Source organism: Haloterrigena sp. KLK7, assembly GCF_037914945.1.
GTDB lineage: Archaea > Halobacteriota > Halobacteria > Halobacteriales > Natrialbaceae > Haloterrigena > Haloterrigena salinisoli.
Window position 1 is genome coordinate 3364682 of record NZ_CP149787.1, and the last position, 226174, is coordinate 3590855.

Annotated in this window: 224 protein-coding genes, 1 tRNA gene, 3 rRNA genes and 1 pseudogene (2 of these 229 cut by a window edge); 115 read left to right on the forward strand and 114 right to left on the reverse strand. The window is 66.5% G+C overall.

Translation table 11 applies throughout. From position 1 onward, the window contains the following. Positions 1–1233, forward strand: the 3' portion of a protein-coding gene (guaB, locus tag WD430_RS16655) for an IMP dehydrogenase (protein WP_339103545.1). It extends 270 nt beyond the left edge of the window; 1233 of the gene's 1503 nt are visible here — the last part of the coding sequence; the start codon falls outside the window, past its left edge; its stop codon occupies positions 1231–1233. Positions 1234–1284: 51 nt separating this feature from the next. On the opposite strand, the gene WD430_RS16660 is transcribed toward guaB, so the two are convergent. The 6 genes from WD430_RS16660 to WD430_RS16685 form a co-directional block, all read right to left on the reverse strand. Beyond that, positions 1285–2961, reverse strand: a complete 1677-nt coding sequence (locus tag WD430_RS16660) for an AMP-binding protein (protein ID WP_339103546.1) — start codon at positions 2959–2961, stop codon at positions 1285–1287. Between the two features lie 64 nt (positions 2962–3025). Further along, the gene (cmk, locus tag WD430_RS16665) at positions 3026–3637 is read right to left on the reverse strand and encodes a (d)CMP kinase (RefSeq protein WP_339103547.1); all 612 of its coding nucleotides are present in this window, start codon (positions 3635–3637) and stop codon (positions 3026–3028) included. A gap of 89 nt (positions 3638–3726) precedes the next feature. Further along, entirely contained in the window at positions 3727–4266 is a 540-nt protein-coding gene (locus WD430_RS16670; RefSeq protein WP_339103548.1) for a hypothetical protein, read from the reverse strand. Continuing rightward, on the reverse strand, positions 4263–5840 hold the full coding sequence (locus WD430_RS16675) for a sodium:solute symporter family transporter (protein ID WP_339103549.1): 1578 nt from the start codon (positions 5838–5840) through the stop codon (positions 4263–4265). The genes WD430_RS16670 and WD430_RS16675 overlap by 4 nt, the downstream gene beginning before the upstream one ends. Then, positions 5833–6348, reverse strand: a complete 516-nt coding sequence (locus tag WD430_RS16680) for a hypothetical protein (RefSeq protein WP_339103550.1) — start codon at positions 6346–6348, stop codon at positions 5833–5835. Before WD430_RS16680 ends, WD430_RS16675 begins: the two co-directional genes overlap by 8 nt. A 267-nt stretch (positions 6349–6615) precedes the next feature. Continuing rightward, positions 6616–7119, reverse strand: a complete 504-nt coding sequence (locus tag WD430_RS16685; protein WP_339103551.1) for a cupin domain-containing protein — start codon at positions 7117–7119, stop codon at positions 6616–6618. A 127-nt stretch (positions 7120–7246) separates the two neighbouring features. Between WD430_RS16685 and WD430_RS16690 the strand changes: the two genes are divergently transcribed. Continuing rightward, positions 7247–7774, forward strand: a complete 528-nt coding sequence (locus WD430_RS16690; RefSeq protein WP_339103552.1) for a hypothetical protein — start codon at positions 7247–7249, stop codon at positions 7772–7774. A 92-nt stretch (positions 7775–7866) separates the two neighbouring features. Here the strand turns inward: WD430_RS16690 and WD430_RS16695 are convergent, their stop codons facing one another. The 11 genes from WD430_RS16695 to WD430_RS16745 form a co-directional block, all read right to left on the reverse strand. Continuing rightward, entirely contained in the window at positions 7867–9633 is a 1767-nt protein-coding gene (locus tag WD430_RS16695) for a YcaO-like family protein (RefSeq protein ID WP_339103553.1), read from the reverse strand. A 78-nt stretch (positions 9634–9711) separates the two neighbouring features. Beyond that, complete coding sequence (locus WD430_RS16700) at positions 9712–10860, reverse strand: SPFH domain-containing protein (RefSeq protein ID WP_339103554.1); 1149 nt, start codon at positions 10858–10860, stop codon at positions 9712–9714. A gap of 150 nt (positions 10861–11010) precedes the next feature. Beyond that, positions 11011–12249 (reverse strand): cation:proton antiporter, encoded by a 1239-nt coding sequence (locus WD430_RS16705; protein ID WP_339103555.1) that lies wholly within the window; start codon positions 12247–12249, stop codon positions 11011–11013. A gap of 166 nt (positions 12250–12415) precedes the next feature. After that, on the reverse strand, positions 12416–13861 hold the full coding sequence (locus WD430_RS16710; RefSeq protein ID WP_339103556.1) for an MATE family efflux transporter: 1446 nt from the start codon (positions 13859–13861) through the stop codon (positions 12416–12418). Then, positions 13858–14565, reverse strand: coding sequence for a TetR/AcrR family transcriptional regulator (locus WD430_RS16715; RefSeq protein WP_339103557.1), 708 nt, complete (start codon positions 14563–14565; stop codon positions 13858–13860). Before WD430_RS16715 ends, WD430_RS16710 begins: the two co-directional genes overlap by 4 nt. A gap of 144 nt (positions 14566–14709) precedes the next feature. Then, entirely contained in the window at positions 14710–15162 is a 453-nt protein-coding gene (locus tag WD430_RS16720) for an RNA-binding protein (RefSeq protein ID WP_339103558.1), read from the reverse strand. Between the two features lie 57 nt (positions 15163–15219). After that, a complete protein-coding gene (locus WD430_RS16725; protein ID WP_339103559.1) occupies positions 15220–15417 on the reverse strand; it encodes a DUF1918 domain-containing protein in 198 nt (65 codons plus the stop codon). A 91-nt stretch (positions 15418–15508) separates the two neighbouring features. Further along, on the reverse strand, positions 15509–15841 hold the full coding sequence (locus WD430_RS16730; RefSeq protein WP_339103560.1) for a hypothetical protein: 333 nt from the start codon (positions 15839–15841) through the stop codon (positions 15509–15511). Further along, complete coding sequence (locus tag WD430_RS16735; RefSeq protein WP_339103561.1) at positions 15838–16647, reverse strand: succinylglutamate desuccinylase/aspartoacylase family protein; 810 nt, start codon at positions 16645–16647, stop codon at positions 15838–15840. The genes WD430_RS16730 and WD430_RS16735 overlap by 4 nt, the downstream gene beginning before the upstream one ends. 117 nt (positions 16648–16764) lie before the next feature. After that, positions 16765–16938: a hypothetical protein gene (locus tag WD430_RS16740; RefSeq protein WP_339103562.1), complete on the reverse strand. Its 174-nt coding sequence runs from the start codon at positions 16936–16938 to the stop codon at positions 16765–16767. Between the two features lie 117 nt (positions 16939–17055). Beyond that, positions 17056–17736: a type 1 glutamine amidotransferase domain-containing protein gene (locus WD430_RS16745; protein ID WP_339103563.1), complete on the reverse strand. Its 681-nt coding sequence runs from the start codon at positions 17734–17736 to the stop codon at positions 17056–17058. 148 nt (positions 17737–17884) lie between these two features. On the opposite strand from WD430_RS16745, the gene WD430_RS16750 reads away from it, so the two are divergent. After that, on the forward strand, positions 17885–18466 hold the full coding sequence (locus WD430_RS16750) for an Hsp20/alpha crystallin family protein (RefSeq protein WP_339103564.1): 582 nt from the start codon (positions 17885–17887) through the stop codon (positions 18464–18466). 82 nt (positions 18467–18548) lie between these two features. On the opposite strand, the gene WD430_RS16755 is transcribed toward WD430_RS16750, so the two are convergent. Continuing rightward, positions 18549–19553, reverse strand: coding sequence for a bifunctional oligoribonuclease/PAP phosphatase NrnA (locus tag WD430_RS16755; protein WP_339103565.1), 1005 nt, complete (start codon positions 19551–19553; stop codon positions 18549–18551). Between the two features lie 295 nt (positions 19554–19848). Between WD430_RS16755 and nirK the strand changes: the two genes are divergently transcribed. The 4 genes from nirK to WD430_RS16775 all read left to right on the forward strand — a co-directional run bounded on the left by nirK (position 19849) and on the right by WD430_RS16775 (position 24428). Then, a complete protein-coding gene (nirK, locus tag WD430_RS16760; RefSeq protein WP_339103566.1) occupies positions 19849–20949 on the forward strand; it encodes a copper-containing nitrite reductase in 1101 nt (366 codons plus the stop codon). A 145-nt stretch (positions 20950–21094) separates the two neighbouring features. After that, complete coding sequence (locus tag WD430_RS16765; protein WP_339103567.1) at positions 21095–21505, forward strand: helix-turn-helix domain-containing protein; 411 nt, start codon at positions 21095–21097, stop codon at positions 21503–21505. A gap of 191 nt (positions 21506–21696) precedes the next feature. After that, a complete protein-coding gene (locus tag WD430_RS16770; protein WP_339103568.1) occupies positions 21697–22875 on the forward strand; it encodes a thiolase domain-containing protein in 1179 nt (392 codons plus the stop codon). After that, a complete protein-coding gene (locus WD430_RS16775; RefSeq protein ID WP_339103569.1) occupies positions 22875–24428 on the forward strand; it encodes a zinc ribbon domain-containing protein in 1554 nt (517 codons plus the stop codon). The genes WD430_RS16770 and WD430_RS16775 overlap by 1 nt, the downstream gene beginning before the upstream one ends. A gap of 362 nt (positions 24429–24790) precedes the next feature. On the opposite strand, the gene WD430_RS16780 is transcribed toward WD430_RS16775, so the two are convergent. Continuing rightward, positions 24791–25789, reverse strand: coding sequence for an ornithine cyclodeaminase family protein (locus tag WD430_RS16780; RefSeq protein WP_339103570.1), 999 nt, complete (start codon positions 25787–25789; stop codon positions 24791–24793). A 52-nt stretch (positions 25790–25841) separates the two neighbouring features. Next, entirely contained in the window at positions 25842–26057 is a 216-nt protein-coding gene (locus tag WD430_RS16785) for a hypothetical protein (protein ID WP_049914556.1), read from the reverse strand. Positions 26058–26579: 522 nt separating this feature from the next. Here WD430_RS16785 and WD430_RS16790 point away from each other — a divergent pair. After that, positions 26580–26720 (forward strand): hypothetical protein, encoded by a 141-nt coding sequence (locus WD430_RS16790; RefSeq protein ID WP_339103571.1) that lies wholly within the window; start codon positions 26580–26582, stop codon positions 26718–26720. 126 nt (positions 26721–26846) lie between these two features. On the opposite strand, the gene WD430_RS16795 is transcribed toward WD430_RS16790, so the two are convergent. Further along, positions 26847–27044, reverse strand: a complete 198-nt coding sequence (locus tag WD430_RS16795) for a hypothetical protein (RefSeq protein ID WP_339103572.1) — start codon at positions 27042–27044, stop codon at positions 26847–26849. Between the two features lie 289 nt (positions 27045–27333). Between WD430_RS16795 and WD430_RS16800 the strand changes: the two genes are divergently transcribed. Next, positions 27334–27684: a helix-turn-helix domain-containing protein gene (locus WD430_RS16800; RefSeq protein ID WP_339103573.1), complete on the forward strand. Its 351-nt coding sequence runs from the start codon at positions 27334–27336 to the stop codon at positions 27682–27684. 64 nt (positions 27685–27748) lie between these two features. Next, entirely contained in the window at positions 27749–28027 is a 279-nt protein-coding gene (locus WD430_RS16805) for a hypothetical protein (RefSeq protein WP_008895192.1), read from the forward strand. On the opposite strand, the gene WD430_RS16810 is transcribed toward WD430_RS16805, so the two are convergent. Continuing rightward, positions 28028–28774, reverse strand: coding sequence for a molybdopterin-binding protein (locus WD430_RS16810; protein WP_339103574.1), 747 nt, complete (start codon positions 28772–28774; stop codon positions 28028–28030). A 97-nt stretch (positions 28775–28871) separates the two neighbouring features. Continuing rightward, positions 28872–30413 carry a hypothetical protein gene (locus WD430_RS16815; protein WP_339103575.1) on the reverse strand — a complete coding sequence of 514 codons (1542 nt, stop codon included), beginning with the start codon at positions 30411–30413 and terminating at the stop codon, positions 28872–28874. Positions 30414–30714: 301 nt separating this feature from the next. On the opposite strand from WD430_RS16815, the gene WD430_RS16820 reads away from it, so the two are divergent. Together WD430_RS16820 and WD430_RS16825 are read left to right on the forward strand one after the other, a co-directional pair. Next, positions 30715–31167, forward strand: a complete 453-nt coding sequence (locus WD430_RS16820; protein ID WP_407067128.1) for a hypothetical protein — start codon at positions 30715–30717, stop codon at positions 31165–31167. A gap of 116 nt (positions 31168–31283) precedes the next feature. Continuing rightward, positions 31284–32297 carry a family 16 glycosylhydrolase gene (locus tag WD430_RS16825; RefSeq protein WP_339103576.1) on the forward strand — a complete coding sequence of 338 codons (1014 nt, stop codon included), beginning with the start codon at positions 31284–31286 and terminating at the stop codon, positions 32295–32297. A 5-nt stretch (positions 32298–32302) separates the two neighbouring features. Here the strand turns inward: WD430_RS16825 and WD430_RS16830 are convergent, their stop codons facing one another. After that, positions 32303–32593 carry a hypothetical protein gene (locus WD430_RS16830; protein ID WP_339103577.1) on the reverse strand — a complete coding sequence of 97 codons (291 nt, stop codon included), beginning with the start codon at positions 32591–32593 and terminating at the stop codon, positions 32303–32305. A 66-nt stretch (positions 32594–32659) separates the two neighbouring features. Between WD430_RS16830 and WD430_RS16835 the strand changes: the two genes are divergently transcribed. Further along, complete coding sequence (locus tag WD430_RS16835; RefSeq protein ID WP_339103578.1) at positions 32660–34147, forward strand: replication factor C large subunit; 1488 nt, start codon at positions 32660–32662, stop codon at positions 34145–34147. A gap of 110 nt (positions 34148–34257) precedes the next feature. Beyond that, entirely contained in the window at positions 34258–34458 is a 201-nt protein-coding gene (locus WD430_RS16840; protein ID WP_339103579.1) for a hypothetical protein, read from the forward strand. Positions 34459–34501: 43 nt separating this feature from the next. Here WD430_RS16840 and bioD read toward each other — a convergent pair whose 3' ends face one another. The 4 genes from bioD to bioB form a co-directional block, all read right to left on the reverse strand. Then, positions 34502–35185 (reverse strand): dethiobiotin synthase, encoded by a 684-nt coding sequence (gene bioD, locus WD430_RS16845; RefSeq protein ID WP_339103580.1) that lies wholly within the window; start codon positions 35183–35185, stop codon positions 34502–34504. Then, positions 35182–36399: an 8-amino-7-oxononanoate synthase gene (locus WD430_RS16850; protein ID WP_339103581.1), complete on the reverse strand. Its 1218-nt coding sequence runs from the start codon at positions 36397–36399 to the stop codon at positions 35182–35184. Before WD430_RS16850 ends, bioD begins: the two co-directional genes overlap by 4 nt. Positions 36400–36544: 145 nt before the next feature. Then, positions 36545–37609, reverse strand: a complete 1065-nt coding sequence (locus WD430_RS16855; protein WP_339103582.1) for a transcriptional regulator — start codon at positions 37607–37609, stop codon at positions 36545–36547. A 29-nt stretch (positions 37610–37638) separates the two neighbouring features. Continuing rightward, a complete protein-coding gene (bioB, locus tag WD430_RS16860; RefSeq protein WP_339103583.1) occupies positions 37639–38745 on the reverse strand; it encodes a biotin synthase BioB in 1107 nt (368 codons plus the stop codon). A gap of 215 nt (positions 38746–38960) precedes the next feature. On the opposite strand from bioB, the gene WD430_RS16865 reads away from it, so the two are divergent. After that, positions 38961–39860, forward strand: coding sequence for a haloalkane dehalogenase (locus tag WD430_RS16865; protein ID WP_339103584.1), 900 nt, complete (start codon positions 38961–38963; stop codon positions 39858–39860). Between the two features lie 61 nt (positions 39861–39921). Here the strand turns inward: WD430_RS16865 and WD430_RS16870 are convergent, their stop codons facing one another. The 9 genes from WD430_RS16870 to ligA all read right to left on the reverse strand — a co-directional run bounded on the left by WD430_RS16870 (position 39922) and on the right by ligA (position 48134). Further along, positions 39922–40533: a toll/interleukin-1 receptor domain-containing protein gene (locus tag WD430_RS16870; protein WP_339103585.1), complete on the reverse strand. Its 612-nt coding sequence runs from the start codon at positions 40531–40533 to the stop codon at positions 39922–39924. 44 nt (positions 40534–40577) lie between these two features. Next, on the reverse strand, positions 40578–41063 hold the full coding sequence (locus WD430_RS16875) for a hypothetical protein (RefSeq protein WP_339103586.1): 486 nt from the start codon (positions 41061–41063) through the stop codon (positions 40578–40580). A gap of 72 nt (positions 41064–41135) precedes the next feature. Further along, the gene (tpiA, locus tag WD430_RS16880) at positions 41136–41780 is read right to left on the reverse strand and encodes a triose-phosphate isomerase (protein WP_339103587.1); all 645 of its coding nucleotides are present in this window, start codon (positions 41778–41780) and stop codon (positions 41136–41138) included. Positions 41781–41879: 99 nt separating this feature from the next. After that, the gene (locus WD430_RS16885) at positions 41880–42428 is read right to left on the reverse strand and encodes a multiprotein bridging factor aMBF1 (protein ID WP_339103588.1); all 549 of its coding nucleotides are present in this window, start codon (positions 42426–42428) and stop codon (positions 41880–41882) included. A 176-nt stretch (positions 42429–42604) separates the two neighbouring features. Beyond that, positions 42605–43219 carry a CDP-alcohol phosphatidyltransferase family protein gene (locus WD430_RS16890; RefSeq protein WP_339103589.1) on the reverse strand — a complete coding sequence of 205 codons (615 nt, stop codon included), beginning with the start codon at positions 43217–43219 and terminating at the stop codon, positions 42605–42607. Continuing rightward, a complete protein-coding gene (locus WD430_RS16895) occupies positions 43216–43755 on the reverse strand; it encodes an adenylate kinase family protein (protein WP_339103590.1) in 540 nt (179 codons plus the stop codon). Before WD430_RS16895 ends, WD430_RS16890 begins: the two co-directional genes overlap by 4 nt. Continuing rightward, positions 43752–44942 (reverse strand): histidinol-phosphate transaminase, encoded by a 1191-nt coding sequence (gene hisC / locus WD430_RS16900; protein WP_339103591.1) that lies wholly within the window; start codon positions 44940–44942, stop codon positions 43752–43754. Before hisC ends, WD430_RS16895 begins: the two co-directional genes overlap by 4 nt. A gap of 139 nt (positions 44943–45081) precedes the next feature. Next, the gene (locus WD430_RS16905; protein ID WP_339103592.1) at positions 45082–46239 is read right to left on the reverse strand and encodes an MFS transporter; all 1158 of its coding nucleotides are present in this window, start codon (positions 46237–46239) and stop codon (positions 45082–45084) included. 98 nt (positions 46240–46337) lie between these two features. Further along, positions 46338–48134, reverse strand: a complete 1797-nt coding sequence (ligA, locus tag WD430_RS16910) for an ATP-dependent DNA ligase LigA (RefSeq protein WP_339103593.1) — start codon at positions 48132–48134, stop codon at positions 46338–46340. A gap of 109 nt (positions 48135–48243) precedes the next feature. Between ligA and WD430_RS16915 the strand changes: the two genes are divergently transcribed. The 9 genes from WD430_RS16915 to WD430_RS16955 all read left to right on the forward strand — a co-directional run bounded on the left by WD430_RS16915 (position 48244) and on the right by WD430_RS16955 (position 56924). Further along, positions 48244–49797, forward strand: a complete 1554-nt coding sequence (locus tag WD430_RS16915) for a hypothetical protein (protein ID WP_339103594.1) — start codon at positions 48244–48246, stop codon at positions 49795–49797. 517 nt (positions 49798–50314) lie between these two features. After that, positions 50315–50929: a TetR/AcrR family transcriptional regulator gene (locus WD430_RS16920; RefSeq protein WP_339103595.1), complete on the forward strand. Its 615-nt coding sequence runs from the start codon at positions 50315–50317 to the stop codon at positions 50927–50929. Beyond that, positions 50926–52422 (forward strand): MATE family efflux transporter, encoded by a 1497-nt coding sequence (locus tag WD430_RS16925; RefSeq protein WP_339103596.1) that lies wholly within the window; start codon positions 50926–50928, stop codon positions 52420–52422. The genes WD430_RS16920 and WD430_RS16925 overlap by 4 nt, the downstream gene beginning before the upstream one ends. Positions 52423–52518: 96 nt before the next feature. After that, the gene (gene cofD / locus WD430_RS16930; protein ID WP_339103597.1) at positions 52519–53511 is read left to right on the forward strand and encodes a 2-phospho-L-lactate transferase; all 993 of its coding nucleotides are present in this window, start codon (positions 52519–52521) and stop codon (positions 53509–53511) included. A gap of 97 nt (positions 53512–53608) precedes the next feature. Next, complete coding sequence (locus WD430_RS16935) at positions 53609–54361, forward strand: tRNA-dihydrouridine synthase (RefSeq protein ID WP_339103598.1); 753 nt, start codon at positions 53609–53611, stop codon at positions 54359–54361. A 114-nt stretch (positions 54362–54475) separates the two neighbouring features. Next, positions 54476–54697: a hypothetical protein gene (locus tag WD430_RS16940; protein WP_339103599.1), complete on the forward strand. Its 222-nt coding sequence runs from the start codon at positions 54476–54478 to the stop codon at positions 54695–54697. A gap of 399 nt (positions 54698–55096) precedes the next feature. Further along, a complete protein-coding gene (locus WD430_RS16945; protein WP_339103600.1) occupies positions 55097–55948 on the forward strand; it encodes a triphosphoribosyl-dephospho-CoA synthase in 852 nt (283 codons plus the stop codon). Next, a complete protein-coding gene (locus WD430_RS16950) occupies positions 55945–56610 on the forward strand; it encodes a DUF447 domain-containing protein (protein WP_339103601.1) in 666 nt (221 codons plus the stop codon). Before WD430_RS16945 ends, WD430_RS16950 begins: the two co-directional genes overlap by 4 nt. A 119-nt stretch (positions 56611–56729) precedes the next feature. Beyond that, on the forward strand, positions 56730–56924 hold the full coding sequence (locus WD430_RS16955) for a 30S ribosomal protein S17e (protein ID WP_339103602.1): 195 nt from the start codon (positions 56730–56732) through the stop codon (positions 56922–56924). Positions 56925–57068: 144 nt separating this feature from the next. On the opposite strand, the gene WD430_RS16960 is transcribed toward WD430_RS16955, so the two are convergent. After that, positions 57069–57326 (reverse strand): hypothetical protein, encoded by a 258-nt coding sequence (locus WD430_RS16960; protein WP_339103603.1) that lies wholly within the window; start codon positions 57324–57326, stop codon positions 57069–57071. A gap of 165 nt (positions 57327–57491) precedes the next feature. On the opposite strand from WD430_RS16960, the gene asd reads away from it, so the two are divergent. Continuing rightward, positions 57492–58526 carry an aspartate-semialdehyde dehydrogenase gene (asd, locus tag WD430_RS16965; RefSeq protein ID WP_339103604.1) on the forward strand — a complete coding sequence of 345 codons (1035 nt, stop codon included), beginning with the start codon at positions 57492–57494 and terminating at the stop codon, positions 58524–58526. A gap of 231 nt (positions 58527–58757) precedes the next feature. Continuing rightward, on the forward strand, positions 58758–59231 hold the full coding sequence (locus tag WD430_RS16970; protein WP_339103605.1) for an ArsR family transcriptional regulator: 474 nt from the start codon (positions 58758–58760) through the stop codon (positions 59229–59231). Between the two features lie 123 nt (positions 59232–59354). Here the strand turns inward: WD430_RS16970 and WD430_RS16975 are convergent, their stop codons facing one another. Together WD430_RS16975 and WD430_RS16980 are read right to left on the reverse strand one after the other, a co-directional pair. Then, positions 59355–59789: a universal stress protein gene (locus WD430_RS16975; protein WP_339103606.1), complete on the reverse strand. Its 435-nt coding sequence runs from the start codon at positions 59787–59789 to the stop codon at positions 59355–59357. A gap of 289 nt (positions 59790–60078) precedes the next feature. Beyond that, positions 60079–61050, reverse strand: coding sequence for a D-2-hydroxyacid dehydrogenase (locus tag WD430_RS16980; RefSeq protein WP_339103607.1), 972 nt, complete (start codon positions 61048–61050; stop codon positions 60079–60081). A gap of 414 nt (positions 61051–61464) precedes the next feature. On the opposite strand from WD430_RS16980, the gene WD430_RS16985 reads away from it, so the two are divergent. The 3 genes from WD430_RS16985 to WD430_RS16995 all read left to right on the forward strand — a co-directional run bounded on the left by WD430_RS16985 (position 61465) and on the right by WD430_RS16995 (position 65557). After that, a complete protein-coding gene (locus WD430_RS16985; RefSeq protein WP_339103608.1) occupies positions 61465–62853 on the forward strand; it encodes an NAD(P)/FAD-dependent oxidoreductase in 1389 nt (462 codons plus the stop codon). A 90-nt stretch (positions 62854–62943) separates the two neighbouring features. Beyond that, positions 62944–64506, forward strand: coding sequence for an ATP-binding protein (locus tag WD430_RS16990; protein WP_339103609.1), 1563 nt, complete (start codon positions 62944–62946; stop codon positions 64504–64506). Positions 64507–64600: 94 nt separating this feature from the next. After that, positions 64601–65557, forward strand: a complete 957-nt coding sequence (locus WD430_RS16995; protein ID WP_339103610.1) for a cytochrome c oxidase subunit 3 — start codon at positions 64601–64603, stop codon at positions 65555–65557. Positions 65558–65631: 74 nt separating this feature from the next. On the opposite strand, the gene WD430_RS17000 is transcribed toward WD430_RS16995, so the two are convergent. Both WD430_RS17000 and WD430_RS17005 read right to left on the reverse strand, forming a co-directional pair. Continuing rightward, positions 65632–65817 carry a hypothetical protein gene (locus tag WD430_RS17000; RefSeq protein ID WP_339103611.1) on the reverse strand — a complete coding sequence of 62 codons (186 nt, stop codon included), beginning with the start codon at positions 65815–65817 and terminating at the stop codon, positions 65632–65634. Positions 65818–65914: 97 nt separating this feature from the next. After that, positions 65915–66388 carry a hypothetical protein gene (locus tag WD430_RS17005; RefSeq protein ID WP_339103612.1) on the reverse strand — a complete coding sequence of 158 codons (474 nt, stop codon included), beginning with the start codon at positions 66386–66388 and terminating at the stop codon, positions 65915–65917. Between the two features lie 117 nt (positions 66389–66505). Here WD430_RS17005 and WD430_RS17010 point away from each other — a divergent pair, with 117 nt between their 5' ends. Next, positions 66506–67411 carry a manganese catalase family protein gene (locus WD430_RS17010; RefSeq protein ID WP_339103613.1) on the forward strand — a complete coding sequence of 302 codons (906 nt, stop codon included), beginning with the start codon at positions 66506–66508 and terminating at the stop codon, positions 67409–67411. Positions 67412–67489: 78 nt separating this feature from the next. Here WD430_RS17010 and WD430_RS17015 read toward each other — a convergent pair whose 3' ends face one another. Both WD430_RS17015 and WD430_RS17020 read right to left on the reverse strand, forming a co-directional pair. Continuing rightward, on the reverse strand, positions 67490–68059 hold the full coding sequence (locus WD430_RS17015; protein WP_339103614.1) for a hypothetical protein: 570 nt from the start codon (positions 68057–68059) through the stop codon (positions 67490–67492). After that, positions 68056–70335, reverse strand: a complete 2280-nt coding sequence (locus WD430_RS17020; protein WP_339103615.1) for a DUF6789 family protein — start codon at positions 70333–70335, stop codon at positions 68056–68058. Before WD430_RS17020 ends, WD430_RS17015 begins: the two co-directional genes overlap by 4 nt. Before the next feature lie 215 nt (positions 70336–70550). On the opposite strand from WD430_RS17020, the gene coxB reads away from it, so the two are divergent. Next, positions 70551–71324 carry a cytochrome c oxidase subunit II gene (gene coxB, locus WD430_RS17025; protein WP_339103616.1) on the forward strand — a complete coding sequence of 258 codons (774 nt, stop codon included), beginning with the start codon at positions 70551–70553 and terminating at the stop codon, positions 71322–71324. Positions 71325–71795: 471 nt separating this feature from the next. On the opposite strand, the gene WD430_RS17030 is transcribed toward coxB, so the two are convergent. From WD430_RS17030 to WD430_RS17055, 6 genes are all read right to left on the reverse strand, one after another. Beyond that, positions 71796–72248 (reverse strand): hypothetical protein, encoded by a 453-nt coding sequence (locus WD430_RS17030; RefSeq protein WP_339103617.1) that lies wholly within the window; start codon positions 72246–72248, stop codon positions 71796–71798. A 140-nt stretch (positions 72249–72388) separates the two neighbouring features. Continuing rightward, a 5S ribosomal RNA gene (rrf, locus tag WD430_RS17035) occupies positions 72389–72510 on the reverse strand. A gap of 121 nt (positions 72511–72631) precedes the next feature. Beyond that, positions 72632–75551, reverse strand: a 23S ribosomal RNA gene (locus tag WD430_RS17040). A gap of 219 nt (positions 75552–75770) precedes the next feature. Beyond that, positions 75771–75842 (reverse strand) — tRNA-Ala (locus WD430_RS17045). A gap of 152 nt (positions 75843–75994) precedes the next feature. Continuing rightward, a 16S ribosomal RNA gene (locus tag WD430_RS17050) occupies positions 75995–77469 on the reverse strand. Together the 16S, 23S and 5S rRNA genes with 1 tRNA gene alongside form the textbook arrangement of a ribosomal RNA operon. A gap of 686 nt (positions 77470–78155) precedes the next feature. Beyond that, entirely contained in the window at positions 78156–78782 is a 627-nt protein-coding gene (locus WD430_RS17055) for a metal-dependent hydrolase (RefSeq protein WP_339103618.1), read from the reverse strand. A gap of 284 nt (positions 78783–79066) precedes the next feature. Between WD430_RS17055 and WD430_RS17060 the strand changes: the two genes are divergently transcribed. The 4 genes from WD430_RS17060 (at position 79067) to WD430_RS17075 (ending at position 81492) form a co-directional block, all read left to right on the forward strand. Beyond that, a complete protein-coding gene (locus WD430_RS17060; RefSeq protein ID WP_339103619.1) occupies positions 79067–79288 on the forward strand; it encodes a hypothetical protein in 222 nt (73 codons plus the stop codon). Between the two features lie 50 nt (positions 79289–79338). Further along, positions 79339–80637: a histidinol dehydrogenase gene (gene hisD / locus WD430_RS17065; protein WP_339103620.1), complete on the forward strand. Its 1299-nt coding sequence runs from the start codon at positions 79339–79341 to the stop codon at positions 80635–80637. 81 nt (positions 80638–80718) lie between these two features. Further along, a complete protein-coding gene (locus tag WD430_RS17070) occupies positions 80719–80979 on the forward strand; it encodes a hypothetical protein (RefSeq protein WP_339103621.1) in 261 nt (86 codons plus the stop codon). 138 nt (positions 80980–81117) lie between these two features. Then, positions 81118–81492 carry an iron-sulfur cluster assembly accessory protein gene (locus WD430_RS17075; RefSeq protein ID WP_339103622.1) on the forward strand — a complete coding sequence of 125 codons (375 nt, stop codon included), beginning with the start codon at positions 81118–81120 and terminating at the stop codon, positions 81490–81492. Positions 81493–81667: 175 nt separating this feature from the next. On the opposite strand, the gene WD430_RS17080 is transcribed toward WD430_RS17075, so the two are convergent. From WD430_RS17080 to WD430_RS17095, 4 genes are all read right to left on the reverse strand, one after another. Further along, complete coding sequence (locus WD430_RS17080) at positions 81668–81868, reverse strand: dodecin (protein WP_339103623.1); 201 nt, start codon at positions 81866–81868, stop codon at positions 81668–81670. A gap of 98 nt (positions 81869–81966) precedes the next feature. After that, positions 81967–82626 carry a hypothetical protein gene (locus WD430_RS17085; protein WP_339103624.1) on the reverse strand — a complete coding sequence of 220 codons (660 nt, stop codon included), beginning with the start codon at positions 82624–82626 and terminating at the stop codon, positions 81967–81969. Continuing rightward, positions 82619–83236 (reverse strand): hypothetical protein, encoded by a 618-nt coding sequence (locus WD430_RS17090; RefSeq protein ID WP_339103625.1) that lies wholly within the window; start codon positions 83234–83236, stop codon positions 82619–82621. The genes WD430_RS17085 and WD430_RS17090 overlap by 8 nt, the downstream gene beginning before the upstream one ends. A 79-nt stretch (positions 83237–83315) precedes the next feature. Beyond that, the gene (locus WD430_RS17095; protein WP_339103626.1) at positions 83316–84308 is read right to left on the reverse strand and encodes a metal-dependent hydrolase; all 993 of its coding nucleotides are present in this window, start codon (positions 84306–84308) and stop codon (positions 83316–83318) included. A 192-nt stretch (positions 84309–84500) separates the two neighbouring features. Between WD430_RS17095 and WD430_RS17100 the strand changes: the two genes are divergently transcribed. Then, positions 84501–85706: an alanine--glyoxylate aminotransferase family protein gene (locus tag WD430_RS17100; RefSeq protein ID WP_339103627.1), complete on the forward strand. Its 1206-nt coding sequence runs from the start codon at positions 84501–84503 to the stop codon at positions 85704–85706. 58 nt (positions 85707–85764) lie between these two features. On the opposite strand, the gene WD430_RS17105 is transcribed toward WD430_RS17100, so the two are convergent. After that, positions 85765–86070 (reverse strand): hypothetical protein, encoded by a 306-nt coding sequence (locus WD430_RS17105; protein WP_339105834.1) that lies wholly within the window; start codon positions 86068–86070, stop codon positions 85765–85767. Between the two features lie 321 nt (positions 86071–86391). Further along, entirely contained in the window at positions 86392–86631 is a 240-nt protein-coding gene (locus WD430_RS17110; protein WP_174702362.1) for a DUF5816 domain-containing protein, read from the reverse strand. Positions 86632–86787: 156 nt separating this feature from the next. Here WD430_RS17110 and WD430_RS17115 point away from each other — a divergent pair, with 156 nt between their 5' ends. Further along, entirely contained in the window at positions 86788–87198 is a 411-nt protein-coding gene (locus tag WD430_RS17115) for a universal stress protein (RefSeq protein WP_339103628.1), read from the forward strand. A 54-nt stretch (positions 87199–87252) separates the two neighbouring features. Here WD430_RS17115 and WD430_RS17120 read toward each other — a convergent pair whose 3' ends face one another. Next, positions 87253–87696, reverse strand: a complete 444-nt coding sequence (locus WD430_RS17120; RefSeq protein WP_339103629.1) for a universal stress protein — start codon at positions 87694–87696, stop codon at positions 87253–87255. Positions 87697–87809: 113 nt separating this feature from the next. Continuing rightward, the gene (locus tag WD430_RS17125) at positions 87810–88847 is read right to left on the reverse strand and encodes a mechanosensitive ion channel family protein (protein ID WP_339103630.1); all 1038 of its coding nucleotides are present in this window, start codon (positions 88845–88847) and stop codon (positions 87810–87812) included. A gap of 158 nt (positions 88848–89005) precedes the next feature. On the opposite strand from WD430_RS17125, the gene trmB reads away from it, so the two are divergent. From trmB to WD430_RS17165, 8 genes are all read left to right on the forward strand, one after another. Continuing rightward, positions 89006–90070 (forward strand): HTH-type sugar sensing transcriptional regulator TrmB, encoded by a 1065-nt coding sequence (gene trmB, locus WD430_RS17130; protein WP_339103631.1) that lies wholly within the window; start codon positions 89006–89008, stop codon positions 90068–90070. Positions 90071–90396: 326 nt separating this feature from the next. After that, entirely contained in the window at positions 90397–91866 is a 1470-nt protein-coding gene (locus tag WD430_RS17135; protein ID WP_339103632.1) for an extracellular solute-binding protein, read from the forward strand. Further along, entirely contained in the window at positions 91856–92899 is a 1044-nt protein-coding gene (locus WD430_RS17140) for a sugar ABC transporter permease (RefSeq protein WP_339103633.1), read from the forward strand. Before WD430_RS17135 ends, WD430_RS17140 begins: the two co-directional genes overlap by 11 nt. Further along, positions 92899–93936 carry a carbohydrate ABC transporter permease gene (locus WD430_RS17145; protein WP_339103634.1) on the forward strand — a complete coding sequence of 346 codons (1038 nt, stop codon included), beginning with the start codon at positions 92899–92901 and terminating at the stop codon, positions 93934–93936. The genes WD430_RS17140 and WD430_RS17145 overlap by 1 nt, the downstream gene beginning before the upstream one ends. Before the next feature lie 4 nt (positions 93937–93940). Continuing rightward, complete coding sequence (locus WD430_RS17150; RefSeq protein WP_339103635.1) at positions 93941–95128, forward strand: ABC transporter ATP-binding protein; 1188 nt, start codon at positions 93941–93943, stop codon at positions 95126–95128. Between the two features lie 155 nt (positions 95129–95283). Beyond that, entirely contained in the window at positions 95284–96351 is a 1068-nt protein-coding gene (locus WD430_RS17155) for a Gfo/Idh/MocA family oxidoreductase (RefSeq protein WP_339103636.1), read from the forward strand. 93 nt (positions 96352–96444) lie between these two features. After that, positions 96445–96762: a carboxypeptidase regulatory-like domain-containing protein gene (locus WD430_RS17160; RefSeq protein ID WP_339103637.1), complete on the forward strand. Its 318-nt coding sequence runs from the start codon at positions 96445–96447 to the stop codon at positions 96760–96762. Between the two features lie 127 nt (positions 96763–96889). Beyond that, the gene (locus tag WD430_RS17165; protein WP_339103638.1) at positions 96890–97858 is read left to right on the forward strand and encodes a sugar phosphate isomerase/epimerase; all 969 of its coding nucleotides are present in this window, start codon (positions 96890–96892) and stop codon (positions 97856–97858) included. A 33-nt stretch (positions 97859–97891) separates the two neighbouring features. Here the strand turns inward: WD430_RS17165 and WD430_RS17170 are convergent, their stop codons facing one another. The 5 genes from WD430_RS17170 to WD430_RS17190 form a co-directional block, all read right to left on the reverse strand. Beyond that, positions 97892–98197 (reverse strand): HalOD1 output domain-containing protein, encoded by a 306-nt coding sequence (locus WD430_RS17170; RefSeq protein WP_339103639.1) that lies wholly within the window; start codon positions 98195–98197, stop codon positions 97892–97894. Between the two features lie 213 nt (positions 98198–98410). Then, a complete protein-coding gene (locus WD430_RS17175; protein WP_339103640.1) occupies positions 98411–98848 on the reverse strand; it encodes a hypothetical protein in 438 nt (145 codons plus the stop codon). 531 nt (positions 98849–99379) lie between these two features. Further along, positions 99380–100078, reverse strand: a complete 699-nt coding sequence (locus WD430_RS17180) for a 6-hydroxymethylpterin diphosphokinase MptE-like protein (protein ID WP_339103641.1) — start codon at positions 100076–100078, stop codon at positions 99380–99382. A 207-nt stretch (positions 100079–100285) separates the two neighbouring features. Beyond that, positions 100286–101479, reverse strand: coding sequence for a dihydropteroate synthase (gene folP, locus WD430_RS17185; protein ID WP_339103642.1), 1194 nt, complete (start codon positions 101477–101479; stop codon positions 100286–100288). A gap of 113 nt (positions 101480–101592) precedes the next feature. After that, a complete protein-coding gene (locus WD430_RS17190; protein WP_339103643.1) occupies positions 101593–102834 on the reverse strand; it encodes an orc1/cdc6 family replication initiation protein in 1242 nt (413 codons plus the stop codon). A 1059-nt stretch (positions 102835–103893) separates the two neighbouring features. Here WD430_RS17190 and WD430_RS17195 point away from each other — a divergent pair. Together WD430_RS17195 and WD430_RS17200 are read left to right on the forward strand one after the other, a co-directional pair. Next, a complete protein-coding gene (locus WD430_RS17195) occupies positions 103894–104661 on the forward strand; it encodes an RNA methyltransferase (protein ID WP_339103644.1) in 768 nt (255 codons plus the stop codon). 170 nt (positions 104662–104831) lie between these two features. Further along, positions 104832–105905, forward strand: a complete 1074-nt coding sequence (locus tag WD430_RS17200; RefSeq protein WP_339103645.1) for a hypothetical protein — start codon at positions 104832–104834, stop codon at positions 105903–105905. 124 nt (positions 105906–106029) lie between these two features. On the opposite strand, the gene WD430_RS17205 is transcribed toward WD430_RS17200, so the two are convergent. Together WD430_RS17205 and WD430_RS17210 are read right to left on the reverse strand one after the other, a co-directional pair. Further along, the gene (locus WD430_RS17205; protein ID WP_339103646.1) at positions 106030–106698 is read right to left on the reverse strand and encodes an HTH domain-containing protein; all 669 of its coding nucleotides are present in this window, start codon (positions 106696–106698) and stop codon (positions 106030–106032) included. Positions 106699–106845: 147 nt separating this feature from the next. After that, positions 106846–107799, reverse strand: a complete 954-nt coding sequence (locus tag WD430_RS17210) for an EamA family transporter (protein ID WP_339103647.1) — start codon at positions 107797–107799, stop codon at positions 106846–106848. Between the two features lie 186 nt (positions 107800–107985). Between WD430_RS17210 and WD430_RS17215 the strand changes: the two genes are divergently transcribed. Next, positions 107986–108468, forward strand: a complete 483-nt coding sequence (locus WD430_RS17215; RefSeq protein WP_174682545.1) for an Lrp/AsnC family transcriptional regulator — start codon at positions 107986–107988, stop codon at positions 108466–108468. A gap of 61 nt (positions 108469–108529) precedes the next feature. On the opposite strand, the gene gatE is transcribed toward WD430_RS17215, so the two are convergent. Next, positions 108530–110398: a Glu-tRNA(Gln) amidotransferase subunit GatE gene (gatE, locus tag WD430_RS17220; RefSeq protein ID WP_339103648.1), complete on the reverse strand. Its 1869-nt coding sequence runs from the start codon at positions 110396–110398 to the stop codon at positions 108530–108532. A 157-nt stretch (positions 110399–110555) separates the two neighbouring features. Here gatE and WD430_RS17225 point away from each other — a divergent pair, with 157 nt between their 5' ends. The 3 genes from WD430_RS17225 to WD430_RS17235 all read left to right on the forward strand — a co-directional run bounded on the left by WD430_RS17225 (position 110556) and on the right by WD430_RS17235 (position 112667). After that, positions 110556–110939 (forward strand): ACT domain-containing protein, encoded by a 384-nt coding sequence (locus WD430_RS17225; RefSeq protein ID WP_339103649.1) that lies wholly within the window; start codon positions 110556–110558, stop codon positions 110937–110939. Between the two features lie 212 nt (positions 110940–111151). Beyond that, a complete protein-coding gene (locus tag WD430_RS17230; RefSeq protein WP_339103650.1) occupies positions 111152–111298 on the forward strand; it encodes a hypothetical protein in 147 nt (48 codons plus the stop codon). A gap of 253 nt (positions 111299–111551) precedes the next feature. Continuing rightward, entirely contained in the window at positions 111552–112667 is a 1116-nt protein-coding gene (locus WD430_RS17235; RefSeq protein ID WP_339103651.1) for an acyltransferase, read from the forward strand. 36 nt (positions 112668–112703) lie between these two features. Here the strand turns inward: WD430_RS17235 and WD430_RS17240 are convergent. Together WD430_RS17240 and btuC are read right to left on the reverse strand one after the other, a co-directional pair. Beyond that, positions 112704–114011, reverse strand: a pseudogene (locus tag WD430_RS17240) (ABC transporter ATP-binding protein); the annotation flags it as partial. Between the two features lie 164 nt (positions 114012–114175). Next, positions 114176–115306 carry a vitamin B12 ABC transporter permease BtuC gene (btuC, locus tag WD430_RS17245; RefSeq protein ID WP_339103652.1) on the reverse strand — a complete coding sequence of 377 codons (1131 nt, stop codon included), beginning with the start codon at positions 115304–115306 and terminating at the stop codon, positions 114176–114178. 60 nt (positions 115307–115366) lie between these two features. Between btuC and WD430_RS17250 the strand changes: the two genes are divergently transcribed. From WD430_RS17250 to WD430_RS17265, 4 genes are all read left to right on the forward strand, one after another. Further along, positions 115367–116458: a PGF-CTERM-anchored ABC transporter substrate-binding protein gene (locus tag WD430_RS17250; protein ID WP_339103653.1), complete on the forward strand. Its 1092-nt coding sequence runs from the start codon at positions 115367–115369 to the stop codon at positions 116456–116458. A 61-nt stretch (positions 116459–116519) separates the two neighbouring features. Then, positions 116520–116801, forward strand: coding sequence for a signal recognition particle subunit SRP19 (gene srp19, locus WD430_RS17255; RefSeq protein WP_339103654.1), 282 nt, complete (start codon positions 116520–116522; stop codon positions 116799–116801). A 1-nt stretch (position 116802) separates the two neighbouring features. Then, on the forward strand, positions 116803–117063 hold the full coding sequence (locus tag WD430_RS17260) for a Gar1/Naf1 family protein (protein ID WP_339103655.1): 261 nt from the start codon (positions 116803–116805) through the stop codon (positions 117061–117063). A gap of 118 nt (positions 117064–117181) precedes the next feature. Continuing rightward, positions 117182–118282: a presenilin family intramembrane aspartyl protease PSH gene (locus tag WD430_RS17265; RefSeq protein WP_339103656.1), complete on the forward strand. Its 1101-nt coding sequence runs from the start codon at positions 117182–117184 to the stop codon at positions 118280–118282. 171 nt (positions 118283–118453) lie between these two features. Here WD430_RS17265 and WD430_RS17270 read toward each other — a convergent pair whose 3' ends face one another. The 4 genes from WD430_RS17270 to WD430_RS17285 all read right to left on the reverse strand — a co-directional run bounded on the left by WD430_RS17270 (position 118454) and on the right by WD430_RS17285 (position 122588). Then, positions 118454–119164: a DUF6517 family protein gene (locus tag WD430_RS17270; protein WP_339103657.1), complete on the reverse strand. Its 711-nt coding sequence runs from the start codon at positions 119162–119164 to the stop codon at positions 118454–118456. A gap of 116 nt (positions 119165–119280) precedes the next feature. Then, positions 119281–120774 (reverse strand): cysteine--tRNA ligase, encoded by a 1494-nt coding sequence (gene cysS / locus WD430_RS17275; RefSeq protein ID WP_339103658.1) that lies wholly within the window; start codon positions 120772–120774, stop codon positions 119281–119283. 102 nt (positions 120775–120876) lie between these two features. Next, a complete protein-coding gene (locus WD430_RS17280) occupies positions 120877–121908 on the reverse strand; it encodes a patatin-like phospholipase family protein (protein WP_339103659.1) in 1032 nt (343 codons plus the stop codon). Positions 121909–122087: 179 nt separating this feature from the next. After that, complete coding sequence (locus WD430_RS17285; RefSeq protein WP_339103660.1) at positions 122088–122588, reverse strand: hypothetical protein; 501 nt, start codon at positions 122586–122588, stop codon at positions 122088–122090. A gap of 160 nt (positions 122589–122748) precedes the next feature. Here WD430_RS17285 and WD430_RS17290 point away from each other — a divergent pair, with 160 nt between their 5' ends. The 8 genes from WD430_RS17290 (at position 122749) to WD430_RS17325 (ending at position 130415) form a co-directional block, all read left to right on the forward strand. Beyond that, on the forward strand, positions 122749–123003 hold the full coding sequence (locus WD430_RS17290) for a BolA family protein (RefSeq protein ID WP_174680026.1): 255 nt from the start codon (positions 122749–122751) through the stop codon (positions 123001–123003). Between the two features lie 98 nt (positions 123004–123101). Further along, the gene (locus WD430_RS17295) at positions 123102–123563 is read left to right on the forward strand and encodes a PH domain-containing protein (RefSeq protein WP_339103661.1); all 462 of its coding nucleotides are present in this window, start codon (positions 123102–123104) and stop codon (positions 123561–123563) included. 5 nt (positions 123564–123568) lie between these two features. Further along, complete coding sequence (locus WD430_RS17300; RefSeq protein ID WP_339103662.1) at positions 123569–125284, forward strand: PH domain-containing protein; 1716 nt, start codon at positions 123569–123571, stop codon at positions 125282–125284. 49 nt (positions 125285–125333) lie between these two features. Further along, the gene (locus tag WD430_RS17305; protein ID WP_339103663.1) at positions 125334–125795 is read left to right on the forward strand and encodes a PH domain-containing protein; all 462 of its coding nucleotides are present in this window, start codon (positions 125334–125336) and stop codon (positions 125793–125795) included. Next, positions 125785–127422: a PH domain-containing protein gene (locus WD430_RS17310; protein WP_339103664.1), complete on the forward strand. Its 1638-nt coding sequence runs from the start codon at positions 125785–125787 to the stop codon at positions 127420–127422. Before WD430_RS17305 ends, WD430_RS17310 begins: the two co-directional genes overlap by 11 nt. A gap of 50 nt (positions 127423–127472) precedes the next feature. Next, complete coding sequence (locus tag WD430_RS17315) at positions 127473–127934, forward strand: PH domain-containing protein (protein WP_339103665.1); 462 nt, start codon at positions 127473–127475, stop codon at positions 127932–127934. Positions 127935–127940: 6 nt separating this feature from the next. Beyond that, complete coding sequence (locus WD430_RS17320; RefSeq protein WP_339103666.1) at positions 127941–129524, forward strand: PH domain-containing protein; 1584 nt, start codon at positions 127941–127943, stop codon at positions 129522–129524. A 186-nt stretch (positions 129525–129710) separates the two neighbouring features. Then, a complete protein-coding gene (locus WD430_RS17325; RefSeq protein WP_339103667.1) occupies positions 129711–130415 on the forward strand; it encodes a DUF4013 domain-containing protein in 705 nt (234 codons plus the stop codon). A 97-nt stretch (positions 130416–130512) separates the two neighbouring features. Here the strand turns inward: WD430_RS17325 and WD430_RS17330 are convergent, their stop codons facing one another. The 4 genes from WD430_RS17330 to WD430_RS17345 are packed head-to-tail and all read right to left on the reverse strand — an operon-like array spanning position 130513 to position 134894. Beyond that, positions 130513–131685: an ABC transporter ATP-binding protein gene (locus WD430_RS17330; RefSeq protein WP_339103668.1), complete on the reverse strand. Its 1173-nt coding sequence runs from the start codon at positions 131683–131685 to the stop codon at positions 130513–130515. A 40-nt stretch (positions 131686–131725) separates the two neighbouring features. After that, positions 131726–132655 (reverse strand): carbohydrate ABC transporter permease, encoded by a 930-nt coding sequence (locus WD430_RS17335; RefSeq protein ID WP_339103669.1) that lies wholly within the window; start codon positions 132653–132655, stop codon positions 131726–131728. After that, positions 132652–133641: a sugar ABC transporter permease gene (locus WD430_RS17340; protein ID WP_339103670.1), complete on the reverse strand. Its 990-nt coding sequence runs from the start codon at positions 133639–133641 to the stop codon at positions 132652–132654. The genes WD430_RS17335 and WD430_RS17340 overlap by 4 nt, the downstream gene beginning before the upstream one ends. A 14-nt stretch (positions 133642–133655) precedes the next feature. Further along, positions 133656–134894 carry an ABC transporter substrate-binding protein gene (locus tag WD430_RS17345; protein ID WP_339103671.1) on the reverse strand — a complete coding sequence of 413 codons (1239 nt, stop codon included), beginning with the start codon at positions 134892–134894 and terminating at the stop codon, positions 133656–133658. Between the two features lie 231 nt (positions 134895–135125). On the opposite strand from WD430_RS17345, the gene WD430_RS17350 reads away from it, so the two are divergent. Further along, positions 135126–136535, forward strand: a complete 1410-nt coding sequence (locus WD430_RS17350) for a class II fumarate hydratase (RefSeq protein WP_339103672.1) — start codon at positions 135126–135128, stop codon at positions 136533–136535. A gap of 48 nt (positions 136536–136583) precedes the next feature. On the opposite strand, the gene WD430_RS17355 is transcribed toward WD430_RS17350, so the two are convergent. Next, positions 136584–137015: a universal stress protein gene (locus tag WD430_RS17355; protein ID WP_339103673.1), complete on the reverse strand. Its 432-nt coding sequence runs from the start codon at positions 137013–137015 to the stop codon at positions 136584–136586. 86 nt (positions 137016–137101) lie between these two features. Next, positions 137102–138178 carry a hemolysin family protein gene (locus tag WD430_RS17360; RefSeq protein ID WP_339103674.1) on the reverse strand — a complete coding sequence of 359 codons (1077 nt, stop codon included), beginning with the start codon at positions 138176–138178 and terminating at the stop codon, positions 137102–137104. 299 nt (positions 138179–138477) lie between these two features. Between WD430_RS17360 and WD430_RS17365 the strand changes: the two genes are divergently transcribed. The 3 genes from WD430_RS17365 (at position 138478) to WD430_RS17375 (ending at position 142487) form a co-directional block, all read left to right on the forward strand. Further along, a complete protein-coding gene (locus WD430_RS17365; RefSeq protein WP_339103675.1) occupies positions 138478–138714 on the forward strand; it encodes an HVO_2901 family zinc finger protein in 237 nt (78 codons plus the stop codon). A 2341-nt stretch (positions 138715–141055) separates the two neighbouring features. Continuing rightward, positions 141056–141451, forward strand: coding sequence for a DUF5805 domain-containing protein (locus tag WD430_RS17370; protein WP_339103676.1), 396 nt, complete (start codon positions 141056–141058; stop codon positions 141449–141451). Further along, the gene (locus WD430_RS17375; RefSeq protein ID WP_339103677.1) at positions 141441–142487 is read left to right on the forward strand and encodes a tyrosine-type recombinase/integrase; all 1047 of its coding nucleotides are present in this window, start codon (positions 141441–141443) and stop codon (positions 142485–142487) included. Before WD430_RS17370 ends, WD430_RS17375 begins: the two co-directional genes overlap by 11 nt. A 292-nt stretch (positions 142488–142779) precedes the next feature. Here the strand turns inward: WD430_RS17375 and WD430_RS17380 are convergent, their stop codons facing one another. The 4 genes from WD430_RS17380 to WD430_RS17395 form a co-directional block, all read right to left on the reverse strand. Continuing rightward, entirely contained in the window at positions 142780–143715 is a 936-nt protein-coding gene (locus WD430_RS17380) for a hypothetical protein (RefSeq protein ID WP_339103678.1), read from the reverse strand. Between the two features lie 64 nt (positions 143716–143779). Further along, the gene (locus tag WD430_RS17385; RefSeq protein ID WP_339103679.1) at positions 143780–145702 is read right to left on the reverse strand and encodes an AAA family ATPase; all 1923 of its coding nucleotides are present in this window, start codon (positions 145700–145702) and stop codon (positions 143780–143782) included. Between the two features lie 85 nt (positions 145703–145787). Next, the gene (locus tag WD430_RS17390) at positions 145788–146618 is read right to left on the reverse strand and encodes an MBL fold metallo-hydrolase (protein ID WP_339103680.1); all 831 of its coding nucleotides are present in this window, start codon (positions 146616–146618) and stop codon (positions 145788–145790) included. A 200-nt stretch (positions 146619–146818) separates the two neighbouring features. Continuing rightward, positions 146819–148057: a hypothetical protein gene (locus tag WD430_RS17395; RefSeq protein WP_339103681.1), complete on the reverse strand. Its 1239-nt coding sequence runs from the start codon at positions 148055–148057 to the stop codon at positions 146819–146821. 296 nt (positions 148058–148353) lie between these two features. Between WD430_RS17395 and WD430_RS17400 the strand changes: the two genes are divergently transcribed. Then, positions 148354–149136, forward strand: coding sequence for a superoxide dismutase (locus WD430_RS17400; protein ID WP_339103682.1), 783 nt, complete (start codon positions 148354–148356; stop codon positions 149134–149136). Between the two features lie 24 nt (positions 149137–149160). Here WD430_RS17400 and dph2 read toward each other — a convergent pair whose 3' ends face one another. Next, the gene (dph2, locus tag WD430_RS17405; RefSeq protein WP_339103683.1) at positions 149161–150210 is read right to left on the reverse strand and encodes a diphthamide biosynthesis enzyme Dph2; all 1050 of its coding nucleotides are present in this window, start codon (positions 150208–150210) and stop codon (positions 149161–149163) included. A gap of 267 nt (positions 150211–150477) precedes the next feature. Here dph2 and WD430_RS17410 point away from each other — a divergent pair, with 267 nt between their 5' ends. Both WD430_RS17410 and WD430_RS17415 read left to right on the forward strand, forming a co-directional pair. Further along, on the forward strand, positions 150478–151377 hold the full coding sequence (locus WD430_RS17410) for a permease (RefSeq protein ID WP_339103684.1): 900 nt from the start codon (positions 150478–150480) through the stop codon (positions 151375–151377). A gap of 98 nt (positions 151378–151475) precedes the next feature. Then, positions 151476–152504: a hypothetical protein gene (locus WD430_RS17415; RefSeq protein WP_049914565.1), complete on the forward strand. Its 1029-nt coding sequence runs from the start codon at positions 151476–151478 to the stop codon at positions 152502–152504. 91 nt (positions 152505–152595) lie between these two features. Here WD430_RS17415 and WD430_RS17420 read toward each other — a convergent pair whose 3' ends face one another. Next, complete coding sequence (locus tag WD430_RS17420) at positions 152596–152763, reverse strand: zf-TFIIB domain-containing protein (RefSeq protein WP_339103685.1); 168 nt, start codon at positions 152761–152763, stop codon at positions 152596–152598. 163 nt (positions 152764–152926) lie between these two features. On the opposite strand from WD430_RS17420, the gene WD430_RS17425 reads away from it, so the two are divergent. Beyond that, positions 152927–153328 (forward strand): hypothetical protein, encoded by a 402-nt coding sequence (locus WD430_RS17425; RefSeq protein ID WP_339103686.1) that lies wholly within the window; start codon positions 152927–152929, stop codon positions 153326–153328. A gap of 8 nt (positions 153329–153336) precedes the next feature. Next, positions 153337–153990, forward strand: coding sequence for an METTL5 family protein (locus WD430_RS17430; protein ID WP_339103687.1), 654 nt, complete (start codon positions 153337–153339; stop codon positions 153988–153990). Positions 153991–154293: 303 nt separating this feature from the next. Here the strand turns inward: WD430_RS17430 and WD430_RS17435 are convergent, their stop codons facing one another. From WD430_RS17435 to WD430_RS17450, 4 genes are all read right to left on the reverse strand, one after another. After that, complete coding sequence (locus WD430_RS17435) at positions 154294–155544, reverse strand: ABC transporter permease (protein WP_339103688.1); 1251 nt, start codon at positions 155542–155544, stop codon at positions 154294–154296. Then, positions 155541–156818: an FtsX-like permease family protein gene (locus tag WD430_RS17440; protein WP_339103689.1), complete on the reverse strand. Its 1278-nt coding sequence runs from the start codon at positions 156816–156818 to the stop codon at positions 155541–155543. Before WD430_RS17440 ends, WD430_RS17435 begins: the two co-directional genes overlap by 4 nt. Beyond that, positions 156808–157575, reverse strand: a complete 768-nt coding sequence (locus tag WD430_RS17445; RefSeq protein ID WP_339103690.1) for an ABC transporter ATP-binding protein — start codon at positions 157573–157575, stop codon at positions 156808–156810. The genes WD430_RS17440 and WD430_RS17445 overlap by 11 nt, the downstream gene beginning before the upstream one ends. Before the next feature lie 325 nt (positions 157576–157900). Then, complete coding sequence (locus WD430_RS17450; RefSeq protein ID WP_339103691.1) at positions 157901–159739, reverse strand: rhomboid family intramembrane serine protease; 1839 nt, start codon at positions 159737–159739, stop codon at positions 157901–157903. A 166-nt stretch (positions 159740–159905) separates the two neighbouring features. On the opposite strand from WD430_RS17450, the gene WD430_RS17455 reads away from it, so the two are divergent. Then, positions 159906–160190: a DNA-directed RNA polymerase subunit L gene (locus WD430_RS17455; protein WP_339103692.1), complete on the forward strand. Its 285-nt coding sequence runs from the start codon at positions 159906–159908 to the stop codon at positions 160188–160190. 273 nt (positions 160191–160463) lie between these two features. Here WD430_RS17455 and WD430_RS17460 read toward each other — a convergent pair whose 3' ends face one another. From WD430_RS17460 to WD430_RS17475, 4 genes are all read right to left on the reverse strand, one after another. Further along, positions 160464–161339, reverse strand: a complete 876-nt coding sequence (locus WD430_RS17460) for a hypothetical protein (protein WP_339103693.1) — start codon at positions 161337–161339, stop codon at positions 160464–160466. A gap of 102 nt (positions 161340–161441) precedes the next feature. After that, positions 161442–162254 (reverse strand): imidazole glycerol phosphate synthase subunit HisF, encoded by an 813-nt coding sequence (gene hisF, locus WD430_RS17465; RefSeq protein WP_339103694.1) that lies wholly within the window; start codon positions 162252–162254, stop codon positions 161442–161444. A gap of 165 nt (positions 162255–162419) precedes the next feature. After that, positions 162420–163775 carry a hypothetical protein gene (locus tag WD430_RS17470; RefSeq protein WP_339103695.1) on the reverse strand — a complete coding sequence of 452 codons (1356 nt, stop codon included), beginning with the start codon at positions 163773–163775 and terminating at the stop codon, positions 162420–162422. Next, on the reverse strand, positions 163772–164443 hold the full coding sequence (locus tag WD430_RS17475; protein WP_339103696.1) for a hypothetical protein: 672 nt from the start codon (positions 164441–164443) through the stop codon (positions 163772–163774). Before WD430_RS17475 ends, WD430_RS17470 begins: the two co-directional genes overlap by 4 nt. A gap of 246 nt (positions 164444–164689) precedes the next feature. Between WD430_RS17475 and WD430_RS17480 the strand changes: the two genes are divergently transcribed. Then, positions 164690–164872 (forward strand): hypothetical protein, encoded by a 183-nt coding sequence (locus WD430_RS17480; RefSeq protein WP_339103697.1) that lies wholly within the window; start codon positions 164690–164692, stop codon positions 164870–164872. Between the two features lie 31 nt (positions 164873–164903). Here the strand turns inward: WD430_RS17480 and WD430_RS17485 are convergent, their stop codons facing one another. Both WD430_RS17485 and WD430_RS17490 read right to left on the reverse strand, forming a co-directional pair. Then, complete coding sequence (locus WD430_RS17485) at positions 164904–165131, reverse strand: ribbon-helix-helix domain-containing protein (protein WP_008895334.1); 228 nt, start codon at positions 165129–165131, stop codon at positions 164904–164906. A 320-nt stretch (positions 165132–165451) separates the two neighbouring features. Continuing rightward, on the reverse strand, positions 165452–165751 hold the full coding sequence (locus WD430_RS17490) for a hypothetical protein (RefSeq protein ID WP_339103698.1): 300 nt from the start codon (positions 165749–165751) through the stop codon (positions 165452–165454). 257 nt (positions 165752–166008) lie between these two features. Between WD430_RS17490 and WD430_RS17495 the strand changes: the two genes are divergently transcribed. The 3 genes from WD430_RS17495 (at position 166009) to menD (ending at position 169860) form a co-directional block, all read left to right on the forward strand. Then, positions 166009–166611, forward strand: a complete 603-nt coding sequence (locus tag WD430_RS17495; protein WP_339103699.1) for a sulfite oxidase-like oxidoreductase — start codon at positions 166009–166011, stop codon at positions 166609–166611. Positions 166612–166696: 85 nt separating this feature from the next. Beyond that, positions 166697–168052 (forward strand): isochorismate synthase, encoded by a 1356-nt coding sequence (locus WD430_RS17500; RefSeq protein ID WP_339103700.1) that lies wholly within the window; start codon positions 166697–166699, stop codon positions 168050–168052. Then, positions 168049–169860, forward strand: coding sequence for a 2-succinyl-5-enolpyruvyl-6-hydroxy-3-cyclohexene-1-carboxylic-acid synthase (menD, locus tag WD430_RS17505; RefSeq protein WP_339103701.1), 1812 nt, complete (start codon positions 168049–168051; stop codon positions 169858–169860). The genes WD430_RS17500 and menD overlap by 4 nt, the downstream gene beginning before the upstream one ends. A gap of 307 nt (positions 169861–170167) precedes the next feature. Here menD and WD430_RS17510 read toward each other — a convergent pair whose 3' ends face one another. After that, positions 170168–171232: a DnaJ domain-containing protein gene (locus tag WD430_RS17510; protein WP_339103702.1), complete on the reverse strand. Its 1065-nt coding sequence runs from the start codon at positions 171230–171232 to the stop codon at positions 170168–170170. 447 nt (positions 171233–171679) lie between these two features. Between WD430_RS17510 and WD430_RS17515 the strand changes: the two genes are divergently transcribed. The 10 genes from WD430_RS17515 (at position 171680) to WD430_RS17560 (ending at position 183003) form a co-directional block, all read left to right on the forward strand. Further along, complete coding sequence (locus WD430_RS17515; RefSeq protein WP_339103703.1) at positions 171680–173032, forward strand: right-handed parallel beta-helix repeat-containing protein; 1353 nt, start codon at positions 171680–171682, stop codon at positions 173030–173032. 145 nt (positions 173033–173177) lie between these two features. Continuing rightward, complete coding sequence (locus tag WD430_RS17520; protein WP_339103704.1) at positions 173178–174071, forward strand: 1,4-dihydroxy-2-naphthoyl-CoA synthase; 894 nt, start codon at positions 173178–173180, stop codon at positions 174069–174071. A gap of 541 nt (positions 174072–174612) precedes the next feature. After that, positions 174613–175881: a Tat pathway signal protein gene (locus WD430_RS17525; RefSeq protein ID WP_339103705.1), complete on the forward strand. Its 1269-nt coding sequence runs from the start codon at positions 174613–174615 to the stop codon at positions 175879–175881. A gap of 64 nt (positions 175882–175945) precedes the next feature. Next, a complete protein-coding gene (locus WD430_RS17530; protein ID WP_339103706.1) occupies positions 175946–177214 on the forward strand; it encodes a hypothetical protein in 1269 nt (422 codons plus the stop codon). Further along, entirely contained in the window at positions 177204–177926 is a 723-nt protein-coding gene (locus WD430_RS17535) for a cohesin domain-containing protein (RefSeq protein ID WP_339103707.1), read from the forward strand. The genes WD430_RS17530 and WD430_RS17535 overlap by 11 nt, the downstream gene beginning before the upstream one ends. A 99-nt stretch (positions 177927–178025) precedes the next feature. Continuing rightward, complete coding sequence (locus WD430_RS17540) at positions 178026–178967, forward strand: 1,4-dihydroxy-2-naphthoate polyprenyltransferase (protein WP_339103708.1); 942 nt, start codon at positions 178026–178028, stop codon at positions 178965–178967. A gap of 1 nt (position 178968) precedes the next feature. Next, positions 178969–180051 (forward strand): o-succinylbenzoate synthase, encoded by a 1083-nt coding sequence (locus tag WD430_RS17545; protein ID WP_339103709.1) that lies wholly within the window; start codon positions 178969–178971, stop codon positions 180049–180051. Further along, positions 180051–181628: a class I adenylate-forming enzyme family protein gene (locus WD430_RS17550; protein ID WP_339103710.1), complete on the forward strand. Its 1578-nt coding sequence runs from the start codon at positions 180051–180053 to the stop codon at positions 181626–181628. Before WD430_RS17545 ends, WD430_RS17550 begins: the two co-directional genes overlap by 1 nt. 86 nt (positions 181629–181714) lie before the next feature. Continuing rightward, positions 181715–182512 carry an NRDE family protein gene (locus tag WD430_RS17555; protein ID WP_339103711.1) on the forward strand — a complete coding sequence of 266 codons (798 nt, stop codon included), beginning with the start codon at positions 181715–181717 and terminating at the stop codon, positions 182510–182512. Between the two features lie 140 nt (positions 182513–182652). Beyond that, the gene (locus WD430_RS17560; RefSeq protein ID WP_339103712.1) at positions 182653–183003 is read left to right on the forward strand and encodes a MarR family transcriptional regulator; all 351 of its coding nucleotides are present in this window, start codon (positions 182653–182655) and stop codon (positions 183001–183003) included. 57 nt (positions 183004–183060) lie between these two features. Here WD430_RS17560 and WD430_RS17565 read toward each other — a convergent pair whose 3' ends face one another. The 3 genes from WD430_RS17565 to gatC all read right to left on the reverse strand — a co-directional run bounded on the left by WD430_RS17565 (position 183061) and on the right by gatC (position 185118). After that, on the reverse strand, positions 183061–183474 hold the full coding sequence (locus WD430_RS17565) for a hypothetical protein (RefSeq protein WP_339103713.1): 414 nt from the start codon (positions 183472–183474) through the stop codon (positions 183061–183063). An 88-nt stretch (positions 183475–183562) separates the two neighbouring features. Continuing rightward, positions 183563–184837 (reverse strand): Asp-tRNA(Asn)/Glu-tRNA(Gln) amidotransferase subunit GatA, encoded by a 1275-nt coding sequence (gene gatA, locus WD430_RS17570; RefSeq protein ID WP_339103714.1) that lies wholly within the window; start codon positions 184835–184837, stop codon positions 183563–183565. Between the two features lie 2 nt (positions 184838–184839). Next, complete coding sequence (gene gatC / locus WD430_RS17575) at positions 184840–185118, reverse strand: Asp-tRNA(Asn)/Glu-tRNA(Gln) amidotransferase subunit GatC (protein ID WP_339103715.1); 279 nt, start codon at positions 185116–185118, stop codon at positions 184840–184842. Positions 185119–185438: 320 nt separating this feature from the next. Between gatC and WD430_RS17580 the strand changes: the two genes are divergently transcribed. Next, a complete protein-coding gene (locus tag WD430_RS17580; RefSeq protein ID WP_339103716.1) occupies positions 185439–185564 on the forward strand; it encodes a hypothetical protein in 126 nt (41 codons plus the stop codon). Between the two features lie 104 nt (positions 185565–185668). Next, positions 185669–186583 (forward strand): alpha/beta hydrolase, encoded by a 915-nt coding sequence (locus WD430_RS17585; protein ID WP_339103717.1) that lies wholly within the window; start codon positions 185669–185671, stop codon positions 186581–186583. A 4-nt stretch (positions 186584–186587) separates the two neighbouring features. On the opposite strand, the gene WD430_RS17590 is transcribed toward WD430_RS17585, so the two are convergent. The 3 genes from WD430_RS17590 to WD430_RS17600 form a co-directional block, all read right to left on the reverse strand. Further along, a complete protein-coding gene (locus WD430_RS17590) occupies positions 186588–186848 on the reverse strand; it encodes a DUF2249 domain-containing protein (protein WP_339103718.1) in 261 nt (86 codons plus the stop codon). Positions 186849–187038: 190 nt separating this feature from the next. Then, complete coding sequence (locus WD430_RS17595) at positions 187039–187272, reverse strand: DUF2249 domain-containing protein (protein ID WP_339103719.1); 234 nt, start codon at positions 187270–187272, stop codon at positions 187039–187041. Positions 187273–187414: 142 nt separating this feature from the next. Then, a complete protein-coding gene (locus WD430_RS17600; protein WP_339103720.1) occupies positions 187415–187699 on the reverse strand; it encodes a DUF2249 domain-containing protein in 285 nt (94 codons plus the stop codon). A 135-nt stretch (positions 187700–187834) separates the two neighbouring features. Here WD430_RS17600 and WD430_RS17605 point away from each other — a divergent pair, with 135 nt between their 5' ends. After that, complete coding sequence (locus WD430_RS17605; protein ID WP_339103721.1) at positions 187835–188506, forward strand: helix-turn-helix domain-containing protein; 672 nt, start codon at positions 187835–187837, stop codon at positions 188504–188506. Here the strand turns inward: WD430_RS17605 and WD430_RS17610 are convergent. After that, on the reverse strand, positions 188503–188832 hold the full coding sequence (locus WD430_RS17610) for a cupin domain-containing protein (RefSeq protein ID WP_339103722.1): 330 nt from the start codon (positions 188830–188832) through the stop codon (positions 188503–188505). The genes WD430_RS17605 and WD430_RS17610 overlap by 4 nt on opposite strands. Before the next feature lie 400 nt (positions 188833–189232). Between WD430_RS17610 and WD430_RS17615 the strand changes: the two genes are divergently transcribed. The 5 genes from WD430_RS17615 (at position 189233) to WD430_RS17635 (ending at position 194229) form a co-directional block, all read left to right on the forward strand. Next, a complete protein-coding gene (locus tag WD430_RS17615; RefSeq protein WP_339103723.1) occupies positions 189233–190900 on the forward strand; it encodes a 4Fe-4S ferredoxin N-terminal domain-containing protein in 1668 nt (555 codons plus the stop codon). Next, positions 190897–192258: an NrfD/PsrC family molybdoenzyme membrane anchor subunit gene (nrfD, locus tag WD430_RS17620; RefSeq protein WP_339103724.1), complete on the forward strand. Its 1362-nt coding sequence runs from the start codon at positions 190897–190899 to the stop codon at positions 192256–192258. The genes WD430_RS17615 and nrfD overlap by 4 nt, the downstream gene beginning before the upstream one ends. Next, positions 192258–192560, forward strand: coding sequence for a hypothetical protein (locus WD430_RS17625; protein WP_339103725.1), 303 nt, complete (start codon positions 192258–192260; stop codon positions 192558–192560). The genes nrfD and WD430_RS17625 overlap by 1 nt, the downstream gene beginning before the upstream one ends. Before the next feature lie 141 nt (positions 192561–192701). Next, entirely contained in the window at positions 192702–192986 is a 285-nt protein-coding gene (locus WD430_RS17630) for a hypothetical protein (RefSeq protein WP_339103726.1), read from the forward strand. A gap of 151 nt (positions 192987–193137) precedes the next feature. Continuing rightward, positions 193138–194229, forward strand: a complete 1092-nt coding sequence (locus tag WD430_RS17635; protein WP_339103727.1) for a P-loop NTPase — start codon at positions 193138–193140, stop codon at positions 194227–194229. 43 nt (positions 194230–194272) lie between these two features. On the opposite strand, the gene WD430_RS17640 is transcribed toward WD430_RS17635, so the two are convergent. From WD430_RS17640 to WD430_RS17660, 5 genes are all read right to left on the reverse strand, one after another. Further along, complete coding sequence (locus tag WD430_RS17640; protein WP_339103728.1) at positions 194273–194527, reverse strand: amphi-Trp domain-containing protein; 255 nt, start codon at positions 194525–194527, stop codon at positions 194273–194275. A gap of 103 nt (positions 194528–194630) precedes the next feature. Next, positions 194631–195779, reverse strand: coding sequence for an asparagine synthase-related protein (locus WD430_RS17645; protein ID WP_339103729.1), 1149 nt, complete (start codon positions 195777–195779; stop codon positions 194631–194633). After that, positions 195776–196462, reverse strand: a complete 687-nt coding sequence (locus WD430_RS17650) for a PHP domain-containing protein (protein WP_339103730.1) — start codon at positions 196460–196462, stop codon at positions 195776–195778. Before WD430_RS17650 ends, WD430_RS17645 begins: the two co-directional genes overlap by 4 nt. A 574-nt stretch (positions 196463–197036) precedes the next feature. Then, positions 197037–197483: a UPF0179 family protein gene (locus tag WD430_RS17655; protein WP_339103731.1), complete on the reverse strand. Its 447-nt coding sequence runs from the start codon at positions 197481–197483 to the stop codon at positions 197037–197039. A gap of 110 nt (positions 197484–197593) precedes the next feature. Then, complete coding sequence (locus WD430_RS17660) at positions 197594–198040, reverse strand: DUF5820 family protein (protein WP_339103732.1); 447 nt, start codon at positions 198038–198040, stop codon at positions 197594–197596. Positions 198041–198443: 403 nt separating this feature from the next. Here WD430_RS17660 and WD430_RS17665 point away from each other — a divergent pair, with 403 nt between their 5' ends. The 7 genes from WD430_RS17665 (at position 198444) to WD430_RS17695 (ending at position 207955) form a co-directional block, all read left to right on the forward strand. After that, positions 198444–198665 carry a hypothetical protein gene (locus WD430_RS17665; protein WP_339103733.1) on the forward strand — a complete coding sequence of 74 codons (222 nt, stop codon included), beginning with the start codon at positions 198444–198446 and terminating at the stop codon, positions 198663–198665. 4 nt (positions 198666–198669) lie between these two features. Next, the gene (locus tag WD430_RS17670) at positions 198670–200739 is read left to right on the forward strand and encodes a serine protein kinase PrkA (RefSeq protein ID WP_339103734.1); all 2070 of its coding nucleotides are present in this window, start codon (positions 198670–198672) and stop codon (positions 200737–200739) included. Between the two features lie 26 nt (positions 200740–200765). Next, positions 200766–203054 (forward strand): kinase anchor protein, encoded by a 2289-nt coding sequence (locus tag WD430_RS17675; RefSeq protein WP_339103735.1) that lies wholly within the window; start codon positions 200766–200768, stop codon positions 203052–203054. Beyond that, positions 203045–204373 carry a YeaH/YhbH family protein gene (locus WD430_RS17680; RefSeq protein WP_339103736.1) on the forward strand — a complete coding sequence of 443 codons (1329 nt, stop codon included), beginning with the start codon at positions 203045–203047 and terminating at the stop codon, positions 204371–204373. Before WD430_RS17675 ends, WD430_RS17680 begins: the two co-directional genes overlap by 10 nt. Beyond that, positions 204366–206393, forward strand: a complete 2028-nt coding sequence (locus tag WD430_RS17685; RefSeq protein WP_339103737.1) for a SpoVR family protein — start codon at positions 204366–204368, stop codon at positions 206391–206393. Before WD430_RS17680 ends, WD430_RS17685 begins: the two co-directional genes overlap by 8 nt. A 76-nt stretch (positions 206394–206469) precedes the next feature. Then, a complete protein-coding gene (locus tag WD430_RS17690; protein ID WP_339103738.1) occupies positions 206470–207486 on the forward strand; it encodes a HEAT repeat domain-containing protein in 1017 nt (338 codons plus the stop codon). A 70-nt stretch (positions 207487–207556) separates the two neighbouring features. Further along, a complete protein-coding gene (locus WD430_RS17695; protein ID WP_339103739.1) occupies positions 207557–207955 on the forward strand; it encodes a secondary thiamine-phosphate synthase enzyme YjbQ in 399 nt (132 codons plus the stop codon). A 27-nt stretch (positions 207956–207982) separates the two neighbouring features. On the opposite strand, the gene WD430_RS17700 is transcribed toward WD430_RS17695, so the two are convergent. Beyond that, on the reverse strand, positions 207983–208642 hold the full coding sequence (locus tag WD430_RS17700) for a glycerophosphodiester phosphodiesterase (protein WP_339103740.1): 660 nt from the start codon (positions 208640–208642) through the stop codon (positions 207983–207985). 265 nt (positions 208643–208907) lie between these two features. Here WD430_RS17700 and WD430_RS17705 point away from each other — a divergent pair, with 265 nt between their 5' ends. Further along, entirely contained in the window at positions 208908–209354 is a 447-nt protein-coding gene (locus WD430_RS17705) for a response regulator (RefSeq protein ID WP_339103741.1), read from the forward strand. A gap of 101 nt (positions 209355–209455) precedes the next feature. Beyond that, entirely contained in the window at positions 209456–210178 is a 723-nt protein-coding gene (locus WD430_RS17710; protein WP_339103742.1) for an SDR family oxidoreductase, read from the forward strand. A gap of 148 nt (positions 210179–210326) precedes the next feature. Here WD430_RS17710 and WD430_RS17715 read toward each other — a convergent pair whose 3' ends face one another. Then, complete coding sequence (locus WD430_RS17715; RefSeq protein WP_339103743.1) at positions 210327–211670, reverse strand: sodium-dependent transporter; 1344 nt, start codon at positions 211668–211670, stop codon at positions 210327–210329. 267 nt (positions 211671–211937) lie between these two features. On the opposite strand from WD430_RS17715, the gene WD430_RS17720 reads away from it, so the two are divergent. From WD430_RS17720 to WD430_RS17750, 7 genes are all read left to right on the forward strand, one after another. Continuing rightward, positions 211938–213482 (forward strand): acyl-CoA carboxylase subunit beta, encoded by a 1545-nt coding sequence (locus WD430_RS17720; protein WP_339105836.1) that lies wholly within the window; start codon positions 211938–211940, stop codon positions 213480–213482. A 3-nt stretch (positions 213483–213485) separates the two neighbouring features. Further along, entirely contained in the window at positions 213486–213851 is a 366-nt protein-coding gene (locus WD430_RS17725; protein WP_339103744.1) for a hypothetical protein, read from the forward strand. A gap of 169 nt (positions 213852–214020) precedes the next feature. Further along, positions 214021–214209, forward strand: a complete 189-nt coding sequence (locus tag WD430_RS17730; RefSeq protein WP_339103745.1) for a hypothetical protein — start codon at positions 214021–214023, stop codon at positions 214207–214209. A 166-nt stretch (positions 214210–214375) separates the two neighbouring features. Beyond that, on the forward strand, positions 214376–214600 hold the full coding sequence (locus WD430_RS17735) for a hypothetical protein (RefSeq protein WP_339103746.1): 225 nt from the start codon (positions 214376–214378) through the stop codon (positions 214598–214600). Between the two features lie 101 nt (positions 214601–214701). After that, positions 214702–215148, forward strand: coding sequence for an SRPBCC family protein (locus WD430_RS17740; RefSeq protein WP_339103747.1), 447 nt, complete (start codon positions 214702–214704; stop codon positions 215146–215148). After that, positions 215145–215978, forward strand: coding sequence for a carbon-nitrogen family hydrolase (locus WD430_RS17745; protein WP_339103748.1), 834 nt, complete (start codon positions 215145–215147; stop codon positions 215976–215978). The genes WD430_RS17740 and WD430_RS17745 overlap by 4 nt, the downstream gene beginning before the upstream one ends. Positions 215979–216400: 422 nt before the next feature. Next, positions 216401–218230, forward strand: coding sequence for an acetyl-CoA carboxylase biotin carboxylase subunit (locus WD430_RS17750; protein WP_339103749.1), 1830 nt, complete (start codon positions 216401–216403; stop codon positions 218228–218230). A gap of 414 nt (positions 218231–218644) precedes the next feature. Here WD430_RS17750 and WD430_RS17755 read toward each other — a convergent pair whose 3' ends face one another. Then, the gene (locus WD430_RS17755) at positions 218645–219793 is read right to left on the reverse strand and encodes a TIGR04053 family radical SAM/SPASM domain-containing protein (protein ID WP_339103750.1); all 1149 of its coding nucleotides are present in this window, start codon (positions 219791–219793) and stop codon (positions 218645–218647) included. A gap of 160 nt (positions 219794–219953) precedes the next feature. On the opposite strand from WD430_RS17755, the gene WD430_RS17760 reads away from it, so the two are divergent. Continuing rightward, positions 219954–220328 (forward strand): Htur_1727 family rSAM-partnered candidate RiPP, encoded by a 375-nt coding sequence (locus WD430_RS17760; RefSeq protein WP_339103751.1) that lies wholly within the window; start codon positions 219954–219956, stop codon positions 220326–220328. Beyond that, positions 220325–221542: a TIGR04347 family pseudo-SAM/SPASM protein gene (locus WD430_RS17765; protein ID WP_339103752.1), complete on the forward strand. Its 1218-nt coding sequence runs from the start codon at positions 220325–220327 to the stop codon at positions 221540–221542. Before WD430_RS17760 ends, WD430_RS17765 begins: the two co-directional genes overlap by 4 nt. A 54-nt stretch (positions 221543–221596) precedes the next feature. Here WD430_RS17765 and WD430_RS17770 read toward each other — a convergent pair whose 3' ends face one another. Further along, a complete protein-coding gene (locus tag WD430_RS17770) occupies positions 221597–221914 on the reverse strand; it encodes a CGCGG family rSAM-modified RiPP protein (protein ID WP_339103753.1) in 318 nt (105 codons plus the stop codon). 96 nt (positions 221915–222010) lie between these two features. Next, positions 222011–222481: a pterin cluster protein gene (locus tag WD430_RS17775; protein ID WP_339103754.1), complete on the reverse strand. Its 471-nt coding sequence runs from the start codon at positions 222479–222481 to the stop codon at positions 222011–222013. Between the two features lie 88 nt (positions 222482–222569). On the opposite strand from WD430_RS17775, the gene WD430_RS17780 reads away from it, so the two are divergent. Continuing rightward, positions 222570–223955 (forward strand): hypothetical protein, encoded by a 1386-nt coding sequence (locus WD430_RS17780; RefSeq protein ID WP_339103755.1) that lies wholly within the window; start codon positions 222570–222572, stop codon positions 223953–223955. A 64-nt stretch (positions 223956–224019) separates the two neighbouring features. Here the strand turns inward: WD430_RS17780 and WD430_RS17785 are convergent, their stop codons facing one another. After that, positions 224020–224619: a hypothetical protein gene (locus WD430_RS17785; RefSeq protein ID WP_339103756.1), complete on the reverse strand. Its 600-nt coding sequence runs from the start codon at positions 224617–224619 to the stop codon at positions 224020–224022. Between the two features lie 100 nt (positions 224620–224719). On the opposite strand from WD430_RS17785, the gene WD430_RS17790 reads away from it, so the two are divergent. Beyond that, positions 224720–225991, forward strand: coding sequence for a cation:proton antiporter (locus WD430_RS17790; protein ID WP_339103757.1), 1272 nt, complete (start codon positions 224720–224722; stop codon positions 225989–225991). A 26-nt stretch (positions 225992–226017) separates the two neighbouring features. On the opposite strand, the gene WD430_RS17795 is transcribed toward WD430_RS17790, so the two are convergent. Beyond that, a protein-coding gene (locus tag WD430_RS17795) for a catalase (RefSeq protein WP_339103758.1) crosses the window boundary here: on the reverse strand, positions 226018–226174 show its final stretch. 2147 nt of this gene lie beyond the right edge of the window; only the last 157 of its 2304 coding nucleotides appear in the window; its start codon lies beyond the right edge, outside the window; the stop codon is at positions 226018–226020.

The following is a 226174-nucleotide window of genomic DNA, read 5'->3' on the forward strand; positions in this document are numbered from 1 at the left end:
ATGGTCGAGGAGATCGAGCGCGTCAAGAGCGCCGACGAGCTCATCATCCCCCTCGACGAGGTCGTCACCGCCGATCCCGAGATGTCGGTCCGCGAGGTCGACGAGCGGATGGCCCGCCGCGGCGTCGGCGGCGCGCCCGTCGTCAACACCAACGGCGAAGTCCTGGGGATCATCTCGAGTACGGACATCCGGCCCCACCTCGAGGTCAACGAGGACGACCCGGTCACCGAGGCGATGACCGACGAGGTCATCACGGCCCACGAGGACATCGACGCCCGCGACGCGTTCGACCTGATGTACGAGCACAAGATCGAGCGCGTACCGGTCGTCGACGACGAGAACCTCCTGGTCGGCCTCGTCACGATGCAGGGCATCCTCCAGCGCCGCGAGTACCAGGAGGCCGTCCGCGACGAGGACGGGCGCCTCCGCTGTGGCGTCGCCGTCAGTCCGTTCGAACGGGATCGCGCCGAGGCCGCCGACGAGGCCGGCGCGGACGTCCTCTTCATCGACACCGCGCACGCGCACAACCTGAACGTCATCGACGGCGCACGCGAGATCAAGGAGAGCGTCGACGCGGACGTCGTGGTCGGCAACGTCGGCACCCGCGAGGCGGCCGAGGACCTCGTCGACTTCGCGGACGGCATCAAGGTCGGCATCGGTCCGGGCTCGATCTGTACGACCCGCGTCGTGAGCGGCGCCGGTATGCCCCAGATCACGGCGGTCGCGCAGGTCGCGGACGTCGCGAGCCGGAACGACGTCCCCGTGATCGCCGACGGCGGCATCCGGTACTCCGGCGACGCGATCAAGGCCGTCGCCGCCGGTGCGGACGCGGTCATGCTCGGCTCCTACTTCGCCGGCACCGACGAGGCCCCCGGCCGCGTCGTCACCATGAACGGCAAGAAGTACAAGCAGTACCGCGGCATGGGATCGGTCGGCGCGATGAAGTCCGGCGACAGCGACCGTTACCTCAAAGACGAACCCGAAGAGGAAGACGAGTACGTCCCCGAGGGCGTCGAGGCCGCGACGCCGTACAAGGGCACGCTCAAGTCCGAACTCCACCAGCTCGCGGGCGGCATGCAGTCGGGCATGGGCTACGTCGGCGCCGAGACGATCCCCGAGTTCAAGGAGCGCAGCGAGTTCGTCCGCGTCTCCTCGGCCGGCCAGGCCGAGAGCCACGCCCACGACGTCGTCATCACCGACGAGGCGCCCAACTACTCGCCCGACAGCGAGTAACGTCGCCGTCGGCCTCGAGCGTCGACCCTCACTGCTTCCTCGAGCGCCCGATCAGGCCAGTTCCGTCCGCCTGATCTTGCCGGTCGTCGTGGTCGGCAGTTCGTCGACGAACTCGATTTCGCGCGGGTACTCGTACTCGGCCAACTTCTCGCGGACGCGGTCCCGAATCTCGCTCCGCAGCTCGTCCGTTCCCCGCTGGCCGGCGACCGGCTGGACGACCGCCTTGATGATCTCCCCGCGGGTCTCGTCGGGGACGCCGACGACGCCGACCTGTTCGACGGCGTCGTGTGCGAGGATCGTCTCCTCGACCTCGCGGGGCGCGACGCGGTACCCGCTGGTAATGATGAGGTCGTCGTCCCGCGACGTGAACCACAGATACCCCTCCTCGTCTCGCTCTGCCAGATCACCGGTCAGGTGCCAGACCGTTCCGTCGGGACCGTCCTCGAGCGTCACCGCGTCCGTCTTCTCGGGCGCGTTCCAGTACTCCTCGAAGAGCACGGGATCGTCGCCGCGGCGGACCGCGATCTCGCCGATCTCGCCCGTATCGACCCGCTCGCCGGCGTCGGGATCGACGACCGCCACGTCGTGGCCCGGCACCGGTTTCCCCATGCTGCCCGGCTTCGCCGGGAACCACTCCCGGCAGTTCGTCACGAGCAGGTTCGCCTCCGTCTGGCCGTAGAGTTCGTTGACGACCACGCCAGCGAGCTCCGCGTCGGCCCACTCGAGGATCTCTCGAGTCAGGGGTTCGCCGCCGGAGCAGATCGCCTCGAGCGAGAGGTCGTAACGGTCGGTCGGTTCGTCGACGCCCATCAACATGCGGATCGCCGTCGGCGGGACGAACGCGTTCGTCACGTCGAACTCGGCCATGATCTCGTAGGCCCGCTCGGGGTCGAACGACCCCATCGGATAGCCGACGACCGGCCGCCCGTAGTGCCAGGCGGGGAAGACGAGGTCGCCGAGCGCACCGATCCAGGCCCAGTCGGCAGGCGTCCAGTAGACGCCGTCGCGGACGTCCCGCTCGAAGTACATCTGGAACGCGGGACAGTGCCCGAGCCAGACGCCGTGCGCGTGGAGCACGCCCTTCGGCTCGCCGGTGCTCCCGCTGGTGTACATGACGATCGCGGGCGTGTCGACGTCGGTGTCGGCGCGGTCGAACGTCGTCTCTCCCCAGTCGACGGCGTCGTCGAACCGCTCGACGGTCACGTCCTCGAGCGTCGCCTCGTTCGCGTCTCCGCCGACCGATTCGCCGCCGTCGACGACGAACACGTACTCGAGGGCCGGACAGTCGGGTGCGACCTCGCGCATCGTCTCCCACTGGCTCGCGTCGACGACGGCTACGCGGGCCTCGCTGTCGGTCAGCCGGTAGCGAAGCGCGTCGTCGCCGAAGAGCACCGACAGCGGCAGCGAGATCGCGCCCAGTTTCCAGCAGGCCAAGTGCGTCAGCACGTTCGCGGGTTTCTGCGGGACGACGACGGCCACGCGGTCGCCGCGCTCGAGGCCGCGGGACTCGAGCGCGTTCGCGACGGCGTTCGATCGCTCGTCGAGGTCGTCGAACGTGTATTCCTCGCGCTCGCCCGCGTCGTCGACCTGGTACAGCGCGACCCGTTCGCCGTCGTCGTGTTTCCCGACCAGATCCGCGGCCGCGTTGAAGTCGTCCGGAACGTCCCATTCGAACGATTCGGACGCCGCTTCGTAGGTCTCGCCGTCGAGCGTGACGGTGTACGTCATGTCGTGGTAAGCGTCCACACATGACGAGAAAGAACTGTCGCCGTCGAAAAGCGGACTGCGGACGCTACGGGTTCAGGTCCGGCGTCGAGAACGCGCCCTCGTCGGCGTCGGGATCGTACTCCTCGAGCGCGGTCCGGACGAGTTCGAAGACGCCCTCCTTGCTCCAGCGGGCGGTGTTGACGTGCAGGTCGTAGAACTCCCGGTCGTCGATGTCGATCTCGTAGTACGACTCGTAGCGGCCGGCCTCGCTGACCTCGCGGACGCGCATCTCGGCCTCGGTCTCGACGCGCTCCTCGATGCGCTCTAAGCGGACGTCTTCGGGTGCGTCGAGCCAGATCCGTAGGTCCGCGCGCTCGCCGGCCAGCCAGCCCGCCAGCCGGGACTCGAGGATGAAGGGTTTGTTCGCCATCCCCCACTTCTCGGCGATCTGTTGGAGGCGCTGGTCGATCGCGCGGTCGATCTCGTCGTTCTCGTCGGCCTTCGCCGTCAGCTGGTTCAGGTTCATGTCCCGGTCCTCGGCGAGTTCCCGGAAGACCTCCCCGCCCGAGACGTACGGACAGCCCATCGCGTCGGCGAGTCGCTCGCACAGCGTCGTCGCGCCACAGCCCGGCGGGCCGGAGACGGTGATGAACAGTGTCGTGTCGATCTCGACCGTCGTCGTCGCTCCCGTGGACATGTGCGCCCCCTCTCGGTTCAGGGTGAAAAATAATCCGACTCTCGCGTCCGTTGTGAGACGACACCGAACCGCTCGAGGCCGAACGCCGATCAGAACGGCGACCAGCCCGGCGACTCGACCGCGATCGCGACGCCCTCGAGTCGCGGTTCCTCGGCCAGCGCGGCCATCCGTTCGCGTTGGGAGTCGGCGTCGCTGGTGCTGACCAGCGTCACCGAGCCGTCGTAGCGCGTTCCCGCCTGATCGTCCCACTCGATCTCGAGCCTGGCGCGGCGAAACCGCGTCCCCTCCGTCAGCCGAATCGACTCGAGTCGCTCGAGGGGGACGGCGAAGTTCGCCTCGTCGAGGTCGACGAGTTCCTCGAGTCGGCTGTCGTCGACGAGCGCGCGGTCGCGTTTCCCCATGTCGGCCCGCAACAGCATCGAACGGTAGGACTCGCCGACGAAACACCAGACGAGGCGTTCGTCGGTCACCACGAGCTCCCACAGCTCGATCGAGTTCGGCCGCTGGCGGAGCCACTGCGTGAGCCGCGCGAGTTCGGTCTCGCCCCGGCCGTCGGCTGCGGTCTCCGGCCCGAGGTCGCCGTTCGGGCTCGAGTCGGCGTCGCGGTCGGTGGACGTATCGGCCGTCATCGCTCGAGCAGGGCGTGGAGATCGCTGGGTACGGTCCGTCGAGACTGGGTGAGCAGCGAGAAGCCGACGAACAGGACGATGGCGACCAGCAGCGCGACCGTTCCGACGGGGAAGACGTCGGGGAAGACGTACGTCGTCATGATGGCGCTCGCAGCGGACTCGTAGCCGGCGACCTCGAGGGCCATCGGTAGCGCGCTGTAGACGATGTTGACGAAGAGGCCGCCGAGAACGGCGACGATCGCCCCCTCCTTCGTCGCGCCCTTCCAGTTCAGCCCGAAGACGGCGATGGGGACGAACGCGGCGGCGAAGAAGCCCCAGCCGATCGTCCCGAGGATGCCCACGAGCGTATCGGAGAAGTAGACGACCCCCGTCGCGAGGACCGTCAGTCCGGCCAGCGCGACCTGCGTGACGCGCAGTTCCGTCCTGTCGTCCTCGATCGGTCGGCCCAGCGCTCGCGGGATGTCCCGCGAGACCGCCGCCGCGCCGATGTTGAGGAACGAGTCGCTGGTGGACATGATCGCCGCCAGCAGCGCCGCGAGGATCAGTCCCGCGATGACGCTCGGCGTCTGCTCGAGGACGAAGACGGGGCCGACCTCGCTGGCGCTGAACGTCTCGCCGATCTCGCCGGCCTCGACCATGGCGCGCATCGACAGGCCCGCGGAGAAGGCGATCAGACTCGAGATCGCGTAGGAGATGGCGGCGATCGGAGCGCCCCACTTCAGGATATTCATGTCGCGGCTCATGTAGAACTTCGTGATCAGGTGGGGCTGACCGGCCGATCCGACCGAGAACAGGATCCACCACGCGACGCCGACGAGGACGGCCGTGGTCGCCCCGCCCATCGCGCCGAACGGCGAGATCAGGTTCGGGTCCGCGCTCGCGAGGTTCCGCGAGATGTTCTCCATCCCGCCGCCGAACGACAGCGCGTACGCGAAGACGAAGACGGCGCCCGTGATCATCGTCAGCGCCTGCAGGAAGTCCGTCCAGACGCCGGCGATCATTCCGCCGAGCATGCTGTAGAGCAGCAGGATGAGGGCACCGCCGAGCAGCCCCCAGATGACGGGGACGCCGAAGATGGCGCGCATGACGAACTGCAGCGCCGCGAGGTTCGTCGCGAGGTAGGCGACCACGCCGACGATCACCGCGAGCCCGGTCAGCCCCCGCACGGTGTCGCTCTCGTAGCGGGCGTACATCCCGTCGGCCAGCGTCAGCACGTTGCGGACGTCGGCCAGCAGGCGCATTCGCTTGGCGAGGACGATCCACGTCAGCAGGAATCCCAGCGGCGCGGTGAAGAAGATCCACAGCGCGGTCGTGCCGTACGCGTAGACCAGTTCGGGGCCGCCGACGAAGCCGAAGCCCGATTGGATCACCGAGAACGCGGTCATCGCGAGCACCCACGTGCCGACGCTCTTGCCGGTGATCAGGAAATCGCTCGTCGACTCGGTCCGCATCCAGCCCCAGGCGCCGATCAGGACGACGATGAACAGGTACGCCGCACCGAACCCGAGGATGACGGGATCGTCGGCGACGGGAATCCCCTCCTGAAGCGGCAGCGGCGCGAACGCGCTACTCATCGACCTCACCTCCGTCCGCTACTTCGCCGCCGTCGGCCACCTCGGTGGGTCGGGACGGTTGCTCCGGCGCCAGCGGGAACGACTCACGCCGCTGACGTTCGCGGGCCGACTCGATGATGTCGTCGACGATCTCCTCGCCCGCGATCCGGTCGAAGATCAGCGAGTAGTAGATCGCCGCGGTCAGCGGTAACAGCCAGATGAACCCGAAGTAGATCAGCGTCGAGAGCGGGACGCCGAGGACGTAGCTGTACTCGGTCGCCCCCGGTTCCCACGTCAGCCAGATGCCGGCCAGTCCGATCAGGAAGAACGCCGTCAGCGCACCGATCAGCGCCGTGTACGGTTCCAGATCGGGATCACCGGTTCCTCGTTCGATCGTCGCCGAGGCGACCACCGCGAGGATGAGCGCCGCCGCGACGAACGAGAACGTCCTGTACAACCCGAGACTCGCCGTTGCCAGTGCACCCAGCGAGAGCACACCGATCGCAGCCATCGTGGTATTTCGTGCCATGAATTCGTATCACCGTCGTTGCGGTCGATCGTCGATCCCTACCGAGGGTGAGCCCCGGCCCTCTGACACCACAGCGGTCCGTCGTCGACCGACTCCCCCATCGCGTGTTACCAACTGCCGTGATACTTAGTATCTCATCACAGAATCCCGAGAAGGTGCTCGTTAACATGTCAACAGCGGTCTCGAGGCGCGGCCGTCGGAAACGGTCCGGTGCATCGAAGAACGTCGGCGAGGACGACCGGTGATCCGTCCGCAGGCGACCGGTGATCAGTCGACGACGAACGAGTTGCCGCACTCGGAACAGGTCATGCGAAAGTTCCCGTCCTCGGTGAGTTCGAGGCCGTGGCCGACTTCGGCGTCACACTCCCGACAGTAGAGCAGTGACTCGATCTCGTCCCAGTCGTGTCGCGCCTTCGGCGCGCCGAAGGCGAAGCCGACGACCCGTTCGTCGGCGTCGGAGTCGTTGTACCCGTGCTGGAACTCCCCCGGCGCGAAGCGGATCACCTCGCCGGCGTCGACGGAGACCTCCCGCGCCGTCTCGTCGTCCGGCGAGCGCGTCTCGAACGTCGCCGTTCCCGCCTGGACGTAGAAGACCTCCTCCTGATCGTGGTGGGCGTGGAGCCCGCCGGAGAACGACTCGCCGGGCTCGAGTTCGAAGTAATTCATCGCGAAGTCCGTGAAGCCGAGCGCCCGTGAGATCGGCCGTCTGACGGAGTGGACCTCCATCGGGTTGCGTTCGATGTCGACGTCGTCGATCGCGGTCTTGTCCATAGCGGCGCATCCAGCCGGCGCGATAAAAGTGCTCCGCGATACCGTCCCGCACGCTACTATCGAACGGAAACCGATGGCGGTACCGCGAAGAGAAACGCATACGGTCGTCCGCTCCCGAGCACCGAGTGTGAACCGCCGTACGGCACTCGGACTCGCTGCGACGTCGGCCCTCGCCGGACTCGCGGGCTGTATCGAGGGCGTTCAGGAGCACTTCGGACTGCAGGGGGTCATCCCCGTCGAGGTCCAGAGCGAAGCCGACGAGACGCAGAACATCCTCCTCGAGGCGCGCGAACGCGGATCGGGCCGGCAGAGCTACGAGCAGAGTTACTCCGTCACGCCGGATGAGACCGTCAGCGCGCCCCACCTCGACCAGACGGAACAGAGCTTTCGCGTCGCCAAGATCGAAAACGAATCGGTGACGACCGTCAGGACGGCGTCGGTGACGCCGGAGACCAATCTCGTGATGATTCGGCTCTACGACGACGACCTCGTGATCGAACTCGAGTTCGAGGACGGCGATACCGAGACCGTCGACGGCGAGAGCGGCGACGGCGGCAACCAGACGGCGAACGGGAACGAGACCGATCCCGACGCGAGCGGCAATCGGACGGCAGCGAACGAGACCGACGCGGCCGCCGACGAAACCGACGAGTAACCTCTTCGATTCGCGGCCGGCGGCACGGATCACTTATCGGAGCCGGCGAACCCGAGAGCGCCGGTTCGAGAATAGCACCAGAGAGCGACCGCTCAGGGATAGGGATGGAACGCGCGCTCGAGTCGCGGTTCGAACCCGAGGTCCTCGGGCACCGTCCGCGCCCGCTCGCCGAAGAACGGCTCGCCGGTGAACAGCGGCTGGGCGCCGGGGACGACGACTCTGACCGCTTCGAAGCCGGTCTCCGCGACGTCTCGGGTCGTCAGCCGCGCCGCGTACGGCGTCAGGCCGGCGTCGGTCGTCCGTTCGACGACGTCCTCCAGCGCCGCTCGTCCCTCGGGCGCGGCGTCCGGGCCGACACGTTCGGCCGGAACCGTCCGGTCGACGTCGACGAATCCGCGAACGACCTCGGGGAACGACGCGTACTCCCCGATCGCGCCCGAGGCGTCGGCGACCTCCTCGGGACCGAGGTTCCGCAGTTCCATCCAGTTCTGCAGCGCTTCCTCGAGCGCCGACCGCGCGGCGGCCGTCGCGTCGAGGGCCGCCGCGGAGCCGACGGCGAACGCCGGCCACTCGTCGGCGGTCGGCTCGACGGCTCCCTCGAGGGCGTCCGGTTCGCGGTGGACGGCGACGGCGACGACGGGGACGTCGACGTCCTGCGTGACCAGCAGCGGCGTCACCGACAGTCCCTCGCCGCGGGCGCGCCGGGCGAGGGCGGCGAAGGCGTCGTCGTCGTCGACGGTCAGCCCGAGCGGGTCGAACGTCGAGTACCACGCGAGCATCGTCGCGTCCCGCTCGATGACCTCGGTCAGGCCCGACAGCAGGGCGTCGACGGTCGACGAGCCGAGTCCGAGCCCCGTCGTGATGCCGGGAACGAGTGACTCCCCGGGCTGGGGGAACTGGACCGCCGCGGCCGGCAGGTGGGCGTCGTCGCCGGTCGCGAGGTCCTCGCCCGGCACCCATCGGTACTCGTCGCTCGCGTCGTAGGTGGGTGCATCGTCGGGACGCACGAGATCCGTCGGCGAAACCGGATTCTCGAGGTCGGCCTCGCTGGCGTGGGCGAACTCGCCGTCCCGGTAGACGCCGGCGCAGTAGCGCTCGAGGCCTTCGCCGACCGCTTTCATCAGCGCCGCGTTCCAGTCGTCGGCGACGCCGGCCGCCTGCGTCGGCGCGCTCGCGTCGCTGAATCCCTGCGTGGCGGTCGTCGTCGCGAGGTAGTAGGGCGCGGGGAACGACTCGATCTCGCCGATGCTCCTGACGATCCCCACGCGGTCGTCGATCGCGGCCTCGGCGCTCTCGACGGCCGCGTCGAGGGCGAGCGAATCGTCGTCGCGCTCGAGGGTCCGATCGCGCGTTTCGTTCTGACACTCACAGCCGGGGACGGGCAAGACCCGTCGCCTGGCGTGGGGCAGTTCGACGACGTGGCCGATCACCGACCGGTCGTCGCCCGACAGGACGCGGACGCACTCCCGGCCCGCGAGCGCGCCGGCGAGGCGGGCCGTGCTGCGATCGGCCTGCGGTCGGTCGCTCCGCTCCCCCTCCTCTATGTTCGCGGCGACGCGCTGCCGGAGACAGTCGAAACAGCCCGTCGCGGGCGCGAAGCCCGAGACGGCCGCGTCGACGCCGGCGAGGGGCTGGCCGCCGACGCCGCCGATCTCGACGGCGATCCACGGCGTGCCGCCGGCGCGCGCGGCGGCGTTCGCTCGCCGGAACGCGGCCGCGCCGGCCACGTCGCTGACGACTCCGAACCGGGCGTCCTCGAGGTCGTCGGCTGTCGCGTCTTCGACGGTGACGTCGACGTCTCCGAGGGCGGTGACGACCGCCTCGCGGACGGGATCGTCACCGACGACGTGTACGTTCATACCGGATCACTCACAGGCCGGCATCAAAAGGGCCGCGCTCGGTCGCGATCGGTCCCGCGTCTCTCGAGGGCGTCGGTGTCAGTCGTCGTCGCCGGTCTCGCCGCCGTCGTCCGTCTCCTGGCGCGTCTCTGCGATATCAATCGTCTCGCCGCCCTCTTCCGGCATATCCTCGCCCTCCTTGATCGCCTGGGCCTCCTGTTCCATCGCCTCGACGTCCATCTCCACGTCCTCGATCTCGCCGAGCATCTCGGAGATGTCGTCGAGGCCGATCAGTTCGCGAGTCTCCGCGTCGAACTCGCGACTCTCGAGTTCCGTACCGTCCCGCTCGACGTCGCTCCCCGAGAGGTGGTTGCCGTAGCGACCCACCAGCGAGGTGAGTTCCTGCGGGAGGACGAACGTCGTCGACTCGCCCTGACCGATGTCGGACAGCGTCTCCATCCCCTTCTCGATGACCGCGCGTTCGCCCATCGACTCGGCGGACTTCGCGCGCAGGACCGTCGAGATCGCGTCGCCCTGCGCCTCGAGGATCTGGCTCTGCTTCTCCCCCTGAGCGCGGATGATGTTCGACTGCTTGTCACCCTCCGCCTGCTCGACGGCGCTGCGGCGTTCACCCTGCGCCTCGAGGATCATCGCGCGGCGGCGTCGCTCGGCGGAGGTCTGTTCCTCCATCGCGCCCTTGACGCCCCTGGAGGGCGTGACCTCGCGGACCTCGACCGATTCGACGCGAATGCCCCACTCGTCGGTGGGTTCGTCGAGTTCCTGGCGGATCCGCTCGTTGATCATCTCGCGGCGGGAGAGCGTGTCGTCGAGTTCCATGTCGCCGATCACGGCGCGCAGCGTCGTCTGGGCCAGGTTCGAGACCGCCCGCTCGTAGTCGTCGACCTCGAGGAAGGCGCGCTTGGCGTCCATCACCCGGATGTAGACGACCGCGTCGGCCGTGACGGGGGAGTTGTCCCGCGTGATCGCCTCCTGGCTGGGCACGTCGAGCGTCTGGGTCCGCATGTCGAAGTCGTAGACCCGCGAGACGAACGGCGGGACGATGTTCAGCCCGGGCTCGAGCAGTTTGCGATACTCGCCGAGGACGGTGAGTGCGCCCCTGTCGTAGGCGTCGACGATCTCGACCATCGACCAGACGGTGGCGATCACGACGACGAGCACCAGCGCGCCGACGAACAGGAGCGGGTCTGCGGCACCCACTTGCAAGGGATCGAACGGGAGTGGTGTCATATATGAGATACGGTATCGAACCGAATAACGCTTGGCCCAAACGAAATAAACCAGCGCCCCCGAGCGACGATTCGACACCGCCCACGTGAGAACCGAGAGCGACTCGAGAACGAGTCTCGAACCGATCGGTCGCTCGAGAACGGAGTTCGATCAGTCGCTCGAGGCGGCGTCCGCGTCGACGTAGACGAGTTCGTCAGCCCGTTCGAGCAGGCGCACGCCCCAGGTGACGGTGACGGGGACGAGCGCGGTGGTGAAGATGGCGATGAAGACCAGGATCGAGAACATCTCGGTGTCGATGACGCCGGCCTCGAGGGCGACGGTGGCGATGATGATCTCGACGGTCCCCCGCCCGTTCATTCCGAATCCGACGACGAGCCCCTCCCGCGAGGTCAGCGACGTCGGCAGCGCGAACAGCCAGGAGCCGACGATCTTCCCGAGGAAGGCGATGGCGACGAGGGCGACGAGGACGCCCAGCGAATCGGAGAACACGCCGAACGTGATGTCGAACCCGACCGTCACGAAAAAGACGGGCGCGAACAGCCCCATCGCGAGGTCGTAGATGACCGTGTGCATGTGTTCGTAGAGCGAGGGCTCGACGTCGGCCTGCCGGAGGAACATGCCGGCCATGAAGCCGCCGATGATCATGTGCAACTCGGCGAGCGTGGCCAGATAGGCGAACAGCAGCGAGACGAGCAGCGCGAACGTGAACGCGGTCGTGTGATCGACGAAGCCGTACCGCTCGCGCTGGCGTTCGATGTGGTGCCACGCGACGGGCAGGAAGCGGTAGCCCAGCACCAGCGTGATCGCGAAGAAGCCGAACGCCTTGACGAGGATCAGTCCGATCTCGGTCGCGTCGAACGCGCCCGCGGTGACGTAGCTGTCGACGCCCGCGAACGCGACGAGCACCCCCACGTCGGAGGCCAGCGCCCCGCCGAGCAACACGTTCGCGATCCGCGTGTCCAGCAACTCGAGGTCCGCGAGGATCCGGGACTTCGTGGCCAGCGACGTGGCGGCCATCGCGAGCCCGAGGAACAGGGCCGCACCGACGGAGACGTCGAGCAGGATCCCCGCGGCGTACCCCAGCCCGAACGGGATGACGAAGGCGCCGAAGGCGATCAGCAGCGACTGCGGTCCGAGCCGGAACAGTTCCCGGAGGTCGACCTCCATCCCGACGAACACCATCAGGAGGAACACGCCGAGTTCGGCGAGGACGGTCAACAGCTCCGAGGGGTGCAACAGCCCGAGCAGCGGCGGCCCGAACACGATACCGGCGAACAGCTCCCCCATCATCGTCGGGTAGCCGAAGCGTTCGGCCACCGCGCCGAAGATCCACGCGACCGTGAGGACGAGCAGGAGGCTCAGAATGTCGATGTTGACGGCTTCGACCATCGATTACCACCTCGAGCGACGAGTCGAACGGTTGCGTCGCTGTTCCCCTCGAGCGAACCGGCGGCGGCTGTAGGCGGGGTGGTCCATGAGGACGCGGCTCGATCGAACACGTCGAGTCACGACCACTTCACTGGTGGGGATACCCCACGGAATCGGAACGAGTCCCTCAGTCATCGGTGCTCACGTCCTTGACCTCGAGGTCGTCGCCGGTCTGCGGGTCGGGTTCGGCGTCGCGAACGTCGGCGTTCCGCCACGTTCCCCGGCGGTACCAGCCGTAGGCGAGGGCGGCGCCGACGACGTTCGAGACGGCGAAGGCGATCCAGATGCCCTCGTAGCCGATCGACCTCGAGAGGCCGTACGCGGCCGGGAGTCGAACGCCGGCGTAGATCACGAGGACGATCGCCGCCGCCGTGAGCGTCTTGCCGGTTCCCCGGAAGCTCCCGTTGTACGCCCGCATCACCCCGATGAAGCCGAACGACGGCGCGACGTACCGCAGGAAGGTCATCCCGATGTCGACGACCTCGGGATCGGTGGTGAACACGGCGATGATCGGCCGCGCGCCGAGCCACGCGACGACGCCGAGCGCGCCCAGCACGACGAACATCACCCGGGCGGCGAAGTCGGCGGCCTTCTCGGCGCGGTCCGGTTTCCCGGCGCCGACGTTCTGGCCGGTCATCGTCTCGACGCCGCGGGCGACCGCCACCGCCGGCAGGAAGATGACCGAGAACACCCGCGTCCCGACGCCGTAGGCGGCGACGACCGTGTCCGGGAAGAGGGCGACGATGACCAGCAGCAGGTTGATCGACAGCGCTCGGCCCATCCCCTCTATCGACGCCGGGACGCCGATCTCGACGAGTTTCCGCGCGAACGAGAGGTCCGGTCGCATCTGTTCCAACCGAATCTTGACGCCTCTCGCGCCCCGAAACATGATCGCGAGGCCGACGACGAGCGCGAGCCCCCGGGAGAAGACGGTCGCGATCGCCGCGCCCTGAATGCCGAGCTCGGGGAACGGTCCCCAACCGAAGATCAGGAACGGGTCGATGACGACGTTGAGCAGCACCGAGCCGAACATCACGAGCATCGGCGTGATCGTGTCCCCGTAGCCCCGCATGAGCGCGATGAAGACGAAGAAACCGAACATGAACGGCATCCCGAGCGAGATGACCTGCATGTAGTCGGTCGCCAGCGGCAACACGTCGTTCGAGGCGCCCAACAGCCCGAGGAGTTCCCTGACGAAGCCGAACCCGACGATCCCGATGAGAGTCGCACCCAGCAGCGACAGCGCGACGGTCTGGGAGGCGGCGTACTCCGCCTCGCGTTCCTCGTCCGCACCGATGTGCTGGGCGACGAGGACGCTCCCGGCGACCGACAGCCCCATTCCGACCGAGATCAACAGGAAGACCATCGGGAACGCGAAGCTGATCGCCGCCAGCGCGTCCGTGCTGTACTGACCGAGCCAGAACGTGTCGATGAGGTTGTAGGCGGTCTGCAGTAGATTCGTCACGATGATCGGCAGGGAGAGGTAGAACAGCGGCCGCGCGATGCCGCCCTCCGTCAGGTCGAACTCCTCGCGGCCCTTGAAGAGACTCGAGAGGCGGTCCACGAGGCTCATCGGGTCCCCTCCGTCCCGTCTTCTCCCGCGTTCTCCGAGCCGTCCGCTGCCGTCGCTTTCGTCTCAGCGGTCGACGAGGCGTCCGCCGTCCCGTCGGCCGACGACGCGTCGTGCCCGTCGGAACGCGAGTCGGCGACCCGCAGGCCGTCGATGTACTCGTGGACGTACCGTCTGGTCCGTTCGAGCGACCGATCGACGGCCGCCGCGCGCGTCTGGGCGCCGTGGAAGACGGTGACGAGGAACGCCGCGGTCTCGTCGGGATCGACGTCGGCGCGGAACGCTCCGTCTTCGATCCCCGCCTCGACGACGGCCGCGATCCGGTCGTGCATCGTCCGATCGAACTCGGTCAACCGTTCCCGGTAGGCCTCGTCGTACGGCGACTGGGCCTTGATCTCGAGGATCGCCGTCCGGAACTCCTCGGCGGCGTCCTCGTCGGCCGGCGTCAGCAACTCGTCGAACAGCCCGTGGAGCCGTTCGGCCGGCGTCTCGCCGGGGATCGTCTCGAGTCGGTCCTCGAACCGATCGAGCAGAAAGCCGAGAAACGACTCGAGGAGGTCGCCCTTGCCGTCGAAGTGGTAGTGTAAGGTGCCCTTGCTCCTGTCCGACTCCGCGGCGATGTCCTGCATCGTCAGCTCCGCGTAGCCGCGCTCGCAGAGCGCCCGATACGTCGCCTCCATGAGATCGTCGACAGTGTCTTCGGACATCCGATAGCGTGCTACTCGAACTCACTGACCGGTCAGTCAAAAACGCTTCGCAACCGGACGCTCACGGTCGGTCCGACGAGACAGACGTCACTCACGGACGACGAACGTACAGAGATCGATAGCGGCCGGAATCGGACTCGCTACTCAGTCCTGCTCGCGGAGCCGCTCGAGAACCTCGCGGGCGTTCTCGACGGCCTGCTCCTTCTTGGCGGGGTAGGCCTCGACCTTCCCGCGGAAGGTGATCCCGTCGCCGAGTCGGACGTCACCCTCGAAGGCGGCCTGCTTGTCGAGTCGCAGAAAGAGTTCGGTGTTCTCGGTGACCCGCTCGTCGAGTTCGCCGATCACGTCGTCGAACGACTCGAGGTCGGACAGCCGCGAGAGGACGTGGCGGACGTCGTCGGCGTTCTCGACGCGGGCCGAGAGCACGAGGATGCGGTCGCCGTAGTGGCCCTCGCTCTCGGTGCGTTCGATCGGGAACGGTTCGTCGTCCTCGCCGTCGGGAAGAAACGTGCGCAGCGCCTCCTCGACGCGCTTCTCGTCCTCGGTGGCGTAACAGAACGTGCGTAGGTCGACGTAGTGTAGCGGGATCTGTGGCATCTGAACCTGTCCGTGTCCGTGAGACGGTCGCGAATCGATCCTCGCGACCAGCGGTCGTTATTCCTCGTCGTCGTCTTCGTCCGCCGCCTCGAGGTCGTCCTCGGGGACGCCGGTCTCCTGTCCGTCCTCGAAGCTGACGGTGTAGGTAACGTCGCCGAACATCGACTCCATCGTCTGGGTGACGGTCCCGGTCTCTCCGTCGAACTCGCTGTGCTCGTCGTTCAGGACGACGCGATCGTCTTCCTCGAAGCTCATACCCGATGCTTCCCCGTCGTCGCGTAAAAAGGGACTGATTCCGCCGCCGATGTCGGCGCTCGAGGGCGCTCGCGCGATCGATTCCGGTCGCTCACTCCGCCGTCCGCCCGCGCCACCGCTCGTAGCCGTAGCCGACGGCGGCCGCGATCCCGTAGCTCGAGGCGAGGAACGGCGCCCAGTAGACCCAGAACTCGAACCGCGGCGCCACGACGTTCCCGATGGCCGTCCCGACGCTGTAGAGCAGATACCCCGGGAGCGCGAGCGGCGAGAAGAGCCGCGTCTCGAGCCAGCCGAGGGCGAAGGGGACGACCAGCGCCGCGAAGGCGACGAGCGTCGCGGGGCTCGCGACGGCCCGCCGGAGCGACGCCGGCAGGCGATCTCCGATGGTGCCGCCCCCGTTCGGACGCCCGCGTTCGGTAGTCATTCGGCACCCCCGGTCTCGAGCAGGCCGTGCATCGAGAGGACGTGGGCCGTCGCCAGCCGCGTCAGTTCGAGCCTCGTCTCGCGGTCCAGCAGGAACTCGGTCGTCTCGAAGAGGTAGGCCGTCGACTCGAGTTCGCGGGCGGCCTTCTGGAAGAGCAGGGGACTCGAGAGGTCGGTCTCCCGGGCCGTGAACCGGTGGAAGGGGAGGTACCAGGGGACGCCGTCCGCGTCGAGCGCGTCGGCGAGTTCGTCGCCGCGGGCGTCGGGCGAGTGGAAGACGGCCTGCCCGACGAACTCCTGGTGGAGGCCGTAGACGCCGAGCGACCGGTGGAGGTCGAGGACGACGTCCGGCTCGCGGCGTTCGACGGCGTTCCAGAGCCCGCGCGCGAGTTCGCTAGTCGGCTCCCGTCCGGCCGGGAACTGGCGGTTCAGATCGCCGTCGATCCCCTCGCGTTCATCGTTTTCGACGGCCACGCGGTTCGTCTCGGGGACGACGACGAGCGTGCCCGCGTCGGGGCGCCAGTCGACGACCTCGCGGGCGACCGCGATCCCGCTTCGCTCGTCGCCGTGAACGCCGCCGAAGATCATCGCCGTCGGCCCGTCTCGCGGCGAGTCGATCTCGTACAGCGGCGTCTCGTGATCGGTATCCGGAAGGATTCGTTCCGTCTGCGTTTCGGCCTCGCCCGCGTCGCTCGGCGCTCGAGCGGCCGCGAGCAGCGGGTCGTTACTCGACGGTCGACTCGCGAGGCCAGCGGTGACCGTTCCCGCGAGAACGCCGCCGGTTGTCAGTAGGGTCCGACGTCTCATCGAATCAGGAAACAGCGTCCGTCGTGAAGCGCTTTCTCATCGACGGCGCTCGCGGAGTCGCGCCGTCGGGTCGGGACTCGAGCGCTCCGGTGCGATCGTCCGCCGGGAACGGTCGGACTATCGCATGTTCTTCAGCGCGACGACGGTGTCCGACATGAGCCACGCGTCCTCGTTGGCGGCGTCTTCGATACTGAGCGCGAAGAACGACTCGCGGCCGTCGTCGACCGTGATTCGGTAGCTACGGCTCTCTAATTGGGCGTCTGCGGACGGGTTCGATTCAGCGGGGACCACAGGTGTGCTCGGGAACCAGCGGGGATAACTCGCTCGGTCGACGGCTAGCGCAGTCCGAAGCGAGCCGCAAACTATCACGCAGGCGGTATTCGTTCGAGCGGACGACGTCGTCCGTCGTTACTCCCCGAGTTCCTCGAGCAGCGTCTCGGCCGCCGCGCTCGAGGAGCCGGGGCCGCGGGCGGTGAGCAGGTCGCCGTCGACGGTGACGCTGGTGTCCTCGTCGAGTTCGGCGTCCCAGTTGGCGCCGGCTTCTTTGACCTCGTCTTCGACCCAGTAGGGCAGTTTCCGGCCGCTGGGCATCAGATCGTTCTCGTCGACGATTCCCTCCTCCCACTCGTTGGGGAAGCCGGTGACGTCCCGGCCGTTGACGATGAACGCGCCCTGTCGATCGCGGGCGAACGCGAGGATACCGACGGCGTGACAGACGACCAGCGCCTTGCCGTCGTCGTCCGCGACCGCCTCGCGGAGGAGGCGACGCGCGTCGCTGTCCTGATTGACGTCCCACTCGGTGCCGTGGCCGCCGGGGAAGACGACCGCGTCGTATCCCTCGGCCTCGGCCTGGGCGGTCGGAATCGGATCGTTCAGCCGCTCGTCGTTCTCGTGGACTTCCCGGACGTGCTCGGCGGTCTCCTCGCCGACCTCGTCGGGGTCGATCGAGCGCTCGTCGACCTTCGGCGGCTTCCCGGAGGGCGTCGCGACCGTGATCTCCAGACCCGCGTCCGAGAGCGTCTCGAGCGGCTCGACGCATTCCTCTCCCCAGTACCCCTCTTCGCTGACGACGAACAGTGCAGAACTCATACGCGACCGTACGGGACGGAGCGTAAAAACGACCAGCCCACCCCTCGGTTCTGCCGCAATGTCTCGCTTCGATACGTCCCCTCGCGTGACACTCCGCGACGACGAGAGTGGCCTTTTTCGCCGTCCAAGACGTACGTCACACTATACCATGTCAGATCGACCCACTCCGTTCGACGGCCTCGACGACCTGTTCGACCAACTGAATCGACGACTCGAGACGGCCGCCCGAACCTGGCAGTCGGAGGTCGACGACCGCAGTCGACTCGACCTCTCGATGGGCGGGGGAGGGACTCGGCTGGACCTGACCGACCGGGGCGACGAGTTCGTCGCCACCGTCGACGTCCCCGGCTACGAGAGCGACGACCTCGAGATCCGACTCCGCGGCGACACGCTCGCCATCAGCGGCGAACGGCAACGGGCGTTCGAGGAGAGCGACGGAATCGACGAACGCGATGATCTCGAGGGTGGTGAGGCCGACGAGACCGACGAAACGGGCGAGCGCGACGGCACACACGAGACAGGTGAGCGCGACGGAAGACGCGAGACGGGCGAGCGCGAGGGAACGTACATCCGCCGCGAGCGCGAACTCCAATCGTTCAGCCGGCAGATTCGGCTCCCCGAACCCGTCGACGCCGACGCCGTGACCGCGACCGTCAACAACGGCGTCCTGACGGTTCGACTCCCGAAACTGGAGCCCAGCGGCGAGACGCGGACGATCGACGTCGACTGACGAGCGATGCCGCAGCCAACACCCGCAGACCGATCACGCCGGCCCCGTCACCAGGTGTGTGCGCGGATCGACTGGCGCGCGCTCACCGGTCGTCGTCGAGGTTCAGGGCGTCGAAGAACCGACGCGTGAGGCGGCCGTCGACGAACTCGAGCAACGCGTCCGTATCGTCGGCCTCGTCGGCGAAGAGGCCGAGTTCGATCCGCCCGCCGGCCATATCGTGGTGACCGCCGACCTGTCCGAGATCGTCGAAGGCGGTCTGGAGCGTCTCGCCGATGTGGATCCGCGGATCGATCGACCGCGCGCTCAACCGGATCGCGCCGTCGACGACCCCGTAGACGAGCACGGTGTCGACGCCCTCGAGGTTCAGCAGGTAGTCCGCGGCCTGAGGCAGGGCGTCGGTCTCGGTCGTCTTGGCGACGCTCGCGACCAGCGAGGAGCCCCGCCGCTCGCGGCTCGCGATCGCCTTCCCGATCGCGTCGAGCGTTCCCGGGGAGAACGCGCTGCTGTAGAGTTGCTCGAGGGTCTCCAGGTCCGCGTGAGGGTAGACCGCCAGCGCCGCCTCGTACTCCCGGCGGGTCGGCTCACGGACGAAATCCAGACGCTCGCGGTGGAGCGCGAACAGCAGCGCCGAGGCGAGCCGCGTCGTCAACTCGATCTCGAGCTCGCAGAGGTACTCGACGAATATGGTCGCGGTCGCACCGATCCGGGTTCGGACGTCCTCGAAGGTCGCGCCGACGGCCTCACCGGGGTGGTGATCGACGATGATCCCGGGCGTGATCGTCGCCGGCAGTTCGGTGTTGGCCCCCGGCTGGGAGTGATCGACGAAGCCGACGCAGTCGTAGCCCTCGATGGCGGTGTTCTCGACCGACTGCAGGGAGATATCGAGCATGTTGACGAGGGCCCGGTTCTGCTGATGGGAGATCTCGCCGCCGTAGGCGATCGTCACCTCCTCGACGTCGTGGTCGGTCGCGATCGCCTCGAGGGCCAGGGCGCTGGCCAGACAGTCCGGATCGGGGTTGTCGTGGCAGACGATCGCCAGCGACCCCACCGTCTCGAGGACGGCCACGAGTTCGTCTGCACGGGACATACCCGGTGTACGACGACGAGACGTTTGAATCCCGCGTCGCGTCTCACGAATAGTATCGACGGTCGGCGGTCCCGGCTCCCGTCGCGCGGTTCGCTCGAGGGCGCGCCGGCCGTCGGGATCGAAATCGGACGGCCGGTCTCGCGGCGACGAATCGACTTATATCGGAAGTAGAACATCATCGGGTACGTTCTCGATCGGAGGTAACGCGGCTGTACCCCTGCAGTGGGGTTCCCACCTCGGAGAAACGCGCCTCTCGGTTCAATAATCGAACGAATCGATACTCGAGTGTCACGTCATGACCTCGAACACCGATTCCCGACGACGATTCCTGCAGACGACCGGTGCGGCGACCGCGCTGGCGATCGCCGGTTGTCTCGGCGGGACGTCAGACGACGGCGACGGGGCCGCACAGGACACCGATGCCGAGACGGGCGACGACGCGGACCTGTCGACAGCTGAGTCCGTCGACGTCGATCGGGTCGCTCGCGATCCGACCGACGTTCCCGATCCGGTCGACTGGAACGAACCTCGCGAGCACGACGTCACGATTCGAACCGAACGGGTGACCGCCGAGATCGAACCGGGAGTCACGTTCGACTACATGACCTTCGAGGGGCGGGTTCCCGGCCCAATGATTCGGGTCCGCCGCGGCGACCGCGTCACCCTCACCTTCGAGGTTCCCGGCGACCTGAACGTGACGAACCACAACATGGACTTCCACGCGGTCTACGGCCCGGGCGGCGGTGCCGACGCGACGACGATCAGCCCCGACGACGGTCCCGCGCAGATCAGCTTCAGGGCCGAGTACCCGGGCGTGTTCATCTACCACTGTGCGATCCCGAACATGGACCAACACATCAGCGCCGGGATGTTCGGCTCGATCCTCGTCGAACCCGAGGACGGCCTGCCGGCGGTCGACCGGGAGTTCTACCTCGGCCAGCACGAGATCTACACGAACGGGTCGGTCGGCGAGGAGGGCCACCACGGCTTCGACTTCGACGCCATGCTCGCCGAGCAGCCCACGTACGTCGTCTTCAACGGTCAGGCCGACGGTTTCACCGAGGACGGCGTCGGGCCGATGCGCGCCGAAGTCGGCGAGACCGCCCGCGTCTACTTCGCCAACGGCGGTCCGAACCTGCTGAGTTCGTGGCACCCGATCGGCAACGTCTGGAGCCGGTTCTACCGCGACGGCGACCTCCTGACCGAGCCCGAGCGCAACATCGAGACGGCGCCCGTGGCGCCGGGGACGACCGCCGCGGCCGAACTGGAGTTCCCCGTGCCGGGTCCCGTCAAGGTCGTCGACCACGCACTAACCCGCGCGGCTCGGCGGGGTGCGCTCGCGATCATCGACGTCGACGGCGAGTCGAATCCCGAGATCTACGATTCGAACCCGTGAGAACCGACCTTCGAAAACCGACGTACGACGGGTAATCGGACTCCGTTTCCAGCGCAGTTAGAACGATGCAAACCGGAACAAACTCCCCCGTCCCAGTCTCCGATAGCAGCGAGAAACCCGGGGCCGATCAACGCGCTGTCCGCCCATGAGGAACGATACCGACGGCGACCGGATCCGAGTCACGGTAACCGTGACCGAGGACGATTCGATCGAACAGCTCGTCGACTGCGTCGAGGACGTGGTCGACGCTCGCATCGTCGACGCGCCCGACTCGAGTCGCCGCCCGACGACGCTCCGAATCGACGTCCGGGACGTGACGCCGAAACAGTGGGAAGCGCTCGAGGTCGCTTTCGAGCAGGGATACTTCGACTGCCCTCGAGAGACGGATCTCGAGACGCTCGCGACGAAGCTTTCGATCTCGAAGTCGGCGGTCTCCCAGCGCCTTCGCGCGGCCGAGTCGACGCTCCTTCGGGCGATCGTCGAGGCGACTCGAGCGCCCGGATCGCACGACACGGAGACAGCGGCCGAACCGGAGCCGGAGCCCGAAACGCGATAGCCGGCCGAGCGTTACTCTCCGGTCAGCCCTTCGCTCGCGGGCACGAAGGCGATCTTCTCCCCGCGACCCTCGCGTTCGGCGCGCTCGGAGCGCAGGTGGGCCGATTCGACGGTCGAACGCTACGTATCGGTGGAACCAGCGTCCTTCGGTAGTATGTACATCTTTTATACTGGGAGATCTCATCCACGTATATGCGAGACGCGTATCTCGTCGGTGCGGGGCAGTCGGACTACGGGGCGTTCCCGGAGGAGAGCTACCGGTCGCTGTTCCGGACGGCGTTCGAAGCGGCGACGGAGAGCGTACCGAACGGGATCGGCGGCGCGGACGTCGACGAGGCGTTCATCGGCAACCTCGGCGTCGGCGGTCGGCAGCTCGGGCTCTCGGGGCCCGCAGTGACCGAACACGTCGGCCTCGGGGGCGTCCCCTGTACGCGCGTCGAGAACGCCTGCGCGGCCAGCGGCTTCGCCGTCCGCCAGGCCGTCCAGGCGGTCAAGTCGGGGATGGCCGACGTCGTCCTGGCCGGCGGCTTCGAGATCATGTCCGATATGAGCTCCGACGCGACGAAGTACTGGCTCGGCGTCTCCGGCGAGACCGAGTGGGAGCGGCTCTCCGGGACGACCTTCTCCGGCGTTTACGCCCAGATGGCCTCGGTCCACATGGAGCGATACGGCACCACGCGCGAACAGCTCTCTCGGGTCGCCGTCAAGAACCACGCCAACGGCGCGAAGAACCCCCACGCCCAGTTAGGGTTCGAGTGTTCGCTCGAGGACGCCGAGTCCGCCCCCGTCGTCGCGGACCCCCTGAACCTCTATCACTGCTGTCCGACCTCCGACGGCGCTGCCTGCGCCCTGATCGTCAGCGAGGACGTGGTCGACGACTACACCGACGACCCGATCCGGATCGCGGGCGTCGGCGCGGGCAGCGACGACGTCGGCCTCTTCCAGCGCGACACCTACACCGGGGTCCCCGCGAGCCGGCGGGCCGCCGAATCGGCCTACGAGATGGCCGGCGTCGGGCCGGACGACCTCGACTTCGCCGAGGTCCACGACTGCTTCGCCATCGCCGAACTGCTGGCCTACGAGGATCTGGGCTTCTGCGAACGCGGCGAGGCCGGCGACCTGATCGAGTCCGGCGCGACCGAACTCGGCGGCGATCTCCCCGTCAACACCTCCGGCGGTCTCAAGTCCAAGGGCCACCCCATCGGCGCGACCGGCGCCGGACAGGTCGTCGAGGCGTTCAAACAGCTCTCCGGCGAGGCCGGCGAGCGACAGGTCGAGAACCCGACCCGCGGCCTGACCCACAACGTCGGCGGCAGCGGCGGTGCCGCCGTCGTTCACGTGTTCGAGAAGGAGCGGGAGGTGAGCGCCTGATGACCGCGATCACCGGCGTCGGCGCGTACGCACCGCGGTTCCGCATCACGGCGGAGGCGTTCGAGGAGGCGTGGGGCCAGTTCCAGGCCGCCGGCATCACCGAGAAGGCCGTCCCCGCGGCCGACGAGGACCCGCTGACGATGGGCTACGAGGCCGCGACGCGGGCCCTCGAGGCCGCGGCCGTCGATCCCGAATCGGTCGACTGGCTCGCCTTCGCCGCCTCACGACCGCCCGAGGCCGAGGAGGACCTGACCGCACGACTGGGCGCGATGCTCGCCCTCGACGAATCGACGACCCAGCAGCTGTTCACCGGCAGCACGCGCGCCGGAACGCGGGCGATCTGGGCCGGTATGGACGCGATCGACGCCGATTCTACCACCGGACTCGTCGTCGCGGCCGACGCACCGAAGGGCGACCCCGACGACGACGTCGACCACGCCGCGGGCGCCGGCGCGGCCGCGTTCGTCCTCGAGAGCGGTGCGTCGGAGACGCATCCAAGTCCCGGCGAGGGGGCCGCCGAGATCGTCGACCGCGCCGAGTACGCCGTTCCGTACCCGGGCACCCGATTCCGAAACACCGGCGAGGACGAGACGCGGGGACTGGGCGTCACGCAGTACGACCGCGCCGCGTTCACCGAGACGATCGGCGGCGCCGTCGACGGCCTCGAGACCGATCCGGATCCCGACGCGGCGGCGATCCAGGCACCCGACGGCAAACTCCCCTACCGCGCCGCGGGTGCGGCGGGCGTGAGCACCGACGAGATTCGGGCCGCCGCGGCGGTCCACGACCTCGGCGATCTGGGCGCCGCGAGCGTTCCCGTCTCGCTGGCGAGCGCGCTCGAGGACGGCTACGAGTCGATCCTCGCGGTCGCCCACGGCAGCGGCGCGGGCGCTGACGCGCTGGTCGTCGAAGCCGACGGCGACGTGCCCGCGGAGACGGCACTCGAGGGCGACGATACCCTCTCCTACGCCGAGTACCTGCGCCAGCGCGGCGTCGTCACGACCGGCCCGCCGTCGGGCGGCGGCGCCTACGTCAGCGTCCCCTCCTGGCGGCGGTCGATTCCCCAGCGCTACCGGCTCGAGGCCGGCCGCTGTCCCGACTGCGGCGCGCTCTCGTTCCCGCCGGAGGGCGCCTGCGCCGACTGCGGGGCGCTCGTCGAGTACGAGCCGGTCGAGCTCCCCGGCACTGGGACCGTCGAGGCCGTCACGACCATCTCCCAGGGCGGCGCGCCGCCGGAGTTCGCCGAGCAGCAGGCCCGCTCGGGCGACTACGCGGCGGCGATCGTCGCCCTCGAAAGCAGCGTTGCGTCGGAGACGCAACGAGCAGACGGTGATAGCGCGGAGCAAAGCTCCGCGGACCGTTCGAGCGGGCAACGCCCGCGAGAAGAAGCCGTCGACGATGACGGCAGCGAGACGGTCAGCGTCTCCGCGATGGGCACCGACGCCGCGCCCGAGGCGTTCGCGGTCGGCGACCGGATCGAGACGACGATCCGCCGCATCTACACGCAGGAGGGCGTGACCCGCTACGGGTTCAAGGTCCGTCCCGCGGAGTAGGTCGTCGGCGACTCGAGGCCCTCACCGACGGATCCGAACTGACCGGACTCCGCGTTCGCGCCCCTCGGTCGGTCACCCTTCCACGTCAGTGTCGGCACTTATTCCGCCCCGGTCGAATCGTTCAGTCGGCGGGGTGGGAGTCCTGTCGTTGCCGACACGCTCCGTCCGGTCTGGGGGGATCGGACCCGCCACCGGCTGCGACGATCCACTGTCAGAGGCACGGGCATCGTCACGCAGCCATCGATCGGTAGCCACACTCGGAACGAGTGCTACCACCGACCGACAGTCGGTGGTTTGGGGGTGGCTCTCAGCGACCTATTTTGAAGATCGATTCGTGCGACGAGAGGAAACTGCAGACCCGTTCAGTCGCCGGTCAGCGCCTCGCTCGCGGGCGCGAACTCGATCGTCTGTCCGCGCCCCTCGCGCTCGGCGCGCTCGTAGAGCATGTGCGCCGCGGCGACCGTCTCGATGCCCGTCCCGCCGCTGTCGAAGAGCGTGATCTCGTCGTCGCTCGTCCGCCCCGGCGCCTCGCCGGCGACGACCTCGCCCAGTTCGGCGTGGATGTCGCCCTCGGTGACGGCGCCCTCCTGGACGGCCAGCATGAACTCGCCGGAGTCGAACGTCGCGCGCTCTCGGAGGTCGGGGACGTACGTCGCCCGCTCGATCGTCCGCGTGTCCACCTCCCGTTTGTCCGGCGAGTACTGGCCCATCGCCGTGACGTGCGTCCCGGGCTCGAGGGCGTCGCCGTCGAACACCGGCTCGCCGGCCTTCGTCGCCGTGATGACGACGTCCGCACCGGAGACCGCGGCCTCGCTCGAGTCGACCGCGCGGACGTCGGCTGCGAGGGCGTCGTCGAAGTCGGCGGCGAAGGCCTCGCGGTTCTCAGGGGTCGGCGAGTAGACCCGGATGTCGGAGAACTCGCGGACGGTCGCGGTCGCGCGCAGTTGGCCCCGCGCCTGCGCGCCGCTTCCGATGACGGCGAGGGCGTCCGCGTCCTCGCGTGCGAGTACGTCGACCGCGACGGCGCCCGCCGCGCCGGTCTTGTGCGGGTTCATGCTGGCGCCGTCGAGCAGGGCGAGCGGGGCACCGCTGTCGGCGTCGAAGAGGGGCGTCATAAACCACGCGTCACCGGCACCGAAGCCGGCGCTGTACATGTAGCCGCCCATCGCGCCGGTCTCGGGGAGGACGGCCGCGTAGCTCGTCAGCATTCCCTCGGGGTCGGCGCGGAAGAACTTCGAGCGCGGCTGGGCGGGCGCGCCCTCGCCGCGCTGGCGGTACCCCTCGCGGACGGCGTCGACGTAGTCGGCGGGCGTCGCGAGGTCGGTCACGTCGTCACTCGAGAGAAACAGGGTCGAAGTCATGCGGGAAAACGGAACGCGAGCGGAGATAAAGACCGGGGAGACGAGACGCAGATCAGTCGGCGTTCATCGGCGGCCGCGTGGACTTGGGTTCGTCCGCACCGTCTGCGGGCGTGTTGACGAACATCGCGTGCCCGATGATCGCCATCGCGACGAACGCGCCGACGGGCACCGCAGCCGTCAACGAGAGTCCCACGAGCGTGAGGGCTGCGGTGATGCCGAGCAGTGCGACTGGGATGAGGCCGAGAACAATGTCGTAATATCCAGTCATAATCTATACTATGATATGAGGAATAGGCATATAAGCGTTTTCCATAATCGCCCGATACTGGATCGATTTCTCATTCGTATATAGCGTAGGGGATCTGCATAACTTATGAGTTGCTTATCACTCGGTTTTCCGGCCGTCGCTCGGATCGATTTCCCGGCCAGTTCGAGTGAGATATCGTATATTATCTCGACAGCTTGGATTGCTAATCGCGGGAGGGGAACGGGATTGTGGGCCGCCGAAATCGGAACAATTCCGACCCCATACATAATCATCATACATCGTATTTCATTCAGTCGTCGAGATAGGTTGTCCCGTTTCTGATACGTCTCGAGATCGATCGAGCGGGCGGGTCATCGCACGCGACGAGGGCCACCGGGCGTGATCGACGGCGTTTCGCCGCGCGAAAGCGAGGCAAAGACTGGTAGAGTAGAGTAGAGTAGAGTAGAGTAGAGTAGAGTAGAGTAGAGTACGCCAACGAGTGTCATTCCATCCGTGTTCGTCCACGTCGCCGTCGCCGGAGTAGTGGAGACGGAACTGCTGGACGATCGGTTCGACGCCAAAGTGATCCCACTCGTTCCGTTCGTCACTGCGAGTATCGACAGCGATACGCTGATCGAACTCCTCGTGCCCGGCGCGCACCGAACCCTGTTTCACAACGGCTAGATCGTTCTCGTTCCCGCGGCGCTCCTCTTCTGGGACGGCAGCCGTCGAGAATCGTCGACCGTCCGCGAGCGCCGGGACGAGTACGGCTATCGAGTCGGCCGGATACTCAGCGCGGCGGTAGTCTCGTCACGCGTTGTTCATCCGCTTGCTCTCGCGGTTACCACAGCGCGAGCACTCGCGGACGCGGTACGGTTCCCGGGAGTACTGAGCGGTGTCCCCGTCACCTTCGGTTATCAACTGGATCGAGATCTCGTGGAGCGTATCGGTTCCGCAGACGTCACACGGTTCGGTCATCCCGTCTGATACACCGTTCGTCGTTGCCATACTCGTATCTCACACCGCTCCCGGATATATCGTCGCCAGCGACTGCGGATCGGGAGAAGGGGTATATATAGGTATTTTCGCAAATTGAAAACGCGACTCGACAACTCCGGTAGGAATCCCGACGGCGGTCGGGCCGAATCGATTCGTCAGCGAGGATCGGCCCTCTCGCGACCGTTTACCCCCGTCTTCGAGAAAGATCGGACACGGGCGAGGCGGACATATATCATTGAGATAAACTGTCTCCGCTACTCGGAAAACATTTAGCAATGAACTACCAAAGCGGTCACGTATGGACGACGAATCCTCCATCGAGGAGATTCTCAATACGATCGGGGACGAGCACGCCCGGACCGTCCTCGCCTCGATCAGCCGCGAACCCGGCTCCGCGAAGGAGCTGGCCGAGCGGCTCGATCTCTCCCAACCGACGATCTATCGCCGCCTCGAACTCCTCGAAGCGAACGATCTCATCGAGTATCGCACCCTCGTCGCGGACGACGGGAACCACTACAAGGAGTACACGTGCAACTTCAACAGCACCGTCATCTCGCTCGACGACGACGAGTACGACGTTCGTATCTTCCGAGAGGAGAACCTCCCGGACCGGTTCTCCCAGCTCTGGGACGAGCTCGGTGTGAAATAACGACTCGAGACAGTATGATAGCAACAGACACTGAGACGCCGACCCGACGCGCTGGTGAGATCGAATGACCGTGGCCGGGCTCAGTCAGGCGCTGCTCATGGTGATGCAGATGGCCGTCTTCGCGCTCTCGCTCGGGCTGACGCTCATCAGCTTCCAGTCCTATCGACAACGTCAGTCCAAGCGCCTGGAGTCCGCGTTCATCGGCTTCGCGTTTCTCAGTATGGGCGTCGGGCTCACGACGATCGTCTCGCAGCTCCCCGATCCGATGACGCTGTTTCGCGTCGTCGAGACGGTGCCGTTTATCGTCGGCTTCGGCATGCTCTACGTCTCGCTGTACCGGTGACTACTCGGCCGACGGCGGGTCGGTCGTTTCGACGCGTTCCTCGAGCCAGGCGATCGCGTCCTCGACGGCCGCCTCGTCGGTCCCTCGCACGCGGATCCGTCCCGGCCGATTCTCGCCTCGCGGATAGCTGCCGACGCTGACGTCGAACGCTTCGGTGACCCTCTCGAGTACCTCGTGCAGCGATCCCTCGGGGGCGGGCGTGTAGATCGTCTCGGCGACGGCGTCGCCCCGGAACTCGTCTTCGACCGCGTTGAACATGGCCCGCATCTCGTCGGGGATCCCCGCGAAGACGTAGACGTCCTCGACGATACAGCCCGGCGCCCAGCCCGCGTCGGTCACGATCGGCGTCGCGCCCTCCGGCAGCGACGCCGCGGCGTCGAGATCGAGGTCGAGGTCGTACTCGTCGACCAGATCCGGGTTCTCGTCGCGGAACTCCGCGGCCTTCTCGAGCAACCGCTCTCGGATCCGATCGAAGACGACGAAATCGCGGTCGAGGCCGTCCGCGACGGCTTCGACGGTCACGTCGTCGGGTGTACCGCCGATCCCGCCAGTGACGATCACGGCGTCGAACTCGTCGTTCCAGCGGGCGGCGTAGTCGGCGATCAGCGCTCGGTCGTCGGGTATCGTCAGGATGCGGTCGACGGTGCTCCCGTGCTCGGTGATCCGCTCGGCCAGCCACGAGGCGTTCGTGTTCGTCGTCGCTCCGGCCAGCAACTCGTCGCCGACGGTGACGATCGCGACGTGCATAGCCGCCGTTGGGACTCGAGTCAGTTAGCCGCTCCGCTGGCGGAATCGCCGTCGCGACGTCGGATCGTCGATCCCGATCTCGGTACTCGCGCTCCGATCAGGGCCACTGCGTTATCGGGTCGCCGGCCCCCGATCGACGAACGTACGCGGCCTGCATCTCGCGGACCGCGTCGTCGAACCGCTCGCCCGTATCGAGACCGTCCCGGACGCGCTCGAGTTTCCATCGACTCGGCGTCGTTCGCTCGCGCCAGCGGGCCTCGAGGGGCGAGAGGAACTCGTCGATCGTCGCGGTGGGAACGCCTCGCTCCCGGAGGCCGCGGCGGGCGAAGGCGAAGAGTTCGTCGTAGATCGCGTCGCGATCGGACGTGCGATCGCCGCCGGCGGTGATCCACGCGAGATCCGCCTCGAGGCCGTTCGCGACCGCGTCGTAGAAACTCCGAACCGCAGCCTCGCGCTCGAGGGTCGCGAGCGGATGGTCGGCCGCGCAGAGCCCGCGGAGGAGGCCGGCGACGAGACACTGGAGGCCGACGGTCTCGGTGACCGTCGGCTGGGTCGGAAGCGGCCGGTACTCGAGCCGGACCGACCAGCGATCGCCCTGTGCGACCGGCTGCCCGCCGACGACGGTTCGGAGCCACCGCCAGTAGGTCCCCCGCTTGTGGTCGAGTTCCCAGAACCGATCGGCGAACTCCTCGCGATCGCCGTCGGCGAGCCACTCGCGGAGGAACGGTGCACAGGTCTGGTCGGCGACGAGCCTGTCGATAGCGTCGGTCGTGCGCGCGATCCGCCGGGGCACGCGGACCTTCTCCCAGGCCCGATTGACGGACTGTTCGAACACCGGGATCCGGAGTTCGCGGTGGGTCGCCTCGAGGAGCGCGTACGGATCGGCGGGCCCGGCGGACTCGTCTCCGTCGCCGAAATCGTATAGCTCCGGCGGCAACAGCGGTGAGTTCGTCGCGAGCGCCAGCACCGGTCCGAGAGTCCCGAGCGCGGTGTTGTAGTACCGGGGAAACGCCTCGACGTCCGGGATCTGGACGTGCGGCTGGACGGAACTCGTCAGCGACTCGAACAGGAGCGACGGGAACGTCTCCTCGACGCCCGGCACCGAGAGCGCGATCTCACCCTCCGTCCGCGCCAGCACGTCGTTGTCGATCGCGTAGTATCGCGGCGAGTCCGTCATGTTCTCGGCGAGCGCCACGCCCTCCCGCTCCGTCGTGGCCGCGAGGTACTCGCGGGCGCCCTCCGGCGGCGGTCGCGTCCACATCGCGTCCAGCACGATCTCGCGGCCGGCCTCCTCGGCGACCGACTGCGCCTTCCGAACGCGGCGCTCGAGTTGCGCCGCCTGTGCGGCGATGCCCGGGCCGTCGAACGTCGACGGTTCGGTGTTGAACTCGACGTTGTGTCGTCCGAGCTCGCGCTCGCAGCGGCCCTCGAAGACGGCGTCCGGGACGTGCGCGAGGCGCCCCTCATCGTCGACGGCGTAGGCCTCGAGTTCGAGTCCCAGTCCGAAGTCGGGGTTGTCGAGCCGACCGGCCCGCAGGGCGTCGGTGAGCCGGCCGGCCTGCTGGTCGACGCGCCGATCGAACTCGCGTCGGGTCTCGTCGGCCAGCGACCGAGCGACGAGGTCGACGGGATCCGCCATTACGGAACCGACTCGAGCCAGTCGCTTCAAGGGTGGGTGAGAGTGTTCGATCTCGAGACTCTCATCGCAGCGTGAACTCAGCGGTCAGATAGACGCGAGCAGATAGCGAGGGCTCCGTCCGAAACCCGGCCCCGTGGAGTCAGGCTCCGCAACCACTAAACGCGACTCGCACCAACCAGTTCCCAATGACTGACTGGACCGAGAAGTAAGAGATTTTACACACACGATATACACACCCGATCTCGAGTTCGAAACGGTTACGGATAAGTTCTATAATCAGGCTCCACCCTCCCTTCGCGAGATGATCAATCAGCGGCGGCGCTGGTTCTCGGGTGGCGTTCAAAGCATCTACCTGCTTCCGCGCCGGTACCAGCTTGCATTTTGGCTGCGGTCTAGTGCATGGGCACTTACACCCGCGTATCTGCTTCACCTCCTGCTCTCTGTTACCACTGATGGGCTGGCATTCGCACAGACGTATTTCGTCTTCTCGGCCCTCCTGACGGCGTTCCTGTACGTATGGGCGCTCCTCGGCGCCCTCTACACTAGAGATTCTGTCGGGACTGGACTCGCCCTCGTCATACTCACGCCGCTCGTTGCTGTTCTCCACTCGCTCGGCGCATTGTGGGGATTAGTCTCTCCGATTGAAGAGTGTCAATCTCAGTTAGTGGTGACGCACCTGCGGAGTAGGCCAGTAGATATGTCAGAAAAAGCTATCCTCGGGGACGCTCAGTTCGGTGTAGAGGTGGGGTTTTAATCGCACTGACAGGTTTGATATCGACCACGTGAACAGGTGAGCGCGGTATGGGAATCTTATGAGGCCGTAATTTACGTATACTTTTTTACCGCTATGCTATTGATGAAAGACGATAAATGGGAAATTCACAGAGACGAACGTTCCTAAAATCCGCTGCTGGCGTGCTTTCATTGACTGGAATCAGTTATGTCATCATAAAGGGGCCCGGGAAATTTCAGGAAATAGTCTGGGGAAATGATAAGGACGAGGAGCCAACAGACGATTCGTCTGACACCGATATTATGGAAGAAGAACAAACGAATTCCGTGACTGGGGACAATCCCGACGGCCCTGCGGGAGAGTGGTCGCTTCGCCTCGACGAACAGTGGAATGAATTCGATACCTCCCACTGGGCGGTCGGGTTTATCGATCACGAAGACTGGATTCCAGACGATGATGCATCTGTCAGCCCCGAGCATGTTGTCGTCGAGGATAATCAGTGCCGTCTCTTGATTGAATCTACAGGAACGGGGCCAGATGGGTGTTACCAAGGAGTGATCAACTCGAGTACGGGAGGTGAAGGATGGCATCCATCAGAAGGCGTTCCGATCGATCCCGCCGCGGGAGAAGGAGGGCAGTACATGGAAGCCCGAATCAAGATGCCCGGTCGAACCGGCATCCTTCCCGGGTTCTGGACGATGCCTGCGAATATGAATTGGCCGCCCGAGATTGACGTGGTTGAACTCTTTCAGCAAGGAGATACCCCTGAAAGCGAGCGACAGACTTTCCAAACGGACGCCCATTGGACGCAGAGCACTGAGCCCGGCGATCAGGATACACACGCCCACGACACGCACTCAACGGAAACAGGGATCGATCTTACCGAGACGTTTAACACGTATGGTTGCGCGTGGTTCGAAGACCGGATTGAATGGTATTTTAACGGAAACCACATCAACATACGAGATAGTCCACCAGAACTGTTTGCGACATTAAACAATGGCGCCGCCCTCCCGTTTGGACTCATCTTCTCGAACCATGTCAACCGCTTCGGCAACGCAAACCTAAACGAAGAATGGATCGAAGAGATGGTAATTGATTGGGTGCGGGTGTGGGACCTCGCCGAAGAATCCGGTGATTCTGAGGGTTAGAAGATTCAACGGGCAGGTTCTTCAGAGCAATCATCTTCGGTGACGGTGCGTCTGTGGAGTCGATCAATCCCGTGATCGACATCGCTGAGTCGACTGTCGATGCGGTCGAGTGTGTCGAGCATGTCGGCGACATCCTCATCGTTAAGGGCTCCGGACGCCGATGATTCATCAGCGATGTACTCCTCGACCGCGGTTCGAACGAGATCGCTGACGCTGTCGAGCGCGGGGTCGTCTTCGACGTGGTCGTTCCAGCGGGTCTTGTGGTCGTCGCTAACGACCGCGGGAATGCGTGGCATGGGTCGGACGGTACCGGATCAAGTCAACGGCATAGCAGGTAGCCCTACACATGGAATACACATATTATGACTGACTGGACCGAGAAGTACCGCCCGACGACGCTGTCGGAGGTACGCGGAAACAACAAGGCCCGGGACAAACTCGAGGACTGGGCCGAGACGTGGGACGAGCACCGGGACGCGGTGATCGTCCACGGGAGCCCGGGCGTGGGGAAGACCTCTGCGGCCCACGCGCTGGCCGGCGACATGGGGTGGCCGGTGATGGAGCTCAACGCCAGCGACAGCCGGGGGGCCGACGTCATCGAACGCGTCGCGGGCGAGGCCTCGAAGAGCGGCACGCTCACGGGCGGCGAGGCCGGCCGGCGGCTGGTGATCCTGGACGAGGCGGACAACTTCCACGGCAACGCCGACTACGGGGGGTCGGCCGAGGTCACGCGGGTCGTCAAGGACGCCAACCAGCCGATCGTCCTCGTGGCCAACGAGTTCTACGACATGAGCAAGTCGCTGCGCAACAGCTGCGAAACGATCGAGTTCCGCGACGTCTCGAAGCGCTCGATCGTCCCCGTCCTGCGCGATATCTGCCGGCGCGAGGACGTCGAGTTCGAGGAGGAAGCCTTAGAGAAGATCGCCGAGGACACGAGCGGCGATCTGCGGTCGGCGGTCAACGACCTGCAGGCGGTCGCCGAGGAGGCCGAGCGGCTGACCGTCGAGGACGTCGTCACCGGCCAGCGCGACACCACCGAGGGGATCTTCGACTTCCTCGACACCCTGATCAAGGAGGCGGACGCCGAAGGGGCGCTGCGGGCCTCCTACGACGTCGACGAGAACCCCGACGAGATGTTGAACTGGATCGAGGACAACGTCCCCAAGGACTACACGGGCGCGGAACTGGCCGACGCTTACGAGTTCCTCGCGAACGCCGACCGCTGGCTGGGTCGCGTGCGGGCGACCCAGGACTACTCCTACTGGCGCTACGCGACCGACAACATGACCGCCGGGGTCGCCGCCTCCCGCCGCGAGCCGAAGGGCGGCTGGACCCGCTACGGACCGCCGAGCTACTGGTCGAAACTCGGCCGCACCAAGGGAACGCGGAACACCCGCGACTCCATCGCGGAACGCATCGCCGAGCGCGAGGGCACCAGCGTCGCGACCGCCCGCCGGGAGATCCTCCCGTTCCTCGCGGCGATGACCCACCACTGCAAGAACCGCGACCTCACGGTTCAGATGGCCGCGGTCTACGAGCTCGACGAGTCGGAAGTCTCCTTCGTCACCGGGAGCGGGAAGGACACCAACAAGGTCGAGTCCATCGTCGAGGAGGCCGAGGAACTGCGGGCCGAGGAGACCGTCGCGCACTCCGGGTCGGCCTTCTTCGAAGCCGAGGACGCCGGCGACGACGACGGGTCGACCGACGCCGCGGACTCGAGTGCCGACGACGGCCAGGAAACCCTCGCGGCGGCCGGCTCGGCTGACGACGCGGCGACCGGCGAGTCGGAGCCGGACACCGACGACGCCGAACCCGACGACGATCAGTCGGGGCTCAGCGACTTCATGTGACCTCGTCTTCCGCCGATCGAAACACTTCTCGACCGCGACATATCAAGTTATAGTACGACCGACACAATTACTTCGGAGAACGGCGACAGTTACTCCCGGTGACCGACCGAATGACTGGCCAACAGCCCTGTCCCCTCTGTACGGAGACGTACGACGATCGAACGAGCCTCCGCGTTCACCTCGAGGTCGAACACCGGAAGTCGGAGATCGTCGCCGAGTTCGTCGATCTGTACGACGCCGGCGCTGAGAGCGCGATCGACGGCGATCCGTCGGTCGTCGACGAGGACCGACAGGCGCCGTCGGCCGACTGAGGTCCCCGTTCTGTCCTGCCCGCTCGACCGTCTACAGCACGGATTAGCCGTCGATAGCCGAGAGTCGCTCGAGGAACGGAGCCGAGAGTGCGTCCGCGACGCCCTTGGCCAGCGCCGCCGGCGACTCGCCCTCGAGCGGCGGCACCGTCTCGACGCCGTAGCCGGTCATCCGCTCGAGTTCGTCGGGGTTCGTCCGTTCGGCGACCGTCGCCCCGGCGTACTCGTTGCAGACGATCCCCGCGACGTCGATGCCGCGGCGCTCGAGGGCCTCGATCGAGAGCGCGGTGTGGTTCAGCGTCCCCAGGCCCGACCGGGTGACGACGACGGCCGTGGCCTCGAGGTCGGCCACGAGGTCGATCACTTCGCGCTCGCCGGCCAGCGGGACGCGGAGGCCGCCGATCCCCTCGACGATCGGGCGCTCGGTCTCGGCGATAGCGTCCTCGCAGGCCGTCCGAACTTCCTCGTAGGAGAGTTCCTCGTCGGCTACCTCGGCCGCGACCCGCGGCGCGAGCGCGGGCTCGAGATAGCGCGGACAGGTCGCCGCGTCGGGTTCCTCGCAGGCCTCAGCGACGAAGCCCGCATCGTTATCCGGCGGAGACCCCGTCTGTGCGGGCTTGATCGACCGGGCGTCGACGCCCCGCTCGCGGAACCAGCGGGTGATCCCCGCGGTGACGACGGTCTTGCCGATTCCGGTTCCGGTGCCAACGATTGCGATCGGCTCGCTCATTGTGGTTCTATCAGTCCGAGTTCGTCGCCGGCCGCCCGGAACGCCTCGAGACAGGCGACGATGTCCTCGCGCTCGTGGGTCGCCATCGGGACGACCCGGATGCGGCTGGTTCCCTCGGGAACCGTGGGCGGTCTGATCGCGGGCGCGACGACGTTCCGTTCCCGAACGCCCTCGGCGAGCGCGAGCGCGTCGGTCCGATCGCCGACGAGAACGGGGAGGATCTGCGAGTCGCCGAGCACCTCCAGTCCCATCGACTCGAGGCCGTCCCGGAGGTGCGAGACGTTCTCCCAGAGGCGATCGCGGATGTCGCTGTGGCGGGCGATGTGCAGCGCCTCGCTGGCGGTGGCGGCGGCCGGCGGAGTGAGCCCGGTCGAGAAGACGAACGAGCGGGCGTCGTTCACGAGGCACTCGATCAGTTCCTCGCTGCCCGCGACGTAGCCGCCCTGACTCGCCAGCGCCTTCGAGAGCGTTCCCATCTGGACGTGGACGCGGTCCGTGAGACCCTCCGCCTGGACGACCCCGCCGCCGTTCGCGTAGAGTCCGGTCGCGTGGGCCTCGTCGACCATCACCCACGCGCCGTACGCCTCGGCGGCGTCGCAGATGGCCTCGAGAGGTGCGACGGTGCCGTCCATGCTGAACACGGAGTCGGTGACGAGCAGCCACGACTCGTCGCTCGCGCCGTCGCGGTCGGCGCGGCGCTCCAGTTTCGACCGCAGGTCCGCGGCGTCGCAGTGGTCGTAGACGACCGTCTCGGCGCCCGCGAGGCGACAGCCGTCGATGATACTCGCGTGATTGTACTCGTCGGAGAAGATCACGTCCGGCTCGAGGGCCGTGATCGTCCCGAGGTTGGCGGCGTACCCCGAGGAGAAGACGAGCGCGCGCTCGGCGCCTTTCGTCTCGGCGAGCTGTCGCTCGAGGTCCCGGTGGACCATCGTGTCGCCGGTGACGAGTCGGCTCGCTCCGGCGCCCGTGCCGACCGTCGCGGCGGCCTGCCGGGCGGCGTTCTCGACGCGCTGGTCGTCGGTCAGCCCCAGGTAGTTGTTCGAGGCGAAGACCAGCGCCTCGGTCGAGTCGAGAACCGGTAGCTCGCTGCCCGACGGCGGGGCGAAGTAGCCCCGCTCGGCGACCCGGTCGACGGGCGAGAGCGATCGTTTCAGATCGGCGTCCTCGAGCGATCGGAGCCGGTCCTCGAGGTCGAAGCCGCGATCTTCCATTCGGCTAAAGGGTGACAGTGCCATGGTATGACTCTCACGGTTCCGATCAGCGCGGCCGTTCCCGGCGCTCGCTACCGAGAGGAGCACTCGAACGCTGGATTTGGCCCGTCATCGTCCGGGTCTGAGGGTGGTACGGAGCCACGGTTCAGAACCTGGGCATCAGTTCGGCGGGGCCGAAGACGCCGTACTCGCCCGAGCGATTTCGGCGGACGCCGGCCTTCAGGTAGCCAAGCGCCGGTCCGTTGACGTTTGCCTCCATGCTCGTCTCGTCGCCGAGCTGGAACGTGTTCGTCGCCGTCTCGCCGTCGAACGTCCGGCCCGTCACGCGCACGGTCGTCGTCGTCGGCTTCTCGTCGCTGCGCACGTCCAGAATCCCGCCGACCTCGACGTCCTCGGCGTCGCAGACGCCCGCCCGCTCGAGCAGGACGTCGTCGGCGTGCTCCATGTCCTCGAACTCGATGACGCCGTCGCGCTCGTCGATGATTTCCTCGATCTCCTCGTCGGAGAGGTCCCGGGCGGTCTCGATGTCGTACTCGGGGAGGTGGGCGATGTCCTCGCGGACGGTGCCGCGGTTGTCCTCGTAGCCCGACTTGAGGCCGACGCCCCACCAGATGTCGACGTCCGTGACCTCGACGAACGACTGGGCAGCCAGCGCCGCCGCGCCGGTCAGCAGGCCGGGCGTCGCCCCGGCGCCGCAGATGAATGTGATCCCCGCGTTCTCGAACTCCTCGCTGCGCTCGTCGAGCATGTCGATCACGCGCGAGCGCTTGAGCACGTCGATCAGGACTCCCGAATAGTCGCCCTCGAGGAAGCGGTCGGCGACCCGCGGGATGAAGTCGTGCTCGTAGTTCGGCAGTGCCAGCAGGACGGCGTCGATCCCGTCGCCGTGATCGATAACGTCCTGAATGGGGTCCTCGCTGGGGCAGGCCTGCTCGGAGGCGACGACGCCTCTGTCCTCGCCGTGCTGTTTGACGCCGCCCTCGCTGTCCGCGGTCGTCGCTCCCGATCCCCCGTCCGTCGCGACCTCGTTGTCAATATTACCCTCCGTCGCCGCCAGCAGTTCGTCGACGTCCAGCCCGTCGAAGTCGATCGCGGTGCCGTGGCGGTCACACGCCGCGACCGGCGTCAAGTTATCCTTGTGCTGGCTGACCTCGAGCGCTCGTCGGCCGATACCTCCCGTTCCGAGTACCGCAAACGTGACGTCGTCCATAGCTGTGTCTGAATGTCGGATCGTAATCGTCAGTCGTCGCTCGGTTCTCCGCCCGTGCTCGCCGTCGTCTCGGTCGACGATTCCTCGGCGTCGCCGCGTCGCGCCTTGACCGCTTCGGGGTCGAACTCGTTGGTGTCCATGTTGGGCTCGAGTCCCGCCCGCTCGACGATCTCGAGGTCGTCGCCGGGCGACTGGCCGTCCGTGGTCAGGTAATCGCCAGTCAGCAGGCCGTCGGCGCCGGCCTCGAGGGGCAGGTGCTGCTCGTCGGGCGCGAGGTTGGCCTCGCGACCGCCGGTCAGGCGCACCCGCGACTCGGGGTGGAGCAGCTTGTACACCGCGACCGTCTTCACGATCTCCTCGGTCGTGATGTCGACGCCCCGCTCGGCCATCGGCGTCCCCGGCACCGGGTTCAACACGTTGACCGGCAGCGAGGAGATCCCGATGTCCTGGAGGGCGACGGCGGCCTCGACGCGGTCGGTCGGCGTCTCGCCCATCCCGAGAATGACGCCGGCACAGAGGTCCATCCCCGCTTCCTTCGCTACCTCGAGGGTCTTCACGCGGTCCTCGAAGCTGTGGGTGTCGACGATCTCGGGGAAGTACCGCGGCGAGGTCTCGATGTTGTGATTGTAGTGGTTGATCCCCTCGTCGGCGAGGATCTCGGCCTCCTCCTCGGTCAGAATCCCGAGGGAGGCGTCGACCTCGAGGTCACACTCGTCGCGGACGAGCCGGATCGACTCGATGACCTCCGCCCACTCTTCGGGGCGGTGTTCCTTCGAGACGCCCTTCTCGGCGACGACGATACCGAAGCGCTGGGCGCCGTCGGCCTCGGCTCGCTTCGCGGCCTCGAGGATCTTCTCCGGGCCGAGGAATCCGTAAGTGTCGATGCCGGTGTCGAAGTGGACCGACTGGGCGCAGAAGCCGCAGTCCTCGGCGCAGTTGCCGGCCTTCGCGTTGACGATCGAGCAGGCGTCGACCGTGCCGTCACCGAAGCGGTCGCGCACGACGGCGCCGGCCTCGGCGAGCGGTTCGACCGGTTGCGCCATCAGCGCGAGGCCGTCGGTGCGATCGAGTCGCTCGCCGGCCAGCACCCGCTCGAGCGCGTCGTCGACCGTCCGGTTGTTCGTCTCGTAAACCACACTCCTAGACGTGGTTAACGAGAATATAATGTTTTTGGAGACTCTCCTCGAGAGAAAACGGACGGAACGAGCGTCAGCAAACGCCGTTTTCGGTCCGTATCTACCCGTTGCGCACGGGTCCCGTTTCGAGATCCGGTGACTCGAGCGCTGGCAACTCGTGGTCCGTTCACGTCGGTTCCCCAACCGTTTAATACTGCTGTGTGGTCTCACGGCGCATGGTGGTACGCATCTCGGAGGAACGGTTCGACGACGTGCCCGATTTCGACTACGAGCCGGAGTACGTCGACGTCGGCGAGTTGCGAATGGCGTACGTCGAAACCGGCGGGAGCGGGGACGGCGGCGGAGACGAGGAGACCTTCCTCTGTCTCCACGGCGAGCCGACGTGGTCGTTCCTCTACCGAAAGATGATGCCGATCCTGGCCGAGCGCGGCCGCGTCGTGGTCCCCGATCTGATCGGCTGCGGGCGCTCCGACAGGTACGAGGACCGCGACGCCTACTCCGTCGAGATGCACTACGACGCGCTCGAGACCTTCGTCGAGGAACTCGACCTCACGAACGTCACGCTCGTCTGTCAGGACTGGGGCGGCGTCCTCGGGCTCCCGCTCGCGGTCCACCGGCCCGAACGGTTCGCGCGGCTCGTTCCGATGAACACCGGCGTCCCGGACGGGACCCAGGAGATGAGCGACCGGTGGCACGAGTTCGCCGAGATGGTGGCGACCGCCGACGACCTCGATATCGGTAGACTCGTCCGGAACGGCTGCTATCGAGACCTCTCCGAGGAAGTGGTCGACGCCTACCGCGCGCCGTTCCCCGACGAACGGTATATGGCGGCCGCGCGGACGTTCCCCGCCCTCGTCCCGACGTCGCCCGACGATCCGGGGGCGGAGCTGATGGCCGAAACCCAAGAGCGTCTCGGCGAGTGGGAGAAGCCGGCGTTCGTGCTGTTCGGGAGGGAGGATCCGATCACGTCCCACGATCGCGATCCGCTCCGGCACCACATCCCGACCGCGACCGAGCAACCCGACGTCTGGATCGAGAACGCGGCGCACTTCCTCCAGGAGGACGCCGGCGAGGAGACCGCCGAACGCATCGTCGAGTTCGTCGATCGAACCTGACTCGAGACCGGCGGACCGGACAAACCGAGCGAGACGGACGAACCGGGCGACCCGAAGACCGCTATCGGGGACCGTCCTCGCGGCGAACGAAGCCGATCGTCGCCGGATCGAAGTAGTACGTCGAGTGACAGTCCGCACACGAGGCCGTCAACAGTTTGCCGTGATCGTACCGTTTCCACAGTTTCGTCTGATCCCGTTCGATATCCAGCGTGACCGGATGTCCGCAGTCGGGGATCGTACACGGAAACCGGATGTACCAGTTGGGCACCGAGAGCGCGCCGAGCGGCGCGAGTTCGCTCCGGAGGCGGCTGAGCAGATTGAAGATCGTAAACGACGGGTTCTCCCGGTCGATCGTCACGCCGTCGACGTCGCTCACGTACCCGCCCCGCTGGCGTTCGTCCTCGTGGAGCGGAAGCACCGGAATCCCCTTGGCCAGCGCGTAGCCGATCTCCTGGTTGATCCACCGGTTGGTCGCCGCGTCGTCGGTGATCACCGCGACGACGACGTCGCTGTTCGCGAGTCGCCCCTCGAGTCGTTTCCGGGATCGGCCGGATTCGACCTCCTCGAGCGCGATGTGGACGCCGAAGGGGAAGTTCTTGACCGTCGAGAACAGCTCTTGGACGAGATCGAGGTCGCCGGGCGCGTGCGAGACGTAGATCTGTTCTCCGGTCATCTGCGAATCTACGACGACTGGTGTGTGAGACACTATTAATCTATCTACTCGTCGACCGGCTTCGGTCGCCTCGTTTCGAGAACGCGCTGGGAGAACTCGAGGTCGTCCAATCCGATGCCGAGTCGATCGAACCAGTCCCGCTCGACGTGCCAGCGGCCGCGGACGTCCCCGTCGGTCGTGAGCGATATCGCCTCGAGACGGCCCGGCGACCACTCGCGTTCGGCGGCGACGTCGAGCAGCGTCCGAACGACGGTCCCGACCTCGCCGCTGCCGATCGCGTCGGTCTCGGCGACGGTCTCGTACTCGAGTACGAGTCCGGTGCCGTCCGGCGGCGTGACGACGCTGTCGTCGGACGGCTCGAGATCGTCGCCCGCGTCGGCGGAATCCGTGTTGTCGCCCGCGTCGCTATCGGGCGAATCGGCGTCGCCCGCGTCACCGTCGGACGGGCGGTACTCGCAGTCCGTCACGTAGATTCCCTTCCCCATCAGGCGGTTCTCGAGCGCGACGTCGAGGGGACGCTCGTCGGTCATGCGGGATGCTACCGCGACCAGGGAGAAAAGTCGTCGGTTCGGAGCCGTCGCCGTCGAATCGATCGGGCCCGCTCAGAGGGGGTCGACGAGGTCCTCCAGCGCCGCCCGCGGGTCGTCGGCCTTCGCGACGCCGCTGGCCAGCAGGACGCCTTCGGCGCCGAGGTCGCCGGCCGCGACGACGTCGTCGCCGGTACTGATGCCGGCGCCACAGAGGACCGAGACCTCGCTATCGACGTGGTCGGCCGCCTCGACGGCGTCCTCGACGATATCGGGATCGGCCTGACTGACCGGCGTTCCGGTGCCGATCAGCTCCGGCGGCTCGACGGCGACCGCGTCCGGGCCGAGCGCCGCCGCGGCGCCGATCTGCTCGGGATTGTTCGCACAGACGATCGTCTCGAGGCCCGCGCGCTCGGCGGCGCGAACCGAGCCGTCGATGTCCGCCAGCTTCAGCCGTCGCTCGGAGTGGTTGATCAGCGTCCCGTCCGCACCCGCGTCGGCGACGGACTCGGCCAGCGTCTGCCCGGTGTTGCTTCCGTGCTCGATCGAATCGACGTGCTGGGCCCACGTCTCGACGCCCGTCTCGGCGACTCGCTCGAGGTGGGCCGCCTGCGGCGCCACGGCCAGCCGTGCATCGGTCGACTCGTCGACCTCCCGGACGGCCTCGGCGACCGCGACGGGATCACAGGGATAGGTCTTCAGGTTAACGAGGACGAACATATAGGCACAGCCAGCCGCCCGAAAGAAATAGCTTGCGAGTCGCCGGCGCGCGAATCGACGGGCGCGACGGCCGATACGCGTCAGTCGCCGGCGTCGTCGTCAGTCCTTGCGCTTGACGACGTCGCCGAGCGTGTAACTGCCCGAGGCCGAGCCGCCCGACCACTCCGAATCGTCGCCGGCGCTCCCCTCAGCGCTCAGATCGATCTCGAGGAAGCTCTCGAGCTCCGACTGGACGCGGTCGCTGGGGAGCGTATCGCCGCGTTCGATCTTGCGGATCAGGCTGGCCTTCTCGTTGAGTTCGTTGGCCAGATCCGACTGGCTGAGCCCCTTCCCCTCGCGGGCCTTGCGGACGCGGTCGTCGTAGTCGGTCGCGAGTTCGTCCATGTCGTCGAACATGTCCGACCGACGCTGGGAACTCGAGCCGCCCGAGCGGGACGACGAGCTCGATGCAGAGCCGCCCGAACTACCCCCGGAGCTGGACGACGAACTCGATCCGGTCGAGTACTTCGTCGAGGAGCTCGAGCTGGAGGTCTGCTTGACCTCGGTACCGAAATCGGTACAGTTCGAACACACGTCGAGCTTCGCGCCCTCGACCTTGATTGTCTTCGGAGACGACGTCTCGGCGCCACACATCTCGCACTGGACCATGGGGGTACGTATATCGCGACGAGCCATAAACCATGCGGCGCGGTCCCGATGATTCGGATTTTCCGCGTTCGACTCGGGTCGCGCTCGAGTATCGCTCGCGATCGGAGACACCGCGAAAGCCACGCTCGGTTCGGTTGTCCGGTCGAGCTATCGCGGGTGAAACGGGACGAATCAGCTCAGTCCAGGGCCGCCCAGGAGTAGACGAACCGCTGGAGCGCGGTCAGGTGGCCCACGACCGCGAGGAAGACGAGCAGCCAGCCGATCACCGTGAACCCGCCCGGCTCGACGTCGGCAAGCGGGTAGGCGATGAAGCCGACGATCCCGATGATCGCCAGTCGGTCCGCTCGGCCGACGAGACCGCCGTAGACGCGGTCGAGACCGACGGCCTGGGCCTGCGTTCCCAGATAGGAGGTCATCACGACGCCCGTCACGGCCAGGAAGCCGAGCAGGTAGTCGTCGATCCCCGCCGCGAGGCCGGCGATGACGACGATGTCGGCGTAGCGGTCGAGGACGTGATCGAGGAGGTCGCCGCCCGCGGAGGCGACCTGCTGTTCGCGTGCGAGCGCACCGTCGATGATGTCCAGCCAGCCGTTGAGGAAGACCAGCGTCGCGGCCGCGACGTACCAGATCGGATCGGCGCGCCCGCCCAGTAGGAACGCGGCCGCCGCGAGGATCGCCATCCCGAAGGCCAGCACGCTCACGCCGTCGGGCGTCATCCCGGCGCGATCGAATCCCCTGACGAACGGGTCCAGGAATCGCGAGACGTACGGTCTGAGTTTGTCCAGCGTCATGCCAGGTACCCCACGAAGTCGACCTCGCCGGCGCTCGGCTCCCGCTCGCCCGTCACGACCGCCTCGAGGGCGTCCGCGACGGCCTCGGGATCGCGGTCGGTCGTATCGATCTCGTAGACCGACTCGAGGCCGTGTTCGTCGACGGTCTCCGAGAGGATGACGTCCAGGGCCTCGCTCTCGGCGTTCTCCGTCGCCTTGGCCTCGCTCTCGCCGCGCTCGAGGAGTCGCGCCTCGAGCCGTTCCGGCGCACACCGCAACACGGCGACCCGGTCGGCCGCGAAGTGGTGGGCGAGGTGCGACTCGATGACGACGTCGTCCCGGCCCTCGAGCCACTCGCTCATGGCCTCGAAGTCGGCGATCTTGCTCTCACGCTCGGCGTCGACCTCGGTGTAGAGGCCCTCGTCCTCGAGGACGCGGTTGAGGTGGATCACCTCGAGGTCGGGAGCCGACGAGTTGCCCGCGGCGAACCGCGACTCGAGCAGTTCGGTCGCGGTCGTCTTCCCGGTTCCCGGGGTGCCGGTGACGGCGACTCTCACGTGTCGGACACCTCCGCTTCCGGGTCCGAATCGACTGCGGTCTCGCCGTCGTCGGCGTCGTCTCCGCCAGCCGCATCGGGTTCGACGTCGAGGTCGGCGAGCACGTCGTTGAGCGTCTCGACCGCCCGCTCGGTCTCCTCGTCGGTGCCACAGGTGATGCGGATACAGGCCGGGAGACCGAAACTCGAGCAGTCGCGGACGATGACGCCGCGGTTCTGCATCTCCTCGGCGACCGCGCTGGCGTCGCCGACGTCGACGAGGACGAAGTTGCCCTCGCTCTCCCAGACGCGGGCGTCGGCGTCGATGTGCTCGCGCATGTACTCGCGGGATTCGCGGGCCGTCTCGACGGTGCGCTCGACGTGTTCCTCGTCGTCGAGCGCCGCGAGGCCGGCCCGACAGGCGAGTTCGCTCGCCGCGAAGGGGGTGTTCACTCGAGCGTAGGCCTCGGCCCACTCGTCGGGGACGACGGCGTAGCCGAGTCGCACGCCGGCCAGCCCGTAGGCCTTCGAGAACGTCCGCAAGACGGCGACGTCGTCGCGGGCGTCGTAGCCGTCCCGGCCCTCGATCAGGGCGACGGCGCTGTCGCGGTCGGCGAACTCGCCGTAGGCCTCGTCGACGACGAGCAGCGTCTCGTCGTCGGTCTCGTCGGCGAGTCGCTCGATCTCGGCCAGCGGCATCGTCGATCCGGTCGGGTTGTGCGGGCTGGTGATCCAGACGACGCGCTCGCCGTCGGAGGTCTCGAGGACGACGTCGGCGGTCTGGGCGAAATTGTCGGCCCGCGAGAGTCCGTACTCACGGACGTCGCCGTGGTGGAACCGGGCGCTCATCCCGTAGTAAGCGAAGCCCGGCGTCGGGACGAGGACGTCGTCACCGGGCTCGAGGGTCGCCCGGTGGAGGTAATCGATCGCCCCGTCGCCGCCGTTGGCCAGCCAGATCTGGTCGTCCGTGACGGACCAGCGGTCGGCGACGGCGGCGGTCAGATCGGCGTGGGCGGCTTTCGGGTAGGAACTGACGCTCGAGGCGGCGTCGCGAAGCGCCACGGCGGCCGCGGGGGAGGGGCCGTGCGGGTTCTCGTTGGAGGCGAGTTTGACGAACTCCGAGGGGTCGCGCCCGAGTTCGCGGGCGACTTCCTCGATGCCTCGACCCGCCTCGTAGGCGACGTGATCGGACAGGTCGCGCGGTTGCATACGAGCATCCTGTCGGCCGTGGGTCTTAAGGGTGCTTACCTGTCGTCGGGGCGGACGATTACTGAATATCGTCACAATCGGGCACGCTCGAGGCCGAACTCCGCGGCCCCTCCTGTGTCGATCCCCGATCAATGGCGGGTCAGCTCGGGAGCCGTCCGGTCCGCTCGAGACCGAGGAGAGCGACGGCCGTGACCCCGAGGAGGAGCGCGGCGCCGGCGAACACGCCGTCGTAGGTGTAGCCCCGCTCGAGGACCAGACCCAGGGCGGACGAGCCCAGCGCCTGTGTCAGCATCCAGGCGGAACTGAACACGGCGTAGGCGCTGCCCCGCGTCGAGTCCGGGAGCGTGTCGAGGAGGTACGCGTCGGTGGCCGGAAACAGCGCGTGGATGACGACCCCGACGACCCCGCTGAGGACGGCCAGCGCGAGGAAGCCCTCGACCGTCGTCAACAGGAGCAGCGTCGCGGCGAACGTCCCGACGATGCCGAGCAGGTACGGGACGTGGGGAAACCGGTCCGCCAGATCGCCGCTGAAGAAGAACGCGGGGACGCCGGCGGCGAAGACGATCGTGAGCAGCGTTCCCGACGCGCGGTCGGAGAGCCCCTTCGACTGCATGTACAGTTCGTAGAAGTTGAACAGCCCCTGCCAGACGAACGAGGCCGCGCCGACGATCGCCAGCGCCGTGACGATGAGCGGCCACTCCGAGAGCGCGCCGGCGACGAACTCGCGGTCGGCATCGCCCGCCGTCGGCATCTCGGTCTCCCTCGCGGCGACCCAGGTGGCGGCCGTTACCAGCACGGCACCGGCGGCGATCGCCCACAGCGAGAGCCGCCAGTCGACGATCAATGTGAGCGCGACGAACGGGGCAGCGGCCACCGCACCGATCTGGGCGGCGGCGCCGTGAACACCCATCACGCGGCCGACGCGGTCCGGAAACAGTTCGCTCAACAGCGGGTTCGCCGCGACGAAGTAGACGCCGGAGGCGATGCCCATGAGGAACGCGCCGACCAGCAGGTGGCGGACGGTCGTCGCGTTCGCGGCGAGCCCCGAGGCGACCACCAGGATCGTTCCCGAGCCGAGCACGACGTGATGCCTCGAGACTCTCGTGAGCAGCCATCCAGCGGGCAGTCGCGGGGACGCGCTCCCGACCCACACGAGCGTCACGATGAGGCCGGCCGTCGCCTCGCCGATCGCGAACTCGGCGACGAACACGTCCAGCAGCGGGGCGAAGACGATTCTCGCGAGATTGAGCAGAAAGACGAGTCCACAGAGGGAGGCAAAGAGACGAGTGCGGGACACAGTCGGTATTTCCGACAGTCGTTCTCAAGCGTTCCGAAAACGGAACTCCCAGTCCGCTACCTACTGTGCTGGTCTCTGGATACCGGCGGCCCCGCTCGCTACGCCCGCAGTCGTTCGACGCGCTCGAGCGAGTCGGCGTCGTCGGGATCCTTGTCGGACCGAACCCCCAGGAACCGCGGGAACCGCAGCGCGTAGCCAGACGAGTAGGTCGGCGAGGTCTGGATCTCCTCGTAGCCGACCTCGAAGACGACTTCGGGTTCGAGATCGACTTCCTGTCCGTCCTCGGCGGCGATGTGGGGCTCGAGCAGCTCGGTGAGTTCTTCGAGCTTCTCGTCGGTGATGCCCGTCGCGACCTTCCCGACGGTCTCTAAGTCGTCGCCCGCGCGCACGGAGAGTTCGAACGTGCCGAGGAAGGTCGCGCGTCGTCCCTCGCCCCACTCCGCGCCGGTCACCACGCAGTCCAGCGTCTCCACGTCGGGTTTGCGCTTGCGCCAGTGCTTGCCCCGCCGGCCGGGCGAGTACGCCGAGTCGGGATCCTTGAGCATGATCCCCTCGTGGCCCGCCTCGAGGGCCGCGGCGTCGATCGCCTCGATCTCGTCGGGGTCGTCGGTCGTCCAGAGCAGCGAGAGCCCCTCGATATCGGCCTCGTCGTCGACGGTCGCGTCTTCGAGGGCGTCCGGATCCTCGTCGGCCTCGGCCAGCACCCCTCGCAACCGCTCGTGGCGCGCCGTCAGCGGCTCCTCGAGCAAGTCCTCGCCGTCGACGTGCAGGCAGTCGAAGAAGACCGGCCGAACCGTCACGTCCTCGCGGGCCTTCGCGACGTCGTGTTTCCGCCGGAAGCGCTTGAGCACCTCCTGGAACGGGAGCGGGTCGTCGTTCTCGTCGATCGCGACGACCTCGCCGTCCAGAATCGCGGACTCCTCGAGGGCCCCGTCGGCGAACTCGACGACCTCGGGGAGCGCGTCCGTGACTTCCTCCATGTTCCGCGAGAAGACGCGGGTCTCGGCGGTTCCGTCGTCGTCGATCCGATGGTGCAACTGTACGCGAGCCCCGTCGTACTTCCACTCCACGGCGGCTTCCTCCCACTCCTCGAGCGCGTCGGTCACCGTCCCCGCCTGGGCGAGCATCGCCTGCACGGGGCGGCCGACCTCGAGTTCCATCGCGTCGAGGCCCTCGCGACCCTCGTCTCGGGCGACCCGGGCGACCTGCCCGTAGTCGTTCGAGACCTGCAGAGCGCGCTCGACGCGCTCGACGGGGACGTCGAACGCCTCGGCGATCGCGTCCCGGACGGTGCCCTCGCCGACGCCGATCCGCATCTCCGAGAGGACGAGGCGAGCGAGGTAGCGGGCCTCCTCGCTCGAGCAGCGGTTGAAGAGGCCGAAGAGGAGGTCGATCTTGCGGTCCTGACTCCCCGATCCCTCCGCGGCGGCCAGCTCCGTGAGCGTCTCGTGGACCTCGCTGACGGTGAGGTCGCCATCGCCGGCGCCGCCGGTACCGACCTCGTCTCCGCTACCGCCGCCCGTGAACGCGCCGAGTCCCTGCTGACCGCCGAACTCGTAGCCCGCGGCCACCTCGCCGATCTCGCCGACCTCGGCCAGTCGCTCCTCGACGTCGTCGCTTCCCACGTTCGTCCCCGCCGCGCGGGCGATCGCCTCGTAGCACGTCGTCGGCCCGATGTCCAGCGTCGTCGAGTCCCAGGCCGGGACGACGCGTCCCTGGACGAACCGGGCGACGATCTCGAGATTCTGCGGTTCCACCGCAGAGTCAGCGGAACGTCGTTCCTCGCTATCGCCGTCCGCATCGGCGAGGAGGTCGCTGACGTGGGCGATAATCTCGAGGTCGGCCGGCTCGGCTTCGATCGCGGCGGCGCGGTCGGCGAACGTAGCGAACTCCATCGGCGGAGTGTACCGGCGGCGGGAGTAAAACGGTTCTGAGACGGACCGTCCGCCGGCGTCGTTCGCCCGGAGGACTGGTTTAAAGGCAATCGCGCTCGCACTCGGTGGTATGGCAGAGGAGGAACTCGCCGAGCGAGTCGCCGACGTGCTGGCCGTCGACGCCGCGGCGTTCCGCGAGCGCGCCGAGGCGGACGCCGAGGTGATCAAGGACGCCGTCGACGAGGGCGTCTTCGACAACCCGCAGGCGATCGTCGGCCTCGAGTACGAGTTCTACGCGGTCAAGAACGACGACTGCGCGCTCCGGCGGGTGCCTCGCCGACTGCTCGAACTCATCGGGTTCGAGAAGGAACTCGGCCTGCACAACGCGGAGATGACGACCAGTCCGCAGCCGCTGAACGCCCACGGGATCGCCGCCCAGGAGTCGGAGGTCAAGGCCCGCCTGCGGACGGCGCTGAACGTCACCCAGTCCGAGCGGATGCGGCTGGTGAGCGACGCGCTCTGGACGATCCCGCCGGAGGGCGAGGACGCGACGACGTATCTGACCGACAGCGTCGAACGGGCGACGACCGCCGCCGACGGGACCGAGCGCTCGTTTCGCATCGCGACGAACATGAGCGACTCGGCGCGCTACCACGCGATGGCCAACACGGATCAGGCCGAGTCCGCCGGCATGTGTATCCAGGCCCCCCACGTGTCGCTGCAGGCCGACACCGTCATGCCGGAGAGCCTCATCACGTCCATCCAACCGCACTACCAGGTGGCCCACGCGCCTGATCTCCCCGACTACTTCACCTACGCGCTGCGCATCGCGGGGCCGCTGCTCGCGCTCGGCGTCAACTCCCCGTTCTTCCCGGCGGACCTCTACGACGACGAGGCGACCCCCGAGGAGATCCTCGAGGACGCCTGGATGGAACACCGGATCAGCGTCTTCGAGACCGTGCTCAACGATCCCACGACGGGCGAGGGGAAAGTGCGGTTCCCCCGCGACTTAGAGACCGTCGAGGAGGCGATCGACCGGATCGCCGCCGACGACACCATCGTCCCGATGCCAGTCGACGCCGGCGAGCGCTTCGACGATCAGTTCCCCCACTTCAGCCGCAAACACGGCACCTACTGGCGGTGGATTCGGCCGGTGTTCGGCGGGCCGACGCGCTCGGCCGCCAACGCCCGCATCGAGTTCCGGCCCATTCCGGCTCAGCCGACCGTCCGCGACTCCGTGGCCTTCCTCGCGGCCTTCGCCGGCCTGATGGAGAGCCTGACCCGCCTCGAGCACCCCGTCGTCGAACTCGACTGGCAGCTCGCCCGGGAGAACTTCTACTCGGCGATGGTCGACGGCCTCGAGGCCGAGCTGACCTGGATCACCAACGACGGGAAGGAGACGACCGACCGGCTCGCGCTCTACGAGGACCTGCTGGCCCACGCCGAGGACGGACTGACCAACCGCGGGCTGAGCGAAGAGGAGGCCGCGAAGTACCTCTACCCGCTCCGGCGGCGGGTCCGACAGGAGGTGACCCCCGCCGACTGGAAACGCGAGCGGGTTCGGTCGGAACTCGAGGCCGGCGCCGACCTCGCCGGCGCGATCGAGGCGATGCAGCAGGCGTACGTCCGCCGGCAGTCGGAGACGCTCCTCGAAGGGAGTTTCGCCGACTGGATCGGCGACTAGGCGGGTTCGTGACGAGAGCCGAGTATCGATATCGCAGGAACGGGCAGTACGATGCCGCTCGAGGAGTCCCTTCTAGCTGGGCTTCGACGAACTCGCGAGAACTCCGCTCGAGGAGGTTCCCCTTCGTACGGTCCGAATCGAAACGAAGCGTTCTGCTATCGTGGCAACTGGGAATCGCCACGCCCTCCCCAACCGATTCGCTCTCTCCGAGGCTCACGGCGGCAGAGCCGCCGTTCGCACGGTATGCGAGACCGTCGGTCTCGCACTACTCACGACGACCTCGCGCGGTTTCGTGTCGTGGTTCGCTGTTCGCTCGCCACGGCACAGCGCGCGCCACCCACGCCGGTCACTCGGTAGAGCGCTGCGTTCTCAGTCGCTGGTACCCTCGTGTGACGGATACTCAAATCAGGCGCGTAAGCCACACACAACGTCCGTAAGTCGATTTCGAACCCCAAGATACTTCTTTGACTGGCCAGTCAGTTAAGACAAGACCGACCGCTGCCCAGTTCGAATCCTAATGACTGATACAACTGAGACTACCGACGAACTCATGGAGGCGACCTACGCCGCGCTCTGCAAGCACGGCTACGCGTCGCTCCGAATGCAAGACATCGCCGACGAATCGTCCAAGAGCAAAGCCACGCTGCACTACCACTACGAGAGCAAGCAGGACCTCCTCTACGCGCTGCTGGACCATCTCACCGACTCCTTCGCCGACCGAATCGAGACCCTCGAGGGCGAGACGCCGGCCGCGCAGTTACTGGCGCTCATCGACGCCTACCTCGAGCCCGCCGCGGACGACTCGGCGGCCGAGTTCTGGACCGCACTGCTCGAGATCAAAGCGCAGGGCCCGTACGACGAGCGGTTCCGGGCCGAACTCGCCGATTTCGACCGGATGCTTCACGGCCGGGTCCGATCGCTGCTCGAGGAGGGGAGAGACGAGGGCGTCTTCCGGGCGGACGTCGATCCCGACGAGATCGCGGAGTTCCTCGTCACCGCGTTGAACGGCGCCCAGACGCGCCACGTGGCCGTCGATCACCCGCTCGAACGGACCCAACGCACGCTCGAGACCTACGTTCGACGCGAACTGCTCGCGGACGACGCCGACGAGACGGAGGGACGGTTCGAGTGACGGTGCGCGACCACCTCGAGGCGATCTTCGAATCGCCCGACGAACTCGATCTGACCGAGGGTGGGATCGCGCGCCCGCTGATCTACCTCTCGATTCCGCTGATCATCACGAACCTGCTGCAGGTCACCTACAACCTCGCGGACACGTTCTGGCTCGGTCAGCACAGCACGACGTCACTGGCGGCGATCAGCTTCGCGTTCCCGATGGTCTTCTTCCTCATCGCGCTGGCGCTCGGCGTCTCGGTCGCCGGGAGCGTCCTCGTCGCCCAGCACACCGGGGCCGATGAGGAGGAACGGGCGGAGTACGCCGCCTCGCAGACGATCATGTACGCGATCATCGCGTCGCTCGCGCTCGGTGCCGTCGGCTACGTCTTCGCCGGAGACATCCTGACGCTGTTCGGAGCCGAGGCCGACATCGAGCCGCTGGTCACCGCCTACATGGAGGTCTACTCCGTCGGACTGGTGGCCGTCTTCGGCTTCCTGGTCTTCCTCGCGCTCATGCGGGGGTACGGCGACACCGTCACGCCGATGCTCGTCATGTTCGGCTCGGTCGTGCTCAACATCGTCCTCGATCCGTTCCTCATCTTCGGGTTCGAGGGCAACCCGCTGTTCGGCTACCTCGGACTGCGCGGCCTCGAGGCCGACCTGTTCGCCGCCATCGGCTACGCCGGGTCGGGGATCGAGGGCGCCGCGATCGCGACCGTCTTCTCGCGCGCGTTGGCGTTCGCCGTCGGCCTCGCGATCATGTTCCGCGGCACGCACGGCGTTCGGATCCGCCTCTCGCAGATGAAACCCGATCTCGGATACGCGCGCCGACTCATCGAGATCGGGACGCCGGCGTCGATCGAAGGGACCGCGCGAGCCCTTTCGATCAACCTGCTGCTGGTCATCATCGCGATGTTCCCCGAGACGGTCGTCGCCGCCTTCGGGATCGGTACCCGCGTGTTCTCGGTGATCTTCCTCCCCGCGATCGCCTTCTCGCAGGGGATCGAGACGATGACCGGCCAGAACATCGGCGCCGGTAAGCGAGACCGGGCCGAGCGGACGAACCACTTCGGCGCGAAGGTCATGCTGGTCACGCTCACCGGCCTCGGCGCGGTGGTGTTCCTGGCCGCCGCGCCGATCGTCTCGATCTTCACGACCGACGCCGCGGTCGTCGCCGAGGGCGCGACGTTCCTCCGGTTCACCTCGCTGACGTTCGGCTTCATGGGCGTGATGCGGGCCTACAGCGGCGGGTTCCGCGGCGCCGGCAAGACGCTCATCGCCGCGGCGATCTCCGTGCTCACCCTCGGCGTGATCCGCTTCCCGCTCGCGTGGCTCGGCGCCGAGTTCGTCGGCTCGAGCGGCGTCTGGGCCGCCTTCGCCGTCTCGACCGTGATCGGCGGCGGAATCGCCTACGCCTGGTTCAACTGGGGCGACTGGCTCGATCCCGCGGCGGTAGAGACCAGCGCCGCGGTCGGTGCCGAAACCGGCGGGAGCCCCGGCGACGACTGACGGAATCTCACCGTAACGGCCCCAGTTCGACGGACGACCGGCCGACTCCGGAATCAGCCACAAGTGATTAAGTATTCACGCTCGAGAGTGTTGCGTATGGTAACTTTCCTCTCCGGAGGCACCGGAACGCCGAAGCTGTTAGACGGTGCCGCCGCCGCGTTCTCGCCGGAGGAGACCACCGTCGTCGCCAACACGGGCGACGACATCGAGATCGGCGGGCTGTTCGTCTCGCCGGACGTCGATACGCTGCTGTTTCAGGGCGGCGGGGTGCTCGACCGCGAGACGTGGTGGGGAATCGACGGCGACACGCACCGCACCAACGACGCGCTCTCGGACATCGCGTCGGCCGCGGGGCTGCCCGACGGCCCGCAGTACCTCCCTGACGACAGACAGACCGAGGGGCGCGAACTCGCCGACTGGCGGCGCTTCTCGGGCGTCGCCGAGTTCATGACGATCGGCGACCGCGACCGGGCCGTCCACATCACGCGGACGAGCCTGCTGGACGAGGGGCTGACGTTGAGCGAGGCGACCGCGCGACTCGCCGACGCGTTCGGACTGACGATCGACGTCCTCCCGATGAGCGACGATCCCGTCGCGAGTCTCGTCCACACCGACGAGGGGATGATGCACTTCCAGGAGTACTGGGTCGCTCGGCGCGGCGAACCGACCGTCGAGACCGTCGAGTTCCGGGGGTCGTCGAAGGCCGAACCCGCGCCGGGCGTCATCGACGCCCTCGAGGACACCGTCGTCATCGGCCCGTCGAATCCGGTGACGAGCATCGGACCGATGCTCACGCTGCCGGACGTCGCCGACGCGCTCAGTCAGTCGACGGTCGTCGCGGTCTCGCCGTTCCTCGGCGACGACGCCTTCTCGGGACCTGCGGGCGACCTCATGTCGGCGGTCAACGCCGACCCCAGTACCGAGGGGCTCGCGACGGCCTATCCGTTCGCCGACGCCTTCGTCGTCGACGAGGACGACGACGCCGAGTTCGACCGCCCGACGCTCCGGACCGATATCAAAATTGACTCGCCCGAGGACGCCGCGCGGGTCGCCCGGACGGTCGAGGAAGCGATCGATATCGTCGACTGAGCGAGCAGTCGATCGGCCGATCGGCCGACCGGCCCTCGAGCGAACGCCTCGACCGCGAAAGACCACGTTCAAGGCCCTCGGCGCCCGACGCTCGAGTATGTTCACGCCGCCGCTCGCCCTGGCCAGCCTCAGCGGGGAAGCCGACGCCCGGTGGGCTCGAGCGGGCGCCGACTACGCGGGCGCCGCATTTCTCGGCGGCATCGCCATCGACGGCGAGTCGCGCGCGGCGGCGCGGGAACTCGTCGAACGTGATCGAACCGAGTTCCTCCCCGACGATCCGCTCGCCTTCATCGACCGGCAACTCGCCGCCCTCGAGGACGTTCCCGTCCAGTCCGCGTTCAACGTCCGGAGCGCGACACCCGAGCCGATTCCCGACGCTGCCCGCGTCTGCCGGGACCGAGACGCGTTCCTCGAGATCAACGCTCACTGCCGACAGGACGAGCTCTGTGCGGTCGGCTGCGGTGAAACGCTCCTGCGGGACCGCGAGCGATTGTGCGACTACGTCGAACGGGCCGCCGACACCGGCGTCACCGTCGGGGTGAAGGTCCGTGCGGAGGTCCCCGACGTCGACCTCCCCGCGCTCGCGGCCGCGCTCGAGGGCGCGGGTGCCGACTTCGTCCACGTCGACGCGATGGACACCGAGTCGATCGTCCGCGACGTCGCCGAGGCCACCGACCTGTTCCTCATCGCCAACAACGGCGTCCGCGACGACGCGACCGTCCGCGAGTACGTCGACTACGGCGCCGACGCGGTCAGCGTCGGTCGGCCCAGCGACAACCCGATCGTCCTCGAGCGCGTCCGCGAGGCCGTCGATCGACGCCTCGCGCTCGAGGAGCCGCGGTCGCGATAGCGCGACCGCCGGACGGCGGGGACGTCGCCTCGAGCGCCGCCGTCTGTAATAAAGCGTCACTATGTTCGGACGGAGACTTTTCAGTACACCGCACAACTCGGACGTAGAACCAGTATGGGCCGTCCCAACGAGTACGCCGGCGATATGCGCTGGGGATGGCAGTGTCCCCGATGCGACGCGGACGTATCGGTCGCCAGAGACCCCGGTTCGGAGACGTTCCGCTGGGTGTGCCCCACCGAGGACTGTCCGTCGATCGGCTTCGGCTTCAGCTCGCGGCGGCGGGCGCGGCTCGCGCTCCGGGAGTACCGCGAGGCGTACCAGAACATCTACCGCTAAACACGACGCGTCGACGTCTTCCGTACGTTCTATACGACACTCCGGACCGAGGAGCTGGCAGGCGGTGGCGCGCGCTGTGTCGTGGCGAGCGAACAGCGAACCACGACACGAAACCGCGCGAGGTCGTCGTGAGTAGTGCGAGACCGACGGTCTCGCATACCGTGCGAACGGCGGCTCTGCCGCCGTGAACAGACGGGCCGGAGGCCCGCGAGCAGAAATCGGCTGGGGAGGATGTGGCGTTCCCTGTTGCCATATGAGCAGCCCACTCGAGTAGCAGTCGCCTTCTATCGCCTCGAGAATCGGCCACCGGAATTCATCGGACGGATCGAAGGGACCACAGACGGGAACACTCGGCCGGAGAAGCACATCCATAAATCCTCCCCGTACGTACCGAAACGCATGCGAACGCCGGCCGCAAACGCACAACTGGCACTCCTCCTCGAGGTCGCGGGCACGCCCAAGCCGGGCAACGTCGACCGACGCCGCGACCTCGAGGACCTGCGATTCGAACACTTCCTCGCGGGGGCCGTGGGCGCCCGCGACGGCCTCGAGATGGCGGCGAACGGCGGTGCGGTCGGAGCGTCCTTCGAACGCGCCGTCGCGGGCATGGCGACCCAGCGCGGCGGCAACACCCAGTTCGGCTCGCTGCTGTTGCTCGTGCCGCTCGTCCGCGCGGCCCGCGAGGACTGCGCCCAACCCGTCGTCGAGGCCGTCTGCGAGGACACAACCGTCGCCGACGCGGCGGGCTTCTACCGGGCGTTCGACCACGTCGACGTCTTCGTCGACGACCCGCCCGCGGACATGGAGCCGCTGGACGTCCGCCGCGGGAGCGACGCCGTCCCGGTCCTCGAGGAGCAGGGTCTGACGCTGCTGGACGTCATGAGCCGCAGCGTCCCGGGCGACGACGTCGCGCGCGAGTGGGTCGAGGGGTTCGAGCGCTCCTTCGGGGCCGCCGAGCGACTCGCCGCGGCCGACGGCCCGGTGGGCGAGCGCACCGCCGAAGTCTTTCTCTCCCTGCTCGCCGAGCGTCCCGACACGCTCGTCGCGTCCCGCAGCGGCGAGGCCGTCGCGCGGGAGGTCACCGACCGCGCGGCCGAGCTGGTCGAGCGCGACGCCCTCGAGACCGACCCCGAGGCCGTCGAGGCCTTCGCCGCGGACCTCGTCGCCCGCGGCGTCAACCCGGGGACGACCGCCGACATCGCGGCCGCGGGGCTGTTCGTCGCCCTCGAGCACGAGGCGATCGAGGTATGACCGGCGACGAGCCGCGGGCCGACGCGCTCGAGACGACCCCCGAGAACGCCGAACCCGTCGAGTGGCCCGTCTCGCTGTCGGGGGTCACCGAGGCCGTCGTCGCCACGCTGGGTCCGAACGGGCTGTGGAACCTCGCCGCGCTCGGTCTGTTCGCGCCGGATCGGGACGGCGGATCGGAAAGGGACAACGCGGGCAGTGACGACAATCTCGTCACCGCGCGCACGTGGGGCGCTACCCGCACCCGCGGGAACTTCCGTCGGCGGGGCGAGGGCTACGTCCTGTTCGTCGACGACCCCGTCCTCTTCGCCGACGCCGCGCTCTCGATCGTCGAGCGCGAGGAACCGGTGCCGGACGCCGCGAACGCGTGGGCCCGTGTCGCCGTCGAGTCCCTCGAGACGGGTACCGACGAGGGAACCGAGTGGGAGCGGTGGGCCCTGTGGCCGCTCGAGGCCGGGGTCGAGGCCGAAACGGTGCCGACGATCGACCGCGGGTTCGGCGCCGTCGTCGAGACCACCGTCGCCGCCTCGCGGCTGGACGTCGACGGCTACGACGAGGCCGAACTCCGTCAGCGCCTCGAGTACTTCGCCTCGGTCGTCGACCGCGCCGGCGGCCCGCGCGAGCGCGAGGCGCTCGAGCGCGTGCGCGAACACTCCTCGTGGTAAGGTGCCCTCGTGGTACGGCGCTGGTCGCTCCGCGGCGAGGCCGCGATCGACCCGCCGTTCCGTCCTCCCCGACAGCGAAAGAGAAAGGCATTAAGAGCCTCTGGACGGAACCTCCCTACATGGCAATCAAACCGGCCTACGTCAAGAAGACCGGGACCATCCTGCTGGAGCGGTACCCGGACGCGTTCACGACCGACTTCGAACAGAACAAGGAGAGCGTCGCAAAGCTCACGAACGTCGAATCCAAGGGCGTTCGCAACCGCATCGCGGGCTACGTCACCCGCAAGAAGAGCTCGCAGGCGTCCGCAGCGTAATCAGGGCCTTCTGTCTCGAGTTTTCCGTCCGCGAGCCGCAGGCATCGCGACCGCTCGGCAGTCACGGGTCGCGTCAGAATCGGGGTTCGCGCGCCGTCGACGAACGGACGACGCGTCGGTCTCGAGTTCGAGTCGGCGAAACGGTCAGTGGTCGAAGCCGGAGTCCATGAAGAGGGCGACGATGAGCGCGCCGATGGCGAAGAACATGGTCAGCATGAACCCGACCGCGCCGGTGACGATGTTCATCTCCGTGCCGACGACGAACAGTTGCATGCCCTGAAATCCCGTCCAGGCGAACACGATGGCGACGAGAAACAGGACCGCCGAGACGATTGCGGCACCGATCTGGAACCCGCCGTCGAACGGGCCGACGCCGCTCGAGTTCGCGGTCGAACTCGTCATCGGGACCACCCCGCGTCCGAGCCGGATCGAACGTATTGCGTGTGCATCGGTGAATCAATTTCACTCCGTTTTCTTAACGTCTTCTATGCGCCGCGTCGATCGGGCGCCGCTCGCGCGCGACGAAAACCCAAACGGTTTTGCGGACACGCCACTGAGTGCGGGAAAATGGCAGTACGAGTAGGCGTCCTCGGCGCGACCGGTGCCGTGGGACAACGACTAATCCAGCTTCTCGATCCCCACCCCGACTTCGAGATCGCAGCACTGACCGCCAGCGAATCCAGCGCCGGAAAGAGCTACCGACAGGCCGCGAAGTGGCGCGTCGACAGCCCCATCCCGGACGACGTCGCCGACATGACCGTCACGGCGACCGACCCCGACGAGGTCCCCGACGACGTCGACCTGATCTTCTCGTCGCTCCCCTCGAGCGTCGGCGCAGAGGTCGAGCCGCCGTTCTGTGAGGCGGGCTACGTCGTCTCCTCGAACTCCTCGAACGGCCGGATGGACGAGGACATCCCGCTCGTGATCCCGGAGGTCAACCCCGAACACATCGACCTGCTGGAGGTCCAGCGCGACGAGCGCGGCTGGGACGGCGCGATGGTCAAGAACCCCAACTGCTCGACGATCACCTTCGTCCCCACGCTGGCCGCGCTGACCGACTTCGGCTTAGAGAAGGTCCACGTCTCGACGCTGCAGGCCGTCTCCGGCGCGGGCTACGACGGCGTCTCCTCGATGGAGATCATCGACAACGCCATCCCCTACATCGGCAGCGAGGAGGACAAACTCGAGACCGAGTCCCGCAAACTGCTCGGCGAGTTCGACGGCGCCGAGCTGAGCCACAACAGCATGGCGGTCTCGGCCTCCTGTAACCGCATCCCGACGATCGACGGCCACCTCGAGAACGTCTGGGTCGAGACCGAGGAGGAACTGACCGTCGACGCGGCCGCCGAGGCCATGCGCGAGTACCCCTCGCTCGACCTGCGCTCCTCGCCCGAGCCGCTCATCCACGTCTTCGACGAGCCCGACCGTCCCCAGCCCCGGATGGACCGCACGCTCGGCGACGGGATGGCCATCGCCGCGGGCGGTCTCCAGGAGTCGCCGTTCGGGCTCCAGTACAACTGCCTCGCGCACAACACCATCCGCGGCGCCGCCGGCGCGAGCGTGCTGAACGGCGAACTGCTGCTCGATCAGGGCTACATCTAGTCGAGTCCGCCAGTCGCGGTCGAAGCCGAATTTTTCGCGTGCGGACGTTCGAGTCCCGTAGCGGCGCGGCTCGCAGTGGCACAGCGCCGCGGCTCGACTCCGAAATGGCACTATACCGCCGTCAGCGACGGTGTCAGCCCCGAACGAGCGCGCCGAATCGTTCCTCTACGGGCCGACCGACCCAATGTATGTTGGAGGCGTACACAAATGCGTACGGTCCCAACTACGGGTATGCTCCCAGTCATCTCCGATCCCGACTCGCTGACCCCCGTCTCGGCCGGCGCTACCGCCGACGGCGACGGGGCGCAGTTCGGCGTGCTCGCGGATCGGCGTCGTCGGGCCGTCCTCCGGTATCTGGACGCCCGCGACGAGGAGTCCGTCTCGCTGTCCGACCTCGCGGATCACCTCGTGCTCGAGGACGACGCCGAGGCGGGCGGTGCGCTGGCCAGTTGCGGCGACGCGCTGTTCGGGACGCGGCGACGCGTCGCGATCACGCTTCGACACAGCCACGTGCCGAAGCTAGCTGACGCCGGCGCCGTCGCGTTCGACCACGAGACCAACACCGTCGCCCTTCGCGAGGAGGGGCGCGAACTGCTCGCTCGAGCCGAGACGATCGACGAAAGCGACACCGACGCCGATGCCGACGGCGGCGCCGAGAGCGAGGCGAATCAGGTCGGCGGCGTTGCCGAAACGCCGACGCCGTAACCCGGGGATCGGAGCGCGACGCCTGCTTCTGCCGACTCTACGTCCTTACCGAACGCTACTCACGGACGACTACACTCGCTCACGGGCAGTTACCGACCGAGCAGCCGGCGGATACGCGCCCGACTACGAGTCGTGCGGTAACGCGACCACCGGGACGGACGCCTCCTTGACCATCCGTCGCGCCACGTCGCCGGTCAACAGTTCCGCCAACCGGTTGGACTCCCGAGCGGTGAAGACGACAGCGTCGACGTCCCGGTCCCGCGCTTCGGCGAAGATCCGTTCGACGATATCGGTGCCGTAGCAGACGGCCGTCTCGACGGTCGCGTCCGTGGTCGTGGCCTCGAGAGGTTCTAACGCGCGCTCGAAGATCTCCTCGGCGTACTCCTCGCGCTGTTCGACGCCGGCCTTGTCGGGCGCGCCGCCGCCCTTCTCGATGACGTTGACGAGGATCACCCGACTCGTCTCGGAGAGATAAGGGGCGAGCGCGGTGGCCGTCCGTTCGCCGTCGTCCGGGTTCGCGACGGGGACGAGTATCGGCCCGTCGAGCGATAGCGTCATCGGCTACCTCCCGTTCGATCGCGGTTCGCTCGAGGCGACGGTCGATCGAGAGCGTGCCGGCGACGGCGCTGACGGCGCCGACCGATGACTATCGGGTCCATACCTCGAATTCGGACGGTGACGTGAAAAAACTGCAGACCGCGGTCGGGATTCGGAGGTCGGCAACGGGCGCAGGCGATCGATGACGACCGTCAGCGATCGGCGACGACCGGCAGTGATCGACGCTCGACGCGGATCGGCGATCGACCGACGGGGCGCAGACGGTCGGCGATTCGAGGATCCCGGGCGCTCAGGGCAGGACCTGATTCTCGAGGTCCGCGTCGGGCTCGTCGGCGAACCGGCGGACGTTCTCGGCGACGATATCGGCGAGTCGCTCGTAGTACTCGGGGGTATGGCCGGCGTTGTGGGGCGTGATCTGGACGTTCTCGAAGGTCCACAGCGGGTGGTCCTCCGGCAACGGTTCGGGATCGGTGACGTCCAGCGACGCGCCGCGGATCCAGCTCGAGCGCAGGGCCTCGACGAGCGCGTCGGTGTCGACGACCGGTCCGCGGGCGACGTTGACGAGGACGGCGCCGGGATCCATCGTCACGAACGCCTCGTCGTCGATCAGTCCGCGCGTGGTCTCCGTGAGCGGACACGCGAGCACGAGGTAGTCGGTCCGCGCCAGCGCGTCGTCGAATTCCTCGCCCTCGAAGCCGACCACCTCGTCGGTCGGGCCGCCCTTCTCGGGCGTGTACCGGACGCCGATCGTGTCGACGCCGAAGGGCTCGAGGCGGTCGGCGACCGACTCGCCGATCGCCCCCAGTCCGACGATCGTCACCGTCGACCCCTGCAGTTCCTCGGCCTGGTAGTGGCGCCACTCCCGGCGGCGCTGCTGGCGCGCGCCGACGTGGAATCGGCGGGTAAAGCGGAGGATCGCCCCCAGCACGTGCTCGCCGATGTTCGGCCCGTGGACGCCCGAGGCGTTCGTCACCGCGACGCCGCGCTCCTCGAGTTCCTCGAGGGGCAGGTGGCCGGTCCCCGCGTAGGCGCAGGCGAAGACCTCGAGATCGTCGGCGGCCTCGAGTAAGTCCTCCTCGAGGGTCATTCCGGTGACGAACCGGGCGTTCTCGATCAGGTCGCGCTCCGCCGCCGGCGTGCGAGCGAGTTCGACCGTGCGGTCGGGCAGTCGCTCGCGGATCGCGGCCGCGTACTGTTCGACCGGCATTCCGTGCGTCCCTTTCCGGAGGACGAGTACGTCCGGCGCGTCGGTGTCGCTCATGTCCGTGGCGTCGGTCAGCGGTCCCAAAAGCGTTCGTCTCCCGGAATTATACTGAACTAGTGCGACGGCCTCGAGTCTCGGTGGCGATCGGGACCCGATACGACCGAAGACGGATCGCGGGTTCTGCCGCCGCTGGCAACGGGGAGTCGCCACTCCCTCCCCAACCGATTCGCTCGCTCCTAGGAGGTCGCTCGCTCATCCACTGGAAGACGCAATGCGTCTTCCAAGCCTCTGTTCGCTACGCTCACAGAGACCTCGCACGACGTCGTTGTCCGCCCTCACTAGCGTTCGGTCGGACGCCGGCGCGCGCCACCGCACAACGGCGCGTCGGTTCGAACGAGCGGCCGACTCGATTCAGTCGGGGAGAAATTCACCTCGCAGATTTTATAACGACACGTTGAGTCCAAACGGCGTATGGAACGCGTAGACGTCGCGATCGTCGGTGGCGGACCCGCAGGGGCCTCCGCGGCCGAACGGGCCGCGGCACACGGCGCCGAGACCGTCCTCTTCGAACAGGGCGTCCCGCGGGAGGACCGCGACGGGCTCGGGCCGGACTCGACCGACGCCGCCGGCATGCTCGACTACTGGATCGATATCATGGAGTTCGACTACCGGGAGATCCCCGACGACGTCATCCTCCGCGAACTCGAGTCCACCGAGTTCGTCGGCCCGTCGACGTCGGTCGAACTGACGAGCACGGGAATGGCGGCCAGCTATCCGAACTTCGGCTACACCTTCCACCGCGCGCGCATGGACGACTGGCTCTACGAGCGCGCCGAGGACGCCGGCGCCGACCTCCGCGTCGGAACGAGCGTCACGGACCTCGAGACCGATCTCCGCGCCTCGAGCCCGAAGGGACCGACTCACACGCTGACCCTCTCGAACGGCGACGAACTCGAGGCCCAGTACGTCGTCCTCGCCGACGGGCCGCAACGACGCATCACGCTGGACGCGCTCGACCAGTTCACCGCGCCCGGCCGCAGCGTCTCCGACTACCTCTCGCCGCCGGAGGCCAACCACATCGCCTACCAGGAGTATCGGGACTTCCCCGAGGAACTGTTCGCGGAGTTCGAGGACACCCTCAAGTTCTGGTGGGGGTACATGCCCGGGGAGACCGCCTACCCGTGGATCTTCCCCAACGACGGCACGGTCGCCCGCGTCGGGCTGACCATGCCCATCGGGATGGAGCTCGAGGACGTCGAGAACCCCGCCGCCTACGCCTTGCTCGAGCCCGACGACGACAAGCTCCCCTCGGGCGCGGAGTACATCCGGCGCCTGCTCGAGCGCGAGTACGGTGACGAGTACGACATCGAGGGGGACATCCCGCGCGTCGAGGACCGCGGGAAGTCGAAGGGAACCGAAACCTACCCGATCTCCTCGACGCGACCGATCGAGTCGCCCGTCGGCGCCAACATCGCCGTCGCCGGCGGCGCGATGGGGACCACCTCGGCGTTCCACGAGGGCGGCTACCACGTCGCCGTCCGAACGGGCAAGATCGCCGGCCGCCTCGCCGCCACCGACTCGCTGGAGAACTACAACGACGTCTGGAAGGGAGCCGTCGGCGACGAGATCCTGCGCAACGTCTCCTTCGCCGACATCGTGCGGGACTACGGGCCCGACGACTGGGACCGCACGTTCGAGATCGTCAACCGGATGCAGGGCGACGACGGCGAGGGCCTGGTCAGCCGCGGCTACTCCGCCGGACTGGGCGCCTCGAGGGTGCTCCTCGAGTACAAGCGCCGCAAGTTCAAATACCGCGACGGCGGCTACGTCCAGTTGCGCGAGGACGAGTACTTCTACTGAGGTCGCGTCTCGCGGTCGCTCGCGACTCGGTGTTCCCAACCAGTTGTAGGAGAACCAGTACTTAGGGAGGGGCGGATCATACGGAGAGACGTGCCAGCTATCGACAGCGACCGCGCTCGCCGATACCTCTCTGGCGGGTGCGTCTCCGGGCTCGGGCTCCTCATCCTGCTCGTCCCCCTCTACGATATGTGGGACGACCTCCGGAACCTCTCGTGGGGACTGCTGTGGACGCTGCTCGAGAACAGCGCGCTGCTCGTCCTCGCGAGCGGACTCGTCCTCGCGGGCGTGTGGATCGTCCGGCTGGACTGGGAGACCGAGTACGTCGTGACCATCGCGAAGTGGAACCTCCTCGTCGGCGGGGCGATCGCGGTGCTGTTCCTGTGGACCGTTGTGATCCAGCTCCGCGTCATGGAGGAACCGAAGCCGTACGTGCTCGCGCTCAACGGCGTCCTCTTCGGCGTCGTCGCCGCCTTCGGAATCGGCGTCTACAACGCCAGCAGGCGTCGGTACACCGACGAACTTCGCGAGCGGGAACGGGAGCTCCAGCGGATGTACGACCGGGTCTCGGAGTCCGAACGACGATACCGGACGCTCGCGGAGCGGTTCCCGGACGGGATCGTCGCCCTGTTCGACGACCGGCCGACGTTCTACCTCTCGGCGGGCGAAGCGTTCGATCGGCTGCCGATCGATCCCGCCGACCTCGACGGGCAGACCCCGAGCCAGGCGTTCGGCACGGAGTTCGCTGAGACGGTGGAACCGTCCCTGCAGGCCGCACTGGCCGGTGACAGGGAACGGACGGAGGTCGAGTACGCGAGTCGACACTGGCTCGTCCGAACGATTCCCGTTACCGACGACCGCGGCGAGGTATTCGCGGGACTGCTGATGTGCCAGGATATCACCGAACTCATCACGTACCAGCGGCGACTCGAGGAGTCCAACGAGCGCTTAGAGCAGTTCGCCTACGCCGTCTCCCACGACCTCCAGGAGCCCCTTCGGATGGTCTCGAGCTACCTCGAACTGATCGAGGACCGATACGGTGACGAGCTCGACGCGGACGGCGAGGAGTTCATCGACTACGCCGTCGACGGCGCCGACCGGATGCGCGAGATGATCGAGGGACTGCTCGAGTACTCCCGCGTCGAGACGCAGGGCGACTCGTTGGCTCCGGTCGATCTGAACGCCGTCCTCGCGGACGTCTGCGAGGACCTGCAGGTGAAACTCGACGAGTGGGAGACCGATCTCACCGTCGACGACCTCCCGCGCGTCGAGGGCGACGCCAGCCAACTCCGGCAGGTCTTCCAGAACCTGCTGGAGAACGCGATCGAGTACAGCGGCGACGAGCCGCCGCGCATCCGCGTTTCCGCCGAGCGCGCCGGCGAGGTGTGGGTAATTTCGGTCGCGGACGAGGGGATCGGGATCGATTCCGACGACGTCGATCGCATCTTCCGGATCTTCGAACGCCTGCACACGAGCGAGGAACGCTCGGGGACGGGAATCGGGCTGGCGCTCTGCCAGCGGATCGTCGACCGCCACGGCGGCGAGATCTGGGTCGATTCCGAGCCCGGCGACGGAACGACGTTCTCCTTCACGCTCCCCGCCGTGGCGGACGAACGCGGAGCGGCGGGTCGAGAATCGCGATCCGATGCGGACTGACACCCGACGCCGACTGATACTCGCGGGACCGTACGTCCACCCTACCGGCGCGTAAGCGGCGATCCTTTTTCCGACTCGACGTTGGACAGCGAGTATGGCTCGGCGAAACGACGCGAGCGAGTCGAGCGACGCGACGTCGTCGCTCGAGACCGACCCGATTCGGACCGACGGCGGCGGGCACGGCGTCTCGAGCGACGGGGCGACGACCGGACACGACCCCGACGGGCCCGTCGGTCCCGACAGCCCCCACGAACCCGACATCGATCACGACGAGCACGAACACCGCAGTCGCTGGCCGCTCGTCGCCGCCGCCGGCGCCGGCGGCCTCTACGGCGGCGCCGCGATCGCCGTCCTCGGGAACGGGACCGGTCTGATCCCGCCGCTCGTCGGCGTCGCCCTCGCCGTCGTCGGGGCGATCGTTCTGCTGGCCGGCATCGCCGGATGGATCGACGAAGTGTTTCTCGCGCCCGCGCGAGCGGGCGCCGGCGGAACGTCGTCTCGAGAGTCGTACGTCTGGACGACGCTGCTCTTTCTCACGACCGACGTCTCGACGTTCGGCGCGCTGTTCATCTACTACTTCTTCGTCAGAATCGGCACGTGGCCGCCCACGGAGCTGCCGCCGCTGCTGGGGTCGCTCGTGATCGTCAACACCGCGATTCTGATCGCCAGCAGCGTCACGTTCCACTACGCGCACGAAGCGCTCGAGGACGGGAATCGGCGCCGCTTCCTCGGTCTGCTCGGGACGACGCTCGCGCTCGGGGTCGTCTTCCTCGGCGGCCAGGCCTACGAGTACTACGAATTCATCGTCCACGAGGGGTTCTCGCTCGCCAGCGGCGTCTTCGGGACCGCCTTCTACGGACTGACCGGTCTCCACGGGTTCCACGTCGCGCTCGGCGTCGGCGGCATCGCCGTGCTGTTCTGGCGCGCGCTCCGCGGCGACTACGGCCCCGAGCGCGACACCTCCGTCGCGACCGTCTCGCTGTACTGGCACTTCGTCGACTTCGTCTGGGTGTTCCTCGTGCTCGTCCTCTACGTGGGCGCGACCATCTGAGCGGCCCACACCGCTCGGTTGCGTGGCCATGCGCTCGAGACTGCCCGCCGCGCCACGTATTGCGCCCCGCGTCGCTACGGGAGGTCGTCGCCCGCCTCGCGCTCTTCCTCGAGGAGTCGCAGCGTCGGGTCGGGACAGTCACAGAAGGACGTCTGCCCGAGCGGTTTGCGCGTGCCGTCGGGCCAGACGTGGACGATCCCGATCCGGCCACAGCCCGCACACTTCGCCGCGGCACGCCGCCGCTCGTCGTGTTCGACCACTGAAATCACCTCGGGTCCGCGGTACGAGGGCCAGTCGGGAAAAACCCCGGTGGCGGTGGCTCGGCCGTCGCGAGCGCGGGCCCGAATCGCCGTCCGGCTATCCGTCGACGGCGGGGTCGGCGGTCCCGTCGACGCTGAGGTCGACGGTGACGTACTGCGAACTCGTCGTCTCCGGTGACCCGTGAATACCGCCCAGCGAGAGCGAATCACCCGGCTGAAGGGGGTCGGAGTCGGATTCGTCGTCCGCGCCGGTATCGCCACTGTCGGCGGTCGTAAACAGGAGCGCGCGGAAGGAGGGCGAGGCGTCGTACGCGACGACGTGGCCGGTCGCCTCGGCGAGTCCCTGCGGGTGCCAGTCGACGGTCTCCCGGACCGTGACCGCACTGTCGGGCATGTACTGGTACGAGCGCATCACGCCCCGCTCGATCGGTCGCGCTGCGCTCTCGGTCGACTCGGTCCGCGCCCCGTCCGTCGCTCTCGCACTCGAGGTGCCGACGAGCGCTCCGGTCGACAGGAGACCGCACTTGACAAACGTTCGTCGCGTCGTCGATCCTGACGTGTCCTGATACATGAGTACTCCGTCCCTGCTCTCGACCATCGACGGTGGGATAATGATTTCCCATGCTGACACAACGGCGCACTGGCAAGTGACAGCATTATCTCGTTCGGTCTGGCCAGTGACGTCCGGATGTTCTTCCAAGAACCTGAGCTCCAGTACGAGGTCACCGTCGAAGAACCGGATCCGCACTTCGCGAAACTTCTCCAGCAAGCGATCGGCGGACAGGAAGGGGAGATGCGCGTCGCGATGCAGTACATGTTCCAGGCGTGGGCCCTCCCCGAAGGCTACGAGGAGTATCGGAACCTCCTGATGGAGACCGCAGCGGAGGAACTCGGCCACATCGAGATGCTCGCCACTGCGGTCACCAAGAACCTCCGCGGCTCGGCAAAGCAGATGGGCGACGAGGCCCAGGAGACCGCGGCGACGGCCGCGGCGATGACCGGACAGAACCCCCGCCAATTCCTCTCGGCGGGCGAGTCGGCGATGCCCGTCGACAGTAACGGCGTCCCCTTCACCGGGAACTACATCGTCGCGTCGGGCAACCTCGCGGGCGACCTCTACGCGAACGTGATGTCCGAGGCGACCGGACGCACGCTCGCAACGCGGCTCTACGAGTACACCGACGACCCCGGCATGAAGGACATGCTCTCCTATCTGATCGCCCGGGACACGATGCACCAGAACCAGTGGCTCGAGGCCCTGGAATCGCTCGACGACCCGGTTCCCGTTCCCGCGAGCTTCCCGCAGGAACAGGAAAACCAGGAGTACAACTACGCGTTCATGTCGACGAGACGCGAACAGCAGCCCGATCCGGGTTACCCCTGGACGCAGGGCGAGTCGCCGGACGGCAAGGGACAGTTCTCCTACCTCCCCGAGCAGCCGGGTGACGGGGAAGTCATCGCCCCGCAGCCGAGCCCGATGACGAACGACACGCCGAACCGACCCGACGACGAGGCCGCCAGCGATTCGAACGCGACCGGCACCTCGAAGAAGGATTCGTCCGGTACGTCGAACGAGACCGACTCGAAGAAGTAAGAGCGCGACGGTTCGCGTCGCGCGGCTCCGATCGAAGCGTCCCGTGACCGGGGTGGAAGGGGCCGTCGATCGACCGCGCTATCGCCGCATTCGTTCCTCGAAGCCCGCCAGTTTTCGGTAGATCGGCGGCGTCAACACGCCGCCGAATCCCATGAGGATCGCCACCGCGCCGATCGGGAACAGCAACGGCTGCACCTCGAGACAGGAGTTCTGGGACGTGATCTGGACGTAGTAATGCGTCCCCTCGTATTCGACGACGACCCCCTCGAGCAACGCCGCCCGGTTCTCGAGCTCGCCCGACACCCGCCCCTCCTGAAGGGGGCTATCGATCGCCTCCTCGAGGGCCCGCCGTTCGGCCGACGAGAGCTGCTCGGCGGGGATTTCGTCGATGGTCGCCAGCGATTCGTTGTACTCGTCGGCGGGCGTCGCCGTGATCGTCGGCTCGCCGCACAGTCCGAGGCCGTCCTGGACGACCACGTAGCCGCCGACGATCGAGAGAGGGAGTCCGACGGCGATCAGGAGAACCCCGAGAAAGGGGGCGGCGTAGGTCAACATGAGCGACTCCGACGACGCGGTCGGTTCGACCGGGCCGGTGCTGTCGGTGGCCGGCGGTTCGTCCGCGTCCGACGGCGAGGCGTCGTCGCTCATCGCGGTCCCTCCGACGACATCGGTCGACGACCGCCGAGATACGTGATCATCCCGGCGAGTCCCAGCCCGTAGATCCAGTGAGCGAGCAGCGCGAAGACGAGGTAGGTCACCAGCTCGAGCCCGGTCTGGCCGGTATAGAAGGCGATGACGAACCCCGAGGCGATGACCGTCGCGTACCACAGCCCCGTGATGAACGTGAGTTCGCCCGGGAGGTACTCTCCCAACGAGAGGAACAGTAGGGGCCAGACCGTCATCCCGGCGAAGAGGAAGAGCCCGTATCCGAGCGCGAGGTTCGCCGGCAGTCCGACCAGCGTCGCGAGGTCCGCGAAGGACTCGAGGTCGAAGACGCCCAGCGCGACCGCGACGAGGAGGACGCCCGTCATGAGCAGCGTGCCGACGAGGCCGCCGGCCGCGCCCGCGCCCGCGTCGCTCACGGCGCGCCGGGCGACCGGCACGATCCGACCGTACAGCGACGGCGGCCGTTCCTCCTGTGCGGGCACGTACGACGGGCGGACCTCGTCGGGTTCGCTCGGCGGAATCCCGCGCTTGCGCTCGAGGCGGTCCTCGAACCACTGCCACTCGGGCGTGAACTGCTGGGTCGCCTTCAGCTCCCACGGGTCCGTGGTCTCGACCGGCGACCCCCGGAAGTACGACCAGAGCATGTTGTAGAGCCACATGAGGACGCTAATTCCGATAATGAACGAGCCGACGGTCGCGACGACGTGCAGCCCCGAGTACTCCGGCGGGTAGGTCGCGTACCGACGGGGGTGCTCGAGGAAGCCGAGCGCCATCAGCGTCATGAACGTGAGCCCGGAGCCGATGACCAGCAGCGACGACTGGAAGATCGCGAGCCGACGATCGTACATCCGTCCGGTAATCAGGGGATACCAGTAGTAGCTGGCGGCGAACATCATGAAGGGGATGATCCCCATGATGATGAGATGGAAGTGACCGACGACGTAGTAGGTGCCGTGGTAGATGACGTCGACGGGGATGACCGCGAGGAAGATGCCGGTCACGCCGCCGACGATGAACAGGCCGATAGAACCGACACAGAGGATCAGCGGCGCGGCCAGTCGGACGTCACCGTTCCACATCGTCGTGATCCAGTTGAACACCTTGATCGCGCTGGGGACGGCGATGGCGATCGACGTCGCCATGAAACTCGCCCGGATGCGGGGGTCGACGCCGGTCACGAACATGTGATGGGCCCAGACGCCGAACGAGAGGACGCCGATCGCGATCGTCGAGTAGACGATGAACTTGAACCCGAACAGCTTCCGGCCGACGAACTTCGGGAGTATGAGACTCATCAGGCCGGTCGCCGGAAGGAAGACGATGTACACCTCGGGATGGCCCCAGAACCACAGCAGGTGCTGCCAGAGGATGGGGCCACCCCCCTCGACCGCGAAGAACGTCGTTCCGAAGTTGCGGTCGAGCAACAACATGAGCAGCGCGGTACCGAGCAGCGGAAACGCGAAGATGACGATCGCGCTCGTGATGAGCATGTTCCACGAGAAGATGTCGAGGTTCGCCCAGCCGATCGACTCGTCGCGCTCGTAGACGACCGTCGCGATGAAGTTGATCCCGCCGATCGTGGTCGCGATGCCACTCAAGTGGAGTCCCAACAGGAGGAAGTCCGTCTGGGGATTCGGCGCCAACGACAGGGGCGGATACATCGTCCACCCGATCGCCGGCTCCTGGAACGCAAGCAGGACCGACAGCCAGTCGTTCGGTACGGCGACCGCGAGCACCGCCCCCGTCACCTCGGCGACGATCCCCAGTCGAGCGAGCAACAGCGACGGCGGAAGGAGCCAGAACCCGATGGCGTTGAGCCGCGGAAACGCCATGTCGTCGGCCCCGATCAGCAGCGGCAGGAAGTAGTTCCCGATCCCGAAGAACACCGGCGTGACGAAGAAGATCAGCATCGTCAGGCCGTGCATCGTAAACAACTCGTTGTACGTCTGCTCCGTCCAGAGGTTCGCCTCCGGCGTCAGCAGATGCGTCCGGATCATCATCGCGTCGATGCCGCCCCACAGCGCCGCGACGGTACCGAACGCGATGTAGAGCAGCCCGATTTCGCGGTGATTAGTCGTCGTCGTCCAGCGAATCGCGGCCGCCTTCGCATCGGCCAGACTCAGTTCTCGACGGTGGCCGGTCGCATATCCCCCGTCCGGCGCCGGATCGGTCCGCGCTCGCCGCGCCAGAACGATCGTCAGAAGGCAGCCGACGACGACAACGACGAACAACGAGACTTCCGTGAGCGCGCGGTTCATCGGCGCTCACCACCAACGGTCCGATCGCACCGCTCGTCGCCGTGCATAGCGGAAGGCTCACCACCGACCCCAATAAATATGAACTCACCATCCAGTGACTGTCATCGGTTTTGATATTCCTTCGAACCCCAGTATCCGTCTACACTCATCCGCAACCGTGACTGTTCACTAAACGATGAATGACGTATAACACGCCGGTCGTTGAACCGCCGTCAATGAGTAGCCGCCGTCGCACGATCGTCGCGCTCACCGTCGCGACGTTCTCGACGCTCCTCGCGCTCACCGGCACGGTCGCGGCACAGTCGCCCAACCGCGAACTCATCGACGGCCTCGAGTATCAGTTGCTCTACGCCGCCCTGCCGCTGACGCTGTTCGTCCTGATGATCCTGATCTACGCGGCCGTCAAGTTCCACGACAACGACGATCCGAAACCGACCACCGAGGACCCCGCCCTCGAGATCACGTGGACCGCCGCGACGGCGATCATCCTGCTGTTCGTCGGTCTCTCCGGCTACAGCGTCCTCGTCAATCCGTATATCTCGCCGTCACAGGCACTCGAATCGGACGATCGGAGTCAAGAGGGCTTCGACTCCTTCGAGGACCTCCCCGACACCGGCGACGAGGAAGTCTACGTCCGCGGCTACCAGTGGGAGTGGCAGGCGACCTATCCCGACGCGAACGTCACGACAGAGAATCAGATCGTGATCCCCGCCGGCGAGGACGTAACGTTCTGGCTCACCAGTGACGACGTCATCCACTCGCTTTTCATCCCGGATCTGGGCGTCAAACAGGACGCGTTCCCCGGCGACTACACTCGCGCACGGACCGTCGTCGACGAACCCGGCCGCTACGACGCGGTCTGTGCCGAGTTCTGCGGCGCCGGTCACTCGCGGATGGAGGGGGAAATCGTCGTCGTCGACTCCGAGACCTACGAGCAGTGGCTTTCGGAGAACGAGGGGAACGTCACCGACGCGCCGGACCCCGGCTAGCGGGACGGCCACGACGAGCGGACGATGGAAGAGTTAAACGGGACGAACTCATAGGACGAGTGCGTGCCTTTAGTCCCCGTCCGAGTTTACCCATCCGGGTGCGATGACAGCGCGGCGAACCCGGGCACGCGATATCCGGTGGGCCTCGCCCACCCGTCCGAGGAGCGCGAGTGCTCCTCCGCCCGGCACGAGGGTTAGCCAGCCGACGCGGCACGCCGCCACGGGATGAGGCTGGACGTTAGTGTTCCGGGCGATACCGATTTCCATGGATAGATGACTCGAGCCATAGCGCTGTTTTCACCCGCTGAGAGTCGGGAAAACGCGTAATAATTCGTGTGTTAGTTATTGCCACGCTGGAGGTGACGCCAGCGCCTCCACGCTCCATTCCCCTTGGCCGAACGTTGCCGGCGAGTAGCCCACTCTCCGGCGACTACCGGCTTCCGAACTGAAGCGAGACGGATCGTTGGGATTCTACTGTCGCTCCCTGTTCGACGAGGGTACCGGCTCGCTGTACAGAAATGACTCCATCGACGATCCCGTCACAGTAACCTCGTCTTCGTTCGCGCGCGCTTGGCGGACGGTCTCGCGGATCTCGGCGAACCCGTCACCCGCGATTACGTCACCCGTCCGACTGTCGTGTTCGACGAGCCCGTGGTCCTCGAGTCTCGGAAGGTGACTGTGAACCAACGACGCCGTCACTCGCTGTTTTTCTGCCTCGGTGACGTCCTCAATCGATTTCTCCTGCTCCCAGGCAGCGATCTGCAAGGAAACGCTCTCGACGTTCGCGTGATCGTTCTCTAGAAAGTAGTACAGAAGGTATCGACGGCGCGACTCGGAGAGAATTTCGTAAACAGCGTCCAAGGAGGGACGTTCTGATTCCATATCTACCGAGTTTTTCATACATCCGAATAAGCCCCGCTCCAAAAATATTTGGTCTCGATACGGAGGTTACGCCGGGCGGGTTAGCGTGTGAACGCGATCCGATAGTGATGTCACTACTGGAATAAATACGAAACGCCCCACACAGCGGTGGCTGTGTGGGGCGTAATGATGAGAGTATGAGTGGATGGCGGCGAATCGGGTCTCCCAGAGGCTCGCGCACTCCAGTACTCGCCGAAACGCAGGTGGGCTTAACGTCCGTGTTCGGGATGGGTACGGGTGGCACCCCACCGCTGTGGCCGCCTCAACGCCGATCAACGGAATCGAACCGTCGCAATACCAGTATCGGTGGCAAAACCGTGTAATACGTGTAGTCCAGTTAGCGCCTGGACCCGTTTCCGGGCCAGTGTTGATCCAGATGCGATATGAGTGTGTGGCTTGGCCGGTTAGTGCTCGCGGACTCAACACCTCGTTGCCTTGGTGCGTACATCCCGAGTCTATCGAACTCGTCTTCTACGAGTGGCCTCGGTGGTATCTCTTTTCCAAGTGGGTTTCGAGCTTAGATGCGTTCAGCTCTTACCCCGTGGTGCGTCGCTGCCCGGCACGTGCCCTCTCGGACAGCCGGTACACGAGTGGCACCCATTCGTAGTTCCTCTCGTACTATACGAACGTTCTTGTCAGATACCGTAACACCCCCAATAGATAGCAGCCGACCTGTCTCACGACGGTCTAAACCCAGCTCACGACCTCCTTTAATAGGCGAACAACCTCACCCTTGCCTGCTTCTGCACAGGCAGGATGGAGGGAACCGACATCGAGGTAGCAAGCCACCCGGTCGATATGTGCTCTTGCGGGTGACGACTCTGTTATCCCTAAGGTAGCTTTTCTGTCAGCAATGGGCCGCATCAAGCAGCCGCATTGGTTCGCTAGACCACGCTTTCGCGTCAGCGTCCGTCGTTGTGCCGGACACTGTCAGACTTCCTTATGCTCTTGCGCTCTTTCCCGCGTCTCCGACGCGGGTGAGGAAATCTTGGGGCGCGCTCGATATCTTTTCAAGCGCGTACCGCCCCAGTCAAACTGCCCGGCTACCAGTGTCCTCCGCCAGGAGTGAGAGTCGCAGTCACCATCGGGTAGTATTTCAATGCTGGCTCGGTGGCCCGCTAGCGCGGGTACCTGTGTAACGCCTCCTACCTATGCTGCACAATGGCGACCACGTCTCAGTGACAGCCTGCAGTAAAGCTCTATAGGGTCTTCGCTTCCCCTTGGGGGTCTCCAGACTCCGCACTGGAACGTACAGTTCACCGGGCCCAACGTTGGGACAGTGGCGCTCTCATTGATCCATTCATGCAAGCCGCTACTGAAGCGGCAAGGTACTACGCTACCTTAAGAGGGTCATAGTTACCCCCGCCGTTAACAGGTCCTTCGTCCCCTTGTACGGGGTGTTCAGATACCTGCACTGGGCAGGATTCAGTGACCGTACGAGTCCTTACGGATTTGCGGTCACCTATGTTGTTACTAGACAGTTGGAGCGCCCGAGTCACTGCGACCTGCCTCGTTGCGAGGCAGGCATCCCTTATTGCGAACGTACGGGACTAACTTGCCGAATTCCCTAACGTCGGTTGCTCCCGACAGACCTTGGCTTTCGCCGCCACGAGTACCTGTGTCGGATCTCGGTACGGACAGTGTGCTCGCCTTTTCACGGGCTCTAGGTTGACCTCTCTTGCGCTATCCAGCCATTCGCTCGCTTCGTGCCATTACGGCTTCCACGAGTTTCGACTGTTTGCCCGGGCGAAAGCCCGGGAGAGGCGGCCCCAAAGCGTCGGCTTTGAGTGCACACTGGCATAGGAATATTAACCTATTTCCCTGTTGTCTGCTTCGACTTACGGGCAGACTTAGGACCGGCTAACCCTCAGCTGATCAGCATTGCTGAGGAACCCTTACTCGTTCGGCCGTCGGGGTTCTAACCCGACTAACGCTGCTACTATGACCAGGATTTTCGTTACTGAACGGTCCACACGATCTCTCGACCGTGCTTCCACCCGAACAGAACGCCAACCTACGAGATCACCCTGTGACGGGTGCTGCTAGGTCTCGGTGGTAGACTTGAGCCCCGATCATTTTGGGCGCCGCAAACCTCGGCCGGTAAGCTGTTACGCTTTTCTTAGAGGGTAGCTGCTTCTAAGCTCACCTCCCGGCTGTCTAGGGCTTGCGACCACCTTCGATCGCACTTAGTCTACACTTGGGGACCTTAACCCAGCTCTGGGTTGTCTCCCTCACGGTACACAGGCTTACCCCGTGCACCGGACTCCCTGCGTCGAACGGCGTTTGTAGGTTCGGAGTTGGACAGGGGGGCGCACTCCTCTCGGAGTGCGGTCCCCCAATCCGTCGCTCTACCCCACAAACTACCTCGGCAGAGGTCATGCTTCGACATGTTTCGGTTGGAACCAGCTGTTTCCGGATTCGATGGGCCTTTCACCCCTAGACGTAGGTCACGCGAGGGTATTGTAGGACACCAACGCTATCGGGCCTCCACGTGCCTTTCGGCACGCTTCACCCTGCCCACGCCTAGATCATCCGGTTTCGGGTCGTGCCCGTTTGACTCCCCGCGCTTGAACACGGCGGCCCTCGTCGTAAGACTGCGGCCATGTCGGTTTCCCTACGCCTTCCTCGATGATCGAGTTAGACTCGTCAAACAGGCACACTCCCTGGTTCGTTTTTCAAAACGTACGACTGGACACCGGCTTCCCGAACGGCTTACTACAGGTTTGCACCTGATTCATTGGGTTCGGGACCTTTTGTGCCCAGTCGCTCCATCGCCAACTGATTTCACGCCCTATTGCACCTCCCTTCGTGGGGTGCTTTTCAGCGTTCGCTCACGCTACTTGTTCGCTATCGGTCTTGAGGAGTGTTTAGTCTTCGCGGTCGATGCCCGCGATCTTCACGAGGGATATCCAACCCCCGATACTCTGGAGCTGACTCGTCTCTTACTAATCGACAGTACGGGACTGTCACCCTGTTTCGTGCTCCATTCCAGGAGACTTCGTGTCGCGGTTCGGAGAGTGATCGTCAGTCCGAACACCACATTGCCCGTGAGGGCTTCGGTTTGGACTGTGTCGCGTTCTTTCGCCAATACTAACGACATCGCGTTTGCTTTCTTTTCCTGTCGATACTAAGATGTTTCAATTCTCGACGTTCCCCATTGCGCGAAGCAATTGCGGTGGGGATTCCCATTCGGAGATCCTGAGTTCTTCGCCTCCGTGCGGCTCCCTCAGGCTTATCGCAGCTTGGCACGTCCTTCTTCAGCTCTCAAGCCGAGCGATCCACCAGCTGGCACAGTAGCCACGTTCATCGGATCGACGTTACACGGAAGTGTAACGGATAGTGACCCGGGAACGGGTCCAGTGGACGCCTGGACTACACGTACACACGGTCTCATCTGCACACCGTAGACGCGGCATGCATTAACCCTTCCCAGCCACGTTTACACGGGCTGGTGCATCGGTTCGTTCGGATTAGATCGAAAGCCCGTCTCCCACTTAAGGGACACGATTCGATCCGCTCCGAGTATGGACCCACAGGGATTCGAACCCTGGGCATCCTCCTTGCAAAGGAGGCACTCTACCACTGAGCTATGGGCCCACGTCCGCCCCGGAGGGCGGACAGAGCGCGAAAGTGTTAGCCTTGGTAGTTCAAAGGTGCCCGATCGGCCCAACGTGGGTCGACCGAACGTGAACTGCGTGGCGCAGAGCGCCACGACTTGTGGGCCGGGGCAGCGCCCCGGTCCCGGTCTGTGGAGGTGATCCAGCCGCAGATTCCCCTACGGCTACCTTGTTACGACTTAAGCCCCCTTGCGGAGCCCAGATTCGACCAGCGTTGCGCTGGCCTCATCCGGACCCCACTCGGGTGCTTTGACGGGCGGTGTGTGCAAGGAGCAGGGACGTATTCACCGCGCCCTTCTGAGGCGCGATTACTACCGAATCCAGCTTCATGAGGGCGAGTTTCAGCCCTCAATCCGAACTACGACCAAGTTTCGGAGATTAGCGCCCCCTTTCGGGGTTGCATCCCACTGTCTTGGCCATTGTAGCCCGCGTGTCGCCCAGCACATTCGGGGCATACTGACCTACCGTTGCCCGTTCCTTCCTCCAGTTTGGCACTGGCAGTCCTCCTAATGTACCCAACCACCACGAGGGTGTTGCTGGCAATTAGGAGTGCGGGTCTCGCTCGTTGCCTGACTTAACAGGACGCCTCACGGTACGAGCTGACGGCGGCCATGCACCTCCTCTCAACGGCTCCAGTAAGCTCATCACACTGACCTTCACAGCACGTTGTCGATGCTGGTGAGATGTCCGGCGTTGAGTCCAATTAAACCGCAGGCTCCTCCGGTTGTAGTGCTCCCCCGCCAATTCCTTTAAGTTTCATCCTTGCGGACGTACTTCCCAGGCGGTCTGCTTCACGGCTTCCCTACGGCACAGCACAGGCTCGTAGCCTGTGCCACACCTAGCAGACATCGTTTACAGCTCGGACTACCCGGGTATCTAATCCGGTTCGTGACCCGAGCTTTCGTCCCTCACCGTCGGATCCGTCTTTCCAGAGCGCTTTCGCCACCGGTGGTCCGTCCAGGATTACGGGATTTCACTCCTACCCCGGACGTACCCTCTGGATCTTCCGGTCCCAAGCCATGCAGTTTCCACCGGACGCCCGCGCGTTAAGCGCGCGGATTTCCCGATGGACTTGCACGGCCAGCTACGGACGCTTTAGGCCCAATAATAGCGGTCATCACTCGTGCTGCCGGTATTACCGCGGCGGCTGGCACCGGTCTTGCCCAGCACTTATTCTGCGACCACCTTACGGTCGCGAAAAGCGAGGACGATATGCCCTCGCACTTGGAGTCCCCTTATCGCACTCGCGTGCAGTGTAAAGGTTTCGCGCCTGCTGCGCCCCGTAGGGCCCGGTATCTTGTCTCAGATACCGTCTCCGGGCTCTTGCTCTCACAACCCGTACCGATTATCGGCACGGTGGGCCGTTACCCCACCGTCTACCTAATCGGCCGCAGCCACATCCTATGGCGCCGTAACGTTTCGGATTCCCCGCAGTTCCAGCGTGGGAATCGTATTCCGAATTAGCCTCAGTTTCCCGAGGTTATTCGGATCCATAGGGTAGTTTGGCCACGTGTTACTGAGCTATCTGCTACGAGTCTAAACTCGTGCAACTAGCATGGCTAAATCGGACTCCAATAGCAATGACCTCCGGCAGGATCAACCGGAATGCTATATGATCTCCCCAGTTGGGGAGGGTTTGTTGGCGGTGAATGTTAAGATACACACTCACACATGGGTCCACGTTCGGTGACCACGGATCGTCGACCGATCGGGCGTCACCGAACTACCAAGGCTAACATCAGATCCCATCTGTACGGCGGACCGCAGGGGTGGAATCCTCATCTCCTTCGGACCTACTCGTAAGCCACGAAGGGTACTTAACCCCTTCGGACTGTGAGTGGTCCGGGATGACGGGACGAGTTGAACGTCCCGTCGATCACGCGTTTGCGTTCATATCCCAACGCCCTCGTACACTTAAGGGCATCGGATCAACCTGATCCCGGAAACCGCATCCGGCATCGGATTTCGCGTACTTCCATGTACGACGCCAGCCCATATAAGGCCGTCGTCTCACGACGCCGGTCGGCGTCGATCGCGAGATGATCCGCGGGCCTCGAGCGAACCGATCGATAGAATCGACGGCTCGCGACGAGAGGCGGGATATAGTGCCTACCTCCGCGCCGGAACACGGCCGGAGGGGACGTGGCGGCGTGGGCCACGTCGTTCGCATTAGTGACGGAAGCCGGGGACATATATAAGGCCGTCGTCTCGAGAGACGTCTGTCGTACGTTGGTCAGTACCGAGGAGACAGCGGAAAACTGAGACAATCGGGAACGGAACGCGGTCCGTACTGTTAGCGTCGGCCGGTGGAATCGTCGAGCGAACGCTCCGAGCCCACCGTTCCGAGGAGCAGTCGTCGGCAGCCGCACAGGAGTTCCCGCAGAACGGGTGCTCCATCGTAGATCCACAGGAGGGCGGTACAGGCAGCGAGACCGATCTGGATCCAGCGGTACATCGTGAGGTCCCCTGCGAGCAGCTCGTCCCGATACCGGGAGAAGAACAGTAGGAACTGATCGACGAATCCCTGAGTTGAACCGGGGTCGGGGAGTACGACGACGGGCCAGAGCAGCAGTTCCGGCTGAAATATACCCTCGCGGACGTACGCGTCGATCACGTCCGCGGGCAGGTGCAGGAGGTAGCCGAGCCCGAACGCGATCCCGACTCGAGAGCGTCCCGCCGAGCGAGCCACGAGGCCGATAGCGATCGAGACCGGAACCGCAGCGAAAATCGAGTGGCCGAGCGCGTAGCCGGCGTCGAAGACACCGAACTCCCAGGCCAGCGACTTATCGACGAGATCCGGAAATACCGACGCGAAGACGACTGCGATCGCCTCGAGTCCGGACGGAGAGTCCCGATACACCGTGTGACAGAGCACCGAGTAGGCGAGATAGGCGACGATCGCGTGTTCCCACGGCCACATACGAGGGCGGTGCGGTGGGGAGTGAATAGTTATGCAGCGCCTGTCGACGGAGCGGGTGACGGTGCGAGCGATACTGGTCGAGAGGAACCGATCGATAATCGAGACGGGTAGGACGCCGATTCGCCCTTCGAAACGATCGATTACCGTACTCGGAGTGACGATGCGGGCCGTACGGAACGGCTGAAACTATCTCGAGGATACACTTCCAGAACGGGGAGAGCGCTGGCCACGCCGGAATCCGGGTAATCGATACGATTTACCGATGGGTCGTCGTACGCTCCCGTATGGATCGATCGGGATTCGTTAGACTCGCGGTCATCGGGATCGGACTGGTCGCGCTGAGTTTCTTCGTCCGCGGGTTCAGCCAGTTGGCGTTCGGCCGCGACGTCGCGGACCTGCTCCAGGCGCCGTTTGCGGTCGTCGGCTTTCTCATCGTCGTCTACCTGTTCGTTCGGGCGACGCTGGATGCGGTCGGTATCTGGACGGTCGAGAACGGCGAGGCCTGATCGCCGGGACTAAGGAAACCGTTTTTCCGCCACCCCACGAATCGAGTGATATGACTGTGGACGTACGGGAACTCGCCGACCTCGGACCGGCCGACAGGGCCGCGTTCTTCGACCGTGATGCCGGTATCGACGCGATCAGCGACGACGTTCGAGAGATCGTCGACCGCGTACACGAGGAGGGCGACGTCGCCGTTCGCGACTTCACGAGCGAGTTCGACGACGTCGAACTGGGAAACATCGATATCACTGACGCGTGCGAGCGCGCGTACGAGGATCTCGAGGACGACGTCCGGGAGGCGATCGAGACGGCCGCGGACAACGTCAGAGAGTTCCACGAAGCGCAACTCCCCGAGGACTGGCGCCGCGAGTTCGGTTCCGGACGGGAGCTCGGCCGGCGGTTTCGTCCCATAGAGCGCGTCGGCGTCTACGTCCCCGGCGGCTCGGCGGCCTACCCCTCGAGTGCGATCATGGGCGTCGTCCCGGCGGTCGTCGCGGGCGTCGACCACGTCGCGGTCGTGACGCCGCCGGCCGACGAGATCAATCCCGTCACGCTGGCGGCGATCCACGTCGCGGGCGCGGACGCGGTCTACAGCGTCGGCGGCGCGCAGGCGATCGCCGGGCTGGCCTACGGCACCGAGACGATCACGCGAGTCCAGAAGATCGTCGGGCCGGGCAACAAGTGGGTGACGGCCGCGAAGGCGGCCGTTCGAGGCGACGTCGAGATCGACTTCCTCGCGGGGCCCAGCGAAGTAGTCGTCGTCGCCGACGGGACCGCCGATCCGGAGCTCGTCGCGGCGGAGCTGGTCGCGCAGGCCGAACACGATCCGAACGCGTCCGTGGTCGCCGTCACGGACGACGCGGACACCGCCGACGCCGTCGCCGCAGCCGTCGACGAACAGGCCGACGCACGCGAGCGCGAGGACGTGATACGCGGCGCGCTCGAGAACGACGCGAGCGGCGTCTTGCTCGGTCGGTCGATGAGCGAGGCGATCCTGTTCACCGAGGAGTACGCGCCCGAACACCTCTCGATCATCGCCGACGACGAGGAGTCGATCCTCGAGCGAATCGACAGCGCGGGCAGCGTCTTCCTCGGACCGAACACGCCGGTGGCCGCGGGCGATTACGCCAGCGGAACGAACCACGTGCTGCCGACCAACGGCGGTGCCCGCGTGACCGGCGGGCTCTCGATCGAGACGTTCCTCCGGTCGACCACGGTCCAGCGGCTGTCCGCCGAGGGACTGGCCGATCTCGGCGACACGGTCACGACGCTGGCCGACGCCGAAGGGCTCGAGGCTCACGCCGAAAGCGTTCGGCGTCGGCTCGAGGACCGCGAGGACGACGGGGCGTAAGCAGTAGTTACGGCGCCGGTCCGAGGTCCGGGACCGTCCGACCGAGTTTTTACGGTGCTGGATCCGCAAGTACGAATCGAGATGCCACGGCGTGAACGCGACCGCGACCGGGAGCGTGATCGCGAGTCGGTTGTCGATCCGACCGACGGGCGGGTCCTCGAGCGAAACTACGATTACGCCCAGAAGAACGTCCGACTCCTGTCGATGTGGTACGACTGCGAACCGAAGCGGATGCTCGAGTTGCTGGCGGAACACGACATCGAACTGTCGCGAAACGACGAGCGACAGTTCGGAACGTACTATCGAACGGTACAGCAACACGCGAACGGCTACGGTGAGTAGCCCCGCGGTGTCCGTTACCGGCTTTGGCGACCGGCGCTCGACGCGATTCGTATCGATCACGTCTCCGGACGATCGGCAGGTCGAAGAGCGGTTCCGACGGCGTCACAGTTAACATCGTAGCGACGCTACGGAATACACATGAGCACGGACAGCATGGATGGCGGGGAGGCGGAGACGCGTCCCGAGATCGAAGTGACCGAAGACGCGGCCGAGCAGGCACTGTCCCTGCTCGAGGGAGAGGGTCTCGACGACAACGAGGCCGGCCTTCGCCTGTTCGTCCAGCAGGGCGGCTGTGCGGGATTGTCCTACGGGATGCGCTTCGACGACGCACCCGATGAGGACGACACGATCTACGAACACCACGATCTGCGGGTGTTCGTCGACCCGGCCAGTCTGAAGTACATCGAGGGCAGCGTCCTCGACTACGAAGACGGACTGCAGGCCGAGGGGTTCCACGTGGACAACCCCAACGTCGTCAGCGAGTGTGGCTGCGGCGAATCGTTCCGCACGTAACGCCGCCCGACGCTTCTCGCCGTCCGTTCGCTGTAGTCACGTACCCTCGAACCAGTAGCAGCGGGACCGTCGAAAAAAGACATCATAAGCGGTGTGCAGGTCGACAACGGCCGTCGACCGACCGCATCGAGGTTCCCCGGTCGCGACGTCCGCGTCGGCCCCGGCGGATCGACGACTACTCCTCGAGTTCGAATGCGACGGTGACTTCCGCCTGGTACTGTCGGTCCTCGACGCCGGCGAGTTCGACGCCGAGCTCGTCGACTTCGATCCAGTAGAGGTTCTGTAAGGTGTCCTCTGCGCGATCGATCGCGTCGTCGGCCGCGTCGTCGAAGCTCTCCGTGCTCGTACCGATCAGGGTGATCTTCTTGAAGACCATGGCCCGGATCGCTACACCGCACGGTGACGTAAAGCTGGGTGTCAGTTTCGGCTCGTGAATCGGATCTGGGGCGTCGGTTCGAGTCGATCGGCCCGACGTCAGTCGGCCCGCACTTCGAGGCGCTCGCGAATCGCACCGGAGACGTCGGCGAGGTACGCGCCGCCCCACGTCGCGACGACGAGCGCGCCGATCGAGTTGAACACGAAGTCGAGCATCGTGTCCTCGAGGCCGTACTGCGTGAGCACGGCCCTGGTTCCCAGCGCCTGGGCCGCAAGCGCGATGGCGAACTCGAGGATCTCCCAGAGGACGCCGAACGCGAGGACGAACAGCAGGATGAACACGGCGACGAACCGCTGGGGGAAGTGGATGCCCTCGGCGTGCTCGTGGAGCGCGCGGACGGTGGCGTAGCCCGCGCCGGCGACCAGTGAGGCCGAGAGCGCGTGGGTCATGTGGTCCCACCACCAGACCTGACTGTAGAGCGTGACGGTGGCCCCGGGCAGTCCGACAGTCCCGAAGGCGTGGAGGAAGACGGCGGCGGTGATCCACAGCGTGAGCCGCGGGTCCATCGGGATCTCGTAGTCGCGCTCGAGCAGCGGGGGGAGCTGAGTGACGATCAGTGCGACCCCGGTGTTGATCACGATCCCGCCGTTGCCGCGCTCGATGCCGACGAACAGCATCCCGATCAGCCCGATTTCCATGAGATAGGTGAGCTGGCGCTGGCGGTGTCGAGACGACAGTCCGCCTGAGAGATTACGCATCGTCGACCTCCGCGACCGGCTGGGCCGCCGCCGGAACGCGCCGTTCCGGCCGAACGTACCGTCTGAAGTAGAGTTCGAAGACGACGCCGGCGCCGAGTCCGGCGACGGCGGAATACACGAACTCCCACATGACCGCGTCGTGGTCGGCCGTAAACGGGATCCCGAGCGTCTGGGCGGCGCTCCACCGGAGCAGCGCCCACAGCCCGGCCGCGGCCATCGTCGTCACGGCGACGAAGACGACGGCGAAGCCGGGCGTCATCCGGACGGTCGTAAACGACTGGAGTTCGACGGCGAGAACGAGCGCGATGGCCGCGACCGAGAGATACGACGCGAAGTGGCCGGTCAACCGCTCCGCGCCGACGGCCATTCCGAGTACGGGCAGTGCCGCCATGAACAGGACCTCCCAGGGGAGCATCACGAGCGACGATCGATAGGTAACCGGGGGGAGAACCGCCAGCGCGACGAGCGCCGCCGCGAACGTCGCCCACAGGAAGCCGCCGGTCACCAGTTCGCCGATGCCGACGACCGCGATCGCGACGACTAACACCCACGCGATCGTCGCGTTGGTTCGGCCGTCCGCGATCAGTTCCTCGAGTAGCGTTTGAGACACAGTGGCTGGTACTGACCGTTCTCACAAAAGCGTATTTCGGTCTGCGCTGAAGTGACCGGACGGCGCGCGATGTGGCTCGCTATCCGGGAGCCAGAACGGACAGGTAGACCGCAGCGTACGCGGCGAGCGCGACGGTCACAGCGGCCAGGCCCGTGAGGACGACCTCGAGCGTCGACTCCGTCTGCGGCAGTCGCCGGTAGCTCGAGCGGGGGACGGACGTCGAGCGCCGACCGCGAACGACGCCACAGAGGAGGCCGACGCCGAGGATCGAGAAGACGAAGTGGTAGGACACCTCGAGGGTCGGCGGCGTGACCGCGAGCGCGGCGAGCCCGTAGACCCCACCGACGCCGGCGCGGCGGTCGACGGACCCGAGGATCGATCGGTCGGTGAGCCGGCAGACGACCGCGACGGCGAGCCAGATCGTCGCGAGTTCGATCGCGAAGGCGCCGAGCAGGTGTAGCGTCGGGTCCGGGTGGAGGACCACTCGCGACTCGAGTACGGCGGCGTCGAAGGGGAAGAACCAGTCGGGCGGCGAGCCGGTGACGAGGTCTCCCCACGGGTGCGACCAGAGTCCCCAGAGCGCGGCGAGGGCGACCGTCGACGGCGAGAGCGTCGATTCTCGAGCGGCGCCGCGGGCGACGAGCGCGCCGCTCGCCGCGAACAGCGTCATGACGACCGCGGCGAGGGGCCCGTCCCAACGCAGCGCGACCGCGACGAGCGCTATGAGGAGGCCGCTCGCGACGGTGCGGGCGACTCGCGCGCGATCGGAGCGGCCGCGAGCGGCGAGCAGTCCGAACGCCGGCGCGGCGACGACGCCGACGACCAGCGAGTGCGTGACCGAGCGGTGGACGGCGCGGCTCGCGTCCCAGAAGGCCGTCGACGCGCCCAGGACGCCGTCGGACGCCTGCCACTCGAGGAGACCGACGAGCGCGTACGCGACGTCGATGTCGGGAATCGCGGCGAACGCACCGGCGACGACGCCGACGACCAGCGCCGGGCGGCGCTCCCAACCTCGCCAGTCGGCGACCAGCGCCGCGACGGCGAACGCGAGGAGGGCGTGACCGACGAACACGATGTCTCGGTTATGTGTCGGGCGGGCTTAAACGGCTCGCAGCCGCGGGACGTGTTACCGACCGTCAGTTTTCGAGCCGGTCGGTCTCTAATCGATCGCATCGCACCCGTCGCAGACGGGCTTCGTCCCTCCGGCGTGCGGTAGTTCGTCGATGTCGGTAGGTCTTTGCGAGTCGCACTCGAGCACACGACCATGGCTCAGACTCCGTCGAACGAGTCGGCTCGCGCGCCATCCGTCGGCGAACTCACCCCTCCGGATCGCACGCTGATGGGTCCCGGACCGAGCGACGTGAATCCGCGCGTGCTCCGGGCGATGAGCACGCCGCTGGTGGGCCACCTCGATCCGGCGTTCGTCGAGATCATGGACGAAGTGCAGGAGCTATTGCGCTACACGTTCCGCACCGACAACCAGTGGACGATCCCGATCTCGGGGACCGGCTCCGCTGCCATGGAGGCCGCGATCGGTAACGTCGTCGAACCGGGCGACACCATGCTCGTGCCGACGAACGGCTACTTCGGCGGCCGGATGGCGTCGATGGCCCGCCGGGCCGGCGGCGAGGTCGTCGAGGTCGACGCGCCGTGGGGGGAGCCCCTCGATCCCGACGACGTCGCGGACGCGCTGGCCGAACACGACCCCGACGTCTTCGGCTTCGTCCACGCGGAGACGAGCACGGGCGTCCTCCAGCCCGACGTCCCCGAGCTCACGGCGGCGGCCCACGACCGCGACGCGCTCGTCGTCGCCGACACCGTCACCTCCCTCGGAGGAGTGGAGCTACGGGTCGACGAGTGGGACATCGACGTCGCCTACTCGGGGCCACAGAAGTGTCTCTCCTGTCCGCCCGGCGCCAGCCCCCTCACGCTCTCGGACGGGGCCATGGAGAAGGTCCTCTCGCGCGACGAGGAGCCGCGCTCGTGGTACCTCGACCTCTCCCTGCTCGAGGGCTACTGGGGCGACGAACGCTCCTACCACCACACGGCGCCGGTCACGAACGTCTACGCGCTCCGGGAGGCCCTCCGGCTGGTCAGCGAGGAGGGGATCGAGGAGCGATGGGCGCGCCACGAGCGACTGGCCGGCGCGCTGAAGGCCGGCGTCGAGGCGATGGGGCTGGAGATGAACGCCCCCGACGAGTACTGGCTGCCCAGCTTAAACGCCGTCCGCGTCCCCGACGGCATCGACGACGGCGCGGTCTGTGACGCGCTGCTCGAGCAGTACGATCTCGAGATCGCCAGCGGGCTGGGCGATCTGGACGGCGAGATCTTCCGGATCGGCTGTATGGGTCACTCCGCGCGGCCGGAGAACGTCATCTACGTCGTGACGGCTCTCGGCGACGTCCTCGAGTCGATGGGCGCGGACGTCGATCCCGGTGCCGGCGTGTCGGCGACTCGGGACGCGCTATAACGCGGCGAAAAGCTGTTTTTCGGGAATCGATGCGGTCCGTAGTCGTGGGTTCGCGATCCTATGCGGATACGCGGGGTCCCGGTGGGGCTCGTTCGACCTGATAGTCGTCCCCGTCGACGACGATGATGGCCCACTCGTACTCCGGATTTCGGCTCCGAAGTCTGGCTTCGAGATCGTCCGCGTCGTCCGGTTCGGCGACGAAACAGTGGAACTGCCCCGATTCGGAGGGCAACTCTCCTGTCTCGAGGACGGTGTTGACGTGGACGACCTTCCACTCTCGTTCGGCGCGGAACGTCGGGCCGTTTCCTTCGACGGTGTAACCGAGCTCTGCGAAGATCGACCTGGCCTGCTCGACGAGTCGCATGTTAACAGGACCCATTCACTACTCCCTATGACGGCATCCACCATAAATGTTAGTACGTAACAAGACCAGCGAGATTTTCTAACAAACAGCGCTCTGTACGCCTAATTGCGTACGAGTAGAATTCTATCGTCCCGGTTAGTGGTCGGGAATCGACAATCTCTGCAGAAACGCGACGAATCAGCGGTTCATCGAGCCTCGGACTGAACCGGTCGTCGTTCGCATTGGTGGTGGTCGTCCGCGTCGTTCACCGCCTTCCCGTCGTCCACGTCGTTCACCGCCTTCGGACGGCGGCTCCCGAACCGTACGGACTCGAGGCGGGACTCACTCGTGAGCGGCGTCCCACTCGGTCGGCTTCCGGAAGTTGCCACACTGGTTGCACTTGATGCGGCCCATCGAGTCCATCGCGTTGTCGAAACTCTCGCAGTTAGTACAGAACCAGCCGTATCGCCGGTCGGCATCGCGAGACTCGTAGGCGACGAGGAACGGTCCCTTCGAGCCGCGGTCGCCCTCGGTCTCCGTCACGTAGACGGTCGTGCCGTCCGCAGTGGACCGTGATTGCATATCACCCTCTATCGGCGCTCTCGATAAATGACTGTCCTTCCGCGCTCGCCCCGCTCGGAGCGGCGACACCGGTCACGACCCAGTCATGATACACATTCACAGTCGTGATTGTCCTAACTGAAAGGTTTACCCGGGCGGGAGTCGTTCGCTCGTGTAATGTCGCTGGTCGTCGTCCCCGTTCGGTATCCACTGTCGAAACGCTCCAAACGTACGCTCGAGCGGGCCATCGAGCTCGCTCGGGAACGGGAGGCGGCGCTGACGGTCCTCCACGTCGACCTCTATCAGAACGGGCGGAAAGTGACGCGGGTCGACCTGAAGACCGCCGTCGAGCGGGCGTTCGGACACCTCGAGAACGCCCGGTACGTGGTTCGAACGGGCTTTCTCGTCGAGGAAAGCATTCTCGACGAGGTGGCGGCGGAGGACGCCGACGCGGTCGTCATCGGCAGCCAGCAGGCGAGCCGATTGCGCCGACTCTTCCGGCGATTCACCGACAACCCGGATATCGACCAGTATCTGCGGAGCCACCTCGACTGCGAGGTCATTACGGTCGAAGGCGCCCGCGCGTGAACGGATCGGTTCTCGTCTCCTCCGCTGTCCCGACTGACACTCCCGTTTCGCCACTTAGCCGTCGCCGCCCGCATCGCGGACGACGAACACCGGAATCTCGGCGTTATCGACCACTCGCTCCGAGACGCTGCCCAGCGAGGCGACCTTCTCCCGGGGGCTCTTCCCTCGGGTCCCGATGACGATGAGGTCGATCCCGTGCTCGTCGGCGTACTCGAGGATCGCCTTCGACGGAGTCCCCTTCCGGACGTCGGTGACGGCCTCGAGCCCGCGCTCGGTGGCCTCGTCGGCAACGTCGGCGACGGCCTCGCGACCCTGCTCCTCGAGGTCCGCCTCGAGTTCGGGTCCCGTCTCGTCGGTCGCCGCGGCGGTGACGCGGCTGTCGACCACGTACAGCGAGTGGACCGTCGCGTCGTTGTGCTCGGCGATCGGCAGGCCGTGGGCCAGCGTCTCGGCGATCGTCTCGCTCCCGTCGGTCGGAATGAGGATGTCGTCGTACATCGTCGGCTACCACCGACTTGGACGGGAACCCGGATAAAAGACGGTCACAGTTCTCCCGCGGCGGTAGGTTCCCGTCCGATGGAGCGGCGACGGCGCGGACGAGCGGCCCGACGTCACTGATCGGCCGGTTCGCCGATGTCGGCCTCGTCTCCCTCTTCGGCCTCGCCCTCGGACCGCCGGTCCCGCTCGGCCGACGACCCGGGCGCCGGTTGCTCGGCCCCCTGTTCCTCGATCGACATGCGGGCGACGCCGCTCGTCTCGTCGAAGACGTGATGGCGCCGCGGGTAGGCGAACTCGACGTCGATCTCCGCGAAACGGTCGCGTAATTCCGTCTGCACCTCCGAGCGGGCGACGTTTAGCTTGTAGGGGTTTTTAACCCAGAAGAAGAGCTCGAGGGCGACGCCGTGGTCGGCGAACTCCTCGATGTTACAGAGGGGCGCCGCGCCGTACCGCGCGCTGCCGATTCGAATATCCGGCCCGCCGGAGATGACCGTGCCGACGGCTCTGGCGGCCCGTTCGGCCTGCCGGCGCGCGGCCTCGATGTCGCTCCCGTAGGTGACCGCGAACGAGAGCGAGATCCGGGTCCGTTCGTCCTCGGCGGAGTAGTTGACCACGTCCCGCTCCTGAATCGCGGAGTTCGGGATCACGATGAACGTGTTCTGGAGGGTGAAGATCTTGGTGTAGCGGATAGTGATGTCCTCGACGAACCCGCGGTGACCCTGGTCGGGGACCTCGATCATGTCGCCGATCTCGTAGGGCCGGTCGGCGAGCACGAAGAAGCCGTTGATCAGGCTGCCGACCAGCGGCGCGAGGACGACGGCGACGACCGCCGAGATGACGGTCACCGAGAGGAGGATCTGCGTGTCGCCGACGCCGAGGATGCCCGCCGCGACGAACAGGGACAACAGCAGCACGGAGAGTCTGACTCCCCGAAGGACGGTCCGGGTGACGCTGGGGCGTTCGATCCGGCGAGCGACGGTCCGGCCGGCGATTCGAACGACGTACTTCGAGAGGTACCAGCCGACGACGATCACGAAGAGCGAGAGGACGATATCGACCGTGGTCTGCGAGACGTCGAACGGCAGCATGCCTCGGATCCCCCTGGCCGCTTCGCTGGCCTCGCTCTCGTTTCCCTGTAACACCCCGCGCATAGCAGCACACTCTGGGCCGCTGTGGTTAAGAGTTCTGACTGTCACGGATACCCTGCTAACTGGGAACTTGTCCCACCACCGGAAACTACCCGATTTCGAAAGTAGGTGCTACTCGGGTTATAATAAATCATATATCCGTCGGGAACGTACGGCGTCGTATGGCACCAGACGAACTCCGTTCGACCGTCGAGGGAGTCGGTGAGCGGTTCAATCTCGGCGAGTACGAGATTGACGCCTATCTCACCGTTCTCGAGCAGGGGCAACTCACCGCGAGCGAGATCGCGGACCGGACCGACATTCCACAGCCGCGGGTCTACGACACGGTCCGTAGCCTCAGCGACCGCGGTCTCGTCGAACTCCGCGAGTCCCGTCCGATGAAGGTCGTCGCGATCGATCCCGAGGAGGCCTTCGAGAACGTCCAGCAGTCCCTGGCGGAGATGATCGACGAACTCGAGGCCCGATACACCGCGCCCGCCCGCGACACGGAGGCCGTCTCGCTGGTCAAATCGCGCTCGACGATCCTGCGTTACCTCGAGGAAGTCATCGACGCCGCCGACTACGAACTCTCCCTGTCGCTGACGCCGGATCTGCTGACCCGGTTCGAGGACGAGCTGAAGGCGGTCGTCGACGCCGGCGTCAGCGTCGACCTGATCGTGACGCCGGCCGGCGAGGCGCCCGACCCGTCGGAGTTCGATTACCGCGAGATCGCGACGACCGCCCGCGCGCGACGCGGGATCACGACGCCGGTGATCGCCGTCGCCGACGGCAACTACTCGATCTACGCGACCCAGGACGCCCTGCGCGACGATCAGGACCGCTACGGCGTCATCTTCAACCGCTCGGCGCTGGGCTTTCTCGTCTCCGGCTTCTTCGGGACCGTCCTCTGGACGACCGCCGAACGGACCCTCGGCGAGGACGGCAGCTCGCGGACGTACCCGCGCAAGTACGCCACGATCCGCCGCTGTGTCAAGGACATCATGGAGGCCGGCGGCGAGTTCTACGCGACGATCGAGGGTCGGGACGTGGACGTCGGCGGCCCGCGGGTCGTCCGCGGCCGCATCCTCGACGTCTCCTTCGAGGTCAGCGAGGAAGTCGCCAGCCTCACCTTAGAGACCGAGGACGGCGAGGAGGTCACCGTCGGGGGTCGCGTCGCTGCCCTCGAGGACGTCGAGGCCCACGAAATCCACATCGGCCGCAACGAGCCGCCGATACTCGAGGACTGATCGGTTGGCGTCGTCGACGGCCCTCATCGTCGACGGTCCGCTTCCGTCACGGACGATTCGAATCCGTCGTTGATCCTCGAGACGGAACCGATCCGACCGCTATCATTCGGCCAGTACATCGCTCGACGGCCGCATCTGCCGACTGCCAGTCGGCAATGGCTGATTGGGCGGCGGTCCGTTGCTGTCGTCGAACTTACCCACCTACACCCGTCGGTTCGTCGTTATCGGCAACGAGGCCGTAATGGAGCCGCGAACCAGACTATCACACCTTAGTATGTCATTTATTGCCAACAGCTAAGTTACCAACCGTGGACGGCCCACAGGTCATGGGACGTGATACTGCCGGTCGCAACGGCCGGGGTCGGCTCAGGCGGCGATCGTTCCTGAAGACCGCCTCAGCGTCCGCTGCGGCCGGAACGGTCGCCGTTGCCGGCTGTCTCGGTCGGGGTCGCAAGCCGGGGACAGTGGTAATGACCGCAGATTCGGGTGTCGAGGGGATCATACACAGCGACGGGGACCAGCCCTCGGTTCAGCAGGCGCTCTGGGACGCCGGTCTCGACGAAGACATCCGCCTCGAGATTCAGACGGTCGTCAGCGACTCCGCGTCGCGGATGCAGACGGCGCAATCCGCGCTCGAGGCGGGTCGCGCCCCGCCGGACATCCACATGATGGACAGCGGCTGGACGGTCCCGTTCGTCCTGCGCAATCAGACGGTCAACCTGACCGAAGAACTCTCCGAGGAGACGGTCTCGTTCGTCAACGAGAACTACCTCGACGCGATCCTCGAGACGGCTCGCCATCCCGAGTCCGGAGACCTCCACGGGCTGCCGCTGTTCCCGGACCTCGGGTTTACCCTCTACAGACAGGACCTGATCGAGGACGCCGGCTACGATACCAGTAGCTGGGGGACGGATCCGCCCCAGTGGGAAGAGTTCGCGAACGCGGTCAGCGATGCGAGGGACCAGGCCGGGCTCAACTACGGGTACACGACGCAGGCGGCCGCCTACGAGGGGCTGTCCTGCTGTACGTTCAACGAGGTGATGACGAGCTGGGGCGGGGCGTACTTCGGCGGCGTAGACAACCTCTTTACCGCCGGCGACCGGCCGATCACCGTCGACGAACAGCCGGTCATCGACGCGATTCGGATGATGCGCTCGTTCATCGAGGGAGAGAACCAGAACACCCTCGACGGCTACGCCCAGATCTCTCCGTCGCCGATCGTCCAGTGGACCGAACAGGAGTCGCTCAGCCCGTTCGACGCCGGCAACGCGGTCTCGAACCGGAACTGGTCGTTCGCGATCGCCCAGACCGGCACGGAGGAGGCCTTCGGCGAGAACCTCGGCGTCACGACGAGTCCGGTCGGGGTCCCCGAGGAGGAGGCCGAGTTCGAGGGCACCGGCGGCACCGCCGCGGCGCTCGGCGGCTGGAACCTGGTCGTGAGCCCGTTCTCGGAGCGCAAGGAGGAAGCGCTGCAGGTCCTCGAGGCGTTCGCCAACGAGGAGGTCATGCTCACGGTCTTCGAACTCGGGGGATACCTCCCGCCGAACCTCGATCTGGTCGCGGAGGCCGATCCGGACGACGTCGGCCCGGTCGCCCGCTACGGCGACGTCGTGCAGGCGGCCAGCGACAACGCGATTCCGCGGCCGGCGACCGACCTCTGGCCCGAGCAGTCGGCGCTGATCTACCAATCGGTCAACGCGGCGTACCGCGGTGCGAGTTCGCCCACGGCGGCGATGAACGGCCTCGCGGAAGAACTCCAGCAGAGCGAAGCGGAGGTGCAAACGAATGGCAACTGACACCGATACGGACGTACTGACCGGCGACGAATCCGGACGGAGCCAAGATCGGGAACGGAGCGGCAATGCCGTCATCAACTGGATGGAAGGCCTGAGCGAGGGGGCCTACGCGTACCTGTTGTTGCTGCCGGCGTTCGCGCTGTTGACGCTCGTCGCGTTCTATCCGATGATCCGGACGTTCGTTATGTCGCTCCGGGCCGATCAGACGCGGGGCATGGACCCGCTCGGCGGGTTCGTCGGCATCGAGAACTACGTCGACATTCTCACCGGGAACGCGCGGCTGGCTCGGCAGTTCCTCGACGTCGGGCTGACCGGTTCGTTCCCCTTTATCGAACTCGGTACCCCGTTCTTCCAGCAGGCGTTGTTCGTCACGCTCGCGTTCGCGATCATCAGCGTCATCATGGAGACGCTGATCGGGTTCGGACAGGCCTACGTGCTCGATCAGGACTTCCGAGGCCGGCGCTGGGTCCGCGTCGCGATCATCCTCCCGTGGGCGGTCCCGATCGTCATCCAGGGGATGATCTTCTTCCTGATGTTCCAGCCGACGGTCGGATTCGGTTCCGACCTCATGCAGAGCATCGGGCTCTTCAGCTCGACGCCGCTGGCCAACAGCCGTGACGCCTTCATCATCATCCTCGTGGCCGACATCTGGAAGTCCTCGGCGTTCATGGCCCTGCTGATCCTCGCGGGACTCCAGAGCGTCGACCGGAGTCTGTACGACGTCGCCCGCGTGGCCGGAGCCTCGCCGTGGCAGCGGTTCAAACTGATCACGCTGCCGCTGGTGATGCCGGCGCTGCTGGTCGCGATGCTGTTCCGAACCATGGACGCGATGCGCGTCTTCGGGCTGATCGAGTCGACCGCCGGCTGTACGACGGTGCCGTCGCTGACTTGCCTCGTCGTCGAGGCGATGTTCGGCGGCACGCGAATCTACGCGACGGCCGCCGCCGTCGCCTTCTCGACGGCGCTGGTCATCGGCCTGATTATCGGCGGCTACATCGTGCTCTTCCGCGACACCGAAGGAGGGATGTACTGATGTCCGATCCGAACGAACCCACCGATCCGAACGACGCCAGGGGTACCGACGGCGACGACCGACCGAGAGACCCGACGCTCCGCCGCCCCGACGGGGGGAGGAACGTCCTCAAGGAGGGCCGGGACGCGGAACTCGACCGCGGCCCGCTCCAGCAGTGGGCCGCCGACTCCATCGAGAACCCCGAACGAGTCTACCGGGCGCTGTTCTACGTCGCGGCGATCTTCTTCCTCTTTACGACGCTGTTCCCGTTCTACTGGCTGCTCATGGTCGCGCTGACGCCCGAAGGACAGCTTCAGGACATTATCTTCACGCCGAACGGGTTCAACCCCGGCGCCTTCATCGAGGTCTTCGAGGTCATCCCGTTCCACGTCTACATGTTCAACAGCTTCGTGATCGCGCTGGCCTCGACGGCCGTCGTCCTCGTCGTCGCCAGCCTCGCGGGGTACGCCTTCGGTCGCCTCGAGTTCACCGGCCGAACGCCGCTCATGCTGCTGGTGTTAGTGATTTCGTTCTTCCCGCCGGCGGCCTTCTTCATCCCGCTGAACGACCTGTTCAACACCTCGTTCTTCTTCCTCGAGCCGATCACCGGCGACGGGACCCTCTACAACACGCCCTTCGCGCTGGTGACGCCGCTGTCGGCGATCTTCATGCCGCTCGCGATATTTATCCTCACGACCTTCTACGGGCAGATTCCCGACGGGCTCGAGGACGCCGCCCGCGTCGAAGGAACGACCCGACTCGGTGCGTTGTTCCGGGTCATCATTCCGCTGTCGGCACCCGGCGTCGCGACGGCGGGCGTGCTGACGTTCATCGCGGTCTACAACGAGTTCTTCTTCTCGTTCCTGATGACCGACGGACAGCCCGAGAACTGGGCGCCGATCCTCGACGGGATCCTCGCCTACCAGGGCCAGTACGAGGTGCTTTACCATCTGATGGCCGCCGCGAGTATCATCGGGGTGATCCCCGTCGCGATTCTCGTGGTGATCGCACAGGAGAAGATCGTCAGCGGACTCACCGCAGGAGCACTCAAGGAGTAACACAATGGCACGAGTACGACTCGAGAACATCACGAAACGATACGGAGACGAAACGGCAGTGGACGACATCAGCCTCGAGGTCGAGGACGGCGAGTTCGTCACCTTCGTCGGTCCCTCGGGCTGCGGGAAGTCGACGACGATGGAGACCGTCGCGGGGTTGACCCAGCCCACCGAGGGTCGGGTGTACATCGGCGACGACGAGGTCACTAACCTCGCCCCAAAGGATCGCGGGGTCGCGATGGTCTTCCAGAACATCGCGCTGTTCCCCCACATGGACGTCTACGAGAACATCTCGTTCGGTCTCCGGCTGCGCAAGTACGACGACGATGAGATCCGACAGCGCGTCGAGGAGGCCGCCGACATCGTCCAGCTCGAGGGGATGCTCGATCGGATGCCGGCGGAGATGTCCGGCGGTCAGCAACAGCGGGTCGGCATCGCCCGCGCGATCGTCCGCAATCCGGACGTGTTCCTGATGGACGAGCCGTTGGCGAACTTAGACGCGAAGCTCCGGGTGCACATGCGCACGGAGCTCCAGCGGCTCCACCGGGAGCTGGACGCGACGGTCATCTACGTCACCCACGATCAGGCCGAGGCGATGACGATGTCCAACCGGATCGCCGTCCTGAACGACGGGAAACTCCAGCAGATCGCCCCGCCGCTGGTCTGCTACAACGAACCCACCAACCTGTTCGTCGCGGGCTTCATCGGCTCGCCCTCGATGAACTTCGTCGAGGGGACGCTCGTCGAGGGCGGCCTCGAGACGAACAACTTCACCGTCGACCTCGATCCGAGCCGGATACAGGGCGTCTCCGTCGGCGACACCGTCACGCTGGGGGTCAGGCCGGAGGACGTCCACCTCTCTCGGTACGCGGACTCGCTCACCGACCCGACCGATCGGATCGACGCCCGGACCGACGTCTTGGAGCCGATGGGCGACGAGGTCTTCGTCTACCTCTTGCTCTCTGAGGCGGCGGAAGGGTCGATGGATCAGGATCCCGCCACGTCACCGAACCAGTTGCTGATGAGCGTCACTCCCGACACGGAGATCGAGGCGGGACAGGACGTCGACGTCGTGCTGGATCGATCGAAGATTCATCTGTTCGACACCGCCACCGGCGACGCCTTGCTCCACGGCCTGACCGACCGCTCGGAGCGAGAGCCCGGGACGACACCGACGGAAGCCGATAGCTGATCCGTCGTCGATCGTCAGCGGTGGGGCCGCGACCGCCGATCGGCTCGTCAGCCGCTGCGGTTTGGCAACGGACAAAAGGTGTTCGAGGACGAAGATTCCATATAGCGGTATTGGATGGATCAGTATGAGAACGGACTGCGGCTATTGAAACTCCGATGACAAGAGATCGAAGCGACATCAGAACGGGAATCGTTGGCCTGGGGAATATCGGCCAGTACCACGCGGAGCGACTCATCGAACTGGGCGTGCCGCTCGTGGGAGGGATGGACGTCGCCGCAGAGGCGCGATCGCGGTTCGCCCGCCGATACGACGTCGACGTCTACGAGGACCACCACGAACTGTACGATACCGTCGACGCCGTCGTCATCACGACGCCGAACAAGTACCACGAGGAGTACGCCGTCGACGCCTTGGAGCGCGATCTCCACGTCTTGCTGGAAAAACCTCTCGCCCACTCGTTCGAGAGCGCCGAACGAATCGCCGATGCCGCCGCCGACTCCGACGGGCACGCGATGGTCGGCTTCAACAATCGATTCTCGAACACGGTCCAGATCGTCCGCAACCGGATCGAACGCGGTGAACTGGGTGAGCTGACTCACGTCGAAGCTAACTACGTCAGGCGCCGGGGGATCCCGGGACGGGGTTCGTGGTTCACCCGTCGGCAGATCGCCGGCGGCGGTTCGCTCATCGATCTCGGCGTCCACGCCATCGATCTGGCCCTCTACCTGCTGGGATATCCGGCCGTCTCGGAGGTGAGCGGCGTCGCCCGCGGCGAGTTCGGTTCCGACGAGGAGTACGCCTACCTCGATATGTGGGGCGAAGACGCCGGCCCGGCCGGCTTCGACGTCGACGACTCCGCCAGCGCGTTCATCCGGTGTGCCGGCGACCGAACCATCTCGCTGGAAGTCGCGTGGGCGACCAACCGCCCGGCGAACCACGAATTCGTCATTCGCGGCACCGAGGCGGCCGCTCGGTTCGACCTGCTCGAGGGCGATCTGACCATCCACTCGGCGAGTACCGTCGGTCCCGACCACCTCGAGAACACGTCCGTCGAGACGCGGCAGAACGACACGCACTCGGCGGAACAGGAGGAGTTCTTCGACAGAATTCTCCGCGACGATCCCGACGACAGGAGCGTCGATCACGGACTGTCCGTCCAGCGGATCATCGACGCGATCTATCGGTCCAGCGACGACGGACACACGATCGCTATCGACGAGTGAGGCCGCCGCGAACCCGGCACCGACGGCGACGCCGATGACGATGCCTGCGATCGCAGATACGCGGTTTTGTCCAGTCCTGTGGTACTGATACGCATGCAGATCGAACGATCCCTCGTTCTCGAGATCAGCCGTCACGAGGTCCCCGTCGGACGGCCGATCACCGTTCGGGTCCGCGATAAGGGGAACAAACCGATCGAGGGGGCGCTCGTCGAGGCCGGCTCGAAGCGGAAACGGACCGACGACCGCGGTCGGTGCGAGATCGCGTTCCACTCGCCCGGATTCTGGAAACTCGTCGCGACCAAGTCCCCGACCGAACGGGTCCGCTATCGGTCGACGTCGACGCTCGTCCGCGCGATGCCGCGGTCGGCGACGGACCGCCGGCCGCGACGGGTCGGTCCGCCGATGAGATAGCACGCGCTCGGTAGCGCCGATAGACGGTGGACCGACGGCGGACGGGTCACCGATGGACGACCGCCGGTGAACGCAACCCCCGTTGCCGGCCCGCGTTTTATTTCGCCCGCCGTCGTTGGTGGTCGATATGGACATCGGCGTACACACCCCCCCGCTGGCGGACGAATCGCTCGAGGGCGCGCTCGCGTACCTCTCCGATCTGGGCGTCGACGCGATCGAACCGGGCGTCGGCGGCCACCCGGGCCAGGACCACCTCCCGCGGGCGGAGCACCTCGACAACGACAGCGAACAACAGGAGGTGCGAAACCTCCTCGACGAGTACGACATGCGGATCAGCGCGCTCGCGACGCACAACAACCCGCTGCACCCGGACGACGAGCGGGCCGAAGAGGCCGACACGGAACTCCGCGAAGCGATCCAGCTGGCCGACCAGCTCGACGTCGACGCCGTCACCTGTTTCTCCGGCCTCCCCGCCGGGGGACCGAACGACGAGGTCCCCAACTGGATCACCGCGCCGTGGCCGCCGGAACACGAGGCGGCCCTCGAGTACCAGTGGGAACGAGCGGTGGACTACTGGAGCGAACTCGACGACTACGCCGACGAGCGCGGCGTCGATATCGCCATCGAGATGCACCCGAACATGCTGGTCTACGAACCCCACGGGATGGCTCGCCTCCGCGAGGAGACGGGCGAGCGCATCGGTGCGAACTTCGACCCGTCCCACCTCTACTGGCAGGGGATCACGATCACCGACGCGATCCGCTATCTCGGCGAGCGCGACGCGATCCATCACGTCCACGCCAAGGACACCAAGATCTACGACGCACAGGCCCGCGAGAAGGGCGTCCTCGACACGACCGCCTACGACGACGAGCCGAACCGCTCGTGGCTCTTCCGCTCGGTCGGCTACGGTCACGGCGAGGCCCACTGGAAGGACATCGTCTCGACGCTGCGGATGGTCGGCTACGACGGCGCCCTCTCGATCGAACACGAGGACTCGCTGACCAGTTCGCGGGAGGGCCTCGAAAAGGCGATCGACCTGCTCGACCGGGCGATCTTCGAGACGGAACCGGGCGAGGCCTACTGGGCCGAGTGAGGAGGGACGGTCCCCGAGCCCGAGCCCCGCTCGTCAGTCCTCGAGCGAGTACTCGAGGGAGTCGTCGGTGACCGATCGGTCGCTCACGTCGACGCGACCGTCGCCGAAGACGGTGATCTCGTAGCCCTCGTACTCGAGGACGACGCGTGCGGTCGTCGGACCGGCCGTGGGCTCGAACAGTCGGTCCAGCGCCTCGGGGTTGACCACGGCGTAGAGCGGTTCGTACGCCGGCGGTTCGACGTCGGTGACGTCGACGCCTTCGCGGGCGGCGATCGCCTCGATGATGGCCTGACTGGGCGTCATCGCACCATCGGACGACGGGTCGGACGAAGCGGACATAGGCGTCGCTACATCGAACGTCCCGATAAGCGTAGCGACTCCCCTGATCTCGTGACAAAACGCCAGTAGAGGGCTCCAGAAGGCTATATTTCGGCGTTACAGGATCGACTGTCGGCGATCGTCCGACGGAATCGGTCGTCAGATTCGCTCTCGAGACGCGATCGGTCGCGTGCTCCGAGAAACCCACGGGCCGACGCCTCCGACGGTGAGGGGCTACTCGGCGGCCTGTGGCCGAATGAATCGATCGACCGCGGTCCGGAACTGCGGGCTCACCTGGTACCAGAGCCAGCAACTGACTCCGGCGGCGATCACCGCCGTGGCGACGATCCCGATCGTCGCCGTCAGGTAGGCCGCCGATCCCTCGCCACCGACTGCGAACACGTTCGCCGGATTGTCGTGAACGAAGAAGAAATAGCACACGAACCACGCGGTCGGGAGCAGCGCGCCCACGAGCAACGGGGCCCCGTAGAGGTAGTTCTGCAGCCAGATCAGTCCGAGCGCGCACAGGGGACCGATCACGCCGACGACCAGCAGGAAGGCGGGCTGGCCCTGCGTAAACGTCGCGTCCACCGTCGACTGCGCGAGGGCGAACAACCCCACGATGACGTAATACGTCAATACCGGGACCGTGACGATGAGTCGGGGATCCACGTACTACGATGGCGACCTGTTCGTCTTAACCGTTATTACCGTCGCGTCGATAGGTTCGTCGGCAGTGCGCTGTGGAAGTCGAGACGACGCGGTCGGGACGACCGCCGCGCCCTCGAGCGAAGCGGCGTCGAAAGTATCGCCCTCGTGGCTCGGAGCGCATTTCTATCAGTATTCTTTTTGTAACCATGGGGTTATAATAACGAATCCGATACGATGGGAGAACCGCGTATGCGAGATCTGGGGAGCTCGGATCGGGAATCGGTATCGGCGAGGCTGCGAATCGCACTCGAGACGGTCGTCGGTCGCGAGAACGGTCGGACCGTCATCGAGGAATGCCGACGCTGCGGGACGGCACGCGAGCTGGAGGGCCTGTCCTATCCTGTCCGACCTGCGGCTGCGACGGCGTCGCGCGATACCGGATCGAGTAACGAGCGCGGTCGATCACGCTCAACGGGCCGTCACTCACCGCTGACCAGCGGTTCGCGATCCACCGTCGCGCGATCTCCCGTCACCCCCCGTCGAGTCGGCCGCTCACTCGAGGGGCAGGGCGCTCGTGTCAATCGCGTCCCGCCGGCCGTCCAGCACCGGGAAGCGCTCGCCGCGCCGCGACTCGAGCCAGCGGAGCAGCCGCTCGGCCCACTCGAGTTTGCGCGCTTTGGGCGGGTCGACGGCGGGGTCCTCGAGGTCCCAGCCGACGAAGACGAGCTCCGCGGCGCCGAAATGGTCGGCGAGGAAGGCCGCCCGGTCGCCGTCGGTGAACCCGCCGAAATTTCGGACCGGCCCGCGTGACGCGGCCTGCGTCGTCGGGAGGACGAACTCGCTCGCGTAGTCGGGGACGACGTCGCGAACGAGGGAGACGTTATCGCCGTGCGCGTGGACCGCGACCGGAATCCCCTCGTCGGTCAACCGGCGCGCAGTCTCCGGATTCTTGTCCAGGTCCGTCACCATGCAGTCGACGTCGATCCCGTTCGCTTCCAGCGTATCGACCGCCGTCGACGCCGCGACGACGACGTCGGCCGTCCGCGCTCGCTCGAGTGCCGACGGCGTCTCGAGCGAGGGGCCGGCGCCGGCGACCGCCACCGTGGCGTCGCGGAGGCTCGAGAGATGGGCGAGATCGAACTCGTCGGTCAGCGAGGCCAGGATATCGCGGGCTCGCTCGTCGCCGGTTCGATCGTAGCCGAAATCGCGAAGAATCGCCTCGTAGACGGGCTCCCACTCGTCGAACTCCATACTCGTACTGACGGCCGGAGTCCTATCCGTGTTCGGACTCGTCGGTGGCGGAGCGAGTTCTCGTCGGACCAGTCGAGTCGTCACTGGTCGACGTAAGGCCACAATAATTCCGTGTTGTGGGCCGGGAGTCGCCTCCAAAGTACCCCTACCCGGGAGGCCGCCCGGCGTCCACTCCCTCTTTTTGAAGCCTCCGCCATAAGCTTTCTCTTACTCAAGCATTGTAGCGAGCGACTCGCCGACCGAAGACAAGTCCCCGTCTTCGCGGCGAAGACGGGCTTCCACGGCCGAAATTCCGGCTATCGAACCGACGATCAATGTATGGTTATCGGTAGCAGAGTACGCGGATGCGTCGGCGTCGCTGACGATCGACGCCAGGCGGGCTCGGTCGTCGCGTCGAAGGCCCTCGACCTCGATCGCGAGGGAGTACCAGTCGTCGGCGATGTCGGGATCGACGCCTCGTTCGTCGAGGTGCGTTCTCAGCTCCCGGCTCGAGGCGACGTCCAGCCGCGAGACCGAGAGCGAGCCGTCGCTCGTCCGCGAGCGCTCGGTGAACGCGTCGCCGATCAGGGCCGCGTCGCGGGTCTCGGCGACGTCGTGCGTCCGGATCACGTGCGCACCGCGTTCGACGGCCATCGACGTCGCCGCGAGACTGACCGGCAGCCGTTCCTCGGTCTCGCGCCCCGCGATCTCGCCGAGGAAGTTCTTCCGGTTGATCGAGACCAGCATCGGTCGGTCGAGCGCGCGGAACTCGCGCAGTCGGCGGAAGGTCTCGCGGTCGTCCTCGAGCGTCTGTGCCTCGCTCCAGCCGCCGAAGGCCGGATCGACGATCGTCTTGTCGGTCAGTCCGTTCTGCTTGAGGGCTTCGTAGACCTGATCGACGTAGTCGGCCCGTTCGGCCCAGTCCGGCGACTTCCGCCGGGCCCAGTCGGTCTCCTCGACCGCGCCCGGGCGCTCGAGATCCGGCGGACTCGCCATCTTCGCGACGGCGACGTCGTAGTCCTCGCAGACGGCCGGCATCTCCGGGTCCGCGAAGCCGGCGATGTCGTTGACCATGTCGAACCCCTTCGAGAGCGCTTCGTCGGCCACCTCGGCGTAGCGGGTCTCGATCGAGAAGACGGCGTCTCCGGAGACGCTCTCGATCGTCTCCAGGGCGACGTGGAGGCGGTCGAGTTCTTCCTCGGCGGAGAGCACGTCGAACCGTTTGTTCGCCGACTCGAGGCCGATATCGACGATGTCGGCGCCGTCGCCGATGAGTTCCTCGTCGACGTACCGGGCCGCCTCGCCGGGATCGTCGTAGACGCTCGGATCGTAGGGGGACTCCTCGCTGACGTTCAACACGCCCATAATGCGGGGCGGATAGTCGTCACCGATCCCCAACCCCGCCGCGTCGACGTTGTGCATATCCGATCTGAGGAGAGGAAACGGAAATGACCCCCGGTTCCGGCGTATTCGGCGAACGGACGATACGGTGTCGTTTTCGGTGTATTGATCGCAGAATCGCTTTCGGCGCGCAACTACGCGGTCTCGTCCTCGTCGTCCTCGAGGACGGCCAGCCGCGAATCCCGCAGGAGCACCTTCTTGACGATCGAGGGATTCTCGAGGAGTCGATGTTTGGCGTGGGCGCCGCGGCCGCGGCCGCGACCCTCGCGCTCGGACTGGATCACGTTGAGGAAGTTCTGCTCCTGGAGGATCTCCTGTACGCGCCGTTCGGAGAGGACGTCGAAGTCGAGCTGGCGGGCGACCTCCTTGTACTGGTTGTAGATGATCTTCGTCGGGAACTCCTTTTCCGTGCTGTTCTCGGTCAGCAGCGTCAGCGAGTAGAGGATCGCCTTCGCCTGCTGGGGCGAGCCCTCGATCAGTTCGTTGAAGCGGTCGGCCTCGGTCTTCTCCTTGGCATCGCGGACGTGGTCTGCCGTGACGCGGGTCGCGTTCTGTTTCTTCGCGATGCGACCGGCGTTTCGGAGGATGTCGATCGCCTTTCGCGCGTCGCCGTGTTCCTGGGCCGCCAGCGCCGCCGTGAGGGGAATCACGTCGTCGGAGAGCACCCCGTCGTGGAAGGCGTCGCGTCGCTTCTCGAGGATTTCGACCAACTGGTTGGCGTCGTACGGCGAGAAGACGAGTTCGTCGCGAGAGAGACTGGATTTGACCCGCTCGGAGAGGTGATCGGGGAAATCGATCTTGTTCGAGATGCCGATGATACCGATACTCGAGTCCGAGATGCGTCGGTTCTCGCCCGCGCGAGAGAGTTTCCGGAGGACTTCGTCGTCCTCGAGCATATCGATCTCGTCTAGGATAACGATGGTGACGTCGGTGCAGTGATCGATCGCCTGCCAGAGTCGCTTGTAGTAGTCGCCGGTGCCGAGGCCGCGGTCGGGGACGGAGACGCCGCTCCGATCGGGTTCGTTGACGATCTGGGCGATCGTCTTCACGATCGACGCCTCGGTGTTCTGTTCGCCACAGTCGATGAAGGCGTACTTGACGGTGACGTCGTCGCGCTGCGCTTCCGAGATCACCCGCTGGGTGATCGATCGGGAGATGAGTGATTTGCCGGTTCCGGTCTTGCCGAAGATGAACAGGTGGTTGGGCTCGCTCCCGAAGATAGCCGGGTTCAGGGCGTCCGCAACCCGTTGCATCTGCTCGTCACGACCGACGATCCGATCCGGACCGGGCAGGTGCGTGATCTCGAGCAGGCGCTCGTCGGCGAAGACCGGATCGTCGTACCGAAAGAGCGGGTCTCGATCGTCGTTGGCGGACATTGCGGTACCCCGTGGCTTCCGACTGGATTGAAATAAAGGTATGGAGATCGCTCGCGGATGTAAATGCCGACTGACAGGCCGTAAGGAGCCCGTATTTATCCGTGTTGGCCGGTCTGACAGGAGACGGCGGCCTCGCGCTTCTAATCGCGGCGGCGACTCGGGCGTGTCAAACACCGACACCCCCGTCGCGGATGTAACGCTGGCATCGGTCAGCGGCCGAACTTCGAGCTGCCATCGTTGCCGGAAGAAACGGATATAGACATCACTGAGATGAGAAGAACCGGGCTGAGAGCCGGGGTAGCGGGTGATTTTGCCACCTGTGTGACGAGCGTCTGACGCTGAGGGGACACACACCCCCGTCGCGTTTGTAACGGGGAAGGTGGGGGAGGGGGTACAGAATTATCCCGGATTCCGACGAGATTCAGACGTCATCACCTCGAATTTACATCCGCGACACTGGTGTGTTCCACGAAGAGACCCCCACACCTAGATGGCGTTACAAACGCGATGGGGGTGTGTGTCCCCTCGACGGCTCGGACGGCGGCACTCACTCGAGCGCGGAACGATCCGAACCGAACCAGTTCGGTTAGAGATTTCACGACGCCGGGAAACACGATCCGACTCATTCAGCGGAGAAGGGGATCCAACTCGTCCAGACGATGCAGATTCGGGCAGATTCGTAGACGGCGCAGATTCAAGAGATCCAGAGATCGCCTTCCACTGCGTATAGACTATAGACTAGTTCTAGCTCTAGTTCTAGCTAGTCTAGAACTAGAGCTAGAGAGTTGTTGTTACCCTCCCCACCTAAAACAGTGTGGACACCGTTTCAAACGGGAACCGCTGGACTCCCGAACGCGTCCCTTTTGCCACCGCAGCGGATAGTCGGGGTATGACCGACACGTCCCTCGAGCCGTCGGCCGCTCAGTGGATCGACTCGAGCGACGGTATCACCTCGAGTGATGGTGTCGCTCCGAGTGACGGACTCCCAAGCCGATATATGCGAACGGACGGAACCGAAACGGATACACCGCTCCTCGAGCGGATATCCTCCATCGACCGATGACTCCCGAGCCGTCCGCGACCGAGCAGTCGTCCGATCGCACGCCGCCGGCGGTCGCCGTCGTCGACGCCCAGTTCCCGGGCAACGTCGGCACCATCGCTCGAGCGATGAAGAACTTCGGATTCGAGGACCTCCTGCTGGTCGATCCGCCCGAACTCGATCCCGACGGCGAGGCCTACGGGTTCGCGGGCCACGCCCGCGAAGACGTCCTGCCGAACGCGACGGAGATCTCGTTCGACCGGCTCGTCGCGGAGTATCACACGATCGGCTGCACGGCGGTCACCAACGAGGACGACCGCAGCCACGTCCGCTTTCCGTTCTCGACGCCCGCCGACCTCGCGGAGCGGCTCCCGACCGTCGAGGCGCCGACGGCGCTCGTCTTCGGCCGCGAACGCGTCGGGCTGACCAACGAGGAACTCGCCCGCATCGACGAGATCTGTTCGATCCCGGCCAGCGCCGAGTACCCGGTGCTCAACCTCGGTCAGGCCGCGACGATCACGCTCTACGAACTGCGCTCGCTGACCCTCGCCGACGACGAGACCCAGCTTCCGGACGTCGAGCGGGTCCGGGCCCCCGAACCGACCGTCGATCGGCTCTACGACCAGTGGGCGGCGCTCCTCACCGAGATCAACCATCCCGAGGAGAAACGCGACAAGACGATGCGCATGCTTCGGCGCGTGTTCGGGCGCGCGGACCTGACCGAACGCGAGGCGAACACGCTGCTCGGCATCCTCCGTCGGGCGACCGAACGACCGGCCGAGAACTGAGTCGCGGACGATCAGCGGTCTCCAGACGACGAGCTCGAGACGAGCGAGAACGCTGAACGCGGCGCGACGAGAACCAGCGTCGGGCGCAACCCTGATCGCCGCCGCAGTCACCTTCCTGCGCCGTCGCGTGGCCACCACAGTGATATCGGGGTAGCGACCAATACGAGTAAATGACTGAGATAAATCGACGACAGACACTGTATCTGACGGGAACGGGGATGGCAGCGTTGGCCGGCTGCTCGGGATCGACCGACGAGTCGACCGATCCCGATGCCGATTCCGACGAGTCCGACGACGGTGCGGACGAATCCGACGAGATCGACGTGACCACTGAGCACGAGGGAACCATCGACGCCGGAGCGCTCCCCTCGTACGCGTCACTGCTACCCGATCTCGATCGGTCCGAATACTTCTACGGGGCGATCGATATCGAAACGATGGTCGCGCTCTTCGAGGAGGAAGACGTGCGATCGGGCGAGGAGCCGACGGATCCGCTCGTCGTCAACCCCGTCAGTATCGCCCTACTGAGTTCCTACGGACTGACCCGCCTCAGCGAGTCGCCGGCGGCGAACGCGTACAGTTCGCACGACGAAACGCCGGACGGCGAGGGCACACTCGTGTACGTGAACGGGATCTACGCGATTCTCGGCGAATACGATCGCGACGGCCTCGAGACGACCCTCGAGGAAGACGGATACGAGAGTCAGGACGCCGGCGACGCCTACGCGATCTACGCGCACGGGGAGACCGGCGGCGTCGTCGGCGTCACGGACGAGGTGTTCGCCTTCCCCAATCCGAACGCAGGGGGGTCAGGTTTCGACCCGACTACTGCGATTCGACGGACGCTCGAGACCGCGGTCGGACGGCGGGAGCCGAAACACGCCACCGACGACGAGTTCGAGTGGCTGCTCCGGGCCGGGAGTAACAGCGGCATCGCGACGGGCATCTATACCGACGCCGACGAGTTCGACGCTGCGTATCTCGGGTCCGACCGGTCCGACGAAGAGACCGGGAGTCTCGAGACCGACTACGACGCGTTCGAGGGTGCGAACGGCGCCCACCAGCAGCTCGTCCTCGCGGACGATAACGGCGCTCGCGCCGGCGCCACCGTCACGTACGCGGCCGAGGACCGCGTCGACGTCGGCCGCCTCGAGTCGTCGCTCGGGACCGAAGCCGACGCGGTCGACGTGGTGCGAGACGGAACGGCGGTGTCGATCGACGCCGAGTACGCCGGCGATCTCTGACGCTGCGCGACGATCGATCGCCGCGACTCGAGAACGGAAATTCGTCCGACGGAATCATCACCTCCTCCCGCACTGAATTAGCGTCCCGTCAGACACCGCAGTGGAGTACGGAACCGGGAACTGCTCACCGGGATTCGGCCGTCGCGGTCTCGCGCTCGGTCGCTCGAGTCCCGTCGTCGCGGGCGACCAGCTGTCCCGTTTCGGAGACGGTTCCGAGCCAGCCGCATTCGGGGCAAGCGAACAGTCCCTGGCCGTCGATCATCGAGGCGCCGCAGTCCGGGCAGGCGTCCGCCGTCGCGTTCGCGGCCGCCGACGCCGCCGCGTCTTCGGGCTCGCCGCCCAGCGGGGTGGGAAGCTCGCCGGTCCGGAGCGCGGCGATCGCCTCGTCGGTCGTGTACGTCTCGTCGACGTCCTCGTCGGTGTGCGGGAAGACGCCGACCAGTTCGTCGTCCGCGTAGAGTTCGAGACAGAGCATCGGCATGATCAGCAGGTCGGTCGTCCCGCCGCTGATCTGGTTGGTCGCGGTGCGCTCCCGGAACGGCGGTCGAATACTCACGCCTCGGCGGTCCGCCCACTGCTCGAACCGCTCGAAACTCTCGAGGGCTTCCTGATAGGGCGTGTCGTCCGTCAGCGTGACCTCCTTGGGCCAACTGCGCAGTAGCAAGTCGTCGACCGCGCCCTCCGACTCGCAGGCGCGAAGGGTCTCGACCTGCCTGTCGACCGGCTCCAGTAGCAGCGGTGCGCGCACGTGGCAGACGGCCGTGATCTCGGTTGCTTGTGTGTCTGTCGTCATTAGTTCGGTGTTCGTTCGACCAACGCGTGAACTGATAAAGATTGTCGACGCCGCAGATAACCGACACTAGCCGCGCAGCGAGACTGTCGGGATCGATCGGAATACGGTCGACCCCGCGGCGGTCATCGGAAACAGTGGCCACTGCCCCTACTTCGAGGTCACAGTCGAACGCGTCTCGAGGGCCGACCGCAGCAGCGTCCGGAGCGCACTGCGCTTGACGATACCGAAGCCCGCGAGGATCGTCACCAACCCGAGAATCATCACCGAATCGACGACGTGGCCGAGCGCGATCCAGCTGACGCCCATCGCGACGACCGGTTCCGCGTAGCTGACCAGACTGACCTGCGTCGCCCCGCTTCGGTCGAGCAGTTCGAAATAGAGCAGGAACGCGAACACGCCGGAAACGAGCGTCAGATAGCCGTAGGAGACCAGCGCCGACAGGGTCGGATCGATCGCCGCGACCGATTCGCCCCGCAGGGCCGCCCAGCCCAACAGCACCGCGCCGCCGACGAGCATCGCCCACGCCTGGAGCGTCTCGAGCGGGAGTTCCGAGTCGATCGGTCGCACGAACACGCTCCCAAGGGCGAACGCGACGGCCGAGGCGAACACCAGGGCGGCCCCGACGGTGACGTCGTCGCCGAGCGACCCGGGCGACGGCTGGACCACGGCGATGACGCCGACCAGTCCGAGCACGAAGCCGACGACGCCGCCGAGCGAGAGCCGTTCTTCGGGGAGAACGACGCCGGCGAACGCCGCCGTGAGGATCGGAGCCGTACTGACGAGCGTCGCCGCGACCGCGCCCGAGACGTACAGTTCGCCGAGGTACAACAGCCCGTGATAGAGCGCGATGACGAAGACGCCGGCGACGGTCACCGCCAGCCACTCCGCCCGGCCTCGCGGTCGCGTCCGATCGGTCACGACGGCCGCGTATCCGAAGACGATCCCGCCGGCGATCGCGTAGCGGAGGCCGGCGAACAGCAGCGGCGGCACGTATTCGAGCCCGATCTCGATCGCCACGAACGACGTTCCCCAGCAGAGCGCGAGCATCGAAAAGAGCACCGCTTCGCGGTACTCGTCCGGAACTGAGTCGAGTAGTCTCATATTCGATTCGGAAATCACTCCGATATTTAGATCCTTCTACGACCGATCGGATATCTCCGGATTGAGAACCACACATATGGATGTATTCCGAACGACTCCCCATATACAGTCCCAGACTTGCAGAAAACTCTAATTACATCGGTCGAAAGACACATCTCGCTGGTCGTCGAACAGCGATTCATGGCCATCGACGAACGCGACGTGCGCCTGCTGAAGGCGATCGCCGAACTCGAGACGGGGAGCCCGGAACGGCTCCACGAGGCGACCGGGATCCCGGTCTCGACGATCCACTACCGGCTCAACAATCTCCGAGAAGAAGGGATCATCGCAAACGATCGCTACGAGATCGACCTCGAGGAACTCGGGCTCGGGGTCACCGTCTTAGTCGAGGTTCACGCCGACTACCAGGGATCGTACGAGGAGTTCGCGGACCGACTGCTGACCGTCGAGGGCGTCACGAACGTCTACTTCACGATGGGCGAGACGGACTTCATCGTCGTCGCGCGGCTGAGCGGCAGCGAGATGGTCGAGCGACTGATCGCCGAGTTCGAACAGCTCGAGGGCGTCGAACGGACCGACTCGACGTTCGTCATCTCGGCGATCGAGGAACGGGACGCGCTCCAGAGCTACGAATTGGAGACGCTGCTCGAGGAACTGACCGACGAGTGAGAATCGACCGAACGCGATCGACGTACGGAACCCGAATTGAGACGGGCTCGAGGCGGGATTCCTACGCGCGCTTCTGGATCTCCTCGCGGAGCAGTTCGCTCACGAGGTCGCCGTCCGCTTTCCCGCGCAGGGCCCCCATGCACTCGCCCATGAGACCCGAGAACGCCTGCATTCCCTCTTCTTCGACCTGCTCCTCGTTACGTTCGACGACGTCGACGACGGCGTCGCGGACCTCCTCCTCGTCGGCACCGCCGAGCCCGGCTTCTTCGGCCGCCTCCTCGGCGGTTCGGTCCGGTTCCTCGGCCAGCGCGGTCAGCAGGTCCGGTACGCCCTCGTTGGGGAGGTCGCCGCTCTCGGCCATCGCGAAGACGCCCTCGAGGTGCGCCCGCGTCAGGTTCTCGACGGGGACGTCGTCCCGGCGGAGCTCGGTCAGCGTCGACTCGAGCGTCGACGCCGCGAGCGTCGGATCGATCCCGTCGGCGACGACGTCCTCGAACAGCGGCATGTACTCGCCGTAGGCGACCTGTTCGGCCAGTCCAGCGCCGAGGCCGTACTCGTCCTGGTAGCGCTCGACCTTGTCGGTCAGCAGCTCCGGCTCGGGAACCTCGCTGGGATCGGGTTCGACCGGCGGCACGTCCGTCTCGGGGTACATCCGCGCCGCGCCCGGGAGGGGACGGAGGTAGCGGGTCGTCCCGTCGTCGTTCGCGTCGCGGGTCTCCTCGGGGACGCCCTCGAGGGCGGTCGCGGCGCGCTCGGCGGCGGCGTCGATGGCCGCCTCCGCCACGTCGGTGTCGGCGGCGACGATGGCGACGGCGTCTTCGGGCCCGGCGCCGACGGCCTCGCGCAGGTCGTCGACCTCGTCTTCCGTCACGCCGTAGGCCGGCAGTTCGTCCGTGTGGAAGATCCCGCCCGCGCCGTGGTGCTTCGCGTGATCGGAGAGTTCGGTCCCCAGACGGCGGTCGGGAGCGATCTCGCGGCCGACGATTCCGTCGAAGCCGTAGAGCGCCACCGCGGTGACGGAGCCGCCCGAGTTCAGCGCCCCCGAAATAACGCCGCTATCGGTGTCCTCGAAGACGTCCGTCACGTCCTGGACCTCGCCCACGGAGGCCTCGCGTTCCTGTAACTCTTCGGCGATATCGACGAGTTCGGCCTGCCTGGCGACCTCGTTGCGGACGATGTCGTCGATGTCGTCTAAGCTCTGGACGCCCTTGATCTCGACGCGGGCGCCCTCCTCGATGGAGACGTTGACGTCCTGACGGATCGTTCCCAGTCCGCGCTTGACCTTCCCGGTCGAGCGCAGCAACATCCCGATGCGCTCGGCGGCCTCGAGGGCCTGCTCGGGCGTCGAGATGTCCGGACTCGTGCCGATCTCGACCAGCGGAATCCCCAGCCGATCGAGGCTGTAGCGCACGCCGTCGTCGGTCTCTTCGACGCGCTGGGCGCTCTCCTCCTCGAGCAGCATGTCCTCGATTCCCACTGCGCCCTCGCTGGTCTCGATCTCGCCCTCGGTGGCGATCAGCGTCGAGCGCTGGAACCCCGTCGTGTTGGAGCCGTCGACCACGATCTTGCGCATCACGTGGGCCTGGTCGACCGGCTTCATGTCCATCAACTGGGCGATCTCGAGGGCCGTCTCGAGGGCCTCCGCGTCCAACTCGTGGGGCGGCTCGTCGTCCTCCTCGACGAGACAGGTCGTGTCGTACGCGAGGTACTCGAACTCGCGGTCGACCCTGCTCTCCTCTAAGGCGGCCTGGTCGATCTCGCCCAGTTCGCTCCGCGTCGGGTGGAGGTAGCGCGTGAACTCGCGCGTCGACTCCTCCGGTTCGCGGAGCTCGGTGGGACACTGGCAGAACAGCTTCGTCGCCGTGTCGAGTTGCTGGTGGATCTCCAGCCCGGCGACGAGTCCGAGCTCGTCGTAATCGTACTCGCTCATTGGCGCCCACTCGGAGGCGGAGCGGTAAAAAACCGTCCAGTTGCGCTCAGTATGCGAGCGGTCTCGTGTCCCTCTGGGATCGGTCACTTCATTTGCGGATGCAGCACTCGCATTGCTCATGACACACTTTTTACGCCATTGTATAGTCCCTGTCCGTATGGATCCGTCCGATTTTCTCCATAACGGGACAGTCAGCGTATCGGACGACACATATGCAGTCTGCCGGACCGATCACAATCATCCCGGTGCATTTGCGACCATTCAAGACGAGACGGAGACCACGGTGGTCGTCGAGCAGGATAATGTCGATACGATCGATGCCAGTGAGATTGAGTCCGGGTGGAAGCGACTGACGTTCGAGATGGATCTCCCGTTTGAACTCGTTGGCTTTCTGGCGGCGGTTGCATCAGCCCTTGCCGAAGTAGATGTTTCGGTGTTCGTCATCTCTACGTACTCAACCGATCACGTGTTTGTCAAGGAAGACGAGCTTGATGCTGCTGTACTGCGACTCGAAGATTTGGGATGTAACGTCACCGACTGATGGCGATCGACAGTGAGATCCACGATACCTGTAGACCGAACTCGTTCTCCGTCTCGTACGTCGATTGTGGCAATGTTCAGAAATACGGGTAGCAGCTCCGGTCAGTGTTTTTCCACTGAACGCGAATTTCCGCTGAGAATCCGTTGAACGAACGCTATCGCTGTCGCAAGAGCAAGCCCAACGGCTACGCCCCGCTGTCCGCTCACTCGAGTATGGTCAGACTCTCCACGATCGTAATCCTGCTCGCGATCGTCCTCGGTATCGGTCTCATCCCGATCCCCATCATTCCCGGGGTCGGCATCGTCGTCGGAATCTCGGGGATCGTACTCGGCATTATCCTGCGAGTCCTCGGGCACTGAGCGTAGTCGCTCGAGGAGCCCGCTGGAACGCCCGCACTCGACAGTCCACGTCTTCCGTCTGGGAATAATGTCACCATAAGACTACATACTGGGCGATATCGGTGACGGAATCGAACGATACGGCATCCCGACAGATATTTATCAAGTAAATTAGGTAGATATTCGGGATCGTCCCACCAGATATGTCTGCGAGACTGGAAATCTCGTAATTAAGGCCCAAAAGCAATATCTCGGAACGAAATCTGCCCGAATAATGTCCGAGCGCATCTACAGTATAGACGCAATGCGCATCATCGCGATGGCATTTATTATCACAATACATACAGACCCGTTCAGAGGGATCGGGGTGTACGGCGATGCTCTCAACTTCTTGATAGACTCGTCCGCGCGGTTCGCGGTTCCGTTCTTTTTCGTGACGTCCGGGTACTTTTTCGCCCGCAAGACCGCTCGCCGCGATCCGGTCAGATACTTCGCCGCGCGAGCGGCGTCGATCTCGTCGATCTACGTGTTCGGGCTGTTGCTCTCCGCCCCGGTGTTCCTCGCGGGGACGGCCGTACGCGCCGGTATCGAGAACCGTGACGTCGTGAACGCCGTCGTTCTCAAACTGACCGAGTTCGTCTCGCCGCTCGCGCTGCTGTACTACGGCAATTCGGTGAGCGAGATCCTCTGGTTCCTTCCGGCGCTGCTCTTCTCGCTCGCGATCATCTGTTCGCTCATCGTCTTCGGCGCCACGAGATACCTGGTGCCGATTTCGCTCGGCTTACACGTCGTCGGCCTCCTCGGAGCGAGCTACACGATGTTCGTGGACGTTCCGTTCGAAGTCAGGGACGCGCTGTTCTTCGGGTTCTTTTACACCAGCCTCGGATACGCCCTCCACTCGAGCGAGTGGCGACCGAGTTCCGATCGAAGCGCGCTCTTCCTCGGCGCGACCGTCCTCTTCGGTGCGCTCCACGTCGTCGAACGATACGTTCTGGGATACGTCCTGACGGGCGAGACGTTCGGGCACGGCGTCTACACGTCGAGTTACACGATCGCGACGGCGCTCGTCACGCTCTCGCTGTTCCTGTTCCTCCTGTCTCGTCCCGCCCTCGGCGCGCGGACGCCGCTCCCCGAGTGGGGGAAGTACGCCGTCGGCGTTTACGTCGCACACCCTGCCGTTCTGTTCGCGCTCGAGACGACGGCCGAGGTGCTGGCGGTGACGGGACACGAGATCCGAACCACGTTCCTGTGGCACTTCCTGTTGACCCCGGCGACCTTCTTCGGCGCCTTGCTCGTCTACATCGGGGCACACAGGGTCGGTGCGATCGAGATCGGCGGCTCCCACCTCCCGAGCGTTCGATCGATCGGCAAGTACGTACAACGTCAGTAGGCGTTCGACGCGGTCGCGATCGGCGTCACCGTCCGGTCAGTCGTTCGAGGACTCGGCCGACACGCCCGAACTCGAGTCGCCGTCCGACGAACTCGAGCCGGTCTCCGACGATCCGAAATCGGCGAACGAGCACGTCGAGTCACGTTCGCTTTCGAGCGCGCTCCGGATCGCCTCGAGGACCGTCTCCGGGGTCGCCGCGAACTCGTGCCCTCGTTCCGGAGACGCAGTCGTCTCCGCTCGAGACGCGTCGTCTTCCGCCCGCGTCGCGATGACGACCGCGTCGGCCACCGCCTCGACCGACTCGAGGAGTCGCCGCGTCCCCGACCCGCCGGCGTCGAGCACGCCCTCGGTCACGACCGTCGCGTCGGCGTCCCGAACGCGGTCCTCGAACGACGTCAGATCGGCCGCCGAGAGCGACTCGAACGGCGCCACCTCGAGGCGATCGATCCCGAGCGAGCGGGCGGTTTCGGCCGCCGTATCGCCGCTCGCGACGGGCCCGACGGAAGTTTCGAACGCCCCTCCCGCCGTCGCGAGTCTGGCGATGACGCCCGCAGCGGTCCGCCCGGTTCCGAGGACGTGGACGCGAACGCGGCGGTCGCTTCCGTCCCCCTCGGTTCGGTCCTCGGCGCCGGCGTCGTTCGGGAACGCCGTCACCGTCTCCGTCCCCGTGACCGGGTTCCGCGTGACCGCCGCGGTCGCGTCGAAGACGGCAGAGAGCGACTCGCCGGTCAGGACCTCCCCCGGCGGACCGCTTCGGAAGATCGACCCGTCGGCGAGCATCACCAGCCGATCGCAGTAGCGCGCGGCCAGATCGAGGTCGTGGATCGCCGCGCAGACGGTCCGCCCCTCCGCGACCAGTTCGCGGACCAACTCGAGCGTCTCGATCTGGTGGTTGACGTCGAGGCTCGCCGTCGGTTCGTCGAGCAGCATGACGGGGGTCGCCTGCGCGATGGCCCGCGCGAGCACGACGCGCTGGCGCTGACCCCCGCTGACCTCGTCGATCGGCCGGTCCGCGAGGTCGGCGGTCCGCGTGCGCTCGAGGGCTCGTTCGACCGCCTCGCGGTCCTGGACCGTCGGCGACGAGAACCGCGAGCGGTGGGGATGCCGCCCCATCTCCACGACGTCGCGGACCGGGAAGGAAAACGACAGCGTCGTGTCCTGCGGGACGACCGAGACCAGCCGACTCGAGCGCTTCGAGGTCGCGTCGTGGATATCGACGCCGTCGACGGTTACCCGCCCGGAATCGGGCTCGAGCGCGCCGCTGATCGCCCGCAGGAGCGTCGTCTTCCCGGCGCCGTTCGGGCCGACGAAGCCGACGAACTCGCCGGAGTCGACGGTCAGCGAGACGTCCTCGAGCACCGAGAGGTCGCCGAAGGACAGCGAGACGTCCTCGACGGCGATCGACGCCGGCTCGAGGGGTGACTCGCCGTCGACGTCGTCGGTTCGCTGTCCGTCCTCGTCGGTCCGATGCCTGCCGTCGTCAGTCCGGCGTCCGCTGTCGAAAAATCTCACACCGAATGCACCTCCCGACGGGTGAGCAGGAACAGGAAGAAGGGCGCGCCGAGCGCGGCCGTGATGATGCCCACGGGGACGATCGGGGTGTCGATCGCGGGGCCGACGGGCAGGGGCAGCGTCCCGAGTCGCGCGATCGTGTCGGTCGCGACCAGGAACGACGCGCCGGCGAGCGCGCTGGTCGGCAGCAGGATGCGGTGGTCGGGACCGACGAGCAGCCGCATGATGTGTGGCACGACGAGACCGACGAAGCCGATGACGCCGGCGACGGCGACGCCGGCCGCCGTGACGAGGCTCGCGAGCGCGAGCAGGAGGAGCTTGGTCCGCTCGACGTCGACGCCGAGGTGGTGGGCGTCCTCCTCGCCGAGCAGGAGAACGTTCAGGTCCCGAGCGTAGGCCAGCAAGATCGCGACCCCGACGACCGTCACCGGGAGGGCGAACTTCACGTCGCCCCACGTACTGTTGCTGAGGTGGCCCATCATCCAGACGACGGCCTGTCGGAGGTCGTCGCCGCTCTGGACGAGCATGTACGAGATCATCGCCCCGAGAAACGCCTGGACGGCGACGCCGGCCAACAGGAGCGTCGCGACCGGCGTCCGTCCGCCCTCGGTCGCGATCGCGTAGACGAGAAACGCCGTCCCCAGCGCGCCGATGAACGCCGAGAGGTGGAGACTGCCGAACGGGACCAGCGCCGGAAAGGCGATGGCCGCGACCGCGCCAGCGGCGGCGCCCGACGAGACGCCGATGATCGACGGATCGGCCAGCGGATTTCTGAAAAAGCCCTGCATCACCGTTCCCGCGGCCGCCAGGGAAAACCCGACGGTCGCCGCGAGCGCGATCCGGGGAAGCCGAATGTCCTCGACGATGATCTGGTGGGTCGATTTGACCTCGAACGAGAAGATCGGCGTATACTCGAGACTGGGGACCGGTAGCCCGACGCCGACGCCCGGAACTATCATTCTATCGACTACTACGCCCGACGGAACGGCGACGGCGTTCAGAATCGCCATCGCGACCGTCACCGGGTCGATACTGACTGCGCCGAGAGCGGCGCTCCCGACGACGACGGCGGCGAGCAGCGCCGCGAGGCCCACCGACCACGCGACGGTCCGGATCGGGCGCGTCATACATCGAAACCTCGGTTGGGTTAGACAAATATTTGTTGAAGAACCGCGACTTATCGGCTGATGCGACAAAAACTCGCCGTTCTCGCTATCGCCGTACTCGTTCTCTCGCTGTTCGCTCCCGCCGCGGCCGGGAGCAGTGGCACCGTTACACCGACCGCCGCGGACGCGACGCAGGCGGAGTGTGAGTTCCCGATCGAAGTAACCGACGCGACGGGCGAAACGATCACCCTCGAGGAACCGCCCGAGACCGTCGTCGCCTTACAACCGAGCGACGCGCGAACGGTCTTCGAGATCGGCGCCGAGGATCGCCTCGTCGGCGTTCCGGACAACCCGGCGGTCGCCGACCTCGAGACGGACGGCATCGAATCGGTCACCGACGGCTACCAGATCCAGCACGAGACGGTGGTCGATCTCGATCCGGACGTCGTCCTCGCCGCGAACACCACGTCCGAGTCGGACATCGAGACGCTCCGCGACGCCGGTCTCGACGTGTACCACTTCGGCGAGGCCCGATCGATCGACGACGTCCGCAACAACACTCGCCGAACCGGGGAACTCACCGGCGAGTGCGCCGGCGCAGAAGAATCCGTCCAGTGGATGGACGAGCGCCTCGAGATCGTCGACGAGGCGCTCGAGGGTGCGGACCGACCCCTCGCGTACTACCCCATGGGTGCCGACGGAACGACGCCCGGAACCGACTCCTTCATCCACGACGTGCTGACGACGGCCGGCGTCGAGGACCTCTCCGAAGCGGCGTCGGGTTCGTTCTACCCGCAACTGAGCGAGGAGACGATCGTCGAGGAGGATCCGGAGTGGATCATCTACCCAGACGACTCGGCGGAACCGCGGATGCCCGACGTCGCCGAAGCGACGACCGCGTACCAGTCCGGCAACCTCGTCGCCGTCGACGCAAATCAGATCAGCCAACCCACGCCGCAGGTGATCTATCCGATCGTGGAGATCGTGGGCGAAGTACACCCGGAGGCGTACGCGGAGGCGACCGCCGACCTGAACGAGACGAACGAAACCGCTGACGAGAACGAGACGAACGAGAGCGACGGCGAGACCGAAGACACGATCCCCGGCTTCGGGGTCCCCGTCGCGGTCGGCGCAGTCGTCGCCGCCGTCGGCGTCCTCGCGCGCCGTCGATAACCCCAGTCCCGGCCCGCCCGTTTTGAAAAGCATTTACCCGTCGGACTGCCGAGATGAGTGTATGGTCGAAAACGTCATCTGGCCCGCCTATCTCGACGCGAACCGCACCCGCTCGGAGGGGCGGCGCGTCTCACGGGATCTCGCGGTCGAGGCACCGACGGTCGACGAAATCGCGAAAGCCGTCCAGCAGATCGGCTACGACGCTACGATCGAGCGGGACAAGGCCTACTCCCGGGAGCACTGGGCCGACCGGGGACGAGTCGTCGTCCGCGGCGCCGACGACTCGACGAAGAACGACCTCGTTCAGGCCGTCGCGGCGTACGTCGTCGCGATGCGCGACTGACGTGCGCCGGATCGGCTCCGTCGTCCGTACCGCACAGGGGCTGGCCATCCTGCGGGCCGGCGACACCGACGGTGACGCGTCCGACGACTCCGGCGACCGGTTCCGCGACGAGATCGGGACGTCGGTCCTCGACGACTCCCTCGAGTCGGTCGGCCGCGTCGTCGACGTCTTCGGCCCGGTCGACCGCCCCTATCTCGCGGTAACTCCGGACGACGACGTTCACCTGCCGTCGCTGGTCGGATCGACGCTCTACGCGCGGTGACGTCCGCTTCGGCCTCGTCTCGACGCTCGCAGTGCGACGGCCCGTGCATCGGCGACCCCGCGAATCGACTCGCGGGGAGAGGAAAACACCCATAGGAGCCGGGTGCGAACCGCGGGCCATGAACGATCGGACGCGAGCCCTCCTCGCCGTCGGACTGACGGTCGCGCTCTTTCTGAGCGTCCAACTCGGCGCGCTGGCGCTGGTCGAGCCCTTCTACGAGGGCGGCCACCAGTCCGTCGAGGATCCCGACGATCCGACCAACAGTCTCGTCTACTTCGGTATCATTCTCGTCGCGACCGCGCTCATGCTCGTCACCATCAGATACGACGTCGAGTGGCTCATCAAGGCCATGATCATCGCCGTCAGCGTGATGATCTCGTGGTACGTCTTCGACGAACTCGTCCCATCCGTGGTCACGGTGGGTTCAGTCAACGTCGTCGCCGCGGCCGCCGCCGTGGCCGTCGGCGGCGCCCTCCTGCTGTACCCGGAGTGGTACGTCATCGATCTCACGGGCGTCGTGATGGGCGCCGGCGCGGCCGCGCTGTTCGGCATCAGCTTCGGCCTCCTGCCGGCGCTCCTGTTGCTTACCGTCCTCGCCGTCTACGACGCGATCAGCGTCTACGGCACCGAACACATGCTCGACCTCGCCGAGGGCGTGATGGCGCTCAAGATCCCCGTCGTCCTCGTCGTCCCGACGACGCTCTCCTTTTCCTACCTCGACCCCGAGAGCACCGAGGGGGTCGTCGACGGCCACGAGGAGAGCGACACCGGGAGCGATGTCTCGAGCGGCACGGACGCCTCGAACAGCGCCAGCGACCCGAGTCCGACCGCCGACTCGAGCACCGACGGCGGTCCGCGTCCCGACGACGCGTCGGCGGAAAGCGACGCCGACGCTACCCCGGAGACCGACGCGGGCGACGCCCTCGAGCGCGACGCCCTCTTCATCGGGCTCGGTGACGCCGTCATCCCGACGGTCCTCGTCGCGAGCGCGGCGTACTTCCTCGAGGTCGGGACGCTCGACGTCCCCGGGATATCGTTGAACGTCCCGGCACTGGGCGCGCTGATCGGGACGATCGCCGGCCTGCTCGTGCTTATGCACATGGTCCTCAAGGGACGACCCCACGCGGGACTGCCGCTGCTCAACGGCGGCGCGATCGCCGGCTACCTCGTCGGCGCGCTCGCGAGCGGGCTGTCGCTCGCGACGGCACTGGGGCTCTGAACCGCGACGGGACGGTTCGCCGCCGGTCGCGGAGTCCGGGCCACTCTCGAGGCCGATCCCGCCGACGGTCCGAGAACCGAGACGGGGGACTCGGTTTCGAGCGAGAGCGCCGATCCGACGAACGAATAGGACCAGTCTATCGGGGAACCGCGGTCCCGTCTATCGGACCCGTTATTCGTCGCTTTCGTCGCCGTCCTTCAGGTCGACCTCGACGTCGTCCCCGTGCTGGATGCCCGTCGTCATCGTCTCGGCGCGCTCGGCCTCCGACTCCAGCGGGACGTTCTCGTCGTCGGGATAGACGGCGATGATCACGAGGTGGTCGTCCCCGTGTTCGGCCTTGGCGACGTCGACGTAGACGTCGACCTCGGCCGAACCCTGGAGCGTCGCCGCCCCCTCCCATCTGTCGTACGAGATCGTCACGTCGAGGCCGTCGATGTCCCCTTTCGTGACGGCGCGGCCCCCGACGTTGTCGCCGACCTCGAAGTCCTCGTACTGTCCCTGAACGTACTCGATGAGTTCGGCCCTGCTCATCTCGTCGACGGGGTTGAAGTCCTCGCCAGCGACGGTGACCTGCGGCGTCGAGACGAGCGCGAAGACGCCGGCTTCCTGCTCGGGCCCGAGCTCGTCCATCGGGAGCTCGAGGGTCCGCGTGTACTCGGTGATATAGTTGGTGACCTCGACGGTCTCACCGGCGAACTCCCGCTCCTCGACGAGTTCTTCGGTTCCCGTGTACGCGTATCCGGCCGCGTCGGCCGCGTCCTCGCTGACGCGGATCGGCGACGCCTCGAACGTCGTGGCGTCGTCGATGAGACCACTGAGACAGCCCGCCGAGACGCTGACGGCACCGGCAGCGGCCGCGGCAACGAATCGTCGTCGATACATACTATTCGTGTCGACCGTGTTCTCAAGTATAACTTTCGGGGACGTCGTCACGTCGTGGTGCCTGAAAACTGACTCGTGCGGGCCAAATCGACGGTTCGCGGCGCGCCGGGCGACCGCTACTCGCCGGACGGGAGCCGATAGGTCGCGCCGTCGTCGGTGTCCTGCACCTCGATACCCAGCGCCTCGAGTTCGTCGCGCAGGTCGTCGGCGCGCTCGTAGTTGCCCGCCTCGCGTTCGCGCTCGCGGACCTCGAGGACGAGGTCGACGACGTCGCCCGCGAGGTCGGCCGTCCCGGTCGTCTCGCCGGCGAAGGAGAGACCGAGCACGGCGCCGAGCTCCTCGAGGGCGTCGACGGCGTCCCGAAGCCCGCGGTAGTCGTACTCCGCGCGATCCTCGAGGTGGGCGTTGATCGCCGTCGCGATCTCGAGCAGCGCGGACTGGGCCTCGCGCGTGTTGAAGTCGTCGTTCATCGCAGAAACGAACGAGTGCCGGGCGGTCTCGATCTCCTCGCGGAACGCCGCGTCCTCGACTTTCGTCCGCGCGTCGGGGGAGTCGACCGCCTCGACGGCCGCCTCGTAGGCGCGCTCGAGGCGATCCCAGCGCTCCTCGGCCTCCGCGATCGTCTCGTCGGAGTAGAGCTGTTTGCTATTATACGACCCCGCGGTCAGGAACGTCCGCAGGACGTTCGTCCCCCACTGGTCGACCGCGTCGTCGACGGTGACGAAGTTGCCCAGACTCGAGGACATCTTCTCGTCGTCCATCTGGAACAGCTCGCAGTGGAGCCAGTAGTTGGCGAACTCCTGACCAGTAGCGGCCTCGGACTGGGCGATCTCGTTCTCGTGATGGGGGAAGACCAGATCTCGGCCGCCGACGTGGATGTCGAGGGTCTCGTCGAGGTGAGTCATGCTCATCGCCGAGCACTCGATGTGCCAGCCGGGTCGGCCCTCGCCCCACGGCGACTCCCAGGTCTCGCCCGCTGGCGGGTCGCCGCCGTGATCGACGCCCTCGTGGCGGTGCTCTTCGACCGCGCTCTCGTCGACGCCGCCGGCCTTCCAGAGCGCGAAGTCCGCCGGATGCCGTTTCTCCGAACGCTCGTCTGGGTCGCCCTGTGACTCGATCTCCTCGAGTTCCTGGTTCGAGAGCTTGCCGTAGTCGTCGAAGCTCGTCACGTCGAAGTAGACCGAGCCGTTGGACTCGTAGGCGTAGCCCTCCTCGACCAGCGTCTCGACGAGGTCGACGATCTCGGGGACGTGCTCGGAGACGCGGGGGTAGACCTCCGCCCGCAGGAGGTTCAGCGAGCGCATGTCCGCGAGCGTGCGTTCGATGTAGCTCTCCGCGACGTCGAGTTCGTCCTCGCCCAGCTCGTCCTCGCCGACGCGGGCGACGATCTTCTCGTTGATGTCGGTGAAGTTCTCGACGTGACGCACGTCGTAGCCGAGGTACTCGAGCCAGCGGTGCATGACGTCGACGTGGACCCACGACCGCGCGTGGCCCAGGTGGGGCGGGTCGGAGACCGTCAGGCCACAGTAGTACAGTAGGACGTTCTCGGGGTCCCGTGGCTCGAACGGCTCCTTCTCGCCCGTCAACGTGTTCGTCACGTGCAGGGTCATTGGCGATACTTCCCGCGGCCGGTAGTTAAAGCGTTTGACCTCCTTCGCGAGCGTGAGGGCCGAAACGCCGAGCGCACGCGACGGTGATCGCCGGCGGCGAGCTTAGGTCCGATCGGCGAGGAACGCCGCGGCCCGCCGCTCTCCCCGCGCCATCAGTTCCTCGAGGAAATCGGGATCGCGATCGAGTTTGGTCGCGTGGTGATACCCCGTGAGCTCGATCCGGTGGATCGTCGTCACCGTGTAGTCGGGATGGTCGAAGTGGCCCGCCTCGATCCACTCGTTGATCCGTTCGATGAACCGAAGCTCCTGATTCAGCGAGATGTTTCCGCCGAGTTCGTTGCGCCGGTCGGCGATCTCCGTGAGCGTCGTCGGCGTCTCCGACCGTCGCTGAGGGTTGATCTGGACGACCCAGAGCTCGTCGGGCGTCCGCTCGCCGGGGACCGACATCAGGTCGTGTACCGGTGGGTTCTGCGAGAAGAGCCCGTCCCAGTAGCGCTGCCCGTCGACCTCGACGGCTTCGAACACCGTCGGCAGCGCCGCGGAGGCGAGCACCGCGTCCACGGTGACGTCCTCGCCGGTGAACGTCTCGAAGTCGCCGCGCTCGAGGTTGACGGCGCCGATGACGAGCTCCGGTCGCTCGGCGCCGCTGAGTTCGGGAATCGCGTCGAAGTCGACGTACCGCTCGAGGATCTCGGCCAGTCGTCGCTGTGCCGCGTCGTCGTAGGGGACGCGGTACGGACTCACGCTCGGCAGCCCGACGCCCATACTGTCGAGGCGGGTATAGGTCCGGACCCAGTCGTTGAGGAGTCGATCGAACGCGTCGCTCGCCGCGATATCGCTCCAGATCCCGTCGAGGATCTCGACCGCCGTCGACGGGCCGCCGGTGAGCAGTCCGTACCAGACACCCAGCGCGTTGACGGCACCGCCGGAGGTGCCGCTGATGCCGACCAGTTCGAACCGTTCCTCGCCCGCCGTCCAGTTCGCGAGGAGCTCGCGGAGCACGCCCGCCGTGAACGCGGTGTGACTCCCGCCGCCCTGACAGGCGATCGCGATCCGTCGCGGCCCGTTCGAGTCCGCCGTCGACGATTCGGGCGTCGCGTCCGACCGACTCGCGTCGCCGTTTCCGTCGCTCATCCGCCATCACGCCCGCCCGGTCGTCGAGCGAGGGCCCTCGCGCCGCTATTTCGCTCGGCCTGTCGAACCAGTGATCGGATCGGTACTCGGTTCGTGCGCGTCGCCGTGGTGCGAGAAGTCATCCGACACCCACGATAGCCAACGTCCTCCTGTAAATATATTTACGGCAATACGAGCGGCTATTCGGTCGGTACGGCCGCGAGCGCGTCCTCGACGGCCCGCAACGCGTTCGCTCCCGCCAGCCGATCGACGACGACCAGCAGCGTCCCCTCGCCGACGCCGGCCGCGATCGGTGCGATCTCCTCGAGCGACAACCGCCGGAGGACTGCGGCGAGCGCGGCCGCGTCGACGGCCCCGGTCGCGACGATCGCCGTGTGGTCGCCGTCGCCGCCGTCGGGACCGAAGGCCGCTCCGCCGACGGTGAGCAGCGCCTCCGCCTCCGCGTCGCCGTCGACGGACCCGATTCCGCTTTCCATGCGCACGCGAACGTCGCGCGAGTCCGTTTCGTAGGCAGACAACTCCTCGGCGTAGCGGCGCAGCGCCGTCGCGATCGCGTCGGTCTCGCCGTCCACCTCGAGGAACCGGGCGGCAGCGGTGTAGTTGATGATGCCCGCACGCAGCGCCGTCACGAGAAACGGATGCTCCTCGGCCGTGCGTCGGGTCTCGGCGGCCAGTGACATACCGCCCATCGGGGCGGCCGACACCATAAATACGACGCCGTTCCCCGATCGCGGGTCGTCCGATCGCCCGCTCGCTCTCCGGACCACTCGGTCGTCCGGACGCTCGCTCGGACGCCCCGGGACCGCCGTGTTTTTGCCTCGAGCGCCCGTCGTTTCGACTATGCAACCGGCAGACGTCGAGGAACTCATCGAATCGAATCTCGAGGACGCGGAGGCGGAGGTCACGCACGCGCGGGACGAACACGACGACGATCACCTCGCGGCGACGGTCGTCTCCCCCGCGTTCGAGGGCCAGCCGCTGGTCCAGCAACACCAGCAGGTCTACGACGCCCTCGACGGCCACATGACGACCGACATCCACGCCCTCGAGCTGTCGACCTACACGCCCGAGGAGTACGAGGAGTACGAGGGGTAGTCGAACGGATTCCCATGGCTTTCGCCATCGCGGCCGGTCGAGTCGGCGCCGAACGACTGAACCCCAGTTTTATCCGCCGCTCCTGAAAGGATACGCGTATGGAATCGCTTCACCCCCGCGTCCGACTCCTCTGGATCGCTCAGGGGGCGCTCGCGGCGATCGCTCTCGGCGTCGTCATCGCCGCCGTCGACCGGTGGCTCGTCGACGTCCCGACGGTCGCCCTCGGCGGCGTCGTGGCCGTCGGACTCCTCCTCGGCATCGCCTACGCCGTTCGTCGTTACGGCGTCTGGCGGTTCGAGATCGAGTCTGACGCGCTCTATCTGGAGCGCGGGGTGGTCACGTTCGTCGAGACCGCGGTCCCGTTCGTCCGCGTTCAGCACGTCGACACGCAGTTCGGTCCGGTCGAACGCGTCTTCGGCCTCTCGAGCGTGGTCGTCTACACGGCGGGCTCGCGGAACGCTGACGTCCGCATCCCCGGGTTGACGCCGGACCGAGCCGAGACGATTCAGGACACGCTCCGCCAACTGGCCACCGAGAGCGACGCCACCGACGCCGTCTGATCGCGATGAACCGCCTCCACCCACTCAGTGCGGCCGCCTACGCCTTCCAGTACGGGTTCCTCTGGCTGTCGGTCGCGACGATCCTCACGCTCGTCCTCGGTGGGATCTTCGGTCCGATCGATTCTGCCTGGGTCCCCATCGCCGCACCGGTTGGACTCGTCGCCGGAGCGGCCTACGGGATCGCCTACTTCTACCGGTTCGAGTACGGCATCACCCCGGACACGTTCGACGTCGCCTCGGGCGTGTTCGCCCGCCGATCGCGCGAAATCCCGTACGAACGCATCCAGAACGTCGACGTCCGGCAAGGGGTGGTCCAGCGACTGCTCGGCCTCGCCGTCGTCTCGCTCGAGACCGCCGGCGGCGGCAGCACCGAAGCGGCGCTGAACTTCGTCAGCGAATCGGAGGCCACCCGACTGCAACACCAGATCCGCACGCGGACCGCCGAGGTGAAAGACCGCCGTCACGGGCGCGGACAGCGTAGCGCGTCGACGACTAATGATCAACCCTCCGCGACCGACGCGGACTCGAGCGACGGCGAGCGGGAGGGGACGAAACCGGCGGCCGATGCCGACCGACCGGCGGCCGACGCCGGCCAGACGGAGGACGCGGCGACGGGCGATCCGGATGCAGGTTCAGACAGTCACGAGCGCACCTTCGAACCCGAACCGCGACGACCTCGTCGACAGCGACTGTTCGCACTCGAGGCGCGGGAACTCCTGCTCTACTCGTTCACGTCGTTCCGTCCCGCCGCCGTCGCGGCCCTCTTGGGTCTGTTTTTCCTCGCGACCGACCTCGCCATCGACCTGCTCGTGAGCGCCGCACGGCCGTTCGGCGGCCCCTCGAATCTGGGGGAGGGGTCGACCACCAGCTACGGGGTCCTCACGGTGGTATCGATCGTCAACGGCGTCGTGAGCGCGTACGTGCTGAGCGTCGTCTACACGTTCGCCGCCTACTACGACTTCCGGCTCGGTCGCGCCGGCGGGGACTTCGTCTACGAGCGCGGGCTGCTCCAGCGCTACAGCGGCTCGATCCCCGTCGAGAAGGTCCAGTCGGTGACGGTGACCGCCAACCCGCTCCAGCGACTGATCGGCTACGCCGGGCTGTGGGTCGAGACGGCCGGGTACGGCCCCGACAGCGACAGCGGCGGCAGCCAGTCGGCCGTGCCGCTGGCGGAACGGGGTCGCGTCCACCGATTCACCGAGACGCTCACCGGCGTCGAATCGCCGCGGTTCAGGAGCCCGCCGACGATCGCCCGCCGACGGTACCTCGTCCGGTACTCGATCGTCGCCGCCCTCGTCGTCGCGGCCGCGTTCGCCGTCACGCGGGTAACGGTCCTCGAGCGCTGGTACGTCGCCGCCGTCGTCTTCGTCGCGGTCCCGCCCGCGGCCCACCTGAAGTACGCGAACCTCGGCTACTACGTCGGCGAGGATCACCTCGTCGTCCGGCGGGGCTTCTGGAAGCGCCGGACGACCGTCATCCCCTACTACCGCATCCAGACGGTCTCGACGCGACGGTCGATCTTCCAGCGCCGCCTCGGGCTCGCGTCGCTGGTCGTCGACACCGCGAGTTCGCGCAGCTTCTTCTGGACGTCGCCGACGATCTACGACGTCGACCTCGAGGACGCGCGCACCGTCCACGGCACCGGCCGAAACCGCCTCCAGACGGCCCTGCGCGAGCGCGCTCGTGCGGACGACAGCGGGCTGACGATCGATTTCACTTGAGTTGTGCTAATCCCGACATTTTATTGAATAGTACTAACATGAATCGAGCATGGAAGCCCTCCATCCCCGTATCAGACTGTTCTGGGTCGCGAAGGGGGCGATCGGCGCGATCGCCCTCGGCGTCGGTCTCGCCGCCGCGGACCGATGGATAGCCGACGTCCCGCTCGCCGCGATCGCCGCCGTCGTGGCCGTCGGTCTCGGCCTCGGGATCGCCTACGCGGTGCGGCTCTACCGGATCTGGCAGTACGAGATCCAGCCCGACGCGCTCTACTTAGAGCGGGGCGTGATCACGTTCGTCGAGACGTCGGTCCCGTTCGTCCGCGTCCAGCACGTCGACACGCAGTTCGGCCCGATCGAGCGCGCTCTCGGGCTCTCGAGCGTGGTGGTCTACACGGCGGGCTCGCGGAACGCCGACGTCCGCATTCCGGGGCTGACTCCCGACCGAGCGCGCGAACTGCAGGACGCGCTTCGAAGACTCGCCGTCGAGAGCGAGGCCGACGATGGCGTCTAACGCGAACCGTCTCCACCCGCTCACCGGGGCGATGATGGCCCTTCGACGAGGATTCACCGGGTTCTCGGTCCCGTTTTTCCTCGTGGGAGTGGGATCGGGTATCCTCGGAATCGATGCCGACCTCGCCATCGATCTCCTGTTCGTCCTCTCTCCGCTCGGCTCCGTCGTCGGTGCCGGCTACGGCCTCGCGTACTACTATCGCTTCACGTACGCGCTCACGGCGGACACGTTCGACGTGACGTCCGGCGTTCTCTCCCGACGCGCCCGCGAAATTCCGTACCGCCGCGTCCAGAACGTCGATATCTCGCAGGGGATCGTCCAGCGACTGCTCGGCCTCGCCGTCGTCTCGCTCGAGACCGCCGGCGGCGGCAACACGGAGGCGACCCTGCGGTTCGTGAGCAGCGACGAGGCCGATCGAATCCGGTCCGAAATCCGCCAGCGGACGGTCGCTGCCGACAACGCGAGCGACGCGGCCGACCGGTCCGCGGCGACCGATTCGCCCTCCGAGACTGGGGACGAGGACGTTACAGCGCCCCGGCACGACAGTGGCGCCGCTCGGGGCGACCGGTCGGCGACGCTCCTGTTCGAGCTCGAGGTCAGCGAACTGCTGGTCTACGCCGTGACCGCGTTCCGATGGGGTGCCGCGGGCTTCCCGATCCTGCTGGTGAGCATATTGACGGACGCCGATTCGGGCGCGGGCTTCGTTCCCGACTTCGTCTTCGAGACCGCCGGTTTCGTCGGCGGTCCCGAATCGATCGACGGTGCCCCGGTCGACGCGCTCCTCATTCTGGCCGCGGTCGCCGCGCTGCAGTGGTTCGTCGCCACGTACGTCGCCAGCGCGCTCTATACGATCGTGAACTACTACGGGTTCCGGCTCGGTCGACAGGGGAACGATCTGATCTACGAACGCGGCCTCCTCCAGCGCTACAGCGGGTCGATCCCGACCGACAAGATCCAGTCGGTGACGATCACCGACAACCCGCTTCAACGGCTGGTCGGCTACGCCGGCCTCTGGGTCGAGACCGCCGGACACGGGCCCGAGAGCAGCGGCGGGAATCAGTCGGCCGTTCCGATGGCCGCCGAATCGCGGGTCCAGCGCTTCGCGACGGCGCTGACCGGCGTCGACCGCACCGACTTTCGCGGCGCGTCGCCGCTGGCTCGGCGTCGGTATCTCGTGCGCTATTCGCTGCTGGCCGTCGGCGTCGTCGGCCTCGCGTTCGCGGTCACTCGAGTGACGGATCTCGAGCGCTGGTATCTCGCGGCGATCGCTGTCGTGGCGGCGCCGCCCGCGGCACACCTGAAATACGTCAATCTGGGCTATCACGTCGGCGACGATCACGTCGTGATCCGGCGCGGGTTCTGGCGGCGGCGGACGACCGTCATCCCCTACTATCGCGTGCAGACGATCTCGACGCGGCGCTCGGTCTTTCAACGTCGCCTCGGACTGGCATCGCTGGTCGTCGATACGGCCAGCTCCCGAACGTTCTCCTGGTCGGAACCGACGATTTACGATATCGACCTCGAGGACGCGCGCGCCGTCCACGACACTGGCCGGAAACGCCTCCGGACGGCCCTGCGCGAGCGCGCTCGAGCGGACGACAGCGGGCTCACGATCGATTCCACCTGAGTCGCGTCGATTCCCGTGATTTTATCGAATGGGACTAACATGTTTCTGGTATGGAAGCCCTCCATCCCCGTATCAGACTGTTCTGGATCGCGAAGGGGGCGATCGGCGCGATCGTCCTCGGCGTCGGTCTCGCCGCCGCGGACCGGTGGATAACCGACGTCCCGCTCGCCGCGATCGCCGCCGTCGTGGCCGTCGGTTTCGGCCTCGGAATCGCCTACGCGGTGCGGCTCTATCGGGTCTGGCAGTACGAGATCCAGCCCGACGCGCTCTACTTAGAGCGGGGCGTCGTCACGTTCGTCGAGACGTCGGTGCCATTCGTTCGCGTCCAGCACGTCGACACGCAGTTCGGCCCGATCGAGCGCGCCCTCGGGCTCTCGAGCGTGGTGGTCTACACGGCGGGCTCGCGGAACGCGGACGTTCGAATCCCGGGGCTCACTCCCGACCGAGCGCGTGACCTGCAGGACACGCTTCGGAAACTGGCCGTCGAGAGCGAGGCCGACGACGGCGTCTAACCAGCCATGAATCGCTTACACCCGTTCACCGCGATTTCGGAGGCGCTGGGGCGTGCAGCGAGCGGGCTCATGCTCCCGCTCGCCGCGGTCACCGTCCTCTCGGAGTCCGTCGACGCCGTCGAGACGAGTTGGCTGCTCGTGTTGGCGCCGCTCGGCGTCCTCTCCGGGCTCGCCTACGGCGTGGCCCACTACTACCGGTTCGGCTACGAACTCACCGACGAGACGTTCGACGTCACGTCGGGCGTCTTCTCGAGACAGGCCCGCGAGATCCCCTACCGGCGGATCCAGAACGTCGACGTTCGGCAGGGGATGGTCCAGCGACTGCTCGGCCTCGCCGTCGTCGAACTCGAGACCGCGGGCGGCGGCGACACCGAGGCGACGCTGGAGTACGTGAGCAAGGCGGAGGCCGACCGGATCCAGCGGGAGGTCCGCCGGCTGACCGCCGAAGTCGACGCCGACGGCGACCGCTCGGCTCCGTCGCCCGAGGCGGAACCGACAGCCGACGCGGACGCGTCGACGGCGGCCGACGCCTCGACAGCGGCGGACGCGCCGACCGACGCCGCCGACAGCGGTCGGTCCCGACCGGCGCGGACGCTCCTGTTTGAACTCGAGCTCCGGGAGCTGGTGCTCTACGCCGCGACCGCGCTCAGGCCGGGGACCGCGATCCTCCCGGTGTTCCTGCTGGCGTTCGTGAGCGACGAGGGGGGCCTGCTCCCCGGATTCGTCCTCGAGCTCTCCGCCGCGTTGCTGATCGGTTCGATCGTCGTCCCGTGGGCGCTCGCGACGGCCCTCCTCAGCGCGGCGATGACGGTCACGCAGTACTACGGCTTCCGGCTCGGCCGGGAGGGGAACGACTTCGTCTACGAGCGCGGGCTGGTCGAGCGCCACAGCGGCTCGATCCCCGTCGAGAAGGTCCAGTCGGTGACGATCACGGACAACCCCCTCCAGCGGCTGCTCGGCTACGCCGGGCTGTGGGTCGAGACCGCCGGCTACGGCCCCGGCGACTCGAGCGCGAGCGAGTCGACGGTACCGTTCGCCGCCGAGTCCCGCGTCTACGGCTTCGCCGAACGGATCACCGGCCTCGAGCGGCCCCAGTTCACCTCGCTGCCGACGCTGGCGCGGCGCCGGTATCTCGCCCGCTACGCGATACTGGCCGCCGTCCTCGTCGCGGCCGCCTACGGGGTCGCGCAGGTCTCCGGCCTCGAGCGCTGGTATCTCGCCGCGGTCGCCTTCGCGGCGGCCCCTCCGGCGGCGCACCTGAAGTGGACCAACATGGGATACGCCGTCTGCGAGGACCACCTCGTCGTCCGGCGGGGCTTCTGGAAGCGACGGACGACCGTGATCCCCTACTACCGCATCCAGACCCTGACGACCCGGCGGTCGCTGTTCCAGCGCCGCCTCGGGCTGGCGTCGGTCGTCGTCGACACCGCGAGCTCGGCCACCTTCTCCTGGTCGGCGCCGACGATCGAGAACGTCGCCCTCGAGGACGCGCGCGCCGTCCACGACACCGGCCGGGACCGCCTGCAGACGGCCCTGCACGAACGCGATCGGGACGACGAACGATCTGGGGCGTTCGCCGATCGGCAGTGAGCCACCGATGCGACACCGAGTCCGTGTCCGTGTCCGAGCCTGAACCGGCGTTCGGCGGCGATGCCCCGTCGTCAGGGACGAGACCACGACGTTTTTGCCCCGACCGTTCGACTCGCCCTGTATGGATCCAGCCGGCATCGATCGACCGACCGAGGAACGCAATCGGGGCCGGAAGCGGGGGCGGACATGATTCGTGATGCGCTTCGATACCCGGTCAGCGACGCGTTCGGACGGGCGGCGCTGCTCAGGTGCGGTGTCGGCGTCGTCGCGACCGCGGTCGGGGCGCGGTACGCGGTCGCGTTCGCGCCGTCGATAGTCGCGCTCGTCCCCGCGCTCGTCGCGCTCCTCGGCCTCGTCGTCCTCTTCGGAACGGCAGCCGTCGTCCTCGGCTCCGACGGGCGGCGCCCGCGGCCGTCCGTGCGGGCGATCGCCCGTTCCGGTCTCGGGGCGCTCGCGTTGGCGGTCGCGGTGCTCGTCCCGTCGATCGTCCTGCTGGCGCGGTCGCTGATCGAGACGCCGGAGGCGCTCGCGCTCGGCACCGGCGCGGGACTGTTCGCGCTCGTCTCGTCGACGATCTCGATCTTCTTCTTCGTCGCGTGTGCGTACGCGTATCCCGCCGCAGTGGCCGCGAGCGCCTCGACCGGACGGCTGCGTGCGGCCGTCGAGACCGAGACGGTACTGCCCGCGTTGACCGACCCGACGTACTTCCTCCGGTGGATCGTCGGCTTTTCGCTCACCGTTCTCGCGGCGTGGCTCGCCGTCACGGCCGTCCGTCGCGGCGACGTGCTGGGTGTGCTCGCCGCGGCGGCCGCCGCCTACGCCCTCGTCGCGGGCGCCCGCGCCGTCGGCGTCGGCTACGCTCGAGCGTCCGGCGGTGAGCCGAGGGCGTAGCTGCGGGACGAACGGCCGATCGAAATTCGTGATGCCTCGAAAGAATCAGTGCTGCGACCGTCTCGAGAACCGGCGGACCCGATCTCGTCTCCGCCGATCAGATGTTCGGCGCTCGGGGCTCGCTGCTCTCGACGCGGCGGTTGTGGAGCGCCTCGTCGGTCTTCGCGTCGAAGACGTGAATCGCGTCCTCGGGAATGTGCGCGACCACGCGGTCGCCGGCTTCGATCCGGCTCATCCCGTCGATCGTCACGATGGCCGTCTCGCTTCCGTCCTCACCGAAGTCGAGGTAGACGATGTTCTCGTCGCCGGTCGGTTCGACGACAGTGACCGTCGCGGGGACGGTGTGGCCGTCCTCGCGCCGGGGCTCGCCCTCGCTGTGTTCGATCTCGATGTCCTCCGGACGGACTCCGAGGACGAGCTCGCTCCGATCGCCGATCGCCGTCACGATGTCCGACGAGACGGTGTACTCGAGGTTCTCGCCGACGAGGACGGCTCCGTCGCCGTCCGCGCTGCGGCGCGTGACGTCGAAGAAGTTCATCGCCGGCTCGCCGATGAAGTCCGCGACGAACGCGTTCGCGGGTTCGTGATAGCACTCGAGGGGCGTGCCGACCTGCTGCAGTTTGCCGTCGTTGAGGATGGCGATCCGGTCGCCCATCGTCATCGCCTCCGTCTGATCGTGCGTGACGTAGACCGTCGTCGTCTCGAGTTGCTCCTGGAGCTGCTGGAGCTCGGTCCGCATCTGCGCGCGGAGCTTGGCGTCTAAGTTCGAGAGGGGCTCGTCCATCAGGAACACGGCCGGCTCCCGGACGATCGCTCGACCGAGCGCGACCCGCTGTTGCTGGCCGCCCGAGAGCTCCTCGGGCTTTCGGTCCAGCAGGGGATCGATGCCCATCATCTCGGCGGTCTCTTCGACTCGCGTGGCGATCTCGTCGTCCGAGAGGTCGGTGGACTCCTCGAGCCCGAACGCCATGTTCTCCCGCACGGTCATGTGCGGGTACAGCGCGTAGGACTGGAACACCATCGCGATGTTCCGTTCTTTCGCCGGCAGGTCGTTGATCACTCGGTCGTCGAGGCGGATCTCGCCGTCCGTGATCGACTCGAGTCCCGCGATCATCCGCAGCGTCGTCGACTTGCCACAGCCCGAGGGGCCGACGAGAACGAGGAACTCCCCGTCCTCGATGTCGATCGATACGTCGTTGACGGCGACGATCTCGTTGCCGTCGTCTTCCGTGAATACTTTTCGTACGTCGTCGAGTTGGGTTTCTGCCATCGTCAGATCCTCCGGTTTCGTACCAGTAGTCGTCGGTCGGTCATGTCTGTACCCCCTCCGCGAACTTGTCGGCGAACAGCACGTAGACGAGCAGCGTCGGCAGTGCCGTGATGAACGCGCCCGCCATTCGGAGCGGGTAGTCGGTTCCTTCGAGCGACTGACCGAGCCCGGACAGGATGAGGGTCGCGGACGCGGCCGGGTTGTTGGTGCTCCCGATGATCGTCAGCGAGAACAGGAACTCGTTCCAGATCTGCGTGAACTGGAAGATGAACACGACCGCGAACATCGGTATCGACAGCGGCAGGACGATCCGTCGGTAGACCCGCCAGACCGACGCGCCGTCGAGTCTCGCGGCCTCGATCATCTCCTCGGACATCGTCTTGTACTGCGATCGGAACAGCAGCGTCACGATCGGGATCCCGTACGCCGTGTGCGTGATGATCAGTTCGAGGATCGTCGCGTGGTGTCGCTCGAGCAGCGGGAGGCCCCACAGGAACGAGAGCCGTGCGCTCAGCTGCATGTACTGGCTCCAGAACTGGAAGAGCGGGACGATCACCGCCTGGTACGGAACGAAGATGCCCGCGATGAACAGCGCCAGCACGGCGATCTGCCCGCGCCAGTCGACGAGCGTCAGCCCGTAGGCGGCCATGCTGCCGAGGATCGCACACAGGATCGTCGACGGGATCGTGAACAGCACGCTGTTGACCATCCCGGGCGCGAGGAAATCGAACGCGACCTGCCACTTCTCGAACGTGATCCCGCTCGAGGAGAGGGGCGGCAGGAACGGGAAGGTCTCTTGGAGCGCGGTCGGCGTTTTGATCGACGTCACGAGTCCGGACTCGATCGGGATCAGGTAGAACCCGACCAGACCGATCAGCGTCGCGTACAGTCCGACGTGGCCGATCGAAATTCCGCCGGTCTCGTGCTCCGTCGCCGCCGCCTCCTCGGTGGTAACTGTTTCCTCGCTCATAGGTTCCCTCGCTTGTACTGATTATACAGGTACGGCGCGATGACTGCCAGCGACACGACGAACAACACGATCGCGATCGAGGACCCGTACGCCCACTCGGATCGGCCGAACGACTCGCGGACCATCTTGGTCGCCAGGATGTCGGCCCCGCGACGAGGTCGATAGCCGTCGAAGGTCGCGTACAGGAAGTCGAAGGCCTTCAGCGCGAACAGCACTAACACGACGGACGCGCTGACCGTCGCCGGCCGTAACTGCGGAATGATCACGCGCCAATACATTCGAAGCGTGCTCGCCCCGTCGACTCGCGCGGCCTCGTACTGGTCGTTCGGGATCGACCGGAGCGCGGCGAGGTAAATGATCATCGTGTACCCGCTGAACTGCCAGACGAGCGCGAAGATCACCGCCCCCAACACGAGGCGGGGACTACCCAGCCAGTTGTATGGCCCGAGGCCGAAGAGCCCGATGAACTGGTTGACGATACCGTTGTTCACGTTGTACATCCACCGCCAGAACTGGGCCGTGACGATGAACGAGAGGGCGAACGGCAGGAGGTAGACCGTCCGAAACGACCTGCTGAATCGGATCTCGCGATCGAGCAGCAGCGCTAGAAGCAGGCCGACGATCAGACAGACGACCGTGAATCCGATGAGGAGGACGAACGTGTTCCGCGTCGCCGCCCACATCCCCGGATCGTCCAGCATCGCCCGGTAGTTGTGCAGACCGAGGTTGCTGTAGTCGGGGTCTCCGAACCCGGAGTACTCCGTCAGCGAGAGCAGGAGGTTCCAGCCGATCGCGGCGTAGACGAAAAAGCCCATCAGCAGGAACGGCGGCAGCCAGAACGGCGACGACTGCACGATGTCGCTATCGAGCCAGCGTCGGAGCGTCGAGCGTTCCTCGGTGGTCCCCCCGTCCGTCCTGACGCGTCGCTCGCCGCCCTCGCTTCGTTTACGCCGGACGCTACGCAGTAACGCTAAAAAACGTTTCATAGTCTTGGAACGAATTAGACGGCGTCCATGAACCCGCTCGTCGCACCGTCGACGTCGTAGGGGTCCGCGAAGTTATTGTTGAGGGCCTCCTCGAGGTCGTCCTGGGTGCTCGTGTCTACGGCGAGGCCGTGTGCGAGCGTCGGCGGCTTCTCCGAGGCGTTGTCGAAGTCTTCGATCGTGTCCGTGAGATAGGTGTTGAACGCGTCGGTGGACACGTCCGTCAGCGTCGGGATCGACCCCTTGTACTGGTTGAACGCGACCTGCGCTTGTTCGGACCCGACGAACTGCAGCCAGGTCGCGGTGTCGTCGGGCGTCGGATTGTCGGCCGGGTAGATGAACGAGTCGATGTGGAGGGTGTAGTAGTCCTCCGTCCCGGGGTATCGGATCGCGTCCCAGTCGGTACCGTACTCGAGGTCCTGATCGCTCGAGATGTACGCGCCGGCGGCCCAGTTGCCCTGGTGGATGAACGCGGCGTCGCCGCTCATGATGTCCTGGTTGACCTCGGTAAAGTCGACGGAGGCCGCGTCGGAGTTGATGTAGCCGAGGATCTCCTCGAGTTTCTCGAAGGTGTCGCGGACGGCGCTCTCGTCGCCGTTACCCTCGATGAAGTTCATGTAGGCCTCGTAACCGTGCTCGCCGAGCATCGTCTGGGCCCACGTCTGGAGGATACACCACGGCGCGAGCGAGAACGCGAACGGCGTCGCGTCGGTCTCCGACTCCACGGCGTCCAGCGCGTCGATCAGCGCGTCGGCGCTGTCGATCGAGCTCGGATCGACGCCGGCGCTCTCGAGGACCCCGACGTTGTAAAAGAGGTCGTTCAGGCGGTGGGAGCCGAGCGGGACCGCCGAGAAGCCGTCGTTGTGCTGGCAGAGTTCGACCGCTTCCTCGACGTGAGCGTCCTTCAGCCCGGCCTCGTCCCAGACCTCCGACTCGATGTCACCGACGGCGTCCCCGTACTGCTCTAAGTTCGCGCCCGGCCAGCCGGCGAACGAACTCGGCGGGTCACCGCCCTGAAGGCGGTTGGCGACCGTCTGGTCGAGCGTCGTGTTCCCACCGCCACCGATCGGGTTCTCGTTGTAGTCGACGTCCGAGTGCTCCTCCTCGAACGCCGAGAAGAGCGCATCGGCAGCCTCGGCGCCGTCGCCGCCGGTCCAGCCGTGCAGGACCTCGAGCGTGTCGCCGCCACCGCCGCCGGTACAGCCCGCGAGAGCCGCGAGACTCGCGGTCCCTGCTATCCCTGCACCCTTCAGCATCGTCCTCCGTGGTATCTTGTTACCATCGGACACTCTGAATCACACACAATTAATAGTCCGAGGACCACTTAATAGTTTCCATAATTAATTACATTCTGAGTGAATCCGCTGAACGGGTGGACCGAGGCCGCTCCCGCCAGGAATTCCGCGATACCATGAGGTAATACGATCGCGTCATACCCCGGAATTAGACCGGTGGATTTTACGCACCCGCCCGTCAACCCTCCGCACATGAGTGAGGACTACAGAGTCGAACGGGACAGTCTCGGCGAGATGCAGGTACCCGCGGACGCCTACTGGGGCGCTCAGACCCAGCGGGCGATTCAGAACTTCCCCATCTCGGGAATCTCGTTCAGCCGTCGGTTCATCCGGGGGCTCGGCGTCGTCAAGAAGGCCGCCGCGCAGGCCAACCGCGATCTGGATCTGATCGACGACGACGTCGCCAAGGCGATCGTCGAGGCCGCCGACGAGGTCATCGAGGGCCAGCACGACGACCAGTTCCCGGTCGACGTCTTCCAGACCGGCTCCGGCACGTCCTCGAACATGAACGCCAACGAGGTCATCGCCAACCGCGCCGCCGAGATCATGGGCTCGGAGATCGGCGACCGCGTCGTCCACCCCAACGACCACGTCAACTACGGCCAGTCGTCCAACGACGTCATCCCGACCGCGATGCACGTCGCCTCCCTCGAGGCCGTCGAGAAGGACGTCATCCCCGCCCTCGACACGCTCCGCGAGGCCCTCGAGGCAAAGGAGGAGGAGTTCGACGACGTCGTCAAGACCGGCCGCACGCACCTCCAGGACGCGACGCCGGTCACGCTGGGCCAGGAGTTCTCCGGCTACCGCACGCAGGTCGAGAAGGGCCTCGCGCGCGTAGACAAAGTCCGCGAACACCTCGCCGAACTCGCGCTGGGCGGCACCGCGACCGGGACGGGCCTGAACACCCACGAGGAGTTCCCCGCCCGCGCCGCGGAGTACATCACGAAGGAGACCGGCGTCCAGTTCCGCGAGGCCGACAACCACTTCGAGGCCCAGGCCGCCCACGACGCGATGAGCGAGGCCCACGGCGCCCTGCGCGTCGTCGCCGGTTCGCTGAACAAGATCGCCAACGACCTCCGACTGCTCGCCTCCGGTCCGCGTAACGGGCTCGGCGAGATCGAACAGCCCGAGAACCAGCCCGGCTCCTCGATCATGCCCGGCAAGATCAACCCCGTCGTCGCCGAGGCCGTCAACCAGGTCCACAAGCAGGTCGTCGGCAACGACGCCGCCGTCTCCGCCGGCGCCGCCGAGGGCCAGATCGATCTCAACCTCTACAAGCCCGTGCTGGCCCACAACTTCCTCGAGTCCGCCGAACTCATCTCCAACGCGAGCCAGGTGTTCGCCGAGCGCTTCGTCGCGGAACTCGAGGCCAACGAGGCGTACTGCGAGGACCGCGTCGAGCAGTCGATGGCGATGGCCACCTCGCTGAACGTCCACATCGGTTACGACAAGGCCAGCGAGGTCGCCAAGACCGCGCTCAAGGAGGACAAGACCGTTCGCGAGGTCGTCCTCGAGAAGGGCTACTTAGACGAGGAAGAGGCCGACGAGGTGCTCGACCCCCGGAAGATGACCGAGCGCGGTATCCTCGGCCAGGACGACTGAGACGGATCGACTCGCACTTTTCGGTCGGATCGTCCTCTCCCGGTTCGCTCAGGCCCGAGCGATCAGTACCGACGTCTCGACGGATCGAACGACGCGGTCGGTCGTGCTCCCGAGGAGGCGTTCTTTCACTCCCGACTGGCCGCTCGCACCCATGACCACGAGATCGATCCCGTTTTCGGCACTGTACGTCGCGATCGTTTCGTGGGGATCTCCTTCGCGAGTGAGCCGCTCGTGACTCACTCCCGCCCGTTCGGCCCGACTCGCGGCCTCGTCGAGCGCCGACTCGGCTTGGTCCTCGAGCGTCTCCGTCAGCTGGGGCGCGATGCTCCCGGACGCGGCGGCGGACATCTCCGTGCCCACGTCGATGACGTGGAGGAAGTGAACCGTCGCCGCGTCTCCGTCGGCGATCGCGACGGCCTGCTCGACCGCCGCCGCGCTCGAGTCGCTCCCGTCGGTCGGCACCAGAATATCGTCGTACACGGCTGTCGGGTCCACGGCCGCGGTAAAAAAGCGAAAGCGCGCAGTCGCGTGGTGGCGGGAGCCGTCTGCAGTCGCTCGGCGGCTGATCAGCGATCGACCGGCTCGAGCTCCGCCTGATCGAGCGGGTCCTCGATGTCGCCCATCACCGCCTCGAGCAGGTCGGTCACAGTGACGAGGCCGACGACGTCGCCGTCCTCGATCACCAGCGCGAGCTCCTGATTCTCCGCCTGGAACTGGTCGACCGCGTCGCTGACGTCCGCGTCGGGCGAGAGCGTCATCGGCGGTGCCGCGAGTTCCTCGAAGTCGATACCGTCCTCAGCCAGTTCCTTCCGGTGACGGACGAAGATCGGCGTGTAAACGATTCCACGGAAGTCGGTCACCTCCTCGCCGACCAGCGGATATCGGGTCTGCGGCCGCTCCTCCATCTTCCGGAAGTTCTCCTCGATGGTGTCTTCGGTCGATAGGGTGACGATTTCCTCAGGCGGCACCATCAGCTCGCTGATGGACTGCTCGCCGATCTGGAACGCGTTCATCACCTCTTCGCGGCGTTCCTCGGGGAGATCGCCCTCCTCGAGGACCGAACCCAGGCGGTTCCGGAGGTCCGCGCGGGACTCGATAACGTCCTCCTCGGTCTCGAGCCACGCGCCGGTCATCTCGATCCCGAAGAGCTTCAGCGTCAGTTTTGCGATGCCGTCGCCGAGCGTGATGACCGGGGAAATCAGCCAGTGGAACCAGTACAGCGGCGCGGCACCGTACCGACAGACCATCCGCGAGCGTTCGACGCCCAGATACGTCGGCGTCTGTTCGCCGTGCGTCAAATGCACGAGGTTGATGATCAGGAAGGCGATGATCGCTCCGCTCCCGATCGAGGCCAGCACCGTGTTCTCGAACAGCGGCTCGAAGATGGCCGCCAGCGCGGGTTCGGCGACGATTCCGACGGCGATGCTCGAGGCCGTGATCCCCACCTGACACGTCGTCAGGTAGAGTTCGAGATCGTCGGTCATCTCCCACGCCCGCTCCAGTTTGGGGTTGCCGCCGACGAACTCCTCCTCCGTGAACTGTCGCGCGCGGGTCAGCGCGAACTCGATAGCGACGAAGAAGGCGTTCGCCAGAATGAGTAAGACGCCTGCGAGCAGCCGTCCACCGATAACGAGCGAGTTCATCACTTCGACGTTGTCTCTCCACACACAAATCGCTCGGGGAAATTATGGCCGAGCGAAATCAGAACCAGCGATCGAATTAACAGTGACATGACGGTATTCCAGTAGCCGCGTTTACAGGGAACGCTGTTCGGTCGATCTACCAACCGACGGAATACTCGAGGCCGAGTAATCGCCCCGTTCGGTCTGTCTTTTTTCCATATAATTCGCCATCAAATCGGGGTATTGAAGCCGTATCAGGCCGATATCTGGCGGAATAAAAAACCCAAGCAGTTTTGGCGGATGCTCGCGTCTGACGAAATATGCACACCTGTCGCAACTGCAACCAGTCGTTCCAGACCGAGCTCGCCCTCGAACTCCACCGGGATACGTGCCGAAAGGGACAGCTCTTCTGTCAGGTATGTGGCGAACGATTCCAGGAGGGCGACGCCACGCAGGACGGCTGGCACTACGAGTGTCCGAACGAGGACTGTGACGGCGACGGACTCACGGACGACCTGTATCGGGTCGAAGACGTCCGAGCGACGACGACGCACTGACACCGGGCGGCGAGCTCGGTCCGACCCTCGTTTTCCGACTGGAACCGGCTGCGACACGCCCCGTTCGATCGATCGGTGTGTCCCGTGTGCGCACGGACCGACCGAAATCGGTTGGCGAGGCCTACTTCGAACTCACCGTCGCGGCCTCGAGGTCGCGAACGGTCTCGGAATCGCGTTCGGTGATCGACCCCGAGGTCCCGGCTGCCACCGCGGTCGGGGAGGGTCACGAGATGAGGAATCCGTCCCTCTCGTCGGCGCACTTCTCGTCGTAGCCGGGATCGACGACGATCTCCCCGCGATGTCATTCGTCCGCGCCGTGATGACGAATCCCTCGATCTCCTCCTCGGGACGGTCGACGAGCGCATCCCGGAGGTCGGTGAGCAACTCGAGGGTGCGGCGTCGGGGTTGTCCGGTCGATTCGATCAGATAGTGGCGATCCCAGCGGTAATATCGACGTCGACGAGTAGTGACGAAGCCGTGTGCAATCACCTGCATTGGTGCCGAAAACAGTGGGTGAAACGAGTGCCCGTCCTCACGCGTACGCCACCATTTCGATATAGCAGTATAGGATATACGTGTCGCGCCACCGTCGCCCGATGTGCCCAATTTGGAATGGTAACACGTATCAAAGAATTCAGCTGTCCGTCGAATACGGGATGAAGCAACGCGAAGTAGTGCCAACTGCACCTCACGGATCACTGCCAGCCATCATAGCGATCGGACCGTCGGTCACCTGACGAGTCCACTGAAAGCGAAGCCGGTGAGCGAACGGTTGTCGAGCAGTAGTTCCTCGGAGGTATCCGCTCCGTGTCTCCCGATGGGTGTCGAGACGTCGGGCGAACTCGCAACCGATCGGTCGCACTCTCATCAGGCCCAGTGTCGACGTTGTGGCCTTGCAGCCGAGAGGAACGATCTGCGACCGACCTCGAGACGACCTGCACCGGTCTGAGCGGTCGTTACTCGCGGCTCTTTCAGATCTCCCCTCTGTATCGCTCGAGACGGCTGTCGTCCCGCGAGTACAGCCGGAGATCCCGGGAGGCTAGAGACTGGCCGTGTTTCGACCGATAGCGATCCGGTTCCTCTCCACGAGGCAATCCCGACTGAGTCCACGGGTCGGCGTGGGGTTACACTGGATCGAAAACGCGATGCCTCGTCGTCCCGGCGATCGAAGCGTCCGTAGAACGGGCCCTGCCGTCGAGCTGCACCGTGAGCAGAAACGCGTCTGATGCGACTGCGAGGGCTCGTCGCTTCCTCCGAGAACGGTTCCACATTAGATCCGACTCACCGCCAGAGCCGTTTCGACACGTCCAGCCCAATACAGTGCGAGTCAGCGGGGTGGTCGGTCTGCGAGACCGACGAGGTCAGACGGCGTCTTCGACGACTGGCATCGAGGAGAGCGCGACGGCTCTCGAACCGGTCTCGAGTCGCGTCCCGTCCCGTCGCATACCGAGACAGCGGCGTGTCGTACTCCCCTCTCGAAACGCCGTTATATGGTCGCTGAGGCGATTCTTCCGAACTGTGGGGGAATTGGCCAGACGCGGCCTTCGACAGCCTACGCAGCCTCGAGAACGAGTGTGAGCGGTAGCTGAGACACCGACACCCGATGTATCGAATTGCGTTCGTACTGATCGGACGGTGTGTGCGCCGGATTCTCACCTCGTGTGGCGTGTAAACCGGTACCGTCGACGTCCCGCGAGGAAGACCGATACTTCGAACCCGTCCCCGGACCGCGAGTAATCGTGTGACAGCGCCGATCGACTCCCGACAGCCCCATCGAACCGCGCAGGTCGGCGTCGGCGATCTCTCGTGGATAGTGATCGGGTGCCAGTCCATCCGGTGAACTCGAGTGTCACTCCGGTGATCGATTCATACCTAGAGTCAGAACCACCCCTCCGGAGTACGACATCCGACCGCGATCGTTCGGCGAACGTCTCGCTGAGAAGATCGTCTCGGTCTCCACTCTATTTCGACACGAACCCGAGAACGTTCCGCCACGAAATAGACGAAATGAATTGTAATATTTCACCGGTATCGGCGTGTTATATAGGCGCCGTCGCTCCCTATCCACAACGCATCTGATAGTTCTATCGGGGCACAAATCGGCCGCGTATTCACGAGTTTGCTCGCTCAATGTTGAACGACAGTTGTCCCAGACGAGATTTGTATATTGAACTGTGGTACCAAAGGTGAGATTTCTAAATCTGCATTCGTGGGACGATCTAAGAATAAATACGAGTTAGCGGGCCCAGATTTGCGCTAATACTGGTCCCACAAACAGAGATAAAAACACTTAGCTCGAATAATGGGTAGATTGATTATCACCGCGTTTGATGGATATCGTATGAGCGATTCGGCGGACTCCGAACGAACCACCGTCAAAACCTACGTCCCGTCCTACCAGAAATCTGAATGGCAGTCTCACGCCGACGAGCTGGGGATGAGTCAGGCCGAGTTCGTTCGAACGATGGTCCAGGCCGGTCGAAAGGGGTTCGACGCCGATCGCGAGGAACCCCGTTCTCCGTCCTCAGACCCTGGGGGTAACGGCCTCGAAACGCGGGTTCTAAAACTACTCGAATCTGACACGTACTCCTGGGACGAACTCCTCGAGGCAGTCAGCGACGACATCGAATCGCGACTCGACGAGACGCTCGCGGAACTCCAGGCGGACAACCGAATTCGATACAGCGGTCGCCACGGTGGATACACCGCCGTCGACGGTGGTGGCGATGGCGACTGAGCGAGGTACCGACGCCCCGGCGGACGTCGCGGATCCGATCGAGTACTTCCTCGACGACCAGCGATACCACGGCAAGAGCGAACGGACGCTCGAGGCCTACGAGCGCGTCCTCCGACGGTTCGAGACGTTCCTGAGCGAGCGCTTCGACGTCGATCGGGTGGGGGCGGCACAGCGACGGGAGTGTATGGCCTGGATTCACTCCCTTCGAGGCGGGTTCGAACCGAGTACGATCGCGACCTACGCGTCGTATCTCAACCGGTTTTACGACTACATGAACCGCGTCGGTGTCTTCGACGAGAATCCGATGACCCTGGTCATGGAGGAGCTGTCCGAATCGATCGATACGAATCCGACGAGACGGGATATCTCGGTCGCGGAAATGCGGTCGTTCGTCGCCGCGATCGACCACCCGCTCGAGCGGGCCGTCGTCGTCACGCTGTTGAAAACCGGGATGCGCGTCGGCGAGTGCTGTAATCTCGACTTGCGGGATCTGAACCTCGAGACGCCGGAAATCGACTGCGAGTGGACGACGCGCGTCGGACTCGAGCGCCGGCCGTCGTCGGTGTTCGTCGCTGCGGAGCCCGCTCGCGGGACGACCGTAAACGGGGAGCGACGAACGGCGTCGAACAAACGGAAGCGAGACACGGTCGTTCCCGTCGACGACGAACTCCGACGGGCGCTGCTCGAGTGGCTGGCGATCCGTCCGGATCCCGTTTCTGACGCCGACCCGCTCTTCCTCGATACCGGTGACTCGTGGGGTGAGCGCCTGACGCCGGCGGACGTTCGGTATATCGTCGAGAAACACGCTCGAGAACGCGGCTGGTATCGCACCGGCGGCGGGACGGAAGAGAACGTCACGCCCCACTACTTCCGGCACTTCTTCACGACGCACCTACGAGATCGGACGGGAGACCGCGGAATCGTTCAGTATCTTCGGGGCGACGTCGCCGGCGACGTGATCGACACCTACACCCACAACTGGGGCGATCGAGTGCGGGAGACCTACCTCGAGCATATCTACTCCGTGACGCCTTGAGACCGATTCTCTCTGATCTTCGACCGGGCGTATCCCGTTAGCGGAACGCTATCGCATCAGTGAGCGTTCACTCTTTTCGGCCGCTATCGACGAATTTCGCGGTAGCGCTCGAATTGTTGGTAGAACTAACTACTAGTGTAGTAAATTATTCTGTCCAGAATCAGCCCATTAAACCGTATATCGCTATATCTAATCGGTGTACCTCGCAGACAGTCCTTTCGATAGCGATATCGACGAAAACGCGACCGAGACGGCCGTACTCGTCCGATCGTCTCGAGGGTCGGGCGCCGAATCAGCTTTCGACTGCGAGTTCCGTCTCGAGGTCGGCCCCGTTCAGCAGCGCCCGAACGGCCGCCGCGGTGTCGGTCACTTCCGGCGTCGTCTCGAGCAGGACGGTCTCGCTGGGGAACAGTCGCTCGCCCAGCAGGAGGCCGTGCTCTCGGGCCGTCGAGCCCGTCACGGTCAGGTAGACCCCGAGTCCGGTGTCGGCGATCGCGGCCTCCTCCTCGCGACCCTCCTCGGGGTACTCGAAGCGAACGCCGTCGAGCGTTCGGGTACCGAGGACGGCCTGGACGAGCCGTTCGTACCGCGGTTCGATACACAGCGGTCCCTCGTAGGACTCGAGGAACGCCCGGTCGAGCGAGTCGCCCGACGGGGCGACGTCGGGCGTGGCCATCAGGGTATGGTAGACGGTGTCGCCGAGGCCGGTGACCACGCGGACGTCCGTGTCTGCGGGATCGATCCGAGCGTTGATGTCGGCGATCCGATCCAGTGGCTCCGGTCGGAGTTCGACGACTTCCTCCAGAATGAGATCGGCGCTGTCGAACCCGAGCGCGAACTCGTGGGTCCGCAGCGCTCGAAACGGCTCCTCGCGGCCGATCAACTGAATCGCCGCGTCGTCGGGGACGCCGTCGACGTCCGCGAGCGGAATCGTGACGCTGTCGAAGACGATCCGTCGGGGTTTCCCGGCGCGGTCGTCGCGCAACAGGGTGTACTCCGGTTCGGTGGGATCGTCGACGGCGCTGTAGTCGGCGAGACGATGGTACACGTGCTCTTCGGCGTCGGGTTCGGAGTCGACCGTTCCCTTCGTGACCGCCTTCTCGTGGCGGAGCGTCGACGTGATGTCGTCCGCGAGCTCCGGAACGTCGAGTCGACGCGCGAGTCGGTCCAGCACCGACTCGAGGGGTCGTCCTTTCCGTGGCACTGCGATCGGGATCGTCTCGCCCATCGCTCCGTTCTCGACCGCCGACGGATAAACGAGTTGCGTTTCCAGCAGAACGGCGACGGGCGCGTTACTCCGAGAACATCGAACCGAGCTGGTCGCGCCAGTCCTGAATGTCCGTGACTTCGGCGCGGACGTCCTCGATGTCTTCCTCGAGGTCGTCGACGTCGTCAGCGACATCGTCGAGATCGGCCGACACGTCCTCGACGTCCGCTTCGACCGTCTCGACGTTCGTTTCGAGGTCGGTCACGTCAGCCGAGAGCTCGTCGACGTCCGCTTCGACGGCGGTAACGTCCTCGGAGACGGCGTCGAGATCGGTCTCGACGTCGTCGAGCCGTCCCTCGGTATCGTCGAGTCGGCCCTCGGTGTCCGCGACCCGGTCGCCCATCGCGTCGAACTCGTCTTCGAGCGACGCGAGGTCAGACTGGAGGTCCTCGATGAGTTGCTCGCCGGTGCCGTTCTCCTCGAGGAACGCCTCGAGAGCGTCGGTGTAGGCGAGGACTTCCTCGACGCGCGACTGGAGGTGTTCGACCTTCGCGATCTCCGGCCCCGACGGCTCGAGGTCGAGCGCGGAGCGAAGGGCCGCCAGATCGTCGTCGTCGAGTTCGCCCTCGCGGACCTCGGTCGCGAGGCGGGCGCCGATCGACTCTTCGACCGGTGCTGCGAGTTCGGGCTCGGCGGATTCGGTCTCGGCGGCGTCGTCCGCGTTCGCTGTCGACGTCGAGGCGGCGACCGGCTCGTCGTCGGAGTCGAGTTCGATCGTCGACTCCGCGTCGGGTTCGCTCGGCTCCGTCTCGTCTTCCTCGGCTGCGGTCGCCCCTTCCTCGAGGGCGTCCGTCTCGTCCTCCCCGTCGACCTCGTCGGCAGCCGGCTCGGCCGGCTCGGCGACCGCATCGTCCGTCGCGTCCGGCTCGTCGGCCTCGTCACTCGGCTCGTCGGCTTCGACCTCGATTTCCGGCGCGCTGTCGGTGTCGTCCGCATCGTCGGCGCTGGCCGCAGCGGCCTCGAGATCGAGTTCGATCTCGGGCTCGTCCGCGTCGCCGGCCGATTCGTCAGTCGGTTCGTCGACGTCGGCCTCGTCGTCGGCTACCGGTTCCTCGTCGGTCCCGTCCGTCTCGTCGTCGACTTCGTCGGCCCCGAGATCGATTTCGACTCCTGCGTCCGGCCCCTCGTCCTCGGCCCCGTCGTCCTCGGCCCCGTCGTCCTCGGCCCCATCGTCAGCGTCCGCGTCCCCGGGCTCGGGGATCTCCTCCTCTTCGAAGCCGAGATCGATATCCGGCGCGTCATCGGCTTCGTCCTCGTCGGTGACCGTCTCGTCGGGTTCGGGGTCGACGTCGTCGAGATCCAGATCGAGTCCGCCGGACTCGTCGACGGAGTCGTCCACGGTGGCCTCGTCCTCGACGTCGTCAGCGGCGACCCCGTCAGCCTCGGCGGCGTCGGTCTCAGTATCGGCGTCGTCAGCCTCAGCGTCCGTGTCTTCGGGCTCGTCATCGTCGGCCTCGAGCCCGGGCACCGACTCCGAGTCGCCCGCGATCATGTCTTTGACCGGTTGGTTTCGGTCTTCGGAGACGATGTTGCCGATGACGTCGTCGTCGACCTCCTCGGCCTCGGAGTCGCTCTCGGCGTCGGAGCTGACCTCGACGAGTTCCGGTTTCGTCAGGAACGCGTCGGCCTCGCTCTCGTCGTCGATTCGGATACCGTAGACCGTTACGAGGCGTTCGTTCGCGTCGAGACTGCCGGTGAACTCGACGTGGTTGTCCTGGAACGCGGTCCAGTCGTCGCTGTGATACTCGGGGTGGAACCCGACTTTGTCCATCGGGAACGATTCGGGGATGTCCTCGGAGAGACGAAATTCGACCTGATCCTCGCGCTCCGATTCGATTTCGAACCGGATGGCAGGGACGGGAAACTCGTCCGCCGCGAACGTCTTCCGAACGGATAATCCGTCGGCGCTGACTTCGACCTCGTCGTCCGTGTCGGCGGTGCTACTCATGAGGCCAACGTTACCACAGCATTACTATAAATGATACGGACAATATCAGATCTGGTTCACGAATCTCGAGCCCGATTCCGACGACCTAGAGATCGATCCGGTCGCCGATTTCGACGATCTCCAGTTCCCGCGGGTAGTCGAAGCTCCGGGTGTGGTGGTGGAGGACCTTCGGATCGGACGTGAGCCGCTTCCACATGTCCCAGTGACTCGGCAGGAGCCGATCGAGTTCGAGCGATTCGGCGGCCTCGATGATCTGGTTCTCGTCGTTGTACCAGCGCGTTCTCTTCGGTTCACCGGTCTCCTTGTCGGGGATCATCCCGACGGTCCCGAACGCGAGGATCCCGAGGTCGATGTCGTACTCCTCGCCGAGGCGCTCGAACTCGTCGCTCGGTTTCGTGTCTCCGCCGTGGAAGATCGTCCCGGTCTCGTGTTCGAAGACGTAGCTGACCGGCTGGGTCGAGTCGGGGTCGTTGGCCGCTTCGACGTGGACCGTGAACTCGCCGATCTCGATCGTCTCTCCCTCGCTCACGTCGACGAACTGCTCGTCGTCGAGGTCCCACTCGTCGGTCCAGTTCTCCTCGCGGGCCACCGCGAGGCTGTCGTCGGGCGCGTAGAAGGGCGAGTCCGTCGACTCGAGGATCGGTGCCTGACTCTCGCCGTGGACGTGATCAGAGTGTTCGTGGGTCGCCAGAACGGCGTCGGCCTCGGTGACGTCCTCGGGATCGAACGGAACGGGGATCATCCGGATCGTCCGCGGCGGCGTGCCTAAGCCGAGATACGGATCGATGTAGACGGTCGTCCCCTCGCGTCCCTTGAGGACGAAGCCGTTACAGCCGAGATACCAGATCCCGACGCTATCGGGCGAGGCGTCTTCGACATCGCGTACGAGCCAGTCTCCCCAGTCGCTTTGGACCATGTGCGAGGGTGGGAGGACCGACTGGGTAAGTGTTATTGTCTCGACGGACACGTCGGACTCGAGTCCGACGAGTGGACTCGCAGTCGGAAGGAGAGTAATCGGGTGAGTCAGCGATCGATTCGTCGCGATCGATGCGGTCGTTGCAGTTCGCGTGGACGTTGGCGACCACCTCGCCGGTGATCAGCGAACGGTGAACCGCCTTACAGCGGAATCTCGGACTCCAGGACCTCGTCGGTAGCGGTACGGTGGTCGAGCCGCGAGCCCAGCAGCTGGCGCATGAGCACGACGAGCCCGTTCTCCGCCCCCTCGCCGAGGATCGCCGTTTCGTCGTACTCGCTGTCGTCGTCGGCCGGCGTCCCGAGTGTTCCGAGCATCACCGCCTCGCGATCGGCGAACACGAGCCGACCGACCGACTGGCCGTCGGCCGGCAGGTTGAGCCAGTCGAGTTGCGGTTCCCAGAGGATCGCTTCCGGCGTCCGCTCGCGGACGATCTCGCGGACGCGCGGGTCACGCGAGCCGACGTAGACGTCGACGCCGCGGTCGAGCGCGTCCTCGATCCGTCGGAGACAGCCCTCCTCGAGCAGGCCCGTCGTCGTGAACATCATGAACAGCTCGTCGTCGGCCCGCTCGCACAGCGACTGGCCGGTCGTGACGATCCGCTCGCGGCCTCGTAGCGTTCGAACGCCCTCGTCGCTCGAGTCGGTCGTCGACTCGTCGGCCGCCGATCGTTCGTCGTCGGTGTCGGGACCGCCGACGATCACGTCCGCACCGTCGGTTTCGGTCTCGAGCCACTCGACGCGGAGTCGCGGGTGCCCCTCGTAGGAGACGGTTTCGCTCTCACTGTCGTAGCCGATCAGACCGGCGTCGTTCAGCAGCGGCAGGTGAACGTGGTGCAGCGAGAGCCGAACCTCGTCGACGCGCTCCTGAGACACCTCGCGCTCGGCCGTCTCGTCCTCGCGGGCCGCGACGTCTCGGGCGAGCGTCTCGGTCGAGAGCGGATGGTACTGGTTGGCCAGCACGGTGAGGATCGTCCGTCGTCGCGAGTCCGCGAGCGCGGCGAACAGTTCGTCGAGGTCGTCCTCGTAATCGGTCGTTTCGCGCTCGAGGAGCGCCGCGAGTTCGTCGTCGTCGAACAGCGGGTGATCCGCCGTGACGAGTCGGTCGTCGTCCGTCTCGACGACGATGCCGGCGTCGAGCAGGGCGGGCAGGACGCGGTGGGCACAGTCGAGCCGCGCGCGCCGGTGGTCGTCATCGGAGACGGCTGCGAGCGGTTTATCGTCGGTTACCGCCGCGAGTTCGTAGGCAAGGTCCGTTTTCGCGACGCCGTCCGGCGATCGCTCGTGAACGAGACGGAGGGCTTCGCGCCGGGTCCCGTCTGCGAGCGCATCGAAAACCTCGTCTCGAGCCATCGATCGTCCGCTGACACCAGGATTACTCATCAACTACTGGTCTGTGCTAGTGGGGCTAAAGGACTGCTCCAAACCACTTTGGAATCAGTCCGACATTACCTATATTTCGATGAATATATTTATAAGATATCTAAATTCGCGTCAATAGTAGTACTGTATTTCGATATCGTATTCGTAATAGTACACTCGTCGATGTACTTCAGCCACGCGAGACGGTCGAGCGAACGGCGAGTTGTAACTGATTACTTTCGAGTGTCTCCCGACGTGAATCGCCGTCACTCGCCGGGGAAACGCTGACGCTGCTCTTTCGCGGCAGCTTGTACCGAATGTCAGACAGCCAATCGGAAGTCGCCGTTCGACGGCGGAGAGTCATCGAAACGATCGGAACCACGGCCGCCATCGCACTGCTCGGAACGGGTGCGACGACGGTACCGGCGGCCGCACAGGACGAATCCGCGGCCGGCCGACATCCGCGGTATCGACTGCCCGAACTCCCGTATGCGTACGACGCGCTCGAGCCCCACATCGACGAACGCATCATGCAACTCCACCACAGCGAGCACCACCAGTCGTACGTCGACAGCGCGAACGCGGCGCTCGAAGCGTTTGAGTCGATGCGTGAGTCCGGCGAGTTCGACGGCGTCCGGGCGGCGAAGCGCGACTTCTCGTTCAACTTCTCGGGTCACGTCAACCACACGATTTTCTGGCAGAACATGAGTCCCGACGGCGGCGGCGCTCCCCAGGGCGACCTCGCGTCGGCGCTCGAGGCGCAGTTCGGCTCGTTCGAGGCGTTTCGATCCGAGTTCACCGCGACCGCGACCGCGGTCGAGGGCGACGGCTGGGCGATGCTGTTCTACGAACCGCTGGCCGACGCGCTCGTGATCGGTCAGCTCGAAGACCAGAACGAACTCGCCCACCAGCGCACAGTGCCGATCCTCGCCCTCGACGTCTGGGAACACGCCTACTATCCCCAGTACGAGAACGACCGCGAGGCCTACGTCGAGGCGTGGTGGAACGTCGTCGACTGGGCGGACGTCGGGGAGCGATACGAACTGCTTACGGAGACGACGTTGGGTGACCTCGAGACTGACGCGATGCGAGCGAAATAGGACTCCGGAAGGAGGACCGATCGGCTACCAGGTACCGTGGAACGTGTCGAACGAGAGGTCCTCGAGGGACTTGTTGCCGACGGCGATCTCGTACTCGCCGGGCGTGAGCATCGGCTTGTGGAACTGCGGGCCGTCGTCGGTCGTGATCCGCGGACAGCCGGTGTTGACGAACGCGTCCATGTCGAAGTTGCGCAGGCGGTCCGGCGTCACCTCGTCCATCGTGATGAGGTAGGCGTCGTCGTTATCGTCGAGGATCTCCTGGGCCTGCTCCCAGCGGCCCTGGCCGATCTTGGTACAGAAGATGACGCCCCACTTCTCGGCGTCCATCGCGCGGTGGACCGCGCCGTAGCGCTGTTTCATGAACTTCTCCGTGTCGGCGACGGTGACGACGTTGTTGACGGGGTCGGCGATGACGACGTGTTTCTCGGGGTATTCCATCGCCAGCCCCAGGGGGTGGAACTTGCCGCCGCCGACGTACAGAACTTGATCCGCGGGCACGTCCGCGCTCGCGTAGTTACAGCCGAGCACCTGTCCCTCGTGGGTCAACCGCTCGTCGCCGCGGCGGCTGTGGACGTCGTAGCCGCGCTCCTCGAGGAACTCGCTCATCTCCTCGTAGCGATTCATGTGCTGGGCGGTCGTCACGAGACCGACGTCCTCGGTCTCTTCTGGCGGCTCTAAGGTGTCGAGGGCCTCCTCCATGATCGGCGTGACCTCGACGTTCGAGAACAGCGGCACGTAGATCACCTTGTCCGTGTTCTTCATCGGCGAGTGGCCGAAGTGGACGAACACGTCGGTACGCTTCATCAGATAGGTGTCGAGATCGCAGGCGCCGTAACAGGGCTGGCCCGAGAGCATGAACGTCACGTCGTCGTCGGACAGTTCCCGGAGGTCGTCGGCGACGGCCGGGCCGCGCCGTTTCAGTCCCTCCGGGAACTGCAGGCCGACCTTCTTCGCGTCTCGCTCCTCGATCGCCTCGACGATCTGCTCGAGTTCGTAGTCCCACTCGCGGTCGTGCTTGAGCTGCATTCCGGTGTTCCGGAGATCCCCCTCGGTGTACTCCGACTCCTGACTCATTAGCAGTCCTAGCGGCCTCGGACGTAAAACGGCCGCGCTTTTCGACCCGTCGGTAATCGGGCCCGAACGAGTCTCCGTCGCCGGTGACCGGCAGTGACCGGCACGGCCTCTACGCGGGCGTATGCGGGCGCGCGAGTGAGACATCCACTCGGCCGTAGCGGAACCACTTGGGATCAGCGAGATACTCGTGGCACCGTTGAGACTCCCCGACAGCGAATTGGTTTCGCGACCCAACAGTCATAGTACTGGAGTATAAACGGAGGGCTAATGTCAGCGGAACAGTCCCTGGACGGGTTTCTCTTCGACCTCTACCGTCAGTACATCGGCGAGCCGGAGGATCGAACCGACGTCTACGTCGGCTTCGGTCTGTTTCTCGGCGGCATCGGCCTGGCAAGCATCGCGCTGTTGCTCTTCCTGTGGAGTAGCACGTTCGAGGCCCGTAGCGCGGCCCACGTGACGTGGGCCGAGCCCGCGTACGGAATCGCCATGATCGCACTCCCCCTTCTCATGCTGGGGATCGTGGTCCTGTTGCCCTCCGAGCGCCGGGTCCTGTATACGTCGGTCGCAGGCGTCGCGATCACGGTCGCGGCCGTCGCCGGCTTCCTGTACGCCTACCCCGACGACTGGAACGGATACGGCGCCGACTACACGGCACAGGTCGTCGCGGTCTACGCGATCGGCCTCGCCGGACTCACGGCCTCGACCGGAGCGGCGCTGATCGCCCACTACCTCGATATGGCCCAGCGCGTCGAGGCCGTCGAGGCCGACGACGAGGACGAAGCGGACGAACTCACCGACGCCGACGTCCGGGGCGACATCGACGAGGCGATGGAGGACGTCGAACTCTCCTGGGGCGGCGTCCAGAAGACCGAACACAAGCGTCTGAGTTTCTCCGAGGACGAGTTGGACGAGGTCTCGATCGACGCCGACGCCGGGACGAAGACGACCCGTTCGACCGGCGTCGACGCGCAGGTCGCCGGACTCAAGGGACTGAAGGGCGGTGAGACGAAGAAAACGACCTCGAAATCGACGGTCGACGATCAGACGGCGAAACTGAAGGAACTTCGCGAACAGCAACAGGCGGAGGAGTTGGCGACGGCCGATGACGACGGGTCACCGCTATCGGGGCTGCTCGACCGATTCCGTCAGCTGTTGGGCCGGAAGTAATCCCTCGTTACCCGTAGTCAAAATACTCTTATTGCCACGTAGTTTGGAATATAAGAAATTCACATAGATTTATAATCCGTGGGCCACCTTGGCCAACTATGGCGAAAGGCCTAGACGTTGGAACGATGAACATCCTGTCAGCACAGCAGGATGGGAACGACACGGTATTCGTGCAGCAGCGTAACTCCTTCGTGGAAATCGAGTACTCGGATATGGCCGAGCAAATGCTCTCGCGGAGCGAAGTTCTCCATATCCGAAAGGACGACAAGGTGTACGTCGTCGGCGACGACGCACTCAACTTCGCGAACATTTTCAACAAGGAGACCCGCCGACCGATGAAACACGGGATCCTCTCGAACGACGAGAAGAGCGCGATCCCGATGATGAAGCTCATCATCGAGCAGGTCGTCGGCGAGCCCGCGTATCCGGACGAGAAGCTCTACTTCTCCTCTCCGGCGGATCCGATCGACTCGGATCTCTCGACGCTGTACCACCAGAAGACGATCGAGTCGTTCCTCGACGACATGGGATACGACTCCGAACCGATCAACGAAGGGATGTCCGTCATCTACAGCGAACTCGCGGACAACAACTTCACCGGGCTGGGCATCAGCTTCGGCGCCGGCATGACGAACGTCTGCCTGGCCTACTACGCGGTGCCCGTCATGAAGTTCTCCGTCGCCCGCGGTGGCGACTGGGTCGACGAGCAGGCCGCCCGCGCGACGGGCACGCCCGTCGACAAGGTCACCTCCATCAAGGAGGACGACTTCGAACTCGACTTCACGACCGACGTCGGCGGCGTCGAAGGCGCGCTCTCGATCTACTACGAGAACCTGCTGGACTACGTCATCGAGAACATCGTCAAGGAAGTCGACGAGGAGGACGTCGAGGAAGGACTCGACGTTCCGGTCGTCGTCACCGGCGGGACCTCGAGCCCCAGCGGCTTCGAGGCGCTGTTCCGTGACCACCTCGAGGACGCGAACATTCCGTTCTCGATCAGCGGCGTGACCCACGCGAACGAACCCCTCTACAGCGTCGCACGCGGTGGCCTCGTCGCCGCTCGCTCCGACGAGGACGTCGACCACGAGGCGGACGACGACGTCGAAGCGGAAGCCGAAGCCGAATAAGGCGCCCCCCTTCTCTCCGTTCGCTACTCACTGCGTCCGATAGTCGCGACGCTCTCGGCTCGGATTCGAGTCCGACGGCCCCCACCGACGATCAGTTCTCGTAGAACCGGTTGAACGCGTCGCGCCAGGATTCCGGTTCCTCCCACTCGCGGACGTGTTCGACGGGGATATCCGCGAATCCACAGTGGGGACACATGGTCGTCGAGACGTCGCCCAGCGAGAGTTCATCGAGCGAGCCCTGACACCGTGGACACTCCATATCCGACTCACTCTCACGGACTCTCCTTAACTCTATTCGAAACTATCACGAAAAAGTACATTTTGAGCGTCGAAGAAGCCGGTTCGTCACCGGTCCCGACTGCGTCGTATTACTACTGGACATTTACAAAGGTTTTTGTATGCAACTGGTGTATTGCCTCGCAATGAGTACGTCACCGTCTCCCGAACTCGAATCGACGATCGACCGGTGTCGACCCGCAGACGTCACCCCCGTCACGCTCGAGGGCGAGTCACTGGAGTCGACGGCGCCGGAGTACCTCCGCGATCTGAAACGCGAACTGACCGACGAGGGACTGGTCCCGGCCCGACTCGCCGTCGACGCCTGTTTCGACGAGGACTGTTCGCTGGCGACCCAGGCCGAGATCGATCGCGTGCGCGGCTACGTGCGGGCCGGATCCTTCCTCGGCGTCGGGAGCCTGACGATCCGCGTCGACGACGTCGCCGATCCGGAGAAGGTCCGTCCCGCGCTCGCGGCCTGTGCCGAGCGGGCCGAACGCGAGGGGCTCGCGCTCGAACTCGAGGGGCCTATTACGATCGACGCCTAAGCGGCGGTATGTCCGGCCCGTCGCGGCGCACCCTCGCACGAGCGCTCGAAGCGCTCGCCGACTTTTCCGATCCATCACCTTCTCTCGAGCAGTATCTCACGCCGCCGGAGATCGCCGCCCATATCGCCCATCAGGCGCGGATGCAGGGGGATCTCGAGAACTGGACCGTCGATCTGGGGACCGGAACCGGGATGCTCGCGATCGCGGCCTTGCTGGCCGGCGCCGAGGGCGTCGTCGGAATCGACGTCGATCCCGACGCGCTCGCGCTGGCGCAGAATAACGCCGCGCGGATCGACGAAGCGGGCAACGCGGGCCCGCTCGAGTGGGTCCGCGGCGACGCTGCCGAACCGCCGCTGTCGCCGCCCGCCGATGGCGACGTCACCGTTCTCTCGAACCCACCGTTCGGCGCCCAGCGCGGGAACCGCCACGCCGACCGCGAGTTCCTCGAGACCGCCCGCTCGATCGCGACCGTCTCCTACACGATCCACAACGAGGGCAGTCAGGAGTTCGTCGAGTCCTACGCGGCCGACGCCGGCGCCGACGTGACGCACGCCTTCCGGGCCGAGTTCCCGATCGCGAAGCGGTTCGACTTCCACACTGAGCGAGAGGCGACCCTCGAGGCGGAAGTGTTCAGAATCGAGTGGCGTGGATCGGATTCGTAAACCGTATTGAATCGGACGAACGGCAATCACGTATGTTGTGAGCGGCGTGCTCGAGGGAACTGACGGCAAAAGAAGCGTTCTGCTATCGTGGCACCGAGGATCGGCCACTCCCTCCCCAGCCGATTCGCTCGTTCACTCGCTCATACACTGCAAGACGCAATGCGTCTTCCAAGCCTTCACTCACTCCGTTCGTGAAGACCTCGCACGAGTTTCGACTGCGGTTCGCCAGTGGCTCACCGCAGTCCAGCGCGCGCCACTGCACGTGGGACGATCGAATAGGAACGAGAACGTCTCAGCCTACGGTCAGGCCTCGAGGTGCTCGAGTCGGGCGTAGCGACCTGCTCGCCAGCCCGTCAGAAGCGCGACGACGGTCCCGACGACGATCGCCAGGGCGAGACCGACGGCGTAGACCTCGACGGGTGTCCGCAGGAGCGACTCGAAGCCGACGACCGCTGCCGTGAGGCGGTTGAGTCCGCGCGTGAGCAGCGGCGTCGCCGCGAGGCCGACGACGCCGCCCGCCAGTCCGATGACCAGCCCCTGGACGCCGATCGTCCCCGCGAGGACCCATCGCGAGAGGCCGACCGCCCGGAGCGCGGCGAGCTCGTCCCGCTGCTGGTAGGCCACGAGAGCGAACAGGTTGACCGTCAGGACGATGCCGCCGACCAGCGAGAGCCCGACCAGCGTCGCGCCGCTGGCGAGGACGAGCGGCCGTTCCTCGACCATCGACCCGATCTGCTCGTCGCTGGTGCGGACGTCGTAGCCCGGATACGCCGCGTCTAACTCCGCGGCGACGGCGTCGCGGTCGGCCCCGTCCTCGACGCTGGCCGTGACGAACGTCGCCCGGTCGGTGCCGGTCGTTCCGGCGACCGCCTGCAGGTCGGTCAGCGGCACCGTCTCGACGTCGGTGCCGAGGAACTGCGAGTAGTAGGAGGCGATGCCGACGACGGTGAACTCGTTGTCTCGGGCCGTCGCGCGGCTGGTTCCGATGTAAACGGTATCACCGACCGACACGCCCAGCGACTCGGCCGTCCCGGGATCGAGCACGAGCTCCTCCGTCGTCGGTTCGGTCGGCCGATCGGCGGCGGAGTAGTTGCCGTCCGAGTGATTCAGCTCGGTCTCGAACCCGCCGCCGGCCTCGAAACCGAAGCCGTCGTGGGTCTCGTGGACCCCGACCGCCGACGTCCGTTCGACCTCGTCGTCCGTCGCGACGTAGAGTTCGTGCATCGCGATCGGCGAGGCGGAACTCACGTCGTCGCGCTGGGTCATCTCGGCCGACATCGCGTGGGCGCCGACGATCGGGTTCGCCGCCCCGTCCGACTCGGACGCGATCGGCTCACTCGTGACCCAGATGTCTCGCCCGGCGTTCTCGAGGCCGTTCTGACCCGTTTCGACGACGCCGACGCCGAGGCTCGCCAGCAGCGTCACCGACAGCACGGCCAGCGTCACCGCGAGGACGGTCAGCGCGGTCCGTCCGGGCGAACGGCGAAGCTGTGCGAACGCGAGACCGAAGACGGCTCGCGTCCGGATCGCCGCGCGGCGGAGTCGCGGGCTCATCGTCCCACCTCCGCCAGGACCGACGTGCGAGCGGCGACGACGAGCGGATAGGGGACGGCCACCAGCCCCGCGACGAGCGCGACGGCGACCCCGTAGGGGACGAACAGCGGATGGATCTCGGCGACGGTACCCGGCGCGACGGTCGCCTCGGCGATCCGGTTGACGGCGTAGATCCCGCCCGCGCCGAGCGCGACGCCGGCGAGCGCGCCGCAGACGGTCGTCAACAGCGTCGAGACGGCGACGATCGCGAGCCGGCTCCGCGTCGCGAAGCCGACCGACTCGAGGACGGCCAGCGTCCGCCGGTCCTCGTTGACGGTCATCCCCATGGTCGTCGCGACGAACGAGGCGCAGATCGCCACGCCGACGATCAGCGCGAGCAGGCTCGTCGCGAAGGCCAGTTCGTCCTCGAACAGCGAGGCGGGGTTGGTTCGATCGACCGATTGGACCGTCGCCTCGGGGTACTCGTCGGCGGCGGCCGACTCCGCAGCGGCGCCGTCGCCCCACACCAACACCTGATCGGCCAGCTCCCCGTCGGACGCCCCGGACAGCGTCTGCAGTTCGCTCAGGTGGACGAGCGCGACCGGCGTCCCGGCCTCGCCGTCACCGGCCGCCTCGACCGCGGTGACCGTCGAGGACGGCGCCGCGTCGCCCGGGACGTGCTCGCCGCCCGGCGTGAGTTCGTCCCCGGACTCGGCCTCGAGTCGCTCCGCCGCGGCCGTCGAGAGCACGATCTCGCCCCGGCGCGGGCCGTCGTACGAGCCGTCGGCGTAGTGGGAATCGCCGGACTCGAGGGCGTCGGTCGGAAGTCCGGCGACGGTCCGCGATTCGCCGTCGGGAACGACGCCGACGAGCAGGATTCGCTTCGCCTCACCGCCGTCGGCCGACTCGAGCGCGACCGGTTCGACGAGTACCGGCGAGGCGTGCTCGACGCCCTCCTGCTCCCGGATCCGCTCGGCGCGCGCGTTGGCGTCGCCGAGTTGGGGTTTCTCGACGCCGTCGACCGCCGCCAGCGAGTCGCTCTCTCCGGGGGCGATGCGGACGTCGGCGTCGTCTCGATCGACGGTGGCCCCGTCGGCGAGCCCCAGCGCGATCCCGGTGACGACGATCAGCAGGGCGACGGTCAGCGCGACGGCGGCCGTCGTCGCCGCGATCCGCCGCGATTTGGTCCCCGTCGCGCGCTTCCAGAGGCGGACGACTGAGACGGTGACGACTCCCCACCAGCGGGCTCGACGCGTGCCCGCGGTCGTCGTCTCGAACCGGTCGTCACCTGCCATCGTCGACCACCTGCCCGTCGCGAAGCGTGACCACGCGGTCGGCGACGGCCAGCGTCGAGTCGTCGTGAGAGGCGACCAGTACGGTCCGGTCGCGCCCGATGTCGGTCAGGAGGTCGAGCACGTCCGCGCCGGTGTCCGTGTCGAGCTCCCCCGTCGGCTCGTCGGCGACGATCACGTCCGGATCCGTCACGAGCGCCCGCGCGATCGCGACGCGCTGGCGTTCGCCGCCGCTGAGTTCGCCCGGCGAGTGATCGATCCGATCGCCGAGACCGACCTGCTCGAGCAGCGATTCCGCCCGCTCGCGTCGCGTCGCTCTGCCGATCCCGGCCTGAACGAGGGGGAGGGCGACGTTCGCGCGGGCCGACAGCGACGGCAGGAGGTGAAACCGCTGGAAGACGATTCCGACGTGGTGGCGCCGCAGCCGCGTCCGTTCGCGGTCCGAAAGCGACGCGAGGTCGGCGGTATCGAGCAGCTGGATCCGCCCCTCGGTGGGCACCAGCAGCCCGCTGACCGCGTGCAGGATCGTCGACTTGCCGCTGCCGCTCGGTCCCTCGAGGCCGACGGTCTCGCCCGCGCGTACGTCGAGCGTGACGTCTCGCAGCGCCGTCACCGTCCGGTCCTCGCTCGAGCGACCGCGCCCGCCGCTCGAGCCGTACTCGTGGGTGACGTCCTCGAGGCGAACGGCCGTCGTCGATTCGCGATCGTCGGTCGTCTGGCCGGCCTGGGGGGTCGTCCGCCGGAGTGCATGGTCGCTCATCGGTCCGTAGGTCAACTCGGTCGAACGGACCACACAGCGGGTCATTGTTTCTCTCCGGCTTCCCCGCGCCATGTGGTCGTTAACCGAGGTTGTGATCGCTGCAAGAACGTCTCGGCTCGAACAATATCACCGAACGATGACTGTTCGCGAACGAGAGCGATACGCGCTCCAGCGCCGGCGTCCGCCCGGCCGAAACGTACATGTACTCCTGACTATCATCGATACAAACTGGTTTATCGGCGGCGAAACCGGCGTGATCCCCGTGATTCGTCAGGGGCTATCTTTAAACAGCGAGAGAATCCCGCCGTTCACGGCGAGGAGGATGTCACCTGTATGTCTCTTCGCTCGCGACCGCGATCCTGGTTCCGTCGGCGCTCGCGTAGATCGTGTCGTCGACGCGCTCGAACGTGAGCCCGCCCGCCGTCGCCGACTCGCCGCTGGCGGGAATCGTCGTCGTCTCGACGGTCTCGCCCGCCTGCGACTCGACCTCGAGGACGAACTCGCCGTCCCGAGACTCGATCGAGACGTTTCGGTCGTCGATGCGGACGTCCGCCCGCGATCCCTCTGACTCGTGGGCGAGCCGTCGGTCCTCCCCGTCGGGCCAGATCTCGACCTGATAGACGGTGTCGTTGCCGACCGGTTCCCAGCCGGTCCGCTCGACGTGGACGGTCTCGCGCCAGCCCGGGCCCCCGACGACGACCTCGGCATCGCCGGTGAAGGCGAGTCGGTTGGCCGGGACCACCTCGACCCAGATCTGGCGCTCCGTGCTCGAGACGATCACCCCGCTGGACTCGAGCGAGACGGCCTCCGCGAGCGGTCCCACCTGAACCGGCGAGACCTTCTGATTCTCGACGCCCTCGGCGTACTGGACCGTGTAGTCCTCGATCTCGACGGCCGACTCGGCGGAGACGGTCGCGTCGTCGAGCACGAAGAGGTTGACCGGGATCGCCATCCCCGCGACGACCGCGAAGACGGCCACCACCGCGAACATCGCCGTCTTGCGCCGCGTCACCGACGAGAGCCGGGTCGATTCCCCGGTCGTCGCCGTCGCGATCTCGCCGATCCGCTCGAGGGGGGACGTCGACGACCGATCGCTCCCGCGGGCGAGCGCGAGCGATCGATCGACGGCCGCGTCGGCCGCCGAGTCGGGACTCGAGCCGCCGAGTCGGGCGAGGCGGCGGTCGATGCGCTCGGGGACGACCGGTCGCTCCGAGGCCGTTATCGCGATCGTCACCACGAGCGCGAGGAGCACGACGACGAGGACGCCGGGCCCCTGAAAGAGGTAGTAGACGTTCGCGCTGCCGAACCAGTAGATCTGCCACAGCCCCTGGGCGAAGCCGAACAGCAGGATCGCGATCCAGACCCGCAGCGCGTCCGGGCGGCTCCCGCGCCGGCGGAGGAGCGCGATCCCGAGGACGAGTCCGATGAAGAAGCCGAGCGCGTGGCCCTGAATGGCGATACCGGCCCACGAGGGCGCCGACGGGGGGCGCGGCCGGGCGACGTAGACGCCGATCGGCGTCTGGAGCGCGCGGTAGACCGTCAGCAGCGCGCCCTGAACGCCGAGCACGCCGACGAGCGTGACCACCGGGTAGTGGACGAGCGCGAAGGCGGCGAAGGCGAAGACGACGCCCGAGAAGCCGATCACGGGCCCGAGCGCGAACAGACTCGAGCCGATCGTGATCGCGACGACGATCAGGGGGAAGATCACCAGCGCGCGGATCCACGGGTCGGTGCGCCACGAGGCGGACGCCGTCGCGCCCCGCTCGTCGGGGTAGTGCCCCCAGGCGTACTCCGCGATCGGTGCGACGACGGCGGCGCCGGCGAGGTTTCCGATGAGGTGGCCCGGCCCGGCGTGGGAGAACGACGCCGTCAGCATCCCCAGCGGGTAGAAGTACGAATACGCCCGGTAGGGGAGCGTTACCGGATTTCCGAACGCGGTGATCCCGTCCTGGACGAACAGGTAGACGCAGAAAACCAGCGCGATCACGAGCAGCGACCCCCACGGAACGCCCATCACGAGTCGGGAGCGGGCGACGTCGCCCCAGCGGCGGCCGGGGCCGTGGAGCCGACTGACGACGGCGACGGAGGCGAGCACCGCCGCCACCACGAACAGCGGGAAGACGACCGACAGGGCGATCGTCAGGACGGCCTCCTGCGAGAGCATACGCAGTGGTTCGGCCGCGGCTGTATATGGGTTTACGTTCCGCGCATCGCGGTTCGAGGACCGCCGGCCGTGGCCGCGCGTTCGGTCATCGGTGGGCGCGGCGCCGACCGTCGATCCTCGAGCCCGAACAGAAAGCTACAAGCGGCCGACGACCGGAACGGTGGACATGGAACTGCGGGTCACCGAGAGCACCGACACCGAACTCTCGATCGAGATCGCCGGCGAGGATCACACCTTTATGAACGTCCTCAAGGGCGCGCTGCTCGAGCACGAGAACGTCAGCGCGGCCACCTACGACGTCAACCCCGAACAGTCGGGTGGCCAGACCGAACCCATCCTCACGATCAAGACCGAGGGCGGCGTCGAGCCGCTCGAGGCCCTCGAGGACGCGGCCGTCACCGTCCGCGAGAAGGCCGTCTCCTTCCGCGAGGCGTTCGAAGCGGCCGCCTGAACGACTGCGAAATCTCGTCTTCGGCTCGGGGGCTCGGGTCCGCCTCTTCTCGCCGGCAACTCCCTCGAGGTAGTTCACGAACTGTCCGCATGAGAACGGCGGGTTCGACGGAGCAATAGATCCGTGTCTCCTATCGGCCGGACCGACTACCGTGCCGGCCGGGCCAACTACCGTGCGGTGGCGCGCGCTGTGCCGCGATTCGTTGTTCACTCATCGCGGCACAGCGCGCGCCACCACACTGAATCCCATAGTGCAGGACGATATGGCGCTCGTCTAGCAGGCCGCGTAGTGGACGTATATCGAGCCCTCGACGACGTGCAGGTCGAGTCCCTCGCGCTCGTACTCGGGAGCCGTGACCGCGTCGTTGGTCCCGAGTCCGCTGGCGACGTCGTCGGCGAGGGCGGCCTCGTCGTCGTAGTCGTCGATCGACAGCGCGGGCGTCACCTGACCGCTGACGACTGTATTACCGCAGTCGGTCCCGAAATCGCCCGGTTCGACGCCCTCCGATTGCGTGCCGTCGTACTGGTTCGCGACGTACGCGCGATTGTTGTACTCGGCGTAGGCCGCGAGCCCGTCGTCGTAGGAGCGCGTGCTCTCCCGCGCGTCCTCGAGTCGGTCGTGGATCTCTCCCTCGGTCGCCTCGAGGTCGATCCCCGCGGCCTGGCTGCCCTCGCCCGGCGCGTCGGGCGGCGACGGGGCGCCGACGCCGGGAATAACCGACAGCGGGACGACGCCGGTCGCGAACAGCGCGGCGACCACGACGATGACGGCCAGAATCGGCGCGTACGGCTTGGCCACCTCGAGCCAGCTCGACGTCTGGAGTTCGCCGTCGACGTCGTCGTAGGTCTGCTTGATCTTCTCGAGGTCGTGGTTGCCACAACGGGAACACGGCGGGTTGTACTTGACGTGATCGCGACCGCAGTCCCGACACCGCCAGACGTAGGTCGTGCCGGTATCGACCGTTTCCGTCTCGGTCACGCCGGTATCGACGGCCGGGTCGCTCGAGGCGGTCGTCGCTTGCTCGCCCGCGTTCCCCTCCTCTTCCCCTTCTCGAACGATCGCCTTCTCGAAGGTGTTGTGCCCGCAGTTGTCACAGGGAGGGTCGTTTTCGGCGTGAGGTTTGCCACACCACGTGCACCGCCACTTCACTGGTCGTAACGCACGACCGTGTCGATATAAGCGTGTTGAAAGTCGAAACGAACGGGTCGATTCGCTCGAGGACTCGCGCTGATCGCCCTCGCGGGTCGCGGTTCAGAGTCGAACGGGAACGCCACGCTCGTCCAGATACTCCTTGGTCTCCTCGATCGAGTGCTCGTCGAAGTGGAAGATCGAGGCCGCGAGGCCGGCGTCGGCGCCGGCCTGGGTGAACACGTCGTACATGTCCTCGGGCCCGCCACAGCCCGAGGAGGCGATGACGGGCGTGTCGACGGTGTCGCAGACCGCCGTCGTCAGCGGGAGGTCGTAGCCGTCCTTGGTGCCGTCCTTGTCGATCGAGTTGACGAACAGTTCGCCCGCGCCGCGGGACTCGGCCTCCTGGGCCCACTCGACGACGTCGATGCCGGTCCCCTCGCGGCCGCCCTTCTTCGTGCACTCGAACCAGCAGGACTCGCCGTCGATCTCGACGTAGTGTTCTCCCTGCTCGTCGAACCGTCGCTTGGCGTCGACGCTGATGACGATACACTGGTTGCCGAAGGCCTTCGCGCCGTCGTTGATCAGTTCGGGGCGCTCGAGCGCGCCGGTCGTGATCGAGACCTTGTCGGCGCCGGCCCGCAGCGTCTCCTTGATGTCGTCGGTGGTGCGGATGCCGCCGCCGACGGTGAGCGGAATGAAGACCTCGTCGGCGACGCGCTCGACGACGTCGAGCATCGTCTCGCGGCCCTCCGCGGAGGCGGTGATGTCGAGGAAGACGAACTCGTCGGCGCCGGACTCGTTGTACGCCTTGGCCATCTCCACCGGATCGCCGGTGTACTTCAGGTCCTCGAAGTTGACGCCGGTGTAGACCGCCGGGTTCCCGTCCTCGTCCAAGTCCACGTCGATACACGGAATGATTCGCTTTGTCAGCATGTGGTCGTTGTGCGAGCCTTGGAACCCGGGATAGTAAAGTCGTCCCCATCAGTGTCTCGAGCGGCGAACAGTGTGGCCGTCTCGAGCGACGAACGGGCCTCCCCTCGAGTGACGACCGACTCGCGGCGCCGCGTGCGGCGAGTCGTCACCGTCGCGGCGCCGGGCTCAGGCCGACCGCAACCGCTCTCGGAACGCCTCGACCGCGTCTGGAAGCGCCTCGAGTCGCGCTCGCGAGCGCGCGTAGTCGCCGTACTCGGTGAGCAGCGAGACGCTGACCCCGGGATCGTTGTCCGCGGCGCGGCGGACGCGCTCGTCGGTCCACTCGAGCGATCGGAGCGTCTCCGCGAGGACGTGTGCCCCGATCGAGGGGCCGGTCACCGCCGCGCGGGCCGACGCGGCCGCCTCGATCGCGGCCGTCCGCTCCGCGCGGATGTCGTCGATCGATTCGGGGACCGCTAGCGTTCCGTCGTCGATTCGACCGCGCACGCGCTCGAAGGCGCGATACTGTGCCTCGAACCGAACGGCCTCGTAGAGGCCGATGCCTCGGTTCCCGTTCGCGATCGCCTCGTTCAGTCCGTCCCGCGCGCCCGAGACCGGATCGAACGCCCGCCAGAGTACCTGCTCGAGGCGCTGGTCGAGGTCTTCGTCGACGACGTCCTCGAGCCAATCGTCCGTTGTCCAGTCGGGAACGTCGACGCTCTCGACGCGCTCGGCCGACGCCTCGAGTGTCGTATCGAAGACCGTCGTCAGGTCGGTCGCGTCGTCGGTTCGCTCCGCGTGGCGGTTCTCGAGATGGTCCCAGACGGCCGTCGTGGCCGTCCCGAACTCGAGTGCCCCGGCGCCGTCGCCGATGTCGATGACGGTGGCGCTCGCGTCGACGTCCCACTGATGCGAGTCGAGTCCGTTCGACGCGCTCCGGAGGTCCGATTCGCGCCGCGAATAGAACAGCGCGGCCCGAAGGCGTTCGTCGCTGGTGTCGGCGCCGCGGTAGGCGGTCGACTCGAGGCGATCGCGGACGCTCGAGCGGACCGCGTCGCGCTCCTCCCGCAGGTCCGCGACGATCGGCCCCGTCTCTGCGTCGATGGCGTCGAGCGTGGTCGCTGCCGCCCGTGCGGCGTCGCGCGCCTCGCGCGTCGTTCGCAGCGCGCGGTAGCGGTCGTCCCCGGTGGCCGCGGCGGCCTCCTCGCGGCGGTCGCGGGCCTCGTTCCGACGGTCACCGATCGACTGCCGGACGACGCCGTTGGGGACCGTCTCGGCCTCGATCGGGTCCGGAACGTCCGCCAGCAAGGTATCGACACGCTCGAGGCCGTCGTCGATGGCGTCCGACGTCGGAACCGCCGGAACCGGCCACTCGATCTCCGGCGTTGCGTCGGTGATGACATCGGCGGCGTCGGCCGCCGTGAACGCCGACCCGGTGTCTTCGATCCACGAGAGGGCGCTACAGCCGGCGAGCGAGGCACCGCCGGCCGCGGCCAGGCCCGCGAGGAACCGTCGGCGAGAGCGACGGACGTCGCTCGTCATCGGCGATCCTCCACGTCCGCGCTCCCGGTCTCGTTCGAGTCGTTCGCCGCCGATTCGTTCCCGCCGCCGTCGGGAGCCGGACAGCCGTTCCCCTCGGAACTGCTCCGACTCGAGGGACGCTCGTCGTAGGGTCGATGGACGCGGACGAACGTCGCTTCCACGACGGTCTCGTCGGCCTCGCACGGCGTCGTCGGCGCTTTCAATTCCCGGCAGAAGTCCGTCCGGACCGAGTCGTCCGCCGCGCGAACGCCGAGGAGCCGTCGGCGGTAGCAGTCGTCGATCGGTCGCTGCTCGACGACGATCGACTGGCGCTCGAAGTCGGTCTCCTCGACGAACGCTCGAGCGGCGGCCGCCTCGTCGACGGCGGGATCGATCCACAGCGCCGCGGCGTCGGCCTCGTCCACGACGAAGAATCCGGCGTGTAGCGCTCGGGCTTCCTCGTCGTTGGCCTCCGCGTCGTCCTCGCTCGGATAGGCGACGAGCGTCTCGTCCGCGGCGCGGACGGCCAGCGACTCGTAGTCGTGGGTCGATTCGACCGTGCCGCTGTCGGCGGCGTGGCCGGATACCGATTCGCTCCCGCTGAACTCGAGACAGCCGGCGAACGCGGCCGAGAGACAGCCGCCGCTCGCGGCCAGTAACCGCCGGCGAGAGACCAGTGTGGAGGGCATCGACGACGGATTGGTTACCGTACTGTAAATATGTAGTGTCTGACTCGACTATCGCGTTCAGCGGAGAGAGTTCCGTGCGACGACCGCTCACTCGTTCACCGGTGTCACTTTCCGCCCCGCGAATCCGCCTCGAGCGGCGCCAGACGGGCTTCGTCGCCGCCGCGAACGAGCCGCGTCCGTCGGCGGCGATCGCCAGCTATCGGCGAGAGAGGTGTCTTTAAGGGGTCGAGTCGGCAAGACGTCCGTATGGCAGACGATACGGATTCGACGGCAGACGGCGATACGGGCGCAGACGTCGGCCACGACCTCGGGGCCGAGCGGACGACCGCACCGATGAGCGACTACGGAACGCGCGAGGTGGGTATCGGCCTCCTCGTCGCGCTCCTCGGCGTCGCCGTCGCGTTCGGAATCCCGTTGCTCACGGTCTGACTGAAATGGTCGAGATCGAGAATCGACGGCGTTAGAAGACGTACTCGTCGTCGTGGCCCATCATTCCGTCGTCTTCGAGGCCGGTTCCACCGCTCGTCCCCTCTTCCTCGTCCATCGGTCCGCTGGTCTTGTAGGCCTTGATCCCCGTCGAGAGGAGGTCTTCGATCGCCTCCTCGCGGTTGACGAACTCGCCGCGCTCGACCATCTGGGCGATCTGCATCTCGAGGTGTTCCGGGATGGTGATCTCTACTTTCGGCATCTGATTCGGCTTTCGGCGAGGGGGTATTTAGGTCTGACGGGGACACTACACGCCCCGGCCCGTCCCGAATCGTCGATCACGGCGAAACCGGCCGTGACCGCCGCTGCGGCCCGCGAATCGCGGTTCGGTCGTCTCGAGTTCGCTTCCGCTGGTCTCGAGTCGCGGCGGCTCAGTGTCAGTTCGACCGGACCGTCGGGGCACCGTCGGTAATCAGCGGTGGGTAGCGGTCGTTCAGGAAAGGATCGCTGACGGCATCGCAGTCGCAGCGATCGAATCGCGATCGCAGTCGCAGTCGCGGTTATCGGTCGCGGTCGATTCCGTTAGCGGTTGCCCATCATCGAGTCGAACGCGTTCTTCAGCGATGCTCCCGGCTGGGTCAGCGACTCGAGCTGCTGGCGCATTTTCCGCTGGTTGAAGTAACTCGCGAACGCGAGGATCGTCGGCGGCCAGAGCCCGATGAACGCACCGAGCTGTCGCTCTCCTCGCAAGAAGAAGTAATACAGCGAGAGCCCGACGGACGCGGCCGACGCGACGAACGCTGGGCCCATTGCTTGTTCACCGACTTCTTCCGCTGCCTCTCCGGACATTTCTCGTTCCGCTAGCTGTTGTCTACTCGCCATACACTGATGGAATCGCCGAGACCGTACTAAGGGATGGCGAGGGTTTCGCGAGGAAGGCCCTGAATTGTGACATCGGTGCGACTGTTCCAGTTCGTTTCGGCCGCCGCGACGTCCTGGTAATACGGGCTTACGAGTCGGTGATCGTATCAGACGAACCAGTGAGTCACGGTCACACGGGGTCGTCGTCGCTCCTCTCAGCCGATTCGACTCGCGTCGGGAGGCGTCACACCTACGTCCGTCGGGACCGACGCACGCATATGACGAACGACGCGACCGACGTCACGGATCTCTACCGGGAGTTCGGCGACGAGCGACTGCCGCCCGGCCAGCGGGAGACTTCGGCGTTTCCGGTGCTCTCGAAGAGCGGGACGCCAGACTGGGATCCCGAGACGTGGGAGTTCACCGTCACCGGCGCCGTCGAGGAGGAACTCTCGCTCTCGTGGGACGAGTTCCGCGACCTGCCCAGCGAGACCCAACAGCAGGACTTCCACTGCGTCACCGGCTGGAGCAAGTTCGACTGCCGGTTCACGGGCGTTTCCTTCCCCACCCTCGCCGAGCGCGCCGGCGTCGACGATGACGCGGTCCACGTGATGTTCTCCGCGCTCGACGGCTACACGACGGACCTACCCCTCGAGGACTGCATGCGCGAGGAGGTCCTGTTCGCGTGGGCCTACGACGGCGAGCCCCTGCCCGAGGACCACGGCGGCCCGCTGCGGGTCATCACGCCCCACAAGTACGCCTACAAGGGGGCGAAGTGGGTCGACGGCGTCGAGTTCCTCACCGAGGCCCAGCGCGGCTACTGGGAGAAACGCGGCTACTCGGAGACGGCGAACCCGTGGGAGGAAGAACGGTACAGCTAGACGCGAGCGGGAATCGACAGCGGGGGCCGCGGGCCGGCGCCCGGGATAGTTAGGCTGAAGGCGCGGCGGTCCCGAACTGCGTTCGATGGATCGATCGTCGGGTGAGCGTCGACTCGCGAGTGACTCCGACTCACGGCCGGTCGCCGAGACGACGGCCCTCGTCAGCACCAGCCGGAAACTCGAGGACGTGTCGTTCGGCGCCGTCGTCGACGCCGACGCCGAGTCGCGCGTGCTCTGGTCGACGCCCGACGGGCTGGAGGTCGTCGGCCGAGGCGTCGCCGCTCGCCTCACCGCCGACGGCATCGATAGATTCGACCGAATCCGAGCCCGCGCGGACCGGGTCTTCGACGGTCTCGAGCACGACGGCCCCCGCGTCGCCCGGCCGCGGGCCTTCGGCGGCTTTTCCTTTCACGACGGCCACGGATCGACGCCGCCGTGGACCGGGTTTCGGGCCGGCGCGTTCGTGATTCCGCAGATACTCGTCGTCCGGAGCGACGCGGAAACCTGGCTGACGGCCGTCGCCTCGGACCCCGAGACGGCGGCGGATCGACTCGAGCGCTGGACCGACCGGCTCCGGGAGCTGCCGACGATGCGACCGAGCGGCGACGGCCCCGGCGTCGAATCGACCCGGCGAACCACGTCGCGCGAGGACTGGACCGAGGGGGTCGAGACCGCCCTCGAGCGGATCGAGCGCGGCGAGCTCACCAAGGTCGTCCTCGCGCAGGCGCTGTCGGTCGACCTCGAGGGGGCGGTCGACGTCCCCGGGACGCTCGAGCGGCTGCGCCGACGGTACCCGAACTGTTACCGGTTCCTGATCGGCCGCGAGCGCGGCGGTACGTTCTTCGGCGCGCCGCCGGAACGGCTCGTCTCCAAGCGCGGCGACCGCGTCGAGACGGAGGCGCTCGCGGGGTCGGTTCCCCGCGGCGAGACTCCCGAAGCGGACCGCGCCTACGCAGACGAGATGCGCGACGACGAGAAGTTCCAGCGCGAACACGGGCTCGTCGCCGACGCGATCCGCGAGCAGCTCGAGCCCCTCGCGAGCGAGCTGACGATCGACGAGCAGACGATCAGACGGCTCGCGAACATTCAACACCTGCAGACGCCGATCGAAGCGACGCTCGAGGGCGACCGCCACGTCCTCGAGATCGTCGAGGCGCTGCATCCCACGCCGGCCGTCGGCGGCGTGCCGCCCGCGGCGGCCTGGGAGACGATCCGCGACGTCGAGACGTTCGACCGGGGCTGGTACGCGGCGCCGATCGGCTGGTTCGACGCCGCCGGCGACGGCGAGTTCGCGGTCGGCCTCCGCTCGGGAATCGCGACCGACGAGACGGTCACGCTCTTCGCGGGCAGCGGCATCGTCGCCGACAGCGACCCCGACGAGGAGTGGGAGGAAGTACAGCTGAAGTTCCGACCGATTCTGGACGAACTGGACGATCGATGAGCGCACCCAACCGCGCGACGCTGTGGGGCCGCGTGCTGGTCGACGAGCTCGCGAAGGGCGGCCTCGAGGCCGTCTGCATCGCCCCCGGCAGTCGTTCGACGCCGCTGACGGTCGCCTTCGCCGCGCACGACGGGATCGACGTCTACTCCCATCTCGACGAGCGCTCGGCGGCCTACTTCGCGCTCGGCCGGGCGCGTCGGACCGGCGAACCGACGGCGCTGGTCTGTACCTCCGGGACGGCGGCCGCGAACTTCCACCCGGCCGTGATGGAGGCCGATCGGGCCCGCGTTCCGCTGCTCGTGCTCACGGCGGACCGACCGCACGAACTCCGCGATAGCGGCGCGAACCAGACCGTCGATCAGGTCAAACTCTACGGCGACGCGGTCCGCTGGTATTCGGAACTCCCCGACCCCGAGGCCGACGAGCGCAAGGTGCGGAGCCTCCGGACGACCGCCGCGCGGGCGCTGGCCGAGACCGGCGGCGTCGATCCCGGTCCCGTCCACCTGAACTGCCCGTTCCGCAAGCCCCTCGAGCCGATCGAGGTTCCCGACGCCGTCCCTGACTCGTTTTCGGAGACGCTCGCCGGGCGCGGACGCGGCGGCGCCTTCGTCGAGACCGAAGCCGGGGAGCGATCGCTCGCGGACGAGCAGTACGACGAACTCGTCGACGCGCTCGCGGACGCCGAGCGCCCGCTGATCGTCGCCGGGCCGGCCGATCCCGTCGATCCGGCCGCCCTCGAGCCCGACCACGTCGTGACGGTCGCCGAGCGCGTCGGCGCGCCGATCCTCGCGGATCCGCTCTCGAACCTGCGGTTCGGCCCGCACGTCGACGCGGAGTCCGCGATCGGGCCGGTGTACGGCGGCTACGACGACTACATCGACCTGCTGCCGGCGCCCGACGTCGTCGTCCGGTTCGGCGCGTCGCCGACCTCGAAACCCCTGCGGCGCGCGCTGGGTGACTCGGACGCGCGGCAGTTCCTGCTCGACCCGGCGGGCGACTGGCGCGAGGCGACGTTCACCGCGACGGACCTCTTCGCGGCCGCGCCCGGATCGGTGTTCGAGGGGCTGTGCGAGCGTCTCGAGGGCGGTTCCGCGGTGAATGCGACGAATACTGCGGCCGAGAACGAGTGGCAGGCCGCGTTCGACGCGGCGGAGCGCCGCCACTGGGCGATTCGGGACGAAGCCCTCGAGTCGAATTCCCTCGAGTCCGCCCCGTTCGAGGGGGCGATCCTCGCCGACGTGTTCGCGGGCGCGCCCGATCCGGCGACGGTCTTCGTTTCCAACAGCATGCCGATCCGGGACGCGGACCGGTTCGGTCGCCCCCGCGGCGCCGACCTGACGGTACTGTCGAACCGCGGCGCCAGCGGAATCGACGGGATCGCGAGCACGGCGCTGGGCGCCGGCAGCGCGACCGACGAGCCGCTGGTGCTCGTCACCGGCGATCTGGCCTTCTACCACGATTCCAACGGGCTGCTCGCCGTCGACCGCTGTGACGTCGACGCGACGATCGTCCTCCTGGACAACGACGGCGGCGGTATCTTCCACGAACTCCCGATCGAGGAGTTCGAACCGCCGTTCACGGACCAGTTCAAGACGCCCCACGGCCTCGAGTTCGACGCGCTCGCCGACCTCTACGATCTCGAGTTCGAGCGCGTCGCTCCCGTCGACTTCGCGAACGCCTACCGACAGTCGCTCGAGTCCGAGGGAACGCAGGTGTTCGCGGTCGAGTTCGACTCGGCGGAGAGTCATCGACGCCGGGACGCGCTCGCAGAGCGGGTTCGTGACGAACTCCGAGACGAGGACGCGTAACTTCGCTACAGATTCTCCTGCAGTTGCTCTGGCCTGCGGTGGCGCGCGCTGTGCCGCGGTGAGTGATTCACGAACCGCGGCACAACTCTGCGCGAGGTCTTCGCGAGCACAGCGAGCGAACGGCTCGGAAGACGCTCCGCGTCTTCCGTTGGATGAGCGAGTGACCGTAGGGAACGAGCGAATCGGTTGGGGAGGGTGTGGCGATTCCCCGTTGCCAGCGCGAGCAGCACGCTCGAGTGTCGGGTTTCCGCGGTAACAGATTCGACACGTCTGCATCAGAGAGTAACCGACGCGAATACGCCAGTGATCAGGGACGAAGGGCCCACCAGAGCGCGAGAGCGTAGCCGAAGGGGATCCAGGCGAACCCGATCGCGACCAGTCCGACCAGCGAGAACTGCGACAGGGGGACCAGCCAGTCGATCCCGATCGGGAACAGCACGCTCCAGGAGCCGAACACCAGAGACGCGACCCGCGGTCTGGTGAGCAGATACCCGACGAGCCCGAGCATACAGGTCCCGACGATGGCGCTGACCGCCATCGAAAACACCGGCGTCAGCGTCACCGCGACGAACACCGGATACAGCAGCCAGCAACAGCCGACCGTCACCGCCGTCGAGTACTCGAGCGACTGGCCCTCCCACTCGAGGTCGACGTCGCCCGTCCAGTCGTGGACGGCGTACCGGAACTCCGAGGCCCCCGCGTCGCGGTCGGCTCCGGTCGCCGTCGCGGTCGAACCGCCGCGGTTCGACGCCGCCGCCGTCGCCGTCGTCTCGGCCCCGAACGACCACCCGCTCGTCGCCCGCTGTCGGGTCCGCTGCTGGCGTCGCCGTTTGCGCTGGCGCGCGTGGTGACTCTCGGTCCGCGCGCCGCGTTGGGATCCGGAGCGCCCCGATTCGGCCCGACTCGAGTCAGTGGCGGTTCGACCGTTCGTGTGACGCCGGCCGCTCTTCGATCCCGTTCTCGAGTTCGCACATCGCTTCGATCTCGAGCCGGCCGCGTTCGCGCTCGCATCGTCGCTCGAGTCACCGGTCGACGCGTTCGATCCATTCGTCGTCGATGCGTTCGACGCGGTCTCCGCCGACGTGTTCGACTCGTCGGTCGGTGCACTCGAGTCGCCCGCAGTCCCATCGCCGGCAGAGTGGTCGGCGAGACGGACGTAGGACTCGTGACCGAGCCGATCGTACCGGGCCCGCTCGGTGCCGTCGGTCAGCACCGACTTCGCCGTCGAGACGCGCTTGAACTGCTCGGCGGCGTCGGGCGCGTCGTTGTGGTCCGGATGGGTCTCGAGGACGCGCTCGCGGTAGGCCGTCTGAATCTCCTCGCGAGTCGCGTCCGGGTCGACCTCGAGGACGTCGTAGTACGTCTCGCCCATCGCCTACGGAGTCGAACGGTCGGCTGAAAAATCAATCGGCCTAGATGATCGGCCTGCGAACTCGAGTCGGACGCTCGCTCGGGCCATCACTGCCGAGTCGTGTGAACGCGTTGCGTCCCGTCTCGAACTGGTAAATGGAAGAGCGCTATATGAAATTCGGGGGTGTTCGGGTCCGGTTTTTACCCTTCTTGCGGCGTATAGCGGCCGCTTAGCGGCCTGAGGCGCTGAATTCCTCGCTCGCGTCGACTCGAGCGCACGTCGACGGGCGATTCGAGTCCGGTGGGTCGAACGGGTCGGCCAGCGAGACGACGCCGAATCGTCGTGCGCCGATCGAAGCGAGACCGATATACACCCGTCAGGACCGCTATAGTCCGCACAAGAGCGATAGAAATTCAACTATACGTGTATTATAAGGAACTATTGACGAACCATCGGCACTGACGGGTGATGTCCAACGACACCGACGTCACGAGCGGCCAGCGGTCCGGAATCGGGCAGTCGACGCGACGAACGTTCCTCGGCGGACTCGGGGCGACCGCCGGCATCGGCGCGTTGACCGGCCGCGGCGAGGCGCGCGGACGCGCCGACGGGGCGCTCTCGAGTGCGAGCTACTACGTCGTCCGTTCCGACGGTCGCGGACCGAAGGGTCGGTCGAAGGACTGCAGCGGATGGTGGAACCGCGGCTCGGGACGCGGTCGTGACGGCGGGAACGAATCCAGATATCACGTCCTCGAGGCCGCGTCCGGGCGTGTCGCGTTCACGACCGACGGCACTGCCGACGAGGCGTTCCAGTACGCGTTCGACGAACTCTCGAGCGGCGGTACCGTCGTCGCGAGCGGCGACGAGTTCCGGTTCGGCGGGCCGGCTACGCTCGGTGACGGCACCGCGCTGGTCGGCCAGCAGAGCACGCGGTTCGTCGTGGCCGGCGAAGACCCCGCGGCGACCGACGAGCCGTCTGGCCACGATCTAATCCGCGCGCGGGGCGACGACGTGACGATCGCTAATATCACGTTCGACGCGAACGGGACGCGACTCGATAACCACGCGATCCAGGCCGACGACTGCGACGGCCTGCTGGTGGCGAACAACCGCACCGTCGACGGCTTCCAGATGGCGATCTCGTTCTCGCGGTGTGCGAACGTGCAGGTCGTCGGCAACGAGGTCCTCGACCCCAACTGGTACGGGATCACCGCCCGGGCCGCTGACGACGAGCTGGACCTGCGCCGCTCCGAGAACGTCGTCGTCGCGCGCAACTACGTCGCCGGCGTGACGTACAATAACATTGCGACCTACAACGTCAGCAACTTCACCGTCTACGGCAACGTCGCCGAGGACGGCGGCCACAGCCTCATCGCCTGCTCGCCCGCCCAGCAGGGCGCGATCATCGGGAACGTCTGTCGGGACCTCGAGGAGTACGCCCCCGACCCCGGCGGCGAGGCGGGCATCGAGATCGAGTACAAGGAGACCCACGTCCGCGAGGAGATCGCCGGCACGCCGCTGGCGCGCTCGTACGACATCACGATCTCCGGCAATCAGGTCGACAACTGTCCGGTCGGCGTGCTCGCGCGGACCGTTCCGGCCGACAGCGACGACGAGGCCGCCCGGGAGACGGAGCGTCCGTACAGTTTCACCGTGACGGGGAACACGATTAGCGACGCCGCGGACGCGGGCATCCGGATCCGCTCCGGCGAGGCCGGCGTCGTCGCGACGAACACGGTCCGGAACAGTCAGTCGCCGATCGAGATCGACGAGAACTACGCCGTCGAGATCCAGCAGGGGCTGAACGCGACTCGAGAGTGACTTGATTCGGGCCGCCCGAACAGAACGACGGCTCGAACACAGCGGACCGGTTGCTTGGGCGTCACACCGAAACCGTACCCGTATCCGCAAGCCCCTCGAGCGCGACGCGAACCTATTTCACAGCCCGCGGACCAACGTCGAGCCGATGGTTTCGGAACTGTTCGACCCCGAGCGCTGGGAGCCGGTCGCGGACCTGAACGACGAGTTCAGTGACATCACCTACCACCGGGCGGTCGACTCCGGCACGGTCCGGATCGCGTTCGACCGACCCGACGTGCGCAACGCCTTCCGGCCGGGGACGGTCGACGAGCTGTACGACGCGCTCGACCACGCCAAGCGCCAGACCGACGTCGGCTGTATCCTGCTGACCGGGAACGGCCCCTCCTCGAAGGACGGCGGCTGGGCGTTCTGCTCCGGCGGGGACCAGACGATCCGCGGCGAGGACGGCTACCAGTACGAGGGAGACGAGGAGCGAGCGTCGGAACAGGGACGGCTTCACATTCTCGAGGTTCAGCGGCTCATTCGACACATCCCGAAGGTCGTCGTCGCCGTGGTACCGGGCTGGGCCGTCGGCGGCGGCCACTCGCTGCACGTCGTCTGCGACCTGACGCTGGCCAGCGAGGAGCACGCGAAGTTCCTCCAGACCGATCCCGACGTGGCTAGCTACGACGCGGGCTTCGGCTCGGCCTACCTCGCCAAGCAGATCGGCCAGAAGAAGGCCCGCGAGGTGTTCTTCCTCGGGAAGACCTACGATGCCGAAGAAGCCGCGGAGATGGGGATGGTCAACGAGGCGGTCCCCCACGAGGAGTTAGAGGAGACCGCCCTCGAGTGGGGCGAGCGCATCAACTCCAAGAGCCCGACGGCGATGCGGATGCTCAAGTACGCGTTCAACATGACCGACGACGGCATGATCGGCCAGCAGGTCTTCGCCGGCGAGGCGACGCGGCTGGGCTACATGACCGACGAAGCGAAGGAGGGTCGGGACGCCTTCGTCGAGGGTCGCGACCCCGATTTCGACGACTTCCCGTGGCACTACTGAACGTCTGAGTGGGGTTTCTTTGTTGGTGACGAACGTCTCAGACTGGGTTTCAACGTACAGAGGGTGTCGACTCGAGCGTGCCGTTCGTCCGCTGGAGTCGGTTAGATCGTCGACTCGAGCGTTCCGCTCACGCTGACAACAGGGAATCGCCACACCCTCCCCAGCCGATTCGCTCGCTCCCTTCGTCTGCTCACGGGCGCTTCGCGCCCGTCCGCACGGTTCGCGGGACCTCCGGTCCCGCGCCAGTCGCTCGCTCATCCACAGTCAGAGCAAGCTCTGACAAGCCTTCGCTCGTGAAACTCGCGAAGACCTCGCACGATGTCGTCGATCGTCCCTCACTGTTGCTCACGGTTCCTTTCAGTCTCCGTTCGCTTTTCGAGGTGCTCGCGGGGCTCGCACCTCGCTTCGCTCGGGCACGATCGACAGCGCGCGCCACCGCACGCCGCGCCGGATCGTCGGTCGTGGCTCTCGAGTCCCCATCTCTTCGACCCTGCGATCTGGGGAGAAAACCATTTGAACATCGGCGCCCGACTTCCGACCAGTGACACTTCCCGATCGGTCCGCGCTCTCTCGCCGCGACTACCTCCGGGCGCTGGTGGCCGTCGGCGGCGCGTCGGCGCTCAGCGCCTGTCTCTCCGAGAACGACGGGGACGAGGCGGTCGACGTCCCCTCCGGAACCGACGATCCCGACTCGCTCCCGGCGCGACAGCACGCCTGGAACGAGTTCCTCTCGAGGGACGACGACGGGAACGTTCAGTTACCGGAACACCACGTGCTGACGGCGCTGTCGCTCTCGACGGAACCGAGCGACGACGCTCGAGGACAGGTCGAGGACGCGCTTCGCGGCCTCGAGCGCGCCTACGAGTGGAGCAACGAGGGGCTGGTCTTCACGATCGGCTACACGCCCGCGTACTTCGACCGGTTCGACGGCTCGCTGCCCGACTCGGTCGACCTTCCGGCGCCGGAACCGATCGTCGGTGACGCCGACGCGTTCGACGAGTTCGACGCCGTGCTCCACCTCGCCAGCGACCACCCGGAGGTCGTGCTCGAGGCCGAGGAGGGGCTGTTCGGCGAGCGCGACGAATTCAACGGCCGCGAGATCGAGACGGACCTGACCGGCGTCTTCGAGCGCGTCGACGATCGCCGTCGGACCGGCTTCGTCGGCCGGGGGCTGCCCGCCGACCACACCGACGTCGACGGCGTTCCCGACTCGATCCCCGATGAGGCACCGTCGCTGATGGGCTTTCGGTCCGGGTTCACCGAGAGCCAGGCCACCGAGGATCGGGTGACGATCACGGAGGGGCCGTTCGAGGGGGCGACGACCCAGCACGTCTCCTCGATGGGCCTCAACCTCCGCCAGTGGTTCGAACAGGACAGCCAACACCAGCGCGTCCAGAAGATGTTCAGCCCGAAACACGCCGACGAGGGCGCGGTCGGTCGGACCGGCGAGAAGCTGGCGACGACAAACGGGCTGACCGACGAGCGCATCGCGGCGACCGAGTCGGACGCCAGCGACCACGGCGTCGTCGGCCACGCCCAGAAGGCTGCTCGCGGGCGGGAAGACGGGAAACCGCCGCTGTTGCGCCGCGACTTCAGCACGGTCGACGACGACCGGCCGGGCGTCCACTTCCTCGCCCTCCAGGAGGGGATCGAGGAGTTCGCCCGCGTGCGGCGGGCGATGGAGGGCGACGACCTCGACGTGACCAACCTGAACAACGGCATCACCGGCTACATCTTCGTGAACCGGCGCGGAAACTATCTGGTCCCGCCGCGATCGCTGCGCGCGCTGCCGCCGGCGGACCCGACGTAGACGACTCGAGCGCGGCAGCGACGACGGTCGACCACACCGATACCGTTCGGAGAACACGATACGCATGCAGGACCGCGAACTCGATCGACGGACGTTCGTCGGCTGGACCGGGGCAGCGACCGGTGCGCTCGCACTGGCGGGCTGTCTGGGACTCGGCGACGACGGAAACGGCGGCGAACGGGACGAGAACGGCGACGAGCAGAACCGAACCGAAGGCGAGCGGGACGAAACCGGTGAGGGAGAGAACGGAACCGGTGGCGACGGCCCGCCGTTTCCCGAGATCGAGGACAAACCGGACGCGGTCTACGTGCCGACCCACCGCGAGTCGATGCGCGCCCTCGAGCCGGTCACGGCCGGCGACTACCGGCTCGCGCCGATGCTGTCTTACCCCCATCCGTTCTGGACCGTGACCGGTAGCGACAGCGAGGACGACGTCCAGCACGTTCCGCCCGACCAGATGCGGGGCGTGCACATGATGTTCACCCTCTGGGACGATCGGACGGGCGTCGTCCTGCCGGTCGACGGCGGCACCGTCGTCAGGCTCTATCGGGACGGTACGCAGGTCGGGTCCTCGCAGTCGATGTGGTCGATGCTCTCCCAGGAGATGGGCTTTCACTTCGGCGACAACGTCCCCCTCGACGACGACGGCACCTACGCGGTCGAGGTCGAACTGCCGCCGCTGTCGACGCGGACGACCGGCGATCTCGCGGGTCGATTCACCGAGCCCGAGACCGCGACGTTCGAGTTCGACTACGATCAGGACTTCCGGGATGCGGTCTACGACGTCGAGTACTTCGACGAGGAGCGGTGGGGCGAGCGCGGCGCGCTCGAGCCGATGGCTCACGACCGCGTCCCCTACTCGCGACTCCCCGAGGTCGCCGATTTCCCCGGGACCCACCTCGTCGCACCCGGCGAGGGCAGCGAGGGGCGTCCCGAAGCGACGTCGGAACTGCCCCGGAGCGGCGACGCGGCGATTCTCGCGACCGTCCTCGAGTCGGGACATCGGCTGGCCGACGGCGACGAGCGTTACCTGCTCGTCTCGCCGCGGACGCCGTACAACCGCGTCCCGCTGCCGAATACGAGTCTGACCGCGACGATCGAACGCGACGGCGGGTCGGTGACCAACGAGCCCGTCCCCCTCGAGCAGACCATCGATAGCGAGTACGGCCTCCACTACGGGGCGTCGCTCGCGGACGTCCGACCGGGCGATGCGGTGACGCTGACGGTCCGCTCGCCGCCGCAGGTCGCCCGCCATCAGGGGTACGACACGGCCTTCCTCGAGATGCCGCCGATCGAACTGACGGTGCCGGAGGGCAGTGACGATGCCGAGTGAACGGTTCGCGACCGGCCTCTCGGCCGCGCTGGCGGCCGTCGTCGCGTGCGGTCTCCTCCTCGTCCCGCTCGCGGTCGCCCCCGCGCCGGCCGGCGCCATCGACAGCGCGACGCTGCTGTACTTCGACTCGGAGGGGTTCAACGACGACACGACCGAGATCGACGCCGCGGCCGGCGAGACCGTGACGCTCGATCTCGTGGCGAGCACGCACGGCAACCCGGCCGGTAACGGAATCAGCGAACTCTCCTACGCGATCGAGTACGATCCCGGCGTGTTCACCGTGACCGACGTCGAACAGGGATCGATGCTGGCCGGAGGGGGCGAGGACGGGAACGGGACCGAGAACGGGTCCGCGACGGTCGACGGCACGGTCGAGATCGACGACGAAAACGGCGTGATAACGGTCGACCAGGAGCGGATCCCGCCGGGGAACGGCACGATGGGAACCGGGACGACGGCGACGCTCACCCTCGCGATCAGCGAGGACGCGCCGACGACGAACGAGACCCTCGAGATCACGGACGGCTCGGCGACGTTCCCGAGCGACTACTCGGTGGATCCGATCCAACGCGACGCGACCGTCCTCGTCGACGGCACTGCAGCTGACGACGGCGGATCCAGTCTCGAGGATCCCGTTCCCGGGCCGACGCCGCTTTCGGGACTGGCCGCGATCGGCGCGGCGCTCTGGCTGCGGGCCCGACGGGCGCGGTGAGTGACCGGTCCGGGGGAGGTCTCCGGCGTCGCACCCCCCGGTGGCATCGCTCGATCGCAATGCCAACGTTGACACTCCCGCGAGTGGGACACTCGAGCAATGAGTACGGCCGAGGTCGATATCTCACGGACGAAGGCGTGGCTGATGGCCGCACGCCCGCAGACGCTGCCCGCGGCCGCGGCGCCGGTGATCGTCGGGTCGGGACTCGCGCTCCACGAGGGCGTGTTCGCCCCGCTTCCGGCGGTACTGGCGTTCGTCGGCGCGGCGCTGATCCAGATCGGGACCAACTTCGCGAACGACTACTACGACGCGATCAAGGGGGCCGACACCGACGATCGAGAGGGGTTCACGCGGGTCACCCAGGCGGGGATCATCTCGCCGGAGCAGGTGAAGCTGGCGACGTTCGTCACCTTCGCGCTGGCGATTCTGTCGGGAACCTATCTCGTCTACGTCGGCGGTCTGCCGATCCTCGTCGTCGGGCTGGTGAGCGTGCTCTGCGGCTGGGCCTACACCGGCGGCCCCTATCCGCTGGGCTATCACGGCCTCGGGGACCCGTTCGTCTTCGTCTTCTTCGGAGTCGTCGCCGTGATGGGAACGTTCTACGTGCAGGCCGCGGCGACGCTCGCCGAACCGCTGACGACGACGATCCCCGAGGGCACCGTCACTCGCGAGGCGTTCCTCGCGAGCCTCCCGGTCGCCGGCATCTCGACGGCGATCATCGTCGTGAACAACGTCCGCGACCTCGAGACCGACGCCGAGACCGGGAAACGGACGCTCGCGGTTCGGATCGGCTACCGCTGGAGTCGCGTCGAGTACGTCGCGCTGCTCGGCCTCGCCTTCCTCGTGCCGCCGTGGCTCTGGCTGGCCGAGGGGTTCGGTCCCCGCGTGTTGCTCCCGCTCGCCTCGCTGCCCTACGCGGCCGTCGTCGCCCGGACGGTCTGTACGCGGACCGACGGCGAGGCGCTGAACCCGGCGCTCGAGGGAACCGGAAAACTACTGGCGATCTACGCGATCCTGTTCGCCGCGGGGGTGGCGATATAGCATGTCCGACGACGACGATCGAGACCTCGAACTCGAGTACCGACCGTTTTCGCTCGAGCTCGACGACCCGCTCGAGACGGCCGACGGGACGATCGACTCGCGGAAGGGCTTCCTCGTCCGGCTCTCCGAGCGGGGGGTCGACGACGGCCCTGTCGGTTACGGCGAGGCCACGCCGCTGCAGGGCTGGACGGAGTCCCACGCCGACTGCGAGGCGGCGCTCGCTCGCGCCGGCGAGGCGATCGAGTCCGGGTCGTCCGCGGCGATCGAGGCGGTCGACGAGCAGGTCGCGGCCAGACACGCGGTCGGCCTCGCGCTGACGGATCTGACCGCGAGACGCGAGTCGACGCCGCTGTACCGGTACATCGGACAGGGCCCGATGGTCGGCCGGGTGCCGGTCAACGCGACGATCGGCGACGGCTCGACGGTCGAGACCGTCCGCGAGGCCAGCGAGGCCGTCGAGCGCGGCTTTCGCTGCTGCAAGCTGAAGGCCGGCCAGCGGAGCGTCGAGGAGGACATCGAACGCGTCCGGCGCGTCCGCGAGGCCGTCGGCCCCGACGTCGAACTCCGGATCGACGCCAACGAGGCCTGGACCTACGAGGAGGCGGCGACCGCCCTCGAGGCCGCCGCCGAGTTCGACGTCTCGCTGCTCGAGCAGCCGCTCCCCGCGGGGGCGCTCGAGGGCCACGCCGACCTCCGGGCAGACGATCGCGGCGAGGGCGTCGGGATCGCGCTCGACGAGGGCCTGCTCGAGCACGGCGTCGACGCGATCTGCGAGGCCGAGGCGGCCGACGCGCTCGTCCTGAAGCCGATGGCGCTGGGCGGCGTCGACGTCGCTCGAACGGTCGCAGCGTGGGTGAGCGAACTCGACATCGACCCGATCGTGACGACGACGATCGACGCCGTCGTCGCCCGGACGGGCGCGGTCCACCTGGCCGCGTCGATTCCCGACGTGTCGGCCTGCGGGCTGGCCACGGCGGACCTGCTCGCGGACGATCTCGGCAGGGATCCCGTCCTCCTCGAGAAGGGGTCGGCGGTCGTCCCGCAGGCGAAGGGACTGGGCGTCGAGGGGGTATGGGAGGAGTGATGCCCGGGCCGGTCGACTGGCCGACGCGGGACCTGCTCGCCCACCGCGCGTCGACGACGCCGGACGCGACGGCCGTGATCGACGCCGACGCGGGCGAGTCGCGGACGTACGGCGAGTTCGATCGGCGGGTCGACGCCGTCACCGAGCGCCTCGAGACCGTCGTCTACGGCCCCGACGACCGACTCGACCGCCCCGCGCGGCTCGGCGTCCTGATGGACACGCGAATCGCCTTCGCCGAGGTCTACTTCGCCGCGATGCGCCGGGGCGTTACGGTCGTCCCGCTGAACGTCCGGGAGACGGCCGCCGAACTCGAGTCGAAGGTCCGCCGGACCGACCTCGACGCGATCGTCTGCGAGGCCGAGACGGAGGGGCTCGCGATCGAGATCGCCGACCGTCCGATCGTCTCGGTCGACGAGACCGAACGGGCGGGTGTCGACTCGCTCCGATCGAGTACCGCGGGAACCGCGGACGCGGAGTCGGTCTCTCTCGAGCGCGACCGGACTCACCTGCTCATGTTCACCTCGGGAACGTCGGGCGAGCCGAAGATCGTTCGACTGACCCTCGGGAACCTCGTCTCGAGCGCGAACGCCTCGGCGTTCCGGCTCGGCGTGACGCCCGACGACCGGTGGCTCTGTTGTCTCCCGATGTACCACATGGGCGGGCTGGCCCCGGTCGTCCGCTCGACGCTGTACGGAACGACGGTCGTCGTTCAGCGGTCGTTCGATCCCGAGGCGACCGCTCGCGTGATCGACGAGTACGACGTCACGGGCGTCTCGCTCGTCCCGACGATGTGCAAGCGGCTGCTCGACGCCGGCTGGTCGCCGCCCGACTCGCTGCGCTTCGTCCTGCTGGGCGGGGCGCCCGCGACGAGCGAGTTGCTCGAGCGCTGCCGGGCCGCCGGTGTGCCGGTGTACCCGACCTACGGGATGACCGAGACGGCCTCCCAGATCGCGACGGCGACCCCCGGGGAGACCGCGACTCACGAGGGAACGGTCGGCCGGCCCCTCGTCTGTACCGACGTGACGGTCGTCGACGAGGCCGGCGATCCGCTCCCAGCGAGAGAGTCGGGCGAACTGGTCGTCTCCGGGCCGACGGTGACGCCGGGGTATCTCTCCGACGCGGAGACCGAGGCGGCCTTCGGCGAGCACGGCTTGCACACCGGCGATATCGGCTACCGAGACGAGGGCGGGCGGCTCTGGATCCTCAACCGACGGAGCGACCGGATCGTCACCGGCGGCGAGAACGTCGATCCCGGCGAAGTACTCGCGGCCCTGCGGAGCCACCCGGCGGTCGATGAGGCGGCGGTCGTCGGCCTCGAGGACCCCGAGTGGGGCGAGCGCGTCGCTGCGTTGATCGTCCCCGCTGCCGGCGCCGCGAGCGGCGACGCCAGCGTGACGGACGCGCTCGCCCTCGAGTCGCTGCTCGCTCACTGCGACGAGCGGCTCGCGGGATTCAAACGTCCGAAGACGATCGGCACCGCCGCCGCCCTCCCTCGGACCGCGTCGGGGACCGTCGACCGGGCGGCCGTCCGGGAGCGACTGCTCGAGGACGGGATCGACGCGACCGAACTGCGGTGATACCGGCGCCGTCTCAGACCGGCCGAAACCCCTCGAGACTGCCGCCGGAACCGGAGTTAAGGCGCTTCGGGACCTATCCTCGAGTCGTGTGTACACTGACCCTCGCCTGGCAGGTCTTCGAGGACGCGCCGGTCGCGGTCGCCGCCAACCGCGACGAGGCGGTCGATCGGGAGTCGCTCCCGCCGGATATCTACCGCGAGGAGCCGCTGATCGTCGCGCCCAGCGACGCAGAGGCCGGCGGAACGTGGATCGGGTACAACGAGCACGGCGTCTTCGCGGGGATCACGAACAAGTGGACCGACGCCGACCTCGCGGGCGACCGCTCGCGGGGCCTGCTCGTCGCCGACGTCCTCGCGGCCGAGTCGGCCGCCGAGGCGGGCGAAATCATCGAGACCGCGACGGCCGACCGCGAGTATCAGGGCTTCTACCTCGTCGTCGCCGACGCCGACGACGCCTACTGCTACTACTGGGACGGCTCGCTCGAGCGGATCGACTTCGAGCCCGGCGTCCACGTCGTGGTCAACGTCGCGGTCGACGAGACGGTCGACGTTCCCGACTTCCGGGCGGACGCGGGGCGCCGACAGGCTGCCAACGCCCGCGGGGTCCGCGAGGCGCTGTCGGTCGACGACGGCGATGGGAACCGCGACGACGATGCCGATGCTGACGAATCGGTCGGGGAGTGGCTCGAGCGGGCCGGCGAGGTCTTAGGCGACCACGAGTACGGCGTCTGCATCCACGAGAACGGGTTCGGGACGCGGTCGTCGTCGCTGATCGCCCTCGGCCCCGCGGGGCCGCGCTACGAGTTCGCGCCGGGGCCGCCCTGCGAGACGGCATACGAGCCCGTCTCCCTGGAGGCCGACCGCGACCTCGACGGGCGGCTATAGGACGCGCGACCGATGGCCCGCCCTCGAGCGCGGTCGTCGCGGACCGAACCGGGGAGCGGTAGATTCATGCGCCTCCGTCCATCTCATACGCACATGGACGCACTCCTGCCCCTAGCGACGAGTACGGAGAGGTGGTCACCGTGAGTATGTCGACGGCCGAAGCGGAACTCTCCGAGGACGAGCGCGCCGGACTCGAACTCGTTCGCGAGAGCGGCGGCATCCACCAGAGCGACTTCTGGAAGGAACTGGGCGTCTCCTCGCGAAAGGGCAGCCGGATCGTCGAGTCGCTCGTCGAGAAGGAACTCGTCGACCGAGAGGACACGGTCTACGACGGGCACAACACCTACTACATCACGCCGACCGCTCGCGACCTGGATTTCACCCTGCTGATGGCCGGCGACATGCTGTCGCCGTTTATCGGCGAGGAGGAAGTCGATCCCAACAGCGACGCCTTCTCGCAGTGGATCATGAACCTCGCTTACGAGGACTAGCGACCGGCGACGACTCGACCAGTCCCGTTTTCGAGACGATCGATCGCCCAGCGACGGCTACTCGTAGGGATCGAACCGCTCGATGAGGACGAACGGATCTCGCTCGCGGTTGTAGTAGGAGACGTCGCCGTCGAGCGCCTCGATGAGCCGGCGGTGGACCTCGCGTGCGGCCCGCCCCTCGTCGGGTTCCAAGTGGTGACGGCCCCGCATGTCGTTCCAGAACCCGCCGTCGAGCCAGAGCAGCGTCTCGTCGTTGGACTGGTAGACGACCTCCCCGTTCTCGGTCAACCCCTCGATCGCGCGCTGGCGTCCCGACAGCTGTGCTCGCGCGAGGACGGCCACGAGCTGGCGCCGCGAGACCGGCGCGTGCAGCGCGACGTCGTCGACCGTCTCCCCGAAGTAGCCCTCGACGAGGTCACACGCCCGGGAGAACTCGTCGAACTCGACCTGTTGATTGTGTGTAATTTGCATTGAACGGTCACCGAGGATCGGTTAGCTATGGCTACTGTTTGCAAAATCGATATAAAAAGATATCTTCCGTATCGAGACGTGAGTCGCGTCAGGCCAGCGCGCTCGCGGCGCGGATCAGCCGCCGCTCGCCGAAGGCGGGGCCGACCAGCTGGAGGCCGACGGGGAGGCCGTCGGTCTCGCCGGCCGGCACCGAGATGGCGGGGAGATCGGCGAGGTTGACCGGCACCGTGTTCGCGTCGGCCAGATACATCTGCAGCGGGTCGTCGAGGCTCTCGCCGAGTTCGAACGGGGGTACCGGCATCGTCGGGCTGGCGAGTACGTCCGCCTCGGATAGGGCCTCGTCGAAGTCCTGTTTGACCCACGCACGGGCGTCCTGGGCCTTCTTGTAGTACTTGTCGTGGTAGCCCGCCGAGAGGGCGTAGGTGCCCAGTAGGATGCGTCGCTTGACCTCGTCGCCGAACCCTTCCTTGCGAGTCTGGGCGAACGTCTCGTTCCAGTTCCCTTCGGCGTCGCTCGAGTGGCCGTAGCGGACGCCGTCGAACCGCGCGAGATTCGACGACGCTTCCGACATCGCGATCACGTAGTAGGCCTCGACGGCGTGCTCGACGGAGGGAAGCGAGACCTCGTGGTACTCGGCGCCTCGATCCTCCAGTTCGGCGATGGCGTCCCAGAAGGTCTCGACGACGCCCTCGTCGGCGCCCTCGAGCAACTCGGTGGGGACGCCGATCTGCAGGCCGTCGACGTCGCCGGTGGCGGCGTCGGCGTAGCTTTCGCCGTCCTCGAGCGGGATCTCACGGGTAGTCGCGTCCCGTTCGTCCTCGCCCGCGATGACGTCGAGCAACTGCGCGGCGTCCTCGACGGTCTCGCCGAAGGGGCCGATCTGCTCCAAGCTATTGGCGTAGGCGACGAGGCCGTAGCGGGAGACCAGCCCGTAGGTGGGCTTGATCCCGACGACGCCGCAGAAGGCGGCGGGACAGCGGACCGAGCCGCCGGTGTCCGACCCCAGCGCGACGTCGGCCTCGCCCGCGGCGACGGCGGCCGCGGAGCCCCCGGAGGAGCCGCCCGGAACGTGACCCGGCGCCGCCGGATTGTCCGTCGATCCGAAGTGGGAGGTCTCGGTCGTCGTCCCCATTCCGAACTCGTCCATGTTCGCCTTCCCGACGATGGTCGCGCCCGCTTCCGTCAGGCGTTCGACGACCGTCGCGTCGTAGGGCGGGACGTACTCCTCGAGCATCTTCGAGCCGCAGGTCGTCCGGACGCCCTCGGTCGAGATGTTGTCCTTGACCGCGACGGTCGTTCCCGAAAGCGGCCCGTCGTCGGCGCCCTCGATGCGCTCCTCGGTGATGTAGATGTTCTCCGACATGATCACGAGACGTTGGGACCTTTGAAGTAGCCGTCCTCGGTCTCCGAGGCGTTCTCGAGGGCCGCGTCGCGGTCTAACGACGCGCGTTCCTCGTCGGGCCGCATCACGTTCGTGAGGTCGGCCTCGCGGTCGACCTCGGGCACCTCGTCTAACGTCTCGAAGTACTCGAGGATGTCCGCGAACTGTCGCGCGAATCGGTCGACATCGTCGTCGGCGAGGTCGACGCGAGCGAGTCCCGCGACGTGGCGGACCTCCTCGGGGCTAACGGCGTCGTCGCTCATGGTTGCTCGAACCGGCGGGCGGAGAGTAAGGGTTTCGATACCGTCGTTGCGGGTCGGTACCGGAACGCGGGCTCTCGAGCGGCCCTCGAGAGAGTTGCGTGATATCGAGACGACCGCGCGATACCGACCACGGGATCGCTCGAATCGGGATCGCGACTCCTTCGAGGCCGACCGCGGCGCCCGGGACCGATCGGGCCGCGGTCGGCCGTCGATCGCGGTCGCTCTCAATACCGGCTTGACTCGAGTTATTACGCCGCTAACCGATATGCACTGAATATAGTAACTGTATACTGAAGGTCGCCAATACCGATCGATTGCGTATGAGCTGCGACAACTGTCGGTCCGAGGAAATCGCGTACACGCTGACGACCCACGTCGCGGACGCGCCGGACGAACGGGTCGAACTGCACTTCTGCTCGAGCGAGTGCCTCCGCGTCTGGACCTGAATACGGCGCTACTGACTCCCAGTGCGGGCTCGATGCGGCAGTGTCGACTCGCGCGGTCAGTCGTCTCCCAAACCGGTATTACGCCTCCCGTGGTCGGCCGAGATATGGCTACGATGCCGTCGGCGCGGGCCGGAACGGACGCGGAGCTACTGTCGACGATCGACGCGGAGTCGACCGTCCGGGAAGTCAACGGGATCCGGTTGCACGTCGTCGCCGCCGGCGACGAGGACGATCCGCTCGTCGTGTTACTGCACGGCTTTCCCGAGTTCTGGTACGGCTGGCGCCATCAGCTCGAGCCGCTCGTCGAGGCCGGCTACCGCGTGCTCGTGCCCGATCAGCGGGGCTACAACCTGAGCGAGAAACCGGGGGCGCTGCGGGCCTACCGAACCAGCGAGTGCTCGCGGGATATCGCCGACCTGATCGCGACCGAGGGGCGAGACAGCGCACGCGTCGTCGGCCACGACTGGGGCGGGCTGGTCGCCTGGGACCTCGCGCTCCGGCGGCCGGCGGCGGTCGACCGGCTCGCGATCATCAACGCGCCCCATCCCACCGTCTATCGTCAGCACCTGCAGTCGGATCCCGAGCAGCTGCGCCGCAGTTGGTACGCGGCCGCGATCCAGCTCCCGTGGCTGCCCGAATTCGCCTGTCGGACGGCCGACTTCCGACTGCTCGAGCGCGCGCTCCGGGAGACCGCCGCGCCGGGGACGTTCACCGACGCGGAACTCGATCGGTATCGCCGCGCCTGGGGTCGACCCGATGCACTTACCGGGATGCTCGACTGGTACCGCGCGTCCGCTCGCGCCCCCTCACCGCCGCCTCGAGAACGGGTCGACGCCCCGACGACGATCGTCTGGGGGGAGAACGACGTCGCCCTGACGTCCTCCCTCGCGGTCGACAGCGACCAGCGGTGCGATCGGAGCCGCCTCGAGCTGCTGCCGGAGACGAGCCACTGGGTGCAACACGAACGGCCGGCCCGACTGACCGAACTGTTGCTCGAGACGTTTGAAAACGGCGCCTAGCGGCTCAGGGCCGCCAGATAACGGTCACGACCTCGCTGCCCTCGACGGTCTCGTACGCGTAGCCGCGGTCCTCGAGTTTCGGGTAGAGGAACTGCGGGACGCGGTCGTTTCGTTGGACGAGGACCGTTTCGTCCGGTAGGTCGGCCAGTTCCTCGAGGGTGTTTTTGAGCGGTTTCGGCGGGCCGAGCGACCGCACGTCGATCGTCTTCCGCGGTCGATCGCTCGGTGCATCGGTGCGGTCGACGACGGTGTCGGGCGACTGCATACGTCTCCGTTGGTGCCGACGCTACCTCGCTTTCGTCCCGTACGTGTTCGGTCGCCGAAAGCGGTCGCGACGCGTGACACGGCGGCGCAAAAGGGTGGAAGCTGGGGGGTCCGCGGTGGTCGGTGACGGCCGGCGCTGACGGGAATCGAGCCGGCCGCGTCGCGACTCGACGCCGCGGTTCGTCGGCCGACTACGCTTCGACCTTGGGGAACCGGGCGACGAACTCGTCGGCGTCGACGCGTTCGACCTCGTAGCCGTCGGCGTCGAAGGCGTCGACCTCCGCCTGGAACTCGTAGAACAACGGCTTCGGCTCGTGGTCGTTGACGATCGTCAGCGTCTCGCCGGGCTCGAGCGCTTCGAAGGCGTCGTGAATTTTCGGGTGGCGGTTCATCGGCGGAACGTCCCTGACGTCGAGTCGTGTCATACGGATAGTGGTGGGTATCGCGATCGCATGGGTGTTCGTCCGAACGTGTTCGCCCGCGGAACAGACGGCTCGTCGCGGGTATCGCGATCGCATGGGTGTTCGTCCGAACGTGTTCGCCCGCGGAACAGACGGCTCGTCGCACCTAGGCGTGTTCGATGAAGACGTGCCAGACGTCGTCGCGTTGCTCGGTCTCGCGGCTCGCGGCATCGCCGCTCGCTCCCTCCGAGGTCTCACTGCGCTCGACCTCGCGCGTGAACCCGCGGGTCTCGAGGACCTCGTAGAGCGGCTTCGGTTCGAAGGGCGCGATCAGGTGCAGTCGCCCGTCCGCCGGGAGGTCCTCGAGGGCGGCCACGATGTCGTCGAACGGCGGGCCGTCGATCTCGCGGACGTCGAGGGTCGTCTCGGAAGCGGGTGCATCGGTTGCCATAGGTCGACTGTGGCGGGGAACGGGCGTGGCTATTCGGGCGAACGTGTTCGATCCGGCGCGAGTTCCCACGGCCTGGGAACCACCGCGAATATATTCGACGGTACGGGGATATAGCATCGAACGGAACACGTTCGTATGGCTCAGGCGACACTCACTCTCACGATGCCCGAAGAGATCTGGATACAGCAGCTCTCGACGGCGTATCCGACGGCGACCTTTCGGGTACTGGCGGCCGTTCCCGACGCCGAGACCGGGTTCGCGCTCGTCCGCATCACCGGTCCCGACGTCGCGGACATCGTCGAGGACATGCGCGACCACGACCAGATCACCGAACTCTCGCTCGCCCAGTACAGCGACAACGAGGTGACGGTCCACTTCGAGACGACGGCCCCGCTGTTGCTGTTTTCCTCGCGGGACTCGGGGATGCCGATCGAACTTCCCGTCGAGATCGTCGACGGTGAGGCGACCATCGAGGTGACCGGGTCGCGGGATCGGCTGGCCGAGCTCGCCGAACAGCTCGAGCACTTCGGGCTCCAGTACCGGATCGAACACGTCCGCGAACGACTCCACGAGAGCCAACTGCTCTCGGAACGCCAGCTCGAGGTCGTCGTCGCCGCCGTCGAGGAGGGCTACTACGACACGCCGCGGGAGTCGTCGCTGACGGAACTCGCCGAGCAACTGGACATCGCGAAGTCGACCTGCAGCGAGACGCTCCACCGGGCCGAGGAGGCGATCATCAAGCGATTCGTCGAGGACTTACCGGGCGTCGAGGGGGACTCCCTCGAGGAACAACTCGCGAAGCGCTAGTCGTCGCCCCGCGGCGCTAACACGAGCAGTGCCGTCGCGTCGGTTCGGGCCTCCGGTGCGATATCCTGTCGCCCGTCGAACCTGAGCACGTCGCCCGCTTCGAGCGCGTACTCGTCGTCGCCGAGCCGCATCTCGAGGGTGCCCTCGAGGACGTGACAGACGATGGTTCGGTCGGGGTGTCGATGCTCCGGCACGCCCTCGCCAGCAGCGAGCTCGAGTCGAACCGTCCGCGGCTCGCCGTCGAACACGCGTGCATGAGGCGTCGCTTCGAGTTCGTCGAGGCGCCGGCGTTCCGTCCGCGTCGAGAGTTGATCGGCGTCGGTCATACGGTCAGTTCGTCGGGACGGACGACCGTGAGGACTGCCACGAACAGGTTCGGTGATCCATATCCCGGCCGATATTCCGTTCGCGAGCCGCGGCGGATTCGACCGCGGCCCGAGAAACTCCCGCGGAGTTTTGAGGGGATTCTGAACGCCGTAATATCAGTCCGCTACACTGCTTTGCGATTCTGAATGCAGGCCAGCACAAGTGGAAGCTATTAAGACGCGTATTATATGCACGAACATATTCGCGTCGATTCTCACGCGATGGAAATCGGCTCTATACTTCAACCTCGTCTAGTTGTGAGTCCGGTGTAGAGGATCCATATATGACCATATTGACGTGCGTGTCGGCGTGTAATCGCTTTGCATCGTACGGATTCTCGTCCAGAGGTGTTCTCGCGGCATGAGCACGGACGACGAATCATTCCACCCGCTCGGTCAGGAGTGGGAGGGCGAGCTCGAGGAGATGCTCGACGATACCGAGTACGATACGGATCTCGGTATGCAGATGGCCCAGGACGCGATGCGGGTCACGAAGGGCGAGCTCTCCGAAGCCGAGTTCCACGAGATGTATCACGACGACGTGATGGAGGAGTTCGGCGAGGACCAGCGTCCCACCCAGGAGGCCTACGAGGCGGCCCAGGAAGAGGCCAAGGGGACCGTTTCTCGCATGCTCTCTGCCTTCGACGGCGACAGCGAGGAGAGTCGCCGCGACGTCATGAAGAAGATGGGCGTCGGCGCGGCCGCCGTCGGCATGGGCGCGTTCGGTAGCACCGTCGACGGCCAACCCTCGCTCGCCGAGGAAGGTGGCGGTGAAGGCGGCCACTCCCAGGCGGAGCAGAACGAGGACCTCCAGTGGGGGATGACCATCGACCTCGAGCGCTGTGACGGCTGTCTCTCCTGTATGCAGGCCTGTTCCGAGGAGAACGACCTGGACCAGGGCGTCAACTGGATGTACGTCATGGCCTTCGAGGACGAACTCACCTCCGGAGGCTCTCCGGCACCCAACAACATCACCGGCGGAACGAGCGATCACAATATGCTCGTCCGGCCGTGTCAGCACTGTACGGACGCCCCCTGTGAGAAGGTGTGTCCGACCACGGCCCGTCACACCCGCGACAAGGACGGCCTGGTGCTGACCGACTACGACGTCTGTATCGGCTGCCGGTACTGTCAGGTCGCCTGTCCCTACGGCGTCAACTACTTCCAGTGGGACGAACCCGACGTGGCCCACGAGGACATCACCAGCCACAACGGAGCGGAAGTCGACGACCCCTCGGAGATCACCCACGCCGAGTACGAGAACGGCAGCGAGCGGTGGGTCGACAGCCGCGCACCCCGTGGTACGATGAGCAAGTGTACCATGTGTCCGTCCATGCAGGACGGCCGACAGGGCGAGGACAGAGTCGGGACGACCGCCTGTGAGCAGGCCTGTCCGCCGGACGCGATCCAGTTCGGGAACGTCAAAGACGAGCACAGCGACGCGTACCAGCACGGCGAACACCCGAGCAAGAGCCGCGCGATCATCGAGATCAACAACGACGTGCCGGACCCGTCGACGATCGACGAGACACTCAGCGAGGGCGACGACCTCGAGACCGCGCTCGAAGCGCTCGAGATCGATGCCGAAGTGGTCGGCATCATGAAAGCGATCGGTATCGCCAGCGAGGGGCTCGGCCCCGGCGACGAAGAGAACAACACGATCCTCGAGGGCGAGGAAACGATCCTCGAGTCCCTCAACGCGCTCGAACAGTACGTCGACCTCGAGAGCGAGGAGGCTCTGTCGGAACTGCGACTCGGCGACGGCGAAGCGGACGACGCCAACGCTCGCCTCCGAGAGTTCGCTGGTAACCCCAGTTCGAAGTTCAAGCTCCTCGAAGACGTCGGGACGCATCCGAACATCACGTACATCGGGCAGGAGCCCGGTCCGGAAGCCGAGCAGGTCGAAGGGCCGTCGGAGTACAGCGATATTACGTACGAACGTTCGGACGGCTCCGAGGTGAGTCTGGTCGACAAACGTCAGAAGCTCCTCGACGAGGAGACCGTCGGTGACACCGGGTGGTCGCTGTGAGCACGAAACTGCCGACCGAGGAGGACATCCTCCGACCGATCAACACGCTCACGAAGAAGTACTTCATCCTGTACGGGATCGCCTCCCTGGCGCTCCTGGCCTTCCTCGTGGGCTGGGCGTACCAGCTCCAGAAGGGGCTGATCGTCACCGGTCTCGGCGACTGGGGTACCGGTGGCGGCTCGACGTGGGGACTGTACATCGGCGCGTTCATCTGGTGGGTCGGCGTCGCTCACGGGGGGATCATCCTCTCGGCCGCCGTCCGCCTGCTCGGCATGGACCGATACATGCCGATCGCCCGCCTCGCGGAGATGACGACGATCGGTGGCCTCTCTGCCGCCGGTTTCTACATCCTGGTCCACATGGGCCGTCCGGACCGGATGGTCACGAGCGTCCTCGGCCACTACCACATCACGGTCAATAACTCGCCGCTGGTGTGGGACGTGACCGTCATCACGGCGTACTTCGTGCTGTCGGCGACCTACCTCGGCCTGACGCTTCGCTACGACGTTAGCCGGCTACGCGACGACCTCCCCAGTCGCTTCGAGCCGATCTACAAGCTGATGACGATCGGCTACACCGAGAAGGAAGACAAGGTCATCGACCGGATGGTCTGGTGGCTCGCGGCGGCGGTCATCATCATGGCCCCGCTCCTGCTCCACGGCGGCGTCATTCCGTGGCTGTTCGCCCTGCTCCCGGCGATGCCCGCCTGGTCCGGCGGCATTCAGGGACCGATGTTCCTCAGTATCGCGCTGATGTCGGCGATCAGCGGCGTGATGATCATCTCGTACGCGTTCCGCCGCGCCTACGACTGGGAGCACATCATCACCGACGACATCTTCCGCGGACTGCTCCTCTGGCTGGGCTTCTTCACCCTGCTGTTCCTGTGGTTCCAGCTCCAGTCCGTCCTCAACGGCGTGTTCATGGGCCCGCTCGCGAGCCAACACGCTGCCGAAGCGAAGATGGCACACCCGGCCTATCAGGTCGCGATGACGCTGATGTTCGGTACGCTCGTGTTCATCTTCCTGCAGAGCATTCGCCCGTCGCTGTTCAGCAAGAAGCGGGCGCTCCTCGCCAGTGGCATCATTCTGACGGGAACGCTGACCGAGAAGATCCTGTTCGTCGTCGAGGGATTCCTGCACCCGACGTTCGACATCTACGCGGCGACGCCCGGGACGTACTTCCCGAGCCTGATCGAGTGGCTGTCCCTCGCCGGGACGGCCGGTCTGGTCGCACTGCTGTTCCTCAACCTCTCGAAGCTCGTGCCGGTGGTCGAACTCCACGCCGTCGAACACATGCGCGGCGAACACGAGCACGACGAGGGCGATGAACACGCCACGGAACCGGAGGTGAAGGCCTAATGTCACTCGTGAGCCTCTCACAGCAGCTCCTCTACCACGGCTACAACGGTACCGAAGGATGGACCGGGTTCGTCAACGAGGGGACCTGGGTCATCTTCGCGATCATCCTGGTCCCGGTCTACATCATGTTGGTCGCGTGGTTTACCGGCACGCCCCGCGACACGAAGAGCGGACTGCTCGGCGTCTCCTACCTCGTCGGGCTGACCACGTCGATGTGGGTCGGGATGTTCGTGCTGACCGTGATTATCGGAGTGGTCTTCTACGGCGGCGCGCCGGAACCGGTCGGCGCACCCGGTCCGTAACCGGCCGACGCTCCGTTTCCGCGATTCGCTTTTTTGACCGAACTGACTCGAGCCGCGAGAGCGACGCTACGTCACAGCCCACCATGAGAACCACGCACAAGCAAGGGAAACCACGACCCCGCCGAACGGAAAACCACACCTATGACGTTCGTCGACGCGCTGGCGACGGTCCTCTATCACGGCTACGGAGGGACCCAGGGCTGGACCGGCTTCGCTAACGAAGGGACCTGGATCATCTTCGGGGTCATCTTGGTCCCCATCTACGTGATGCTCGTCGCGTGGTTCGTCGGCAGGCCGCGCGACACGCGGACTGGACTGCTCGGCGTCTCTTATCTCGTCGGCATCACCACGTCGATGTGGGTTTCGATGCTCGTTCTGACGGTGATTCTCGGGGTCGTCTTCTTCGGCGAACTGCCGGGACAGTGAGCGGCCGGCGACGCCGATCCGCGTCGGCGTCGCACGCTCGACGACGTCATCGGGGCTCGAGCGGCGAGGACATCGACGGCGGCCGAGCGGTCCGAGTTTCGAACCATCACACGTATCCCGTTCCGATGCCTTACGTGCAGTAACACCTGCTATGAGTATCACAGAGCACGAACTCAAGATTAAACTCGAGGACATCGAGGATCCCGATCTCGGCGACGATATCGTCTCGCTCGGTCTGGTCAACGACGTCCGCATCGAGGACGAAACGGCGCGGATCGACCTCGCACTGAACGCGCCCTACGCGCCCTCCGAGATGGAGCTGGGCAACCGGATCCGCGAGGTCGTCGGCGAGGCCGGCCTCGAGGCCGATCTGCGAGCTCACGTCGGCGAGGAGCACGGGTTCGACGACGAGGTCCTCCCGCGGGTCCGCAACGTCATCGCCGTCGCCTCCGGGAAGGGCGGGGTCGGCAAGACGACGGTCGCCGCGAACATCGCGGCCGGTCTCGAGAAGCGCGGTGCGATGGTCGGCCTGCTCGACGCCGACATCCACGGGCCGAACATCCCGCGGATCCTCCCGCCCGAGAGCGAACCCGGCGTCACGCCCAACGAGGACATCGTCCCGCCCCGCTCGGACGGCGTCCGCGTCATCAGTATGGGCATGCTGACCGAGGACGAGGACGATCCCGCCATTCTGCGCGGTCCCATGGTCAACAAGTTCATGCTGAAGTTCCTCGAGGGGGTCGAGTGGGGTCGCCTCGACTACCTCGTCGTCGACCTGCCGCCGGGGACGGGTGACGCGACGCTGAACCTCCTGCAGTCGATGCCGGTGACCGGCGCGGTCGTCGTCACGACGCCCCAGGAGATGTCCCTGGACGACACCCGAAAGGGGATTCAGATGTTCCAGAAGCACGATACGCCCGTACTGGGCGTCGTCGAGAACATGAGTTCGTTCATCTGTCCGTCCTGTGGCGACCAGCACGGCCTGTTCGGCACCGAGGGCGCACAGACGATCGTCGACAAGTACGACACGCCGCTGCTCGGTCAGATTCCGATCCACCCCGACTTCGGCGCCGAGGGCAGCGAGGGCGCGCTCGTCAAGGACGAGGAGAGCGAGGTCCAGGAGACCCTCGCGGACCTCGTCGCGGACGTCTCCGACCGCGTCGGGACGATCAACCGACAGCGCGTCGCCGACAACGTCGAGGGCGGTCCGGACAACCAGCTGCCGACCGAGACCGAAGACTAACGACTCGAGAGCCGTTCGAGTTCGAGTTCGAGCGACGATGCGGTCAGGACGTGGGTTCTTCTTCGACTTCCCACTCGAGGGTCACCGTGATCTCCTCTCGCGGCCCGCCGAGCATCGGCGAGCGCTCCTGCACTTCGATCCCGTAGTCGACTTCGGGCGTCGGCGAGAGCGTCAGCATCTTGTTTCCGACCCGTATCTCGGCGGGGCCCTCGTCGCGCAGTTCGCGAGCGAGTTCCTGGACCAGGTCCGCGGCCTCCTCTCGCGTCACGGTCTGTTCGTTGGCGGTTTTCTCAGCCATAGCGGAACGGCCACCGAGCGAACATAAATAGATTGTCTGGGAATCGGCAGGCAGGGCCGTCGTCGAGGGCGTTCGATCGACGAGCTATCACCGCTCGAGACCGTCAGGAGTCGGTCGGCGGCGCCGGTGCCTCGACTCCCGGTGTCAGCGAGCGGACGTACTTCGTCACGTGGTCGTCGATGCGGCGCTTGTAGCCGGCCTGTCTGGCGAGGCGATCGAGTTCGCGAGCGACGAGGCTCCCGTACTGGACGGCCTTTTTCTCCCTCGAGACGAGCGCTTCAGGGAGGAAGTCGGCCGCGACGCGTCGGAGCGCGCGCTTCCGCTCGGTCTCGTCGGCCAGCAACGAGTCCGGGAGACGCAGCGCCGCGTCGACGACGGCATCGTGCAAGAGCGGCGCGACCGGCTCGAGACCGGTCGCCTCGATCGCGCGGACGTCTCTGGGTAGCTGGTCGGGCAGGGAGGCGATCTGCTCGCGGACCGCTCCCCGCGTCGTCTCGGCGTCGACGCGGTGATCGAGGCGGACGACCTTCTCGTAGCCGCCGAACAGTTCGTCGGCGCCCTGGCCGACCGCCAGCGCGTCGAAGCCGTCGGCGGCGACGCGCTCGCCGACCAGGTACAGCGGCAGGGCGATCTGGACGTCCATCGCGTTCGTGCGCCCGGTCGCTTCGGCGACGCGGGGGACGGCTCGCTCGAGGTCGGCCGGCTCGAGTTCGACGACGGTGAGATCGCGCCCCATCGCGTCGGCGGCGGACCGGGCGGCCGCGACGTCGTGGCTGTCGGGGAAGCCGACGACGTACAGCGGCGCGTCCAGCAGTTCGGCGACCAGCGCCGAGTCGACGCCGCCGGAGAAGGCGACGGCGATCTCCCGATCGGGAGCGAGCGCGTCGGCCGCGGCGGTCTCGATCGCGTCGGTCAGGGCCTCGAGTGCGACCTCCGGATCGCTCTCCGGGGTCGGTTCGGGTACCGTCCAGCGACGCTCGGGAGCGGCGTCGGTCGCGGCGAGCTCGAGTGCGGTCCCCACGGGGAGGAGCTCCGGCGCCTCGAGCGCGCCGGGTTCGAAGGCCCATTCGCGGCTCGCGCGCTCGGTGCCTTTCTCGAGATCGTCGCTTTCGACGTAGACCGGCACGCGGCCGAGGACGTCCCGGACGAGCGTTCCCTCGAGTTCGCCGGCGAAGCCGCTCGTTCCGGGGAGGGGATCGCCGGTCTCGAGGGCCTCGCGGACGGTGTCGGGGGCGGCGCCGCGCAGCGTCATCGGAACAGGCTCAGCATGGTGTTTCTCACGCGGCGGGTGACGCCGCCGGCGGCCTGTCGGAAGCTGATATGCCAGGGGGTCCGCTTGCCCTCGACGGTGGTCCGCCCCTCGCGGATCGCCTCGAGGACGGCGTCGGCGGAGCGCTCGTCGGCGTCGACGCGGGTGACGGCCTGCCCGACCATCTCGCTGATGTGGGCGTCGCTACCGGCGGTCATCGGCAGGTCGCGGGCGCGGGCGAACCGCTCGGCCTGTCGGTTCGCGCGGCCGGTCAGGAGCCGAGAGTTGTAGACCTCGATGGCGTCGCCCGCGGCGAGTTCCTCGCGGCTGATGCGGGCCATCACGCCGTGGCGCGACTCCTGGAACGGATGCGGGATCACCGCGAGGCCGTCCTGTTCCCAGATCGCTTCGAGCGTCGATTCGTAGGAGAGACCGGGCGGGACGGCCTCTTCGAGTCCGAGCCCGAGGACGTGGCCGGCCTTGCTCGAGATCTCCATGCCGGGGATCCCGAGCAGTCCGTAGTCGGCGGCGCGTTCGGCGGCGTCGAGGCTCGCGTCGATCTCGTCGTGGTCGGTGACGGCGATCGCGTCCAACCCGACGGCGTCGGCCTGTTCGAGGATGAGTTCGACCGGATCGCGGCCGTCGTAGGACAGCGACGAGTGAGTGTGGAGTTCAACCGACAGCACGTGTCTGTCTCGGCGTTAGAGTGGATCGATCAAAAACACCTCGGTCCGACCGGACGAGTCGCGTCGTCCGTGACTGCGAGGTACCCGGGTCCGATGAGTGCTCCCCGCGTACAGACAGTCTCCATGTCACTCGAGACGCCACGACGGCATGCGGTGGCTACGGTGGCGCGCGCTGTCGGCGGACCGAACGATAGTGAGGGCAGCCGTCGACAGTGCGCGAGGGATGAGCGAACGAGTCTGCGAGTGAGCGAATCGGTTGGGGAGGGAGTGGCGATTCCTCGTTGCCAGCAGCAGTAGCCTACTCGTTTCATCGCGTCTACTCGTTTCATCTCGTTGTCTCGAGTGGAGCGGTCAGTTCCATCGGTATCGAACGACGGACCGGAACGATCGAACGTGAAAGTGAGCGTTCCGCTTTCTGTCGGCTCGAGTGAGGCGGGGCGCAACGAGACGGTTCCGAGGTCGGATGTTGACGCGGCCGTGATCGAGCGACGCGAATCGAAACGGAAGAAAGGACCCGCGGGAAGGACGGAACGTCGGTCCACGGGACGCGACGAACGGATCGCCGCGGTCGTCGTCAGTCGTCGGTGTCCAGTTCGACCAACTCGAGCGGTCGATCCAGATGGCAGACGTCGTGTGGCGGGTCGCCGAGGATCTCGCGGATACGATACTCTTCGTCGAACTCGGCCCCGTCGGGCTCGCAGTACTCGTGGCTGGGACACTCGACGTAGGGACAGGGCCCGGGGAGGCTGGTCTTGCTGCCGGCGAAGGCCCCCTTCGAGGTGATGTTCGCGCGCACGTCTGCGGGTTCGACCTCGACGGCGCGGACGCCCCCGTCGTGCATGGCGCACTCGAGGGTCTGGGCGTTCTCCCGGACGGACGTGATGCGGTACTTGGTGCCGGACTCGAGATTGAGACACTGACTCCGGTAGGGACAGCCGGCGCAGGCGTCGGCCTCGCCGTGGTAGACGAACTCGGTCTCCGGGTCGGCCAGCCGGGTTCCGACGAGCGTGACGGTCGACATAGCACTACGTAGGCGGCGGTAGCGGTTAAGACTCACGCGTTAGCGGACCCGCCCGTCGGATCGCTCTCGACGGACCGTCGCAGTCGATCGGTGGCGGTCCGCGAGGCCAGTCACTCGGTCGATGCGGTGTCGGCGCCGTCCGCGCCCGTCAGCTCGTCCAGTCGCTCGAAGTACGTCTCGCGAGGGACCTGGTAGAGTCCCCGATAGTCGATCTCGCCGCCGTCGAACGCCTTCGCGAGTTCGACGACCCGCTCGAGCGCCTCCTCTCGCGTCGGGAATCGCTCGGTGTCCGCCGAGACGTCGGGCTCGAGGTAGAAGGAGACGTACCAGTCGTCGTCATCGGCCCGGTTGGTGGGGTTGGTCCCGGGACGGCGCGTCCGTTTCCCGTGTGTCAGGTAGAGCGTGGGCAGACAGGCCGCCGGGAACGCGTCCCCGTTGAAGACGTCCGGCCGGTAGGCGAGCACGAGTCGCCCGTCCTCGCCTCGGTTCCAGACGTCCCAGCCGTCGGGGAGCGGCGATAGCGCGTCGGAATCGGCGTCGACAGCCGGATCGGTCATGGGCGACGATACGGACGGCACTCATAAAGCCTCGTCGTCGGCCGCCGAGTCGGTGGCGATCGACCCGCGTTCGTGTGCCGCCTGTGCCGGGTTCGCGTCGCGCGAGTCGCGCGGTCGGCGCGCGCGAGCGTCGCTGGCCATTGCTGGCCGGTCGTTTATGTCAGTACCCCTCGAAAGTGAGGTGTGGTATCGAGCATCATAATACGATACTGGTAGAATTTGCCCGTAATAAAGTCCCGACAAATACCTTTTGGGGCCAAAGCTAAGTACCTGGATTACTCACTCATTAAATACTATCGGTATCCGTTCGCCGGACCGATCCACTCCGCGCCCGTCCCCGGCGCACCGTTGCCCGAGTCCCCGACGCGCTCGTCGCGCAACGTCGAGTGGTGATAGATCACACATGACACGACAGACCGCCGCCCACCGCCGCTCGGTCCGTTCCGGGAGCGCCACGCTCGCGGAGCGACTCGACGGCGGTGGCGGCGTCGCGCTGTCGGGTGACGCGGTTCGACGGATTCCGACGGTTCGGCCACGACGCCACGGCTGGTCGAACGACGTCCGCGCAAGTGACGGTCCGTGTGACAACGGACGCTGCAGACGGGGGACCCGTAACTGGCAATGATACCATGACCGGTGACATCGAGACACTCGAGACGCTCAGCACGGATTACAAGGAATCGATGCCCGCAGACCTGCGGGAGACCAAGTCCTTCGACTGGTACCTAGAGGAGTGCTACGAGGACCCGAAGATCACCCGCAACGCCCACCAGCGCGTCGCGGACATGTTCGACTACTACGGGACGACCTACGACGAGACCGAGGGCGTCGTCGAGTACCTCCTCGCGAGCGAGGACCCGCTGAACGACGGCGAGAACACCTTCTACGGGCGAGTGATCCACCAGTCGATCCACGAGTTCGTGAACAAGGTCAAGTCGGGCGCCCGACGGCTCGGCCCCGAACGGCGTATCAAGCTGCTGCTCGGCCCGGTCGGCTCCGGGAAGTCCCACTTCGACAAGCAGGTCCGCAAGTACTTCGAGGACTACACGCTCCGCGAGGAGGGCCGGATGTACACGTTCCGGTGGACCAACCTCTGTGACGTCATCCAGGACCAGGACCCGGCCGACGACAGCGTCCGGTCCCCGATGAACCAGGATCCCCTCGTCTTGCTCCCGTTAGAGCAGCGCCAGCGCGTGATCGACGACCTCAACGAGAACTTAGACGCGCCCTACACGATCCAGAACGAGCAGGCGCTGGACCCCGAAAGCGAGTTCTACATGGACAAGCTGCTGGCCCACTACGACGACGACCTCCAGCAGGTCCTCGAGAACCACGTCGAGATCGTTCGGTTCGTCGCCGACGAGAACAAGCGCCAGGGCCTCGAGACGTTCGAACCCAAGGACAAGAAGAACCAGGACGAGACGGAGCTGACCGGCGACGTCAACTACTCCAAGATCGCCATCTACGGCGAGAGTGACCCGCGCGCGTTCGACTACTCGGGGGCGTTCTGTAACGCCAACCGCGGCATCTTCTCCGGCGAGGAGCTGCTCAAGCTCCAGCGGGAGTTCCTCTACGACTTCCTGCACGCGACCCAGGAACAGACGATCAAGCCCAAGAACAACCCGCGGATCGACATCGACCAGGTGATCGTCGGCCGGACGAACATGCCCGAGTACAAGGACAAGAAGGGCGACGAGAAGATGGAGGCGTTCAACGACCGCACCAAGCGGATCGACTTCCCGTACGTCCTCAGCTACGAGGACGAGGCCGAGATCTACAACAAGATGCTTTCCAACGCCGACGTCCCCGACATCAACGTCGAGCCCCACACGCTCGAGATGGCGGGCCTGTTCGGCGTCCTCACGCGCATCGAGGAGCCCGACACCGAGACGATCGATCTGCTCTCGAAGGCCAAGGCCTACAACGGCGAGATCGACGAGGGCGACGACATCGACGTCAAGAAGCTCCGCGAGGAAGCGGAACAGAAGGCCGAGATCGGCGAGGGCATGGTCGGGGTCTCCCCGCGGTTCATCGGCGACGAGATCGCCGAGGCCATCATGGACTCGAAACACCGCCAGCGCGGCTTCCTCTCGCCGCTGACGGTGTTCAACTTCTTCGAGGAGAACTTAGAGCACCACGGCTCCATTCCGGAGGACAACTTCGAGAAGTACTACCGCTACCTCGAGACGGTCCGCGAGGAGTACAAGGAGCGAGCCATCGAGGACGTCCGCCACGCGCTGGCCTACGACATCGACGAGATCCAGCGCCAGGGCGAGAAGTACATGGACCACGTGATGGCCTACATCGACGACGACACCATCGAGGACGACCTCACGGGCCGCGAGCAGGAACCCGACGAGACCTTCCTGCGCTCCGTCGAGGAGAAACTCGACATCCCCGAAGATCGGAAGGAGGACTTCCGCCAGGAGGTCTCCAACTGGGTCTCCCGACGCGCCCGCGAGGGCGAGGCGTTCAACCCGCAGGACAACGAGCGCCTGCGCCGCGCGTTAGAGCGCAAGCTCTGGGAAGACAAGAAGCACAACATCAACTTCTCCGCGCTGGTCAGCGCCAACGAGTTCGACGACGACGAGCGCTCCGCGTGGATCGACGCGCTGATGGAACAGGGCTACTCCGAGGAGGGCGCCAAGGAAGTGCTCGAGTTCGCCGGCGCGGAGGTCGCCAAGGCGGAGATGGACTGATATGAACGCCACAGAGGTCGACTAACATGACCGGGGACGACTACGTCACCGAGGCCGATCACACGCTCGAGGAGACCTACGAGGAGCCGATGGACCTCGCGACCTACGTCGATCGGATCTTCGAGAATCCGACGATCGCCTCCCACGCGTCGAAGTACCTCCTCGAGGCGATCGAGGCCGCCGGCACCCGCACGGTCGTCGAGGAGGGCGAGGAGAAGGAGCGCTACCGCTTCTTCGACGACCCGTACAACGACGGCGAGCACGCGATCCTCGGCAACACCGAGGTGCTCAACGGGTTCGTCGACGACCTCCGGTCGATCGCCGCGGGGCGGGCGAAAGACGAGAAGATCATCTGGTTCGAGGGCCCCACGGCGACGGGCAAGTCCGAACTCAAGCGCTGTCTGGTCAACGGGCTGCGCGAGTACTCGAAGACGCCCGAGGGACGGCGCTACACGGTCGAGTGGAACGTGACCACCGCCGAGGCCGGCGACCGCGGCCTGAGCTACGGGACCGGCGATCCCACGGCGACGGACGACCAGCACTGGTACGAGAGCCCCGTCCAGACCCACCCGCTGTCGGTGTTCCCTCAGAACGTCCGCGAGCGGTTGCTCGAGGACCTCAACGCCGAACTCGACGACCACGTCCCCGTCCAGGTCGACGCGGAACTCGACCCGTTCTCCCGGGAGGCCTACGACTTCTTAGAGGAGCGCTACCGCCGGGAGGGCGAGGAGGAGCTGTTCTCGGCGATCACCGACGACGACCACCTCCGCGTGAAGAACTACGTCGTCGACATCGGTCAGGGCGTCGGCGTCCTCCACTCGGAGGACGAGGGCCGACCCAAGGAACGGCTCGTCGGCTCCTGGATGCACGGCATGCTGCAGGAACTGGACTCCCGCGGGCGCAAGAACCCGCAGGCGTTCTCCTACGACGGCGTCCTCTCGCAGGGCAACGGCGTCCTCACGATCGTCGAGGACGCGGCCCAGCACGCCGACCTGCTGCAGAAGCTGCTGAACGTCCCCGACGAGCAGTCGGTGAAACTGGACAAGGGAATCGGGATGGACGTCGACTCCCAGCTGTTGATCATCTCGAACCCCGACCTCGAGGCGCAGCTCAACCAGCACTCGGACCGCAACGGCATGGACCCCCTGAAAGCGCTCAAACGCCGACTGGACAAACACCAGTTCGGCTACCTGACGAACCTCTCGCTCGAGTCCGAGCTCATCCGTCGCGAACTGACCAACGAGACGTCCGTCTGGGAGGCCGAGAGCTACGACGAACTCGAGGATCGCATCCGCGAACCGGTGTCGGTGACGGTCAAGGATCAGGACGGCGAGACGCACACGCGGGAGTTCGCGCCCCACGCGATCGAGGCGGCCGCCCTCTACGCGGTCGCGACGCGACTCGACGAGGAGAACCTCCCCAACGGACTGGACCTCGTCGACAAGGCCCTGATCTACGACCAGGGCTACCTCCAGGAGGGCGACTCCCGCCGCGAGAAAGAGGAGTTCGACTTCGACGGCGAGGCCCACGACGGCGAACACGGCATCCCGGTGACCTACACGCGGGACACCCTCGCCGAACTGCTCCAGACCGAGCGGGACCGCCACCACCCCGATCTGGCGGTCGAGAACGTGGTCATGCCCCGGGACGTGCTCAACGCGATGGCCGAGGGACTGGCCGACGCCCCCGTCTTCTCGACGGGCGAGCGCTCGGAGTTCGAGAACCGAATCGTGCCCGTGAAGAACTACCTCTTCGACCAACAGGAGAGCGACGTCATCGAGGCGATCATGCACGACAAGCGGGTCGACGAGGAGACCGTCGCCGAGTACGTCGAACACGTCTACGCCTGGGAGACCGAGGAGCCGCTGTACAACGACCGCGGCGAGCGCGTCGAGCCGGACCCGCTGAAGATGAAGCTGTTCGAGATCGAACACCTCGGCCGGTTCTCCGAGGGCGAGTACGAGGGCAACCTCCCGCGGGAGAGCGTCCGTAACTTCCGCCGCGAGAAGGTGATCACCTCGCTGAACCGCCACGCGTGGGAACACCGCAACGAGGACTTCTCGGTCGAGGACGTCGACCTGACGGCGATCCCGGTGATCAAGACCGTCCTCGAGAGCCACGACTGGGAGGACGTCCAGCGGACCTTCGAGGACTTCGACCCGCGCCAGTGGGACGACCCACCGAGCGGCACGCAGACGGCGTCGGTCAAGGAGCGAACGATCGAAACGATGGTCGACCTCTTCGACTACTCGGAGGCGTCGGCCGAGCTAACCAGCCGACACGTCATGGGACAGGTGAGCTACAGATGGGACTGAAAGACGACCTCGAGCGATTCCGGGAAGTGGGCGAACAGCGCCGCGAGGATCTGGCCGACTTCATCCAGTACGGCGATCTGAGCGGCGGCGGGAACAGCGACATCCAGATCCCGGTCAAGATCGTCTCGCTACCGGAGTTCGAGTACGACCAGCGGGACAAGGGCGGCGTCGGCCAGGGCGAGGACGGCACGCCCCAGCCCGGCCAGCCGGTCGGCCAGCCCCAGCCACAGCCGGGCGACGACGACGGCGAGGACGGCGAACCCGGCGAGGAGGGCGGCGACCACGAGTACTACGAGATGGACCCCGAGGAGTTCGCCGAGGAACTCGACGAGGAACTCGGCTTAGACCTCGATCCGAAGGGGAAGAAGGTCGTCGAGGAGAAGGAAGGCCCCTTCACCGACATGACCCGGACGGGCCCCGACAGCACCCTCGACTTCGAGCGGATGTTCAAGGAGGGGCTCAAGCGAAAGCTCGCGATGGACTTCGACGAGGAGTTCCTGCGGGAACTCTGCAAGGTCGAAGGGATCGAGCCCCGCGAGGTCTTCGAGTGGGCCCGCGGCGAGAACCTACCCGTCTCGATGGCCTGGGTCGAGGAAGCTTACAGTAGCATTCCCGATGACGAACGCGGGAAATGGGCCTCCATCGAGGAGGTCGAGGCGAACGTCGAACGCGAGAGCGTCCAGCAGAAGATCCGCCGGGAGGGGATCAAACAGGTCCCCTTCCGCCGCGAGGACGAGCGCTACCGCCACCCGGAGATCATCGAGGAGAAGGAGAAGAACGTCGTGGTCGTCAACATCCGCGACGTCTCCGGCTCGATGCGCGAGAAGAAACGCGAACTCGTCGAGCGGACCTTCACCCCGCTGGACTGGTACCTCCAGGGCAAGTACGACAACGCCGAGTTCGTCTACATCGCCCACGACGCCGACGCCTGGGAGGTCGAACGCGACGACTTCTTCGGCATCCGCAGCGGCGGCGGGACGAAGATCTCGAGCGCCTACGAACTCGCGAACGAACTGCTCGAGGAGTACCCCTGGAGCGACTGGAACCGGTACGTCTTCGCCGCGGGCGACTCCGAGAACTCCTCGAACGACACCGAAGAGCGCGTCATTCCGATGATGGAGCAGATCCCGGCGAACCTCCACGCCTACGTGGAGACCCAGCCCAGCGGCAACGCGATCAACGCCACCCACGCCGAGGAGCTCGAGCGCCACTTCGGCACCGACGCCGACGACGTGGCCGTGGCGTACGTCAACAGCAAGGAGGACGTGACGGACGCGATCTACGAGATCCTCTCGACGGAGGGTGAAGCAGATGAGTAAACGCAACTCCAACGCGGACCGATTCCGCAAACAGGCGATCGCCGGCGAACTCGAGGAACCCGTTTCGGAGGCCAGGAACCTGGCCGAGAAACTCGGCCTCGAGCCCTACCCGGTGAAGTACTGGATCATCGACTACGACGAGATGAACGAGCTCATCGCCTACGGGGGCTTTCAGTCGCGATACCCCCACTGGCGGTGGGGCATGCAGTACGACAAGCAGCAAAAGCAGGGCCAGTACGGCGGCGGGAAGGCCTTCGAGATCGTCAACAACGACAATCCGGCCCACGCGTTCCTACAGGAGTCGAACACGATCGCCGACCAGAAGGCGGTCATCACCCACGTCGAGGCCCACTCGGACTTCTTCGCGAACAACGAGTGGTTCGGCCTCTTCACCAGCGGCCGAGCCGACGAGGAGCAGGTCAACGCCGCCGCCATGCTCGAGCGCCACGCGCGCGCGATCGACGAGTATATGGCCGATCCCGAGATCGACCGCGCCGAGGTCGAGAAGTGGATCGATCACTGCCTCTCGCTGGAGGACAACATCGACCAGCACCGCGTGTTCGAGCGCCGTCTCGACGTCGACGGGCCGGTCGACGACCTCGACGACGACCTCGCGGAGAAGTTAGACGAACTCGGCCTCTCCGACGAGGTGAAGGGCGAGGTCTTCGACGAGGAGTGGCTCGAGAAACTCGAGGAGGACGGCGAGGCCGTCAGCTTCCCCGAGGAGCCCCAGAAGGACGTCCTCGCGTTCGTCCGCGAACACGGCAAGCAGTACGACGACGAGGCGGGTCGAGCGGCCGAGATGGAGGAGTGGCAGCGTGACATCCTCGACATGATGCGCGCGGAGGCCTACTACTTCGCCGCCCAGAAGATGACGAAGGTGATGAACGAGGGGTGGGCCGCCTACTGGGAGTCGACGATGATGACCGACGAGGCCTTCGCCGGCGACGACGAGTTCATGAACTACGCCGATCACATGGCGAAGGTGCTGGCGTCGGGCGGGCTCAACCCCTACAGCCTCGGGATGGAGCTCTGGGAGTACGTCGAGAACCGGACGAACCGCCGGGAGGTCTTAGAGCACCTGCTGCGCGTCGAGGGCATCTCCTGGCGGAACCTCATGGACGTCGTCGACTTCGACGAGGTGCTCGAGACGCTCGAGCCGCCGGAAGCGATCGACACGATCACGCCCGAGACGCTCGACGCGCTCGAGGAGGTTCCCGAGGAGTACGTCGACCGCGAGGCCCTCGCGGCCGCCCAGGAGGGCGAGATCGACGTTTCGAAGTATCCGTGGAAGGTCCTGACCGAGGAGGGGCTCGCACGCCGTCACTACTCGCTGGTCAAGCGCCAGCACCGCGGGTTCCTGACCCGAGTGAGCCAGAACGACCTCGAGCAGATCGGCCGCTACCTCTTCGACGACGCCCGCTACGAGAGCGTCGCGGAGGCGCTCGCCGACGTCGACTTCACCGCGGGCTGGGACCGGATGTTCGACATCCGCGAGAGCCACAACGACGTGACCTTCTTAGACGAGTTCCTCACCCAGGAGTTCATCACGGAGAACAACTACTTCACCTACGAGCACTCGCAGGCGACCGGCCAGTTCCACGTCGCCAGCGACGCCGCCGAAGACGTCAAGAAGAAGCTCCTGTTGCAGTTCACCAACTTCGGGAAGCCGACGATCGCGGTCTACGACGGCAACTACAACAACGCCAACGAACTGCTGTTGGGCCACCAGTACAACGGCGTCATGCTCGACCTCGGGCAGGCGAAGGAGACCCTGAAGCGGATCTTCGAACTCTGGGGTCGGCCGGTGAACCTGCTGACGATCGTCAAGGAGATCGACGACCACGATATCGAGGTCGCCAAGCGCCGGAACCGCGAACCCGAACCCGAAGAGCGGGGGAAACTGATCCGGTACGACGGCGACGAGGTGACCGTCGAGGACGTCCCCTGGGAGGAGGTCGACCACCTCTCGGCCGACGACGTCGACTACGACACGAAACCCGACGAGTGGCTCGCCTGATACTTTTTTCAGAGAGATCGACGATCACGAAACACTCGGAAGGCTTTTAGTCCCTATCGCACATCGTCGGGACACAATGGATAGGGAAGGCGGCCGGGCAGTCGGGACGCCGCAGTCCGGCGACGGCGCGTTCGATCTGCCGGCCGTCCTCGCACGGCTCGATACGGACGACCGCGACGAGCAGCGAGCCGCCGTGCGGGCGGTCCGCGATACGCTGGCCGACGATCCAGCGGCCTGTCTCCCGACCGTCCCGAAACTGCGGCGGCTGCTCGGCGACGACGTCGACTTTCACGAGGAGGTCGCCTACTGTCTGGCCGAACTCGCGACCGAATCGACCGCCGACGTCGCGCCGTCGACCGACGAGATCGTCGCCTTCGCCGCCGAGAATCCCGGCGGGCCGGCGACCGCCGAGTTGCTTCGCTGTCTCGCGACGATCGCGGTCGATCAGCCGTCCGCCCTCGTCGATCACGTCGACGCGATCGCCGACGTGGTCGACCGTCGCCCCGGATACGATCGGCGTGGACTGAAGATATTCCAGCGGCTGTCGGCGGAGACGCCGGGCGCCATTCAGTCGGCGGTCCCGCTTCTCACGGCGGCCCTCGAGGCCGATCCGGAGCGCCACGGCGTGCCGGTGCTGTCGGCGGTCGGGCGCCTGGCGCGATCGCAGACGCCGCTGCCGACGCTCGACTTCGTCGATCCGGCGCTGGAACTCGTCGACCACGACGCCGTCCCCCTCCGGCGGAACGCCGTCGGCTGTCTGGCCGACGTCGCCCGCCGGACGCCCACGGCGGTCGAACCGGCCGTTCCGGCCCTCGCGACCGCGCTCGAGCACGACGACGGGGAGACCCGGGCCAACGCCGCCGTCGCGATCGCCCGCGTGACGGCGGAGCTCACGTCGGTCCTCGAGCCGGTCCGCGAGCCGTTGCTCGAGCGGCTGGCCGACGACCACGACCGCGTGCGGGCCAACGCCGCCGTCGCGCTCGGATACGGTCGCGTCGACGCGGCCGCGGACCGGCTCGCGGCCCTGGCCCACGAGGACCCGAATCCCGACGTCCGAGAACGGGCGAGCTGGGCGCTTGATCAGGTCTCGTAGCCGCCGCCCGCCCGTCGTCTCGTTCTCCGCGAGCGCAAGACAGTGGTAGCTGGCCCGCCACGTGACCGCTATGAGCCAGTCGACGTTCTCCGTCGAGACCGACGCGCGACTGACGACCGTCGACGTGACCGATCGCATCGCCGCGGCCGTCCCTGACGACCTCGAGTCGGGCACCGCGACGGCCTTCGTGCGACACACGACGGCCGGGCTCGTCGTCCAGGAGAACGAGTCGCGGCTGCGCGGCGACCTCGAGACGTTCCTCCGCGATCTCGTTCCCGACGAGGGCCACGCGCACGACCGGCTCGACGGGAACGCGGACTCGCACCTCCGAGCGGCGCTCCTCGGGCCCGACGTGACGATTCCGATCGCGGACGGCGAGCCGGCGCTCGGCACGTGGCAGTCCGTCCTGCTGGTCGAGTGCGACGGGCCGCGGACGCGGACGGTCTCCGTGACGACCGTCGGCGAGTAGTCGGTGCGGTCCGCGTTCCGCGCGCCGTCACACTCGGAGCGGCCGATCCGCGGAGACGCAGTCGACCCCTCGCGACTCGAGGAGCGTCGCCAGAACGCGGTGTTCGATCGTCCACGCGTGGACCTCGAGACCGACGGCGTTCGCCCGCGGGACTACGCGCGTGGCGAGACACCGCCAGTAGCTCGCGCCGATGACGTCGCAGTCGAGTTCGACGGCGGTCGTGACCGGCGTCTCGAGGCGCCGGCTGACCAGCAGCCCGATCGGCTGGTCGGGATCGATCTCGCGGATCGTGCGCAGTTCGGACGCCAGAAAGGACGTCGCGACGATTCGGTTCTCCGCCCCGTCGACGGCCTCGAGGACGTCCGCCGCGATGCCGGCGTCCTTGAGTTCGATGTCGACGTCGACCGTCGGCGGGAGGGCTTCGAGCACCTCTTCGAGGGTCGGGATCGGCTCGCCGGAGTCGAGCACGGTGTGGGACTCGAGGGCCTCGAGGCTGCTGTCGGCGACGGCACCGACGCCGTCGGTCACGCGGTCGATCGTCTCGTCGTGGACGACGACGAGTTCGCCCGAGCCGCAGCGGCGGACGTCGAACTCGACGGCGTCCGCGCGGTCGGCCGCCGACCGGAACGCCGCGATCGTGTTCTCGGCCGCCGTCGCTGCGAACCCGCGGTGTGCGATCAGACGCATTCGCCGGACGAAGGGCGGCGATCGGCTTCAGTCGGTCGCCGATTCTCACGAGCGGTCGCGGTCCCGCTTCCACACCGACGATCACGGACGGTCAGCGCCGACGGTGGATATCGGCGACGACAGTCCCCGTAACCGCCGAATCGGCGCGGGTTCCAAAGCCTTTAGCAAGTACCGTTATACCGGTACCGCTACTAGGAACACTCGTTAGTGTCCCGACCGAGTTCTAATCGACTGCGACGAGACCGCTGCTGGAGGTGACCACACCATGAATGATCGACGCGACGAACCGATCGATATCCTCCTGGTAGAGGACAATCCCGGCGACGTCCGTCTCACGCAGGAAGCGTTCCGGCAACTCTCGATGGAGACGACCATCCACGTCGCGACCGACGGCGACGAGGGGGTCGAGTTCCTCACGGAGCGGTGCGACGACGCTGCCCCGCTGCCGGACCTCGTGCTCCTCGATCTGAACCTCCCACGGATGGGCGGCCTCGAGTTCCTCGAGTCGATTCAGGAGGAGCCGAAACTCGCTCGCATTCCCGTCCTCGTCCTCACGAGCTCCGAGGCCATCGAGGACATCCACGAGAGCTACGAGCTCGCGGCCAACGCCTATCTGACGAAACCGACCGATCCGGTCGAGTACTCCGAGATGGTCGAGGCCGTCGCGGACTTCTGGTTCCAGCGGGCCGCGCTGCCTCCGATGTCGGCGTGATCGGTTCGACGCCGTCGGAGCCGTCTCTCGGCTCCCCGATACCGAGTCTTCTCACCGATGGACACCGGGCTATTACGTCCCCTGCTACCGCACGGTAGCGTATGTCACCTGCGACCGACTACTCCGTCGACTTCGACGGCACCGTCGCCGTGATCACGGGCGCGAGCGGCGCGCTCGGCAGCGCCGCGGTCGATCGATTCCGGGCGGCCGGCGCGACCGTCTGCGCCGTCGACGTCGTCGCCCCGGACGACGAGGACAGCTTGCTCGAGCCGGACTCGAAGACGCACTTCTACGAGGCCGACCTGACCGACGAGAGCGACGTCGAGGAGCTGATGGCGACCGTCGTCGACGACCACGGCCGGATCGACCATCTGCTGAACATCGCCGGGACGTGGCGCGGCGGCGACCGCATCGAGGACACCGACCTCGAGGCGTTCGAGATGCTCGTCGATATCAACCTGAAGACGGCGTTTCTGGCATCGAAACACGCGCTTCCCCATCTGCAGGACAGCGAGGGTGCGATCGTGAGCGTGAGTGCGCGCTCGTCGCTCGAGGGCGGCGAGGGCGACGGTCCCTACCGGATCACGAAGGCGGGGATTCGACTGTTGACGGAGACGCTGGCCGAGGAGAACGAGGGGACCGTCCGCGCCAACTGCGTGATGCCCAGCGTGATCGACACGCCGATGAACCGCGAGATGATGCCCGACGCGGATCACGACTCGTGGGTCGATCCCGCCGAGATCGCGGACGTGATGACCTTCCTCTGTAGCGACGGTGCGGCAGTTACGAGCGGGGCGGCCGTACCGGTCTACGGCGAGGCGTGAAGCGGTCGGCTCTGCCCCGATACCGGTGGTGGCAGGAACTCCGTTCAACGAGCAGCGTTGAGAACAACGTTCTCTGCCGGTGCGGAAGTCGTCGCATCGACGGCGAAGAAACCGTGTCAGTTCGAAGTTGGATCAGCTGCCGCGACGATCAGCCGAAGATGCCGCTGAGACTGCTGTAGACCGCGTTTCCGTTGTACCAGAGGACCACGAGCAACAGGAGGATGACCGGAATCCGGAGCGTCCAGATCCAGGCCTGTCCCCAGGAGCCGAGGTTTCGGAAGCCCCTACCGAGTTCCTCGAGCCCGAGACCGGTCTCGACCCAGCCGATGTAAAGGGCCAACAGCAGGCCGCCGAGGATGAGCAGGATCTGGTTCGCGAGTCCGTCGTACACTGTGAGCCAGACCAGTCCCGCTGAATTGTCGTAGGCGACTGGTACACCGAGGAGGAATATCGCAACTCCGAGCGCCGTTACTGCCGGCTTTCGGTCGATCCCGTGCTCGTCGATCAGGTAGGAGACGACGACCTCCAGGATGCTGATCGCACTCGAGAGCGCGGCGATCGCGACGGTGGCGAAGAAGATGGCGCCGAGAATCCCGCCGAACGGGATATTGCTGAACGCCTCCGAGAGGCTGACGAAGATGAAGCCCGGGCCGTCGGTGGTCTCCGTCAGGTTAGCGGTGAAGAGAATCGGGAACGCCACCAGCCCGGCGGTGAACGCGATCAGCGTGTCGAGACCGACGATGATAGCGCCGTCCTTCGCGAGGTTTCGGTCCTCCCCGAGATAGGACGCGTACGTGATCATCACGCCCATCCCGAGCGACAGCGTGAAGAACGCTTGCGCGGCCGCCGCGGGAAGGATCTCGGTCCAGTTCGACGCGATCGTTCCCAGATCAGGCGAGAGATAGTACGCGTACGCGTCCCCGGCACCTGACAGTGTTGCGCCGTAAGCCGCTAGTCCGAAAAGGAGAGCGATAATCGCCGGCACCATCAGCTTGACGGAGAGTTCGATACCGTCCCGGATACCGAACACGACAATCCCGATGACGGCGGCCATGAATATCGCGTGTGTGAGCACCGAGGTCAGTCCACCGGTGGTCGCCCCGAACTGTGCGGCGGCACCGCCCGCGGCGTAATTACCCTGTAGTCCGATGACGATGTACTGAAGAATCCATCCAGCGACGACGCTGTAATAGGAGAGAATGACGAATCCGGCGGCGAGGAACACCCAGCCGATCTTCGACCAGATTCCCTCTCCGATCTGCTTGAGCGCGCCGACGGGGTTTCGCTCGGTGTACCGGCCGATCGTGAACTCGGCTAACATGACGGGGAAGCCGACGAACGCGACCAATAGAAGGTAAACGACGAGGAACGCTGCACCACCGTACTCACCTACCTGATACGGAAACCGCCAGATGTTCCCTAACCCGACTGCGCTCCCGACCGCAGCCAGAATGAACCCTGCTCGCGTTGCCCATGATTCGCGTTGTGCCATATCGAATGGATTGAAAGAGTGGCCGCATATAACTTTTCGTGATTTCTATAGATGACGACTTCGGGTCGGAAACTCCCGTACACCCACATTCCGGCCAGAGATGAACGTGGGTTGAACTACTATTAGCGAGTGGGACTATCTCGGATTCGCTCTCGAGCCTATGGCTCTTTCGGACAGTGATAAATCGTGTAGGTATTACGGAATCCTTTTCCTGTTGGTCATCACAGAAGGTCGTATGATACAGCGAGGGGTGTACCGAGCATGACGATGGAAGATCGCATCGACGAACTCGAGGAGCGCCGCGAGGAGGCCGAGCTAGGCGGCGGCGAGGCGCGCATCGAGAAGCAACACGACAAGGGGAAGATGACCGCCAGAGAGCGGATCGATTACTTCCTCGACGAGGGCACCTTCACGGAGTTCGACCAGCTCCGGACCCACCAGACGAGCCAGTTCGGGATGGAAGAGAAGAAGATCCCCGGCGACGGCGTCGTCACGGGCTACGGCGAGGTCAACGGCCGCACCGTCTTCGTCTTCGCCCACGACTTTACGGTCTTCGGCGGCTCTCTGGGCGAGGTCTTCGCCGAGAAGATCTGCAAGGTCATGGACATGGCGATGGAAGTCGGCGCGCCCGTCGTCGGGCTCAACGACTCCGCCGGCGCCCGGATTCAGGAGGGAGTCAAGAGCCTGGCCGGCTTCACGGAGATCTTCCGGCGCAATCAGGAGGCCAGCGGCGTCGTCCCCCAGATCTCCTCTATTATGGGGCCCTGTGCCGGCGGCGCGGTCTACTCCCCGTCGATCACCGACTTCATCTTCATGGTGAAGGACACGAGCCACATGTACATCACCGGGCCCGGCGTCACCAAGACCGTCACCGGTGAGGAGGTCACTCACGAGGAACTCGGCGGCGCGATGACCCACGCCGGCAAGACCGGCGTCGCCCAGTTCGCCTGCGAGAGCGAGGAACAGGCCTTGGACGACATCCAGCGGCTGCTCTCCTACCTCCCGCAGAACAACATGGAGGATCCGCCGCGCGTCGAGCCGTGGGACGACCCCGACCGCCGGGACGAGGAACTGAAGTCCATCGTCCCGCCGAGCCCCCAGAAGCCCTACGACATGGTCGACGTCATCGACAGCGTCGTCGACGAGGGCTCGTTCTTCGAGGTCGCGGACAACTTCGCCAAGGAACTCGTCGTCGGCTTCGGCCGCCTCGACGGACGCTCGGTCGGCCTCGTCGCCAACCAGCCCCGCGTCAACGCCGGCACGCTCACCGTCGACTCCTCGATGAAGGGCTCGCGGTTCGTCCGCTTCTGTGACTCCTTTAACATCCCGATCGTCACCTTCGTCGACGTCCCCGGCTACATGCCCGGGACCGATCAGGAACACCGCGGGATCATCCGCCACGGCGCGAAACTCCTCTACGCGTACGCGGAGGCGACCGTCCCACTGCTGACGGTCATCACCCGGAAGGCCTACGGCGGCGCCTACTGCGTCATGGCCTCCAAGAACCTCGGCGCCGACGTCAACTACGCCTGGCCGACCGCCGAGATCGCGGTCATGGGACCCCAGGGCGCGGTCAACCTCCTCTACCGCAAGGAACTCGAGGAATCCGACAACCCCGACGAGCTCCGGGACGAACTCATCGAGGAGTACCGCGAGGAGTTCGCCAACCCGTACACTGCAACGGACAAAGGGTTCTTGGACGACGTCATCGTTCCCACCGAAACGCGACCGCGGCTGATCGACGACCTCGAGATGCTCGAGACCAAACGCGAACAGAACCCGGACAAGAAACACGGTAACATCCCGCTATAAGTAATGACTACCAACCAGTCGAACGTCGAGTTCGAGGAGGAACCGGCCGACGCGACCGAGGCGTCGGCCGACGCCGCGGCCGCCGACGCGGTGCCCGACGAGGGGGACCTCCTGTCGAACGTCGAACTCGACGTTCCCGACGACGCGAGCGACGAGGAGGCCGCGGCGATCGCGGCCGCGATCGGCGCCCATCTCCACGACCAGGCGCTCGCGGCCGCCGCCGCGGCGGCCGACGAGGCGGAGACCTGGGACGACAGACGCTGGTCCTTCGCCGGGCGGATCCGCGCCCAGCAACACCGGACCGTCCGCGTCCCGCGCGAGACGCCGACCGATCCGTGGTCGGCCGCCGGTCGCACCGACCGGTTCTGAGCGCCGCCTCGGTACCGTCGCTCGCCACGGCTTCGCTTCGGATTCACTGCCCGCCACTGCCCTCGTCCCCGCCGTGACAGCGACGCCGTTCTCCGCGAACGCGACTCGTCGTTCGTTTCGCCGACGCTGAATGAATGCGCTTAAGAGACCCCATACGCAATCCCCGGGCATGGCCACGGAAACCGAGTCAACGACGGACATGGGTGTTGGACTGGCGCTCGCACTCGGCGCGGTCGCGACGATCGGTGCACTGCTGATGTTTACCGGCGCACCGGATCTCACCGCCGCCTGGGGATTCGCCGCCGCGATGATCTTTAGCTCGCTGGCGGTCGTCGGTATCCACCTCTACTGGGACTGATCGGATCGAGTCAATCCGTCTCGAGCGCGCTCGAGACCGGAGCGACCGGTGCCGGGTGACCGTTCCCAGCCGACACGTCCACCCCGTTCGCGGCGCCACCTCTCGAGGACGGGGGTATCGCCTGTAAGAGTTAATAGTACCGACGCCCAACGGGGACGTACGGACGATGACCGATTACTCCGACGAAGAGCAACGAATTCTCTCGTATCTCCGGGAGAGTGCCGCCCGCGGTGAACAGTACTTCCGGGCGAAGAACATCGCGGATGCGATCGGACTCTCGTCGAAACAGGTCGGCGTGCGACTCCCCCACCTCGCGGAGAAATCCGACGAGGTCGATATCGAGAAGTGGGGACGCGCTCGGTCGACGACGTGGAGAGTCTCTCTCAGTTGAGCTCGCCCGTGGCCCGCTCGCGTCGGGAGCGGTAGTCGACCCGAACGGCGGTCGGCTCCCGGTCCGCGGTCTTTTTATTATCGACTGTCCCACGTAGTGCCATGACTGTACGCGTCGACCGCTCGTTCGAACTGGCCGCCTCACCCGAGCGCGTCTGGGAGTTCATCGCCGATCCGGAGAACCGTGCCCGAGCGATCAGCGTGGTCCAGCGGTACACCGTCGACGATCCGGAGGCACGCCGGGTCACCTGGCACGTCGAGCTCCCGATCCCGCTCGTCCGCAAGACGATCGCCGTCAACACCGAGGACGTCACGCGCGAGCCGCCGTCGTACGTCAAGTTCGTCGGCAAATCGAAGGTGATGGACGTCACCGGCGAACACGAGATCGTCGAGCTCGACGACGGTACCCGCCTCGAGAATCACTTCGTCGTCGACGGCAAGCTGCCGGGCGTCGAGAAGTTCTTCAAGCGCAATCTCGACGACGAACTCCGGAACCTCCAGCGGGCGCTCGAGCGCGACCTGCAGTCGACCCGCTCCGAGGAACCATGATCGGGGCGACCGACGAGCGGCTGCGGCTCGCGCTCGCACAGCTCGAGGTCGAACCCACAGCGGTCGACGCCAACGTCGAGCGGGCGCTCGAGGCGGTCTCGCGGGCCGCCGAGCGGGGAGCCGATCTGGTCGCGCTCCCGGAGCTGTTCAACGTCGGGTACTTCGCGTTCGACAGCTACGGTCGCCTCGCCGAGCCCCTCGAGGGGGAGACGCTCACGCGGCTCCGCGAGGCGGCTGCCGATCACGGGATCGCCGTCCTGGCGGGGAGTATTGTGGAGGATCTCGCGGCTACCGAGACCGCCGACACCCCGGCCGACGAGGGGCTCGCCAACACCGCGGCGCTGTTCGACGCCGACGGCGAGTTGCAACTGGTCTACCGGAAACACCACCTCTTCGGCTACCAGTCGGCCGAGTCGGAACTGCTCGTCCCCGGCGAGCGGATCGAGACGGCGACCGTCGCCGGCGTTCCCGTCGGCGCGACGACCTGTTACGACCTGCGGTTCCCGGAACTGTACCGGCGGCTGATCGACGCCGGCGCGGAACTGGTCCTCGTCCCGAGCGCGTGGCCCTATCCGCGGATCGAACACTGGGAGACGCTTTCGCGCGCGCGAGCGATCGAAAATCAGGCCTTCGTCGCGACGATCAACGGCTCGGGTCGGTTCCCCGACGAGGACGCGACGCTGCTCGGCCGTTCGACCGTCTACGACCCCTGGGGGACGACGCTGGCCTCGAGCGGCGACGAACCGACGCTGGTCGTCGCCGACCTCGATCTCGGCGCGGTCGACCGGGTTCGCGAGGAGTTTCCGGCGCTTCGAGATCGGCGTCTCTAGCCAACCTTTTACGCTGTCGTTCGAGAGAGCGGAGGTCTCTCGTCATCAAGCGAACCCTTCAGTTTCGCGGACAGCGAGGGACCGGAGGTCCGCTCTCGGCCGCAGCGCGTTCACCGATTCGGCGACCGCTGACTTTTTATTCCATCACGGCATTTGTCCGGATGCCGGTTTACGGCGCTTTTCACGTCACGACCGGCACTGCGCGTCGCTCCGGCCCGTCGCATGCTCGTTTCCCGGGAACGAGCACCTCTCGCCCGCGTCCACATCTCCGCCTCTCCCTCGTCCACGTCCCTTTCGTTGTTCACATCCGCTCGAGAAGCCTCGCGTTCGGCCGCGATGGCTGTCGCTGTGGCGGATCTTCATCAGTAGACGACCCATTGCGAAAAAGTAACGTAGTGGGTTCGCATGTGGTTTAGTCAGGAATGTTTCGGAAGGTTCTCGTGGCGAACCGCGGGGAGATCGCGGTTCGAGTGATGCGCGCGTGCGAGGAGTTGAACATCGGAACCGTCGCTATCTACTCCGAGGCCGACAAAGACTCGGGGCACGTCCGCTACGCCGACGAGGCGTACAACGTGGGTCCGGCCCGCGCGGCCGACTCGTATCTCGATCACGAGGCCGTCATCGAGGCCGCCCGGAAGGCCGACGCCGACGCCATCCACCCCGGCTACGGCTTCCTCGCGGAGAACGCCGAGTTCGCGGGCAAGGTCGAGAAAGCGGAAGGGATCACCTGGATCGGTCCGTCCAGTTCGGCGATGGAGTCGCTGGGCGAGAAGACCAAGGCCCGCACGATCATGAGCGAGGCCGACGTGCCGATCGTCCCCGGGACGACCGACCCCGTCACCGACCCCGAGGAAGTCAAGGAGTTCGGCGAGGAACACGGCTACCCGATCGCCATCAAGGCCGAGGGCGGCGGCGGCGGCCGCGGGATGAAGGTCGTCTGGGAGGAAAGCGAGGTCGAGGACCAACTCGAGAGCGCCCAGCGCGAGGGCGAGGCCTACTTCGGCAACGATTCGGTCTACCTCGAGCGCTACCTCGAGCAGCCCCGCCACATCGAGGTCCAGATCCTGGCCGACGAACACGGTAACGTCCGCCACCTCGGCGAGCGGGACTGTTCGCTCCAGCGCCGTCACCAGAAGGTCATCGAGGAGGGGCCGTCGGCGGCCCTCTCGGACGAACTGCGCGAGGAGATCGGCGAAGCCGCTCGTCGAGGCGTCGCCGCCGCGGAGTACACCAATGCCGGCACCGTCGAGTTCCTCGTCGAAGAGGAGGACCGCGAGGCGGGCGAACTGCTCGGTCCCGACGCGAACTTCTACTTCCTCGAGGTCAACACGCGGATTCAGGTCGAACACACCGTCACCGAGGAGATCACTGGGATCGACATCGTCAAGCGCCAGATCCAGATCGCCGCCGACGAGGAGATCGACTTCGACCAGGACGACGTCGAGATCGACGGCCACGCGATGGAGTTCCGGATCAACGCCGAGAACGCGGCCAACGACTTCGCGCCCGCGACCGGCGGACGGCTCGAGACCTACGACCCGCCGGGCGGGATCGGCGTCCGACTGGACGACGCGCTCCGGCAGGGCGACGACCTCGTCACCGACTACGACTCGATGATCGCGAAACTGGTCGTCTGGGGCGAGGACCGCGACGAGTGTATCGAGCGCTCCCTGCGCGCGCTGCGAGAGTACGAGATCGCGGGCATCCCGACGATCATCCCGTTCCACCGGCTGATGCTCACCGACGAGGAGTTCGTCGCGAGCACGCACACGACGAAGTATCTGGACGAGGAGATCGACGAGAGCCGCATCGAGGAGGCCCAGGAGCAGTGGGGCGGCGACACCGGCGACGGGTCCGGCGAGGACGAGGAGGGCGTCGAACGCGAGTTCACCGTCGAGGTCAACGGCAAGCGCTTCGAGGTCGAACTCGAGGAACACGGCGCGCCGGCCATTCCGGCCGGCGACGTCGACGTCGGCGGCGGGGCCGAGCCGCCACAACCCGCCGGCGGCTCCAGTGAGAGCGGCGAAATCGAGGGCAGCGGCGAGACCGTCGACGCCGAGATGCAGGGGACGATCCTCGACGTCAAAGTCGAGGTCGGCGACGAGGTCGCCGCCGGCGACGTGCTGGTCGTCCTCGAGGCGATGAAGATGGAGAACGACATCGTCGCCTCCAAGGGCGGCACCGTCACCGAAATCGCCGTCGAGGAAGACCAGAGCGTCGACATGGGCGATACGCTAGTCGTCCTCGAGTAAGATCGCCGGGTCGCTGTTCTCCGTTTTCGCCTCGATACCGAGCGTCGCTGGTCTCGACGCTCGGCCGACGGCGTCGGCGCCACGACATTAGTGAATATGTGCGGACGAACCGCCAAGTAGCCGCTCTCGGAACGGTCGTACGCGCGGCCCGACGAATTCGGGTGACGGGGTCGCGCGGCCGGATCGGCGACGGGACGGTCAGCGCGTCGATGCGGTTTCGAACCGGACGACTCGCGGGGTGGAGCCGCGTCGGTTCGGGGTGGTGCCCGAATCCGATGGACTCTGGTCAGTCATTGGGCTTTCGCCCGCGGACTCCGGTTTTTTCGGTCTCGTCCCTTCGCTCCGTTCCGTAACAGCAGCTGCGCCGAACGGAAACGGTGCGGCGACGAATCGCTACCGGTTGCCGACTCGAGATCAGTCCCCGACTGCGACGTCCCAGTCGCTGTCGCCGTCCCACGGGAGGGGACCGTCGTAGCCGTCGGGAACGTACGGACAGAGCGGGTCGCTCGCCAGCGGATCGCCGGTCGTCGCGAACGCCCGCGAGCGACTCCCGCCGCAGACGTGGCGGTACGGACAGGCCCCGCACTTGCCGGAGAGGTTGTCGCGGTCGCGCAGTTCTCGGAAGAGATCCGACTCGCGATAGAGTTCGGTAACGGGACGTTCCCGGACGTTCCCGGCGGATTCCGGCAGGAAGCCGGAGGGGAAGACCTCGCCGGTGTGGCTCACGAAGGCGAAGCCGTCTCCGGCGACGATTCCGCCGCGGCGTTTGAGTCCCGGATTCGCCCCGCTACCATCTCCGTCGGGAGCCGCGTCCGTAACTTCGCCGTCCGCTCGAGCGCGCTGGCGTTGCATCGAGACTCGGCGGTAGTGTGGCGCTTCGGTCGTCTTGAGGCCGAACGGCTCCTCGTCGCTGACCTCGTCGAGCCAGGCCATCACGGCGTCGGCCTCGTCGGGATCGATCGGCTCTAAGATCCGCCCGCGGCCGACGGGAACGAGGAAGAAGACGCTCCACATCACGGCGCCGAGCTCCCGCAGGAGGTCCCTGATTTCGGGGAGTTCGCCGACCGTCTGGCGACAGACGGTGGTGTTGACCTGAACCGGGAGGCCCGCCGCCTCGGCGTCCTCGACGGCGCGAATGGTCTCCTCGAAGCTGCCGGTTTCGCCGCGGAACGCGTCGTGGCTCTCGGGGGAAGCGCCGTCGATGCTGACGGCCATCCGCTTGAGCCCGGCGTCGGCCATCGCCTCGATGCGGTCCGCGGTCAGCGAGCCGGTGCCGCTCGGCGTGATCGTCATCCGGAGCCCCAGGTCGTCGCCGTGGGCGATCAGCTCCTCGACGTCGTCGCGCACGAGGGGGTCGCCGCCCGAGAGGACGACCAGCTGTCCGTCGCCGAACTCGGCGGCGTCCTCGAGCAGCCGTTTGCCCTCGGCGGTCGAGAGCTCGTCGGGGTGGCGGTTCGGCCGGGCGTCGGCCCGACAGTGATCGCAGGCGAGTCCGCAGGCCTGGGTGAGTTCCCAGATGAGGACCATCGGTCGGTCGGACGTATCGAGAGTTCCGGGTCGCATTATCGGGAATCGGCGTCGATCGGTCGAAAACCTCCCCGTCGTTCCCGACCGGCGGGAACACCCGTCGCTCGAGTCGAACCGGTTCGGCCGTTTCCCGGAGTGTTCCCACCGGGTGGGAGTTTGGGGGACGGTTCTACGACCCCCGTCCGTACCGAGCGATATGGTCGAGAAGGCACGACGCGAGCGAGTGGACGCCGACGAACGGGGGAACCCGACGCGACAGTGGGAAGTCTTCCTGCGCGAGGAGCCCGGCGATCCGCTGCGACACGTCGGCAGCGTCGCGGCCGGCAGCGAGACCGAGGCCCACGAACACGCCTCGCGGCTGTTCGGCTGGTACGCCGTCGACGTCTGGGTCTGTCCGGCAGACGCGGTCGGACGGTACTCGACGCGCGGGTTCGGCGAGTCGGAGCAACCCGACGGAGATGGCGGCGACGATACCGATACCGACGGTGACGGGGACGCTGACGACAGCGACGACGAGGAACCGCGCGTCTACAAGGAGACCGCCGGCGCCTCCGAGGTGAACAGCCTGTGATCTCGATCAGCAAGCTCCTCTGTGACCTCGACGCCGAGGGCGACGGGCTGCGCTACGACGCGGCCGACGGCTCCTCGAAGCCCCAGATCACCGAGGAGAAACAGCGCAGGCCCGTCGTCGTCTGGAACGCCACGCGGCGGTGCAACCTCTACTGCTCGCACTGTTACGCCGGCGCCGACCTCGAGGCCGCGCCCGGCGAGTTCTCGACGAGCGAGGCGAAGACCTTCCTCGAGGGGTTGGCCGACTACGGCGCGCCGGTGATCCTCTTCTCGGGGGGCGAACCGCTCGTTCGGGACGACCTGATCGAACTCGTCGATTACGCCGCGGATCTCGGCCTGCGGCCGGTGCTCTCCTCGAACGGGACTCTCCTGACGCGGGAGAAGGCCGAGGCGCTGCAGGACGCCGGACTGCAGTACGCCGGCATCTCCGTCGACGGCCTGCCCGAGCGCAACGACGAGTTCCGCGGAAAGGACGGCGCGTTCGAGGCCGCCGTCCGCGGCATCGAGAACTGTCTCGACGTCGGCCTCAAGACCGGCCTGCGGTACACGATCACCCAGGCCAACGCGCCTGACCTCGAGGGGGTGGTGGACCTGCTGGTCGAGAAGGGGCTGGACCGCTTCTGCTTCTACCACCTCGACTACGGCGGCCGCGGGGCCGAGATCGTCGACGCCGACCTCTCGCCGCAGGCGAAACGCGAGGCGATCGAGCGGGTCGCCGACCTCACGCTCGAGTACCACGACCGCGGCGAGGAGATCGAGACCCTGCTGGTCGGCAACTACGCCGACGCCGCGTTCCTCGTGGAGTACGCCCGCGAGGAGTTCGGCGAGGCGAAGGCGCGGGCGGTCTACGACTACCTCGAGCGAAACGGCGGCGACCCGACGGGCGAGCGGATCGCCGACGTCGACTACGCGGGCAACGTCCACCCGACGCAGTTCTGGCAGGGCTACAGCCTCGGCAACGTCCGCGACCGACCGTTCGGTGAGATCTGGGAGGACGAGTCCAATCCGCTGCTCGAGGCGCTACGGAACCGCGAGGAGCGGCTGAACGGGAAGTGCGCGGACTGTCAGTACAAGTCGATCTGTCGGGGCGCGTCGCGGCTTCGCGCGCTCGCGACGACGGGCGACCTGTTCGCGCCGGATCCGCAGTGTTACCTCCGGGACGACGAGATTCACGGCGAGAAGTCGGGATCGGTCGCGGGCGGCGCCGCGGACTGATTGTTCGGCCGTCGATCGGGTCGCCCGTCGACCGTCTTCGGCCGTCGACGGGCGTTACTCGTCCGTTTCGCCGACGTGAACGCGAGTCACGTGGCCGCCACAGCCACAGCGGTCGACGTACTCGAGGTCGATCCCATCGAACGCGGCCTCGAGTTCGTCCCAGAGATAGGTCTCGGGCCGGCCGTGGTCGCCGTGCGTGACGAGGTTGACGTGGGTGCCCGCGGCGGTCGCCTCGACCGCGTCCATCGCCTGCGAGACGACCAGGTCGCGGTCCGCGGCGTGGTGCGGTTTCTCGAGGTTCGCCGACCACGAGACGTCGTGTTCGCGGCGGGTAACGGGCTCGACGTCGGGGTTCGCACTACCGTTGCTCATACGTGTTCGTCGGGCTCGAGCGACCGTAAGGGCTGAGACGAACCGGTTCGGTGCACGGCCGGGGACGGTCGGCGGCCGCGAGCGCCGCCGCGGTGATCAGCAACAGAACATGAACGGGTAGATCAGCGCGACGCGGTCTCCGTCCTCGAGTTCCGTCTCGAATCCCGCGAAGTGCTCGTTGAACCGGCCGTTGATGCAGACGCGGGCGAACGGACGGGTCTGGTCGCCTTCGGGGTTCTTGCGCCACGTTCCGGGGAGATCGTCCGGCACGGGCGCCCAGCCGCTGTGGGTCGCGTCCGCTTCGGTCTCCGCGATCAGCATCTCCTCGACGTCGTAGTCGTCGAAGAAGGCCTCGAGGAAGTCCCGGAGCCGCGTCCCCTCGAAGGTGTACTCGAGTTCGTGGGTTCCGACGGCGTTGCGAACGTGACCGGTACAGCGGACGGTGACCGTCGTTTGCCGGTTCGCCCGCGACGTCTCGTCCTGCGCGTTCCGCGGCTCTCGCGTCTCTCTCGTCTCTCTCGTCTCTCTCGTCTCTCGAGCGCTCGTCTGGGTCGTTTCGGCGGTCATACGCGATCGTACGGCCGGGACGAGCAACCCTCCTAGCGCGAACGTGTTCGGGTTCAACTGGACGGCGGTGGAGCACCTATCGACGGATATGAACCGAATTCCGGGCGGTCTCCGCACCGACCAGCAGCCCCCGATGGCGATCCCCCTCGGGCACTTCGTCCTCGGACTCGCCTTCCTCGTCATCGGGATCGGCGCGGAGATCGCGATGGCGGTGTCGACGCTGCCGGGGCTGGCGAGCCTCGCGCACGTCCACGTCCTCCTGATCGGCTGGATCGCGATCACCATCATGGGCGCGATGACCCAGTTCGTCCCCGTCTGGTCCGGCGTGTCGCTGTACTCGAGACGGCTCGCGGTCGTCCAACTCGCGCTCGTCGCCGTCGGACTGGTCGGCTTCGCGGCGCTCCTGCTGGCCGGCGCGCTGCCGTGGCTCCCCGTCGCCGGCGCGGCGCTCCTGCTGGGGATCTGGACGTTCGTTTACAACGTCGGCCGGACGCTGTGGCGGACCCGTCCGCTCGATTTCACGGAACGACACTTCGCGCTCGCGCTCGGGGCCTTCGCGCTCGTCGTCCCGCTGGGCTTCCTGCTGGCCGTCGACTTCACGACGCCGGTCTTCGACGCGACCGCGCTGACGCGGGGCGACGTCCTGCTCGTCCACGCGACGCTGGCGCTGCTCGGTGCCATCACGGCGACGGTCGTCGGCGCCCTCGCCCAGCTCGCGACGATGTTCACCCAGACCGACCGCAGCGCGGTCGACGAGCGGCTGCTGGGTCTCGAGCAACTCGCGTTCCCGGCCGGCGTGGTCGTCTTCGCCGCCGGACGCGGGCTCGAGTCGCTTCCGCTCGCTCGCGTCGGCGCGGTTGCCGTTCTCGTCGGCCTCGCGGCGTTCACCGTCGTCGTCGCTCGTCAGCTCGTCCGGGCGACGGTCGACCGATCGCCGATGATCGACCGGTACTGGGTCGTCGTCGCGTCGCTGTGGGCCTGGCTGGCGCTGACCGCCCCGGCGTGGTGGCTCGAGCCGCTCGGGTACGGGACGCTGTTCGGCCACCCCGACGGCGGCGCCGTGCTGGTGGTCGGCGTCTTCGCCTTCGTCGTCGTCGGCTCGCTGTACCACATCGTCCCCTTCATCATCTGGCACGAGCGCTACAGCGACCGGCTGGGCTTCGAACAGGTGCCGATGATCGACGATCTCTACGACGACCGCCTCGAGCGCGCGGACTTCGGCCTGACGCTCGTCGGCTACGTCGGGCTGGCGGCGGCTCCGCTGTTCGATCTGCCGTCGGTCGCGACGCTCGTCGCCACCGCGCTCGCGGCGGTCGGGCTCTGCCTGTTCGTGCTGAACGTGCTCTTGACGATTCACCGCCACGGCCCGAACGGACTCGCGGGCGTCCTGACGGGCGTCGTCGGGTCGGCGGACGGGGCCGAGAACGGTGCCGGGGAACCCGACGTCGACGTCGATCCCTCACCGGAGCGGTGACCGACGACTGGTGATCGACCACCGTGGTACCGGACCGGACCGAACCGGACCGGAACGGAACACCCTACTCCTCGGGATCGACCCCGACCTCCGGCTCGTACCGCTGTGATTCGATCGTGCCTGCGACGTACTCGCCGTATTCGGCGGCCGTCAACCCCCCCTGGTTGTACTCCACGGCCCACTGCGTCTCGACCGTCGCCGAGCCGTACGACGCCGGCGCGTCGTCGAGTATCGTCGCCCCCAGCGCGGCGGCCTCGTACCCCCCGCCGATCAGCGCCGCGTAGCCGCCCGCGAGCAGCCCGACGTCGTGGAGGTCTCCCTCGTCGGTGCGGTCCGTGTTGACGTACTCGAGGGCCAGCACGTCCCGGTCGCGCTCGATCGATTCGACCGCCAGGTCGTACTCCTCGAGCACCGCGACGAGTTCGTCGGGACCGGCGATATCTTTCCCTGCGAGCTCGTGAATCCGCTCCTCGACGATCTCGATCCGCTCGCGGACCGGGAGGTCGGGCACCAGTTCGGAGACCGGCCACTCCGTGTTCTGCGGGAACTCCGATCCCATCTCCTCGATACAGCCGGCGAGACCGACGGTCGCGGCGACCGCGCTCGCCCCCAACAGTCGCCGCCGGCTCGTCCGGTTCGCCGACTCCGACGCTGACCGTTTCATACGCGTTCCTCGTCGCCTCGCGGCAAAGGGATTCGTTCGGCAAGCGCCGGCACCGGGCTAAAGGACCGATTTCCCGTAGGAACGCCCACGACCGTTCCAGATGGCACTCGAGCTGTACAACGTCGGCCTCGTCGTCCTCGGGGTCGCCCTGTTCGGGATCGCCGTTCTCCCCCGATTCGTCTCCGATCGAGCGATCTCGATGCCGATCTTCTTCGTCGGTTTCGGGATGCTCGCCTTCGGGCTGCCGATCGGCCTCCCGCCGCCGGATCCCCTAGAGCAGGGGACGACGACGGAACACCTCGCGGAACTGGGCGTCATCATCGCCCTGATGGGCGTCGGGCTGAAGATCGACAGGCCGCCGGGACTGCGCGAATGGGCGTCGACGTGGCGGCTGCTCGCGATCACGATGCCGTTGTCGATCGCCGGCGCGGCGCTGGCCGGCCGGTGGCTCGGTCTCGCCGTCCCGACGGCCGTCCTGCTGGGCGCGTGTATCGCGCCCACCGACCCGGTGCTGGCGTCGGAAGTGCAGGTCGCCGGTCCCGGAATGGGAACCGAAGCGGAAGCCGACGAGGGGGCGGCCGGGATGGAAGACGAGGTCCGGTTCGCGCTCACCTCGGAGGCGGGGCTGAACGACGGGCTGGCCTTCCCGTTCACGTACCTGGCGATCGCGTTCGCGCTCGTCGGCCTCGCGCCCGGCAACTGGCTCGGCGAGTGGCTCCTGATCGACGTCGGCTACCGGATCGTCGTCGGCGTGATCGCCGGCGTCGTCCTCGGTTACGTCACCGCTCGACTCGTCTTCGCGACGGAACCCGACACCCCGGTCGCGAAGTCGGTCCAGGGACTCGAGGCGATCGCCGGTACGCTGCTGGTCTACGGAGCGACGGAACTGGTCGGCGGCTACGGCTTCATCGCGGTCTTCGTCGCGGCGCTGATGGTCCGCCACTACGAGCGCGCCCACGACTACAACCGTTCGCTCCACGAGGTCAGCGAGTTCGCCGAACAGGTGATGATGGGGCTGATCATGCTCTTCTTCGGCGGCGCCATCGTCGGCGGCCTCCTCGAGCCCCTGACCCTCGAGGGGATCGCCGCTGCGGTCGCGATCGTCTTCCTCGTCCGGCCGCTGGCCGGCATCGTCGGATTCCTCGGCTTCGACCGCGATATCGCCGAACGGGCGACGATCGCCGCCTTCGGCGTCCGCGGGATCGGCTCGTTCTACTACCTCGCGTACGGCCTCAACCAGGCCGCGTTCCCCGACGCCGACGTCCTGTGGGCCGTCGTCGGCGCCGTCGTCCTCATCTCCATCGTCGTCCACGGGATTACCGCGACACCCGCGGTCCGCTGGCTCGAGAAGCGGGCCGAGGCCCGCGAATGAGCTTCACCCGCGCATGCACGCGATGACTACGCTGGAACTTCCTTCGGACTCCGCTCCCAGTGGCGGTGCTCGGCGATCGCGTCGACGAACGCCTCGGCGAACGCCTCGCGGTCGTCGCTCCGCCCCGTCACCACGCCGTCCGACGAGGCCATCTCGCCGTCGTCGGCGATCTCGATATCGGGC

Coding starts and splice junctions, on each gene's coding strand:
- WD430_RS16660 (WP_339103546.1), bottom strand. CDS start 2,961: ATGACGTACACCGTCACGCTCGACGGCGAGACCTACGAAGCGGCGTCC.
- cmk (WP_339103547.1), bottom strand. CDS start 3,637: ATGTCCACGGGAGCGACGACGACGGTCGAGATCGACACGACACTGTTC.
- WD430_RS16670 (WP_339103548.1), bottom strand. CDS start 4,266: ATGACGGCCGATACGTCCACCGACCGCGACGCCGACTCGAGCCCGAAC.
- WD430_RS16675 (WP_339103549.1), bottom strand. CDS start 5,840: ATGAGTAGCGCGTTCGCGCCGCTGCCGCTTCAGGAGGGGATTCCCGTC.
- WD430_RS16680 (WP_339103550.1), bottom strand. CDS start 6,348: ATGGCACGAAATACCACGATGGCTGCGATCGGTGTGCTCTCGCTGGGT.
- WD430_RS16685 (WP_339103551.1), bottom strand. CDS start 7,119: ATGGACAAGACCGCGATCGACGACGTCGACATCGAACGCAACCCGATG.
- WD430_RS16695 (WP_339103553.1), bottom strand. CDS start 9,633: ATGAACGTACACGTCGTCGGTGACGATCCCGTCCGCGAGGCGGTCGTC.
- WD430_RS16700 (WP_339103554.1), bottom strand. CDS start 10,860: ATGACACCACTCCCGTTCGATCCCTTGCAAGTGGGTGCCGCAGACCCG.
- WD430_RS16705 (WP_339103555.1), bottom strand. CDS start 12,249: ATGGTCGAAGCCGTCAACATCGACATTCTGAGCCTCCTGCTCGTCCTC.
- WD430_RS16710 (WP_339103556.1), bottom strand. CDS start 13,861: ATGAGCCTCGTGGACCGCCTCTCGAGTCTCTTCAAGGGCCGCGAGGAG.
- WD430_RS16715 (WP_339103557.1), bottom strand. CDS start 14,565: ATGTCCGAAGACACTGTCGACGATCTCATGGAGGCGACGTATCGGGCG.
- WD430_RS16720 (WP_339103558.1), bottom strand. CDS start 15,162: ATGCCACAGATCCCGCTACACTACGTCGACCTACGCACGTTCTGTTAC.
- WD430_RS16725 (WP_339103559.1), bottom strand. CDS start 15,417: ATGAGCTTCGAGGAAGACGATCGCGTCGTCCTGAACGACGAGCACAGC.
- WD430_RS16730 (WP_339103560.1), bottom strand. CDS start 15,841: ATGACTACCGAACGCGGGCGTCCGAACGGGGGCGGCACCATCGGAGAT.
- WD430_RS16735 (WP_339103561.1), bottom strand. CDS start 16,647: ATGAGACGTCGGACCCTACTGACAACCGGCGGCGTTCTCGCGGGAACG.
- WD430_RS16745 (WP_339103563.1), bottom strand. CDS start 17,736: ATGAGTTCTGCACTGTTCGTCGTCAGCGAAGAGGGGTACTGGGGAGAG.
- WD430_RS16750 (WP_339103564.1), top strand. CDS start 17,885: ATGTCAGATCGACCCACTCCGTTCGACGGCCTCGACGACCTGTTCGAC.
- WD430_RS16755 (WP_339103565.1), bottom strand. CDS start 19,553: ATGTCCCGTGCAGACGAACTCGTGGCCGTCCTCGAGACGGTGGGGTCG.
- nirK (WP_339103566.1), top strand. CDS start 19,849: ATGACCTCGAACACCGATTCCCGACGACGATTCCTGCAGACGACCGGT.
- WD430_RS16765 (WP_339103567.1), top strand. CDS start 21,095: ATGAGGAACGATACCGACGGCGACCGGATCCGAGTCACGGTAACCGTG.
- WD430_RS16770 (WP_339103568.1), top strand. CDS start 21,697: ATGCGAGACGCGTATCTCGTCGGTGCGGGGCAGTCGGACTACGGGGCG.
- WD430_RS16775 (WP_339103569.1), top strand. CDS start 22,875: ATGACCGCGATCACCGGCGTCGGCGCGTACGCACCGCGGTTCCGCATC.
- WD430_RS16780 (WP_339103570.1), bottom strand. CDS start 25,789: ATGACTTCGACCCTGTTTCTCTCGAGTGACGACGTGACCGACCTCGCG.
- WD430_RS16785 (WP_049914556.1), bottom strand. CDS start 26,057: ATGACTGGATATTACGACATTGTTCTCGGCCTCATCCCAGTCGCACTG.
- WD430_RS16795 (WP_339103572.1), bottom strand. CDS start 27,044: ATGGCAACGACGAACGGTGTATCAGACGGGATGACCGAACCGTGTGAC.
- WD430_RS16800 (WP_339103573.1), top strand. CDS start 27,334: ATGGACGACGAATCCTCCATCGAGGAGATTCTCAATACGATCGGGGAC.
- WD430_RS16805 (WP_008895192.1), top strand. CDS start 27,749: ATGACCGTGGCCGGGCTCAGTCAGGCGCTGCTCATGGTGATGCAGATG.
- WD430_RS16810 (WP_339103574.1), bottom strand. CDS start 28,774: ATGCACGTCGCGATCGTCACCGTCGGCGACGAGTTGCTGGCCGGAGCG.
- WD430_RS16815 (WP_339103575.1), bottom strand. CDS start 30,413: ATGGCGGATCCCGTCGACCTCGTCGCTCGGTCGCTGGCCGACGAGACC.
- WD430_RS16820 (WP_407067128.1), top strand. CDS start 30,715: ATGATCAATCAGCGGCGGCGCTGGTTCTCGGGTGGCGTTCAAAGCATC.
- WD430_RS16825 (WP_339103576.1), top strand. CDS start 31,284: ATGGGAAATTCACAGAGACGAACGTTCCTAAAATCCGCTGCTGGCGTG.
- WD430_RS16830 (WP_339103577.1), bottom strand. CDS start 32,593: ATGCCACGCATTCCCGCGGTCGTTAGCGACGACCACAAGACCCGCTGG.
- WD430_RS16835 (WP_339103578.1), top strand. CDS start 32,660: ATGACTGACTGGACCGAGAAGTACCGCCCGACGACGCTGTCGGAGGTA.
- WD430_RS16840 (WP_339103579.1), top strand. CDS start 34,258: ATGACTGGCCAACAGCCCTGTCCCCTCTGTACGGAGACGTACGACGAT.
- bioD (WP_339103580.1), bottom strand. CDS start 35,185: ATGAGCGAGCCGATCGCAATCGTTGGCACCGGAACCGGAATCGGCAAG.
- WD430_RS16850 (WP_339103581.1), bottom strand. CDS start 36,399: ATGGAAGATCGCGGCTTCGACCTCGAGGACCGGCTCCGATCGCTCGAG.
- WD430_RS16855 (WP_339103582.1), bottom strand. CDS start 37,609: ATGGACGACGTCACGTTTGCGGTACTCGGAACGGGAGGTATCGGCCGA.
- WD430_RS16865 (WP_339103584.1), top strand. CDS start 38,961: ATGGTGGTACGCATCTCGGAGGAACGGTTCGACGACGTGCCCGATTTC.
- WD430_RS16870 (WP_339103585.1), bottom strand. CDS start 40,533: ATGACCGGAGAACAGATCTACGTCTCGCACGCGCCCGGCGACCTCGAT.
- WD430_RS16875 (WP_339103586.1), bottom strand. CDS start 41,063: ATGACCGACGAGCGTCCCCTCGACGTCGCGCTCGAGAACCGCCTGATG.
- tpiA (WP_339103587.1), bottom strand. CDS start 41,780: ATGTTCGTCCTCGTTAACCTGAAGACCTATCCCTGTGATCCCGTCGCG.
- WD430_RS16885 (WP_339103588.1), bottom strand. CDS start 42,428: ATGGTCCAGTGCGAGATGTGTGGCGCCGAGACGTCGTCTCCGAAGACA.
- WD430_RS16890 (WP_339103589.1), bottom strand. CDS start 43,219: ATGACGCTGGACAAACTCAGACCGTACGTCTCGCGATTCCTGGACCCG.
- hisC (WP_339103591.1), bottom strand. CDS start 44,942: ATGCAACCGCGCGACCTGTCCGATCACGTCGCCTACGAGGCGGGTCGA.
- ligA (WP_339103593.1), bottom strand. CDS start 48,134: ATGGAGTTCGCTACGTTCGCCGACCGCGCCGCCGCGATCGAAGCCGAG.
- WD430_RS16915 (WP_339103594.1), top strand. CDS start 48,244: ATGGCAGAGGAGGAACTCGCCGAGCGAGTCGCCGACGTGCTGGCCGTC.
- WD430_RS16920 (WP_339103595.1), top strand. CDS start 50,315: ATGACTGATACAACTGAGACTACCGACGAACTCATGGAGGCGACCTAC.
- cofD (WP_339103597.1), top strand. CDS start 52,519: ATGGTAACTTTCCTCTCCGGAGGCACCGGAACGCCGAAGCTGTTAGAC.
- WD430_RS16935 (WP_339103598.1), top strand. CDS start 53,609: ATGTTCACGCCGCCGCTCGCCCTGGCCAGCCTCAGCGGGGAAGCCGAC.
- WD430_RS16940 (WP_339103599.1), top strand. CDS start 54,476: ATGGGCCGTCCCAACGAGTACGCCGGCGATATGCGCTGGGGATGGCAG.
- WD430_RS16945 (WP_339103600.1), top strand. CDS start 55,097: ATGCGAACGCCGGCCGCAAACGCACAACTGGCACTCCTCCTCGAGGTC.
- WD430_RS16950 (WP_339103601.1), top strand. CDS start 55,945: ATGACCGGCGACGAGCCGCGGGCCGACGCGCTCGAGACGACCCCCGAG.
- WD430_RS16955 (WP_339103602.1), top strand. CDS start 56,730: ATGGCAATCAAACCGGCCTACGTCAAGAAGACCGGGACCATCCTGCTG.
- WD430_RS16960 (WP_339103603.1), bottom strand. CDS start 57,326: ATGACGAGTTCGACCGCGAACTCGAGCGGCGTCGGCCCGTTCGACGGC.
- asd (WP_339103604.1), top strand. CDS start 57,492: ATGGCAGTACGAGTAGGCGTCCTCGGCGCGACCGGTGCCGTGGGACAA.
- WD430_RS16970 (WP_339103605.1), top strand. CDS start 58,758: ATGCTCCCAGTCATCTCCGATCCCGACTCGCTGACCCCCGTCTCGGCC.
- WD430_RS16975 (WP_339103606.1), bottom strand. CDS start 59,789: ATGACGCTATCGCTCGACGGGCCGATACTCGTCCCCGTCGCGAACCCG.
- WD430_RS16980 (WP_339103607.1), bottom strand. CDS start 61,050: ATGAGCGACACCGACGCGCCGGACGTACTCGTCCTCCGGAAAGGGACG.
- WD430_RS16985 (WP_339103608.1), top strand. CDS start 61,465: ATGGAACGCGTAGACGTCGCGATCGTCGGTGGCGGACCCGCAGGGGCC.
- WD430_RS16995 (WP_339103610.1), top strand. CDS start 64,601: ATGGCTCGGCGAAACGACGCGAGCGAGTCGAGCGACGCGACGTCGTCG.
- WD430_RS17005 (WP_339103612.1), bottom strand. CDS start 66,388: ATGTATCAGGACACGTCAGGATCGACGACGCGACGAACGTTTGTCAAG.
- WD430_RS17010 (WP_339103613.1), top strand. CDS start 66,506: ATGTTCTTCCAAGAACCTGAGCTCCAGTACGAGGTCACCGTCGAAGAA.
- WD430_RS17015 (WP_339103614.1), bottom strand. CDS start 68,059: ATGAGCGACGACGCCTCGCCGTCGGACGCGGACGAACCGCCGGCCACC.
- WD430_RS17020 (WP_339103615.1), bottom strand. CDS start 70,335: ATGAACCGCGCGCTCACGGAAGTCTCGTTGTTCGTCGTTGTCGTCGTC.
- coxB (WP_339103616.1), top strand. CDS start 70,551: ATGAGTAGCCGCCGTCGCACGATCGTCGCGCTCACCGTCGCGACGTTC.
- WD430_RS17055 (WP_339103618.1), bottom strand. CDS start 78,782: ATGTGGCCGTGGGAACACGCGATCGTCGCCTATCTCGCCTACTCGGTG.
- WD430_RS17060 (WP_339103619.1), top strand. CDS start 79,067: ATGGATCGATCGGGATTCGTTAGACTCGCGGTCATCGGGATCGGACTG.
- hisD (WP_339103620.1), top strand. CDS start 79,339: ATGACTGTGGACGTACGGGAACTCGCCGACCTCGGACCGGCCGACAGG.
- WD430_RS17070 (WP_339103621.1), top strand. CDS start 80,719: ATGCCACGGCGTGAACGCGACCGCGACCGGGAGCGTGATCGCGAGTCG.
- WD430_RS17075 (WP_339103622.1), top strand. CDS start 81,118: ATGAGCACGGACAGCATGGATGGCGGGGAGGCGGAGACGCGTCCCGAG.
- WD430_RS17080 (WP_339103623.1), bottom strand. CDS start 81,868: ATGGTCTTCAAGAAGATCACCCTGATCGGTACGAGCACGGAGAGCTTC.
- WD430_RS17085 (WP_339103624.1), bottom strand. CDS start 82,626: ATGCGTAATCTCTCAGGCGGACTGTCGTCTCGACACCGCCAGCGCCAG.
- WD430_RS17100 (WP_339103627.1), top strand. CDS start 84,501: ATGGCTCAGACTCCGTCGAACGAGTCGGCTCGCGCGCCATCCGTCGGC.
- WD430_RS17105 (WP_339105834.1), bottom strand. CDS start 86,070: ATGCGACTCGTCGAGCAGGCCAGGTCGATCTTCGCAGAGCTCGGTTAC.
- WD430_RS17110 (WP_174702362.1), bottom strand. CDS start 86,631: ATGCAATCACGGTCCACTGCGGACGGCACGACCGTCTACGTGACGGAG.
- WD430_RS17115 (WP_339103628.1), top strand. CDS start 86,788: ATGTCGCTGGTCGTCGTCCCCGTTCGGTATCCACTGTCGAAACGCTCC.
- WD430_RS17120 (WP_339103629.1), bottom strand. CDS start 87,696: ATGTACGACGACATCCTCATTCCGACCGACGGGAGCGAGACGATCGCC.
- WD430_RS17125 (WP_339103630.1), bottom strand. CDS start 88,847: ATGCGCGGGGTGTTACAGGGAAACGAGAGCGAGGCCAGCGAAGCGGCC.
- trmB (WP_339103631.1), top strand. CDS start 89,006: ATGGCACCAGACGAACTCCGTTCGACCGTCGAGGGAGTCGGTGAGCGG.
- WD430_RS17135 (WP_339103632.1), top strand. CDS start 90,397: ATGGGACGTGATACTGCCGGTCGCAACGGCCGGGGTCGGCTCAGGCGG.
- WD430_RS17140 (WP_339103633.1), top strand. CDS start 91,856: ATGGCAACTGACACCGATACGGACGTACTGACCGGCGACGAATCCGGA.
- WD430_RS17145 (WP_339103634.1), top strand. CDS start 92,899: ATGTCCGATCCGAACGAACCCACCGATCCGAACGACGCCAGGGGTACC.
- WD430_RS17150 (WP_339103635.1), top strand. CDS start 93,941: ATGGCACGAGTACGACTCGAGAACATCACGAAACGATACGGAGACGAA.
- WD430_RS17155 (WP_339103636.1), top strand. CDS start 95,284: ATGACAAGAGATCGAAGCGACATCAGAACGGGAATCGTTGGCCTGGGG.
- WD430_RS17160 (WP_339103637.1), top strand. CDS start 96,445: ATGCAGATCGAACGATCCCTCGTTCTCGAGATCAGCCGTCACGAGGTC.
- WD430_RS17165 (WP_339103638.1), top strand. CDS start 96,890: ATGGACATCGGCGTACACACCCCCCCGCTGGCGGACGAATCGCTCGAG.
- WD430_RS17170 (WP_339103639.1), bottom strand. CDS start 98,197: ATGTCCGCTTCGTCCGACCCGTCGTCCGATGGTGCGATGACGCCCAGT.
- WD430_RS17180 (WP_339103641.1), bottom strand. CDS start 100,078: ATGGAGTTCGACGAGTGGGAGCCCGTCTACGAGGCGATTCTTCGCGAT.
- folP (WP_339103642.1), bottom strand. CDS start 101,479: ATGCACAACGTCGACGCGGCGGGGTTGGGGATCGGTGACGACTATCCG.
- WD430_RS17190 (WP_339103643.1), bottom strand. CDS start 102,834: ATGTCCGCCAACGACGATCGAGACCCGCTCTTTCGGTACGACGATCCG.
- WD430_RS17195 (WP_339103644.1), top strand. CDS start 103,894: ATGACTCCCGAGCCGTCCGCGACCGAGCAGTCGTCCGATCGCACGCCG.
- WD430_RS17200 (WP_339103645.1), top strand. CDS start 104,832: ATGACTGAGATAAATCGACGACAGACACTGTATCTGACGGGAACGGGG.
- WD430_RS17205 (WP_339103646.1), bottom strand. CDS start 106,698: ATGACGACAGACACACAAGCAACCGAGATCACGGCCGTCTGCCACGTG.
- WD430_RS17210 (WP_339103647.1), bottom strand. CDS start 107,799: ATGAGACTACTCGACTCAGTTCCGGACGAGTACCGCGAAGCGGTGCTC.
- gatE (WP_339103648.1), bottom strand. CDS start 110,398: ATGAGCGAGTACGATTACGACGAGCTCGGACTCGTCGCCGGGCTGGAG.
- WD430_RS17225 (WP_339103649.1), top strand. CDS start 110,556: ATGGATCCGTCCGATTTTCTCCATAACGGGACAGTCAGCGTATCGGAC.
- WD430_RS17230 (WP_339103650.1), top strand. CDS start 111,152: ATGGTCAGACTCTCCACGATCGTAATCCTGCTCGCGATCGTCCTCGGT.
- WD430_RS17235 (WP_339103651.1), top strand. CDS start 111,552: ATGTCCGAGCGCATCTACAGTATAGACGCAATGCGCATCATCGCGATG.
- btuC (WP_339103652.1), bottom strand. CDS start 115,306: ATGACGCGCCCGATCCGGACCGTCGCGTGGTCGGTGGGCCTCGCGGCG.
- WD430_RS17250 (WP_339103653.1), top strand. CDS start 115,367: ATGCGACAAAAACTCGCCGTTCTCGCTATCGCCGTACTCGTTCTCTCG.
- srp19 (WP_339103654.1), top strand. CDS start 116,520: ATGGTCGAAAACGTCATCTGGCCCGCCTATCTCGACGCGAACCGCACC.
- WD430_RS17265 (WP_339103656.1), top strand. CDS start 117,182: ATGAACGATCGGACGCGAGCCCTCCTCGCCGTCGGACTGACGGTCGCG.
- WD430_RS17270 (WP_339103657.1), bottom strand. CDS start 119,164: ATGTATCGACGACGATTCGTTGCCGCGGCCGCTGCCGGTGCCGTCAGC.
- cysS (WP_339103658.1), bottom strand. CDS start 120,774: ATGACCCTGCACGTGACGAACACGTTGACGGGCGAGAAGGAGCCGTTC.
- WD430_RS17280 (WP_339103659.1), bottom strand. CDS start 121,908: ATGAGCGACGGAAACGGCGACGCGAGTCGGTCGGACGCGACGCCCGAA.
- WD430_RS17285 (WP_339103660.1), bottom strand. CDS start 122,588: ATGTCACTGGCCGCCGAGACCCGACGCACGGCCGAGGAGCATCCGTTT.
- WD430_RS17290 (WP_174680026.1), top strand. CDS start 122,749: ATGCAACCGGCAGACGTCGAGGAACTCATCGAATCGAATCTCGAGGAC.
- WD430_RS17295 (WP_339103661.1), top strand. CDS start 123,102: ATGGAATCGCTTCACCCCCGCGTCCGACTCCTCTGGATCGCTCAGGGG.
- WD430_RS17300 (WP_339103662.1), top strand. CDS start 123,569: ATGAACCGCCTCCACCCACTCAGTGCGGCCGCCTACGCCTTCCAGTAC.
- WD430_RS17305 (WP_339103663.1), top strand. CDS start 125,334: ATGGAAGCCCTCCATCCCCGTATCAGACTGTTCTGGGTCGCGAAGGGG.
- WD430_RS17310 (WP_339103664.1), top strand. CDS start 125,785: ATGGCGTCTAACGCGAACCGTCTCCACCCGCTCACCGGGGCGATGATG.
- WD430_RS17315 (WP_339103665.1), top strand. CDS start 127,473: ATGGAAGCCCTCCATCCCCGTATCAGACTGTTCTGGATCGCGAAGGGG.
- WD430_RS17320 (WP_339103666.1), top strand. CDS start 127,941: ATGAATCGCTTACACCCGTTCACCGCGATTTCGGAGGCGCTGGGGCGT.
- WD430_RS17325 (WP_339103667.1), top strand. CDS start 129,711: ATGATTCGTGATGCGCTTCGATACCCGGTCAGCGACGCGTTCGGACGG.
- WD430_RS17330 (WP_339103668.1), bottom strand. CDS start 131,685: ATGGCAGAAACCCAACTCGACGACGTACGAAAAGTATTCACGGAAGAC.
- WD430_RS17335 (WP_339103669.1), bottom strand. CDS start 132,655: ATGAGCGAGGAAACAGTTACCACCGAGGAGGCGGCGGCGACGGAGCAC.
- WD430_RS17340 (WP_339103670.1), bottom strand. CDS start 133,641: ATGAAACGTTTTTTAGCGTTACTGCGTAGCGTCCGGCGTAAACGAAGC.
- WD430_RS17345 (WP_339103671.1), bottom strand. CDS start 134,894: ATGCTGAAGGGTGCAGGGATAGCAGGGACCGCGAGTCTCGCGGCTCTC.
- WD430_RS17350 (WP_339103672.1), top strand. CDS start 135,126: ATGAGTGAGGACTACAGAGTCGAACGGGACAGTCTCGGCGAGATGCAG.
- WD430_RS17360 (WP_339103674.1), bottom strand. CDS start 138,178: ATGAACTCGCTCGTTATCGGTGGACGGCTGCTCGCAGGCGTCTTACTC.
- WD430_RS17365 (WP_339103675.1), top strand. CDS start 138,478: ATGCACACCTGTCGCAACTGCAACCAGTCGTTCCAGACCGAGCTCGCC.
- WD430_RS17370 (WP_339103676.1), top strand. CDS start 141,056: ATGAGCGATTCGGCGGACTCCGAACGAACCACCGTCAAAACCTACGTC.
- WD430_RS17375 (WP_339103677.1), top strand. CDS start 141,441: ATGGCGACTGAGCGAGGTACCGACGCCCCGGCGGACGTCGCGGATCCG.
- WD430_RS17380 (WP_339103678.1), bottom strand. CDS start 143,715: ATGGGCGAGACGATCCCGATCGCAGTGCCACGGAAAGGACGACCCCTC.
- WD430_RS17385 (WP_339103679.1), bottom strand. CDS start 145,702: ATGAGTAGCACCGCCGACACGGACGACGAGGTCGAAGTCAGCGCCGAC.
- WD430_RS17390 (WP_339103680.1), bottom strand. CDS start 146,618: ATGGTCCAAAGCGACTGGGGAGACTGGCTCGTACGCGATGTCGAAGAC.
- WD430_RS17395 (WP_339103681.1), bottom strand. CDS start 148,057: ATGAGTAATCCTGGTGTCAGCGGACGATCGATGGCTCGAGACGAGGTT.
- WD430_RS17400 (WP_339103682.1), top strand. CDS start 148,354: ATGTCAGACAGCCAATCGGAAGTCGCCGTTCGACGGCGGAGAGTCATC.
- dph2 (WP_339103683.1), bottom strand. CDS start 150,210: ATGAGTCAGGAGTCGGAGTACACCGAGGGGGATCTCCGGAACACCGGA.
- WD430_RS17410 (WP_339103684.1), top strand. CDS start 150,478: ATGTCAGCGGAACAGTCCCTGGACGGGTTTCTCTTCGACCTCTACCGT.
- WD430_RS17415 (WP_049914565.1), top strand. CDS start 151,476: ATGGCGAAAGGCCTAGACGTTGGAACGATGAACATCCTGTCAGCACAG.
- WD430_RS17420 (WP_339103685.1), bottom strand. CDS start 152,763: ATGGAGTGTCCACGGTGTCAGGGCTCGCTCGATGAACTCTCGCTGGGC.
- WD430_RS17425 (WP_339103686.1), top strand. CDS start 152,927: ATGAGTACGTCACCGTCTCCCGAACTCGAATCGACGATCGACCGGTGT.
- WD430_RS17430 (WP_339103687.1), top strand. CDS start 153,337: ATGTCCGGCCCGTCGCGGCGCACCCTCGCACGAGCGCTCGAAGCGCTC.
- WD430_RS17435 (WP_339103688.1), bottom strand. CDS start 155,544: ATGAGCCCGCGACTCCGCCGCGCGGCGATCCGGACGCGAGCCGTCTTC.
- WD430_RS17440 (WP_339103689.1), bottom strand. CDS start 156,818: ATGGCAGGTGACGACCGGTTCGAGACGACGACCGCGGGCACGCGTCGA.
- WD430_RS17445 (WP_339103690.1), bottom strand. CDS start 157,575: ATGAGCGACCATGCACTCCGGCGGACGACCCCCCAGGCCGGCCAGACG.
- WD430_RS17450 (WP_339103691.1), bottom strand. CDS start 159,739: ATGCTCTCGCAGGAGGCCGTCCTGACGATCGCCCTGTCGGTCGTCTTC.
- WD430_RS17455 (WP_339103692.1), top strand. CDS start 159,906: ATGGAACTGCGGGTCACCGAGAGCACCGACACCGAACTCTCGATCGAG.
- hisF (WP_339103694.1), bottom strand. CDS start 162,254: ATGCTGACAAAGCGAATCATTCCGTGTATCGACGTGGACTTGGACGAG.
- WD430_RS17470 (WP_339103695.1), bottom strand. CDS start 163,775: ATGACGAGCGACGTCCGTCGCTCTCGCCGACGGTTCCTCGCGGGCCTG.
- WD430_RS17475 (WP_339103696.1), bottom strand. CDS start 164,443: ATGCCCTCCACACTGGTCTCTCGCCGGCGGTTACTGGCCGCGAGCGGC.
- WD430_RS17480 (WP_339103697.1), top strand. CDS start 164,690: ATGGCAGACGATACGGATTCGACGGCAGACGGCGATACGGGCGCAGAC.
- WD430_RS17485 (WP_008895334.1), bottom strand. CDS start 165,131: ATGCCGAAAGTAGAGATCACCATCCCGGAACACCTCGAGATGCAGATC.
- WD430_RS17490 (WP_339103698.1), bottom strand. CDS start 165,751: ATGGCGAGTAGACAACAGCTAGCGGAACGAGAAATGTCCGGAGAGGCA.
- WD430_RS17495 (WP_339103699.1), top strand. CDS start 166,009: ATGACGAACGACGCGACCGACGTCACGGATCTCTACCGGGAGTTCGGC.
- WD430_RS17500 (WP_339103700.1), top strand. CDS start 166,697: ATGGATCGATCGTCGGGTGAGCGTCGACTCGCGAGTGACTCCGACTCA.
- menD (WP_339103701.1), top strand. CDS start 168,049: ATGAGCGCACCCAACCGCGCGACGCTGTGGGGCCGCGTGCTGGTCGAC.
- WD430_RS17510 (WP_339103702.1), bottom strand. CDS start 171,232: ATGGGCGAGACGTACTACGACGTCCTCGAGGTCGACCCGGACGCGACT.
- WD430_RS17515 (WP_339103703.1), top strand. CDS start 171,680: ATGTCCAACGACACCGACGTCACGAGCGGCCAGCGGTCCGGAATCGGG.
- WD430_RS17520 (WP_339103704.1), top strand. CDS start 173,178: ATGGTTTCGGAACTGTTCGACCCCGAGCGCTGGGAGCCGGTCGCGGAC.
- WD430_RS17530 (WP_339103706.1), top strand. CDS start 175,946: ATGCAGGACCGCGAACTCGATCGACGGACGTTCGTCGGCTGGACCGGG.
- WD430_RS17535 (WP_339103707.1), top strand. CDS start 177,204: ATGCCGAGTGAACGGTTCGCGACCGGCCTCTCGGCCGCGCTGGCGGCC.
- WD430_RS17540 (WP_339103708.1), top strand. CDS start 178,026: ATGAGTACGGCCGAGGTCGATATCTCACGGACGAAGGCGTGGCTGATG.
- WD430_RS17545 (WP_339103709.1), top strand. CDS start 178,969: ATGTCCGACGACGACGATCGAGACCTCGAACTCGAGTACCGACCGTTT.
- WD430_RS17550 (WP_339103710.1), top strand. CDS start 180,051: ATGCCCGGGCCGGTCGACTGGCCGACGCGGGACCTGCTCGCCCACCGC.
- WD430_RS17565 (WP_339103713.1), bottom strand. CDS start 183,474: ATGCAAATTACACACAATCAACAGGTCGAGTTCGACGAGTTCTCCCGG.
- gatA (WP_339103714.1), bottom strand. CDS start 184,837: ATGTCGGAGAACATCTACATCACCGAGGAGCGCATCGAGGGCGCCGAC.
- gatC (WP_339103715.1), bottom strand. CDS start 185,118: ATGAGCGACGACGCCGTTAGCCCCGAGGAGGTCCGCCACGTCGCGGGA.
- WD430_RS17580 (WP_339103716.1), top strand. CDS start 185,439: ATGAGCTGCGACAACTGTCGGTCCGAGGAAATCGCGTACACGCTGACG.
- WD430_RS17585 (WP_339103717.1), top strand. CDS start 185,669: ATGGCTACGATGCCGTCGGCGCGGGCCGGAACGGACGCGGAGCTACTG.
- WD430_RS17590 (WP_339103718.1), bottom strand. CDS start 186,848: ATGCAGTCGCCCGACACCGTCGTCGACCGCACCGATGCACCGAGCGAT.
- WD430_RS17595 (WP_339103719.1), bottom strand. CDS start 187,272: ATGACACGACTCGACGTCAGGGACGTTCCGCCGATGAACCGCCACCCG.
- WD430_RS17600 (WP_339103720.1), bottom strand. CDS start 187,699: ATGGCAACCGATGCACCCGCTTCCGAGACGACCCTCGACGTCCGCGAG.
- WD430_RS17605 (WP_339103721.1), top strand. CDS start 187,835: ATGGCTCAGGCGACACTCACTCTCACGATGCCCGAAGAGATCTGGATA.
- WD430_RS17610 (WP_339103722.1), bottom strand. CDS start 188,832: ATGACCGACGCCGATCAACTCTCGACGCGGACGGAACGCCGGCGCCTC.
- WD430_RS17615 (WP_339103723.1), top strand. CDS start 189,233: ATGAGCACGGACGACGAATCATTCCACCCGCTCGGTCAGGAGTGGGAG.
- WD430_RS17625 (WP_339103725.1), top strand. CDS start 192,258: ATGTCACTCGTGAGCCTCTCACAGCAGCTCCTCTACCACGGCTACAAC.
- WD430_RS17630 (WP_339103726.1), top strand. CDS start 192,702: ATGACGTTCGTCGACGCGCTGGCGACGGTCCTCTATCACGGCTACGGA.
- WD430_RS17635 (WP_339103727.1), top strand. CDS start 193,138: ATGAGTATCACAGAGCACGAACTCAAGATTAAACTCGAGGACATCGAG.
- WD430_RS17640 (WP_339103728.1), bottom strand. CDS start 194,527: ATGGCTGAGAAAACCGCCAACGAACAGACCGTGACGCGAGAGGAGGCC.
- WD430_RS17645 (WP_339103729.1), bottom strand. CDS start 195,779: ATGACGCTGCGCGGCGCCGCCCCCGACACCGTCCGCGAGGCCCTCGAG.
- WD430_RS17655 (WP_339103731.1), bottom strand. CDS start 197,483: ATGTCGACCGTCACGCTCGTCGGAACCCGGCTGGCCGACCCGGAGACC.
- WD430_RS17660 (WP_339103732.1), bottom strand. CDS start 198,040: ATGACCGATCCGGCTGTCGACGCCGATTCCGACGCGCTATCGCCGCTC.
- WD430_RS17665 (WP_339103733.1), top strand. CDS start 198,444: ATGACACGACAGACCGCCGCCCACCGCCGCTCGGTCCGTTCCGGGAGC.
- WD430_RS17670 (WP_339103734.1), top strand. CDS start 198,670: ATGACCGGTGACATCGAGACACTCGAGACGCTCAGCACGGATTACAAG.
- WD430_RS17675 (WP_339103735.1), top strand. CDS start 200,766: ATGACCGGGGACGACTACGTCACCGAGGCCGATCACACGCTCGAGGAG.
- WD430_RS17680 (WP_339103736.1), top strand. CDS start 203,045: ATGGGACTGAAAGACGACCTCGAGCGATTCCGGGAAGTGGGCGAACAG.
- WD430_RS17685 (WP_339103737.1), top strand. CDS start 204,366: ATGAGTAAACGCAACTCCAACGCGGACCGATTCCGCAAACAGGCGATC.
- WD430_RS17690 (WP_339103738.1), top strand. CDS start 206,470: ATGGATAGGGAAGGCGGCCGGGCAGTCGGGACGCCGCAGTCCGGCGAC.
- WD430_RS17695 (WP_339103739.1), top strand. CDS start 207,557: ATGAGCCAGTCGACGTTCTCCGTCGAGACCGACGCGCGACTGACGACC.
- WD430_RS17700 (WP_339103740.1), bottom strand. CDS start 208,642: ATGCGTCTGATCGCACACCGCGGGTTCGCAGCGACGGCGGCCGAGAAC.
- WD430_RS17705 (WP_339103741.1), top strand. CDS start 208,908: ATGAATGATCGACGCGACGAACCGATCGATATCCTCCTGGTAGAGGAC.
- WD430_RS17710 (WP_339103742.1), top strand. CDS start 209,456: ATGTCACCTGCGACCGACTACTCCGTCGACTTCGACGGCACCGTCGCC.
- WD430_RS17715 (WP_339103743.1), bottom strand. CDS start 211,670: ATGGCACAACGCGAATCATGGGCAACGCGAGCAGGGTTCATTCTGGCT.
- WD430_RS17720 (WP_339105836.1), top strand. CDS start 211,938: ATGGAAGATCGCATCGACGAACTCGAGGAGCGCCGCGAGGAGGCCGAG.
- WD430_RS17725 (WP_339103744.1), top strand. CDS start 213,486: ATGACTACCAACCAGTCGAACGTCGAGTTCGAGGAGGAACCGGCCGAC.
- WD430_RS17730 (WP_339103745.1), top strand. CDS start 214,021: ATGGCCACGGAAACCGAGTCAACGACGGACATGGGTGTTGGACTGGCG.
- WD430_RS17735 (WP_339103746.1), top strand. CDS start 214,376: ATGACCGATTACTCCGACGAAGAGCAACGAATTCTCTCGTATCTCCGG.
- WD430_RS17740 (WP_339103747.1), top strand. CDS start 214,702: ATGACTGTACGCGTCGACCGCTCGTTCGAACTGGCCGCCTCACCCGAG.
- WD430_RS17745 (WP_339103748.1), top strand. CDS start 215,145: ATGATCGGGGCGACCGACGAGCGGCTGCGGCTCGCGCTCGCACAGCTC.
- WD430_RS17750 (WP_339103749.1), top strand. CDS start 216,401: ATGTTTCGGAAGGTTCTCGTGGCGAACCGCGGGGAGATCGCGGTTCGA.
- WD430_RS17755 (WP_339103750.1), bottom strand. CDS start 219,793: ATGCGACCCGGAACTCTCGATACGTCCGACCGACCGATGGTCCTCATC.
- WD430_RS17760 (WP_339103751.1), top strand. CDS start 219,954: ATGGTCGAGAAGGCACGACGCGAGCGAGTGGACGCCGACGAACGGGGG.
- WD430_RS17770 (WP_339103753.1), bottom strand. CDS start 221,914: ATGAGCAACGGTAGTGCGAACCCCGACGTCGAGCCCGTTACCCGCCGC.
- WD430_RS17775 (WP_339103754.1), bottom strand. CDS start 222,481: ATGACCGCCGAAACGACCCAGACGAGCGCTCGAGAGACGAGAGAGACG.
- WD430_RS17780 (WP_339103755.1), top strand. CDS start 222,570: ATGAACCGAATTCCGGGCGGTCTCCGCACCGACCAGCAGCCCCCGATG.
- WD430_RS17785 (WP_339103756.1), bottom strand. CDS start 224,619: ATGAAACGGTCAGCGTCGGAGTCGGCGAACCGGACGAGCCGGCGGCGA.
- WD430_RS17790 (WP_339103757.1), top strand. CDS start 224,720: ATGGCACTCGAGCTGTACAACGTCGGCCTCGTCGTCCTCGGGGTCGCC.